General features: G+C 47.5%; 212 protein-coding genes, 3 tRNA genes and 1 pseudogene (1 of these 216 cut by a window edge). 185 read left to right on the top strand and 31 right to left on the bottom strand.

What is annotated here, in order from left to right; all coding sequences use genetic code 11:
* The 4 genes from ACO5GU_RS01080 to ACO5GU_RS01065 form a co-directional block, all read left to right on the top strand.
* Nucleotides 1-1961 carry the 3' portion of an FtsX-like permease family protein gene (locus ACO5GU_RS01080; RefSeq protein ID WP_484812523.1) on the top strand. It extends 145 nt beyond the left edge of the window, so the window shows 1961 of its 2106 coding nt (coding positions 146-2106); its start codon lies off the left edge, out of view; it ends in the stop codon at nucleotides 1959-1961.
* A 135-nt stretch (nucleotides 1962-2096) separates the two neighbouring features.
* Nucleotides 2097-2660 carry a PTS sugar transporter subunit IIA gene (locus ACO5GU_RS01075; protein ID WP_035435711.1) on the top strand — a complete coding sequence of 188 codons (564 nt, stop codon included), beginning with the start codon at nucleotides 2097-2099 and terminating at the stop codon, nucleotides 2658-2660.
* Between the two features lie 42 nt (nucleotides 2661-2702).
* Complete coding sequence (locus tag ACO5GU_RS01070) at nucleotides 2703-3764, top strand: nucleoid-associated protein (RefSeq protein ID WP_484929676.1); 1062 nt, start codon at nucleotides 2703-2705, stop codon at nucleotides 3762-3764.
* A gap of 156 nt (nucleotides 3765-3920) precedes the next feature.
* Nucleotides 3921-5162: a coiled-coil domain-containing protein gene (locus tag ACO5GU_RS01065; protein WP_484868692.1), complete on the top strand. Its 1242-nt coding sequence runs from the start codon at nucleotides 3921-3923 to the stop codon at nucleotides 5160-5162.
* 143 nt (nucleotides 5163-5305) lie between these two features.
* On the opposite strand, the gene ACO5GU_RS01060 is transcribed toward ACO5GU_RS01065, so the two are convergent.
* Nucleotides 5306-5734, bottom strand: a complete 429-nt coding sequence (locus ACO5GU_RS01060) for an FKBP-type peptidyl-prolyl cis-trans isomerase (protein WP_035427939.1) — start codon at nucleotides 5732-5734, stop codon at nucleotides 5306-5308.
* Nucleotides 5735-5846: 112 nt separating this feature from the next.
* Between ACO5GU_RS01060 and murI the strand changes: the two genes are divergently transcribed.
* Nucleotides 5847-6656, top strand: a complete 810-nt coding sequence (gene murI / locus ACO5GU_RS01055; protein ID WP_484929674.1) for a glutamate racemase — start codon at nucleotides 5847-5849, stop codon at nucleotides 6654-6656.
* A gap of 19 nt (nucleotides 6657-6675) precedes the next feature.
* On the opposite strand, the gene ACO5GU_RS01050 is transcribed toward murI, so the two are convergent.
* Nucleotides 6676-7035, bottom strand: a complete 360-nt coding sequence (locus ACO5GU_RS01050; protein WP_484846163.1) for a DUF488 domain-containing protein — start codon at nucleotides 7033-7035, stop codon at nucleotides 6676-6678.
* 136 nt (nucleotides 7036-7171) lie between these two features.
* Between ACO5GU_RS01050 and ACO5GU_RS01045 the strand changes: the two genes are divergently transcribed.
* Nucleotides 7172-8218, top strand: a complete 1047-nt coding sequence (locus ACO5GU_RS01045; protein WP_484929672.1) for a branched-chain amino acid aminotransferase — start codon at nucleotides 7172-7174, stop codon at nucleotides 8216-8218.
* Between the two features lie 116 nt (nucleotides 8219-8334).
* Here ACO5GU_RS01045 and ACO5GU_RS01040 read toward each other — a convergent pair whose 3' ends face one another.
* Both ACO5GU_RS01040 and ACO5GU_RS01035 read right to left on the bottom strand, forming a co-directional pair.
* Nucleotides 8335-9186 (bottom strand): class II fructose-bisphosphate aldolase, encoded by an 852-nt coding sequence (locus ACO5GU_RS01040; RefSeq protein ID WP_035434830.1) that lies wholly within the window; start codon nucleotides 9184-9186, stop codon nucleotides 8335-8337.
* Between the two features lie 136 nt (nucleotides 9187-9322).
* On the bottom strand, nucleotides 9323-10258 hold the full coding sequence (locus tag ACO5GU_RS01035) for a 1-phosphofructokinase family hexose kinase (RefSeq protein ID WP_484929669.1): 936 nt from the start codon (nucleotides 10256-10258) through the stop codon (nucleotides 9323-9325).
* 536 nt (nucleotides 10259-10794) lie between these two features.
* Here ACO5GU_RS01035 and ACO5GU_RS01030 point away from each other — a divergent pair.
* From ACO5GU_RS01030 to ACO5GU_RS00920, 23 genes are all read left to right on the top strand, one after another.
* Nucleotides 10795-11235: a PTS sugar transporter subunit IIA domain-containing protein gene (locus tag ACO5GU_RS01030; protein WP_484888053.1), complete on the top strand. Its 441-nt coding sequence runs from the start codon at nucleotides 10795-10797 to the stop codon at nucleotides 11233-11235.
* Between the two features lie 33 nt (nucleotides 11236-11268).
* Entirely contained in the window at nucleotides 11269-11559 is a 291-nt protein-coding gene (yajC, locus tag ACO5GU_RS01025; protein ID WP_035427932.1) for a preprotein translocase subunit YajC, read from the top strand.
* Between the two features lie 95 nt (nucleotides 11560-11654).
* Nucleotides 11655-12137, top strand: a complete 483-nt coding sequence (gene agaV, locus ACO5GU_RS01020) for a PTS N-acetylgalactosamine transporter subunit IIB (protein ID WP_035427931.1) — start codon at nucleotides 11655-11657, stop codon at nucleotides 12135-12137.
* 138 nt (nucleotides 12138-12275) lie between these two features.
* Nucleotides 12276-13082, top strand: coding sequence for a PTS mannose/fructose/sorbose/N-acetylgalactosamine transporter subunit IIC (locus tag ACO5GU_RS01015; RefSeq protein WP_012809150.1), 807 nt, complete (start codon nucleotides 12276-12278; stop codon nucleotides 13080-13082).
* Nucleotides 13072-14151 (top strand): PTS system mannose/fructose/sorbose family transporter subunit IID, encoded by a 1080-nt coding sequence (locus ACO5GU_RS01010; protein ID WP_475003603.1) that lies wholly within the window; start codon nucleotides 13072-13074, stop codon nucleotides 14149-14151. The genes ACO5GU_RS01015 and ACO5GU_RS01010 overlap by 11 nt, the downstream gene beginning before the upstream one ends.
* A gap of 55 nt (nucleotides 14152-14206) precedes the next feature.
* Nucleotides 14207-14935: a GntR family transcriptional regulator gene (locus tag ACO5GU_RS01005; RefSeq protein ID WP_035427929.1), complete on the top strand. Its 729-nt coding sequence runs from the start codon at nucleotides 14207-14209 to the stop codon at nucleotides 14933-14935.
* 22 nt (nucleotides 14936-14957) lie between these two features.
* Nucleotides 14958-16124 carry an SIS domain-containing protein gene (locus ACO5GU_RS01000; protein WP_484929666.1) on the top strand — a complete coding sequence of 389 codons (1167 nt, stop codon included), beginning with the start codon at nucleotides 14958-14960 and terminating at the stop codon, nucleotides 16122-16124.
* Between the two features lie 57 nt (nucleotides 16125-16181).
* On the top strand, nucleotides 16182-17348 hold the full coding sequence (gene nagA / locus ACO5GU_RS00995; protein WP_484929664.1) for an N-acetylglucosamine-6-phosphate deacetylase: 1167 nt from the start codon (nucleotides 16182-16184) through the stop codon (nucleotides 17346-17348).
* Between the two features lie 37 nt (nucleotides 17349-17385).
* The gene (locus tag ACO5GU_RS00990) at nucleotides 17386-17829 is read left to right on the top strand and encodes a DUF3290 domain-containing protein (protein ID WP_035427927.1); all 444 of its coding nucleotides are present in this window, start codon (nucleotides 17386-17388) and stop codon (nucleotides 17827-17829) included.
* 4 nt (nucleotides 17830-17833) lie between these two features.
* Nucleotides 17834-18478 (top strand): DUF421 domain-containing protein, encoded by a 645-nt coding sequence (locus tag ACO5GU_RS00985; RefSeq protein ID WP_035433160.1) that lies wholly within the window; start codon nucleotides 17834-17836, stop codon nucleotides 18476-18478.
* Nucleotides 18479-18805: 327 nt separating this feature from the next.
* The gene (locus ACO5GU_RS00980) at nucleotides 18806-19801 is read left to right on the top strand and encodes a metal ABC transporter substrate-binding protein (protein WP_484929662.1); all 996 of its coding nucleotides are present in this window, start codon (nucleotides 18806-18808) and stop codon (nucleotides 19799-19801) included.
* A gap of 34 nt (nucleotides 19802-19835) precedes the next feature.
* Nucleotides 19836-20693, top strand: coding sequence for a metal ABC transporter ATP-binding protein (locus ACO5GU_RS00975; protein ID WP_484879898.1), 858 nt, complete (start codon nucleotides 19836-19838; stop codon nucleotides 20691-20693).
* Nucleotides 20694-21506, top strand: coding sequence for a metal ABC transporter permease (locus tag ACO5GU_RS00970; RefSeq protein ID WP_484812512.1), 813 nt, complete (start codon nucleotides 20694-20696; stop codon nucleotides 21504-21506).
* 285 nt (nucleotides 21507-21791) lie between these two features.
* On the top strand, nucleotides 21792-22859 hold the full coding sequence (pheS, locus tag ACO5GU_RS00965; RefSeq protein ID WP_484929660.1) for a phenylalanine--tRNA ligase subunit alpha: 1068 nt from the start codon (nucleotides 21792-21794) through the stop codon (nucleotides 22857-22859).
* 30 nt (nucleotides 22860-22889) lie between these two features.
* Nucleotides 22890-25349, top strand: a complete 2460-nt coding sequence (gene pheT / locus ACO5GU_RS00960) for a phenylalanine--tRNA ligase subunit beta (RefSeq protein ID WP_484929658.1) — start codon at nucleotides 22890-22892, stop codon at nucleotides 25347-25349.
* A gap of 13 nt (nucleotides 25350-25362) precedes the next feature.
* Nucleotides 25363-26109, top strand: a complete 747-nt coding sequence (locus ACO5GU_RS00955; RefSeq protein ID WP_484929656.1) for a zinc dependent phospholipase C family protein — start codon at nucleotides 25363-25365, stop codon at nucleotides 26107-26109.
* Nucleotides 26110-26160: 51 nt separating this feature from the next.
* Entirely contained in the window at nucleotides 26161-27387 is a 1227-nt protein-coding gene (locus ACO5GU_RS00950) for an iron-containing alcohol dehydrogenase family protein (protein ID WP_484871618.1), read from the top strand.
* A gap of 340 nt (nucleotides 27388-27727) precedes the next feature.
* Complete coding sequence (gene glgB, locus ACO5GU_RS00945) at nucleotides 27728-29743, top strand: 1,4-alpha-glucan branching protein GlgB (protein WP_484929654.1); 2016 nt, start codon at nucleotides 27728-27730, stop codon at nucleotides 29741-29743.
* Complete coding sequence (locus tag ACO5GU_RS00940) at nucleotides 29730-32159, top strand: glycogen/starch/alpha-glucan phosphorylase (protein ID WP_484894961.1); 2430 nt, start codon at nucleotides 29730-29732, stop codon at nucleotides 32157-32159. The genes glgB and ACO5GU_RS00940 overlap by 14 nt, the downstream gene beginning before the upstream one ends.
* Nucleotides 32160-32234: 75 nt before the next feature.
* On the top strand, nucleotides 32235-33383 hold the full coding sequence (locus ACO5GU_RS00935; RefSeq protein WP_035427911.1) for a glucose-1-phosphate adenylyltransferase: 1149 nt from the start codon (nucleotides 32235-32237) through the stop codon (nucleotides 33381-33383).
* Nucleotides 33383-34486: a glucose-1-phosphate adenylyltransferase subunit GlgD gene (gene glgD, locus ACO5GU_RS00930; RefSeq protein WP_035427909.1), complete on the top strand. Its 1104-nt coding sequence runs from the start codon at nucleotides 33383-33385 to the stop codon at nucleotides 34484-34486. Before ACO5GU_RS00935 ends, glgD begins: the two co-directional genes overlap by 1 nt.
* A 2-nt stretch (nucleotides 34487-34488) precedes the next feature.
* On the top strand, nucleotides 34489-35988 hold the full coding sequence (gene glgA, locus ACO5GU_RS00925) for a glycogen synthase GlgA (protein ID WP_035434797.1): 1500 nt from the start codon (nucleotides 34489-34491) through the stop codon (nucleotides 35986-35988).
* 2 nt (nucleotides 35989-35990) lie between these two features.
* Entirely contained in the window at nucleotides 35991-39428 is a 3438-nt protein-coding gene (locus tag ACO5GU_RS00920) for a 4-alpha-glucanotransferase (RefSeq protein WP_484929651.1), read from the top strand.
* Between the two features lie 545 nt (nucleotides 39429-39973).
* Here the strand turns inward: ACO5GU_RS00920 and ACO5GU_RS00915 are convergent.
* From ACO5GU_RS00915 to ACO5GU_RS00905, 3 genes are read right to left on the bottom strand one after another with little or no spacing between them, the layout of a single operon-like run.
* The gene (locus ACO5GU_RS00915) at nucleotides 39974-41344 is read right to left on the bottom strand and encodes a sensor histidine kinase (protein ID WP_484929649.1); all 1371 of its coding nucleotides are present in this window, start codon (nucleotides 41342-41344) and stop codon (nucleotides 39974-39976) included.
* The gene (locus tag ACO5GU_RS00910) at nucleotides 41325-42029 is read right to left on the bottom strand and encodes a response regulator transcription factor (protein ID WP_484929647.1); all 705 of its coding nucleotides are present in this window, start codon (nucleotides 42027-42029) and stop codon (nucleotides 41325-41327) included. Before ACO5GU_RS00910 ends, ACO5GU_RS00915 begins: the two co-directional genes overlap by 20 nt.
* Nucleotides 42030-42082: 53 nt before the next feature.
* Nucleotides 42083-42625: a DUF4342 domain-containing protein gene (locus ACO5GU_RS00905; RefSeq protein WP_035432422.1), complete on the bottom strand. Its 543-nt coding sequence runs from the start codon at nucleotides 42623-42625 to the stop codon at nucleotides 42083-42085.
* A 322-nt stretch (nucleotides 42626-42947) separates the two neighbouring features.
* Between ACO5GU_RS00905 and ACO5GU_RS00900 the strand changes: the two genes are divergently transcribed.
* Together ACO5GU_RS00900 and ACO5GU_RS00895 are read left to right on the top strand one after the other, a co-directional pair.
* On the top strand, nucleotides 42948-44747 hold the full coding sequence (locus ACO5GU_RS00900) for an ABC transporter ATP-binding protein (protein ID WP_484929645.1): 1800 nt from the start codon (nucleotides 42948-42950) through the stop codon (nucleotides 44745-44747).
* A gap of 13 nt (nucleotides 44748-44760) precedes the next feature.
* Nucleotides 44761-46494 (top strand): ABC transporter ATP-binding protein, encoded by a 1734-nt coding sequence (locus ACO5GU_RS00895; protein WP_484929643.1) that lies wholly within the window; start codon nucleotides 44761-44763, stop codon nucleotides 46492-46494.
* A 90-nt stretch (nucleotides 46495-46584) separates the two neighbouring features.
* On the opposite strand, the gene pyk is transcribed toward ACO5GU_RS00895, so the two are convergent.
* A complete protein-coding gene (gene pyk, locus ACO5GU_RS00890) occupies nucleotides 46585-48027 on the bottom strand; it encodes a pyruvate kinase (RefSeq protein ID WP_035427896.1) in 1443 nt (480 codons plus the stop codon).
* Nucleotides 48028-48106: 79 nt separating this feature from the next.
* Nucleotides 48107-49111, bottom strand: coding sequence for a 2-hydroxyacid dehydrogenase (locus ACO5GU_RS00885; protein ID WP_484929641.1), 1005 nt, complete (start codon nucleotides 49109-49111; stop codon nucleotides 48107-48109).
* A 276-nt stretch (nucleotides 49112-49387) separates the two neighbouring features.
* Here ACO5GU_RS00885 and ACO5GU_RS00880 point away from each other — a divergent pair, with 276 nt between their 5' ends.
* The 17 genes from ACO5GU_RS00880 to ACO5GU_RS00800 all read left to right on the top strand — a co-directional run bounded on the left by ACO5GU_RS00880 (nucleotide 49388) and on the right by ACO5GU_RS00800 (nucleotide 66260).
* Nucleotides 49388-52072, top strand: a complete 2685-nt coding sequence (locus ACO5GU_RS00880) for a cation-translocating P-type ATPase (protein WP_484929639.1) — start codon at nucleotides 49388-49390, stop codon at nucleotides 52070-52072.
* A 14-nt stretch (nucleotides 52073-52086) separates the two neighbouring features.
* On the top strand, nucleotides 52087-53271 hold the full coding sequence (gene rsgA, locus ACO5GU_RS00875; RefSeq protein ID WP_484929637.1) for a ribosome small subunit-dependent GTPase A: 1185 nt from the start codon (nucleotides 52087-52089) through the stop codon (nucleotides 53269-53271).
* A gap of 524 nt (nucleotides 53272-53795) precedes the next feature.
* On the top strand, nucleotides 53796-54506 hold the full coding sequence (locus ACO5GU_RS00870) for an SAF domain-containing protein (protein ID WP_484929635.1): 711 nt from the start codon (nucleotides 53796-53798) through the stop codon (nucleotides 54504-54506).
* Nucleotides 54506-55804, top strand: a complete 1299-nt coding sequence (locus tag ACO5GU_RS00865; RefSeq protein ID WP_484860830.1) for a CpaE/TadZ family protein — start codon at nucleotides 54506-54508, stop codon at nucleotides 55802-55804. The genes ACO5GU_RS00870 and ACO5GU_RS00865 overlap by 1 nt, the downstream gene beginning before the upstream one ends.
* A complete protein-coding gene (locus ACO5GU_RS00860) occupies nucleotides 55804-57156 on the top strand; it encodes a TadA family conjugal transfer-associated ATPase (RefSeq protein ID WP_035434749.1) in 1353 nt (450 codons plus the stop codon). Before ACO5GU_RS00865 ends, ACO5GU_RS00860 begins: the two co-directional genes overlap by 1 nt.
* Nucleotides 57111-58046: a type II secretion system F family protein gene (locus ACO5GU_RS00855; protein WP_484896781.1), complete on the top strand. Its 936-nt coding sequence runs from the start codon at nucleotides 57111-57113 to the stop codon at nucleotides 58044-58046. Before ACO5GU_RS00860 ends, ACO5GU_RS00855 begins: the two co-directional genes overlap by 46 nt.
* On the top strand, nucleotides 58046-58657 hold the full coding sequence (locus tag ACO5GU_RS00850; RefSeq protein WP_051479301.1) for a type II secretion system F family protein: 612 nt from the start codon (nucleotides 58046-58048) through the stop codon (nucleotides 58655-58657). Before ACO5GU_RS00855 ends, ACO5GU_RS00850 begins: the two co-directional genes overlap by 1 nt.
* A gap of 15 nt (nucleotides 58658-58672) precedes the next feature.
* Nucleotides 58673-58861: a Flp family type IVb pilin gene (locus ACO5GU_RS00845; protein ID WP_051485255.1), complete on the top strand. Its 189-nt coding sequence runs from the start codon at nucleotides 58673-58675 to the stop codon at nucleotides 58859-58861.
* Complete coding sequence (locus ACO5GU_RS00840) at nucleotides 58858-59322, top strand: hypothetical protein (protein WP_484905342.1); 465 nt, start codon at nucleotides 58858-58860, stop codon at nucleotides 59320-59322. The genes ACO5GU_RS00845 and ACO5GU_RS00840 overlap by 4 nt, the downstream gene beginning before the upstream one ends.
* A 180-nt stretch (nucleotides 59323-59502) precedes the next feature.
* A complete protein-coding gene (locus ACO5GU_RS00835) occupies nucleotides 59503-59973 on the top strand; it encodes a TadE/TadG family type IV pilus assembly protein (protein ID WP_035432409.1) in 471 nt (156 codons plus the stop codon).
* Nucleotides 59942-61999 carry a hypothetical protein gene (locus tag ACO5GU_RS00830; protein ID WP_484854806.1) on the top strand — a complete coding sequence of 686 codons (2058 nt, stop codon included), beginning with the start codon at nucleotides 59942-59944 and terminating at the stop codon, nucleotides 61997-61999. Before ACO5GU_RS00835 ends, ACO5GU_RS00830 begins: the two co-directional genes overlap by 32 nt.
* On the top strand, nucleotides 61996-62454 hold the full coding sequence (locus ACO5GU_RS00825) for a hypothetical protein (protein ID WP_051479300.1): 459 nt from the start codon (nucleotides 61996-61998) through the stop codon (nucleotides 62452-62454). Before ACO5GU_RS00830 ends, ACO5GU_RS00825 begins: the two co-directional genes overlap by 4 nt.
* 357 nt (nucleotides 62455-62811) lie before the next feature.
* Nucleotides 62812-63102 (top strand): YgiT-type zinc finger protein, encoded by a 291-nt coding sequence (locus ACO5GU_RS00820; RefSeq protein ID WP_286127905.1) that lies wholly within the window; start codon nucleotides 62812-62814, stop codon nucleotides 63100-63102.
* A 54-nt stretch (nucleotides 63103-63156) separates the two neighbouring features.
* Nucleotides 63157-65139: a DUF2207 domain-containing protein gene (locus ACO5GU_RS00815; protein ID WP_484929632.1), complete on the top strand. Its 1983-nt coding sequence runs from the start codon at nucleotides 63157-63159 to the stop codon at nucleotides 65137-65139.
* A 141-nt stretch (nucleotides 65140-65280) separates the two neighbouring features.
* Entirely contained in the window at nucleotides 65281-65508 is a 228-nt protein-coding gene (locus tag ACO5GU_RS00810) for a helix-turn-helix domain-containing protein (RefSeq protein WP_035427876.1), read from the top strand.
* A gap of 217 nt (nucleotides 65509-65725) precedes the next feature.
* Nucleotides 65726-65881, top strand: a complete 156-nt coding sequence (locus ACO5GU_RS00805; protein WP_156924060.1) for a hypothetical protein — start codon at nucleotides 65726-65728, stop codon at nucleotides 65879-65881.
* 49 nt (nucleotides 65882-65930) lie between these two features.
* Nucleotides 65931-66260: a hypothetical protein gene (locus ACO5GU_RS00800; protein ID WP_035434742.1), complete on the top strand. Its 330-nt coding sequence runs from the start codon at nucleotides 65931-65933 to the stop codon at nucleotides 66258-66260.
* A 205-nt stretch (nucleotides 66261-66465) separates the two neighbouring features.
* On the opposite strand, the gene ACO5GU_RS00795 is transcribed toward ACO5GU_RS00800, so the two are convergent.
* Both ACO5GU_RS00795 and ACO5GU_RS00790 read right to left on the bottom strand, forming a co-directional pair.
* A tRNA-Phe gene (locus tag ACO5GU_RS00795) sits at nucleotides 66466-66541 on the bottom strand.
* Between the two features lie 61 nt (nucleotides 66542-66602).
* On the bottom strand, nucleotides 66603-66872 hold the full coding sequence (locus ACO5GU_RS00790) for an RDAC family protein (protein ID WP_484809580.1): 270 nt from the start codon (nucleotides 66870-66872) through the stop codon (nucleotides 66603-66605).
* Nucleotides 66873-67001: 129 nt separating this feature from the next.
* Between ACO5GU_RS00790 and ACO5GU_RS00785 the strand changes: the two genes are divergently transcribed.
* The 5 genes from ACO5GU_RS00785 to ACO5GU_RS00765 all read left to right on the top strand — a co-directional run bounded on the left by ACO5GU_RS00785 (nucleotide 67002) and on the right by ACO5GU_RS00765 (nucleotide 71434).
* Nucleotides 67002-68825, top strand: a complete 1824-nt coding sequence (locus tag ACO5GU_RS00785; RefSeq protein ID WP_484929629.1) for a subtype A tannase — start codon at nucleotides 67002-67004, stop codon at nucleotides 68823-68825.
* A gap of 15 nt (nucleotides 68826-68840) precedes the next feature.
* Nucleotides 68841-69572, top strand: coding sequence for a peptidylprolyl isomerase (locus ACO5GU_RS00780; protein WP_484929627.1), 732 nt, complete (start codon nucleotides 68841-68843; stop codon nucleotides 69570-69572).
* A gap of 121 nt (nucleotides 69573-69693) precedes the next feature.
* Nucleotides 69694-70194 carry a hypothetical protein gene (locus ACO5GU_RS00775; protein ID WP_035434733.1) on the top strand — a complete coding sequence of 167 codons (501 nt, stop codon included), beginning with the start codon at nucleotides 69694-69696 and terminating at the stop codon, nucleotides 70192-70194.
* 37 nt (nucleotides 70195-70231) lie between these two features.
* Nucleotides 70232-70519, top strand: a complete 288-nt coding sequence (locus ACO5GU_RS00770) for an ACT domain-containing protein (protein WP_484804835.1) — start codon at nucleotides 70232-70234, stop codon at nucleotides 70517-70519.
* Between the two features lie 12 nt (nucleotides 70520-70531).
* Nucleotides 70532-71434, top strand: coding sequence for an HAD-IIB family hydrolase (locus ACO5GU_RS00765; protein WP_484929625.1), 903 nt, complete (start codon nucleotides 70532-70534; stop codon nucleotides 71432-71434).
* Between the two features lie 120 nt (nucleotides 71435-71554).
* Here ACO5GU_RS00765 and ACO5GU_RS00760 read toward each other — a convergent pair whose 3' ends face one another.
* Nucleotides 71555-73837, bottom strand: coding sequence for a KUP/HAK/KT family potassium transporter (locus tag ACO5GU_RS00760; RefSeq protein ID WP_484929624.1), 2283 nt, complete (start codon nucleotides 73835-73837; stop codon nucleotides 71555-71557).
* Nucleotides 73838-73953: 116 nt separating this feature from the next.
* Complete coding sequence (rlmKL, locus tag ACO5GU_RS00755; RefSeq protein ID WP_484929622.1) at nucleotides 73954-76236, bottom strand: bifunctional 23S rRNA (guanine(2069)-N(7))-methyltransferase RlmK/23S rRNA (guanine(2445)-N(2))-methyltransferase RlmL; 2283 nt, start codon at nucleotides 76234-76236, stop codon at nucleotides 73954-73956.
* A 334-nt stretch (nucleotides 76237-76570) separates the two neighbouring features.
* Here rlmKL and ACO5GU_RS00750 point away from each other — a divergent pair, with 334 nt between their 5' ends.
* Nucleotides 76571-78292 carry a phospho-sugar mutase gene (locus tag ACO5GU_RS00750; protein WP_484876830.1) on the top strand — a complete coding sequence of 574 codons (1722 nt, stop codon included), beginning with the start codon at nucleotides 76571-76573 and terminating at the stop codon, nucleotides 78290-78292.
* Between the two features lie 218 nt (nucleotides 78293-78510).
* Here the strand turns inward: ACO5GU_RS00750 and ACO5GU_RS00745 are convergent, their stop codons facing one another.
* Nucleotides 78511-79560 carry a hypothetical protein gene (locus ACO5GU_RS00745; RefSeq protein WP_484929621.1) on the bottom strand — a complete coding sequence of 350 codons (1050 nt, stop codon included), beginning with the start codon at nucleotides 79558-79560 and terminating at the stop codon, nucleotides 78511-78513.
* A gap of 222 nt (nucleotides 79561-79782) precedes the next feature.
* Between ACO5GU_RS00745 and ACO5GU_RS00740 the strand changes: the two genes are divergently transcribed.
* Nucleotides 79783-80223 (top strand): arginine repressor, encoded by a 441-nt coding sequence (locus tag ACO5GU_RS00740; protein ID WP_084054933.1) that lies wholly within the window; start codon nucleotides 79783-79785, stop codon nucleotides 80221-80223.
* A 105-nt stretch (nucleotides 80224-80328) separates the two neighbouring features.
* Here ACO5GU_RS00740 and ACO5GU_RS00735 read toward each other — a convergent pair whose 3' ends face one another.
* Nucleotides 80329-82464 carry a transglycosylase domain-containing protein gene (locus ACO5GU_RS00735; RefSeq protein ID WP_484929620.1) on the bottom strand — a complete coding sequence of 712 codons (2136 nt, stop codon included), beginning with the start codon at nucleotides 82462-82464 and terminating at the stop codon, nucleotides 80329-80331.
* 161 nt (nucleotides 82465-82625) lie between these two features.
* Here ACO5GU_RS00735 and tyrS point away from each other — a divergent pair, with 161 nt between their 5' ends.
* The 8 genes and pseudogenes from tyrS (at nucleotide 82626) to ACO5GU_RS00695 (ending at nucleotide 92811) form a co-directional block, all read left to right on the top strand.
* Nucleotides 82626-83837 carry a tyrosine--tRNA ligase gene (gene tyrS, locus ACO5GU_RS00730; protein ID WP_484929618.1) on the top strand — a complete coding sequence of 404 codons (1212 nt, stop codon included), beginning with the start codon at nucleotides 82626-82628 and terminating at the stop codon, nucleotides 83835-83837.
* Nucleotides 83838-83870: 33 nt separating this feature from the next.
* Nucleotides 83871-86051 (top strand): DUF6541 family protein, encoded by a 2181-nt coding sequence (locus ACO5GU_RS00725; protein ID WP_484929616.1) that lies wholly within the window; start codon nucleotides 83871-83873, stop codon nucleotides 86049-86051.
* Between the two features lie 75 nt (nucleotides 86052-86126).
* Nucleotides 86127-87029 carry a glucose-1-phosphate thymidylyltransferase RfbA gene (gene rfbA, locus ACO5GU_RS00720; RefSeq protein WP_484849255.1) on the top strand — a complete coding sequence of 301 codons (903 nt, stop codon included), beginning with the start codon at nucleotides 86127-86129 and terminating at the stop codon, nucleotides 87027-87029.
* Between the two features lie 61 nt (nucleotides 87030-87090).
* Nucleotides 87091-87930: pseudogene (gene rfbD / locus ACO5GU_RS00715) on the top strand (dTDP-4-dehydrorhamnose reductase); the annotation flags it as partial.
* Nucleotide 87931: 1 nt separating this feature from the next.
* A complete protein-coding gene (gene rfbB / locus ACO5GU_RS00710; protein ID WP_484929613.1) occupies nucleotides 87932-88999 on the top strand; it encodes a dTDP-glucose 4,6-dehydratase in 1068 nt (355 codons plus the stop codon).
* A complete protein-coding gene (locus ACO5GU_RS00705; protein WP_484929611.1) occupies nucleotides 88999-89844 on the top strand; it encodes a LicD family protein in 846 nt (281 codons plus the stop codon). The genes rfbB and ACO5GU_RS00705 overlap by 1 nt, the downstream gene beginning before the upstream one ends.
* A 211-nt stretch (nucleotides 89845-90055) precedes the next feature.
* Nucleotides 90056-91846 carry an NTP transferase domain-containing protein gene (locus ACO5GU_RS00700; protein ID WP_484929609.1) on the top strand — a complete coding sequence of 597 codons (1791 nt, stop codon included), beginning with the start codon at nucleotides 90056-90058 and terminating at the stop codon, nucleotides 91844-91846.
* A 17-nt stretch (nucleotides 91847-91863) separates the two neighbouring features.
* A complete protein-coding gene (locus ACO5GU_RS00695) occupies nucleotides 91864-92811 on the top strand; it encodes a DMT family transporter (RefSeq protein ID WP_484929607.1) in 948 nt (315 codons plus the stop codon).
* Between the two features lie 78 nt (nucleotides 92812-92889).
* Here ACO5GU_RS00695 and ACO5GU_RS00690 read toward each other — a convergent pair whose 3' ends face one another.
* On the bottom strand, nucleotides 92890-93681 hold the full coding sequence (locus ACO5GU_RS00690) for a glycosyltransferase (RefSeq protein WP_484929605.1): 792 nt from the start codon (nucleotides 93679-93681) through the stop codon (nucleotides 92890-92892).
* A gap of 75 nt (nucleotides 93682-93756) precedes the next feature.
* Here ACO5GU_RS00690 and ACO5GU_RS00685 point away from each other — a divergent pair, with 75 nt between their 5' ends.
* Together ACO5GU_RS00685 and ACO5GU_RS00680 are read left to right on the top strand one after the other, a co-directional pair.
* Nucleotides 93757-94680 carry a LicD family protein gene (locus ACO5GU_RS00685; protein ID WP_484810923.1) on the top strand — a complete coding sequence of 308 codons (924 nt, stop codon included), beginning with the start codon at nucleotides 93757-93759 and terminating at the stop codon, nucleotides 94678-94680.
* 2 nt (nucleotides 94681-94682) lie between these two features.
* Nucleotides 94683-95933, top strand: coding sequence for a lipopolysaccharide biosynthesis protein (locus ACO5GU_RS00680; RefSeq protein ID WP_484929603.1), 1251 nt, complete (start codon nucleotides 94683-94685; stop codon nucleotides 95931-95933).
* Between the two features lie 60 nt (nucleotides 95934-95993).
* On the opposite strand, the gene ACO5GU_RS00675 is transcribed toward ACO5GU_RS00680, so the two are convergent.
* Together ACO5GU_RS00675 and ACO5GU_RS00670 are read right to left on the bottom strand one after the other, a co-directional pair.
* Nucleotides 95994-96380, bottom strand: coding sequence for a DUF2304 domain-containing protein (locus ACO5GU_RS00675; protein ID WP_313993676.1), 387 nt, complete (start codon nucleotides 96378-96380; stop codon nucleotides 95994-95996).
* Between the two features lie 9 nt (nucleotides 96381-96389).
* Nucleotides 96390-97070, bottom strand: a complete 681-nt coding sequence (locus tag ACO5GU_RS00670; protein WP_035434906.1) for a glycosyltransferase family 2 protein — start codon at nucleotides 97068-97070, stop codon at nucleotides 96390-96392.
* A gap of 116 nt (nucleotides 97071-97186) precedes the next feature.
* Here ACO5GU_RS00670 and rfbC point away from each other — a divergent pair, with 116 nt between their 5' ends.
* From rfbC to ACO5GU_RS00625, 9 genes are all read left to right on the top strand, one after another.
* Entirely contained in the window at nucleotides 97187-97792 is a 606-nt protein-coding gene (rfbC, locus tag ACO5GU_RS00665) for a dTDP-4-dehydrorhamnose 3,5-epimerase (RefSeq protein WP_484929601.1), read from the top strand.
* A gap of 26 nt (nucleotides 97793-97818) precedes the next feature.
* The gene (locus ACO5GU_RS00660; protein ID WP_484929599.1) at nucleotides 97819-100449 is read left to right on the top strand and encodes a U32 family peptidase; all 2631 of its coding nucleotides are present in this window, start codon (nucleotides 97819-97821) and stop codon (nucleotides 100447-100449) included.
* Between the two features lie 91 nt (nucleotides 100450-100540).
* Nucleotides 100541-100777 (top strand): NifU family protein, encoded by a 237-nt coding sequence (locus ACO5GU_RS00655; RefSeq protein WP_035432351.1) that lies wholly within the window; start codon nucleotides 100541-100543, stop codon nucleotides 100775-100777.
* Nucleotides 100778-101008: 231 nt separating this feature from the next.
* The gene (gene dcd, locus ACO5GU_RS00650) at nucleotides 101009-101566 is read left to right on the top strand and encodes a dCTP deaminase (RefSeq protein WP_035427834.1); all 558 of its coding nucleotides are present in this window, start codon (nucleotides 101009-101011) and stop codon (nucleotides 101564-101566) included.
* Nucleotides 101567-101587: 21 nt separating this feature from the next.
* Entirely contained in the window at nucleotides 101588-102403 is an 816-nt protein-coding gene (lgt, locus tag ACO5GU_RS00645; protein WP_484929597.1) for a prolipoprotein diacylglyceryl transferase, read from the top strand.
* Nucleotides 102404-102407: 4 nt separating this feature from the next.
* On the top strand, nucleotides 102408-106214 hold the full coding sequence (locus ACO5GU_RS00640) for an outer membrane protein assembly factor BamB family protein (protein ID WP_484929595.1): 3807 nt from the start codon (nucleotides 102408-102410) through the stop codon (nucleotides 106212-106214).
* Nucleotides 106215-106252: 38 nt separating this feature from the next.
* Nucleotides 106253-106870 carry a DUF4430 domain-containing protein gene (locus ACO5GU_RS00635; RefSeq protein ID WP_484929592.1) on the top strand — a complete coding sequence of 206 codons (618 nt, stop codon included), beginning with the start codon at nucleotides 106253-106255 and terminating at the stop codon, nucleotides 106868-106870.
* A complete protein-coding gene (locus ACO5GU_RS00630) occupies nucleotides 106870-107802 on the top strand; it encodes an energy-coupling factor transporter transmembrane component T (protein ID WP_484929590.1) in 933 nt (310 codons plus the stop codon). Before ACO5GU_RS00635 ends, ACO5GU_RS00630 begins: the two co-directional genes overlap by 1 nt.
* Nucleotides 107799-109283, top strand: a complete 1485-nt coding sequence (locus tag ACO5GU_RS00625) for an ABC transporter ATP-binding protein (protein ID WP_484929588.1) — start codon at nucleotides 107799-107801, stop codon at nucleotides 109281-109283. Before ACO5GU_RS00630 ends, ACO5GU_RS00625 begins: the two co-directional genes overlap by 4 nt.
* Before the next feature lie 4 nt (nucleotides 109284-109287).
* On the opposite strand, the gene ACO5GU_RS00620 is transcribed toward ACO5GU_RS00625, so the two are convergent.
* Nucleotides 109288-109749: a hypothetical protein gene (locus ACO5GU_RS00620; protein ID WP_484854761.1), complete on the bottom strand. Its 462-nt coding sequence runs from the start codon at nucleotides 109747-109749 to the stop codon at nucleotides 109288-109290.
* Nucleotides 109750-109989: 240 nt separating this feature from the next.
* On the opposite strand from ACO5GU_RS00620, the gene ACO5GU_RS00615 reads away from it, so the two are divergent.
* From ACO5GU_RS00615 to ACO5GU_RS00565, 11 genes are all read left to right on the top strand, one after another.
* A complete protein-coding gene (locus ACO5GU_RS00615) occupies nucleotides 109990-110604 on the top strand; it encodes an ECF transporter S component (RefSeq protein WP_484917744.1) in 615 nt (204 codons plus the stop codon).
* A 93-nt stretch (nucleotides 110605-110697) separates the two neighbouring features.
* On the top strand, nucleotides 110698-111447 hold the full coding sequence (locus tag ACO5GU_RS00610) for a ComF family protein (RefSeq protein WP_484925407.1): 750 nt from the start codon (nucleotides 110698-110700) through the stop codon (nucleotides 111445-111447).
* A 315-nt stretch (nucleotides 111448-111762) separates the two neighbouring features.
* Entirely contained in the window at nucleotides 111763-112698 is a 936-nt protein-coding gene (locus ACO5GU_RS00605) for a substrate-binding periplasmic protein (protein WP_035434890.1), read from the top strand.
* Nucleotides 112699-112835: 137 nt separating this feature from the next.
* On the top strand, nucleotides 112836-113426 hold the full coding sequence (gene hpf / locus ACO5GU_RS00600) for a ribosome hibernation-promoting factor, HPF/YfiA family (protein WP_198014322.1): 591 nt from the start codon (nucleotides 112836-112838) through the stop codon (nucleotides 113424-113426).
* Complete coding sequence (locus tag ACO5GU_RS00595; RefSeq protein ID WP_484929586.1) at nucleotides 113416-114444, top strand: DegV family protein; 1029 nt, start codon at nucleotides 113416-113418, stop codon at nucleotides 114442-114444. The genes hpf and ACO5GU_RS00595 overlap by 11 nt, the downstream gene beginning before the upstream one ends.
* A 75-nt stretch (nucleotides 114445-114519) precedes the next feature.
* Entirely contained in the window at nucleotides 114520-115584 is a 1065-nt protein-coding gene (locus ACO5GU_RS00590; protein WP_484814471.1) for an NAD(P)-dependent oxidoreductase, read from the top strand.
* A gap of 26 nt (nucleotides 115585-115610) precedes the next feature.
* Complete coding sequence (locus tag ACO5GU_RS00585; RefSeq protein WP_035432328.1) at nucleotides 115611-116393, top strand: NYN domain-containing protein; 783 nt, start codon at nucleotides 115611-115613, stop codon at nucleotides 116391-116393.
* 28 nt (nucleotides 116394-116421) lie between these two features.
* Complete coding sequence (locus tag ACO5GU_RS00580; RefSeq protein ID WP_051479315.1) at nucleotides 116422-117108, top strand: HEAT repeat domain-containing protein; 687 nt, start codon at nucleotides 116422-116424, stop codon at nucleotides 117106-117108.
* 133 nt (nucleotides 117109-117241) lie between these two features.
* Nucleotides 117242-118090 carry a hypothetical protein gene (locus ACO5GU_RS00575; protein ID WP_484816453.1) on the top strand — a complete coding sequence of 283 codons (849 nt, stop codon included), beginning with the start codon at nucleotides 117242-117244 and terminating at the stop codon, nucleotides 118088-118090.
* Between the two features lie 13 nt (nucleotides 118091-118103).
* Nucleotides 118104-119294: a purine-nucleoside phosphorylase gene (locus ACO5GU_RS00570; RefSeq protein ID WP_484929584.1), complete on the top strand. Its 1191-nt coding sequence runs from the start codon at nucleotides 118104-118106 to the stop codon at nucleotides 119292-119294.
* A 57-nt stretch (nucleotides 119295-119351) separates the two neighbouring features.
* Nucleotides 119352-119427 (top strand) — tRNA-Thr (locus ACO5GU_RS00565).
* Nucleotides 119428-119545: 118 nt separating this feature from the next.
* Here ACO5GU_RS00565 and ACO5GU_RS00560 read toward each other — a convergent pair.
* Complete coding sequence (locus ACO5GU_RS00560; protein WP_484929582.1) at nucleotides 119546-119866, bottom strand: hypothetical protein; 321 nt, start codon at nucleotides 119864-119866, stop codon at nucleotides 119546-119548.
* A gap of 128 nt (nucleotides 119867-119994) precedes the next feature.
* Complete coding sequence (locus tag ACO5GU_RS00555) at nucleotides 119995-120279, bottom strand: helix-turn-helix domain-containing protein (RefSeq protein WP_484929580.1); 285 nt, start codon at nucleotides 120277-120279, stop codon at nucleotides 119995-119997.
* Nucleotides 120280-120532: 253 nt separating this feature from the next.
* On the opposite strand from ACO5GU_RS00555, the gene ACO5GU_RS00550 reads away from it, so the two are divergent.
* The 44 genes from ACO5GU_RS00550 (at nucleotide 120533) to ACO5GU_RS00335 (ending at nucleotide 149635) form a co-directional block, all read left to right on the top strand.
* Nucleotides 120533-120751, top strand: coding sequence for a helix-turn-helix domain-containing protein (locus ACO5GU_RS00550; protein WP_472368394.1), 219 nt, complete (start codon nucleotides 120533-120535; stop codon nucleotides 120749-120751).
* Nucleotides 120752-121071: 320 nt separating this feature from the next.
* The gene (locus ACO5GU_RS00545; protein WP_484929578.1) at nucleotides 121072-121839 is read left to right on the top strand and encodes a phage antirepressor KilAC domain-containing protein; all 768 of its coding nucleotides are present in this window, start codon (nucleotides 121072-121074) and stop codon (nucleotides 121837-121839) included.
* Entirely contained in the window at nucleotides 121808-122011 is a 204-nt protein-coding gene (locus tag ACO5GU_RS00540) for a helix-turn-helix domain-containing protein (RefSeq protein ID WP_484929576.1), read from the top strand. The genes ACO5GU_RS00545 and ACO5GU_RS00540 overlap by 32 nt, the downstream gene beginning before the upstream one ends.
* Nucleotides 121995-122189 carry a hypothetical protein gene (locus tag ACO5GU_RS00535; RefSeq protein WP_484929574.1) on the top strand — a complete coding sequence of 65 codons (195 nt, stop codon included), beginning with the start codon at nucleotides 121995-121997 and terminating at the stop codon, nucleotides 122187-122189. The genes ACO5GU_RS00540 and ACO5GU_RS00535 overlap by 17 nt, the downstream gene beginning before the upstream one ends.
* The gene (locus ACO5GU_RS00530; RefSeq protein WP_484929573.1) at nucleotides 122179-122667 is read left to right on the top strand and encodes a hypothetical protein; all 489 of its coding nucleotides are present in this window, start codon (nucleotides 122179-122181) and stop codon (nucleotides 122665-122667) included. Before ACO5GU_RS00535 ends, ACO5GU_RS00530 begins: the two co-directional genes overlap by 11 nt.
* Nucleotides 122660-122989: a hypothetical protein gene (locus tag ACO5GU_RS00525; protein ID WP_484929571.1), complete on the top strand. Its 330-nt coding sequence runs from the start codon at nucleotides 122660-122662 to the stop codon at nucleotides 122987-122989. The genes ACO5GU_RS00530 and ACO5GU_RS00525 overlap by 8 nt, the downstream gene beginning before the upstream one ends.
* On the top strand, nucleotides 122979-123185 hold the full coding sequence (locus ACO5GU_RS00520) for a hypothetical protein (RefSeq protein WP_484929569.1): 207 nt from the start codon (nucleotides 122979-122981) through the stop codon (nucleotides 123183-123185). Before ACO5GU_RS00525 ends, ACO5GU_RS00520 begins: the two co-directional genes overlap by 11 nt.
* Nucleotides 123185-123616, top strand: coding sequence for a RusA family crossover junction endodeoxyribonuclease (locus tag ACO5GU_RS00515; RefSeq protein ID WP_484929567.1), 432 nt, complete (start codon nucleotides 123185-123187; stop codon nucleotides 123614-123616). Before ACO5GU_RS00520 ends, ACO5GU_RS00515 begins: the two co-directional genes overlap by 1 nt.
* Nucleotides 123604-123858, top strand: a complete 255-nt coding sequence (locus ACO5GU_RS00510; RefSeq protein WP_484929565.1) for a hypothetical protein — start codon at nucleotides 123604-123606, stop codon at nucleotides 123856-123858. The genes ACO5GU_RS00515 and ACO5GU_RS00510 overlap by 13 nt, the downstream gene beginning before the upstream one ends.
* The gene (locus ACO5GU_RS00505; protein WP_484929563.1) at nucleotides 123845-124051 is read left to right on the top strand and encodes a hypothetical protein; all 207 of its coding nucleotides are present in this window, start codon (nucleotides 123845-123847) and stop codon (nucleotides 124049-124051) included. Before ACO5GU_RS00510 ends, ACO5GU_RS00505 begins: the two co-directional genes overlap by 14 nt.
* Nucleotides 124052-124062: 11 nt before the next feature.
* Complete coding sequence (locus ACO5GU_RS00500) at nucleotides 124063-124236, top strand: hypothetical protein (protein ID WP_484929561.1); 174 nt, start codon at nucleotides 124063-124065, stop codon at nucleotides 124234-124236.
* An 8-nt stretch (nucleotides 124237-124244) separates the two neighbouring features.
* Nucleotides 124245-124367, top strand: a complete 123-nt coding sequence (locus ACO5GU_RS00495; protein WP_484929559.1) for a hypothetical protein — start codon at nucleotides 124245-124247, stop codon at nucleotides 124365-124367.
* A gap of 54 nt (nucleotides 124368-124421) precedes the next feature.
* Nucleotides 124422-125609 (top strand): Ig-like domain-containing protein, encoded by a 1188-nt coding sequence (locus ACO5GU_RS00490; RefSeq protein WP_484929557.1) that lies wholly within the window; start codon nucleotides 124422-124424, stop codon nucleotides 125607-125609.
* Nucleotides 125609-125806 carry a hypothetical protein gene (locus ACO5GU_RS00485; RefSeq protein WP_484929556.1) on the top strand — a complete coding sequence of 66 codons (198 nt, stop codon included), beginning with the start codon at nucleotides 125609-125611 and terminating at the stop codon, nucleotides 125804-125806. The genes ACO5GU_RS00490 and ACO5GU_RS00485 overlap by 1 nt, the downstream gene beginning before the upstream one ends.
* On the top strand, nucleotides 125790-126755 hold the full coding sequence (locus ACO5GU_RS00480) for a DUF1351 domain-containing protein (protein WP_484929554.1): 966 nt from the start codon (nucleotides 125790-125792) through the stop codon (nucleotides 126753-126755). The genes ACO5GU_RS00485 and ACO5GU_RS00480 overlap by 17 nt, the downstream gene beginning before the upstream one ends.
* 2 nt (nucleotides 126756-126757) lie before the next feature.
* Nucleotides 126758-127540, top strand: coding sequence for a hypothetical protein (locus ACO5GU_RS00475; RefSeq protein ID WP_484929552.1), 783 nt, complete (start codon nucleotides 126758-126760; stop codon nucleotides 127538-127540).
* Nucleotides 127540-127986, top strand: coding sequence for a single-stranded DNA-binding protein (locus ACO5GU_RS00470; protein ID WP_484929550.1), 447 nt, complete (start codon nucleotides 127540-127542; stop codon nucleotides 127984-127986). The genes ACO5GU_RS00475 and ACO5GU_RS00470 overlap by 1 nt, the downstream gene beginning before the upstream one ends.
* A 61-nt stretch (nucleotides 127987-128047) precedes the next feature.
* Complete coding sequence (locus ACO5GU_RS00465; protein ID WP_484929548.1) at nucleotides 128048-128581, top strand: hypothetical protein; 534 nt, start codon at nucleotides 128048-128050, stop codon at nucleotides 128579-128581.
* Between the two features lie 577 nt (nucleotides 128582-129158).
* Nucleotides 129159-129683: a hypothetical protein gene (locus tag ACO5GU_RS00460; protein WP_484929546.1), complete on the top strand. Its 525-nt coding sequence runs from the start codon at nucleotides 129159-129161 to the stop codon at nucleotides 129681-129683.
* 712 nt (nucleotides 129684-130395) lie between these two features.
* Entirely contained in the window at nucleotides 130396-131400 is a 1005-nt protein-coding gene (locus ACO5GU_RS00455) for a DUF4417 domain-containing protein (protein ID WP_484929544.1), read from the top strand.
* 1 nt (nucleotide 131401) lies between these two features.
* On the top strand, nucleotides 131402-132127 hold the full coding sequence (locus ACO5GU_RS00450) for a hypothetical protein (RefSeq protein WP_484929542.1): 726 nt from the start codon (nucleotides 131402-131404) through the stop codon (nucleotides 132125-132127).
* Nucleotides 132128-132136: 9 nt separating this feature from the next.
* Nucleotides 132137-132334, top strand: a complete 198-nt coding sequence (locus ACO5GU_RS00445; protein ID WP_484929540.1) for a hypothetical protein — start codon at nucleotides 132137-132139, stop codon at nucleotides 132332-132334.
* 84 nt (nucleotides 132335-132418) lie between these two features.
* Nucleotides 132419-132820, top strand: coding sequence for a P27 family phage terminase small subunit (locus ACO5GU_RS00440; protein WP_311396573.1), 402 nt, complete (start codon nucleotides 132419-132421; stop codon nucleotides 132818-132820).
* Entirely contained in the window at nucleotides 132813-134249 is a 1437-nt protein-coding gene (locus ACO5GU_RS00435) for a hypothetical protein (RefSeq protein ID WP_484929538.1), read from the top strand. Before ACO5GU_RS00440 ends, ACO5GU_RS00435 begins: the two co-directional genes overlap by 8 nt.
* The gene (locus tag ACO5GU_RS00430; protein WP_484929536.1) at nucleotides 134246-135703 is read left to right on the top strand and encodes a hypothetical protein; all 1458 of its coding nucleotides are present in this window, start codon (nucleotides 134246-134248) and stop codon (nucleotides 135701-135703) included. The genes ACO5GU_RS00435 and ACO5GU_RS00430 overlap by 4 nt, the downstream gene beginning before the upstream one ends.
* The gene (locus ACO5GU_RS00425) at nucleotides 135703-136521 is read left to right on the top strand and encodes a VG15 protein (protein WP_484929534.1); all 819 of its coding nucleotides are present in this window, start codon (nucleotides 135703-135705) and stop codon (nucleotides 136519-136521) included. The genes ACO5GU_RS00430 and ACO5GU_RS00425 overlap by 1 nt, the downstream gene beginning before the upstream one ends.
* A gap of 80 nt (nucleotides 136522-136601) precedes the next feature.
* Nucleotides 136602-137123: a hypothetical protein gene (locus ACO5GU_RS00420; RefSeq protein WP_484929532.1), complete on the top strand. Its 522-nt coding sequence runs from the start codon at nucleotides 136602-136604 to the stop codon at nucleotides 137121-137123.
* A gap of 12 nt (nucleotides 137124-137135) precedes the next feature.
* On the top strand, nucleotides 137136-138023 hold the full coding sequence (locus ACO5GU_RS00415) for a hypothetical protein (protein ID WP_484929530.1): 888 nt from the start codon (nucleotides 137136-137138) through the stop codon (nucleotides 138021-138023).
* 14 nt (nucleotides 138024-138037) lie between these two features.
* Nucleotides 138038-138433, top strand: a complete 396-nt coding sequence (locus ACO5GU_RS00410; protein ID WP_484929528.1) for a hypothetical protein — start codon at nucleotides 138038-138040, stop codon at nucleotides 138431-138433.
* A gap of 10 nt (nucleotides 138434-138443) precedes the next feature.
* Nucleotides 138444-138821 carry a hypothetical protein gene (locus tag ACO5GU_RS00405; RefSeq protein ID WP_484929526.1) on the top strand — a complete coding sequence of 126 codons (378 nt, stop codon included), beginning with the start codon at nucleotides 138444-138446 and terminating at the stop codon, nucleotides 138819-138821.
* Nucleotides 138814-139101, top strand: coding sequence for a hypothetical protein (locus ACO5GU_RS00400; RefSeq protein WP_484929524.1), 288 nt, complete (start codon nucleotides 138814-138816; stop codon nucleotides 139099-139101). Before ACO5GU_RS00405 ends, ACO5GU_RS00400 begins: the two co-directional genes overlap by 8 nt.
* A 5-nt stretch (nucleotides 139102-139106) precedes the next feature.
* The gene (locus ACO5GU_RS00395) at nucleotides 139107-139472 is read left to right on the top strand and encodes a hypothetical protein (protein ID WP_484929522.1); all 366 of its coding nucleotides are present in this window, start codon (nucleotides 139107-139109) and stop codon (nucleotides 139470-139472) included.
* A gap of 3 nt (nucleotides 139473-139475) precedes the next feature.
* Nucleotides 139476-140057, top strand: coding sequence for a phage tail tube protein (locus ACO5GU_RS00390; RefSeq protein WP_484929520.1), 582 nt, complete (start codon nucleotides 139476-139478; stop codon nucleotides 140055-140057).
* Nucleotides 140058-140131: 74 nt separating this feature from the next.
* Entirely contained in the window at nucleotides 140132-140521 is a 390-nt protein-coding gene (locus tag ACO5GU_RS00385; protein ID WP_484929518.1) for a hypothetical protein, read from the top strand.
* A 370-nt stretch (nucleotides 140522-140891) separates the two neighbouring features.
* Nucleotides 140892-143816: a tape measure protein gene (locus tag ACO5GU_RS00380; RefSeq protein ID WP_484929516.1), complete on the top strand. Its 2925-nt coding sequence runs from the start codon at nucleotides 140892-140894 to the stop codon at nucleotides 143814-143816.
* A complete protein-coding gene (locus ACO5GU_RS00375; protein ID WP_484929514.1) occupies nucleotides 143817-144647 on the top strand; it encodes a hypothetical protein in 831 nt (276 codons plus the stop codon).
* Nucleotides 144638-145612, top strand: a complete 975-nt coding sequence (locus tag ACO5GU_RS00370) for a hypothetical protein (protein ID WP_484929512.1) — start codon at nucleotides 144638-144640, stop codon at nucleotides 145610-145612. Before ACO5GU_RS00375 ends, ACO5GU_RS00370 begins: the two co-directional genes overlap by 10 nt.
* A complete protein-coding gene (locus tag ACO5GU_RS00365; protein WP_484929510.1) occupies nucleotides 145609-145860 on the top strand; it encodes a hypothetical protein in 252 nt (83 codons plus the stop codon). Before ACO5GU_RS00370 ends, ACO5GU_RS00365 begins: the two co-directional genes overlap by 4 nt.
* A gap of 10 nt (nucleotides 145861-145870) precedes the next feature.
* The gene (locus ACO5GU_RS00360; protein WP_484929508.1) at nucleotides 145871-146743 is read left to right on the top strand and encodes a hypothetical protein; all 873 of its coding nucleotides are present in this window, start codon (nucleotides 145871-145873) and stop codon (nucleotides 146741-146743) included.
* A gap of 20 nt (nucleotides 146744-146763) precedes the next feature.
* Nucleotides 146764-147108, top strand: coding sequence for a hypothetical protein (locus ACO5GU_RS00355; protein ID WP_484929506.1), 345 nt, complete (start codon nucleotides 146764-146766; stop codon nucleotides 147106-147108).
* Between the two features lie 22 nt (nucleotides 147109-147130).
* Nucleotides 147131-147346, top strand: a complete 216-nt coding sequence (locus tag ACO5GU_RS00350; protein ID WP_484929504.1) for a holin — start codon at nucleotides 147131-147133, stop codon at nucleotides 147344-147346.
* The gene (locus tag ACO5GU_RS00345; RefSeq protein ID WP_484929502.1) at nucleotides 147346-148386 is read left to right on the top strand and encodes a peptidoglycan recognition protein family protein; all 1041 of its coding nucleotides are present in this window, start codon (nucleotides 147346-147348) and stop codon (nucleotides 148384-148386) included. The genes ACO5GU_RS00350 and ACO5GU_RS00345 overlap by 1 nt, the downstream gene beginning before the upstream one ends.
* A 287-nt stretch (nucleotides 148387-148673) precedes the next feature.
* Nucleotides 148674-148979 (top strand): hypothetical protein, encoded by a 306-nt coding sequence (locus ACO5GU_RS00340; protein WP_484929500.1) that lies wholly within the window; start codon nucleotides 148674-148676, stop codon nucleotides 148977-148979.
* Nucleotides 148980-149200: 221 nt separating this feature from the next.
* Nucleotides 149201-149635 carry a helix-turn-helix domain-containing protein gene (locus ACO5GU_RS00335; protein WP_484929498.1) on the top strand — a complete coding sequence of 145 codons (435 nt, stop codon included), beginning with the start codon at nucleotides 149201-149203 and terminating at the stop codon, nucleotides 149633-149635.
* Between the two features lie 115 nt (nucleotides 149636-149750).
* On the opposite strand, the gene ACO5GU_RS00330 is transcribed toward ACO5GU_RS00335, so the two are convergent.
* The gene (locus tag ACO5GU_RS00330; RefSeq protein ID WP_484929496.1) at nucleotides 149751-150968 is read right to left on the bottom strand and encodes a tyrosine-type recombinase/integrase; all 1218 of its coding nucleotides are present in this window, start codon (nucleotides 150966-150968) and stop codon (nucleotides 149751-149753) included.
* A gap of 379 nt (nucleotides 150969-151347) precedes the next feature.
* On the opposite strand from ACO5GU_RS00330, the gene ACO5GU_RS00325 reads away from it, so the two are divergent.
* On the top strand, nucleotides 151348-151548 hold the full coding sequence (locus tag ACO5GU_RS00325) for a hypothetical protein (RefSeq protein ID WP_484914083.1): 201 nt from the start codon (nucleotides 151348-151350) through the stop codon (nucleotides 151546-151548).
* An 85-nt stretch (nucleotides 151549-151633) separates the two neighbouring features.
* Nucleotides 151634-151951 carry a glutaredoxin family protein gene (locus ACO5GU_RS00320; protein ID WP_035432322.1) on the top strand — a complete coding sequence of 106 codons (318 nt, stop codon included), beginning with the start codon at nucleotides 151634-151636 and terminating at the stop codon, nucleotides 151949-151951.
* Nucleotides 151952-152089: 138 nt separating this feature from the next.
* Here the strand turns inward: ACO5GU_RS00320 and ACO5GU_RS00315 are convergent, their stop codons facing one another.
* Entirely contained in the window at nucleotides 152090-153523 is a 1434-nt protein-coding gene (locus ACO5GU_RS00315; RefSeq protein WP_484929494.1) for a lipopolysaccharide biosynthesis protein, read from the bottom strand.
* Nucleotides 153524-153704: 181 nt separating this feature from the next.
* Here ACO5GU_RS00315 and ACO5GU_RS00310 point away from each other — a divergent pair, with 181 nt between their 5' ends.
* From ACO5GU_RS00310 to feoB, 4 genes are all read left to right on the top strand, one after another.
* Nucleotides 153705-156572: a phosphoenolpyruvate carboxylase gene (locus ACO5GU_RS00310; RefSeq protein ID WP_484929492.1), complete on the top strand. Its 2868-nt coding sequence runs from the start codon at nucleotides 153705-153707 to the stop codon at nucleotides 156570-156572.
* 240 nt (nucleotides 156573-156812) lie between these two features.
* A complete protein-coding gene (locus tag ACO5GU_RS00305; protein WP_051479314.1) occupies nucleotides 156813-157079 on the top strand; it encodes a FeoA family protein in 267 nt (88 codons plus the stop codon).
* A 69-nt stretch (nucleotides 157080-157148) separates the two neighbouring features.
* Entirely contained in the window at nucleotides 157149-157394 is a 246-nt protein-coding gene (locus tag ACO5GU_RS00300; RefSeq protein WP_035432316.1) for a FeoA family protein, read from the top strand.
* The gene (feoB, locus tag ACO5GU_RS00295) at nucleotides 157394-160054 is read left to right on the top strand and encodes a ferrous iron transporter B (RefSeq protein WP_484929489.1); all 2661 of its coding nucleotides are present in this window, start codon (nucleotides 157394-157396) and stop codon (nucleotides 160052-160054) included. The genes ACO5GU_RS00300 and feoB overlap by 1 nt, the downstream gene beginning before the upstream one ends.
* A 346-nt stretch (nucleotides 160055-160400) precedes the next feature.
* On the opposite strand, the gene ACO5GU_RS00290 is transcribed toward feoB, so the two are convergent.
* The 3 genes from ACO5GU_RS00290 to ACO5GU_RS00280 are packed head-to-tail and all read right to left on the bottom strand — an operon-like array spanning nucleotide 160401 to nucleotide 162672.
* Nucleotides 160401-161573: a cation diffusion facilitator family transporter gene (locus ACO5GU_RS00290; protein ID WP_484929488.1), complete on the bottom strand. Its 1173-nt coding sequence runs from the start codon at nucleotides 161571-161573 to the stop codon at nucleotides 160401-160403.
* A 7-nt stretch (nucleotides 161574-161580) separates the two neighbouring features.
* Complete coding sequence (locus ACO5GU_RS00285; protein WP_484929486.1) at nucleotides 161581-162096, bottom strand: MarR family winged helix-turn-helix transcriptional regulator; 516 nt, start codon at nucleotides 162094-162096, stop codon at nucleotides 161581-161583.
* Between the two features lie 21 nt (nucleotides 162097-162117).
* A complete protein-coding gene (locus ACO5GU_RS00280) occupies nucleotides 162118-162672 on the bottom strand; it encodes a glutathione peroxidase (protein WP_484929484.1) in 555 nt (184 codons plus the stop codon).
* Between the two features lie 403 nt (nucleotides 162673-163075).
* On the opposite strand from ACO5GU_RS00280, the gene ACO5GU_RS00275 reads away from it, so the two are divergent.
* The 12 genes from ACO5GU_RS00275 (at nucleotide 163076) to ACO5GU_RS00220 (ending at nucleotide 177217) form a co-directional block, all read left to right on the top strand.
* Nucleotides 163076-163378, top strand: coding sequence for a DUF1490 domain-containing protein (locus ACO5GU_RS00275; RefSeq protein WP_484929482.1), 303 nt, complete (start codon nucleotides 163076-163078; stop codon nucleotides 163376-163378).
* Nucleotides 163379-163381: 3 nt separating this feature from the next.
* Nucleotides 163382-165550, top strand: coding sequence for a heavy metal translocating P-type ATPase (locus tag ACO5GU_RS00270; RefSeq protein WP_484929480.1), 2169 nt, complete (start codon nucleotides 163382-163384; stop codon nucleotides 165548-165550).
* A 323-nt stretch (nucleotides 165551-165873) separates the two neighbouring features.
* Nucleotides 165874-166620 carry a DUF3793 family protein gene (locus ACO5GU_RS00265; protein WP_484929478.1) on the top strand — a complete coding sequence of 249 codons (747 nt, stop codon included), beginning with the start codon at nucleotides 165874-165876 and terminating at the stop codon, nucleotides 166618-166620.
* Between the two features lie 84 nt (nucleotides 166621-166704).
* Nucleotides 166705-167109: a flavodoxin domain-containing protein gene (locus ACO5GU_RS00260; RefSeq protein WP_035432275.1), complete on the top strand. Its 405-nt coding sequence runs from the start codon at nucleotides 166705-166707 to the stop codon at nucleotides 167107-167109.
* 110 nt (nucleotides 167110-167219) lie between these two features.
* On the top strand, nucleotides 167220-167612 hold the full coding sequence (locus ACO5GU_RS00255) for a heavy-metal-associated domain-containing protein (protein ID WP_484847959.1): 393 nt from the start codon (nucleotides 167220-167222) through the stop codon (nucleotides 167610-167612).
* 255 nt (nucleotides 167613-167867) lie between these two features.
* Nucleotides 167868-169112 (top strand): 30S ribosomal protein S1, encoded by a 1245-nt coding sequence (rpsA, locus tag ACO5GU_RS00250; RefSeq protein WP_035432271.1) that lies wholly within the window; start codon nucleotides 167868-167870, stop codon nucleotides 169110-169112.
* A 150-nt stretch (nucleotides 169113-169262) separates the two neighbouring features.
* The gene (locus ACO5GU_RS00245; RefSeq protein WP_484807340.1) at nucleotides 169263-170984 is read left to right on the top strand and encodes an LPXTG cell wall anchor domain-containing protein; all 1722 of its coding nucleotides are present in this window, start codon (nucleotides 169263-169265) and stop codon (nucleotides 170982-170984) included.
* A gap of 312 nt (nucleotides 170985-171296) precedes the next feature.
* Nucleotides 171297-172943 carry an ABC transporter substrate-binding protein gene (locus ACO5GU_RS00240; protein ID WP_484816501.1) on the top strand — a complete coding sequence of 549 codons (1647 nt, stop codon included), beginning with the start codon at nucleotides 171297-171299 and terminating at the stop codon, nucleotides 172941-172943.
* Between the two features lie 84 nt (nucleotides 172944-173027).
* Nucleotides 173028-173963: an ABC transporter permease gene (locus ACO5GU_RS00235; RefSeq protein WP_035432265.1), complete on the top strand. Its 936-nt coding sequence runs from the start codon at nucleotides 173028-173030 to the stop codon at nucleotides 173961-173963.
* On the top strand, nucleotides 173963-174919 hold the full coding sequence (locus ACO5GU_RS00230; protein ID WP_035432262.1) for an ABC transporter permease: 957 nt from the start codon (nucleotides 173963-173965) through the stop codon (nucleotides 174917-174919). The genes ACO5GU_RS00235 and ACO5GU_RS00230 overlap by 1 nt, the downstream gene beginning before the upstream one ends.
* Nucleotides 174920-174935: 16 nt before the next feature.
* Complete coding sequence (locus ACO5GU_RS00225; protein ID WP_484929475.1) at nucleotides 174936-176102, top strand: ABC transporter ATP-binding protein; 1167 nt, start codon at nucleotides 174936-174938, stop codon at nucleotides 176100-176102.
* A gap of 2 nt (nucleotides 176103-176104) precedes the next feature.
* Entirely contained in the window at nucleotides 176105-177217 is a 1113-nt protein-coding gene (locus ACO5GU_RS00220; RefSeq protein ID WP_484927054.1) for an ABC transporter ATP-binding protein, read from the top strand.
* 95 nt (nucleotides 177218-177312) lie between these two features.
* On the opposite strand, the gene ACO5GU_RS00215 is transcribed toward ACO5GU_RS00220, so the two are convergent.
* Nucleotides 177313-178917: an ABC transporter substrate-binding protein gene (locus ACO5GU_RS00215; RefSeq protein WP_484872106.1), complete on the bottom strand. Its 1605-nt coding sequence runs from the start codon at nucleotides 178915-178917 to the stop codon at nucleotides 177313-177315.
* 235 nt (nucleotides 178918-179152) lie between these two features.
* Here ACO5GU_RS00215 and ACO5GU_RS00210 point away from each other — a divergent pair, with 235 nt between their 5' ends.
* From ACO5GU_RS00210 to coaE, 7 genes are all read left to right on the top strand, one after another.
* Nucleotides 179153-179947 (top strand): gamma-glutamyl-gamma-aminobutyrate hydrolase family protein, encoded by a 795-nt coding sequence (locus tag ACO5GU_RS00210; protein ID WP_484929472.1) that lies wholly within the window; start codon nucleotides 179153-179155, stop codon nucleotides 179945-179947.
* 61 nt (nucleotides 179948-180008) lie between these two features.
* Nucleotides 180009-181259 (top strand): peptidase T, encoded by a 1251-nt coding sequence (gene pepT, locus ACO5GU_RS00205; RefSeq protein ID WP_484929470.1) that lies wholly within the window; start codon nucleotides 180009-180011, stop codon nucleotides 181257-181259.
* 9 nt (nucleotides 181260-181268) lie between these two features.
* Entirely contained in the window at nucleotides 181269-182330 is a 1062-nt protein-coding gene (locus ACO5GU_RS00200) for a M20/M25/M40 family metallo-hydrolase (RefSeq protein ID WP_484801870.1), read from the top strand.
* Between the two features lie 133 nt (nucleotides 182331-182463).
* Nucleotides 182464-183480, top strand: a complete 1017-nt coding sequence (locus ACO5GU_RS00195; RefSeq protein WP_484929468.1) for an ABC transporter substrate-binding protein — start codon at nucleotides 182464-182466, stop codon at nucleotides 183478-183480.
* Nucleotides 183470-184279 carry an ABC transporter permease gene (locus tag ACO5GU_RS00190; protein ID WP_484809362.1) on the top strand — a complete coding sequence of 270 codons (810 nt, stop codon included), beginning with the start codon at nucleotides 183470-183472 and terminating at the stop codon, nucleotides 184277-184279. The genes ACO5GU_RS00195 and ACO5GU_RS00190 overlap by 11 nt, the downstream gene beginning before the upstream one ends.
* Entirely contained in the window at nucleotides 184276-184905 is a 630-nt protein-coding gene (locus ACO5GU_RS00185; protein ID WP_484909324.1) for an ATP-binding cassette domain-containing protein, read from the top strand. The genes ACO5GU_RS00190 and ACO5GU_RS00185 overlap by 4 nt, the downstream gene beginning before the upstream one ends.
* Nucleotides 184906-184916: 11 nt before the next feature.
* Complete coding sequence (coaE, locus tag ACO5GU_RS00180) at nucleotides 184917-185528, top strand: dephospho-CoA kinase (protein ID WP_484845113.1); 612 nt, start codon at nucleotides 184917-184919, stop codon at nucleotides 185526-185528.
* 26 nt (nucleotides 185529-185554) lie between these two features.
* On the opposite strand, the gene ACO5GU_RS00175 is transcribed toward coaE, so the two are convergent.
* Complete coding sequence (locus ACO5GU_RS00175) at nucleotides 185555-187639, bottom strand: hypothetical protein (protein ID WP_484929465.1); 2085 nt, start codon at nucleotides 187637-187639, stop codon at nucleotides 185555-185557.
* A gap of 176 nt (nucleotides 187640-187815) precedes the next feature.
* Between ACO5GU_RS00175 and uvrB the strand changes: the two genes are divergently transcribed.
* Nucleotides 187816-190056, top strand: a complete 2241-nt coding sequence (gene uvrB / locus ACO5GU_RS00170) for an excinuclease ABC subunit UvrB (RefSeq protein ID WP_484929463.1) — start codon at nucleotides 187816-187818, stop codon at nucleotides 190054-190056.
* On the opposite strand, the gene ACO5GU_RS00165 is transcribed toward uvrB, so the two are convergent.
* The 3 genes from ACO5GU_RS00165 to ACO5GU_RS00155 are packed head-to-tail and all read right to left on the bottom strand — an operon-like array spanning nucleotide 190053 to nucleotide 193872.
* Entirely contained in the window at nucleotides 190053-191723 is a 1671-nt protein-coding gene (locus tag ACO5GU_RS00165; protein ID WP_484929461.1) for an NAD(P)/FAD-dependent oxidoreductase, read from the bottom strand. The two genes, uvrB and ACO5GU_RS00165, sit on opposite strands and share 4 nt — an antisense overlap.
* 1 nt (nucleotide 191724) lies before the next feature.
* The gene (locus ACO5GU_RS00160; RefSeq protein ID WP_484897109.1) at nucleotides 191725-192978 is read right to left on the bottom strand and encodes an NAD(P)/FAD-dependent oxidoreductase; all 1254 of its coding nucleotides are present in this window, start codon (nucleotides 192976-192978) and stop codon (nucleotides 191725-191727) included.
* A gap of 45 nt (nucleotides 192979-193023) precedes the next feature.
* Nucleotides 193024-193872, bottom strand: a complete 849-nt coding sequence (locus ACO5GU_RS00155) for an Mrp/NBP35 family ATP-binding protein (protein WP_484847940.1) — start codon at nucleotides 193870-193872, stop codon at nucleotides 193024-193026.
* 118 nt (nucleotides 193873-193990) lie between these two features.
* Between ACO5GU_RS00155 and ACO5GU_RS00150 the strand changes: the two genes are divergently transcribed.
* The 30 genes from ACO5GU_RS00150 (at nucleotide 193991) to ACO5GU_RS00005 (ending at nucleotide 230298) form a co-directional block, all read left to right on the top strand.
* A complete protein-coding gene (locus ACO5GU_RS00150; protein ID WP_484929458.1) occupies nucleotides 193991-194452 on the top strand; it encodes a NanQ anomerase/TabA/YiaL family protein in 462 nt (153 codons plus the stop codon).
* A gap of 154 nt (nucleotides 194453-194606) precedes the next feature.
* Entirely contained in the window at nucleotides 194607-197501 is a 2895-nt protein-coding gene (gene uvrA, locus ACO5GU_RS00145; protein ID WP_484881543.1) for an excinuclease ABC subunit UvrA, read from the top strand.
* A 1-nt stretch (nucleotide 197502) separates the two neighbouring features.
* Nucleotides 197503-198012, top strand: coding sequence for a Cys-tRNA(Pro) deacylase (ybaK, locus tag ACO5GU_RS00140; protein ID WP_484813895.1), 510 nt, complete (start codon nucleotides 197503-197505; stop codon nucleotides 198010-198012).
* Nucleotides 198012-199895, top strand: a complete 1884-nt coding sequence (murJ, locus tag ACO5GU_RS00135; protein WP_484889839.1) for a murein biosynthesis integral membrane protein MurJ — start codon at nucleotides 198012-198014, stop codon at nucleotides 199893-199895. The genes ybaK and murJ overlap by 1 nt, the downstream gene beginning before the upstream one ends.
* Nucleotide 199896: 1 nt before the next feature.
* Nucleotides 199897-201954: an excinuclease ABC subunit UvrC gene (uvrC, locus tag ACO5GU_RS00130; protein ID WP_484929455.1), complete on the top strand. Its 2058-nt coding sequence runs from the start codon at nucleotides 199897-199899 to the stop codon at nucleotides 201952-201954.
* A complete protein-coding gene (locus ACO5GU_RS00125; protein ID WP_311409412.1) occupies nucleotides 201947-202180 on the top strand; it encodes a hypothetical protein in 234 nt (77 codons plus the stop codon). Before uvrC ends, ACO5GU_RS00125 begins: the two co-directional genes overlap by 8 nt.
* 206 nt (nucleotides 202181-202386) lie before the next feature.
* On the top strand, nucleotides 202387-203037 hold the full coding sequence (locus ACO5GU_RS00120) for a hypothetical protein (protein ID WP_484929453.1): 651 nt from the start codon (nucleotides 202387-202389) through the stop codon (nucleotides 203035-203037).
* Nucleotides 203038-203237: 200 nt separating this feature from the next.
* Nucleotides 203238-203882 (top strand): hypothetical protein, encoded by a 645-nt coding sequence (locus tag ACO5GU_RS00115; protein ID WP_484854699.1) that lies wholly within the window; start codon nucleotides 203238-203240, stop codon nucleotides 203880-203882.
* Nucleotides 203883-204304: 422 nt separating this feature from the next.
* Nucleotides 204305-205906: an ABC transporter substrate-binding protein gene (locus ACO5GU_RS00110; protein ID WP_484849439.1), complete on the top strand. Its 1602-nt coding sequence runs from the start codon at nucleotides 204305-204307 to the stop codon at nucleotides 205904-205906.
* Nucleotides 205907-206062: 156 nt separating this feature from the next.
* Entirely contained in the window at nucleotides 206063-207019 is a 957-nt protein-coding gene (locus ACO5GU_RS00105) for an ABC transporter permease (protein WP_484929450.1), read from the top strand.
* 4 nt (nucleotides 207020-207023) lie between these two features.
* The gene (locus ACO5GU_RS00100; protein ID WP_484879959.1) at nucleotides 207024-209063 is read left to right on the top strand and encodes a dipeptide/oligopeptide/nickel ABC transporter permease/ATP-binding protein; all 2040 of its coding nucleotides are present in this window, start codon (nucleotides 207024-207026) and stop codon (nucleotides 209061-209063) included.
* The gene (locus tag ACO5GU_RS00095; RefSeq protein ID WP_035432222.1) at nucleotides 209064-209885 is read left to right on the top strand and encodes an ABC transporter ATP-binding protein; all 822 of its coding nucleotides are present in this window, start codon (nucleotides 209064-209066) and stop codon (nucleotides 209883-209885) included.
* 66 nt (nucleotides 209886-209951) lie between these two features.
* Nucleotides 209952-210992 (top strand): acetylxylan esterase, encoded by a 1041-nt coding sequence (locus tag ACO5GU_RS00090; protein WP_484929448.1) that lies wholly within the window; start codon nucleotides 209952-209954, stop codon nucleotides 210990-210992.
* A complete protein-coding gene (locus ACO5GU_RS00085) occupies nucleotides 210989-211975 on the top strand; it encodes an acetylxylan esterase (RefSeq protein WP_484929446.1) in 987 nt (328 codons plus the stop codon). The genes ACO5GU_RS00090 and ACO5GU_RS00085 overlap by 4 nt, the downstream gene beginning before the upstream one ends.
* 117 nt (nucleotides 211976-212092) lie before the next feature.
* On the top strand, nucleotides 212093-213016 hold the full coding sequence (locus ACO5GU_RS00080; RefSeq protein ID WP_484929445.1) for a dihydrodipicolinate synthase family protein: 924 nt from the start codon (nucleotides 212093-212095) through the stop codon (nucleotides 213014-213016).
* 15 nt (nucleotides 213017-213031) lie between these two features.
* The gene (locus ACO5GU_RS00075; RefSeq protein WP_484929444.1) at nucleotides 213032-214021 is read left to right on the top strand and encodes an ROK family protein; all 990 of its coding nucleotides are present in this window, start codon (nucleotides 213032-213034) and stop codon (nucleotides 214019-214021) included.
* 107 nt (nucleotides 214022-214128) lie between these two features.
* Entirely contained in the window at nucleotides 214129-214818 is a 690-nt protein-coding gene (locus tag ACO5GU_RS00070; protein ID WP_484929442.1) for an N-acetylmannosamine-6-phosphate 2-epimerase, read from the top strand.
* Between the two features lie 46 nt (nucleotides 214819-214864).
* Complete coding sequence (gene rapZ, locus ACO5GU_RS00065) at nucleotides 214865-215782, top strand: RNase adapter RapZ (protein ID WP_484929440.1); 918 nt, start codon at nucleotides 214865-214867, stop codon at nucleotides 215780-215782.
* A gap of 13 nt (nucleotides 215783-215795) precedes the next feature.
* Entirely contained in the window at nucleotides 215796-216764 is a 969-nt protein-coding gene (whiA, locus tag ACO5GU_RS00060) for a DNA-binding protein WhiA (RefSeq protein ID WP_314019148.1), read from the top strand.
* Nucleotides 216765-216856: 92 nt separating this feature from the next.
* On the top strand, nucleotides 216857-217882 hold the full coding sequence (gene gap, locus ACO5GU_RS00055) for a type I glyceraldehyde-3-phosphate dehydrogenase (protein ID WP_012809010.1): 1026 nt from the start codon (nucleotides 216857-216859) through the stop codon (nucleotides 217880-217882).
* A gap of 88 nt (nucleotides 217883-217970) precedes the next feature.
* Complete coding sequence (locus tag ACO5GU_RS00050) at nucleotides 217971-219161, top strand: phosphoglycerate kinase (protein WP_035427291.1); 1191 nt, start codon at nucleotides 217971-217973, stop codon at nucleotides 219159-219161.
* The gene (gene tpiA / locus ACO5GU_RS00045) at nucleotides 219154-219921 is read left to right on the top strand and encodes a triose-phosphate isomerase (RefSeq protein WP_484892315.1); all 768 of its coding nucleotides are present in this window, start codon (nucleotides 219154-219156) and stop codon (nucleotides 219919-219921) included. The genes ACO5GU_RS00050 and tpiA overlap by 8 nt, the downstream gene beginning before the upstream one ends.
* 174 nt (nucleotides 219922-220095) lie before the next feature.
* The gene (gene secG / locus ACO5GU_RS00040) at nucleotides 220096-220347 is read left to right on the top strand and encodes a preprotein translocase subunit SecG (RefSeq protein ID WP_484801842.1); all 252 of its coding nucleotides are present in this window, start codon (nucleotides 220096-220098) and stop codon (nucleotides 220345-220347) included.
* A 424-nt stretch (nucleotides 220348-220771) separates the two neighbouring features.
* Nucleotides 220772-221764, top strand: a complete 993-nt coding sequence (locus ACO5GU_RS00035) for an ABC transporter permease (protein ID WP_035427285.1) — start codon at nucleotides 220772-220774, stop codon at nucleotides 221762-221764.
* Between the two features lie 10 nt (nucleotides 221765-221774).
* On the top strand, nucleotides 221775-222842 hold the full coding sequence (locus ACO5GU_RS00030) for an ABC transporter permease (protein WP_484815236.1): 1068 nt from the start codon (nucleotides 221775-221777) through the stop codon (nucleotides 222840-222842).
* A complete protein-coding gene (locus ACO5GU_RS00025) occupies nucleotides 222842-224875 on the top strand; it encodes a dipeptide ABC transporter ATP-binding protein (RefSeq protein ID WP_484824725.1) in 2034 nt (677 codons plus the stop codon). The genes ACO5GU_RS00030 and ACO5GU_RS00025 overlap by 1 nt, the downstream gene beginning before the upstream one ends.
* 172 nt (nucleotides 224876-225047) lie before the next feature.
* Nucleotides 225048-226811 carry an ABC transporter substrate-binding protein gene (locus ACO5GU_RS00020; protein ID WP_484929437.1) on the top strand — a complete coding sequence of 588 codons (1764 nt, stop codon included), beginning with the start codon at nucleotides 225048-225050 and terminating at the stop codon, nucleotides 226809-226811.
* 107 nt (nucleotides 226812-226918) lie between these two features.
* Nucleotides 226919-227008: transfer RNA gene (locus tag ACO5GU_RS00015), tRNA-Leu, on the top strand.
* A gap of 88 nt (nucleotides 227009-227096) precedes the next feature.
* Nucleotides 227097-229481 carry a GAF domain-containing SpoIIE family protein phosphatase gene (locus tag ACO5GU_RS00010; RefSeq protein WP_484921360.1) on the top strand — a complete coding sequence of 795 codons (2385 nt, stop codon included), beginning with the start codon at nucleotides 227097-227099 and terminating at the stop codon, nucleotides 229479-229481.
* A gap of 85 nt (nucleotides 229482-229566) precedes the next feature.
* On the top strand, nucleotides 229567-230298 hold the full coding sequence (locus ACO5GU_RS00005; protein ID WP_484929435.1) for an anti-sigma factor antagonist: 732 nt from the start codon (nucleotides 229567-229569) through the stop codon (nucleotides 230296-230298).
* Nucleotides 230299-230686 lie beyond the last annotated feature (388 nt).

Below are 230686 nucleotides of genomic sequence, written 5' to 3'. Positions count from 1 at the left end.
ATCAGAGACGCATTGTTCAGCTCTTAAGTAATACCATCTCTGGAGTAAGCGTTTTTCTTGCCGTTATTATGGGATTTCTTGTTGTCTACGCTAATCAATTTCTGATTCGTCGTAGGAAAAAAGAATTTGGTATGTATCAGATACTGGGCATGACCAAGAGAAATGTCTCTAAGATTATGAGTATTGAGACACTGTTTGTTGGTTTTCTCGCCCTGGTAGTTGGCCTTGTTGCAGGTATTTTTATCTCTCAATTTATGATGTTTGCAACGGCCCACATGTTCAACACAACTCTTGATTCATTCAAATTTGTCTTCTCGCAAGCTGCGTTGATTCAAACGGTTATTTACTTTGTGGTCATGTTTGTGGTTGCACTGATTTTTAACGTCACCACGGTGTCCCGCTATAAGCTTATTGACCTTCTTAACGCAGACAAAGTAACTCAGACCGTCAAGGTAAGGAATCTTACTGTCTCAGTGCTGCTCTTCTTGACCTCTCTTGGAATCATTGCTTATTCCTATATCCTGCTTCAGCACAATGGTTTAAAACAGATAGATGACGAGTTTGCCATGGCTACTGCTTTGGTATCTGTGGGCACAGCACTCTTTTTCTTCTCAATCTCTGGTTTTTTGCTCAGATTCATGCAGATGCAGAAGGGCTTCTACTACAAGGGTCTTCACTCATTTATCCTGCGTCAGTTTAATGCCCGCGTTAATACTGCTTGGGTTTCCATCTCTTTAGTCTGCGCCATGCTCTTTGTGGCAGTTTGTGGACTTGGTACGGGTTTCTCGCTTGTTGACTCTTTGAACGTCAGTTTCTCCAAGCTTAAAACGTACGATGTTTCTGTATCAATCAATCCAGGCTCAGAGCGCAGTTATACTCCTGGCCCAGCGGATTCATATGACTATCTCTCTGTAGTGCAGAAGCTTGATCCAGAGTGGGATAAAACTATCAAAAATGCCTTCCAGGTAGATACATACTTTGCTCAAAGTGATCCAACAACGCCTAGTTTTACGTATAGTTCTATTGATGCTGTAACAGGCAAGCGCTTTAGTGATTACTTTACCGGCTATAGTGGCCAGGAAGATCCTGCGCAGAAAAACGTAACTTTGATGCGAGCTTCTCAGTACAACAAACTGCGCGTTGCATCTGGGCTTGAGCCTGTTGACTTTGGTACAAACGGCTATATGGTTTGGACGCTTGATACTAATCTCACAAAATACTGGCAGGATTCTCTTGCTAATAATCCTGAACTCACCATTGAGGGTCACAAACTTCATGCTGTTGGCGGAACACTCGACATTGCGCAAACACAAGGCGGACCTGCTCTTATGCCCGCATTTGGAATTGTGGTTGTTGCTGATCAAAGTTTCCCTTCAAGCACCGTTTTGACCAACTCATATATCTTAGGCAACTATCAAACCCCAGGCGATGCTTCTGAAACGCAGTTCCAGGGTCAAATTAAGCAGTACTTTGGTGATGGTGCCGTAACTGGTAGCGATTCCGATCCTTATTCTTTAATGCTTGTGGTCACCGCTTCCGAGTACATTCAATCGACTGCTGGATTCTCTGGTATTGTGACGTATCTGGCGCTGTACATTGGCCTGGTACTCTTCATTGCGTGCGCCGCTATTCTGGCACTTCAGCAGCTCTCCGAGGCATCGGACAACGCTCGTGCGTATCAAGTTCTTGCAGAACTTGGTGCCGAGAAGGGCCTTGCAAGTCGCGCACTCTTTGTTCAGATTGGTGTGTACTTCCTGTTCCCACTGCTTATGGCAGCTGCGCACGCTACTTGTGCGATGTCCATTATGGTTTCTGTCATTAAGTCGATTGGCAACTTTGATGTAGCTAGCAGCATTGGTGGAGTGGTTGCAGTAGTAGCTGCTTTGTATGGCGGATACTTCCTGGTTACCTTTTTTGCTGCACGTTCGATCATCTTTAGAGGTGCCAAGAGAATGCAGTAAGTTGCGTCGCCGTGTTGTAAATTCGTGAAAGAAGGACGGATGTTCCTCTGTGGAGCATTCGTCCTTCTCGCTTAGGTAAAATAGAAACGTTATGTCAGATGGTATCTGTGCAGAGCACATACTCAAGGAGGCATCATGGGTCTTTGGTCAAAGGTTAAAAATGTGTTTGTTCCTTCTAACGGAACAGAGCAGCCTCAGAAGGCTACATTTGCTACCAGGGAAGACACTATCTATGCACCGGTTTCTGGTGTCCTGGTAAGCGTACAAGAGGTTCACGATGAGGTAATCTCAAGCGGTCTCTTTGGCCAGGGCTATGGCATTTTGCCTGTTGGCCTTGATTGCGTCTATGCTCCTTGCAATGCTCGCGTTACCGCAACTAACGTAACCAATCACTCAATTGGCCTTACCACAGACACTGGTATTGAGATTTTGATTCACATTGGTGTTGGCACTATCGAGATGAACGGCAAGGGCTTTACCCGTTACGTTCACGCTAACGATGAGGTCAAGGCCGGTACTCCACTGATTTCATTTGATGCTGCTGCCATTGAAGAAGCAGGATATGAGAACGTTGTAGTTGTTACCGTTGTTAATGCAGACCAGTATGAGCGCATTGATCTGATTGGCGAGTCTGGAACACTGATTGGTGGTCGTCCACTGGTTAAGATTGGCGATCCTCTGATGTGCGTCAAGCACTAGGGTTTCTCGCCAGCAAAACATCTGCAATAAACGAGGTTTTACATGCTTAGAGTTACTAAGGCAATTCTTCACGTCTTTGATTTTGAGACGGGAACTAAATACTTTTCTCAATCTACTCTGGATTTAGAGGATCGTCAGACAAAGTCGTACGTACAGCGTAGACTGCGTAAAATTACGGCAAATCCAGAGTCCAGGCACGGAGAGTTTGCTCCTACCAGCAATTTTGCTGGAGGTCTTCAGGAGTATGCTCACGGAGACGTTGAGTTTGTAGAGTTTTCTCATCAGATTGCCCAGTGGTTCTGGGAAGAGCTTCGTCGTGCTGATGACGTTGAGCAGTGCGATCTACTTGTGGCGGACTACCTTGATACCGATGCTGGCCAGGCGCTTGCTAGTGCTGCTGCAGACGATGAGGACGCTCAGGCTGAGGCATTTGAGGGCGAGGGAAGACGTCTTTTTGCCATTGTGCTTCTTCCGCGTAAGCAGGCCTTTATTCATGACGTAAACGGTTCTGCAAATGAGATTTTGCGCCAAGATGCAACACTGCCTTCTCCTACGCAAAAAGTTGATTCGTATGCAGTCATTGATCTGGACACTTGCGCTATTGATTTTCATGATCATGATCGCTCTGTAGCGGGAGAGGGAAAGTTCATCATCCCAGAACTCTTCCTTGAGTGCTCATCGGAGGCTTCTAGTCATGAAGTTATTGGCGAGGTAACTGTTATTGTTCAAGACTTGGCAGAAGAATATGGTCTTGAGCCTGCCGTTGAGGTGTCTCGTGCCAAGGCTGCCGTTGCAGAAGCAGCAGAGGTAGAAGAGGTAGTTGATCCTATCAAGGTTGGTAAGCGCATCTTTGAGGAGCGTCCTGAGATTCAGGAAAAGTACGAGGCTCAGGTGGCAAGCAGAGAGCTCCCTGAAGAAGTTCCTGTTAAACGCGGTGTTGCTAACAGAATTGCAAAGAATCATAAGATTCGCACTGATACAGGAATTGAGATTTCATTCCCCTCAAACCTAACGGATCGTCCAGGTTACCTAGAATTTTCTCACGAGTCTGACGGTAGGATTACCATATCAATAAAAAATGTTGCACATATTGAAAACCGCTAAATCCTATCTCTGACCTCACAATTTAGAGCCAAAACTCCCCGAAATTTGTTTCGGAGAGTTTGTAAATTACGTATCTTTTTGAATATCATCGTGTATCTCGGGTAGAATAGTCTCTCAAAGGTCACACCGTACTACTAAACGTTCTAGGAGACCCTTATGAGTTTAAAGAAACAGCAAAGCACCACCATTGAGGAGCAGAGCGCTGCTCTTTTCAATCGTCGTGATGCTCTTAAGATTTTTGCCGGCATGGGCATTGCTGCCGCTGCCGTTACTGCATCCCTAATCAACACCCGTCCTGCTTTTGGTGTTACCCAGGCTCAGATTGATGCTGCTCGTAGCGATTACGATGCTGCTCAGAAGCTACTCGATGAGATTTCTAATGAAGTCTCCAACATGCAAGCAAGCCTCAATGACACTAACTCTCAGATTGGCGCTATTTCTGATCAGATTGCAGATAAGCAGAATCAGATTGATGCTAAGCAGAAAGAGATTTCTGAAAAGGAAGCTCAGATTGCCGAGAAGAGAAAAGAACTTGGCGCTCGTATGTCCAGCAACTACAAGGCTGGCCCAGCTGGTGCTTTGGAGATGATTCTTTCTTCTGCAAGCTTTGAGGAGCTCACTTCTAACATTTACTACCTCGACAAGATTTCTGAGTCCGATCAGAAGATGATTGAGGAAGTTAAGAACCTGAAGGCCGCTCTTGAGTCTGATAAGGCTGCTCTTCAGTCCGAGAAGACCGAGCTAGAGAATAAGAAGGCTGAGCTTGAGAATCTCCGTGCTTCTCAGGAGTCTCAGCTTAATGACATTTCTGCTCGTCAGGCAGACGCAGCAAACGTTGTTGCAAATCTTGATGACAATGTCAAAGAGCTTATTGCCCAGCGTGATTCTGAACTTCTTGCTGCTCAGCAGGAGGCAGAGCGTGTTGCTGCTCAACGTGCTGCTGCATCAAGCGACAGCGGTGGTGGTAGTAGCTACTATGGCGGTGGCGGCGGCGGAGGAACCTCTTCTGCTGGTTCCGGTTCTGCCGCTGCAGTTGTTAATGCTGCAGGCTATACCGGATCTACCGGTGCTGGCTTCTGTGCTGCTTGGGTTTCCAATGTCTTCTCAAACGCAGGCGTTGGCACCTTCTATGGCAACGCTTGTGATATGTACTATTCCTGGTGCTACTCTACTGATCAGAGCGCTATTGAGCCTGGCATGATTATTGCTGTTCCAACCCTTGGTGGTTCTGCTGCAGCTCTGATTTACGGCCACGTTGGCATCTACATTGGTGGCGGCATGGTCAGGCACTGCCTCTCTGGTATTGTAAGAAGCCAGAGCTTGAGTTCTTGGATTTCTCAGCTTGGTGCTTTGAGTACTCCAAGGTGGGGCTGGCTTGGCGGCGTTGTCCTAAGCTAAGGCATTGGCCCCTCATAACTTGTTATGTAAAAGAGCTTGGTTGCATGCAACCAAGCTCTTTTTGATGTCTCTTTGACGCAAAAAGGAAGGGCGCAGATGCCAGAAGCACCTACGCCCTTCTCGCCCTATACAGGGGGAGTGGATTACTCTTCAACCTCGAGAAGCTCAATGTTGAAGTTAAGGTCTTTACCAGCCATTGGATGGTTGGTGTCAAAGACGATAGTGGTGCCGTCGTTAGAGACAACGGTTGCCATAACAGGGTATCCCTCAGGAGTGCCCAGAGTAACCTGCTGACCTGCAACAAGATTCTCAGAGCCAGGAAGCTGAGCTACGGGAACAGGCTGCACTGCCTCCTCATGGCGCTCACCATATGCCTCTGCTGCTGGAATGTGGACGTCAACAATCTGGCCAACGGTCATATCTTTGACAGCCTCATCAAAACCAGGGATCATCTGACCAGCCATGCAGGTAAATGCCAGTGGTTCGTTGCGATCACGGGAGGAGTCAAACTTAGTTCCATCATCAAGAGTGCCTACGTAGTGGACCTTTACCTTTTTACCTTCGTTGCTCATGAAACTCCAATCGTTAAAAACATATCTTTGGCATTCTACCCAAGAGTGACGCAAATCAACCTTTGAATGATAAAGGTATAAAATACTTTACATTCAGTTTGAAAGGTATGTAATGGAAGCTCGCTTAGCTCCTCATAATTTTATTGGTGTATTTGACTCGGGCGTTGGTGGCATGAGTGTGCTTAAACACCTTGTTGCCCAAATGCCTCACGAGGAATTTCATTATTTTGGCGATTCTGCATTTGCTCCTTATGGTACTAAACCAAAAGCGCAGATTGCCCAGCGCTCTAGTGCTATTGCTAAAAAGTTTATTGATGAGGGTGCTAAAGCGCTGGTTATAGCTTGTAATACTGCTACAGCTGCTGCTGCAGACGAGCTGAGGGCAACCTATCCTCATGTACCTATTGTGGGTGTTGAGCCAGCTCTTAAGCCTGCAGTAACTGCATATCCTCATGGAACAGTGGTTGTTCTGGCTACAAAAGCAACGCTCTCTTTGCAGAAGTATCACAATCTTGAGTCGCGCCTACATCCTTCTGCAAAGGTCATCTCTATTCCAGGAGAAGGCCTGGTGGAGCTTATCGAATCTGGTCAGGCTGATTCAGAGCAGATGCATAGCCGCCTGACTGAGCTTTTGGGAGACTATGCTGGTCAGGTAGATGCTGTGGTTCTTGGTTGCACCCATTATCCCTTTATCAAAAAGCAAATTAGCTCCGTTTTAGGAGACGTAGAATTTTTTGATGGTGGTGCAGGTGCTGCTCATCAGCTTAAGCGTTTGCTTGAGCAGAAAAACCTACTTGCTTCTGCAGATGTCGCTGCTGACAAGAACAATAGCGTCGTAGAGCCTGATATTTTATTCTCATCAAGCATAGATACTCCTGAAGAATTGGAGTTCTACCAGGAGTTTTTCTCGCAAGATATGTAAGCGTGGCTGGGTAAGCGTATTACTTAAGCTTAGTCTCAAGCCACTTTTTGAGCACTACTGCGTTGTTGTACGTAGTGTCTTTGTCCGAGAAAAGCAGTGTTACGGTAGATTGATCAAGCTTTTTAAGCTGTTCGACAAAGGCATCTGCGTCAGGATTGCTGTCAAGTTCAGCTGTATAGGTAGACACAAAGCTATCAAAGCGCTCTGGATCGTGGTTGAATGCTTTTCTGCACTCAGTAGTAGGAGCAATGGTTTTAGCCCATTCATCAGCGTGTAGGTTCTCTTTTTTGATACCACGAGGCCACAGTCTATCTACCAGCACGCGATACCCATCGTCAGCTTCTGGCGCATCGTAAGTCCTCTTAAGGTTGATATTCATTTTTGCTCCCTTCAGCTCATGTACGTTATACCGCAAAATATCTATTCGGTTACAAACTATTTAATAGGACTAGGTATTCATATCCGCATGTTTATGATGAAGTTCATTCTTTAAAACCCACGGAGAAAGGAAAGCCATGGCAAACTCAGTGGAGAAGAAAGACATCGATTGGACAGCGCTTGGCTTCGCATATACGCAGTGTGACTACAGCTATGTTGCCCACTACAAAGACGGTGCTTGGGATGAGGGTGGCCTTACCACCGACCACAGCATTACACTGTCTGAGTGCGCAAACATCTTCCATTATTGCCAGGAAGTTTTTGAGGGTTTAAAAGCTTACACCACAGTCTCTGGCGATATTGTCTGCTTCCGTCCAAACCTTAACGCTCAGCGTATGGTTAACTCTGCATCTCGTCTTGTCATGCCACCATTTCCTGAGGATAGATTTGTTGCTGCTGTTAAAGAGGTTGTTTTTGCAAACGCAGCATGGGTTCCACCATTTGGCACAGGCGCTACGCTGTATGTTCGTCCCTTTATGATTGGTACCGGAAATACTGTTGGTGTTAAGCCATCTCCTACCTATGAGTTCCGCATTATGGTCACTCCAGTTGGAGCTTATTACTCCAACGGCGTTGCTCCTGTTGCACTGACCGTTTCTCCTTATGACCGCGCCGCTCCTCACGGAACCGGTAACATCAAGGCTGGCCTTAACTACGCCATGTCTCTGTACCCAACTACCTGGGCACATGAGCAGGGCTTTGCAGACAGTATGTATCTTGACTCTGGCTCTCGTACCTATGTTGAGGAGTCCAGTGGCGCAAACTTCCTCTTTGTTGATAAAGAGGGAACCCTGGTTATTCCACAGTCTTACACTGACTCCATTTTGCCTTCTATTACCCGTCGCTCTTTGGCAACGGTTGCTAAAGACCTGCTGGGCATGAAGGTTGTTGAGCGTCCTGTTCGCTTTGACGAGCTTGACCAGTTTGTTGAGTGCGGCATGTGCGGTACTGCTGCTGTTATTTCTCCTGTTGGCAAAGTTGTTGACGGACAGAAAGAGATTGTTTTTGGCGTTGGTATGGAGGCTGTTGGACCAGTTATGTCTAAGCTCCGCAACACGCTGACCAGCATTCAGTCTGGCGAGATTGAGGCTCCAGAGGCAGACTGGATTTGCAAGATTTGCTAAGGCTTGTGTTTTCAATAGCGCTTTGCTTTTAACACAAAGGCGAGAAGATCAATCGATCTTCTCGCCTTGTTTTTATCTGTAAAAGCAGGATACGTGCGACGGCTATGCCTTGACGCTTATGCCTTGTGGGAAGAGCCCAGGTTATCCATGTGGCTTGCGACAATCTGAGTGATTGCTTCCATACCAGGAACGGAAGGCTTCTTTGGATCAAAGTTGCCAGGGTTTTCTGACATGTACTTCATGAAGGCTGCGGTAAAGACCTGGCGGAGCTCGGTTGCGTAGTTAACCTTGCAAATACCGTTCTGAATTGCCTCTGCTACCTGGTCATCTGGAACGCCAGAAGTACCGTGAAGAACCAGAGGAATATCAAGGCGCTGACGGATTGCCTTGAGGACGCCCTGCTCAATGTGAGGAGTGCCGTGGTAGACGCCGTGAGCGGTACCAACGCCAACTGCGAGAGAAGTGCAGTTAGTGCGAGCGACAAACTCCTCAGCCTGGTCTGGATCAGTGTAGGGGTTCTCGCCCTCAACAGCTGGGCCGTCGTCCTCTTTGCCGCCAACTTTGCCAAGCTCTGCCTCAACAGGAAGGTTGATAGGACCAGCAAACTTGGTTACGGATGCGGTAAGTGCAATATTGTCCTCAAATGGAACGTGAGAGCCGTCAATCATGACGGAGGTGTAACCGGCACGAGCTGCCTGGATGCAGCGGTCAAAGCCGTCACCGTGATCTAGGTGAAGAGCAACAGGAACAGTTGCCTCTTCAGCAGCACAACGAACCATGGCAGCAAAGTAATCAAGGCTTGCGTACTTGATGGTGCCAGGAGTGGTCTGAAGAATAACAGGGGAGCGGCGCTCTTCTGCTGCCCTAACAACAGCCATTACAAACTCAAGGTTCTCAACGTTAAAGGCGCCAACAGCATAATGGCCAGCCTGTGCGTCAAGAAGCATCTGCTTAGTAGTAACGAACATCTATTGCTCCTTTCGCCCTAAAGGGCTCTTTGATTGACTGAAAAAAATTGTAACGTTTCTCTTACTCTGTTACGTAACTTTTCTAGAAATAGTTTTGTCTTTGTAACCTTTGGCGAGAAACCCGTCTTGCTTCATCTTATTCAGCAATCTTCTTGATTGCGACCTGCTTATGAATCTTAGTTGCAATATCCTGATCAAAGCGACCGGTGCCCGCAGATAGGCAACTTGCAGTAGCGCATGACAGCGCAAAGGTAAGACACGCTGAAGTTGGCTTTTTCTGAGCAAGTGCAACAGCAAATGAGCCAACAAGGGTATCTCCTGCACCAACAGGATTGATAGCTTCAATTTTTGGAGGATTTGCTCTAAAAGTTCCTTCATCAGAAACCATGAGCGCACCTTTTGCACCAAGTGATACAATTACAATTTTAATGCCGCGTTTGTGCAGCTCTTGAGCTGCCTCAATGACCTGGTCTTCTGTAGTTACTTCTCTTCCTAGAAGTTGACCAATTTCATCGGTGTTTGGTTTGATCATGGTAGGAAGGGCATCAATACAGGAGGTGAGTAGTGTACCTGATGCGTCTACGATGCAAGGCACGCCCGCAGCCATGGTCTCTTCAATAAGTTCTTTGTAATTTTCGGCAGAAATGCCCTTGGGAACACTGCCATTAAAGGTAACAACTTCGGCTTCTTTGGTAAGCTGGACAAGCTTTGCCTTGAAAGCAAGGAATTCTTCAGGAAGTACAGGCTGTCCAGGCTCTAAGAATTCAGTTGATTGCCCGTTTGGCTCCAGGATATTAATGCATGAGCGGGTTTCTTGCTCAGTGTAAATAAAATCGCTGGTAATACCATCTTTATGAGCCAGCTCAACAAGGTATCTTCCGTTATTACCGCCAACAAATCCTGTGGCACAAACGGGGTAGTTAAGAGTTGTAATGGCTCGTGAGGCGTTAAGACCCTTGCCGCCCGCACTGTTATCTACTACCGAGACTCTGTGTACCGTTCCATCTACAACAGGAGAGTCCAAGTAGTACGCCTTATCAATGGATGCATTGAGTGTTACGGTAACAATCACGCATATCACCTCGTCTAAAAGACAGTGCACACAAAGTGCTCAGAGGAAAGCAGGGGCAAGAAACACTATGGAACAGCGCCACTGCAAATGAAATTGGATTAAATCTATTTAACCAAAGCGCCATCAAGAAACTTTTCTTTAGATGTTATAAAAAAAGATACCAGTACATAATTTCTTAATACCAATTTTATTTTCTCGCCGTATTTTAGCAGGATTTTAGGGTTGTTTACTACATTTATTACGTATAAAGGCACGTTATAAGAACTTCTAATTTTTCAAGAATAGCTCTAAATTTTTAGTGCATCATCACAATTTATCCATATATCTACCTGCGAAAATAACAACGTGTGTACCGTTTACGGTAAAAATAGTACCGTTAAGCCGTCGATTGTTAACGTACACATCTCAAGATGCTCACTAGACTATACTTATGTTAGGTTGTTATCTGGTATCTACCACTTAGAGAGAAGCTTCAACACCCCTCATTTTCCGCGTAGCTCCCCAGATAGTTTCCAACTCTTTGAAAGGAGTTTGACATGGTAGGTTGCGTTTTAACTGGTCATGGAACTTTTGCAAACGGTCTTGCTGATGCTTTAAAGATGATTGCTGGTGAGCAAGAAGCTTTTGTTCCCGTTCCTTTTATTGAAGCCGGTGCTGCAACGTTCCCAGAAACTCTTGCTGCAACAATTTCCGATCTTCTTGACACTACTGACGGTGTGCTGGTTTTCTGCGATCTGCTTGGCGGAACACCTTTTAATCAGTCAATGATTATTGCTCAGAGTTATTCAAACGTAGAAGTTGTTACCGGTACAAACCTTCCTATGCTTCTTGAAACACTTGGTAGTCGCATGGCAGATACCTCTCTTGAAGAGCTGGTTGATACTGCTGTTTTAGCTGGTAGCCAGGGAGTTGTTCATAAGCGTCTTGAGCTTGAGGTTGAGCCAGAAGATGACATCTTCGGAGACGATGGTATTTAAGTAGCGTTTTGTTGTTGAGTTAAGGAGATGCACATGGCAAATCTAGCAGAGAACATTCTTGCTTCATCCATTGTTCTTCTCGCGTTCTTGGTAATTTTGGGCCTTATTTATTCCTTCTTCGTTTGGAGAGCCTCTTCTAAAAAGGCGGGAACAACTTCAGAGTTTCTGAAGAATCTTCATGCAGGTCAGAAAGTTAAGACTAATAGCGGAATGTATGGCGTAGTTAAAAACGTCAAAAAAGAAACAGTAGATGTTGAGTTTGCTCCAAATGTGGTCATCACGTTGGATCGTTGGGCGTTAATCAGCGTTTCCAACAATAAATAAATTTGCAGTAAAACACGCAGCGCAAGTTGCGAGTAGTGCGATGAAAATCGCAGATAGCACGCACAAGTGTGCGTGCAAAGAGAGGAGAACTTGTTATGGGAGAACCAGATATCAAGCTTGCTCGAATCGATAATCGTTTGATTCATGGTCAGGTTGCTACTCAGTGGAACGGTACCCTTGGAACAAATCTTATCCTTGTTGCTAATGACGAGGTCGCAGGCAATAAGATGCGCCAGGGCCTCATGGATATGGCTGCACCAAACGGTGTTGCAACCAGGTACTTTACGCTCCAGAAAACTATCGATGTTATCCACAAGGCTTCAGCAAGCCAGCACATTTTCCTTGTTGCCGAGAATCCAGAGGATGTCCTCACTCTGGTTAAGGGCGGTGTTCCAATTAAAAAAGTGAACATCGGCAATATGCACATGGCTGAGGGAAAGCGACAGGTCGCCACAAGTGTGGCGGTAGACGATAAGGACGTCGCTGCCTTTCGTGAGCTTCAGGAATTGGGGGTGACTCTAGAGATTAGGCGTGTTCCTACGACCCCGGTCGAGGATATCTCAAAGCTATTCGAGTAAGTTTTGCGCGCAACTTCCTGGTAGAGATTACAAAAAGTTGCAATGGCGCAACGTTTCTAGCAGGTTGGCAAAGGTATTCGGATAGTCTGCCGATCATCGTCATCGGTAGTTATGGTGTGTTTGAAAGGAGGAGTTAAGATGGATGTTAGCCCTATTCAGGTGTTATTAATTTTCATCGTTGCGTTTATCGCTGGCATCGATCAGTTTAGTTTCCTCGAGTCTCTTTACCAGCCAATCGTAACTGGTTTTTTGGTTGGTTTGATTCTTGGTGACGTTCAGACTGGTCTCATTGTTGGTGGTACTTATCAGCTTATGACCATCGGCAACATGCCTGTTGGTGGTGCTCAGCCACCTAACGCTGTTATCGGCGGCATTATGTCTGCAGTCTTTGCAATCACTACTAAGCTTGAGCCAATGGCCGCTGTAGCTGCAGCAATTCCATTCTCTCTGCTTGGTCAGTACGCAGTAACCATCATCTTTACCATTATGTCCCCTGTAATGGCAACTGCTGATGCATACGCCGAGAAGGCCGATCCTAAGGGAATTGCTCGTATTAACTACGGCGCAATGGCTGCCCTTGGTCTTTTCTTTGGTGTCATTGTTACCCTGTTCTTCCTGGGTGGTGCTGCATTTGGCACTCAGATCACCACTGCAATTCCAAAGTGGCTCATGAATGCACTGTCCGTCGCTGGTGGCATGATGCGCTTCGTCGGCTTTGCAATCCTGCTGAAGGTTATGGTTTCTCGCGAGCTTTGGGGCTTCTTCCTCATGGGCTTTGCAGCTGCAATCGTATTTATCAGCATTCCTGAGCTCTCTGGTCCAGCACTTCTGCTTCTTGCTCTCATCGGCTTTGGTATCGCATTCTGGGATTACCAGCTCCAGACCAAGATGAAGAATGCTGCTCCTGCTGTTGTTGCTGGAGGTGACTTCGAAGATGGCATTTAATATTCCTGATACCTATCAGAACACCACTCCTGCTGAGCCACTTGATCAGAAGACGCTCAACAAGATGGTATGGCGCTCCCTGTTCCTGCAGGCTTCCTTCAACTACGAGAGAATGCAGGCAGCTGGTTGGCTCTACGGTATCCTCCCTGGTCTTGAGAAGATTCACGGCGACAACAAGGATGACCTTGCTGCTTCCATGAGTCACAACCTTGAGTTCTACAATACCCACCCATTCTTGGTCACTTTTGTTATGGGTATTGTTCTCTCCCTTGAGCAGAACAAGCTGGATATCCCAACCATTCGTGCAGTCCGCGTTTCTGCAATGGGTCCTCTGGGCGGCATTGGTGACGCACTGTTCTGGTTCACCCTTGTTCCAATTACTGCTGGTATTACCTCTAACATGGCAATTTCCGGCAATGTCTTTGCACCATTCTTGTTCCTTATCATCTTCAACATCGCACAGTTTGCTGTACGTTATTGGCTGATGAACCTTTCTTACAAGATGGGTACTGACGCAATTACCCTGCTTACCGAGAACGCAAAAGAGTTCACTCGTGCTGCTTCTATCCTGGGTGTTTTTGTTGTTGGCTGCCTGGTTGTCTGCTACGGTGGAACCAAGCTTGGCGCTGGCGCAAACATTCCTAACGGTGAGACACACAGTGTTGTTCTTTCTCAGGTAACTCTTTCTGACGAGCAGCTTGCTTCTGGTCAGTATGACAAGGCACTCTTTGCTGAGGGTTCTTATTCTGACTACAAGAAGAATCCTGAGTCCGTTAAGTTCATCGGCGGCAAGACTGCTGATGGCAAGGACGGCACTACTGCTATTGCTCCAGTCGGCAACGGTGTTAACCTGGTAACTGTTGGCGAGGAAGTCACTTCTCCTGTCTCCATTGACATCCAGAAGATCCTCGACGGCGTTTGCCCAAAGCTTATCCCACTGGCTCTTACCCTTTGTCTGTACTACCTCATGGCAAAGCGTAACTGGACTCCAATTATGTGCATCTGCCTGCTTCTGGTAATTGCACTTCTTGGTTCTGGCTTTGGCGTTCTCCCATATATTTGGGGTTAAGTAAGTGTGACGGGTGTCCACTTAGTGGGCACCCGTCTTTTATAGGAGAGTTTTGATGACAACGTTTATGGGAAGACAGCCACTCTACGAGCAGCTAGCAAATATGCTGCGCTATCGTATTGAGAACGAGATGGATCCAGATGATCCACTTCCTTCTGAGCGTGAACTCTCCGATTCCTACGGACTTTCTCGCACCACGGTAAGACTTGCCCTGCAAGAGCTTGAACACATGGGGCTCATTTATCGCCAGCGTGGCCGCGGTACCTTTGTTGCAGACGTCTCTGAACGTGCAACAGACCTTATGGGAGGCTATAGCTTTACTGACCAGCAGCGTCAGTTAGGTCGAGTTCCTAAGACAACTATTCTGGAGTTTGACACTATTGAGGCTAATAAGTTCTTAGCCCAACATATGCACGTTATTCTTGGCGAGAAACTTTTCCGCATCAAGCGTTTAAGAAGTGCCGATGACGTACCTATGATGCTGGAAGTAACCTATCTTCCAGTTTCACAGTTTTTCTCGCTCACTGCTCATGATGTTGAGCAAAAATCTCTCTACCAAATTTTTGAAGAAGACTACAACATAAAGATTGGCGTAGCAGAAGAGGAGTTCAAGGCTTCAATTGCTCGCTCGGATGACGCCACTTTATTGCAAATTTCTGAAGGTTCACCTGTTTTGAGTCTCACACGCACAACCTACAACGACAGAAATATCATTGTTGAGTTCACACTAAGCGTGGCTCGTGCGGATCAGTTTAGATACAAAATTGTACATACACGCAGTTAAATAACTGTGAGAAGGGATATCAATGTTTAAGAAGAGCCAAGAAGAGCTAAAGGCATTAGGCGCTCATATTACAACTGCCGAAATTAAGCAGCAGCCTGAGCTTTGGGAATCTACCTTTGGCATTTATCAGGAGAACCTTTCTGCAATTAAAGAGTTTGTCGAGCGTGCTCACAATCTTGGCGAGGGTCGTCGTACTCGCGTGGTCTTTACGGGCGCAGGTACCTCGGCATATGTAGGCGATACCATTACTCCCTATCTTCGTTCTCATGGCGAGAAGGGCTCTTTTGAGTTTGCGTCTGTTGCAACTACTGATATTGTTTCTGATCCTTATGGCAGCCTTGATCCAGATGATCCAACGGTCTTGGTTTCTTTTGCACGCTCTGGTAATAGTCCAGAGAGTCTTGCTGCTGTAAATATTGCTCGCAAGATTGTCAAAAATCTTTTGCTCATCAATATTACCTGCGCTCCTGAAGGAAAACTTGCTGTTGAATCCGCAGGTAAAGACGATACATTGCTGCTTCTTATTCCTGGTGCAAATGACCAGGGCTTTGCTATGACCGGCTCTTATAGCTGTATGACACTTCTTGCAACGCTTGTATTTGATAGTGCTGATGACTCACAGAAGAAGGCTTGGATTTCTGATGCTGCTGAGCTAGGTAGGCAGGTAATTGAGCGCGAGGAAGAGATTGCTGAGTGGCTCAAGAGCGATTTCAACCGCATTACCTATTTGGGTTCTGGTCCTTTTGTGGGCCTTGCTCATGAGGCTCAGCTTAAGATTTTGGAGCTTGCAGCTGGTATTAATGCAACGTCGTGGGATTCCTCAATGGGATATCGCCACGGACCAAAGTCTTTTGTCGACGAGCACACCCTGGTGTTTGATTTTGTTTCCAATAATCCTTATACGCGTCAATATGATCTGGATATTCTTGACGAGATTAAGGGAGACCAGATTGCTGCTCTGACTATTGGTATTGAGCAAGAGGGGGCAACAAACTTTACGGGAAGAACGTTTAGTCTTCCAGTATTTACAGAGCCTCTACCAGCACCTTATTTGGCTCTGCCTTTTGTAATGGTTGCTCAAGTGGTGGCACTCTTGAACTCAGTTCGTGTCAATAACAAACCGGACACACCTTCTCCAACTGGTCAGGTTAATCGAGTGGTTAAGGGTGTTACAATTCACTCACTATAGGAATTACTAAGAAGGACGTGCCTATGGCGCGTCCTTTTGAGAATGATTGAGGTACGTATGAGTACATTTGCAGTTAAAGCAGATAAGTTCTTTTTGCCAGGAGCAACTTCTGGTCCAGGATATTTGCTCGTAGAAGACGGTGTATTTGGCCACTTTACTAAAGAGAAGCCAGAGTGTGAGATTGTTGACCGCACTGGTTCTTGGGTGGCTCCTGGCCTTGTTGATACCCATATCCATGGCTTCCTGGACCACGATATTATGGACTGCGATCCTGATGGCGTCATTGAGATTGCCCAGGGTCTGCTCTCTAACGGCGTAACTTCTTGGCTTCCAACAACACTAACCGCAAGCGTTGAGCAAACTGGTGATGCTTGTGAGTCCGTTGCTGATGCCGCAGAGGGAATTGCGGCAAACGGTATTGATGCTGCTCGCATCCAGGGCATCTTCCTAGAGGGACCTTTCTTTACCGAGAAACACAAGGGTGCCCAGAATCCTGCGTACTTCCTTGATCCAGATGTAGAGGTCTTTGATGAGTGGCAGGAGCGTGCTGACGGCTGGATTGCCAAGATTGCTATTGCTCCAGAGCGCGATGGTGCTCCAGAGTTCTGTGCAGAGATGGCAGACCGCGGTGTTCATGTTGCACTTGGTCACTCCGATGCAACGTATGAGGAGGCTCTTGCCTGCGTAAACGCTGGTGCAGACATTTTTGTTCATACCTATAACGGCATGAGCGGTCTTCACCACCGTGAGCCAGGTATGGTTGGTGCTGCAATGACCACCCACGGTACCTATGCAGAGGCTATTTGCGACGGCCATCACCTTAATCCTATTGCTGTTCGCGCTCTGGTAAATGCAAAGGGATATGACCATACCGTTCTTATTACAGACTGCATGCGTGCAGGTGGTATGCCTAATGGACAGTACAAACTTGGCGATTTCCCTGTTGTTGTTGAAGGCGGAACTGCTCGTCTGATGGATGAGTCTCATAGCCTTGCTGGTTCAATCCTTCGTCTGTTTGAAAGCGTGAAGAACGTCTTTGACTGGGGTATTGTTTCTGCTGAAGAAGCGGTTCGTATGGCTTCAGAAAACCCAGCTCGCTCCTGTGGAATTGATGATGTTTGTGGCTTCATCCGTCCTGGATATGATGCTGACTTTATTGTTGTTACAAAAGATCTTCAGCTTGAAGAGACGTTCCTTGGAGGAAAGAGCGTTTACAAGGCTTAAGCAGCAAATCTTGAGTAATGCAAACTAAAGGAAGCCTATGGAGTTCTATTCCCATAACTATTTAATTCACCATGCAACAGTATTTGACTGGACTCAGCTTGTTCTATTTGGCCTTGTTGCACTTCTAATGATCTTCTCGCTTGTGCATTACATGCGTGATAGAAAGAATTCTAAGTATCGTGAGCTGGCGCTTATTGCGCTGTTCTCATTAATCTTTCTTGGACTTCTACAGCTTGATCGTGTGCTAGAGGTCAATCAGACAAGTAAGCACTATGAGTCAATTGTTTCCTCACAAGAAAGCTTCGCTCGACGTCTTGAGGTTGATTTTGACCACGTGTACGTTGCCTTTGATAGCCAAGGAAATCCCTCGTATCTTGAGGTTGACGGTAAGTATTATCACGTTTTGAAAAATACCGAGAATGACTATGTCATTGAACAGATCAATCTCATTGGTAATGACATTAAGCATGTAGAGGAGTAGATCGATGAACTTTTATTTAGAAGTTGCCATTAAATTGTGCATCGGTCTTTTCTCGCTTGTTCTGGCAATTAACGTCAGCGGAAAAGGAAACCTAGCACCAACTGCAGCAATTGACCAGGTTCAAAACTTTGTACTTGGCGGTATTGTTGGCGGCATGATCTACAACAGTTCAATTACCATTTTGCAGTTCACCCTTGTCCTGCTAATTTGGCTCATTATTGTTATGGTTCTCAAATGGTTGAGAACAAACAATATGCTGGTCAAGCAGTTGATTGATGGACGTCCTGTTATTGTTATTGATAAGGGCAAGCTGCTTGTAGACAACTGTAGGTCTATGGGTCTCACTGCCTACGATGTGTCGCTGAAGCTTCGCCAGGCAGGAGTGAATTATATCTCAGACGTTAAGCGTGCCATTCTTGAGCAAAATGGACAGTTGATTATTGTTAAAAAAGGAGAAGAGAACGTTAGATTCCCGCTTATTACTGACGGACAAGTTCAGACGAACATTCTTGAGACGCTGGACCTGGAAGAGAATTGGCTTGAAAGAGAACTTGAGCATCAAGGTTATAAGTCTGCTTCAGAGGTTTATTTGGGTGAGTATAATAGTGGAGATTTGATTATTACTCCGTACGCGGAGAAAGATCAGTAGGTTAGTAAGAGATAAAACAGTTAACCTGTTTATTTCAATTCCGTTTACGGAAAAGATAAAAAATTTTTCGTTGACTTTAATTGGAATATGTATACTAAGGCTAACTTTTAGAAAGCGGACTGTCGGAAGACAGCCCGCTTTCGTGCTAAAGGGGAAGTATGAATGCATGCTCAGATGATGAGAAGTGAGTAGAAAGGCAAAGAAGTGAGGAGAAACATGGGTTTCTCGCCATGTTTTTATACTTGGTAGTGAGGACAATCGCACGTTTTTGTTTGAAGAATTTGGCACTACACTGTATTGGTTTTTTATAGTTTTGGGAGATGTAACATGAATTTGAATCCAACCGTTTCTCGTCGTAGCGCACTTGTAGCATCCGCTTTTGGCGTGAGTGCTATTCTTGCTGGCTGCAAGCCTGAGGCTCAAAAGCAAGAAGGAGCTTCTGATAATAAAGACCAGAAGAAGCTCAGCATTGTTGCAAGTTTTTATCCTATGTACGATTTTGCAAAGCGCATCGCTGGCGATCATGCTGAGGTAACATGCCTCGTTCCAGCAGGTACTGAGCCACATGATTGGGAGCCATCCAGCAAAGATATGAAGACTATCCAGGAAGCAGACTTCTTGATTTACAACGGTGCAGGTATGGAGCACTGGGTCAAGGACGTACTTGATGGACTTGGTTCTGGCACAAAACTTACAGCAGTTGAGACCAGCAAAGACGTCAAACTTCTTGAGCTTGAAGAGGACGATGATCACGATCATGAGGAGAAGAAAGACGACCATGACCACGATCACGACCATGGCGGAACTGACCCTCACGTTTGGCTGAGCCCTCTGAATGCAAAGATTCAGATGAAGAATATTTGTGATGCCCTTTCCGAGAAGGACTCTGAGCACAAGACAGAGTATGCTGCCAATCTCGATAAGGCAAATGCAGACTTTGATACGCTTGATAGTGAGTTCCACAAGGGTCTGGATTCACTACCTAATAAGACCATTGTTGTTTCTCACCAGGCATTTGGTTATTTGTGCGAGGCTTATGGTCTCACTCAGATGCCTATTGAGGGTGTTGAGGCAGATGCAGAGCCAAATGCTCAGGAAATGAAAGAGATTACTGAGTTCGTAAAAGAGCATAATGTAAAGGTTATTTTTACGGAGGAACTGGTAAGTCCTAAGGTTGCTCAGGCAATTGCTGAGGCAACAGGCGCTCGTGTTGAAGAGCTTAATCCACTTGAGGGACTTACTGATGACGAGCTTAAGGCAGGCGAGGATTACCTCTCTGTTATGCGCGAGAACCTCAAGGCTCTTGAGGGCGCTCTCGCGTAGTGTGTTGCCAGCTTAGGCTGGATGTTTGGAGGACGTGTTGCAGGAAAGTCAGATAGCCGTTTCGCTTCAAGACGTGAGTTTTTCTTACAAGAAGACGCGCGTCTTAAGCGATGTAAATTTAGACGTTCATCAAGGTGAGATTTGCGCGCTTATTGGTGATAACGGAGCTGGTAAATCTACGCTCTCTCGAATTGTGGTGGGTGAGCTTGAACCTACAAGTGGTAAGTCACTTCTTTTTGGAACGCCCTCGACTCGGTTTAAAGACTGGGAGCGTGTAGGCTATGTCCCACAGCTCCCTTCAGAATCGGTTAATCGCTTTCCTGCAAGCGTCGTCGAGCTAGTAGATGCAAGTCAGTATGCTCGTGCCAAAAAGGTAAAGATGAGCGCAAAAGAGCGTCGCGAGCGTACGCTTGAGGCACTTGACCTTGTAGGTATGACTGATTTTTCCACGCGTATTATTAGGGAACTCTCTGGAGGACAGCTCCAGAGAGTTCGCCTTGCCTGCGCGCTGGTAGGAAACCCTTCATTGCTTATCTTGGACGAGCCTACTACTGGTCTTGATAAAGAGAGTCGCAATCATTTCTATAACTTAGTGCGAGAAGCACATGCAGCTCGAGATCTTGCGGTACTCATTGTTACGCATGATCTTGCAGCTCTTGATGCGCTGGCTTGTCGAGTTGTTGAAGTTGCTGACCACAAAGCTACAGAAATTGTAGGTAGGGGTCACGGTCATAATCACTGTGCAGTTCATGGCGCTCACTGTGACCTTGACTCTCATCATGTCCACGACCATAATCGCGGAAAATTAGATGATTTTGTTTTAACGGAGTCCCTTGGTCCTGCGTCAGATGTTGTTCAAGATGCCCAAGACTCGCATGAGAGGAGGGCATAAATGTTTGAATACGTATTTATGCAGCGAGGAATTCTTGTGGGAATTCTTCTGGGAGCAATTATCCCGCTTGTAGGCGTTACGGTTGTATTGAAGCGCCTTTCTATGATTGGCGATGCTCTCTCACATACCTCTCTTGCAGGTGTTGCAGGCGGCATGATTGCAGGTATTAATCCTGTTGCCGGAGCAATTGCCGCTTGTTTGGGTGGTGCGCTTTGTGTTGAGGGAGTGCGCCGTCACTTTAAAGATCAGTCAGAGCTTGCCGTTGCCATTGTGATGGCAGCTGGTATTGGTCTAGCAGGTGTGTTGTCTGGTTTTGTTCCAAACTCATCAAGCTTCAACAGCTTTATGTTTGGCTCTATTCTGACGGTAAGCGAGCAAGAAGTTCAGATGATTGTGGTCATTAGCGTACTTGCAGTCGCATTCTGCTTCTTCCTTAGAAAAGAACTTTTCTTGATGTCTTTTGATGAGCGTCATGCCCGTTGTGTTGGTGTACCCGTAAGTCTTATTAATTTTGGCTTTGTTATCGCAGTAGCTTTGGTGGTTGCCGTAGCAGCAAGAACGGTTGGCTCACTTATTGTTTCATCCATGATGGTAGTTCCTGTTGCCTGTGCTTTGCAGATTTCCCGCAGCTGGAAGCAATGTTGTTTGTATGCAAGCACGGTGGGTATGCTGACCTCACTTGGTGGACTTGTTGTCTCCTATGAGCTTGGCCTTAAACCTGGAGGAACCATCGTTCTCCTCGCGGTTGTTACGCTTTTGTTTATCTTTCTTGCAAAAAGAGTTGTACTGCTGCTCAAAACCCGTGCAGTGTGATACTCTGAACAAAGTGCGTTGACGGAGAGGTCTGCCGGAGCACGTTGTGAACAGAGAGGGTGTTCGTGGTTGAGAAACACCTGCACAGCGCTGGTAGAGTTCACTCCCGAGCTACAACTTGAACGGCAGTTTCTGCTCAGTAGGGAAGTCGTCCGCCTAACGAAACTAGGCTTTCAAGTGGATTGCACAGAGAGAAAACTGTGCAATCAACCGAGGTGGTACCGCGGAAATTTTCCGTCCTTGGGCATATGCTCAGGGACGGTTTTCTATTGAAAGGGTAATTACATGGGAATGTCTGAGGAACTCTCGGCAATTCGCGAGCAAGTACTTGAAGGAATTGCTAAGGCAACAAACCTTGAAGCACTTGAGAAGGTGCGCGTTGCATCAATGGGAAAGAAGGGCTCTCTTACCGCAATTATGCGTATGATGGGTCAGGTTCCCGCAGATCAGCGCCCTCAAATGGGTCAGCTTGCAAATACCGTTCGTGCTAACGTTGAGACCGCTATTCGCGAGCGTCAGCTTGCCTTAAAGCGAGAAGCCCTTGAAGCCCAGCTTAATGCTGAGGCAACTGATATTACCCTTCCAGGTCGTCGTCTGAGCCCTGGTACTCAGCACCTCATTGAGCAGGTACGTGAGGAGATGGAAGACATCTTTATCAGCATGGGCTACACCATTGAGACAGGCCCTTATGTTGAGACTACCTACTACAACTTCACAGCGCTGAACGCTCCTGAGGATCATCCAAGCCGCTCTGGTAAGGATACGTTCTACGTAGTAGACAATGCGCCAGAAGGTAAAGAATCGCACGTACTGGGCGAGTCCGACGTGCTTCTTCGTACACAGACTTCTGGCGTTCAGGTACACACCATGGAGACAAAAGAGCCTCCCATCTACATGATTTGCCCTGGTACGGTATTCCGTCCTGACACAGCAGATGCTAATCACTTGCCACAGTTTACGCAGATGGAAGGTCTTGTTGTTGACGAGGAAATCACCTTTGGTGACCTCAAGGGCACCCTTGACCACTTTACTCGTGAGATCTTTGGTAAGGACCGCGCTACCCGCTATCGTCCTCACTTCTTCCCATTCACCGAGCCAAGCTGCGAGGTAGATGTTTCTTGTGGTGTTTGCCACGGTGAGGGCTGCCGCTTCTGTAAGAATACCGGCTGGCTTGAGATTCTTGGCTGTGGCATGGTTGATCCTAATGTCTTCAACTACTGCGGTATTGATTCCGAGAAGTACACAGGCTTTGCCTTTGGCATTGGTGTTGAGCGTGTTGCAGCGCTTCGTTATGACCTTCCTGACCTGCGCATGCTCATCTCTGGTGACCAGAGAGTTCTGCGTCAGTTCTAATCATCGGCGTCTTACTAGAAAGGCAATCACATGCGTGTATCTTATGAATGGCTGAAGACGCTCGTTGATCTTCCTCAGGACCCAAAAGACCTTGAGCGCGAGTTTGTGCGCACTGGTACTGAGGTTGAAGCGGTAGAGCGTGTTGGCGCTAACCTTGACTATGTTGTTACTGCTCAGGTTGTAAGCAAAGAGCCTCATCCTGATTCTGATCACATGTACGTCACCCTAGTTGACGTGGGCAACAACAATGTGGATAAGGACGGAAATCCTGTTCCTCTACAGATTGTTTGCGGAGCTCAGAACTTTAATCAGGGAGACCACATTGTTACCGCAATGATTGGTGCAGTACTTCCTGGAGACTTTAAGATTAAAAAGTCCAAGCTGCGTGGCGTTGAGTCTTGCGGCATGAACTGCTCTTCTCGCGAGCTGGGTCTTGGCGATGACCAGAGCGGCATTATGATTCTTCCTGAGGATGCTCCAATTGGTATGCCACTTACGGATTACCTGGGCATGTCTGACGTTGTTCTTGATTGTGAGATTACCCCTAACCGTCCTGACTGCCTCTCTATGACAGGTATGGCTGTTGAGGTTTCTGCAATGTATGACATCGACACCCACATTGAGCTTCCAAGTGTTGCCTCTGAGTCTGGTGCAGATGCATCTGAGCAGGTTGATGTTACTATTGCTGACCCCGAGCTCTGCTCAAGGTACACCGCTCGCGTGGTTCGTAACGTCAAGATTGGTCCAAGCCCTGAGTGGCTTGCTCGTCGCGTTACAGCTTGTGGTGGCCGCTCAATCAACAACGTTGTTGATGTTACCAACTACGTTATGTACCTGACTGGCCAGCCTCTACACGCTTTTGACCTTGGAAAACTTACCAAGGAAGATGGCAAGTATCACATTGTGGTTCGCGCCGCAGAAGACGGTGAGCACATTGTGACGCTTGATGGAGAAGACCTTGAGCTCACGTCTGATATGACCGTCATTACTGATAACGGTAAAACTCCTATTGCGCTTGCTGGTGTTATGGGTGGCCTGGATTCTGAAATTACCGAGAATACCGTTGATGTTCTTTTGGAGTCTGCGGTCTTTGATAATGGACACATTAGCCGTACCAGCAGAAACCTTGACCTTATGAGTGAGGCTTCTATTCGCTACGAGCGTCTTGTGGATCCAAACGGCTGCGCATCTGTTGCAGATATTGCAGCAGCTCTCTTTGAGGAGTGCTGTGGTGCTGAGGTTTGCCCTGGTATTGTTGATGTATATCCAAAGGTAAAAGAGGCAGTAACTATTACGCTTCGTCCAGGGCGCGTCTGCGCCCTTGCAGGTGCTCAAATTCCAGAAGAGTTTATGGTTTCTCGCCTTACGCGTCTTGGTTGCAAGGTTACTTCAGCAGACAACGGAGAGCTGAGTGTTGTTGCTCCTACAAACCGCCCAGACCTTACGCGCGAGGTTGACCTTATTGAGGAGATTGTTCGCCTGTGGGGTGAAGGTGATATTGAGGCTACGCTTCCTGCTGCTAGAAACCATGCAGGCGGTTTGACTTCAGATCAGCGTCAGATTAGAAAGATTGGCCGTACGCTGCGCTCCCTTGGCCTCAACGAGACAAAGTCATATTTGTTTGCAAGTCCAGATGACCTCTCTAAGCTTGGTATGAGCGAAGAGGGAAGAGGCGTCCCGGTAAAGGTTATTAGCCCACTTGTTGCTGACCAGTCTGAGATGCGTCGCTCCATTGTTCCAGGTCTTCTGCGCTCTATTGCATACAACCTTGCTCATGGTGTCTCTAATATTGCCATGTATGAGCTGGGTCGTGTGCTCTTTGGACATAAGGATAAGAGCCAGCCAGATGAGCCAAGCTATGTCTGTGGCGTGTTAGTTGGACGTCCAGCAGATGATGCATGGAACGCCAAGTATCCAGCTTACGATTTCTTTGACGCCAAGGGTATTGTTGAGGGTCTGCTTGAGGCACTTCGCATCCCTAAGGTTCGTTTCCGTGTAGCTGAGCCAGAGCAATACGGTTGGCTGCAGCCTGGTCGCGCTGCTGAGATTCTTGCAGGTAGCGAGACAATCGGTTGGGTTGGAAACATTCATCCTTTGTCGCTCCAGAACTTTGACATTGAGGTTCCAGTCATTGCCTTTGAGATTTCTGTGGCTTCGCTTTTGCGTCTTTCTCAGAAAGACCTTCCTATTGTTGAGCCTCCAACCTACCCTGGTATCTCCATTGACCTGGCAATTGTTGTTGACGAGAGCGTCACTGCTGAGCAGCTGATTCAGCGTTTGAAGTCTGCTGGTGGCAAGCTCCTCTGCGACATCAGACTCTTTGACGTGTACCGCGATGCCCTGCGTGTTGGTGAAGGCAAGAAGTCCATGGCCTTCTCGCTCACGTATCGTGCAGACGACAGAACGCTTACTTCAGAAGAGGTCGAGAAGACCCACACAAAGCTTGTGGAGAAGGTTCTTCGTTCTACCGGCGGAGAAATTCGCGGATAAGCAGGTAATTGTAGTGCCAAGTTGGAACGTACATATTGCTCATGCTGACCGGCTCCTTGAGAAAGGAGCCGGTTGCTTGGGTGTAGATATTCACTACCCTGATGCATTTCTGCTTGGAAACGTTGCTCCTGATGTGCACATTGGCTTTATGGTTCCAGACTATTCTCACAAGGTGAGATACGGTCGAAGCCATCAGTCATACCCAGGAAGTTTGCCTATTCCAAGCTACAAGCGCTATCAGCGTAATTTTATGGGTGGTCTTAATCCAGCTGAATATCTGCTACAGACTGACTTTATCCAGCCAAATGTGAGTTATTGCTCAGCTGAGCAGCGCAGCTTAGTAGATCAGCGCCAGCTCAGAGAACTTATCGTGGGCATTTGGTGCCACCTTGTTTGCGACCATGTGTATAACGCTCATACACGGGCATTTTTGCGTGCTCATCATATTCCGACAGGAGAAGATGCACGTATTCGTAAGCAAGCAGATTTTGATGTTTACGGGCGCTCGCTTGATATGAATCGCCTGCCAGAAGCATCTGATGAGCTCTTTGCAGTTGCCGCGGCTCATCCACAGTATGGGTTTACGCATTCAGATGTTGAGCAAACACTTCAGGTTATACAGCGCATTGCAGAGGAGAATCGCCAGAATAGTGTGAGCTGCCCGCAGTATCAAATGCTTGATACAGAGTTTTTCTCGTCAGCCTATAAAGAGGCAGAGGAAACGCTCGTTCAAGAATTTATGCTGCAAAAACATAACTAGTTCAGTTAAAGTTATATTCTCGCTTTTCTGAGATAGGTTTTGGAGGACGCTATGGAAAAGATGGAATCTCGCGGAACATTTACGGAGTATCTGCCTTCATACACCATTGGTGTTGATGCTTATAAGTCGGTGCTGCACATTGTTAAGCGCTTTGGCAAAAATGCTGTAGTTATTGGTGGACCAACTGCAATGGAGAAGGCACGTCCAAAGCTTGAGGCCGCACTTGCCGGTTCTGAGGTTTCTATCTCCTCCTGGATTTCTTACGGCACTAACTCTACGCACGCAAATGCCAAGAGGATTGCAGCAATGCCTGAGGTTATTGCTGCTGATATGCTCTTCCTTGTTGGTGGCGGTCGCGCAATTGATGAGGGTAAAGAGATTGCAACCATCCTGGACAAGCCATACTTTACCTTCCCAACACTTGCTTCTAACTGCGCTCCTGTAACAAGAATTGCTGTTTTCTATAAAGAAGATGGCTCTGCAGATACGTACTTCATTCCTGCTGAGCTGCCTGTTCATACCTTTATTGATACGCAGATTATTGCAGAGAGCCCTGATGAGTACTTCTGGGCAGGAATTGGCGATGCCTTCTCTAAGGGTCCTGAGGTTGAACTTTCTTCCAGAGAAGTTGAGCTGCTCCACAGCCCTCTTATGGGACGAGCCCTTGCCGCAGGTGCCTGCATTGAGCCTCTGTTTGATAACGCAGAGCAGGCGCTGGCAGATAAGCGCGCTGGTGTTGTCTCTGAGGCGTTTGAGAACGTTGTTCTGAACATCATTATTACCGCTGGCGTGGTGTCTAACATGACAACCAATATTGGTGCAGAGCGCGGCGCGTATTACTTTAATTCCTCTACCGCTCATGCCTTCTACAATGCCTTTACTGCTCTGGGCGAGCGCGGCGAGAAACACCTTCATGGTGAGGTTGTTTCCTTTGGTACCTGCGTTTTGTATGCCTTTGACGGCAACCTTAAGGCACTTGAGGAGCAGGTGGCGCTTAATAGAAAGCTTGGTCTCCCAACCACCTTGGCCGATCTGGACATTACTCCAGAATCAGTTGACGCTGACCTGGACATCATTGTTGAGCGAGCTCAGAAGACCAACGAGTGGGGTCGCGCTCCTTATGGCTTTACAACTGATCGTTTCCGCCAGGCAATTCTTGATACCGATGCATACGGTAGGGCAGTTGCTTCTGGCGAGAAGGACCAAGAGACAGCAGCTCTTGATGTAATTGCTGCACACGCTCCTTCAGCTGAGACGGCTGTACCACGCAAGATGTAGTTGCAAGTAACCTGAAGAATCACTGTAGGAAGAGGACTTGTAGGAGCCAGCTTTCTTAAGTCGCTTCACGGTTATATAAAAAGTTTATGTATCAAATGGCAGTTTATTTGGATAAGCTGCCATTTCTTTTAGTTGCAATTTTTATTCACTATAATTAACAAAATTTAGCACAAACAAAAAATAACGTGTACGGTCGTTTTTTATCGGTGAAAGACATATTGAGTGTTTGTTACCGTGTTTTACCTTGCAATGGTTTATCTTAGTAACTATCAACTACGAGTCTTTATGGATAACAAATCTATAAAATGTGTAGATTTCATTGGTAAGCGCGGAGGTGAGCATGGCAGAGTTAAATGCATCGTTAGCTGTAAGTGACCAGGATGCATACTTGTTTGCACAAGGAAAATGGTTCCAGAGCCACAAGAAATTAGGTGCACACCCTGCGGTTCAAGAAGATGGAGTTGAAGGCTATCATTTTGCTGTTTGGGCACCCAATGCGGCCTCTGTCTCTGTTGTTGGAGATTTTAATAATTGGGATGATACCGTCAACGTTCTTTCTCGTTCAAAATACGGCGGAATCTGGGAAGGCTTTATTCCAGGAATCACCTCGGAAGTATTGTATAAATTCCTGATTGTATCCGCTTCTGGACAGAAGATTTTTAAGGCTGACCCCTATGGTACCTACGCGGAGGTCAGGCCACATACGGCATCTATTACGTTTGACCCAGACGTGTATGTTTGGGAAGACGATGCATGGATGAAAAGGCGTGCATCGCTTAAGTTCCTGCATAGTCCTCTTAACATCTTTGAAGTTCATCTTGGAAGCTGGAAGCAGCATACTGACCTGACTGCCCAAGAGGAAGATTCTGCTGATGCAGAAGCTGCAGAGCAGGCTGAAGAACCTAAAGATTACTTTGATACCAACGTAGATGCTTTCTACACCTATGATGAATTGTCAGAAGAGCTGGTAGCTTACGTTAAAGAGATGGGCTACACCCACATCGAACTTCTCCCCGTTATGGAGCACCCTTTTGATGGATCTTGGGGTTATCAGGTAACGGGTTATTTTGCTCCCACCTCAAGGTATGGCAATCCTGCCCAGTTCAAACACTTTATTGATTGCTGCCATCAGGCTGGCATCGGTGTCATTTTAGACTGGGTCCCAGGAGGCTTCTGCAAAGACGCTCATGGTCTTGCAGAGTTTGATGGCACTAGGCTCTTTGAAGAAAAAGAGCATCCTAACTGGGGAACTCTTAAGTTTAATCTTACTCGTGGTGAGGTTAGAAGCTTCCTTGTTTCCAACCTACTCATGTGGCTGAATGAGTATCACGCTGACGGCATTCGTGTCGATGGCGTCAGTAGCATGTTGTATATGAATTTTGGTATCGACGATCCTTCTCAGAAGCGTTTTAACCATAAGGGAACTGAAGAAGATTTGGATGCAAGTGCTTTTCTGCGTCTTTGTAATGAGACTGCTCAGAAAGAGCATCCTGACGTTCTTATGATTGCAGAAGAGTCCACAGCATGGCCGCTGGTTACCTATCCTCCAGAGGTTGGAGGACTTGGCTTTAACCTTAAATGGGATATGGGCTGGATGAATGATACTCTGCACTATTGTCAGACTGATTTCCCTTATAGACCAGGCAACCACCGTCTTCTGACCTTCTCTAGCATGTACCAGTTCAACGAGAACTTTGTGCTGCCACTGAGCCATGATGAGGTTGTTCATGGTAAGTGTAGCCTTATTCAGCGTATGCCAGGGGATTGGTGGAGACAGTTTGCTGGCATGAGGGCTCTGGCGCTTCATCAGATGACTCATCCGGGCGCTAAACTCAACTTTATGAGCAACGAGATTGCGCAGTTTATTGAGTGGCGCTACTACGAGGGTATTGAGTATTACTTGACTGAGGAGTATCCAACTCACGCTCATCAGCAGGCATTTATTAAGGCTCTTAATCATTTCTATAAGAACCATCCAGGACTTTGGCAGTATGCCTACGACAACCGTGGATTTGATTGGATTGACGCAGACAATAATGAGCAATCAATCATCTCGTTTGTTCGTCACGGAAGAAAGCCTTCCGAGGACCTGGTTATTCTCATCAATTTTGACGTTGCAACCCATCAGAAATTCCGTTTAGGCATGCCTTCTGCAGGTGTGTGGAAAGAAGTATTTAATTCCGACGCAAAAGAATTTGGCGGTTCGGGTATTGTGAATACTAAGAAACTTTCCACTAAGCCAGTGGCATGGAATGGAAGAGATTATTCGGTAGAACTGTCTGTTCCTCCGCTTGGTGGCATTGTTTTAGCGTTTGAGAAAGAACTTCCAAAGAGGGGGAAGCATGGCCGTAAATAACGGACAAAACATTTTTAACGATAAACAAGACTTTGAAGAGCAGTATCGCGATAAGTTCATCAAGATTCTTGGCAAATACTATGGAGAATGCACTGATCAGGAGCGCTATAACGTTCTTGCCCACCTCATTGCAGAAAAGGCGCGAGAAATTCAGTCAACCTCCTATATTCATGCTGACAAGCAGGTCTATTACTTCTCTCTTGAGTTCCTTCTAGGACCACTACTTGAGAATTATCTACTCAATCTTGGTATCACCGACGTTGTTGCAGAGGGCCTTAAAGAAATGGGTACTTCGCTTCAGGAGCTTGCTGCTCAGGAGGTAGACCCTGGCCTTGGCAATGGTGGTCTGGGTAGACTTGCCGCTTGTTTCCTTGATTCCATGGCGCACGAGGGCATGGCTGGCTTTGGTAACGGTATGAGATACCGTTATGGTCTCTTCCGCCAGGAGATTAAGGATGGACGCCAGGTAGAGCGTACCGATAACTGGCTGGCAAATGGATATCCATGGGAAGTCAGAAAAGACGATTCTAGCGTACTGGTGCGCTTTGGTGGCACAGTTGTAAGGCATGAGGACGAGAATGGCAATTTCTGGTTCTCGCAAGAGGGTGGCCAGGTAGTAAGGGCTGTTCCATACGATGTGCCTATTGTTGGCTATGGCGCAAAAACCGTAAATAAGCTGCGTCTTTGGTCTGCAGAGCCAGCAGAGGAAGACTTTGATCTTGATGCTTTTAACGCCGGCGATTATGCCCGTGCTAATAAGTTCCGCTCTGATGTTGAGGCAATTTCAACCATTCTGTATCCAAATGACTCTGGTGAGCACGGACGCATTCTTCGCTTAAAGCAGGAGTATTTGTTTGTTTCCGCTGGTCTTCAGACCATTCTTCGTGCTTATAAGGATAAGTACGGTGAGGATTGGGAACACTTTGCAGATCACGTCTGTATCCACACTAACGATACGCACCCAGCAATGTGCGGACCAGAGCTTATGCGCCTTCTTGTCGATGACCATGGCGTTGACTTTAACGAGGCATTTGATATCGCGAGAAACGCAATTTCTTATACCAACCACACCGTTATGCCTGAGGCTCTTGAGAAGTGGCCTATTAACACCTTCCGTGAGCTGCTTCCTCGCTTGTATATGTTTATCGACGAGGTTGATCGTTGCTATAAGGAGCAGCTGCTTGTTGACTCTAACGGCAACACCGAACTTCTCGCCTCAACAGCTGTGTTGTGGGATAACACCGTTCGTATGGCTAACCTCTCTATTTTGTTTAGCCACTCGGTTAACGGTGTATCTGATCTGCACACTAACATTTTGAAGCAGAGTGTTTTGAAGGACTTCTACAAGCTTCGTCCAGAAATCTTTAATAACAAGACTAACGGCATCTGCCACCGTCGCTTCTTGGCACAGGCAAATACCGCTTACGCAAAGCTTATTACTGAGGCTATTGGTACCGGCTGGCTTGATGATGCCAATGAGCTTCAGAAGCTTTCTGCTTTTGAGAACAATGCTGAGTTCTTGGACAAGATGGACGCTGCAAAGAAAGAAGAAAAAGAGCGTCTTGCTGCATACGTCAAGAAGACAACTGGTGTTGAGATGGATACCAATACCATCTTTGATACGCAGGTAAAACGCTTCCATGCATATAAGCGTCAGCTGCTTAATGTCTTTAAGATTTTGTATCTCTACAACCGTATGCTTGATGATCCAAGCTATAAGCCAGCTCCAACAACCTTTATTTTCTCGGGCAAAGCTGCTCAGAGCTATACCTTTGCAAAGGAAGTCATTCGACTTATTCACTCCGTTGCAGACGTGGTTAACAACGACGAGCGCATTGAGGGTCGTCTGAAGATTGTCTTTATTCCAAACTTTGCTGTTTCAAATGCACAGCTTATCTATGCTGCATCTGATATTTCAGAGCAGATTTCGGTTGCTGGTGCAGAGGCTTCTGGTACCTCAAACATGAAGCTTATGATGAATGCGGCTCTGACCCTTGGAACATATGACGGTTCGAATATTGAGATCTCTGAGCTTGCAGGACCAGAGAACATCAAGATTTTTGGTCTTCGTGCAGACGAGGTCCAAGAGGTATATGCTTCCGGCACCTACTTTGCACAAAACCTGCTTAACCAGAACCCAACACTGGCTCGCATTGTAAATATGCTGACCGATGGCTCGTTGAGCCGACTCTCTGGCAACTTTGAGTCAATTCACGACTATCTGCTGATTAACAATGATCCTGACCTGGTGCTTATTGACTTTGACGCCTACGTGAAGGCATGGGAAGAACTTACTCAGTCCTATGCAGATCGTCGTAGCTGGAATGCTCGCGCACTTCACAATACTGCAAACTCTGGTTTCTTCTCGGCTGATAGAACTATCAGGGAGTACATGGAAGATATTTGGCACGTGTAAGGATCTGCATTTAGGTTCAATCGTCGTAAGACGTTGAGAATAAAGACCTCTGTTGGGGAGAGAGGAGATTTGGATATGAGCAAAAGGGAATGTCTTGCAATGCTACTTGCAGGAGGACAGGGAAGCCGCTTAGGTGCTCTGACCTCAAAAGTAGCTAAACCTGCTGTCTCGTTTGGTGGCAAGTTCCGCATTATTGACTTTGCATTATCCAACTGCGCAAATTCAGGAATTTCTACGGTAGGTGTTTTGACACAGTATCGTCCGTATTTGCTTCACTCTTACGTGGGATCAGGTAGTGCTTGGGACCTTGATGAGCGCGGTGGTGGAATTTCAATTCTGCCTCCCTTCGCAACACAGTCTGGTGGTGCATGGTATGCGGGAACCGCAGATGCCGTCACCCAGAATATTGGTTACATTGAGCAGAATAACCCTGATTACGTACTAATTCTCTCTGGCGATCAGCTTTACCGTATGGACTACGGCGAGATGCTCGCCTGCCATAAGAAGAACAACGCAGACCTTACGATTGCCGTCATGCCTGTTCCTTGGGAAGAGACCTCTCGCTTCGGCATCATGTCCATTGATGATGAGGATAGGATCACCAAGTTTTCCGAGAAACCCAAAGAGCCAGAGTCCAACCTGGCGTCCATGGGAATCTATATCTTTAGCACAGACCTGCTTCTTGAGACTTTGCGTGAGGACGCAAAGAACCCTGAATCTTCTCATGACTTTGGCGGCGATATTATTCCGACGTTGCTTGATGATGGTAAACGTCTTTTTGCTTATCGCTTTGAGGGCTTCTGGCGTGATGTAGGTACTATTGCAAGCTATCATGAGACCAGCATGGATCTGCTTGGCTCTGAGCCTAAGTTTGACATCTTCTCGGACAAGTTCCCTATCTTGTCTAATGCTTCCACCCGTCCACCAGCGTACATTGGCGCTTTTGGAGAGGTAGACGACTGTCTGGTAAGCAACGGATGCCAGATCTTTGGTTATTCTCGCCATTCAATTTTGTCTACCGATGCCGTTATTGGTGAGGGAGCGCGCGTTATTGACTCCGTACTTCTTCCTGGCGCAGAAGTTAAACCTGGTGCGGTGGTTATTCGTGCAATTCTTGGCGAGAACGCTGTGGTCGAGAAGAACGTCCATATTGGCAGCTCTGATTTGAACAAGGAGATTGCTGTTGTTGGAAATGATGTAGTAGTCGAAAGAGGTGAGCAATAATGAATAGAGTAATTGGTCTTATTACCTGCAATTATGCGTCTACTAACATGGAAATCGCCAATGATGTACGCCCAATTGCATCCATGCCTTTCTTGGGAAGATATCGCCTGGTGGATTTTCCTCTTTCAAATATGGTTAATTCGGACATTAGTACCGTTGGTGTCATCATGCCATTTAACTATCGCTCACTCATTGATCACCTTGGCTCTGGTAAAGACTGGAACTTGGACCGCAAGAGCGGTGGCATGTTTATCTTGCCAGGATCCGCTTTTGGTACCTCTCACACAGGCGCTCGTTTCCTGCTCAGAGATCTGATTTCCAACAGACCTTATCTTGAGAGAACTGACGCAGAGTATGTTCTGTTGTCCACTTCAAACTTTGTTTACAACGCTGATCTTACCGAGCTGCTTGATCAGCATCTAGAGTCTGACGCGGACATTACCATGATGACCTACACCACTCGTTATAACGATAGAGATGTTGTTGGTGTTGAGCTTGAAGGTGACCGCGTAGTCAAGACACATAATGGTGTCCAGCGCGGAGATGAAGCTTCCCTTGACTGCTTTATTATCAAGCGTGACCTGCTTATTGATATGCTTGATTGGTATAGAGCTACTGATTATCTTGACCTCTTTGAGGCGCTTCATGCTGACTACAACCGTGTTAAGGTCCGTACCTTCCACTTTGAGGGCCATGTAGCATCTATCTTCTCAAAGAACTCTTATTATCAGGCTAACATGGAGCTTTTGAACCCCATGCCAGCAAATGAGCTCTTTACCCCAGAGCGTTCCATTAAGACAAAGGCTCACGATACCGCTCCTGCAAAATTTGAGATTGGCTCTAAAGTTAGCAACTCAACCATTTCTGCAGGTTGTCGTATCCGTGGATCTGTTACCGGTTCCATCCTTGGTCGTAACGTCATCATTGAGCGTGGCGCAGTAGTACGCGATTCTATTGTGATGGAAGGTTGCATTGTTAAGGAAGGTTCTGTAGTCGAGCACGCTATTGTAGACCGTTCTAATATTATTCCTGCAGGTACTGAGCTTCGTGGTACCAGCGAAGAAATTCTTCTTCAGCGTAAAAACAATAAGAGGGTGGCGTAATAATGTCCCAAGTCTCCAAGCGTCGCAAACTTCGCGTTGTCTATGCAAGTTCAGAGGTGGCGCCTTTTTCCAAGTCGGGCGGCCTTGGAGATGTCTCGGGTTCATTGCCACAAGCACTTAAAAAAGTAGGAGCTAGAGTGGCGGTTATTTCGCCACTCTACAGCTCCATTAAGCCCGAGTGGAAACAAAAGATGAAGAAGGTCTACGAGCTTCAGGTGCCTCTTTCGTGGCGCTTTGAGTATTGTGGGCTGTGGCATCTGGTTCATGAAGGCGTTGATTTTTACTTTGTAGATAACGAGTCTTACTTTGCTCGTGATGGCCTCTATGGCTACTTTGATGATGGAGAGCGCTATGCGTTCTTCTCCAAGGCTCTGTGTGAGCTGATTGCACACGTCCCAGAGCTCTCCTGCGACGTTCTGCACTGCAATGACTGGCAAACGGCACTGGCACCCGTATTTCTGCGTGAGCAGTATCAGGGCGTCCCTGAGGTCCAAAACGTTAAGACGGTCTTCTCCATTCATAACGTCAAGTTCCAGGGCCAGTTTACTGACAAGATGCTCAGCGACGTACTTGGTCTTGCTGATATTCCTGCTGCAGCTGATCAACTGAGGTGTGACGCAAGCTCCATCAACTTTATGAAGGGTGCGCTTTGCTACTCCGATTATCTGCTCACTGTTAGCCCAACGTATGCCCAAGAGCTTCAGACAGAGCACTTCGGAGAGGGAATGGATGATATCTTCCGTCGCCGTCAAAGTGTACTGCGCGGCATCCTGAATGGTATTGATATTGGTGCGTGGTCACCTGCAAGTGATTCTTATATTCCACAGAACTTCTCGGCACGTCATATGGAAGGCAAGGCTGAGTGTAAGCGTCAGCTGCAAGAGGAGCTGGGCCTTGAGGTAAATCCAGATGTACCTCTTGCGGTAATGGTTACGCGCCTGACTAACCAGAAAGGCTTGGGCCTGATTCGCTATGCGATGGACCGTCTTATTTGTGCAGGTATTGAGGTTGCTGTTCTAGGAACTGGTGACGCTGAACAAGAAGATGCTATGCGCTTCTTTGATGAGCACTATGGCAACCGTATGGCTGCACGTATTGAATTTGATATTGCGCTTTCTCACCGTATGTACGCAGGTGCGGATATGTTCTTGATGCCATCAGAGTTTGAGCCTTGCGGCCTTTCTCAGATGATTTCTATGCGTTATGGCACGCTTCCTGTTGTTCGCGAGACGGGCGGTCTGGCAGATTCTGTAAAACCGTACAACCAGTTTACGGGAGAAGGAACCGGCTTTAGTTTTGCCAATCAAAACGCAGATGAAATGGCAGATATTATTCTGTACGCCGCCGATGTTTATAGAAACGATAAACAAGCGTGGGCAAATCTTGTAAAACAGGCGATGGCAGAGGACTTTAGTTGGCATAATGCTGCAAATGAATATCTTGACGTGTATCATTTACTACACCCTGAGATTATTAGGTATGTACGTCGTCGAGATTGGTAAGAATGCAGGCTTTTCACAACACCTCAAACATTGTTTGTAGAGATCCAAAAGGCGCGGTAGAACTAGGTACTTCAGCAACAATCAGAATATTTGCTTGGGACGATGATGTTCAATCAGTAACGCTTCGTCTCTGGCAAGAGTATGGCCCTGAATCGTCTTCAGAGGCCCAAGTTCTGTCTGGCGAGAAACGCGTGGTGATGCAAAAGAGTGATTTTGCTGGCGCGCTTCCGACTGGCGTACCTGACTATGCGCAGTGCTTTGAGGCAATTGTTAAACCAGCTGCTACGGGCCTTATTTGGTATCGTTTTGAGCTTCAGGCTTCTGACGGAGCAGTTTGGTCATATGGTGTTCAAGAAAATAGATGCACCGGTGTTGGTAGCTTTGCCTATGGCGAGCCACCATCATTTCAGATTACTTGCTATAAGTCTCGTGGCAGCTTTGCAGGTGTAGAAGACCCTAGCTGGTACAAGGGTGGAGTTGTCTACCAGATTTTCCCTGACAGGTTTGCACGAGATGCAAACTGGCACGAACGTACCAAGCAGGCGCTTGCTGTTCCAAGAAATGGGGTTTCTCGCCAGCTGGTTGAAGACTGGGAGAAGACCCCTGAGTATCAGCACGACGCCAACGGCCGCGTGACTGAGTGGGATTTCTACGGCGGTTCTTTGGCTGGTATTGAAGAGAAGCTTTCCTACTTGGAAAACCTTGGAATAACTGCGCTTTATTTGAATCCAATCAATGCTGCTGCCAGTAATCATCGCTACGATATTGCGGATTATTTGGAAGTCGATCCCGTGTTAGGCACTGTAGAGGATTTTGAACTCCTCTGTGTTAAAGCTGCCGAGCATGGTATTTCCATTATTTTGGATGGCGTTTTTAATCATTGCGGCGCTGATTCAAAATACTTTAATAAGTTTTTTAACTACTCTGAACCAGGAGCAGTTCAGCAGGTTGGCTCGGACTATGACGAGTGGTTTACGTTCCATGAGGATGGGACATATGAGAGCTGGTGGGGTGTAGACGCACTTCCAACTATTGTCTCCGATAACCCCGATTATCAGGAGTTTATTTGTGGCAAGGATGGCGTTATTAGAACGTGGTTGCGCCGTGGTGCTCGCGGTTGGCGCTTAGACGTTGCAGATGAAATCTCCGATTCGTTTATACAGAAGATTCGTGCGGCTGCACTTGCAGAGCGCAGTGATGCAGTCATTATCGGAGAGGTCTGGGAGGACGCAAGCAATAAGCGTGCGTACGGAAAACTCAGGCATTATCTGGAAGGTTCTGAGCTCGATGGACCTATGAATTATCCTCTGCGCAAGTCTATTCTTTCATTTTTGATGAATGAGTCTGGTGCTGAGGCAACTGTTTCAGCTCTTGAAGAGCTTTGGGAAAACTATCCTCACGAGGCGTTTTATTCTTGCCTCAACGTATTTGGAACACATGATAAAGAGCGTTTGATTAACGTAGTTGCTGGAGCTCCTGCTCCTGATGCTCTTTCTGCTCAAGAGCAGGTAACATACAGACTTTCTGCTGATCAGCGAGGTCTTTCTAAGGCTCGTATGTGGCAGACGGCTGTGCTGCAGATGACACTTCCTGGTGTTCCATCAATCTACTACGGCGATGAGATGGGCGTTGAGGGATTTGTTGACCCAACAAATCGCGCAACTATGCCATGGCCAGGAAGCAGTCCTCGCGCAGACCTGGATTACTTGCATATGTATCGCAATGCTATTGCGCTCAGAAAAACGCTTCCTCTGCTGGTAGACGGCTCGTTTGAACCGTTTGTTCCAGAGTGTGGTTCAGATGATGTTTTAGCTTTCTGGCGTAGGCTTGTTCAAAAAGATGGCCAGCAAGTGCAGCAGAGCAAAGACGCTTCTGGCATTTGTGTGTTGGTGAATAAGAGCCGCTCAGATGCTAAGACCGTATATGTTTCTGTTCCTCAAAACATGCAGGTTATTGACGTTATTAGTGGACAAGCAGTACCTGTCAAAGATGGCAAGGCAGAGGTCTTTTTGTGGCAGCTTGGGTGTACTGTCTTAAACGTGCAGACAGCTCATAGACTACAAAAGCCTCTTGAGCCTGGTATGGGAGTGCTTGCTCACATTACTTCTCTGCCTTCTAATGAGGACTCCGCAATTACGCCAGGCCAGAAGCTTGGTGTTATTGGTCGCGAGACTTCCGAGTTCATTGATTTTCTCGCTAAATCTGGCCAGAAGTATTGGCAGATTTTGCCTGTCAGCCCAACCGACGAATACGGCTCTCCTTACGCGGGAATTTCTGCTTTTGCAGGAAATATCAATCTACTTGATCCAGCGGCAATGGAGAAAGTCATTTCTGAATGCGATGGGCCTCAGAGTAAGCGGGCTGTTGAGTACCAGGCATTTCTGGCGAGAAACTCGTATTGGCTTGATTCGTATGCGGCGTTCCGTGCGATCAAAGACCTTCTTGGTGAGGGAGTATGGCAGGAGTGGCCAAAGCAGTATCGCAGCTGGTCACCAGAGCTACTTGAGCGTCCCGAGCTTGCTCAGGCAATCGAACTTCATCAAAAGAGTCAATTTGCTTTTGATGTTATTTGGAGTCAGACGTTAGCGGAGGCTCGCGCTCAAAGGATTCAGATTATTGGCGACATGCCTATGTTTGTTTCAGAGGATTCCGCTGATGTTTGGGCACATCCAGAGCTTTTTGCCCTTGATGCTACTGGACATACAGAGCTTCAGGCCGGCGCTCCTGCTGACGCGTTTTCTCAAGATGGCCAGTTGTGGGGTAATCCAACGTATAATTGGCAGGCTCATAAAGACGAGGGATACCGTTGGTGGATTGAACGTTTCCGCAGGTCTTTCTATCTGTATGACTATACCAGGTTGGACCATTTTATTGGCTTTACGTCTTACTATGCTATTGAGCAAGGAAAGACTTCTGCCGAGGGCTCATTCAAGTTTGGTCCCGGCCTGGAGCTGTTTGATGTTGCTTATAAGCAGCTTGGACCACTACCTTTTATTGCAGAAGATTTAGGAGCAGTTACTCCTGCAGTCCGAGCATTGCTTTCTCAGACAGGTTTCCCTGGTATGAGTGTTATCCAGTTTGCTGATGGAGACTGTAGATATTCCTTTACTCCAGCTCAGGAGTCTATTGTGTACAGCGGTACCCATGATACGCAAACGCTTATGGGTTTTGTAGAAGCTCGTTTTACAGGTGGCCAGGCAACTGATGAATCACATCAGATTTTCGACCACCTTATGGAGCAAGTAGTTAGCACTTCTAATGCAGTGGTTATTTTGTCGCTACAGGATGTCTTAGGTCTTTCTGACGATGCTCGTATGAACATTCCTGGTAAAGCTGAAGGCAATTGGTCTTGGCAGGTTAAAAAGGACATGCTCACGATAGAGATTGTTCAGAAACTACAGAAGTTTGTTGAGCTGCACCAGAGTAAGCTCGACGCTTAGCGCACGTTTTTTTGTTAGAACAAAAGGTCCTTCTCGATGAACTGCCTCCCATTTCTTGGACACGAGAAATAGGAGGCAGTTCAAAACACACCTAAGTCAGATAATCTGTTAAAAAGACGTATACATGACGCTGAAAATACCTCAATCATGCAGATTATCATCATTAGATGTGTAATATGCCCGCAATTGAGCAGAATATCTGACTTAGGTGTGTTCCGTAGATACTAAATTTATCGATAGTTAAATTTCTTATATTTATCTATTCATTTTCTAGCATATTAGATGAAGTTTATGCATAGAGATGCATATCAGGTAGTGCGACCGCCTAGCTGTCCGCTATCTTGATTAAGAACATGTCGATTCTTCGGCAGAACCTACCAAAGCTGCGCTATTTTGTGCGCCAGGCCTAAAAGCCGACGCTAACACGCTGCAGAATCATAATTACCCGTATATGAACTACCTCCCATTTCTTATGTCCAAGAAATGGGAGGTAGTTCACGACTGGCGAGAAGGACCTTTTACTTGTAGACGCTCTTTTGAGTTCACTATGACATCTCTCGAGGTAAAACGATGGTAAAGCGTGTGCCTACACCTTCGCGTGAAAGTACCTCAATAGAGCCGTCATGGTTATCGACAATCCATTTAGCAATGGATAAGCCAAGTCCAGAACCCTCGTTACTTTCAATACGAGCGTTGTCGGCTCTCCAGAATCTCTCAAAAATATGAGCGGCTGCTGTCTCGGACATGCCCATACCTTCATCTTCGATTGAAACTTGAACAGTTTTCTCGTCATACGCGACATTAAAAGAAATGGTGGTCTGAGCAGCAGAATATCGAGCAGCATTTTGCACGATGATACGGATAGACTGCTTAATCATGGCGGTATCAGCAAGCACCTGATAGCAATCGTCTGTTTGTGTACTCTGATCAAATTTCAGCACATACTGATGATCTGGATCAATCATCTCCGACTCTTCACAGACCTCAGAAGTTATCCGTGCAAGATTGAGCTTAGTCTTTGTGAGGGTATTTCTTCCAGCGTCTCCGCGTGCTAAGAAGAGGAGCTGCTCAACAAGGTCATGCATGTGTTCGCTCTCGGATTTGAGTGCAGCGATAGACTCATCTAGTACAGCCTCGTCCGTCTTACCCCAGCGATCCAGCATGTCAGTATAACCTCGGATAACAGCTATAGGCGTTCGAAGCTCGTGGCTGGCATCGTTGACAAAGCGCATCTGTTGCAATTTTGCTTCTTGCATACGTTGAAGCAATTTATTCAAGGCAATCTCAATACTTGCCAGGTCTTGGTCACCCGTTTGAATCTTTGGAGCGTTGATATTGGCTTCTTCAATTGCCTGTTCAAGACTCCTAATTTTCTCGCTTTTGACCAGGACGTCATTTGTTGAAGCTTCGGTAGAGAGAACATCACTATTTACTAGTTGGTCGGCTTTAAGTGCAAGTGTATTGAGGGGCTGAAGAGCTCTTCTGACACGACGCATATCACCGAAGAATGACAACAAATCAATGATTTCCCAGACAAGAATTGCAATATACATGGGCCAGAAGCGTGCTAACTCTTCGCCTAAATCAAATATTTTTGCGCCAAAAGTAGGGCCATGAACAATGTATTTTATGCTTGAGAGTCCGTGTAAGAAACTGAATCCAGTAAGAGAAATAGAGTGAGACTCAGTAGGGAAAAAACCTAGGTAAAAAGTACCTTGCGGAACATGCTGGTTATACATATAAATAAAAATCAGAGCAATAGTTACCAGTAAAAAGAGATTAAAGCCGACGCAATTCATCAGCTTACGCCACCAAAATCCCCAGGTAATTACTCCAGCTGTCGACGAATCAGAGGGAGTAAAGAAAGGCTTTTTATGCTCTTGTATGGTGGACTGGTTATGCTTCTCTGATGACATATCCGACTCCACGAACAGTAGTAATTAGCTTGATGTTGTAACGATCATCAATTTTTGCACGTAGATGAGCAATATGAACATCTACGTTGTTTGTTTCTCCAGCAAACTCATATCCTAGGGCTTCAGATGCAATACGCTCACGGCTCATAACAACACCAGCGTGTTCCATAAGCATACGGAGGACTTCAAATTCCTTAGTAGTAAGTTCGATTGAATCGTTCTTGACACAGACTTCTCTACGATCAACATCAAGCGAGACACCTTTAAGCGTAAAAGTGTTAGCAGCCACTGCTTGTGGAATTACTTGAGAGTTTGTGTTATCTGCCTCATGATGCTTAAGGGCCACGCGAATGCGGGCGAGAAGTTCCTCTATCGCAAAAGGTTTGGTGAGGTAGTCATCTGCACCCGCATCGAGACCAGCTACTTTATCCATAACCGAATCACGAGCAGTGAGCATGATAGTTGGCGTGTTTTTCTCGCGACGAATCCTTCTAAGAACTTCTAGACCATTAAGCTGGGGGAGAAGTACATCAAGCAAGATAAGGTCGTAGTCATTTGACAGTGCTTTTTCAGCTCCGGTTCTTCCGTCAAGAGCTTTGTCTACTTCATAGCCCTCATGTTTAAGCTCGAGTTCTATAAAGCGTGCAATTTTTTCTTCATCTTCAACGATAAGAACCTTAATCATTTTCTCGCCTAAATATCGAAGTTTTCTATTTTAGGTTTGGAACCAATTGCATTTTATTTTTTGTCGATAACATCTTTTTTGATGGAACCCGCTGCATCTGCAGCCTTATCCATTGCCTCATTTACATCAACAACAATAGGATAAGCTCCCTGGATGTGATAGCGCATTTCAAAGAACAGACCAATGATGAGCAGCCAGAATGTAGCACCCCAGAGGAATAGACCAACAATTGGAATAATTACTGGCATGGCCATGAACTGCTCACCACGACGAGTAACAATGAATTTCGTTTCCACACTTTTATGGAACAGCTCTTTGCACTTCTCCCAGAGAGAAGACATATTCTCTGAGAAATCAGACTTTTTGCTTGATTCTTGGTAGGCAATTTGAGCTGCTTCCATTTCTGGAGAAACGTCTGACTGTGCAGCTGACTCAGTAGTATAGTTTGCAGTCTGCTTAGTGGACTTGCCCTGCTTCTCGAGCCAAATAATTGCATCAAGAACATTATCATCACAAGCGTCAAGTGCTGCCTTTGCGTCCTCGTAGCTTACGCCGCACTTCTCGCGAATTACCTCAACCTTTTCTAGCTTTTCCATGATCAGTTTCCTTTCGAGATGTTAAAGACGCCTCTCGTCTTCGTGATACATGGTCTCTTATAAAGATTAACCAATTATTGAGGTTAGATTAAGCTTTCATAAGTATTTTAATGGGATTGTTTACACGTCTCAATTACAGGCAGCGCGCTTACCACTTACCGAATACTTATAAAACTAGCTTGTTTTATCTATTCAGCAGCTTGAAACTAGTAAATAGTTATATTGAGCTAACTTATGGCAGTTGAAACCTTGCTTTCTCTGTCAAAGCCAGCCTGAATAACAGACACTACATTGTGAGTTTGTGGCAGGAGGCGGTGTGGGTATGGCAAATCGTCAGAACCAAAGTGTTCAAGCTACTGAGTCCAACCAAAATACAAAACAAGATCCTCAGCAATCTGAAGTAAATCCTGTTGCAGTGTTGCTCGAGTGGTCAGACAGAGCAAGTATGTACGCGCTCTCTGTCATCCTTGCCATTATTGGCGTTTTGGGAGGAATGGTTCCCTACGTTGCCGCAGGTAACATGGTGGTTGGTATCTTTAATGGAATTCAAGAATGGCCGTTTTACCTGCATTGGGGACTTATAGCAGGTCTCAGCTATTTAGTAAAAATAGTTTTTCACCATCTTTCAACTATCGTTTCTCATAAGGCAACATTTGCGACAATCGCAAATATGCGTACCCGAGTGGCAAAGAAGCTGACCACTATCCCCATGGGATATGTGCTTGATACGCCATCCGGCTCTCTCAAACGCCTCTTGGTCGAGAAGATCGATAGTATTGAAACCACACTTGCCCATGCAGTTCCTGAACTTACTTCAAACCTTACGGCTGCTTTTGCGGTTTTTGTTTACCTCATTGTTTTGGATTGGCGTCTTGCTCTTGCTGCATTGCTGACCATAATTGTGGGACTTGCTTGTTTATCAGGCATGATGAAGGACTATGAGTATTGGTATCAGAATACTATCGTAACTGGTAAAGAGATGAATAATGCCTCAGTTGAGTACGTGTCTGGAATTGAGGTAATTAAGGCTTTTGGACAGTCTGCTAGCTCTTACGAGAAGTTCTCAAAGGCTGTTTACGCTTCTGCCCATGCTTTTATTGATTGGATGAGCCACTGCCAAATCTGGCAGGATGCCATGCTATCAATTGCTCCTGCAACGTTAGTAACGGTATTGCCTCTGGGATGCTTGTTTGTACTTCAGGGGAGTCTTTCTCCTTCTACGTTTGTCATGTGCGCAGTGCTTTCTCTAGGTATTTTTCAGCCGCTCTTTGAAGCAATGAGCTTTATGGATTCTCTTGCACAGGTGGGTTCTGTTGTTAAAGAAATTTCTGAGGTCTTAAATTACCCTGATCAGGTGAGAGCTGATGTTCCTTGCACGCTTGAAGGTACTGAAATTAAGCTGAGCGATGTCCGTTTCTCCTACGGAAGCAATGAAGTGATTCACGGGATTACCTTAGACATTGCGCCTGGACAGGTTACAGCACTTGTTGGCCCAAGTGGATCAGGTAAATCTACTGTTGCTCGGCTTATCGCAGGTTTCTGGGATCCAAATGAAGGATCTGTGTCTATTGGAGGACAAGATATTCGCTCCTGCACTCCATCTCAACTTGCAAACCTCGTAGCTTATGTTGACCAAGATAGTTACCTTTTTGATGAAACCATTATGGAAAACATCAGGATGGGCAAAAAAGATGCCACCGATGATGAGGTAATTGCTTGTGCAAAAGCTTCTGGATGCCACAACTTCATCCAATCACTTCCTCACGGCTATCAAACGGTTGTAGGAGGTTCAGGTGGGCATCTTTCTGGCGGAGAGCGCCAGCGTGTAGCAATTGCTCGAGCAATGCTCAAAAATGCACCTATTATCATGCTCGATGAAGCAACAGCCTACGCAGATCCAGAATCAGAAGCAGAGGTTGAATCTGCAGTTGCAAAGCTGGTGGCTGGTAAAACGTTGGTGGTTATCGCGCACCGCCTTTCTACTGTACAAAATGCCGACAAAATTGTTGTCGTTAATGATGGATCCATTGAAGCTGAGGGTACTCACGAGCAGCTTATGGAGACATGTCCGCTTTACGCAACCATGTATCGCGCTCATATCGGCGCACTTGATGAGGCTTAAGGAGGGGGTAGCAATGTTATCTGTCTTAAAAATGTACTTTCAGTTTGGAAGTTCTTATCGCCAGAAACTCTATAAGGGCCTTTTCTTTACCATTCTTGGCTGCCTCTTTGAAGGCGTACAAATAACGGCGCTTTGGATTGTTTTTACTGCTCTTACTACGGATACACTCTCAACTCAGACGATATTTTCTGCGCTGGGAGTTATGCTTCTGAGCATTATAGGAGCGTTCATTTGCGCTCATTTTAAGAGTGAGAATTTCTGTGATGCTAATTTTAGTATGGCTGGTACCAAGCGCGCGGAAATTGGAGATACACTGCGCCGCTTACCAATGGGCTATTTTAACGAGAATAGCCTGGGTGAAGTAACAGCTGTTATGACCAATCAGCTGGATGTAATGCAAAATCTTGGCGGCCTGCTTTATATGATGGTCGTAGGAGGATTAGCTTTAACTGCAATTATTGTTGCGTTCTTGTTTGTGTTTTGTTGGCAACTAGGCCTTATAACTGCAGCTACATTTGTTCTTTTCTGCATTACTATGGAGCTGCTCCAGGCCTACGTGCGCAATGTATCAGATAAGTATGTAGCTGCTAATACCACCTTAATCAGCTCTGTTCTTGAATATGTCCGCGGCATTAGTGTAGTAAGGGCGTTTTCTCTTATTGATGATGCTGAAGGAAAATATGCCAAGGCAGTTGACGATTGTCGCGTTCAAGCGCTTAACCTTGAGCTTAAGGCGCTTCATTTCTCAGTTTTGCAAATGGTCATCTCCAAGGCTACCAGCATTATCATGTGCCTGGTATCAGTTGGTCTATGGCTCTCTGGAACACTTGATACAGCTGCTTGTTTAACCGTAGTAGTTATGTCATTTATGTTGTTTAGTCGTCTAGAATCTGCTGGTCGTTTCTCAACTATTCTGCGTAATCTTGAAATTGCAATGGAACAAACAAACGCTATTCTCGCCACTCCCGCAATGGACGAGGGAGAAGGCCTTGAGAAAGCGACATCTTGCGACATTGAACTTTCTCATGTTTCCTTTGGCTACGATGACAGGCAAATCCTTGAGGAAGTAAGCCTTTCTATTCCTGCAGGCACCTCTTGTGCCATCGTGGGGCCAAGTGGATCTGGCAAAACAACGCTTGTCCGCCTTATTGAGCGTTTTTGGGATGTAAATGCAGGTCAAGTGACACTTGGTGGACGCGATGTGCGCGACTATAAAGTTGACGCCCTGCTCCAAAATTTCTCCACCGTATTTCAGGGAGTATTCCTTTTTGATGACACCATTGAAAACAACATCAAATTTGGCAATCCAAGTGCAACTCATGAGCAAGTAGTTGACGCAGCTAAGCGCGCCTGCTGTGAAGAGTTTATCCAGGCGTTGCCTGACGGATATGAAACACGCTTAGGAGAAGGCGGCTCAATGCTTTCTGGTGGCGAGCGCCAACGTCTTTCTATTGCGCGCGCTATCTTAAAAGATGCGCCAATCGTGGTGCTTGATGAGGCTACAGCTAATGTTGATCCAGAAAACGAGCTTGAACTCCAGCGCGCAATCGCCGAGCTCACAAAGTCTAAGACTGTCATCATGATTGCCCATCGCTTAAAAACAGTGCGCAATGCTAATCAGATACTTGTCCTGGATAAGGGTCGTATTGTTCAGCGGGGAACCCATGAATCTCTCATGAAAGAGGGCGGCATCTACGCTGATTTTGTTAACATGCGCGAGAAAACCGTTGGCTGGAAAATTGCTTAACAACTGGTAAGACGCTGAGAATATCGCACGTAAAAAATATGCACCCAAGCATGTGCTTGGGTGCATATAACGTTAAAGCTGAAATGCGGTTTACTGAACCTGGCAAATCATAGCAACATTAGTTGAAGTGGTGTAGTCGCCAAGACGTGGGCTGGTATGAGGATCACCAGCAGTCAGAACAACAATATCGCCAGTCTCTACAACGCCAACTTCTTTTGCAACGTTCAGAGCGTTGTACATGGTGTTAGAAAGCGTGCCCTGCTCAGAGGTCTTGAATGCATAGACACCCCAATAGAAGCAGGTACGACGAACTGCCTCATCAGATGGAGACATTGCATACAGAGGACGCTTTGGACGGAAGTTAGAAACAAGGCGAGCAGTGCGGCCAGAGTGTGTTGGGCAGATGATGCACTTAGCGTCAACACGGATTGCCATATCAACTGCAGCAAAGCCTGTAGCGCCGTTGACGTTCTTAAGACCCTCACGCTGGTGATAGACATCCTTGACTGGCAGGTACTTCTCGGTTTCCTTGCAGATGGAAGCCATAGTCTTTACTGCCTCAACAGGGTACTTACCAGCTGCGGACTCACCAGAAAGCATGACGCAGTCAGTGCCGTCGTAGATTGCGTTAGCAACGTCCGTAACCTCTGCACGGGTTGGGCGAGGGTTGCGAATCATGGAGTCAAGCATCTGAGTTGCGGTGATGACAGGCTTGTAAGCGTCGTTGCACTTCTTGATAACAGTCTTCTGGATGTGAGGAACCTCAGCTGCAGGAACCTCAACGCCAAGGTCACCACGGGCAACCATGATGCCGTTAGAAGCTGCAAGAATCTCGTCAAAGTTCTTGACGCCAAGAGCAGACTCAATCTTAGGGAAGATCTGTACGTTAGGAGTACCCATCTCACGGCAGATGTTACGAATCTCCTCAACTGCAGCGCCATCACGGATGAAGGAAGCAGCAATTGCGTCAATACCAAGCTCGCAACCAAACATGATGTCTGCGCGGTCCTGCTCAGTGACGGAAGGAAGGCCAATGTTGACGTTAGGAACGTTTACGCCCTTCTTCTCGCCAAGCTCACCGCCGTTGATAATCTTGCAGTGCATGTCAGTGCCCTCAACATGATCAACCTCAAGACCAATGAGACCGTCATCAATAAGGATGATGGAGCCCTTCTTGACCTCTTTTGGAAGGTTCTTGTAGTCAAGTGAGAAGCGCTGAGCGTTACCGATGACGTCATCATCAGTGGTGACAATAACGGAATCACCAGTAGTAAGGGTGACCTTCTTGCCATCCTCGAGAAGACCGGTGCGAACCTCAGGACCCTTGGTATCAAGCATGATAGCAATAGGAATACCAAGCTCATCAGAGATAGAACGAACGCGACCAATCATAGTGCGGTGATACTCATGGCTACCGTGCGAGAAGTTAAAACGTGCAACGTTCATACCAGCAAGAATGAGCTCACGAAGGACCTCATCACTTTCTGTAGCAGGACCCATAGTACAAACAATCTTGGTCTTTTTGCGAGCCATATCTCTCCTTTTCATAGGAATTAAAATCATATTCAGATATCAATAGTAACCGTTTTTGAAGCGATTGTTTCTCTGGTGCTTAGCAAACCACACTTTTATCAACATAGTCAGTGCCCTCAGCAAAAGCAGTTGCATTATCAAGCGTAACCTGAGCAATTTGCGAGAGAGCCTCATGAGTAAAGAATGCCTGGTGACTTGTCATAACTACGTTAGGGAAAGAGCAAAGGGTAGAAGTAACTGAGTCAAAGACCTCAGCACCACGGTCCTTATAGACGTTTGGATTTTCCTCTTCATAAACGTCAAGGCCACAAGCACCAATCTTGCCAGAAAGAATGCCGCGAATAAGAGCCTTGGTGTCAATAAGTCCGCCGCGACCAGTATTAACGAGAATAACGCCATCTTTCATCTTTCCGATGGTCTTATCGTTAATCATGTGATAGCTCTCATCATTCAAGAAAGCGTGGAGTGAAATAAAGTCCGAACGCTCCCAGAGCTCATCGTAGCTGACATATTCATCAACAACGTGCTCGTCATTGACAAGGTTCATATTTGGATAGAGGTCTGCGCCAAGGACGTGCATGCCAAAGCCTTTGCAGATACGGCAAAGTGCTGCGCCAATACGACCAGTTCCAACAATGCCGGCAGTTTTACCGTGAAGGGTATCGCCAACAAGGCCAACAAGTGAGAAGTTATTCTCGCGAATTCTGATGTAGCCACGGTGAATACGACGGTTAGCGGCAAGCGCAAGACCCATTGCGTGCTCTGCGATTGCCTCAGGGGAGTAAGCAGGTACGCGTGTAACGGTAATGCCAAGGTCTTTAGCAGCGTTAACGTCAACAGCATCAAAGCCAGCGCAGCGCATAAGCAGAAGCTTAACGTCAAAACCGGCAAGAATCTCAAGGGTCAGAATTGAGGCGTCTGCGTTAACAAAAGCACAGACAGCGTCATAACCCTTGGCAAAGCCTGCGGTCATAGGCGTAAGGTTTGGCTCGATGTAGTCGATTGAGATGTCTGGATACTTTGGAAGCTCAAGGTTGAAAGAATCCTTGTCGTAACTTTGAGCACCATAAAACAGGATTTTCATAGCTACCTCCTTGCCAAAACTAACGTTTGGCTTATGTTGTTATGTTCTGCGCTTATTGTACCCCTTGGATAACAATTATTCGCCGCATAACAGGAGTTTTAAGAAATATTTATGAGGTTTGAAAAAAGGGAGAATACGGTAAAATGATAGGGCATTGTAAGGTCCTATGATAAAACGTTGTAAGGTCCTGACACGGCAACCTTGGTGAGCCCTTGCCCCTCTCCTGGGGAATTATGATCGGGCATCAATCTGTCAGGTAGAAACCCAGGAGGAACTTTGAAAGAGTATCTTTCAAGTGCGGCTGATGTAATCAGTGCGCAAAAAACTGATGCTGAAGTTGGTCTGTCTGATGCAGAAGCAGCTTCGCGTCTTGAGGCTTATGGTCTCAATAAGCTTAAAGAGGCTCCAAAAGAATCAATTATTAAAAGGTTCTTTGCGCAGATGGCAGATCCTATGGTCATCATGCTTCTTGTTGCTGCTGCTATTTCTGCTGCTGAAGGTATTTATACCGGAGAAGGCGGAGTTGCAGACGTCGTAATTATTCTGTTTGTTGTTGTTATTAATTCTGTTCTTGGTGTTGTCCAGGAGGGCAAAGCCGAGGAAGCCCTTGCTGCTCTTCAAGAGATGAGCGCAGCTCAGAGCAAGGTTATCAGAGACGGTCGTCTTGAGACAGTTGCCTCAACCGAGCTTGTTGTAGGCGATATTATTCTGCTTGAGGCAGGTGACTCCATCCCAGCTGACTGTCGCATTCTTGAAAGCGCTTCCATGAAGGTAGAGGAGTCTGCGCTTACAGGTGAATCAGTTCCTGTCGAGAAACACGCGGAGACCCTCAATCTTGCTGAAGGCACAGATGATATTCCTTTGGGTGACCGAAAGAATATGTGCTACTCCGGATCTATTGTGGTCTATGGCCGCGGTCGTGCAGTTGTTGTTGCAACAGGCATGGACACTGAGATGGGCAAGATTGCAGACGCAATTTCCCAGGCAGAAGAGGGACAGACTCCACTTCAGATTGCCCTTGATAAGCTTTCACATACACTTACCATTCTTGTTGTTGTCATCTCACTGCTTGTTTTTGCAACAGGCTTTATTAAGCACGGTGTCGAGATGCTTGGCAACTTTGACCTTGTCCTAAGCACGTTTATGGTTGCAGTTTCTCTTGCAGTAGCTGCAATTCCAGAGGGTCTTGTTGCCGTTGTTACCATCGTTCTTTCTATGGGTGTTACTAGAATGAGCGAACGCCACGCTATTGTTCGTCGACTCACCGCAGTTGAGACCCTTGGTTGTACTCAGGTAATTTGTTCCGATAAGACCGGTACTCTGACTCAGAACAAGATGACTGTTGTCCGTCATGAGACAGAAAACCTTGACGCACATGTACGTACCATGGCACTGTGCTCTGACGCTACTTGGGATGACGCAGAACAGGTAGCAAAGGGTGAGCCTACTGAGGCTGCTCTTGTTGCAGACGCTGCAAAACTTGGATACACCACAAGTGATCTTGCTTCTTCTCGCCCTCGCATCGGCGAGGCGCCCTTTGACTCTGTTCGTAAGATGATGTCTGTTGTGGTGCGCACCCGGTCTGGCAAGGTTGTACAGCACACTAAGGGTGCGCCTGATGAGGTGCTTGCTCGCTGCACCAAGATTATGACAAGTGATGGCATTATTGACCTCACCGACGAGGCTCGTTCTGAGATTTTGGCTCAGAACAAGTCCATGGCTGACCAGGCTCTTCGCGTTATGGCATCTGCTCGTCGCGATTGGGGAACAGAGGCTCCCCAGAGCTATGACCCAGCCAACCTTGAGCATGACATGGTCTTTGTTGGACTCTCTGGCATGATTGACCCAGTTCGTCCTGAGGTTAAGGGTGCTGTTGCAGAGGCTCATGAAGCTGGTATGCGCACCGTTATGATTACGGGCGACCACATTGATACAGCCGTTGCTATTGCGGTTGAGCTGGGCATTATTACCGATCGCTCTCAAGCAATTACCGGTGCACAGCTTGATAAGATTTCTGACGAAGAGTTTGAGCAGCGTATTGAGACAATTGGCGTTTATGCACGTGTTCAGCCTGAGCACAAGGTCCGCATTGTTGATACCTGGCGCAAGAAGGGCATGGTTACGGCCATGACAGGTGACGGCGTTAATGATGCTCCTTCCATTAAACGCGCTGATATTGGTATTGGTATGGGCATTACTGGTACCGATGTTACTAAGGGCGTTGCAGATATGGTTCTGGCTGACGATAACTTTGCCACCATCATTAGCGCGTGTGAAGAGGGAAGACGCATCTACGACAACATTCGTAAGTGTATCCAGTTCCTCTTGAGCTCCAACCTTGCAGAGGTTATTTCCGTCTTTATTGCATCCCTGGTTGGCTTTACTATTCTTCAGCCTACCCACCTTCTGTGGATTAACCTGATTACCGACTCTCTGCCTGCGCTTGCTATGGCTACCGAGAAGGCTGAACCAGGCATTATGAAGCGCAAGCCTCGCAATCCCAAGGATGGAATCTTTGCGGGTGGCGTTGGCTTTGACTGCCTTGTTCAGGGCTCTATCATTGCTCTTCTCACCCTTGCCAGCTATTTTATTGGCCACTACTTTGAGTATGGAACCTTTGATATCTCACAGGTTATTACTAACCCAGAGGCTGGCGTTGAGGGTATGACCATGGCGTTCTTGACGCTTTCTATGGTTGAGATGTTCCACTCCTTTAATATGCGTTCTCTGCGTGGTTCCATCTTCAAGCTAACCAGCCAAAACATTTGGCTGTGGGGTTCCTTTGTTATGTCTTTGATTCTTACCTTTGTGGTAATTGAGACACCACTTTCTCAGGCATTTGGCTTTGCTGAGATTGGTTTTGAAGAGTACGCTATGGCAATGCTTTTAGCTGCATCTATTATTCCTCTGATGGAGCTGTACAAGGCTGTTATGCGTTCTGTGCAGAAGAACAAAGCATAAGGTAAGGAGCACTCTTGTCCGCTAAGCGTACAAAAAGTTCCAAGAAACTAGGAGCCGGCAGGACTCAAGGGTCACTGCCGGACCTTTCTTCATTGCTGGATGTTCCAGCGTATGAGCAGTTGACTCCATCGTCGGCTCAGATGCAGGCTTACGCAGACGTCGTATCTGAGCTTGAAACCCAAGGGGTTTCTCGCCAGACGATGACTATGGCCTGCGTGGTCCGCTTGGATAGGGGATTTCCTGCGGTTGTTTCGGAGCAGGGAGTGTTTCGCGCCGAGTTTGCCGCGCGCGTGACTAAGGGCCAGAACTCTACGGTGGCCGTGGGAGACTGGGTATGTGCGCGCATTCCGGACTCGCACGATATGGGTATCATCGAGGCAGTTCTGCCGCGAGAGACCGATATCGCACGCTGGAAGGGCGGAGCTCGTGGTCAAAAGCAGACTTTGGCCGCCAACGTTGATTTGGTTCTTGTGGTACAGGCCTTGGACGGCGAGGCTGTCTCGGTAGATCGTATTGTGCGTTCAGCAGTTATTTCTAAAGACTGCGGAGCTACCTGTGCCGTGGTGCTTACTAAGTCAGATGTAGCGGGTCCGGAGCTTTTGGCTCAAGAGATTTCTTCTATTACCGCAGCTCTTAGCTCTACAGTAAAGATTGTTGCAACAGCTTCAAAGCTTGAGGGCGAGAAAACCGATGCACTTGCAGATCTTGCTCAGACTGCTCAAAAGCTTGGGGCTGCGTGGGGAATTGATGCTGTTCGTAGCCTTGTTCCTTACGGCTCCGTGGCCATAGTGCTAGGAGAATCAGGTGCTGGTAAATCAACGCTTCTCAATGCGCTTTTGGGACATGAGGCGCTTGAAACGGGAGAAGTCCGCGAATCCGATAAGGCAGGACGGCATACAACAGTAGCTCGTCGCATGGTAGCGCTTCCTGATGCTGGCATTATTGTGGATGAACCTGGCCTCAGAAGCCTGCCTATTGTGGGCCATGAGAGGGGATTGCAGAAGATATTCCCGCATATCTCTGAAGCTGCTCAGACGTGTAAGTTTAGGGATTGCACCCATACGCACGAGCCAGGGTGTAGTGTTCAGGATGCTCTGCACGAGGGCAAGATTACAGAGCCGCAGCTAAAAGCTTACTTGTCTTTGGCAAAAGAAATGCGAGAAAGCCAGCAATCGCTTGACCCCGATGTTGTGCTTTAAGCTGTAACGGCGTAAATCCTCAAAACACCCTGGCTTGTCTAGGGTGTTTTTTGTCAAACCAGCAGGAAATATGCTATATAGAGACTGACGAGGGTTGGTCCTGCCTAGCTAATTAGGGGGGGTCAGCCCTCGTTTTATAAGTCAGTGAAATCACTCAGTAAATCAATCATTACATTCTCTGAAAAATGTAGCAGTTATGATTTTCTAAAAATTTTTATATATCAAATTAGATAAAAATTTAAATTACCCATTTTTCATTGCGTCGTTGCAGCCTGTGGATACATTACTTTGTGTCAGATTTGCGTCAGCTATCTGACATATTTGTGCAGGTAAATCTTTTGTTTTTGCATTTTCACTCTCATGTCAAGCGCACAATCTATGTATCGCAAATGGAGGGAGGACAAACAGTGACTAAGAAAACAAGAATTTTAATTTCTGTGTTAAGCGCACTTTTGGCCAGTTTTTGTTTCTTTGCATACGTGCAAAGTGTTCGCGCTGAAGCGGAAAAATCGCGAGCGGAGGCAATGCAAAAATATGGCGGTGAGCTTACTTCAATTTTGGTGGCCACCAAACAAATAGAACCTGGAGAAACTCTTTCATCTTCTAATACTCAGTTAAAAAGCTGGATTTCTGATTTGATTCCCGAAGGCGCAATTACTAATCCAGAAAGTGTTATGGGTCGTACGGTTTCATCTGTTATTGGAGTTGGAATGCCTGTTGTCTCTCTTCATCTACGATCAGTTGCCTCTCAGATTTCTATTCCAGAAAATCTTGTTGGTCTCACTATTTCCCATGGCGAGAAGTACGGATTAGCTGAGAGGCTCAGTGCTGGCACAAAGCTTGCAGCGTATGAGGTTACTGATTCTCTTATTACCTGTATTGCTTCGGATATTGCGGTGTTGTCAGATGACACCGAAGGCACTCTTTACACTTCCTCCTCCGTAACGCTTGGATTGACTCCTGAACAGGTTCCTGCCGTGCTTTCTGCATACGCTCGAGGAACACTTCGATTTACTCTTCCTGGGTCAAAGATTAACGCTCAGGACTTAGTAAAGAACAACTCCTTCGTTGAACAAGAAGACTCAAAGGATCTTTCTGACAAGACAGATCAAGCAAGCTCATCTGATGTAAGTGAAGATGTGCATCCAGAGAACCCTACTTCTTCAACAACCAACCAAAACAGCGACAGTGCGTCACAAGTAGACTCGTCTACTAATCCAGGAGGTGAAGCGTGATGTTAGAAAAGTGGATCTCATACGTAGGTCTTGACGCACGCGTTGAAATTGGAGCCATTCTTACGTACTTGGGAATTAGCAATAGGTGTGAATTTGCCGATTCAGCAGCATCTCTTAGATCAATTGTAGCCTCTTCAACTCCTCAAGATTATTCAGTCTTAATTGGTAATACCGGCTCCGATGTTTCGGATATAAATCTAGCGGCTGCAATTGTTAAAGATGGAAATGCTCGCTGTGTAGTGCTTGTAAGATCTGGCGCTTCCGGATCACTTCGTTCTAGAGCAGCTAAAGCAGGAGTTGATTTAGTTATTGACCCTATGGAATTAGGAGATCTGGTAAAGGTTGGAAGGGGATATCAATCATATGGGGCTGACAGGCTTTCTCAGCCTTTACCAGAAGCTTCAGATTATGTTGCCAGTATCCAAGAGTTAAATACCTATCTACAATCCCTTATTCCTCTTGATAAGACTCTAAAAGCTCCAATCCTTACGTTCACTTCAGGAAGAGGGGGAGTGGGAAAGACTACGCTTGTTTCCTCAATGGCGCTACTTGCTTCTTCTTGGGGTTTAAAAGTTGCATTGGTTGATCTTGATCTGTCTTATGGAAACGCGTTTGAGAAACTTGGAATTAGGCAGCCAAAAGACTTCTCTGATCTTGTTGCTGATGTACCTTCAGAAAAAGAGAGCCTTCTAGAAAAAGCAACCTGTGTCCATAAAAATTTGTATCTTTTTGGCCCTTGTGTAAAACCTGAAATGGCAGAGCTTCTATTTCCTTGCGTGAGTCATTTTCTTCAAGCTGTTTCTGGTTTGGTTGATTTGGTACTTGTAGACACTACGACGGCATCAACAGATTGCTATGCTCAGGCAGCACAATGCGCAGATAGGCTGGTTATTGTTTCGGAGAACCCTCTAACGTGCATTAACTCTTTGGCAAAAGTAAGTGGACTTGCAGTGCGTCTTGGAGTGGCAAGAACTCGCATTATTCGACTTGAAAACAAAGCAAATCCAAAGGTTAAACAGGACTTTTCTATTGGAAAGGCAGAGATTGGTCTTGAAGCAGCAAAGATGTTTAGGATTTTTGAAGGCGGACCAGGGTTTCAGGAGCTTATTCAGCAAGGAAAGCTTTCTGTGTTGTTACAAGAGGAAACTTCATTTGCGCAGTCGGTTTCTTTTGTTCTTGCGCATTTCCTTAACGAACTGGGCATTCTTCCACAGCTGCGAGAGGCTCAGATTGCCCTGCAAGTAGCTCCTGAGAAAAAGACATTTAGCTTATTCAATAGGAGGAAGGAGGTGGGTTAATGCTTGTCTTTGAACGCGTTGCTAAGCAAATTGAGGCTCAAGATGAGAATGACTCACTACTCCAAAAAGAAGTATTTCAGAAGGCTAGAAAGAAGTTAAAAGAAAAACTTGTTTCTCGATTAGGACTTTCTACGGTTTCTTCTCTTATAACAGGCAGTGATATCGATCGCGTAAGAGACGAACTAAGAGTTACCTGTGAAGCAATTGTTAATGAAGAGAAGGACGAGCTCTTTAGCTCAGTTGACTATGAGGAAACAATCGAACAGGTAATCAATGAAGTATGTGGTCTTGGTCCAATTCAGCCACTACTGAATGATAAAGATGTTACGGAAATCATGATTAATGGCTGCAACAATTTGTTTTACGAGAAAAACGGCGAGCTATTTGAATCAAAAACAGTCTTTGACTCTGAAGAGCAGATTTTGATTGTTATGGATCGTATCTTATCTCCATTAGGAAGAAGGCTGGATAGGGTAAGTCCTATTGTTGACGCACGACTTGAGAACGGTGACCGTGTTAATGCGGTTGCAAGTCCTGTTGCAGTGAATGGTACCTCAGTAACTATTCGAAGATTCACCGGAAAAATTACTTCTTTGGACCGGCTAGTGGAAATGAAATCATTGCCTCAATGGCTTGCAAGATTTTTATCTTGGGCTGTGAAGTGCAGACAGGGGATCGCGGTTGTTGGAGGAACGGGGTCTGGTAAGACTACGCTTTTAAATGCACTTTCATGCGAAATTTCAAAGTCAGAAAGAATTGTCACTATTGAGGACTCAGCGGAGCTTAAGTTTGATTCACATCCAAATGTGGTCAGGCTAGAGGCTCGACCTGCCTCAATAGAAGGAACAGGAGAAATAACCATTAGATCATTGGTGAGAAACGCGCTCCGAATGAGGCCAGATCGCATTGTAGTAGGAGAGGTAAGAGGTGAAGAGTGCATTGATATGCTGCAGGCTATGAATACAGGTCACGACGGTTCTTTAACTACATTGCATGCCGGAACCGCTCAAGAGGCAATATTGCGCCTAGTGTTGATGGCTCGTTTTGGAATGGACTTACCTGCAGAAATCATAGAAAAGCAGATTGCCACTGCACTTGATCTGATAGTTATGTCTCAAAGATTTCCTGATGGAAAACGATATGTGACCAGCGTTTCAGAAATCTCCTTGTCTTCGTCAGGATCAATTGAAGTGCAAGAGGTGGTGTCGTTTGACGCGCAGAAAAGAAGTTGGCTTTTTGTAAAAGTTCCTTCTTTTATCAATCGTGCAATACAAGAAGGAATACTCAATAAAAAGGAGGTTACTTCATGGATGTCTTTACTTCCTCAATCACAGGAGGTGTTTTTGGAGTAATTATTTATTCTCTTGTATGCAACGGTGAGGAAAAAACTGTTTCTCAAATAAATGCACGAGTAACAGGTTATGTAGTTCAGTTTTTTCAATTTGCACGCAATAGCACTTTTGTCCAGCGCTTGCTCAAATGGGAACCTTTTTCTTATACATCAATGCAGCTACGTAATCGTTTTCTTTACAAATACGGAATCACCTTAGTCAGTGATGCTTTTGTGCTGTTTTTTATTAGTGGCATAGCTGAATCCATCTTGCTTGGCGTTCTATTTGAGTCTGTGATAGGTACGCTTTGCGGTGTTTTCTCGTTATTTCTCGTTCCTTATTTTCTATATGAACATGCTAAGCATCAGTCTGCTTTAGAAATTGCCCATATGATGCCTTCGATTTTTAGAACAATCGCCGTTGCTCTTGGATCAGGTCTCACACTCTCTCAATCTATTGAATATGTCAGTAAACACACAGAAGGTGTCGTATCAGAAAATTTTTATATTGCTGACATGCAAATCAAGTGCGGTTTTCCTATTGAAGAAGCTATTGAGGACTTGGCGGAAAGGTTGGATGCTCCAGGTGTTAATTTGCTGGCTAGCGCCTTAGTAATTTCACATAGAACAGGTTCTCCGCTTAAGAGTCTTTTACAGAAAACTGCCGAGTTAGTTGAATTACAAGAGAAGAATCAAAGGCTCATAGCAACAAAGACTGCTCAAGTTAGATTATCTGCTCGAATTGTATGTCTTCTCCCAGTTGTTTTATTGATTGTCTTGTCGCTTCTATCGCCGGACTTTCAAAAGGGTTTATTTACGCCATCGGGCGTTATATGCACATCAATTGCAATGGTCATGGATTGCGTTGCTCTTTTGATTATTCGAAGCATTATGAAAGGAGTAATGAAGTGATGGATTTACTATGCTCCGTACTATTTGCAACATGCATAGGTATTCTCGCCCTAGTTGTTCCCGTCAATTTGAATCATTTTGATGTCCATAGCTATTATCAGCAAATTATAAGAGGCATAAAAAGTCACAAGAGAATGAGCCTCCGGGCAAAGTCTGAGTTTACAAGAAAATCATGCCTACGTGAGATGCCAGAAATGATTGACATTTTGATTCTTGGGCTGTCATCAGGGCTATCTTTTGATTCAGCGCTTGATCTGTATTGTTTGCGAGAATCTGGAGAATTATCGAGAGAGCTTTCAAATGCTCATATGACTTGGAAGCTTGGTGCTACTACTCGCGAAGAAGCACTCAATCAGATGGCGGCAAAAGTAGGAGTTCCATCGCTTAAAAGCTTTGCGACTGTTGTGAATGAAGCGCTTACTTTTGGAACCCCTCTTGCAGAAATATTAGATAGACAAGCTTCAGTTCTTCGCGATGAGCAGCGATCGCTGTTAGAAACGGAAATCGAAAAGATTCCAATTAAAATGCTCATCCCTCTAGGAACGCTGATTGTTCCAGCAATGTTACTTGCAATTTTAGGTCCCTTGCTTGGACCTGCATTTTCTTCTTAAGAGAAAGGAAAGCCGATGATGTTCTTCTATCAATTTTTTAGGTATTTACAAGGCTTAAAAGAGGATGAATCTGGACAGGGAACTACAGAGTATGCAATTTTAGTTGGCGTACTTGTAGTTATTGCGATTGTCGCAATCATTGCTTTTAAAGGTAAAATTTCTGAGCTTTGGGAAGCAATTACATCGGGAATTAATTCTCTATGAGCAGAAAGAGTACTGCTGCTTATTCTGTGTTCATTATTGTCACTGTATGTTTGCTATTTGCTGCACTTTTCGTATTACCAAGAAAACAGGATCATTCATCAAATACGAGCTCAGACTATGTGCAGACTCATGAAAATAGAGACGACAAAAAAGCCAATGAACAGCCAATCTCATACGCAGCGGCAGAAGATTTGTTTAAACAGAATTCCGTGCAAAGAGATAGTAAAGAAACTATTCAAAACGAAGCCCAGAGTATTTTAGAGGGCTATCAGCAAAGAGCTGATTGTGTGCTTGTTTATTCCGGATATTTAGACATAGCCGGCAATGTATGGGGCTGTTTAGTTAATGGTGGAAATTGGTCAGAACTTGTGACTGTTTCTGATCAAGGAGAGATAAGGAGGGTCTCAACATGTCACATATCCACTCAAGATGCGAAGAATCTATTAGAGCAATCAAACTAGGTGTTAAGAATACACAAGGACAAGCAACGCTTGAATATGCTCTAGTTTTATTTTCGTGCTTAATTGTCATTACGTCTCTTGGTGTGATATATCACTTTGTGCAAAATGGAGCAGTTGTTCAACTGGCTACTCAAGCTGCTTCACATACTATGCATGACTCTCTTTTAGATTTAGCCAAAGATGTTCTCTCGTTTTAAACAGAATGCTGGTCAAGCGTCAGTAGAAGCTGCGCTGTTATTTCCCGTTATTCTGATGATTATTGCATTGCTTGTAGAACCTGTTTGCATTCTCTATACAAAGACAGTTATGGATGGAGCCTGTGCAGAAGGATTAAGAGTAGCAACAACGTCTTCTGACACTGAGTTAATAGAGTCCTATATCAAACGCAGACTTAAGGCTATACCAGAGATACCTCTATTTCATAAGGGTGGAGATGAGGACTGGAATATCTCTATTGATAAAAAAGAAAACGATGTCTTGATTGAAATTACGGGTCATGTGGCAGCGATGCCGCCAATAGGCTGGTGTTTATTCCTTGCAGGTCAGACGGATAACCAAGGGATTGTCTTGCATTCAAGTTTATCTGCTAGTACGTATCCAGATTGGATTGAGGGTTCTTATGCGGATTGGATTGCCTTTTGGAAAGGATAAACATAAGAGAATAAAGCTTGGACTTTCCATGTTTATAGACGATAAAGGCGGTATTACGTCAATCGCTTTTGCAAGTGCGCTTTTAGTATGTCTAGCGCTTGTATTCGCACTGGTATCGGTCGCTTGGGTTTCATCGAGAGCATACAAAACTCAGTCAATAGCAGATGCGGCTTCTATGGCAGGAGAAAATGTCGTAGCTAAATACACAACTATTGCGCAGGTAATTGATGCAAGCATTTTGAGTCTTGGGTTATCAGGATTGTTATGTGTTGGAGCCGGATTGGTTGCTTCATGTGTTCCAGGTTTAGCTTCAGCGGGTTCTAAATTGTGTGATGCAGGTTTTAAGACACTTGAAGCGCGTAAAAAATTTGCTACTTCAGCTTGTGAAGGCTTAGAGGAAACTGAAAAAATGCTTCCAGTTTTTGCAGCAATGGCGGCGAGCTCTTGTATACAAAAGAACTCTACTGATGCGGGTAACTTCGTGGGATCAGCTCTTTTATTTCCCGCTCAGTCACAATCTGATTTTGGACATTTAAATAGCGACGTTTCGTCAGATGAATTAAAAGAACAGAGCGAGCTATTACAGCAGATAGCAAAAGAAATTGAAGAGTTACAGAGTAGGGCAGAGTCATCTAAACGGAGGGCGTGGGAGGCAGACTGTGGTGGAGGTCCGTATTCTATGCGTGAGAGAGCGGAGCATCTTGCTGGTCTTTCTGGGGATACAAATCCATCTATCCCGTCGCCAACTTCTTGGACGTTCGGTATCGCTTTAAAGCGAGCTAGAGCATATTACAGAGCTCGATATGATCAAGAAATTGTCAATGGAAGCACTGCAGAAGAATTACGTGATTCTGCTATACGAAAAGCGTTTTACAACTTTGCGTTTACGGAACTTTCTAAAGGATTTTATAAAGAAACAGCTGATGGTGAGGTTGAAATGAATTTGCCTCGATTACCACATAATTTAGAAGAGACAAAGAAAACAGACCTGTATCTAAAGCCTATTTGGCCTTGCACCTATGAAAATGGCGAGAAAACCATTCATGCTCATAGGTCTTGTCCAGGAGCAACAGGAGAAAACGCGGGATTTGCATCGCTACAAGATTTAGATTCTGGAGCGGTTCATGAGTGTCAACATTGTCATTTTACGAGCAGCGATGTGGGAAGAGTGGCTTCTGCTTCGACAAATATTGATAACGGGTTTGAGTATTACTGGAAAATCGTAGTCGAAGAGTCTGAAGTTTATGAATCATCACGTCAGCAAATAAAAGATTTGCGAAAAAAGTTGTCTGAAGCTGCAGATAAATCAACTGGAATATTTCAAAAAGCACTTGATGCCCTAAAGGTTGCTAGGCCCAGATTATGTCCTCCAGGAGCTTGGGGATGTATTTCATTTGTGAGAAGAGGAGGTTCATCTCCAGAATTTCAAGGAAGTTTAGGAACACTTGAGCAGTCAGTTTTTCTCCCAGAAGGATATGCAATATCCGGAGCAACGCTTGCTCCAGACAGCTCTTCTACAAACAACGTTCTTTCAAGCTTTTTTGATCAGGTTGAAAGGAGGGGAGGGTTTATTGGACAGACCATAGATAAGGTAATGAGCTTGTGGGGATCTCTTTTAATCTCATATGGGGATGGTGTAACTTCTTGGTCTTCTAAGCTGTCGGAATTTCTTGATAACGTTGACGGAATAACAGGTGGAAGTGTCGGCTCCAAATTACAGAGTGCTTTGAAACAAATAGTTATTGACGCTGGATTAGAGCCAAGTGATTTAAGACAAATGAAGCCTGTTCTTGTTAATACAGAAAGTGTTTTGAAACAAGCTGGCTTTGAGAAAGAATCAACGATTCGTGAACTAGTTCAGAAAATACCTAATACATCAGATCCAATTGCTTTAGCTCGTTCACTTGGTGCGTTTTCTCTCCAGTATTTGCCTGACAAAATCACAATTGCAAAGCTGACCATTCCTGTCATTGATATTGAGATTCCTTTAGAAATTGATGTTAAGAAAGTTTTTGGTGGCATATGAGAAAAATGAAATTTCTTTGTTGCCAAAAAGGGCAAATGTTTGTTGAGACTGCATTGGTACTTCCGGTTGTATTAGTGGTTGCTCTAATTGCAATCAATTTATTTAAGTTTGCAGATATGTGCTCAAAGTTTGATCGTGTTGCGGCAGATCAAATCATTGCTCATGGAATTTCTTCCAGTCATTCCACGGATGGAGGAACGCTAGAAAACTTAACTCAGAAAATAAAAACTGCTCTTAAATGTGATGACAATTGCGACATTGTCGTCTCCATGGAGGGAGAAAAGGAGGGGATTGGGAATATGGTCTCTGTTTTTCCTAAATATCAAGCAACTCTAAAGTACAGACCTTGGCCACATACTGTGCGTCTCCCCTTAGTGTCATTAGAGTCTCCTCTGTACCTCACCCATACAACTTCAATTGTTGTTAGTCCCTATAAGTCGGGAGTTGTGATTTGAAAATGAATGTACAGGTTTCGATAGAAGAAGTCCCTAATTCAGAGCAAATTTTTGAATTGTTACAAGGAGGCTTCGAAAAGTTCGTCGGTCTTTTGGGTACCGAGATAACAGCTCCTCCAGTCTTACTTCTAAGGTGCTCTTCAGTTCATACTTTTGGAATGACGTATCCGATTGATATCGCATTTGCAGACGATCACGGAGAAATTTTAAAAATTCGGAGACGAGTACATCCTAAACAAATTCATAGCTGCGCGGGTGCTTATTGCACATTTGAAAGACCATCAGTTGATGATTTCCCATGGTTTGAGGTTGGTCAGAAAGTGCTCATTCAAGAAATAAGTACTGAAGAAAGCAACGTTGAAAGAAGGAGTCGCTATGGCTATAGAAAACTACTCCGTAAAAATTTGCCCCAGATGCGGAGAAAAGCTGTTTCAGGACATGAGAATTTGTTACGGGTGCCTTCTAGACTTCAGCGGTCCAAGCTCACTTGTATGCAATCTCGAAGTATCAAGAAATAAAAGAATTGCCAACCTTCCCTTTATAGAAACTGATGAGTATTTGCTTTCTGAGGAAGTAGGAGAGGAGTGGGATAAAGGCCTGCCACCTGCTTTGTTTGAACTGGATAACTCATATTCACCAGCAGATTAAACAGTACGTGGTATCCTTTAAGAAGAGTTGCGAAAGTAACATAAAGGAGTTTCCATGTATAAAGTCTCGCTTCGCTCTTCTAAAAAGAGCCAGTTTGTAAAGATTGCGCTTTGCATAATGCTTTTGGCTGTTGCGTTTTTAATTACGCCTGCAAGAGCATTTGCGCGCGACCTTTCAATAGATACGGTAAATATTGATGCGACGGTTCAAAAAGACGGAACGTTGCATGTCGTAGAAACTCGTACGTTCTATTTCAATGGTAGTTTTCATGGTGTCTATTGGAATCTTCCAGTTGGAAAGAATAAATACAATGGACAGAACGTTGAAGTAAACATTACTTCAGTTAAGGTTCAGGATAGGCAAGGAACTCGTCAGATTTATAGTAAAGACTCTAGTGGAAATAATTCCAGCTCAGATGAGTATTATGTTCCAACTCAATCAAACAACATGTTGAACTTAAAGATTTATTCAGCGCATGATGATGAGTCAGCACATATCACTATCGAGTATGACATTACTAATGTTGTAACAAACTGGTCGGATACCGCGGAGTTGTACTGGAAGTTTGTATCTGATGGCTGGGATTCTGAGTCTCGAAATGTCACTGCTACTATTCATCTTCCTGTCCCATCAGGACAGTCTATAGTTGCCGGAGATACTGTTCGCGCCTGGGGACATGGTCCACTAGATGCAAATGTTGAAATTACCAACAATGCAGTTGTCTACAAAGTTCCTGGTGTAGGAACTGATGAATTTGCGGAAGCTCGTATTACATTCCCAAGCGATTGGGTTTCTGGGCTAGCTCCTATTCAGCAGAATAAACTGAGCAGCATCTTGTCTGAGGAACAAGCGTGGGCGGATGAAGCAAATCACAAGCGTGATGTTGCAAAAACTCAGGTAGCTCTTATTCTTTATGCGCCATTAGTACTTGCAGCTATCACCGTTGTAGCAGCAATCTTGCTGCGTATTCAATACAAAAAGGTAATGGCTCCTCAGTTTAATGACCTTTACTACAGAGATGTTCCATCTAATGATCACCCGGCAGTTCTTTCTATGCTTTACAACGGTGAGCTGATTAAGGGAGACGCTCTGACAGCAACCCTTATGCACCTTTCGGATTCAAAGTACATTAGCTTGAATAAGACGGTTAGTACAAACTTCCTTGGTATGGAGAAGTCTGATTACTGTCTTACAAAGGTTCAAGACCTTTCAGAAAGCCAGCAGCCTTTCTACCCTGGCAGTTCACTGTCAAATAAGATTGATATCATGGCAATGAGGTTAATCTTTGATAAGGCCGGAGAATCTGGAGCGGTAAACACCACTGTTACTATGAAGCAAATTGGCAAATATGCTTCATCACATCCAGAAGATTTTAATAAGGCATATGAGTCTTGGGAGAGCTCCATCAAGCTTAGCTATGCTGCTAAGTATGGAACAAATAAGATTCCATTCCACGGTAAGGGAATTCTTGGTGCTCTGATTGCTGTTGATGTTCTTGTTGCAGCTGCTGCATTCTTCATGGGTGTTATGGCTGATGTTTCATTTGCCAATCTACTACTACATCTGTTCATTCTTGTCATTGCCGGTCTTGTTGCACTTGTAAACATTGGCTCGTTTGATTTGATGAACAGAGAGGGTGTTGAGACGCTTGCTAAGACTCGTGCGCTAAGAAAGTGGCTTACTGAGTTCACCAATCTACATGAAGCAATCCCTACTGACGTCATTCTTTGGAATAGGCTTCTGGTTATGGCAGTTGCGCTTGGTGTTGCGGATAAGGTTATCGAGCAGCTGAAAGTTGCAATGCCAGAGATGCTCAAAGATCCTCAGTTTATGCCTGTTTATAGCTGGTATTACTATGGAAATGGCATGCGAACCAATGCAATTGAGAGCGTAACCAAGAGTGTTACAGCTGCTCATTCTGTCTCCACGGCAGCGCTCGCTTCTTCTAATTCAAGTTCTGGCGGCGGTTTTGGTGGCGGCTTCTCCGGAGGCGGCGGTGGCGGCTTCGGCGGCGGAGGCGGCGGTGGTGGCTTCTAATGCCATAAGCGCTTCAATAAACATCACAAGAAGCTACGTTTAAAGGTTTTAATTCTCCCCGTGAACTTGTCGGGGAGAATTTCTTTTTTAAGAAAATATGCGATTTTGGCATATTTGAGTTGATAGTTTTACGCTGCATTTATGGAGCAGATATCTAACAGATTAGTGGGCCAGTGTCTTCGCGATTTGCGAAAGAAGCAACGTCTTACTCAAGAGGCGGTTGCTGAGCACCTTGCTGGAGATCAAGCATTCATATCAAAGGTTGAATCAGGCGAGCGTGGCGTTAAACTCGGAGAAGTTTTTTCTTTTGCCGAAGCCTTAGGTATAGAAGCTTCCGAACTTATCGAAGCGTTGCGTACGTATCGATAGCTTTAGTTCATGTTTAACATAAGAGACCTTGTGTAGGATGTGCTTCTTAAAAGAGGCACATCTTTTAAGAACTGCCTCCCATTTCTTGGACATAAGAAATGGGAGGCAGTTCAATCCCTAATGATTGGGAATATAAACCAAGGATGTGACATAGAGGTAGATTTGATAGATGGCAATAACATTCATTTACTAGACAACGATATTAAGGGAGCCAACTATGAAAAAACTAGAGTATTCTAAGCCCACATTTGAGTACATCAATAGGATTGAATCGAGCAATTCTAGAGATGTTCAAGCTGATGTTGTCTATGACGTGAATTATGCGATTGGTCAAAATATTCTGTTGGCTGTAACCGCAATTGCAGGTTTTTAGGTTATCGTAATTCCAGGAGTGAATCCAAACTTTGAAGGGTTGAATATACATGGGTGCTAATATTTACAGAAGCATAGCGATAGGTATTATTAGCCTTTGCTTTTTGTACATTGGCTATGTGCTGATAAAAACTAAAAATCCCTTCCTAGTACATAGGTATAATATTATTTTGATTCCCTTAAAATACAGGAAAGAGTTTACAAAAAGAGCAGGTATTGGTATATGTATTATGGCAGCGGTAACGCTTATCTATTCCGTGTTGATTATGCTGTTTTCTGATTCCTTTTTGTTGCAGATTATCACACTCTCATTCGCGTTTATTGGCGCATTATATATAGTTGGAAGTATGGTTTATTTTATTATGCATGGACAGCAATAGGCTTTTATCAATAGAAGTTGGGTTGCAATGGTAATACTCACGCTTGAATTCTCATTGCTAGTGCAACACTTTTATCGTTTTTATACAGAAGTAACCGTTTATATATCCACTAGCACAAACGCTCACTCGTAAGACACTCGTAAGACACAAGCCTCAGATAACAAAAAAGGTTGACACCAAGATGGTATCAACCTGAGCGTTAAAATGGTGGCGGGGAAGGGAATCGAACCCCTGACACGGGGATTTTCAGTCCCCTGCTCTACCAACTGAGCTACCCAGCCAATGGTGCTTCGAAAAGCTTATTTACTATAACAGACTCAAGCGCTTCGTCAAGCGGGCAATTTATACAATCCAGAAATTTTTTCCGCCAGTGAGGTCAAATTCAACGGTCATGCCCTTTATTGCAAAAAACGCCTCAATTTGCTCCTTTGTTTTCTCAAGCTCTTGACCGTCGATTTTCTCGCGCTCATCGGCTTTCTCGCCAGAGGGGAGTTCTATCCAGAGAGTTTGCTTACCACATGTGTCACGCAGGTGGATTTTGCTCAAAAGGCCCTGCTGAGCAAGCCTTTCATTGAGATGAATGAGGTCAAAGAAATTGACAACTTTTGGCATGCTAACTCGTTTCTCTAAACGCTTGCTCTTAAGCATACACGTTTGCAAATTGGTACAATAGATTGTCTAGCTTGAATTAGGTCAGCGGTCGTTGCTGCCTCCACTGAATAAACTATTCGAGGGGAAATTATGGCCTTTACGAGAAAAGAATTCTTGTCCCTTTCTGCTTTGGGAGCTGCAGGTACCTTGGCTGCATGTACTCCACAGGCAAGGACGTCTGAGGATACGAATCAGCCTGCATCTAACGTGGACCTTGAAGAGTTCAAGTCACTCAAGCTGGACATGACCCAGTGGAGCTATGACGAGGATAACGACTGCTACTATCAGCTGGGCATTCAGTACTGCACTAAGCCTGCAAGCAAGTCGGTAAACACTCTCTCGGTCTTTGTACCTGGAAAGTATTTTTCGGGAACCAAGAAGGGCTCTACGTACGAGTGCGAAGTGAGCGAGAAGGCCGTTGTAGGCAGCTTCACCGCAAGTACCGCGCCAATCGTCATGCCTATTAACACAGCAACGCTCGCCCCTCAGAGCGCTCCTACAAGTTACTCATACGAAGGCCTTGCACCGTACCTTGAGGCTGGTTGTGTGTACGTATACGCAGGTTTCCGCGGCAGAAGTGCGGGTTACGATTCAACTACAGGCTCGGACGAGCTTTACGCAGGCGGCTCTCCTTGGCCAGCAGTAGACTTTAAGGCTGCTATCAGGTATTTGCGCTACAACAACGAGCTACTCCCATGCAATACATCAAAGATTTTTGTGTTTGGCTTTGCAGCTGGTGGCGGCCTCAGCGCGGTGCTGGGAACCTCGGGAGACTCTCCGCTCTATACGCCATATCTTAAGGCTGTTGGCGCTGCTACACATAGTGAGAAGGGCGAGCAACTTTCAGACTCTATTTACGGCAGCGCTTCATGGTGTCCTGCAACTTCATACGACCTTGCAGACGCAGCGTATGAGTGGTCAGCTGGTCAGTATGCAGATGCAACAGACTCTCGTGCTGAGGGTGTATGGACCCAACCTCTCTCGCAAGATCTTGCTGGTGCATATGCTTCATTTGTCAACAACATGGATCTTCTCGACAGCAATGACAGCAAGGTCAGTCTTGATGAGACTAACTCTGGCGTCTATACCGCTGGATCATATGCAGACCTTCTTATCAACGAGCTTAAGACTTCTGCGAATAACTTTGTCAGAGACAACGCATTCCCTTATACCTCTACACCTCAGCGACTGGAAGAGCCTACGTTCCCAGGTGACCCAAATCTCGCAACGGTTCGTGGTACAGATAATGCAGCTCCTGCTACTCAGCAGGTTCAATCTACTATCTACGATACTGCTGAGCACTATTTTGGCTCTCTGAACTCAGAATCTATTTGGGTTGTATATAACCTTCGTCGTCAGAGCGTTGAGCTTGAGAATTTTAGGGGTTTCTCGCGAGCTTTAAGAGGCGCGTCGCTTCCGGTTGGAGCTTTTGATGCTCCCGATAGAAGCACCCGCGCTAATCAGCTTTTTGGTGTTGGCGAGCAAAGTACGCTGCATTTTGATGAGCAGACTGCTGACCTCATTAAAAAGAACCTTGATACTTACATGAAGCTTGCCGATTGGAAGTCTAGCTACGCTAATGATTGGACTTCTGATCTGAATAAGGCTGATACGCTGGAGAATGACATTCCAACTCGTGTTGATATGTTCAATCCACTGTACTTTACCAGCGCATCTTACAAAGGCTATCAGACAGCATCGGTTGCTCCTTATTGGCGTATTAATGAGGGCGCTCAGAATACTGATACTTCAATTTGCACCTCGTTCAATTTGGGCCTGTCTCTAAAGCATTTCTCGGGCGCGAGCAGTGTTGATTACACGCTTGTTTGGGATAAGGGCCACGTTCTTGCCGAGAGAACAGGCAATGCAACTGCCAATTTGGTGTCTTGGATTGTTTCGTGCGCGTCTGCTTAAAGAGGAGGGCATAGCGTGTTTCAAACAAAGAACCGCCGACTGTATGGTGTTGTTGTTATTGTTGTGCTTGCGGTAGGAGCAATATTCTTCTCTCTTATGAGGGGTGCTGATAAGCCTCAGTCACAAGCAAGCTCGCAATCACAGCAGACGCAACAGACGCAACAAACGCAACAAACGCAACAGACGCAGTCTCAGAGCTCACAAAACAAGGGCTACATTGATTCTGTAGCAGCGGATGACCCGTATGCAAAGGGCATTCACCATGTTCGTATTGTGGTGAAGGATTACGGCACTATCGAGGCAACTCTTAACGCAAACGTTGCGCCTATTACGGTTTCCAATTTTGCGCATCTTGCCGAGTCAGGCTTCTATAATGGCCTTACGTTCCATCGCATTATTGACGGCTTCATGATTCAAGGTGGAGATCCTAAGGGCAATGGCTCGGGTGGATCCGAGAATAAAATCAAGGGCGAGTTTACCAAAAACGGTGTCGAGAATAACATCTCGCATACACGTGGAACTATTTCCATGGCACGCGCCCAAGATCCAAACTCTGCAAGCTCACAGTTCTTTATCATGCAGGCAGACAACTCAACTCTGAATGGAAATTACGCTGCATTTGGCACGGTAACAAGTGGAATGGACGTTGTCGATGCAATTTGTAAAGGCGTAACTCCAACCGATTCAAATGGAACCATCCCTGCTTCAGAGCAACCAGTCATTGAGTCCATCACAATGATTGATTAGATTCCTTATATAAAATATTGTTATGTTATTGAATGACCTGCGACAAGTTATAAAGTTGCAGGTCATTGCCTTAAAACACACTTCTCATGGTATACTATTGTTATCCGAGAGGAGTGGTGTTATGCGAGCTGTTGGCGAGTTTTGCGTTCACCCAGGTCAGGGCGTATGTCTTGTTGAAAATGTAGTTTCGGAGCCTACTCCGGCCTACGTTTTGTCTCCTATTGGGCAAAAACACCCTGTTCAGATTGTATTTCCTCTTAATCAAGAGTTCAGGCTTCGTGATCTTATGACGCACGACGAGGCCATGAATCTTGTTGATACCTATCCTCAAATTGAGCTTATTACGTTCCATATTCATAATGCGTCGCTTGAGGAATCTCATTTTAGACACGCTATTAGAGAAGGTTCTTGTAAAGACTCCTTTAGTATTGCTAAAACGTTTAGAGCTCGTATTGATAAGGCGCGTTCGCTCAACAAGAAACCACCTGTTTCTCACGAGAGAATTTTTAAGATGGCCAGTAATCGCGGTCTTTACGAGCTTATTACGGCACTTAACTGTACTGTTGATGAGATTCAAAAGGTGTTTAGTTCGCGCTATGGCGTAGAAATTGGAAAAGCGTAGCTTATAATTAACCCATCCGTTCAAGAGATGGGAAATTATGGCTTCAGAAACATCCGCTAATCGCGCTGTTGTCACTGTTTTGGGCAGCGACGCTCCTGGAATTGTTGCGGCAATTTCTTCCACGTTGGCTGAGTCAAACGCAAATATCCTTGATATTGCTCAGACAATATTGTCTGGTATTTTTACCATGACCATGCTGGTTGAACTTCAGGATGCTGAGTCTTTCTTGAGCCTCAAAGAGCGTCTTGATACCGTCTCAGAAAAGCTTGGTGTACAGGTTAACATGCAGCGTGAAGAGGTCTTCACGTTTATGTATCGTCCTTAAAGGGGTAGTGTTTTGTCAGAGCTTTCAACTGAAGAACTCATTGCTCAAAAGCAGTCTTGGCTCAATCAAGATGTATCAAATCTGAAAGTAGATATTGTCTTTTCCGATATGGATGAGACGTTTTTGCATACTGATAAATCTCTTGATGCCAAAAATATGGCAATGTTGGATCGCCTGGCTGAGCTAGATATTCCCTTTATTCCTTGTTCTGGACGCGCGTTTAACGTGCTGCCAAAAGAGGTTGTGAATCATCCTGCTTCTAAGTATGTGGTTTCTTGTGACGGTGCCGTTATCAGAGATCTTTCAACTCAGACCGTGCTTCACGAATCCACAGTGACAAAAGAGCAGGCACTTGAGTTGTATCAAAAGCTTAAGGACTATCCTGTGACTTTTGACATCTTTGCGGACGGAGGTGTCTATCTGGAGCGCTCAAGGCACAATCTTATCTCTCAGCTGGGTATTCCCGCAGATCATGCGGCATTTATGCAACGCTCGCGTACTCCCTTTGACCAAAGCGTTGAGGAGTTTATTGATAGTGTAACTACCATTGAGCGTCTTGGTTCCTATTGGTCTGTTGCAGAAGGCGAGAAGTACCAGGCACTTGTAGCAGATGCTGTAGCTTCGGTAAAGGGACTCAGCGGCACAGCTTCCATGAGTATGGGAATGGAAATCCTGGCCGACGGCACTTCAAAGGGCGCAGCGCTTCAGTGGCTCTGCAACTATCTTGGCCTCTCTACAGAGAACGCCGCAGCTTTTGGCGATTCGCTCAATGATGTCGCCATGCTTTCTGCGGCGGGATTGGGCACGGCAGTTGCTAACGCTCGTCGTGAAGATTTTGAGGCAGCAACCTATATCACACTCACTAACGATCAGGCGGGTTTCTCGCGATTCTTAACGTGGGCACTGGGGGAGTAAGCACTTGGCGCTGAAGGATTAGTGCTTTAGAGGTTTCTTGCAATATGATGTTAAAGAAAAAGCCGGCAGATACAATCTGTCGGCTTTTGTTGTGAGAAGTAAAACTACTACGCGCTAGGCTTAGTGATTACTGTCATGTTGCTCTTCAAAGACATCTTCATCAACCTCTTCTTCGTCAAGTTTAAGAGGACGGAAGCTGGCGGTATCGCCACCAACGTAGTCTGCAACGGTAGCTGCGTTTTCAACGCGCTCCTTGTGCAGCGCTTCTGCAAAGATATCTTCGTCTTCCTCAATCTCTGCAATACGCTCTTTCATAGGAGCCTCAACAAGTGGCATAGAACCCGTCTGAGCTGCGTCATCAAGCGTGATACGAGTAAGCTTCTGCCCGCGCTTAACCTTGGAGAACAGAGGAACGTACTCAAAGACAATGTTGGAGTTCTCAAGACCATACCAGCGAGCAGGAGATCCGCAGATGCGACGAATAAAGTATTTAAGCTCAAGGCAACGAGCGTCAAAACCGTTGATGTCAGTCTCTGGAGCTAGTACCTTACGCAGCAGACAGAATCTAAAGTCACCAATCTCAGAGTGCTCCTTGTAGATGGAATACTTGTGATTTTGTGGCGCAAGCTGATTGTTCTTAATCAGGTCACCAACAATCTGATACAGATAGGTGTTAATACGCTGGTTTACCCTAAAGCCAAGACGCAGGGTGATCTTGAACAGGAAGTCTGTACCAAAGTCATTGACGATAAACTCACGGGTATTTGGATCGTCTGTCAGCGAGATGTTAATAAAGTAGTAGGCCTTAGCACGCTTTGGACGCTTATCCAAGATGGAATAGAGAATATCTCGGTCTAGCTTGTCAAATGAAGAGTCATTGGTCAAGAAGACCAGGTTATCAGCGAGGGTTGTATAGTCTGCATCGTGGCTCAAGCTACGGAGCTGGTCAATGTATTTATCTACGGGGAGATAAACGCTCTGCGTCCTCTCAACAGCGGTACCGCGACGCCAGACAAACATGACAACAAAGATTGCGGTAGCCATAAGAACGGTAAAGTAGCCGCCGTGGAAGAACTTGGTAAGGCTTGAGAAGAAGAACATAGCCTCTATAGCACCAAAGAAAAGAATGAATGGAATGGCCGCCCATAGGCGCTTTCTGATAACGGCCAGGTAGGTGTAGAGCAAGATTGAGGTCATGAGCATGGTAACGGTAATTGCAAGACCGTACGCTGCTTCCATGTGCTCAGAGCTCTGGAAGAGAAGTACAACGCCAATGCAGCCAACCCACATGATGTTGTTTACAAGTGGAATGTAAATCTGGCCCTTAGTTGTGGAAGGGTAGCTAATCTTAATGTGAGGCATAAGATCAAGTTTAATTGCCTCAGAGACAATGGAATAAGAGCCAGTAATCAGTGCCTGAGAGGCAATAATTGCAGCAAGAGCAGAGAGAATAACGGCAAATGGTCTAAGCTGACCAGGAAGCATTTCAAAGAAAGGATTGAGGTCTTTGATAGCGTTGAAGCTCTCGTTGGTGTGGTTAGTGATGATCCATGCGCCTTGTCCAAGGTAGTTCAGAATCAAGCAGACCTTAACAAAAGGCCAGCTTACGTAAATGTTGCTCTTGCCAACGTGACCCATGTCAGAATAAAGTGCCTCTGCACCAGTGGTACAAAGGAAGACACTGCCTAAAACCATGAGGCCAGCTGCATTGAGCTTGCCATCAAAGAGGAACAGAATGCCGCGGACTGGGTTAAGAGCTCGAACAACGCTAATGTCAGCAAACATGTTCATAACACCCATGGCACCCAAGAACAAGAACCAAAGCGTCATGACAGGGCCAAAGGCCTTACCAATGGTAGAAGTACCTGCCTTCTGTAAGGCAAAGAGGGTGCAAAGGATGATGATGGTAATCATGACAACAATGTGCTGATTATCACCAATAATAGCATGAGCTGCAGGAATAGTACGCAAACCCTCAATAGCGGTGGTTACCGTAACAGCTGGGGTCAAAATACCGTCAGCAAGAAGAGCTGCGCCACCAATCATGGCAGGAATAATCAGCCATTTGGCGCACCTTTTAACCAAACTGTAGAGCGCAAAGATTCCGCCCTCATTGTGGTTGTCTGCCTTCATTGCAACCATGACGTATTTAACGGTTGTAATGAGTGTCAGCGTCCAGATAATGAGGGACAGAGCACCCAAAACAACATCGGTGCTCATGGTAAGAAGACCACCGTTACCAGCAATAATTGCCTTCATGGTGTACATTGGAGAAGTGCCAATGTCACCGTAGACGATGCCAAGGGTAACAAGTACCATGCCGGCACTTAGAGGAATGCCAGTTGATTTCTTGGCTTTATTCTTAGAGAAAAGCGCATGAAATGCAGCTTTACTTGTATTCATCTATTAATCCTCTCAACAGATGATTAGTACAGTTCGTCATCATATGTTAGTCCATATACCTAGTTATAACTAGACGAATGTACAAACGTACTTATTTTGCCTGCAAGCGGAAAAATTTACTCATTTTCCCGCGGTTTTCTCGAGATTTTATATGCATGGTGAATCTTCTGATTTCTTGAGAAGTCCTCCGGAATAGTTTCACTTGTTATGTCTTCAATTTCGACGCCAGCTCGCTGGATTTTCTCGACATCTGGTTTGAACGTACGCAGGTTGCACGAGAAGATGGCAACGCCGCCGCGAGTCAGAAGGCGAGAAATGCCAATGATAAGCTCAGCGTGATCTCTCTGGACATCAAACGAGCTTTGCCTCATGCGCGATGAGTTAGAGAAGGTGGGGACGTCGCAGAAGATGACGTTCCAGCGGTTTTTGGTGTGACGCATCTCGGTAATCCAAGACAGGACGTCTGCCTGGACAAACTCGTGCTCCTCTCCGTCAAAACCGTTGCGCTTCATGTTGCGCTTGGCCCACTCAAGCGAAGGCTTGGAGAGGTCAACGGTTGTGGAGTGAAGTGCACCACCATCTGCTGCGTAGCAGGTAGCGGTACCTGTATAGGCAAAGAGATTGAGGAAGCTCTTAGCAGGTCCGGCGCTTTTCATGAGCTCGCGAATCTCTGCGCGCGTATCGCGGTGGTCTAGGAAGATTCCACAGTCCAGTCTGGATGCAAAGTTGACCTCAAAGAGTAGGCCGCCCTCATCGATGAGCAGCATTTCTTTTCTGGAGTTGTCGGCTGCGCTGCCCTCGTCAGAGTACTGAGAGCCACCCTTTGCACGCGTTCTTGTTCGTAGATTTACGTTTGAGCTAGGTACGCCTAGAATGCGAGGAGCCAAAGCTAGGACGTCTAGGAGGCGGCGTTTTGCGAGGTCTGGATCAATCTCTTTAGATGCAGCGTACTCAGAGATTTGCAGCCAGGTAGTTGGCTTTGTGGCACCCTTGTAGATGTCAATGCTGACGGCGTAATCGGGCAGGTCAGCGTCATAGACGCGGTAGCACGAGACGTCGTTTTTACGAGCCCACTTAGCGCGTTGCTTGGCCACCTTAGCAAGGCGTGCGGCAAATTGATCGGATACAGGAACCAGTACGCTTACCGGCTGATTGTTAACCATGACAGTGGGACCTGCAGGAACCGAGGTTGACTCAGAGTTGCTTGCTGGTGCATCAGACGCACCGGCTTCGACTTCTTCAGCGATTGCGGCAGGGTAGGAGCGCATGGTGGCAATGGAGTTGCCCACGTAGACAGAAAGTGTCTGCGATGGAGTTGCTTTGAGTACCGTATCGGTATTTGTATCGCTGGTAAGAAGTGTGCTTGCCTGCCCCGCAAAAAGTCCAAGCGTGGAGTAAGCAGAGCCCTGAAGTGTAGGCTCTTCTTTGGTCCACGAGAGATCGGCAACAATGCCCGTGAAGTGCTCTGCATGTTTTAGCAGCTCAGAAGCTGCCAAGAACTGCACGTCAGCCTTGAGACCGCCTGCACGAAGCGTATAAAGCACAGCCTCCTTGGCCTTTGGGCGAGGGTCCGCTGCATAGAGTGTGACCTGGCGCTCTTGGCCCTTCTCGGCACGTTCATCGGCCTCGGCAAGCAAATCCTGCCAGGCATCGTCGTCGTGGCCAGCCCATCCCGTCATGCCCCAGCGAGCGCGCAGAATGCCCGGCGCCACGTCCAGCGCCATGCCCGCTGCCTCCTGTGCAAGCGCGCCTGCTCCCGGGAACAGCAGCGCCGGCAGCGGCACATCTGGCGAGAAGAGCGATGCACTCGCAGCAGTTTGCGCCTGCAGGTACAGAAGGGCAGCGGCGTAGTCTAGCCTGAGCGGCGCAAACTCACGTGCCGGCCCTCGACCGCCAGTCAGACTGCGCTTAAAGAGCGCCTCACCAGCAAGGTCAATGCCAACCGTGGCACGGTTGCGTGATACGCGCACGACAATAGTTACGTCAGGCGCAAGCGTGTTGACCATAGGACGGCTTCCGCGCTTTGCTGCAAGTCGGTCTACAATAGCGTCTTTTGTTCTGACAGCAATGAAGTTGGTGTTTCTGAGCTGGTCATTTGTGCCGTGAGCACTGACTGCAATGGTGGCATGTGGACCAATATGGTCTTCCCAAGCAATGTGGGAGAGGTCTTCGTAGAGAGCGTCTGAAGTTGCAGCGCCAACGCGATCAAGCACTAAAATGACGCGAGACGTAAGGCGAGACCATAAACAGACGCGGTAAGCATCGGCAAGTGAGCCGTAAAATGCAACCTGTCCGCCAAGAGGGCGCACCTTTTTGATGCGCAGGCCGTCTAGCTCCTGTGCAAGAAGCTTCTCAAAGCCTTTTGGACATGTTGCAAAGAACTCAAGTTCTTGAGACATCGGGACACCTTTCGCCCGTAGGAATTGAATACATACTAGTGCAACATTTTCCCATGTTTTTCTCGCCAAATGGTTGGGGAAAAGAAAATACATCAAGAACCCGTGGGTCGCTCTCGGACAAGAGCCCGTTGGTGCTCGGCTGCGCGAGCTCCCTTGAGCCCTCTCGGTCGTGCGTGGCTGTGAGCAGCGCGTCTGCAGCCCGCACCACCCTCCACTCACCGAAGAGCGGAAGTTCATACATAATGTCCCAAATCATCTGTTATTTTTCGCTTAAAATACGCGTAGTATCTTTTATTAAGAAATACAGAGAGCTGTTTGAGGTTTGGGAGTCATTATGGATGCAAAAGTTATGGAAGCATTTGAGTCCTGGCGTGCAAACGTCACCGAAGAAGACCTGGTAGAAGAGCTCGGTGAGCTTGCTAAACCAGAAGCAGAAGATAAGCTCTACGACGCATTTTATCGTTCGCTTGCTTTTGGTACTGCTGGTTTGCGCGGCACCATTGGCGTGGGCACTAATCGCATGAACGTCTACGTTGTTGCTCAGGCAACCCAGGGTCTTGCGGATTATCTCAACGCTCACTACCAGAATCCTACGGTGGCTCTTGCAAGGGATTCTCGCCTTAAGGGCGAGGACTTCCAGAAGGTTGCAGCCGGTGTTTTGGCAGCTAATGGAATCCGTGTATATGTCTACCCACGTATTGAGCCTGTTCCAACGCTCTCGTTTGCCGTCCGCTACCTCAAGACTTCCGCAGGTATCGTGCTTACTGCAAGTCACAACCCTGCGCCTTACAACGGCTACAAGGTATATAACGATAACGGCGGCCAGATTACGGATGAGGCAGCGGCTGAGATTTCCGCAAATATCGCGCGTGTTAACCCCTTTGACGTCAAGCCTATGGACTTTGAAGAAGGCCTGGAGAAGGGTCTGATTGTTTGGACTCCAGAAGAGGTCCTGGACAACTTTATTGAGGCTATCAAGCGCGTTTCTATTCCAGGATTTAAGGCTGCCGACGGCTACAAGGTTGTGTATACGCCGCTTAACGGCACGGGTATGGAGTGCGTCACGCGCATCCTCAAGGAGATTGGCGTCAATGACGTTGACGTTGTTCCAGAGCAGGCAGAGCCAGACGGAAACTTCCCCACATGCTCCTATCCAAATCCAGAGTTCCGCGAGGCACTTGAGTTGGGCCTCAAGCTTGCTGACAAGGTAAAGCCAAATCTCCTGGTTGCAACTGACCCAGATGCCGACCGTATGGGTACTGCAATCCCACATAACGGCGATTACGTGCTGCTTTCCGGCAACGAGATGGGCGTCCTGCTTATGGACTGGCTCCTTACCATGGCTGAAGAGCGTGGCGAGAAACCCCAGGATAAGGTAGCTGTTTCCACCATCGTATCTTCTGCTATGCCCGACGTCTTGGCACGTGCGCGCGGCTTTGAGATGCGCCGCGTGCTCACGGGCTTCAAGTACATTGGCGACCAAATTGACCAGCTCAAGGATGCCGGTGAGGAGGATCGCTTCCTCATGGGCTTTGAGGAGTCCTACGGCTATCTTGTTGGTACACATGCTCGCGATAAGGACGCTATTGTCGCTACCATGCTCTGTGTTGAGATGGCTTCTTGGTACGCCGCTCGCAACATGGACCTCTACGAGGCAATGGATGCCCTGTACCAGCGCTATGGCTACTACCTCAATGGCGTTGTCAACGCTGCTTACCCAGGTGCCGAGGGCGCTGCAAAGATGGCTCAGATTATGAGCAGTCTTCGTAAGAATCCACTGGAAATGGTGGGCAATTACAAGGTTGTTGGTGTAACTGACTACGCTGAGTGCGCAGAAATGCCTCGCGTTTCGGGCCTTCAGAAAGAGGCTCCTCAGACGCTGCCAGCTTCTAACGTTATTGAGTACAGGCTTGAGGGAGATAACAAGGTTATCTTCCGTCCATCGGGCACTGAGCCTAAGGTCAAAGCCTACCTCTTTGCCAACGGTGCTACCCGCGAAGAGGCCGAGGCTCGCATTGCGGAGCTTAGCGAGGCTGCTCAGCAGGTGCTTTCATAATCTGCTTTTTCTAAAACGTCTTTCTCCGCACAATCTTTTGGCGAGAAACCCGTCCAGCCCAGCATTCACTTTTTGTGGATGCTGGGTTTTTACGTGTTCTCTATAAGGGCATCCAGCTGCACGAAAAAGTCCCGCACTCTTAAATGCGGGACTCAATTTACAGAATCTTATAGCATCAAGTAAGTGTCAAGCAGACACCAAATGAGTGGCCTTAGCAGCTACTCTGCAGCCTTTACCGTCACGGTGTACAGGGCGTTTGCAGCGCCAGCAATAGTCTCTGCGGCCCATGGACGTGAGCTTACCTCGGGGGACAGAGGGTCGTGAACGTTTACCGTGCCATCATCGTTTTTGCTGGTTACCAGGATCCAGTGAGCGCCATCCGAGCTCAGCTTATTGCCCTTAACCTCAACAAGCAGGAAGGTTTCGGCGTCTAGAAGCGTGGTGATATTGTCGGCAGAAATGCTGTAGCTATCAGCGGTAAGACCAAGGTTTGCTAAGTTCTTCTCGAGAAATGATCTGTTCATTCCAGAGTCGGTGTCCGTTGCTTTAGCGGTTTCAATGGCACCCGCAATATCTGCTGGAGTCCAGTTGTTCTTTCCGGTAAGACCCATGTAAGCCATAGAAAGGGCAGTGGGACCAGAGCCCTTGGTGGCAATTACAGAACCAGCATATGAGACGCCGCCCCACCTGGAGTCCCAAGTATAGAGCTGTGGAGCTGTACCTTTGGTAATTGAATCGTCGTAGGTTTTGGCTTTGCCGTCAGAATCGGGATAGTTTGCAACAAAATCAATAGCTTCAGAGTGGGCAAGTGCCAGCTCAATGAGGCTTTTGTCGCTGTATCTATCAGCGTGTTCTGCAATCCAGGCAAGGTTTTTGTTCTGATCTAGCTTGGCTGCCAGGGCTTTAGTCAGCTCCTCTGAAGTTCCCACAGCAACACGAGAATCAACGGAGTTGGCCTCTACCTCTGGAGTAGATTCTTTAGCGCAACCGCGCACGCAGCTCGACACAATAAAGACCAGTAAAAGTGCTGCAATAACCGCTAGACCAATGACAATATAGGTTCTCGTACGAGAATCAATGCGATGTAGTAGAGATTGTCTCTTAAAGAGAATGGCCTGCGAACCAAGGGTATTTCTCTTGCGACGTCTTGCCTGCCTATCAGAAAAACCGCCATCATGAGAAGGACGGCCATTTTGTGGAGAACGACGACGCATTGCAGGATCTCCGTAGGAGCCTTGTCTTCTATCAGGTGAATCATTCAGGGGCATGGTGGCCTCCAAGCCGTAAAAATAGTTTCACTCATGATGAATCATACGGCGAGAAGTGTATAAATACTTTTAGAAAACGGTGAATGCAATATTCCGACCGACGAGCGGGTTATTTGCACCGTTTAGCGGTTTGGCATGCGCATAAGGGTTGATTAAGTATATTCTTTTATTCACTATCATTTGTTTTCAAAGTTAGCGAGTCGTATAAGGAAAGAAGGCGTCGTGAAGCATAGAAATGCTCGACAGGACGTGATTCGTGAGCTTGTTCGCAGCGAGTCCATCCGCACACAGCGCGATCTTGTTGACATGCTCAAAAATCGTGGCTTTGCCTGTACTCAAGCAACCGTTTCTCGTGATACTGCAGAAATGGATTTGCAAAAGCTTCCTGAGGGCGCCTATGTGCTTTCTGAAGATATGCATTTGCAGAAAATGCTCTCTGAGTTTGTGGTTGGGGCTACGGCAGCAGAGAATCTTATTGTGATTCGATGCCATCCCGGCACTGCATCAGCCGTTGCGTTTGCCCTTGATGACGTTGAGCTTGACCACGTTGTTGGCACCGTTGCCGGCGACGATACCGTTTTGATGATTGTGGATAAGACTGAGCACGCTGCAGACGTGGTGCGCATCATTACGCAGCTTGGCAACGTAGAGAGCGTTCTATAAAACACAAATCTTTTGGCGAGAAACCCGTCAAAAGCACACCTCATTCAAAAAGAAAAAGGAGCCTGCTTAGTGCAGACTCCTTTTTGTTGTAGATAAATCAGAGGTTTATGGAGTTCCTGTTCCAGTTCCAGTTCCAGTGCCCGTTCCTGTTCCGGTGCCCGTACCAGTACCAGTACCAGTACCAGGAGTGGCTGGAGTGGTAGGAGTGGTAGGAGTGGTAGGAGTAGTGGTTGAATCGTCCTCTTCCTCCTCGTCGGTAGTCTCCTCTTCCTCTTCGTCGTCATCTTTCTCATCTTGCTTAGCATTAGCGGAGCCACCAACAAATTTCCAGTAGCTATTAGGCTTGTAAGCAATAGTTTCAGTGGTCTTAGGGAATTCAGCACGTGCAACACCAGAAAGTGCTGCGTTCATGTAGTACGCCCAAACATACTGTGCAGTAACAAAGGTAGAAGACTCTCCACCGCCAATGATAACGGGGTCACGGCTATCTGGATATCCACACCAAGCAACTGTTGCAAGCTGTGGAGTATAGGCGCAGAACCAAAGGTCCTCGGAGTTATCGGAAGTACCTGTCTTACCAGCAACTGGCTGGTTAAAGGTCTTCAGGTTGTAAGCATAGCGACCAGTACCAGAGGTAAGAACGCCGCTCAGAACATCGGTAGCAGCTGCAGCAACAGCTGGGCTAATTGCCTGAACTGGGTTGTCCTTGTGCTCGTAGATAACGTTTCCGTTACGGTCTTCGATGCGTGTAATTGCTACAGCATCACGACGAACACCGCCTGCAGCAAGCGTTGCAAATGCTGTGCACTGCTCAATAGGGGTTACGCCCTGAGAACCAAGAGTGGTAGACAGGTATGGCTGTAGCTGAGTGCGAATACCCATGGCATAGCACGTCTGAAGGATCTTATCGATACCAATAGCTTCAGCAACCTGTGCGTAAACAGTGTTGGAAGAGTAAACCGTACCTTGACGCAGGGTAATTGCACCGTAGCTGTAGTTGCCAGCGTTTTTAACCAACCAGGTTGGCGTAATTTGCATAGGGGAGTTGCCGTTAAGAACAATCTCTGGGTTCATACCCTCAGAAAGGGCTGCTACCAGCGTATACATCTTAAAACTGGAGCCCATCTGACGGTTACTACTGGTTGCAATGTTGTACTGACTCTTTGAGTAATCCTGTCCACCAACCATTGCTTTAATGTAGCCAGTTTGAGGATCAATGGAAACCAAAGCAGCGCCCAGGCGAGGGTTGCCAAGCTCAGCAATACGCCTTCTAGCAGCCTCATCAGCATCTTTCTGGAGGTCAGGATCAAGTGTAGTATAAACACGCAATCCACCCTGGAGAATAGTATCGCTATCAAAGTCTTCCTGAAGCAGGCTACGAATGTAGTCAGTCCAGTAAGGGAACTGGCCAATGTTGTCGGTCAAAGTACCAGGGTTAAGTACTAAGTCCTCAGCAACAGCTTCATCGTACTGCTCCTGTGTAATATCGCCCGCGCGAAGCATACGCTCAAGAACGGTATTACGCCTTTCTCTTGCTGCCTCTGGATTAACAGTTGGGTCATAGGCAGAAGGAGCATTTGGAAGGCCAGCAAGCGTTGCAGCCTCAGCAAGAGTCAAATCACTTGCATGCTTGTTAAAGTAGATAATACTTGCAGCCTCAATACCGTAGGCACCATTACCGTAGTAAATGGTGTTGAGGTACATATTAAGAATCTGGTCCTTAGTAAACTTCTTCTCCATCTGAATAGAGATGTAAGCCTCGCGGACCTTACGTTTCAAAGAGCGCTCAAACTGCTCGTTAGAAAGAACGGTATTACGAACAAGCTGCTGCGTAATTGTGGAAGCACCTTCGCCGCCACCAAACAGCGAGCCAACAGATGCACGAACAATACCCCAGGGGTCAATACCGCTGTGGGAATAGAAGCGCTTATCCTCAGTATCAATGGTGCCCTGAATAACATAAGGAGAAATCTGATCCAAGGTAACAGAGCGACGCTGCTGCAGATAGAAGTCTGCAATGTCGTTGCCCTTAGAGTCATAAACGCGAGTAGGCTCTGCTACCAGATAGGCATCAGCAGAGTTGTAATCCGGCAGATCCTCGAGCCATGAAGAAACAGCTGCACCCAAAGAAAGAGCAAGTGCAAGCGCGAGAAGAGCCATAAAGCCAAAGAATCCAGCAATGCCAAAACCTACGGCATGTGTATTTGCGTGTTTACGTGCACGACGGGTTCTAATACCCATTGAGCCTCCTTGTCATAGCTCTCACTATTATAGTCTGATATTTATGTTTCAGTGAATAAAGAGTTACAACTCTGTTGTATTCTGATAGATAACATTTTGAATTGATACTATTTGAAGCAGTAACTATATGGTTTAACAGGCTTGCGTTGAGAGGATACAGAGTGCTTTCAGTAGAAGAACAGCTCCGTGTTATTACTTCAGGAACTATGCAGATTGTTCCTTTGGATGGTCTAAAAGAAAAACTCAAGAAGGGTACCCCTCTTAATATTAAGCTTGGCGTTGATCCAACAAGTCCTGATTTGCATCTGGGACACGCAGTTCCTTTGCGCAAGATGCGTCAGTTCCAAGACCTTGGCCATAATGTCACCTTGATTATTGGTAGCGGCACCGCGCTGATCGGAGACCCTTCCGGACGCGATTCTACCCGTCCTCCTCTCACTGCAGAGCAGGTGGATGCAAACGCAGAGACCTATGTTAACCAGGCTATGAAGATTCTTGATCCAGAAAGAACCACTGTTGTTCATAACGGTGACTGGATTAAGCCTATGAATCTTGAGACCATGCTTGGCCTTATGAGCAAGTTCACCATTGCTCGTATTCTTGAGCGAGAAGACTTCTCTAATCGCTATCATAATCAGCAGCCAATTGCGCTTCACGAGTTCATTTATCCAGTTCTTCAGGCATACGATTCTGTTGTTATCAAGGCAGATGTAGAGATGGGCGGAAACGACCAGATTTTCAACCTGCTTGCTGGTCGCGATCTTATGCGTGATATGGACATGGAGCCTCAGATTGCGCTTACTATGCCTTTGCTTGTAGGTACTGACGGCACTAAGAAGATGAGTAAGTCTTACGGCAACTACATTGGACTGACTGACGAGCCAAACGATATGTTTGGTAAGGTCATGTCTATTACTGACGAGATTATTCCAATGTACTATCGTCTCTGCTCTACGCTCTCTATTGATGAGCTTGATGCAATCGATAAGAGCTTTGAGGATGGTACTGCTGATCCTTACCAGCTCAAACGTGCTCTTGGTAGAAATATCGTTGACCTTTATCACGGTGAGGGAGAAGGCCTTAAGGCTCAGGCTGCTTTTGATGCTCAGTTCAAGAACAATGAGGTTCCTGACGACGTCAAAGAGTTTTCAATTTCCCTTGAAGCTGATGAAGATGGCCTTATCTACCTGCCAAAGATTTTGGTGGAGGTAGAAATTGCTTCAAGTAATGGTGAGGCTCGCCGTCTTATTGACGGCGGCGGTATTAAGATTAACCAGCAGCCTCTTCCCGCAAAGACCTATAAGGTTGAGCCATCGGTTCTTGAGAAAGCTCTTCTCCAGGCAGGTAAAAAGCGCTGGGCTCAGCTCATCTAGTCGACAATGGCAACCAAATAAGGAAGCTTACACATGTGGAGACAGTTTGCTCTAGCAGTAGCAGTTGTACTGGTTCTTTGTTATGTACCGGGATATCTTTTTTCTCGCGCTATTGGCACTAAACGAATGACATCCCTTGTGGTAGCTCCGCTTATCTCGGTCTGCCTCATTGGTTTTTCTGGAATTGCAATATATCCTTTGGGTCTAAGAGGTGTAACGCCGCTTTTGGGAGGCGTTGGTCTTTTTATCTTGATTGCTGCTGGGCTTTCGTATCTTATTCAGAAAATCAGACCCATCCAGGAAAATCAATCTCATGTAAACCTTGGCGAGAAGGACTCTCTAAACGGAGTCTTTCTCTTAGTGACTGCTGCTATCTCTACTGCAATATTCTTTGTTATTTTCCACAAAGCAATTAGAAACCCCTCTTGGTTCTTGCAGTCCGCTGATAACTACGCGCACCTGGCGTACATTACAAGAAGTGTTCAGTCGGGCATTTATTCTATGCTGCATGCTGCCTTTTATACAGGAGCAAGACCAGAGCTTCAGACCCCCTTCTTTGACGAGGGCTTTTATCCAAATGCTCTTCACTCGGTAGCTGCTGTTGCTACGGCCATAACCGGTCTTAATGAAGCACTGACAGAAAACGTTGTGTGGTTTGTCTCTGTGGCAGTTATATATCCAGTGGGTATTTGCGCACTGCTTCAAACAATAGGAAAGAAAAACCTCGTTGCCAGCGTTCTAACCTCATTTGTAGTTTTTGCACAGCTGGCATTTCCTCTTCGAATGGTTACTGTTCATGCAGTATTTCCAAACGTAATGGGATTCTGCGCTGTTCCTAGTGCTGTTGTACTTTTCATCTTGATGCTCAATGGTGCTGTTCCGGACAAAAATGATTCTGCTGCTGAACAGCTAAAGTCGGCTTCGTTTGTAAATCTAAGGCTCGTGCTTTTGTGTGTGATAGGTATTCTCGCCCTTGCTATGATGCATCCAAGCGCAGATTTCTTTTGGGCTATCTGTGTCCTACCTTATGTGCTTTGCAGTTTTTTGCCACGACTTACCAACTTCCTTCAAGACAAATTCACGCTTTCAAAAACAAAAGGTATTGCGCTTTTAGCGGTTATGGAAGTTGTAACAGCGGGCCTTGCGGTTGGCATTTGGGTTTTCCTGCTTAATACAAGCTTCTTGGCTCCTACGGTCAATTTTGTGTGGGAGATTTATGTCAAACCGCTTGCAGCAGCTCAAACCGTATTGAACTTTGGCTTGCTTATGAACATGCCACAAATTCTCTTTGCGGTTGCGTTCTGGATTGGATTTATCAGCTGCATTTTGAACAAGAATTATCGTTGGCTTATTCTGGCGTTTCTCATGACGGCTGTCATTTATGTGGCAAGTCTTTCTGAGATTCTTCCTATTAAGAGGTTCTTCTCGGGATTTTGGTATACCGATCCAGAGAGGACTGCTGCAATGGTAGCAATAGCTGCAGTTCCTGTTGCAATTATTGGCATGGAAACCGCCATTACGCTTGTATTTGACTTCATTAAATACGTTATTAAGACGGTCAAAGAAAAAGGCAACAAAGGCGAGAAAAACAACTCAGAGAATTCTGCTTGCACCATTTCTGCAAATGGAGATCAATCATCCTGTAAGCCCTGCATGTTTATTAAAAACTCCGGCATTCTCATGTGCATTATTGCTGTGTTGTGGGGTTGTGCACTCCTAAGTCCTTGGGATTTAGCAAGCCTGCCCAGAAGAGAACGTAGTGAGCTTCGCTGGGGAATCATTTGGCTTAATGAGGTCTTTGAGCCTCGTGAGCATACAACTTATAAGGCAAGTGAGGATGAGTTTGTAAAAAAAGCTCTCCAGATTGTTGGTAATGACCTGGTAGTTAATAATCCTTACGATGGCTCATTGGTTCTCAACTCACTTTATGGCATGAACATTTTTTACCGCGCAAAGGTAGAATCGGAAGAATTGCCACAAAGTGTAATTATTCGTACAAAGCTTAACGAGGTAGCTACTAATCCAGAGGTTCAGCAGGCGGTCCGAGAAACTGGAGCAAGATATGTCCTGTTGCTCGACTTGGAAAATCCAGCTTTGTTAGGAAATCAAAGCTATTTCTTCTCAGGCCTACAAATCACCGACAAAGATCCTGGATTTGAGCTTGTTCTTCGAGAAGGTCCTTACAGACTATATAGAATTACGGCCGTTGAGTAGGACTTTGGTAAGCTTACGTATGAGCGTTATTCTAAGTACCATTGCGCGAGAAACTCGATTGATGAGGAGTAGATTGTGAAAGGCATTATTCTTGCAGGAGGTAGCGGTACCAGGCTTTATCCCCTGACAACCGTTACATCTAAACAGCTTCTGCCTGTGTATGACAAGCCAATGATTTACTATCCTCTGTCTACGCTTATGCTGGCGGGGATTAGAGACATTCTTGTTATCTCCACTCCTCGTGACCTTCCAAATTTCGAGAAACTCTTGGGTGACGGTTCTGATTTTGGCATCTCTATCAGCTATGCTGAACAGCCTTCACCTGATGGATTAGCTCAGGCATTTGTTATTGGTAAAGAGTTTATTGGTGATGATGCTGCAGCTCTGATTCTTGGAGACAACATCTTCTTTGGAAACGGTCTTTCAGGACTTGTCAGAAAAGCTGCTCAACAGGCACAAACTTCTGGTCGAGCTACCGTTTTTGGCTACCACGTGGATGATCCAGAGCGCTTTGGCGTTGTTGAGTTTGATAAGAACTACAACGCTATTTCAATTGAAGAAAAGCCAGCTCATCCAAAGTCTAACTACGCAGTAACTGGTCTCTATTTCTATGATCAGCGTGTTACTGAGCTGGTAAAGCAAGTTCAGCCAAGTGCTCGTGGTGAGTACGAGATTACTGATCTTAATCGACTCTATCTTGAGGATGGCACGCTTGACGTTGTCACACTTGGTCGCGGCTTTGCATGGCTGGATACAGGAACTATGGAGTCTCTCTTTGAGGCATCAACCTTTGTCCGTACCGTTGAAACAGCTCAGGGTCTGCCGGTAAGCGTTCCAGAAGAGATTGCTTTTGAGAATGGCTGGATTGATAGCTCAAAACTCATTGAATGTGCAGAACGCTACGGTAAATCTACGTATGGCGAGCACCTCAAGAGCGTTGCAGAAGGACGTATCCTTCCTTCTGGAAAGGGAGAGTAGTATGCACGTTCTTATTACCGGTGCGCATGGCCAGTTAGGCAACGAGCTCAAATGTCTTTTTGAGTCCGGTGTCTCTGAGATTGGCCCAATTCCAGAGGTTTTTGTTGAACCAGATGTTGATTATACTGACGCAGACGAGCTTGACATCACTAGCGCTGAGGCAGTTAATACATGGTTTGACCAGCATGAACGCTATGACGTTGTTATTAACTGTGCTGCCGCAACAAATGTAGATGGTTGCGAGAGCAATTTTGAGATGGCGTTTGCGGTAAATGCGCTTGGCCCTATGAATCTTGCACGAGCTTGCAACTCTACGCAAACAAAGCTTGTTCAGGTATCCACTGATTATGTCTTTAGCGGTAAGGAAAGCTCTCCTCGAACGGAACAAGATGCTCCTTGTCCTGTTTCTGCGTATGGTCGATCCAAATTAGCAGGAGAGGGACTTGCGCTGGCCGCAAATCCTCAGACGTTTGTGATTAGAACCGCATGGCTTTATGGTTATGTTGGCAAGAACTTTGTGGCAACCATGCGCACCCTTGGTGCAAAGTATTCAGAGATTAGTGTTGTTGATGATCAAGTAGGTAATCCTACCAGCGCAAATGATTTGGCACACACAATCTTGTGCATTGCGGCTACTGAGAACTATGGCATCTACCACGCAACCAATGAGGGAACATGCTCATGGGCTGATTTTGCTGAGGCAATTATGGCTGGTAGCAACTTTGACTGTAAAGTTACCAGGGTAACTTCTGCTCAGTGGAAAGAGATGCACCCAGAAAGTGCTTCTCGCCCCGCATATTCATCTTTGGTAAATGGGCATCTTGAGAGTACCATTGGAAATTGTATGAGGCCTTGGCAAGAGGCTCTTGCGACATATCTTTCGAAGGCAGAAAGAGGTTAGTGTGAAGACCTATTTAGTAACTGGTGGAGCTGGATTTATTGGTTCAAACTTTATCCACTATATGCTTAGAAGAAATCAGGACATTCATATTTTGAACGTGGACGCCCTGACCTATGCTGGCAACCTTGAGAATCTTTCGGAATATGATCAAGACCCTCGCTACACCTTTGCTCACGTAGACATTAGGGATAAAGAGGCTCTTACGCAGCTGTTTGAGACCTATCATCCTGATTACGTTATTAACTTCGCAGCAGAGAGCCACGTAGATCGCTCTATTGAAGATCCAGGCGCCTTTGCAGACACTAACGTTATGGGTACTGTTGCGCTCCTGAGCGTTGCAGAGTCTTTCTGGAATGATGGCCAGGGCTCCTACGGAGACCACAGATACCTGCAGGTTTCTACTGATGAGGTCTATGGCTCACTTCCACTTGATGATCCAGAGGCATTTTTCCGCGAGACTACACCTTTGAGTCCACACAGCCCCTACTCTGCATCTAAGGCTTCTGCTGATATGTTTGTAAAGGCCTGGCATGATACGTATGGATTTCCTGCGGTAATCACCCGCTGCTCTAACAACTACGGCCCCTATCAGTTCCCTGAGAAGCTCATTCCTTTGATGATCGAGAATTGCTTGGAGCACAAGGCACTTCCAGTTTATGGTGACGGACTGAATGTTCGTGACTGGCTCTACGTTGATGACCACTGCAAGGCAATTGCTATGGTTCTTGAGGGCGGCAAGCTGGGTGAGGTTTATAACGTTGGCGGTCATAACGAGCGCAATAACCTCTACATTGTTAAGCGCATCATTAGTGAAGTTGCAAGAATTACCGGTGATACTCAGATTACTGAGGATTTGATTTCTTACGTCACTGATCGTAAGGGTCATGACCGCCGTTACGGTATTGCGCCAGATAAGATTAAAGAAGAGCTTGGTTGGTATCCAGAGACTCCATTTGAAGAGGGAATTGTTACCACTATTAACTGGTATCTGGAGAACCGCAAGTGGGTTAAGAATGTAGTTTCTGGTGATTATCAGGACTATTACAAAAAAATGTACGAAGGTCGATAATGCGCACATACGATACAGAGACGCTCAAACATCTTCAGCAAGTTGAGCTGATGATTTTAAAGGACTTCGTTGATACCTGTGAGGCTAATAACATCCGTTATTTTGGCTTTGGAGGCACTGCCATTGGCGCTCTTCGTCATAAGGGATTTATTCCTTGGGATGATGATATCGATGTCTGCCTTCCTGCAGAAGACTTCAACAAGCTTCTGGATATCTATGATAAAAAGTGGTCAGAAAAGTATTCAATTATGAATACCGAGAGGGACATCAACTATCCATTTCCAACCACTCGCATTATGCTCAAGGGTACGCAGTTCTGCGAAGAGGCACTTGCTCCACTTCCGCTTGATCTTGGTATTTTCCTGGATGTCTACTGCTTTGATAACGTTTCAGATGACGAGAAAGAATACCAGAAGCAGGCATTTGACGCGTGGTTCTGGTCACATATGCGCATTTTAGTTGACGTTCCTCGCCCTGTTATTTTGGCCGACGGTATTAAAGGAAAGCTCTTAAAAGCAGCAGTTACTATGGGTAGAGGAGTTTGCAAACTTCTACATCTCTCTACTCAGAAAATGTATGAGCGTGAGCAGGAAGCCCGTAACCGCTTTGCTCATGTTAAGACAAAAAGAATTGCCTATCTTCACGATACTGATAGGTTTGTAAATACCTATCCTGTTGATGAAGTTTTTCCTGTTGAAAAGCTTGATTTTGACGGAATTCAAGTAGCGTTCCCTAATCAAAATGATAAATTCCTTAGGATGCTTTACGGCGATTATATGCAGATGCCTCCAGTTGAGAAACGTAAAAACCATTATCCAGCTCGTTTGGATTTTGGTCCCTACTAGGCTCTTCTCGCTTGTAAGCAATACATAAAAGGTAAAACGGCATCTTTGATGCCGTTTTTTGTTAGATTGGCAGACTTTGACAATCCTCTAAAGTTATTATGTTCAAAATATGTTTACACTTGTATAAATTTGAACAAATGAGTATTATTACTAGAGTAATTTGGTTCAAAAGTTTATTCATGCAGTTAATTGGTCTTCATTTGGAGGAACCGTGGCACTGACAAAGAACGTTTTTTCCGTACTTAAAACCATTGCTCAGTCTAACGAGAAGCTCAATCAAAGGCAGCTTTCAGAACATACAGACCTTTCCCTTGGATCTGTTAACTCAGCAGTCAAAACACTGGAGGATCAGGGTCTTATTGACGATAGTCTCATTACTCCAAAGGGTCTCGAAGCTCTGAAGCCTTATGAGGTCAAGAATGCCATTATTATGGCAGCTGGTCTGTCTTCTCGCTTTGCACCAATCTCTTATGAGAAGCCAAAGGGTGTCTTGAAGGTTCGCGGAGAAGTTCTCATTGAGCGCCAGATCCATCAGCTTATGGAGGCTGGCATTACCGATATCACTGTAGTTGTTGGCTACAAGAAGGAGTACTTCTTCTACCTGGAGGAGAAGTATGGCGTCAAGATTGTGGTTAACCCAGACTATGCAACCAGAAACAACAATTCCACGCTTTGGTATGTAAAAGACCAGCTTGATAATACCTATATCTGCTCCTCTGATGATTACTTTACTCAGAATCCTTTTGAGCACTATGTTTATGAGGCTTATTACTCAGCAACGTATGTTGCAGGAGAAACTGATGAGTGGTGCCTTAAAGAGGGACGTGGTGGACGTATTACTGGCGTAGAAATTGGCGGTTCAAATTCTTGGATTATGCTTGGTCACGTCTATTTTGACAGGCAATTCTCAAAGAAGTTTGTAGATATTCTTGAGGCTGTCTACGACAAGCCAGAAACCGTTGATATGCTCTGGGAAGAGATTTACGTCCGTCATATCAAAGAGCTTTCCATGACCATTAGAAAGTATCCTGACGGTGTTATTTACGAGTTTGATTCCCTTGATGAGCTTCGTCAGTTTGACCCAGCATTTATTGAGAACATCGACTCAGAAATTTTTGACAACATTGTCTCGGTGCTTCATTGCCAGAAGAAGGATATCCACGGTTTCTATCCTCTAAAACAGGGACTTACCAATTTATCTGCTCACTTTATTGTGGGATATGGTGATGATGCTCAGGAGTATGTCTACAGGCATCCAGGTGTTGGTACCGAGAAACTCGTTGATCGTGCAGCTGAAGAAGCTGGTCTTCGACTTGCTCGTGAGCTTGGCCTAGACAACACCTTTATTTACGAGGACCAAAAAGAAGGTTGGAAGATTTCCAAGTTTGTGAAAAACGCTCAGAATCTTGATCCTCATAATCCTGAGCAGCTCAAGCGCGCAATGGAAATGGGTTATAAATTGCATCATAGCGGCGCGTCACTTGATCGTTCTTTTGACTTTGTCAACGAGGGTCTTAATTACGAGAAACTCCTGCTTGAAGAGGGTCCTATTGAGATTCCTGGCTACTATGAGCTTCGCGAGAAGGTCCTGCGCTTGAAGAAGTTTGCAGACGCAGATCAGTATCCAATTGTTATTTCTCACAATGATTTCTTCTATCTGAATTTCTTGATTGATGAGGCCGGTACCTACAGCCTTATTGACTGGGAATATGCAGGCATGTCAGATGAGGCAAATGACTTTGGTACTTTTACGGTTTGCTGCGAGCTTACTGACGATGAGGCTAATGCTGCTATTGATTACTACTTTGGAAAAGAGGCAACGTTTGAGCAACGCAGACACTTCTGGAGCTATGTAGTCTTTGCCGGTTGGTGCTGGTATCTCTGGTCTCTGGTTAAGGAAGCAGAGGGCGAGAACGTAGGCGAGTGGTTCTTCATTTACTATCGCTATGCTGCAAACAATATTGATCGTGTTCTTTCTTGGTACGAAGACGCTCAGAACTAAGAGCAAAAGGAGAAACTATGTATTACGGTCTTTTAAGCGGTATTCTTTGGGCGGTTGATACCGTTATTCTTGGCGTTGCTCTTGGTATGAGTCCTTATGTTGATTCAGCTCAGGCGTCATTTGTCAGCGCATTCATGCACGATTTCTTTGCCGCTGCAGTTCTTTTAGTCATGATGGCTCAGAAAGGCAGACTTAAAGACACCCTTGAGGCAGCAAAAACAAAGAGTGGCCGTGTAGTTATGCTTGGCGCACTTCTGGGTGGACCAATTGGTATGAGTGGCTACCTAGCTGCTATTAACACCATTGGACCTGGTTACACCGCTGCAATTTCAGCTTTTTATCCAGCCGTCGGCTCGCTTTTAGCATGGCTTTTGCTCAAAGAAAAGATGAACTTAAAGCAGATTATTGCCCTTATCGTTGCTCTTGTTGGCGTCATGGTTATTGGTCTCTCAACAGCAGCAGGCGAGGGTAACGGAAATGTTCTTGTGGGTATCTTGGGCGTTGCTGCTTGTGTCTTTGGCTGGGGATCTGAGGCGGTTATTTTGGCTTGGGGTATGCAAGACGATGCTGTTGATAATGAGACTGCTCTTCAGATTAGGGAAACCACCTCAGCATTTGCATACGGTCTTCTCATCTTGCCATTGGCTGGTTCCGTTGATTTTGCTGCACAGGTTGCACTCACTCCTGCAAATGGCATTGTCTTTATTGCGGCACTTGCTGGTACTGCCTCGTATCTCTTCTACTACAAGGCAATTGACGCCATTGGCGCTTCTCGCGGTATGGCACTGAACATTTCTTACTCTGCATGGTCGGTAATTTTTGCAGCTCTTGCAGGTATTATCCTGCCAGCAATTATGCCTGAAGCAATTCCATCTCCACTGGTTGTAATTTGCTGCATTGTCATTATTGTAGGAACGGTTCTTTCTGCAACTCCAGACTGGAGTGAGCTCTTTAGTAAAGAGTAGGTTAGCTTTAATCAAACACACTAAAAATGACCCGTAGCTGTTGAGCTGCGGGTCATTTTGTGTAGAGAACAGATGGAGTTAGCCGTTACTTTTTTGTCCGCTCTTATAAGCCATGTTGATGAGCTTGGCCACAGGAGTTGGCCAGAACTTCTTAAGCATCTCCAGATCTTCCTGTTCACGACGGTTATCGTGAATAAGATGGCTGGTTTCAGAATCTTCGTGGATGCGGTGAAGCATCAGCACACGGGTGTCGTATAAGAAATCACCCTCACGTTTGCTGATTGCCTCCCATGCTTCCCAATCCAGGTTAGAGCCAAATCCAGCCTTGAAAACAGGGACGTCAATATTGGGGAGGACTAGCGTGGTGCTTGGACAGCAAATGGCACAGCCCAGCTCAAGCGCACGACGTTTAGCCCATGATTTACCTGCATTTTCTGGCTTTGAGAGCGAGTACAAGAGACGACGCTTAACCTTAAGCAGACGATTTTCAAGAACTCCTTCGCCGTCGCGCAGCTCTCCGTAATTGGTGAAGTAAATCAGTGGGCGAGAAGAACTATTTACACGTTCAAGCATGTTCTCTGCATAAGAAGGCTTATACAAGTCATCTTGGTGAGCGATGGTTACTAACGGAGTTGTACAAACGCTCACGGCAAAGTTCCAGTCGCCAGCAATGCCTCCGGGACCGGGATTAACGTGCATGGGAATGTTGTACTTCTCGCAAAGAGACTGAATCAGTTCATTTGGTGTTGAAGTAGCCAAAAGAATATTCGTAGACAGAGTCTGCTCCTTGAGCGAGAGAATGCACTCTTCTAGATAGGGGCTCTCGCCATATGCGCAGACAGCAAACGTGTGATCCTGAGGTGTATACATTGCTACATCCAATCGATTAGCTCCGATGTCTAGTATTATAAGAATGTTATCGGACGATGGCGAATGGGAGCCTTTGTGGAGTCTGACGGATATAAGACATACGAGAACCCCGATGAGCTAAGAAAGATTCAGATTCTTTCTACGCTTTTGATGGATGAGCTTGATCGCGTCTGTACAGAGCTTGGTATTTCGTATCAGGCGTACGGCGGAACTGCTATTGGAGCTGTGAGGCACAAAGGCTTTATTCCTTGGGATGATGATGTAGATATCTCGATGTTCCGCGAGGACTATGAGATTTTTTTGGAGAAGGCACCTGCGCTTCTTCGTCCAGATTTTTGCATTCAAAACGGAAGAAAAGACAATTTCTTTCCAGCAGTTAATACAAACCTCTCTTTAAAGGGAACAGTTTGCGTCCCTGACGAGTTTATGACCTGCCCTTTTACGTACGCTATCTCAATTGGAATTTTCCCCTTTGATAAAATTCCGGCTGATCCAAAGAAGCTTGCTAAGATTAAGCGCCAAACATGGTTCTGGGGACGCTTGAACTTCCTGCTGGTTACTCCAACACCTCGCGTGCCTTTAGTTGGCTGGAAAAAGAAAGTTGCTCTTGCAGGATGCTTTGTCATTCATCACGCCTTGAAGCTTTTTAGGGTTTCATCTGCGTATATTCAACGTAAATGGGATCAGGCGGCACGTGCTGCAGAGGGCGAGAAAACCACTCATTACGCAAGTTTTGTTGAACCTGATCCAGAGAACTGGTCAATGGACAAAGAGGATGTATTTCCAATGGTTCGCGTTCCTTTTGAGGACATTACTACTACGCTTCCAAAGGAATATGACAAGCTTTTAACCAGGGGATACGGGGATTACATGCAGCTTCCTCCAGAGAAGGATCGTAAAAACCACCATCCTGGTGCGCTTGATTTTGGTAAGTGGAAAGATGTAGACGTTACCAAAGGAAGCCGTCAGGCATTTGAAGACTTTGGTCAGAAAAGCTAACTATGACTATTGATACTTCTGCGGAACAGCTTAAGAAAAACTACTTCTGGAATACGCTTGGTTCTTTAATGAACGCTGCCTCAACAGTGCTTATGTTGATGGTGGTCACACGTACCATGGGAGCTGCTGCCGGTGGTGTTTTCTCGCTTGCGTATGCTGTGGCTCAGCAGCTTATGGTTATTGGTCACTTTGAAATTAGGACGTATCAGGTTACCGATACAGAAGAAGTGTTCTCGTTTGGTGTGTATCTTGCGGCACGAATCATCACAACTGGTTTGATGGTTGCGGGAATCATCATCTTTACCCTGCAGTCCCAGGGATTGAGCTACGAGGGAGTGCTGTATGCCCTTATTGCATCGCTTCGTTTATTTGACGTTGTAGAAGATGTTTTCCACGGCATGTTCCAACAACATGGTCGCTTAGATATTGCTGGTAGAGCATTCTTTTATCGTGTTCTTGCAACCGTTGTTGGCTTTGCGGTAGGCGTGCTTTTTACAAAGAACTTGCTTGTTGGCGCAGCTCTTTCTTTTGTTGCATCACTGGTAGTTATGATTGCGCTTGTTATTCCTCCTACTAAGAAGATGGCAACGCTTAAGCCTACCTTTGACTTTAAGCAGATTACAAAGCTGTTGGTTACCACCGCACCATTGTTTGCTGGTTCATTCTTGCTAACGTACGTGGTTGGTGCTCCTCGCTATGCACTGGGTGCTTTGAGTGATCAGGCGCTTCTTACGTTCTTTACGGCATTGGCCATGCCTGCTATGGTTATCAATCTTTTAAGTAACTTTGTCTTTAAGCCACTGCTTACTCAGATGGCTGAATATTGGAATAATCAGCAAGACAAGCAGTTTGTGGGTCTGATTCTTAAAGGATTTGCCGTAGTCGCCCTGGCAACAGCGCTTTCTATGGCGCTGGCTTGGCCGCTAGGCGCTCCAGTTCTTGGACTTCTCTATGGTCTTGATTTTGAACCGTATAAGCTGGAGCTTTTGATGCTGCTCTTTGGTGGCTTGCTTAATGCTTTAACGGTTATCTTGTACTATGCGGTAGTAACCATGCGTAAGCAGGTTGCGGTGTTTGTGAGCTATGCTGCAGGTGCAGGTTTCGCTGCGCTTACAGGAGGTTGGTTTGTAGGCAGCTTTGGCATTATGGGAGCATGTGTGCTCTATGATATCTCGCTTGCAATTCTCGCCCTGGTATTTGGCATTTTCTGCTTCTTGGGATTTAAAGACCAAAAGAAAAAGTCCGCTGCGTAAGCGGACTTTTTACGTACATTGCTTGTGCGTGGACGTGCTGTCAGAAAGCTGACGCGTCGTTTACACGCGCGTACGCTGGTTAAGATCAGTTACAAAATCAAGGTTTTTCTCATCACGTGCATCTTTGTCACGCAGAGCAAGCTCAGCTGAAAGCTGCTCAACCTTATAAGTGAGCTTGGAGATTGCGCAGGACTGATGGAAAATCCTAATAAGCATCAGCACAATAACCAGCAGCAGGACAAAGTTTGCGGGACTCATAAAGCCAAAAAGCCCAGCAAAGAAATACGCAAGCTGGGGAATAAGCGCAAACAAAACAAGGATTCCTGCAGAAACAACCCAATATACAGAGTCGGAGATGCGAATCTTTGATTTACGGACGCTATTGATGACAATGCCCATGGCAAAAAGAGCACCAATAAGCAGCAAAATTCTCAGAACTAAAGTCATGGTGTCACCTTATCTAAACCACTGGAAGAGCAAAAGCGAGAGGCACGTGCGAGCCATATACATAATTGAGTTATAGAAGCTCAAATAGGATTCGCCGCCTTGACGCTCACGCATTTCAGTTTCAATCTCGACAACCTTAGCTCCTCGACGCATCAGCAGCGAGATAGTGTCTGGCTCGGGGGAGAAATCAAAGGAGCGCGCATACGTTTCAATAAGACCACGATCGTACATACGCATGCCTGAGGTAGGGTCAGTGATGGTCTGACCAGTGCTTGTTTTGATAAGCCAAGAAATCAGCTTGGAGCCAATCTCTCGAGGAGAGTTTCCGCGAGCCTTGGTCACAAAGCGAGAAGCAATAACAATGTTTGCCCCCTCGTTTACCATTGCCTGCGCCATAGGAGCAATGTACTCGGGCCTGTGCTGGCCATCGGAGTCAAACTGCACCACTGCATCGTAGCCATGCTCTTTTGCATAGCGCATACCGGCCCTAAAGCCAGCAGAAAGACCACCATTAACAGGTAAATTAAGGTAGTTAAATCCACGCTCTTTACAGATGTCCAGTGTGCGGTCAGCGGAGCCGTCGTTGATTATGATGTAATCAACTTGAGGGGCTACCTGGCACAACTCTGTAATAGTTGAAGCAATGCAGGCTTCTTCGTTGTAAGCGGGAACGACTGCAAGAATTCTCACAAGCATCCTTTGAATTGCAAATTACACGTTAACTGCATGAATATCATAGCTCAAAAGCCTTATTAATCTTGACTCGTATATAGTAGATTACCTAAAGAAATCGAAAGGTGAACGCTATGGAGTTTCCAAAAGAGCTTAAAAACCCTATTCAGTCGGGCAATTTTACGTTTTATGACACCTCGATTGAAGGTGTAAAGGTTGTGGACGTAAAGCTGTACGGTGATGCTCGTGGTGGCTTTATGGAGACCTATCGTGAAGAAAACTTTGTTGCTGGCGGCATTGATGCTTCATTTGTGCAGGACAATCAGTCTTACTCCGTTCAAGGCGTGCTTCGCGGTCTTCACTTCCAGATTGAGCATCCACAGGCAAAGCTTGTGCGTGTAATCTCCGGCACTGTCTTTGACGTTGCGGTTGACCTGCGAGAGGGAAGTCCAACTTGGGGTCAGTGGGAAGGCGTTGTCCTGTCCGCTGAGAACCGCAGGCAGTTCTTTGTTCCTCGCGGCTTTGCTCACGGCTTTTTGGTCCTCTCTGAGACTGCGGAGTTCTGCTATAAGTGTGACGACATCTATCACCCAGGTGATGAGGGTGGCATCATGTGGAACGATCCAGAGCTCGGCGTTGAGTGGCCAGCATTTCTTGGCGAGAAGACCTTAGATCCAGCAAGGGTTATTCTTTCCGACAAAGATAAGATTCATCCAGCACTTTCTTCACTTAAGAAGTAACAAGCGCTGAAGGCAAGTTAGGTACTATGAACGAACGTAATCGTCGTGAGCGAGAATCCACAGCTCACGAGCTAAATCGCATGAACGAGCCAGAGTGGACAGAGGAAGCTTCTGATAAAGAGCTCCCAACTCAGCCGCTTCCTCGTGCAACCCAGATGGAACTTCTCGCCCCAGCGGGAGGTCCAGCGCCATTTACCGCAGCTCTTGCTGGTGGTGCTGATGCTATTTACTGCGGCTTGGGCAACAACTTCAATGCTCGTCGTGGTGCAGACAACTTTGACGACGAGTCGTTTGCGCGTGCGTGCAGGCAGGCTCATTTAGCTGGCGCTCGCGTATACGTTACCGTGAACGTTGTTGTTAAGTGGGACGAAATGCAGCGTGTCCTGCGCCTGATTCGCCGCGCGTGGATTCTTGGTGCAGATGCTTTTATCATCCAGGACTGGGGTCTTATGGCTCAGGTGAGAAAGACCTGGCCAGAGATTGAATGCCACGTATCAACACAGGCAAACATCCACGATACGCGCGGTGTTGCTGCTTGTAAAAAGCTTGGCGTGGGCCGCGTTACCCTGTCCAGAGAGCTCACTAAAGAAGAGATCTCTACCATTTCCAAGCTTGGCGTGGAGCTGGAGTGTTTTGGTCACGGCGCCCTGTGCTTCTGCTATTCCGGCATCTGCCACATGTCGTCTATGCGAGGAGACCGCTCTGCTAACCGCGGAGCCTGTGCTCAGCCGTGCCGCTTGCCGTATGAGCTGCTCAACTCTAAGCATGAAGTTGTCTCGATGGGTGGCATTGACAGGCTGCTCTGCCCTAAGGATTACTGCACCATTGATGACGTGCCGGACATGATTGAGGCGGGCGTGGGCTCGCTCAAGATTGAAGGCCGCATGAAGGCTCCCGAGTACGTGTACTCGGTGGTGTCTTCGTATCGTCAGGCTATTGACTCTGCCGAGAAGGGCGTGGACAACCAAGCCGATGTGGCACGTCGTCACCGCTTACTCAAACGCTCATTTAACCGCGGTCTGACCAACGCGTACCTGCATGGCACCGCTGGCAACGAGATGATGAGCTATGAGCGCTCCAATAACCGTGGTGAGATTGTTGGCGAGGTCACCGGCGGACGTCCACTTGAGGATGCTCTTGAGCGCAAGAGCGGACTCAATGGTGGCCGTGTTAAGCTGCGCCGCTACAAGCAGGCAGATGTTGACCTTATCGCACACGCACCTATTGGCAAGAACGACTTGCTTGAAATTAGGCCGCTCGATGAGCCTGACAAGTTCCTGACCGCTCTTTGTCCTGTTGACGTTGAGCCTGGTCAGACAGTTACCGTTCGCACTTCTCGCGTTATGCAGACTGGCTCCACAGTGCGCATTATTCGCTCTGAGGCAGCGCGTGTGGCAGCTGAGCAGATTTCTTCGCTGGAGTATCCTCGCAAACGTGCCGTTGACGTGGCTATTATTGCCCGCATTGGCCAACCTTTTACCGTGGTGCTCACTACTGCAGACGGTGTTGCAAGCGCGTCTGCCGAGGGCTTTGTGGTGGAGGAGGCGCGCACCAAGGCAGTAACTTCTGACGAGCTGATTGAGCACGTAGGCCGCATGGGAACCTCTCCGTTTGAGGCCGTAAGCTTTGACGTCCAGATGGACGATATGTGCGGTATGAGCTTTAGTGCTGTCCACAAGGTCCGCGCCGCAGCATGTGAGCAGCTCGAGACCGCACTTCTCGAAGAGTACCAGAACCGCGAGCAGAAGATTGCTCCGCTTTCTCGTCTTGCTTATCAAAAGGAGCGAGAAGCCCAAGACAAGGAGAAGCTTTTTGCCTTTGATGAGGCGGCTGCAAAGGCAAATGCGTCGCAGGCAGAGGTGTGTGTTCTGGTTGAAACTCCAGAGCAGGCACGTGTTGCGCTCAAGGCGGGAGCAAATCGTCTGTATGCAACTACCGATGCGCTCGCAGAGACTTCGTGGCCAGAGGATCTTCTCGCCAAGGTAACTCCATGGCTTGATGAGGTATGTCGCGAGGTTGACCATAAGCGCCTGGATCCCTACGTTGCTGCAGGTAAGCCGATTGCCGTGGGAAACATCTCCGAGCTGACGCTGGCTGTTGAGCGCGGAGCCATCCCTGAGGTGCGCGAGTGCATTCCAGTCCACAACGACTACGCTTTGCAGGCACTTGCCGACATGGGCGCAGAAGGTGTCTGGCTCAACTCCGAGCTTACCCTCCAAGAGATCTGTCATATGGCGAGAAACGCCTCGATTCCTGTGGGTTATATGGTCAGCGGTCGTATTCGCACCATGACAACTGAGCACTGCATCTTGATGTCTACGGGCAAGTGCATCCACGATTGTGACGCCTGCAAGCTGCGTCTTGAGGAGCACACGCTCAGAGGCATCGACAACGATTACATGCCGGTCAGGACTGATAGGCACGGTCGCTCTAAGATTTGGAGCCCTAAGCTCTTTGACGGCGTGCCAGAGGTGGCCGAGATGCTCTCTGCCGGTGTGAAGCGCTTTATGGTAGACGCAACGCTTCTGAGCACGGAGCAGACACAAGAGGCTACCTCTCGCGTAGCTGCTGCGATTGCGGCAACAGCGTCGGGTGCATCATTGCCTGCACGTCTGAAAGATGCGTCAGTTGGACATCTTTTCTCGCCAATTGGATAGGCGAGAAATAAGTTTGAAATTTTGGGTAGGATACCCTTGTTGTAAGTTGTGAGCGCGGACGCGCTTTGAGTAGATTTGAGTAGGAGCAAACATGGCCATTAATCGTGACCTTTTGAATGCAACCCTTGATGTTATTCGCCAGAGCCTTCAGACAGACGGCGGCGACGTTGAGCTTATCGATGTAAGTGATGACGGCACCGTTACGCTTGAGATGACTGGCTCTTGCGCTGGTTGCCCTATGTCTGCATACGACATGTCTGAGGGTATTGAGCGCATCCTGATTGAGCATGTTCCTGGCGTTAAGCGCGTTCAGCCTGCAATGCTGTAAATTGCCGCTCAGCGCCAAAAAGTGAACATTTGGTGCGTTTCGGTACGTAGTTTCATACGCATAAACGTGTTTTTTATGCAGAGAAGTTGTGGTGAACCATAACTGACCTGCATATTTACAAATTTTATATATCACGCCCCGCACATTATTGTGTAGGGCGTGATATTTTATATAAACGGATAACTAGGTTTTCTGACCATACATTTGTATGACGTAAGAAAGGTGGACGTTGTGGTTCTTTCTGATCGCGACATTAAAGCAGAGATTGCAGCTGGTCGTATCGTTATTGAGCCTTTATGCGAGAAAAACGTGCAGCCTGCATCGGTTGACGTATGTCTTGGCTCAAATTTTAGAATCTTCCGCAATTCTACGCATACCTCAATTGATCCACTTGTAGCTCAAGAGGGTCTTACTGAGTCAATTGATGTTCCTGAGGGAGAGGTTTTTGTCCTTCATCCTGGTCAGTTTGCGCTTGGCACTACGCTTGAGCGCATTGCTATTCCTGACGATATCCTCGGCAAGCTTGAGGGAAAGTCCACCCTGGGACGCCTGGGCCTTATGATTCACTCAACTGCAGGCTATGTTGATCCAGGTTGGGACGGAGAGCTCACACTGGAGCTTTCTAACGTTGCTAACCTTCCAATCATTTTGCATCCTGGCATGAGGATTGGTCAGCTTTCCTTTGAGCGCATGAGTTCTCCTGTTGAGCGTCCTTATGGCTGCGAAGATCTTGGTAGCCATTATCAGGGTCAGCGTGGTGCAACTCCTTCGCATGTTCTTTCAAAGTAGTTTTAGTAAGTAGGACGTATTGTGTGGCTTGATGCTTTTTATCATTCATTAAACCCAGTAGCGCTTTCACTGGGTCCGCTATCTATCAGGTGGTATGGTCTGGCATATCTCGTGGGCTTTGTGCTTGCTGGCGTAGTTATGTACAGAACTGCTCAGCGCTGGAAGCTTAACGTTACCCTTGATGACGTGCTTAATTTGATGGTAGGCATCTCGTTTGGCGTTATTGTTGGCGCCCGTCTGTTCTACGTTATTTTCTACGGCGCTGGTTATTACGTAGCGCATCCACTTGACGCATTTGCTTTAAGCCAAGGCGGTATGAGTTTCCATGGAGGTCTTGTAGGAGCTATTATTGGCGGCTCTATTGTCTGTAAGGCATCGGATCTCTCTATCCCTACCATCTGTGACCTGGGAGTTATTGGTGCGCCGCTTGGTCTTTTCTTTGGACGCTGCGCAAACTTCATCAACGGTGAACTTTGGGGAAAGCCAACAGATCTGCCTTGGGGAGTAATGTTTGAGACAGGAGGAGCGGTCTACCGTCATCCTTCTCAGCTCTACGAAGCACTTCTCGAGGGCCTTGTGATGTTTGCTATTTTGTACGTCCTTTCTAGGAAGTACCCTCCTCGTCCACAAGGAACGTTCATTGGAACGTTTTTGATGCTCTATGGCATTTTTAGGTTTGTCGTGGAATTTGTTCGTGTTCCAGACGAGCAGCTTGGCTACCTTTTTGGCAGCTTTATCACTATGGGACAGCTGCTCAGTCTGCCTTTAGTTGTACTTGGAATTGTGGTGCTTGTTTTGGCAAGAAGGCTAAATTCACCACAAGTTGGAAGGAATTAGAAGCATGTTTAAAAAGGCGCTCAATAGCCTTTTCTCCATACTTTTAGTGTTTGCGCTCTTACCAGCTCCTGCATTCGCAGAAGCAGCGGGGGAGCTGACCACTACTGTTACTGCAACCTCCTCAGCAGAGAATGCCCTTACTGCTCAGGACAACGCTTCTGGTACGGAAGCTGCTTCTGGTACGGTAGAAGCTACAAGTGGTGCAACCACAACCTCTGAAGAGACAGGCCCTGGTGTTGCAGCAACCACAAATGAGACTGACTATCCACACAAAACGCTGGATCAGGCAGTAGAAACTCTGACTAATTCCTTCTATAAGCCAAAACCTCGCTATGGGGTAGATACTAACCTCAACACCATGGTTGCAGAAGAGCTGCGTCGTATTGGTGCTGGAGAGGTTAACGTTAGAGTGGCATCTGTTCAGATGTCTTCGACAGCCTCATATGCTCACGCAGGCATTTCTACTGATTTTGCGACTAATGGTTCTATTGAGTACTTCTGGATGGATGCGGCCGGTTTTACTAACCAGAGAAGCACTCTTATCCTCCGTCAGGCAAAAGTTACCTTTGAACTTTCCAAAGATGGCAAGACCGTCCAATATACCTGCAATGTTTTAATTCCTTGGGATGAGGCAAAATCTCAGGCACAACTTGCTGACGTATCTCAAAACCTTGCGCCATCATATGCGACAGGACAAAATGAATCTTCTGTAACTTCAGACTTTACCCTTCCACATAAGCTTGTTTCCGCAGATGGAAACCAACTTTCATGGTCTAAGGTCACTTGGACTAGCTCAGATACCTCTGTAGTTCGCATTGATGGATATGGTACTGAGCCTTATAAGGCAACGGTTACCCGCGGCATTCGTGATAAGCAGGTAACGCTGACTGCGAATGTTTCTTTGAGCAGCTCCGATGCCCCTCAGACAAACTATCAGAAAACCTTTACCATAACGGTTCCCGGAGATCCTTCGGCTATTACCGATGCACAGAATAATCTGTTGAGGCGCATTAACAGGCGTTTCTCGGCATCAAGCATTAAAGATGTGTATACCAATCACTCAATTAATGCCCAGGCAGTTACAGACGACCTGCAGATGCCTACGCCAAAGAACTTTGGTCTGGATGGAAAGAGCTATCAGTTTACGTACACTTCCTCCAATGCTGCTATTACGTTCAATGGCTATAGAGGAACGGTGTACCAGCCTTTGCCTTCTGCTTCCGCGCAGCAGGTAGACATCACTCTGACCGTTACCGATAAAGAAAATCCTGAGGTATCAGTCTCTAAGACTCTTACGGTTACGGTAAGCCCGCTTAATCAGGCTGATATTGATGCAGAGCTTACTTTGATGAATGAGTCTAAGGCTCATTTCTGGGATGCACTTGCTACTCCTTCTGGTCAGCAGAATAAGCAGGATAGCGTTTCTGAGTCCTTGGCTACACCAAACAAGTTCTATCGTGCTTCTGACGGCTCTTTGACCTGGTCTTATGATGTTAACAATACCGATAAGACCGCAAGTGGTATTGTGCCTTCGGAGTTCCCAACATACGACCCCATGGGCCCTTCTGATCAGGCGCGCACGTACAGTTCTTCTCAGCCAACAATCATTCAGAACGAGAATCTTGTTCTCGCACAGACTCCTGAGTACAACACGTCTGTTACGGTTTCGGCACTTCTTTCAAGTGCACGCTATTCTCGCTATGCAAGCTTGTATCCAGATAATGAGCAGTTCCAGGCCCTTACTAATCAGAAGGTCTCTGCCACCTTTACCGTGGCAGGCGAGAAGGGCGCTCGACCTGTAGAGGAAGACCCAGATCCAAGTCAGCTTGTTTCCGTCACTCTTTCTGTAGTAGGTCTTGATAAAGACGGTAAGCCTCAGCACTGGGCTCCTACGCAGACTATTGAGGTTCGTAAGGGTACCACTGCCGACAAGGTAACGTATGACTACCTGAAGAATAACGGCCTTACCTACGATGCAGCGGGCGGTTATTTGTCTTCTATTACGTCGCCTTCACAGGGACTTACGCTTGCAACAGCGCAGGTAGATGGCGCCTATAAATGGTGGCAGTTCTTTGTAAACGGTCAGCTTTCGGACAAGATGGCAAACAACGTTGCCTTGGACGAAAACACTACTATTACCTGGACATATGGTGGTCAGGATAGCTCCATTCCAACTCCTCGAAATGAGTTGGTCATCAATCCATTTGCTGAGCACCCTAACTACGAGGCATCTTGGAGCGGTTTTGGTAGCGGAAACGGTTCCACTACTACGCAGAGCACCCCCATTAATTCTGCAGCTCTTCGTTGGAGTGTGACCGAAGGAACTCAGAATACACCTGGATTTATTTCTGATCAGGTCATTGTTCATGATACGGTCTATTACGTAAGCGGTTCTACTCTTAAAGCAGTTGACGCTGCAACAGGTAACCTTATTGCCGAGGCACAGATTGGCTCCAAGGTCTCGTACTTTGCACGTCCTCTGTACATTAATGGCATGATTGTTGTTGCTACCGATGATGGATGTCTTACCGCATTCTCGGCAACAACTATGGAGTGCATCTGGAAGACAGAGCCGCTGGATACTACCAATGCGCTGCAATCTGTTTCTAGCCTGACGGTTAATAACGGCACCATCTTGGCTGAGTTTACTAAGATGAGCGGATTTGACGCAGCTGGTGGTTACATGGTTGCTGTTGACGCTACGACGGGCGCACTTCGCTGGAAGCAGAATGCACAGCCTGCAAATATTCCTGGAGCAACCTCTGGTCAGCCTTCAGGTTATTACTGGTCTGGCGCAGCGGCTTCTGGCTCTGACTTTATGATTGGCGACGAGTCCTCCTCTGTCAGGCTTATCAGCGGTACAACCGGCGCCATTGAGGCCGAGCTTAACCTTGGCTCACCAATTCGCGCAGGTATTGTTCCTGTCTCTGTTGATCAAAATGGAAATGGAACCTATCTTGCCGTAACCAGAAATGACGGTACGCTGCACCTGATTAGAAGAAACGGTTCTTCTCTTGTTGAGGAGAAGCAAGTCAAATTTGCAGCAGAGTCCACCTCTACCCCAACTATCAGCGGTTCTAATGTCTTTGTTAACGGCGTTGATGCTGAGGGCTACGGAACTATCTCTGTGATTTCTCTTGACACCTTTACGGTGATTGACCAGGCTCGAGCTGGCAAAGGTAAGTCTCAGAGCACCCCTCTTGTTTCTGTTCAGCAAAACGGTACCTATGCCTATTTCACGGTAAACGGTTTACCTGGTGGCGTATGGGTATACAAGTTGGGCACCAGCCGAGCAGCGCAGATTTACACTCCAGATAAAGATCACCAGAACTACACCACGTCGTCGGTCATTGCAGATTTTGAGGGCAATCTTTACTATACCAACGACTCTGGCACGCTTTTCTCGCTTATTAATCAGAAACCTTCTGGCGAGAATACCCAGCCATCTGGAGATATTTTTAGCAGGACAGATTCCACAGCTACAAACGTACCAGCTCAAGATCCTTCATCTCCAGCTGCGCATGAAACTTCCTCGACCACCGCTGCGAGTGCTGGTGAGGAGGTTACAAAGGCTCCATCTGAGAACAAGACTGCAGATACTAACTCTGACGAGAAGCAGCTTCCACCTACTGAATACTCAAATAAGCAGGCCGCTGCCCCACAGCAGGTGTCCTCTGCGCCTACCATTCCACTTCTGAGTGTCTTTGGTTTCTTTGCTTCTGGTGCAGTTCTTGCAGTGTTTGTAGTGTTGCTTAAGAAAGAAACTGCTGCAATTCACCATGTTTCCAATGGCCGAGGCCAGGTGAGATAGTGGTTAAGCTCACAAGAGAATCCAAACGGATTCTCTATTTGGCAGCATCAATAGTGTCGCTTCTGTTCATGCTTTTCTTTGCATGGACATTGATTCAGTATTTCTTTACGCCTGCTTCAAGCACTTCTGCTCAAGAAGCTCCTACCGCACAAGGTCAGACGGTAGTAGGTGCTTCTGGCACACAAACAGACTCTCAGACGTCACAGACGCAAGGGAGCTCTAGTTCAGACGCTCAATCAAATGCTGATGCGTCTAAAACGCAGGATTCTTCTAATCAGAAAACATCGGAGCCTTCTAACTCTGGTAACTCAACAAACGCTGTAGCTGCTCCTCGTAAAGAGAATAGTGCGCTTTCTGTAAGTGTCACGGTTGACGGCTCTGCAGCCAAAGGACCTTCATTTACCGTCAACCTCCAGGTGCAAGAGGGTACGTCAGTCTATGACGCGTTGCTTGCAAGTGGAGCCGGGGTAAATGCACGTAACACGTCGTTTGGTATGTACGTTGCGGCTATTAATGGGCTTGCAGAGCGTGACCATGGTCCACAGAGCGGTTGGGTATATTCAGTTAACGGTGTTCAGCCTAACTACACGTCAGATGCATATGTTCTGCACGATGGCGATTCGGTTGTTTGGACGTACGTTAACGCGGTGAACTAATGAATCCCGCGCGCAGAAGCTTTTCTCGCCTTCATCCACTTGCTACGGTTGTGCTGTTTGGATGTGAGGTTGTGCTTGCCGCATTTTCTTTTCAGCCTCTCTGTGCGCTGATTGCTTTTCTAGGAGCGCAGCTTTGTACAATCCAGTTGTTTGACGCCAAACATGCTGCCAAACAGCTTGTTTGGTATGCTCCAATTATTATATTGATGGCGATAATCAATCCGTTTTTCTCGGCATCTGGCTCTACCGTTTTGTATTCTTTTGGGCACACGCAACTGTACGCAGAAAGTCTGGTGTACGGGGCTACCTCGGGTCTTGTGCTTGTAAGTACTTTGAGCTGGCTTGAGTGCCTGTTTGCAGTAGTATCACCGCTCGAGATGTTACAGCGATCAAGTGTGCGTTTTCCCGGATTACAGTTGGTCTTGAGTCTTTCTGTGCAGCTTATGCCACAACTACTTTCTGATCTGACAACAGCCCGTCAAATTCAGTCAGCAAATACCGCAGCTAGAAGGTGTGATTCTGCTGTGCAGTCACATCAGCAAAGCCGTGTTCCAAGTCAAAGCCGTCTTTTGAGCGCGAGAAAAACTATTGTGCAATCAGCTGCCACCATTAACGCAGTGTGCATGAGCGCGCTGGAGAAGTCGATGAGTACGTTTCAGTCTATTGTGTCTCGAGGTTGGGGGATGGCAGGACACAGGAGTAGATGGAGCGCTGAAGTGCTTGACGCCTATGATACTGTGGCGTTGCTGGTATTTACTTTCTTAAGCGTTATAGCAGCGGTTTCTTTGTATATGCTGGTACAAGCTTGGGAGTTTTATCCCACTATGCCAGAGTTCCAAGTGAGTTTTTGGTATCTGGGCGTAGTGCTGTTTAGCGTTTTACCAGCAATTTTTGTGCGTATTGATACTGTCTTATGGGAGCAGTCTGTATGAGTGAGCATTCTTCCTATATTCAGAATTCACTTACTACTTCAGTTAGTAAAGAAGTAGTTCTAGCTATTCAAAATCTCTCGTTTGCGTATGCTCTAACTCCAGACCGCAACGTTGTAGAAGATTTTTCCTGTGAGGTTTGTGCTGGTCAGATTAGTCTTTTACTGGGACCAACTGGTTCAGGCAAGTCCACCATTTTGAGCCTCATTAAGCCCGAGATTGCGCCTCAAGGTAGGAGAGAGGGTTCCATTATTGTTTGCGGCCAAGAGGTTTCTACGATGACGCAGGCGCAATCCGTAGACACCATTGCATTTGTGCCACAAGCTACCGCACAAGCACTTGTGTGCGAGACACCTTTGAAAGAGTTGGCTTTTGGCCTGGAAAATCGAGGCGTTTCAGAGAAAGAAATGCGCCGTCGCATTTTTGAGACGGTCAGTTTCTTTGGCATGGAATCGCTCTTGCACAAGCGCTGTAACGAGCTTTCCGGGGGAGAACAGCAGCTAGTAGCCCTTGCTGCAGCGCTTGTCATGCGCCCAAAGCTGCTTTTGCTGGATGAGCCAACCTCGCAGCTGGATCCGTTTGCGCAGAAGAGTTTCACCGCGCTCCTGGAGCGAGTGGCGCGCGAGCTCAACGTTGCCGTGCTTGTTGCCACCCACGACGTCACCGCGTTCGAGTACCTTGCTGACGCGCGCGTCTGCCTTGGTGGCGAGAAACCCGATGCGCTCCAAGCAGACAGCTCTTCTCGCCAGGCGCTCTGTCCTTGCAGCTCCGCGCCAAACCAAGCATCCACCGCGGCCGACAGCACGCCCGTGCTCGAGTTCAGCGCTGTGACGTTTGCGTATCCGCAGAGTAATCAGCTGGTGCTCAGCAAGTGCTCGCTTGAGGTCACGGGGCGAGAAATTCGTGCGCTCGTAGGCGGCAATGGCTCAGGTAAGTCAACGTTGCTAAAGCTTGCAGCAAGTGTTCTCCGTCCAAGGCGTGGACATATTTACAACCAGCTCCAGCAATCCCAAGGATACATTCCACAAGATCCCAATCTGCTCTTTACCTGCCAAAGTGTGGGCGAGGAGCTTGCTCAGTGGCAGCAGAGTGGCGCCTATTCTGATCAGGATGTTCAGGAGCTTCTGGAAGCTTCGGGACTTCTTGCGCGAACAACATATCAGAAGCTTATGTCTTCTCATCCATACGATTTGTCTGGTGGACAGCAGCAACTCTTAGCCCTCGTAAAAGTGCTGCTTACAAAAGCGCGTCTGCTTATTCTTGACGAGCCAACAAAAGGCTTGGATGCCCCAACCAAAGATGCTGTTGTCAATTTGCTCTCTCGTGCACAGTCAGAAGGTGCAACCATAGTAGTAGCAACGCACGACATGCAGTTGATATCGCGCGTTGCTGATAACGTTTCTCTAGTTTTTGATGGCCAGATTTCTCTGACAGAGCCAACCTCAGAGTTCTTTGAGAACTCTTGGGTATGGTCGGCGGAGTAGGTGGCTAGAATCTCAAGAATGGCTCCTCGTCCTGACCAAGCTCCTCAAGGAGCTCATCGTCAAGATCGTTGATGTCGCCAAACTCCTCGTGCTCATGCTCTTCTTCATCTTCCTCATGATCATGAGCATGCTCATTGAAGCCGTAGGCATTTGCTGTCTCATCATCAAACTCAAGCGTTGGAAGAGCGCTGGTGATGCTGCACAGACCAACTCCTGCAGGCATAATTTTTTGCCACTGAGCAATCAGAGGAGTGGTGGGAACTTCTCCCAGCTCAACAATGGAATCCAAGAAAATCTCTTTTGCACCGTCAAGCAGGTCAGATGACTTTGCAACCTCAATAAGGTGCTCCGAGAAAAGCTCAAGCGCATGATCTGTGGAATCTGCCTCAACAATGCAAGGCATAAGACAATAGTTGTCAGTAGAATCAAGCTCGTCATTGTAGCTAAAGTTTCCCAGATAGATCATAAAGACCTCCTTGTTGTAGTTTCAAATCATCTTATGCCAAAATAAGACAGACCTTCTTGATATTTTTATTTTGACGGTAAGCGTGAGGTTCTTGTGGATAATCGGTACACGTTATCAATAGTCTTAGAGGTTGTGGCACTCTTTGCTACACCTATTATTCTTGCTGTTGAAATGATATATTTTCCCGATTTTACCGCGGTATCTTCAATTATTTTAGCGATCATTTCAGTTGCATTATTTATGTTAAGTTTTGAGGCAAAGAAGCCCTCAGTTGCCAATTTGGTACCTACTGCCGTCTTTAGCGCCTTAGGTGCTGCGGGAAGAATTGCCTTTGCACCTTTCGCATATGTAAAGCCTGTTTCCGCAGTTGCTATCTTCGCGGGAGCGTTTCTTGGCAGGCATGCGGGCTTTTTGATAGGTGCCTTATCTGCGCTTCTTTCAAACGTTTTCTTTGGTCAGGGCTCGTGGACACCATGGCAGATGTATGCGTGGGGGCTTGTTGGCTATCTGGGAGGCCTTCTTGCAACTTTTACCTCAGCTTGCCCTGCATCTTCTAAACGCCCATCCGTCCAACAAGGCGAGAAACCCCACAAACTTCCGCCTTTCTTGCTTATGATCTGGGCATTTATATCCGGGCCATTCTTTGGCCTTGTAATGAACGTGTACTTTGTTATTGGATTTGTACATCCCTTAACGCTTGAATCCGCTCTTCTCGCATTTGCGGCTTCAATTCCGCTTGATCTAACGCACGGCGTAGCAACGCTTGTTTTCTTGATTTTGTTATGGCTTCCGTGGCAAACATCCGTTAGCCGAATCCTCACAAAATACAATCTTACTGGTAGGAGCTTTAGATAATCCATCTTTTTCCGTTTACCTAAAATGCCTTCCATTTTGCGACCTTTGATCTAGACTGTATTCACTGTCAGCCCCCAGATTTTGGGGGTAAAAATGCAACCTACATCTATCCTTACCGCAACGGCAAACTCAACACTTGAGCTGCTTGCTCCTACACGCTGCGTTGTGTGCGAGAAACCCGGCCAGCTCCTCTGCGATGAGTGTCGGGCAAAGCTGCCATGGATCTCTCAGCAGTGGGCATGTCCTAATTGCGGAGCTCCATACGGGAAGCTTGTTTGTTCAGAGTGTGCAGATAAAAAGAAACGACCTGTTCAGTGGGAGAGTAGAGCGGTCATTTGTGCCATGGGATTTAAGGGTCCTCCTGCACGGTTGATTTTGACGCTTAAGGATGGACACGAGTTTCGACTGGCACCGGTAATTGCTGCAGCTCTATTGTGTGCGCTTGAAGAAGCCTCAGCATGGAAAGCTCGTGACGGTACCTCTCGCTTTGATAGTTCAAAAATTGATGGCGTTTCCTTTATTCCAGCAACTGCAGAAGCGTACGCGCGCAGAGGCTTTGATCATATGGAACTTGTAGCTCAATCGTTTTGCCAGCTTACAGGCTTGCCTTTGTATGACGTGCTTATACGTCCTCATGCAAAGGACCAAAGAACACTCTCATCCGCTCAAAGGCAAATAAATTTGAAAGGAAGTATTGCTTGTACTGTGCCGGTTAATCAATCAAATATTTTACTTTTAGATGATGTTGTAACTACGGGAGCATCAATTAGAGAAGCCACTAGAGTACTTTGTGCCGCAGGCGTGCATTCTGTAACCGTAGGCGCATTAGCTCGCGTATGGTGAGTTACCTATGGTTGCAAACGGCTATACTTGATAAGTCTTTTCAGGTCTGTGGTTGCGAAGTTCTCCGTGAGCTTTTAGTCCATGACAGACGAGGTCAAAGGGATCCACGTAAGTTTGCGTGTGCGCACGTAAACGATCATGGCTCGTCCTAGAAGTAAGCCATACCGCCTGTTATATCAAAGAGACAAAGGGTCTCGCAGGCGAGAGAACTACTAGTGGAGCTGCTGCGGTAGCAAAGCAAACGTTCCAGTATGCGAGTGTGGGGTCAAATACCAGGTCAGCTGAAAAGACACTTGAATAGAAGAAGGAGTTCTGATGACGCGCGGTAAAAGCTCTCTTAAGGTATTACTTCTTATAGCACTTGCTGTTGTTTTAACAGGATGCTCCATTGGTCCTATCAACATTGATCTGGATAAATGGTTCCACGTCAAGTCAGTGCAAGAGGCAATCCAAGAGAAGCGAGAAGCCCGTCAGCAGAAGATTCCTGATTCCTCACTGCACACAGCTGGCACTTTGACCGTTGGTCTACGTACTCAGTCAGTAACAGCTCCAATGGTTGTGGCCTCAGAAGCTGGAACATTGCAGGGAATTGACGTTGAAATAGCTTCTGCAATTGCAGATCAGCTAGGCGTAGACGTCAAGTTTGTATCAGTTAACGGACCAGTAGATGGCCTACAAGCAGGTTGCGACATTGTCATGGATGTCAGAAGTGGTGAAGACTCAACTAGTACGCTCATTTCTGGTTATGCTGAGTATGCAACAGCTCTTTTCCATAAAGGTTCAGAGACAAACATTACCGCTGATAGTTTGAGTGGAAAATCAGTTGGCGTTCAAACGGGTTCTTTGTCTGAGCGCGCAATGGGTCAGGTACTCACAGGCATGTCTGTTCAGGGTTTTTCTAACCTAAACGATGCTTTTGAAGCACTTGAAAATGGCTCCATTGATTATGTGGCCTGTGATGCATATGCTGGTGCTTATTTAGCAGCAAACAAAGATATTTCTATGGTTGGTGTAGTTGACGTTCCATCCACGATTGGTATTTCTGTAGCAACAAGTAACAAAGCTCTCGCTACACAAATTCAGCAAGCTCTTTCAGCTATTCAATCTAACGGTGTCGAGGGAGTTATTAGAAACAAGTGGATTGGCACCTTACCACACCTTTCAACTACCAATAAGATTTCTGGTCTTGTGGAAGTTTCTACGCAACCTACCAGCGCTGATTCAGCTACATCTTCCTCTGAGCAAAATTAATCGCACATAAAGAGAAATAGTCTCTAACCGTTTACCGCTCAATTCAACTTTTTATGGAATGATTGACCGACAAATGGGTATTGTTGTTATACAGACATCAGTTAGAAGATGTCTCGTGTATCCGATAGGAGGCTCCTATGGTGGACATCAAGATTTCGGGACGCAAGGTAAGCATTTCTGAGGCTTTGCACACACACGTAGATCAGAAAATCGGTGATGCTCTTAAAGTATTTGACATCACTCCTATGTCTTGCGATGTAGTTCTTAGAGTAGACAAAAACCCATCAAATCCAGATAGAAAGACAGCTGAGGTTACGGTATTTGTTCGTAACAATGTTGTTCGTGTCACTGCTAGCTCTGATGATATGTATGTGGCTATTGATGAAGCAGCAGAAAAAGTTTCCAGACAGCTGCGTAAGTACAAGACAAAAGTTGTTGAGCGCCGTCATCATGTAAAGTCTGAGCGCGGAGTTGCTCTTACACAAGAAGATCTTGCCAATCTCATTGAGATTCCAGCTGAAGACCTTGATGACCAGCTTGTTCGCGAGAAGTACATTGATCTTGAGCCTATGACGGAAGAGGAGGCGCTTGTCCAAACTGACCTTCTCGGCCATGATTTTTATGTCTTTGTTAATTCTTCCACTGGTTTGACTAATGTCATCTACCATCGTAAAAATGGTGGTTATGGAATTATCAAACCTAAGATTGAGGAACAAGATGTTCAATAAAAAAGATAAAGCCGAAGAAGAAATCAGCGAGGTTGCCTTTGAAGATCTTGAGCCTACTGAGCTTTCAGCTGCATATCATAAGCCCAGTAACGTTCGAATCATCATGGACTCTTGCGCAGACTTTGCTCCAGGAATTGCTGAACAGCTAGGTGTTGATATCATCCAGTTCCCTTATGTGGGACCAGATGGAGAGCACTATGATGACGGCTGGAAGAGCATTAGTGCACATGAGTTCTTTGAGGGTATGCGCAAGGATAAAAAGCTGCGCTACACCACCTCTGCAATTACTCCTGGTCATTATCTTGAGATCTTTGAGAAAGCTGCAAAGCAGGGCACACCAACGGTGTATCTGTGCTTTACCTCGGCTCTCTCTTCATCCTACTATGCAGCTGAGCAAGCAGCAGATATGGTAAGAGAGAAATACCCAGACTTTGAGATTTACGTAGTCGACAATGGTGCACCTTCGTCTGCAGCTCAGCTTTTGGGTCTTGAAGCAATACATCAGGCCAATAAGGGTCTCTCGGCAAAAGAGATTGCCGAGTGGGCAGCAGATGCGCGTAACTATATTCATGGCTACTTAACACTTGAGACCTTGGATGCTCTTGCTGCGGGCGGTCGTATTCCTGCTGCTGCAGCAAATATTGGCGGCAAGCTTGATGTAAAGCCAGAGCTTACTTATGACTCAACAGGAGCTCTTACCGTCAAGACAGTGTGCAGAGGTCGCAAGAAGGCGCTCAAGTCTCTTATCCAGGACTTTAGAGATAGCTATTCTCATGACACTTCGCTTCCTGTTGGCATTATTTCTGCAGACGCACAGAAGGATGCTAATTGGCTAGAGGCTCAGATTCGTAAAGAGAAGGGCTGCGAGGGACTTACCATTATTCATAGCCAGGTAGGACCAGTCATTGGTGCTCACGTTGGACCAGGCATGGTGGCTATTGTCTTCTGGGGCACTGACCGCCGCGAGAAGCTTTCGCTTTCTGACCGAATTGCTAACAGGGTTCGTAAATCTAATTAACGGGTACAAGGTATGGGGTCGCTCTTTGGAGCGGCCCCAGTTTGTATATTTATTTCAGTCTGAAAGGACTCATACATGGCACTGAGCAAGAATGCAAAGGTTGCTTTTATTGGAACAGGCATTATGGGTGCTCCTATTGCAGAGCACCTTATTTCTGCTGGTTATGACGTTACTGTTTACAACAGAACACCAGAGAAAGCGCAAAAGCTTGTCTCGTTGGGCGCTCACGCTGCAGAGAGTGTGGCAGATGCTGCAAAAGACGCTGACGTTGTCTTTACCATGGTTGGTTATCCAACTGATGTTGAAGACGTTTACTTGGCAACAGATGGCCTTATCCGCGTTGCTAAGAAGGGCGCATACCTTATTGATCTGACCACTTCTTCATCTCAGCTTGCTCGTGATATTCACGATGCTGCTGAAATTGAGGGAAAGCATGCCTTTGACTGTCCGGTTACGGGCGGTCAGAAAGGCGCCCAGGACGGTACTCTTACGCTGATTGTCGGCGCAACTGAGAATGATGTTGAGCCAGTACGCGCTCTTCTTGAGACCTTCTCGGCAAAGATTTTCTGCATGGGTGGTGCTGGTAAGGGTCAGACCGCAAAGCTTTGTAATCAGGTATCTCTTGCATCATGCATGATTGGCTATGCAGACGCAATGGCCTTGGCAGAGCAGGGTGGACTTGACGTTGAGCAGATGCTTGAGGTTGTTGCTAGTGGCATGGGTTCTTCTCGCGCACTTAAAGAGCTTGCTCCTAAGTCGCTTGAGGGAGACTTCCAACCAGGATTTTTGGCTGAGCACTTCCGCAAGGATATTGCGCTTGCTCTTGCTCAGTCTGAGGACCTTGAGATTACGCTTCCTGGTGCAGAAACTGCGTTTACCCTCTATGACATGCTGTGCCAGATTGGCGGCGCTCGTAAGGGTACTCAGGCAATCTCGCTACTCTATGCTGACGAGGCAACCAGCACTGCAGCTGGTCTTGACTGGTCGCTTCTTGAGAGCCAGGAAGATGAGGGTGAGCACGAGTGCTGCTGTGGCCACGACCACGAAGATGGTGATCACGAGTGTGAGTGCCATGGTCACGGACATCATCATGAGCATGAAGGTCACGAGCACGGTCATGACGGCCACTGCTGCCACTAAGTGCTAGCCGCAAAGGAACCCCGATTATGAGTGATATTTCTACTCCTCAGAGCTCTATTGCGGTTTTCATCGATTATGAAAATTTGGCACTAGGAACAGGCAAAAGAAAGAAAAACGGCCACCAGGAACCAGGTCATCTTCCAGAGATGAAGCTCATTATGGAGAGGCTGGTTGATAAGGGACGCATTACTGCTAAGCGCGCATACTGCGATTGGCAGCGCTTTCCAAATGCTATTACACCCCTACATGAGCTTGGCATTGAGCTCATCGAGATTCCAGATAGGGCCTATACCGGCAAGAACTCTGCCGATATTAGACTTGCGGTAGACGCTGTTGAGATGTGTCTTACTAAAGACCACATTGACACCTTTGCTGTGCTTTCTGGTGACTCGGACTTCTCACCACTCGTGGCAAAGCTTAAAGAGGCTGGTAAAACAGTCATTGGCGTTGGTATGAAGGAGTCTACCAGCTCGCTTCTTGCTGAAGTTTGCGACGAGTTTATCTTCTACGAGGATATTTTGAGTTCTGGCAGAATTCCAGACTTTAAAGAGAAGGTACCTGTCGAGAAACACGACTGCTATCAGCTCTTATTTGAGACCATTGAGTCTTTGGAGCGCGAAAGCGAAACATTTATTTATGCGTCTCGTTTAAAGGAGACTATGCGAAGGAAGCGTCCACAGTTTGCTGAGGCAACTTATGGATATCGTTCGTTTACTTCTCTTTTACGTGAAGCATCGAGCCTTGGATTTATTAAAATTCATGAGGATCAAAAAAGCGGCACCGTTGTCGTAGACGGATTTAGAGAATAAAGGGTGTTTTAGAGAGGATTTAGGTTTCATGGCAGAAAAGAAAGAAACTGCTCAGAAGCCAAAAAAGGCTTCAACTAAGGCAACCGCAAAAGCGGGCTCTACAAAGGCGCCAAAAGAAGAAAAGCAACCTGCTAAAAAGGCTACTAAAAAGCCAACTATGGCACAGATGAAAAAAGTGAATGCATTGGTCATTGCTTTATCTGATGCTAGTAGGCGCGCTCGTCAAGACGCATCTCATGAGCTTGCGGAGCTAGCCCATATTGCTCCTCTTGCTTTTGAAGAGCACATTGATTCTCTTATTGATGCACTATATAGGCCAGAGGCACAAACCCGTTGGGAAGTACTTGATGCGCTTGCCAATCTGAGCGCTCACTTTGGTGACCAGGTCTTTAAGGCATTTGATGCTGCTGAGGCTTCTCTGTTTGACGATGACTCAGCAACGGTGCGTCTCGCAGCATTTTTGTTCCTCTGTCAGTACGGAGCAACTTCTGCAAAGCATTCTGATGAAGCATGGCCACTTCTTGATGAGGCGGTTCAGTGTTATCACGGAGATGCTGAGTACCATGATATGCTCCAGGGTCTTCTCGCCTTAGCACACGGAACTATTTCTAAGGATGTGAAGAAGGCATTGTCTCAGCGCATGAAGTTTGATGCAGAAAATGCCACTGGATACATCAAACAGTATTCGGAAGAGATTGTTGCAGCTACCAAATAGTTTGTTTTGCATGTAAACGACTGTGTGCAAACGGGGGAGTTTACTGGTTGTATGTTTTATGCATGCTAATAAGAGTAAACTACAGGTTTGTATTATGTACGCATAGTTGCATTAAGCGATGAAAGGCAAGGATATGCCATCTATTGATGTAAAAAAGAACTCAAAGATCTTTATCGGAGTAGGCGCAGTTGTATTGTTTGCTCTTGGTATTGTCATCGGTCGCTTCCTTCTGGGCGGTGGCGGAGCTACTGGTTCTTTGAACGGTCGCACCACACTTTCTGAGGGTGAGCTCAACACTCCTATTGCTTCTTATACCTACAACGGTCAGACCAAAGAAGTAACTGCTCGTGAGGTTATTGAGAACACTTCTGGTCTTGACGCAGCAAAGCAGTCTGACGGCACCTATGCTGTCCCACCAGCGGATAAGATTATTGGTTACGTTCGTAATGCTCTTGTTGTTGCTGAGGCTCAGAGTAAGGGTATTACCGTTACTGATGACGAGATTACCAATTACATGCAGACCAACTTCAAGACTACAGATGTTAGCCAGATTGCTTCTGCATACAAGCTCTCCGAAGACGTTGCAAAGAAGCTCATCAATGACGCTGTCATTATGAAGAAGTATCGTGATAGCGTTCTGACTACAACCCTTCCAGATGCTCCACAGGCACCAACTGCACCTGAGGACGGCAACTCTGAGACTACAAGCCAGGAGTACGCTCAGTACATCATTGGTCTTGCTGGCGATGAGTGGGACGCTAAGAACAACACTTGGGCTTCCCAGGATGGCGATTACTACAAGCAGCTCTCTGCTTATTCAATCTCTAACGATTCCGCTTCTTATGCAGCTGCTCAGACCGCTTATCAGGTTGCAATGAGCAAGTACTCTGCTGTTGCAAGCAAGGCATCTCAGGAGTGGTCACAGAAGATTAACGAGATTCTTGGTAAGGCATCTATTGCTGTTTACTCTCTTGCTCTCTAGGATCTGAAAAGCAATGAAAGTTGCTATTAGCGCTTGTTTACTTGGCCTCCCCGTCAGATATGACGGAGGGGCCAAGCCTGTTTCTGCAGTACAAAGACTGGCTCAAAAAGTAAGCGTCACAAAGATTTGCCCCGAGACTTCCTCGGGCCTTCCTGTTCCTCGTCCACCCGCGGAACAGCGAGAAGGACGCGTTTGGCTCAAGGATGGCTCGGATGTTACCGAGGACTTTGAACGTGGCTCTAAGATTGCTCTTAATGCCGTTACGTCTTCTGATATAACGCTCGCCGTTTTAAAGGCAAAGAGCCCGTCTTGTGGTGTGCATGAGATTTATGATGGTACGTACTTAGGAAAGCTTGTTTCTGGCGAGGGAACACTTACTCGTCACCTCTTAGAGGAGGGGATTTGCGTGGTTACCGAGAAAACCATTGAGAATGTAAGCCCATCTGTTGAGCATCCTGTTGCTCTTATTTTGGGAACCGGACTTGGTCATCTTGCTGATTTGGTAAAGCCAGTTCGTCGTATTGATTATCGTGACATTCCAGGTTTCCCTGTTGACGCTTCTCCTATGGCAGGTCACAGCTTTGAGGCAACCATTGGTACTATCGATGGCGTGCCTGTAGTTGTTTATCCTGGTCGCGTGCACCTCTATCAGGGCTATTCTGCAGCTGAGGTAACCTCTCTTGTTCAGCATGCACATCACTTAGGCTGCAAAGACATTATTTTTGCAGGTGCAACAGGCGCTGTTTCTGGTAATGCAAAGACTGGTCTTGGTGTTATTACTGACCAGATCAACCTCACCGGAACCAATCCGCTTGCAGAGTGGGCAGGTCTTCGCGATGTTGAGACCCCATTTGTAGATATGAATGATGCCTTCTCGCCTTATCTAAGAACGCTTGCACGTGGCGTAGCGGATGACCTCAAAATTGAGCTTAACGAGGGTGTTTTTGCTGGTCTTTTGGGACCAAACTTTGAGACTCCTGCAGAGGTTGCTATGCTTCGTAGCTTTGGTGTTTCATATGTTGGCGTTTCCACAGCTCTTGAAGTCATTATGGCCCGAGCACTTGATATGAACGTGTTAGCTTTGACGCTTGCAGCAAATCCAGCTGGTGCTCATGGAACTACGCATAAGAGTGTTCAAGAGGCATCCGAGAAGTACGCAGATGATCTTGAGCGCCTTGTTCGTGGTGTTCTCGGGCTTCTTTAATATTCTCGCTTGAATTAAAGAGGTCTTGCCCGTATAGTTGTTAGCGCGCTTTTGCACGCCAGCATAGCTCAGTTGGTAGAGCACCGCTCTCGTAAAGCGGGGGTCATCGGTTCAAACCCGGTTGCTGGCACCACGTTTTCCCTCGTAGCCGCCTTGTGCGGCTATTTTTATCTCGGTTTGGCCACACTTTGGCCACATTTTGGCCACAAACTCTCACGGCTGATTTTGACATCAGTTCACGGAACGGGTGTTTAAGCATTTTCGCGTTTTGCGATTTCGAGCAAGTCGGCAACGAACCAAAGCAGAATTGCACAAAGGCAAACCGCGCCACATACGCCCGCCACAATCACAGCAATTTGTGAACCCGCGGCATAATTGGCAAGCACACTTTGTGTGACCGTGTGTGTAGGCACTCTCTGAGCTAATGACATTTCCTCGGCGATACGTGCCGCAAATGCTGCGTTAAGCGCGTACGCGATTACACCAAGCACAAACGTTGCTATTGAAGTGTTCTTGAATTGCTGCTTTCTTGTTTGCAGCGTCTTTTGTGTTGCTTCCTGGACTTCTGACATAACAGCACCCCTAATTCATTATTTACTTACAAATCAACTGCCAAAATAAAGTCAACGAAAATTAACGCCACCCCCCCCGAGAAAACTAGTAAAACTATTTATGCGCTCGTTGACATTCGCATACCGTTTTACGCTTGGTATTCTTCTATTGCCTGTTGTACCTTATTATGCAGCTCAAAGGCGCGTTTTTCTTGTTCTTTGATTGTAGGTGTGCTTTCCCAGCCGACAAGTTCGTCAAGTGTGCAGTCTAAAACACGACATACTTTTAGTGCGTCGCCTAGGGTAATCTCGGTCGTGCCGCGTTCCCACCGTCCGACAGCTTGATAATTCGAGCCGATTTTTTCGGCTAGTTCGGTGAGCGTTAAACCCTTCTTGGTACGTAACGCTCTTAGTTGTAAATCAAACTTACGCATTTAGTACCTCCTCTAAGCAGCGATTATAAACAATCTTCACAAGATATTCAAATAATTAAAATTGATACTTGAATATCAAATTTTGATATTTTATTATGTTATTGTTCACCTAGTGAACAGAGTACCTTGAAAAGAAAATACTACTAGAAATAGTAGGGGACTAGTCACCAACGACTATATGTTGTATGTGGCGACTAACCACAATAAAAAAGTTAAATAAAATGTTCGTTGCAAAAAGTAAGGAGAAATTAACGTGTGGAAAGGAGAAATCCTATCGCAGAACTTGCGAGCTGAACGCGCAAGGCTCAATATCTCTCGCGCTGAACTTGCAAGCAGAAGCAAGGTAAACATTTCAACAATCGAAAAGCTAGAGAACGGGAGACAGCAGAACATAAACACTACTGTTAGAACTATTTACAACCTCGCGGACGCTCTGAACGTCAAGCCGCAAGAGCTGGTCGGGTGGGAGTAGACATGGCAGTACCACAAAACGCAGGTGCAGCGTGGTAGTACGTTTGGCAACCTCGCAACCGCTATTCGGCTGACGCAGGAAACGCACAACCAGCGTATAAAACAGTAATGCGCCACGGCAACGCACGGCTAACAAAAAGCCGTTTCAATGACAGTTATTACGTGAGAGAGGACAGCGGCAACACGTGGCTGCTAGGCAGCTTCGAGAACGCGAACGCAGCGGCAAAGGCGTTCGGAAAGTGGCACAAATGCCACAGCAACTAATAAAGCCCCATTTAAGCGGCAACTTAAACAGGGCATGCCCGAGAAAGTAGAGAAAATATGGGCGATAAGAGTATACAACTCTTCTATTCCGAAGAGTTCGGCGAGCTAACGACGTTCGCCGACAGTCGCGGCAACCCTTGGTTCGTTGCCCGTGACGTATCCGACGCGCTCGGTTATCGCATGCCGTCGGACATGACGCGTCGATTAGACGCGGACGAAAAGGATACGCAGCTAATGCGTACCCGCGGCGGCATGCAGCGCGTCGCAATTATTAACGAGCCTGGCTTATATTCAGCCGTGATTGGCTCAAAAATCCCACAAGCAAGAAGTTTTAAACGCTGGATAACGCACGAGGTGTTACCAGCAATCCGGGCGAACGGCGGTTATATCGCCGTGAACGGTACGGAGACAAACGAAGAGCTGCTCTCACGCGCCCTAATCGTTGCCAACGACGCTATCAAGCGTAAGGACGCGCTAATCGACAAGCTCGCGCCAAAAGCCCGCTTCGCGGACGCGGTGGCCGCCGCTGACGGCACGTGTCTAGTCGGTGAGCTGGCTAAAATGCTGCGACAAAACGGCGTTGAGGTCGGACAAAATCGGCTCTTCGAGTGGTTGCGCTCCGACGGTTATTTGGGGCGTTTTGGCAGCAACTGGAATGTACCTACACAGCGAGCAATGGAACTCGGACTATTCCGCATCAAAGAGACAGCCGTTCATAAAGCCGACGGAAGCGTGACAATCAGCCGCACGCCCAAAGTAACCGGCAAGGGTCAAACGTACTTCTTCGCGCGCTATGCGTACGGAAACGAAGAACCTACCGACTAAACAGCTTCTTAGCGCGCTAGAAGCCGCTGAACTCATTGGAATGAACAAACGCACTGTTGAACGCATGTGCGCGACAGGCGAGCTTCCGGCGGTGAAGCTGCGTAAAAAATGGCTGATTAACAAAAACCTACTTTATGCCCGATTGGGGTTAGAAAATGAAGAACTTACTTAAAGGCACGTTCGGCGTGCTTGCTGCGGCTTGCGTTGCCGTAATTGCCACAGGCGGAGACGCGACGGTATCTATTATTGCGTACGACGTACTTGTATTCGCGGCTCTCGTACTCATTGGCTACCTGCTTTTTACCGCGGATGTGCCGTTTCTAGTCGAAAGGAGCAACAATGCTAACTAAAGAAGAGCGTTCAGCAATCGCTGAAAGAGTGGCGTCTTTTAATGAAGATTATCTTTGCTATGCGGATATCTACGAATGCTTATTTGGCGAACGCCCGCGATATAGTGCGCTATCAGAAGAATACGACAAAGCTATCAAAAGCCGCATTCTCGACCTATGCGACACGTCTAATATGACTGAGCTGCCGATGGATAAAGACGGTGAGGTTATCCGTGCTGGGGATACGGTATACAGCAAATACGGCAAAGAAACAAAAGTTACGCGCGTAGAATTAGCTGGTAGCGACTGGTTGATTGACACTGATGTTCAATATCCTTTTTTCCCTCAAGAACTCACGCACAAGAAGCCAGTAACAATCGAGTCACTTGTCGAGCGGTCCGAGCGCGTTCTGGCTAAAGGTCAGATGTCGTATTGGGCAGTTGGTGAAATTTGCGACATAGTCGACCAGCTCAAAAAGCTAGGTGATAGCGATGACTAACCGTGAAGAGGTAGCGAAGAAACTGCGTGAAAACAGCACTGTGCATACCACCGACGAGGCATATGTTGTTCTTCTTAATTGTATGGGCATTACATACGATTACGCTAACTTGTTCAACCGTCTAGCCGACCTCATAGACCCTACATGCAAGAATAGGCAAGTTGATATTAACAAAATGGCACCGATTGAGTTCAGAGCAGATAACTTTATCTGCTCAAACTGCGGCGAGACATTCTGTGCAGACAAAGAGGGAGTTAACGTCCCTATTGATTGGAGTTATTGTCCCGACTGTGGCGCAAGGGTGGTGCGCGATGAAGCCTAATAACTTCCGCGTTCCCGTTGTGACTGAACGCAAGCCAACAGCAGATGAACTGTACCTGCAAGCGTTGAGAGAAAAGCATGAGTGCTTGATTGCATACCGTCAAAGAAACGTCACAAGCCAGACTCTTTTTGAATGCACGCGCGACTTTGACGCAGCAATCGCGCATTACAAGAAGCTGGCGTGGAAGGAGGAGTAATGACAATCGAATTTACCCTTCCGTTCGTTCACGGCTTGCAACGCCCTAGAACGGGTAACGGCTTTGTCTACGACACAGCACGTAACAGAGCCGACAAAAAGGCAGTGGCCGACGCTTACCGCGAAGCGTGCTACCACAAGCCATTCAAGGCAGAACGTAACCAACCCGTGCGTATTTACATCAAGGCAGCACGTTCATTGCCAAAGACCACGCCAAAATGCGTTCTGTTTGAGCATGACACGCACAAGCCCGACATCGACAACATCGAGAAGCTCGTACTGGACGGGCTGAACGGCGTAGCGTACGAGGACGACGCACAAGTAATCGAGTTGAAAGCAACAAAGCTACCACGTTCGCGCTGCAAGGATACGACATACGTTACCGTCGATTTCGGCGCGGCAAACTTGAAGGAGGGCACATGGCAGAGCTAAACGGTACGGCAGCGTTTGAAGTTGAATTTTTGCAAGCGATTAGAGAGGACGCATATAACCGAGGATACATCATGGGCGTTTACAGCGTGCTTCTCGCCATTGCGAATGACGGCACGGAAGCGGCGTTGAAATTCGCGGAAGATTTCGTGTTCAAGTGCATTATTGACGACAAAACCCTTTATGACGAGCTGGAAAAGGAATTAGCAGCAGCGAGAGTGAGGAAAAATGATGACAGCAATTAAAGCAATTAAAGTGTTGCTGGTTTTTGTTACGGTATATTTCCTTGTTTTTTTCGCTACGGCTGCACTATTCCTGCTCTTTCAATATCTTTGGGAAAACATCAAAGATAGTTTTGCACTTCCCGCACTGGTTTTCTCTTCTTTTCTAACCACTTCTAGAATAACTTTTGACTTAGTTAAATCTGATTATTTTTAGGAGATAAATAAATGACAATTAACCTTGGTATTCCGCAGATTATTTGGCTTGTTCTCGTAGCTCTCGGACTAGTAACCGAGATTGTCTACCATGGCAAACCGCGCGAGCCATACAATGCTTATGCCTTCGTAGTCAAAACAGTTATTTATTTTCTGCTGCTTTATTATGGCGGCTTCTTCGGCTAGGAGGTTAAATGGAAAATATCGTGTCACTCATCATTGCTATTATTGCTTCTATTCTTTTCGTTCTTGCGGTAGCTGTTACTGCTCCAGTTGCAATTTACGTATCCCGAAAAATTAACGATTTTCTGAATTAAAACAGCATTTATTAAATTCCCCATTTTCTAAAACCAAATAGAAAGGCTTTTACCATGAAGAAGGTTCTTCAATGGCTGGCTGTTGCTGTCTTTGCGATGCTGGTATTTGTCCCAGCACTCGCACAGGCTCAGACAGTACCGACCACAATTACCAGCTTTAGAGTCACCGACAAGAACAAGCAGGACTTAACCTCTGCATTCACCAACCAAGACATCTACCTAACAGCGTCTTGGCAGGCACAAGGTGAAGTCCACGAGGGCGATACATTCTCGCTCGCTATTCCCGATGTCCTCGACTTCCCAGCGACTAACGCAGCAAGCTTCGACATTTACGCGCCGGACGGCGAGGTAATGGCAACGGCGCAAGTCACTCCAGGACGCGCCACAATCACATACACGGCGTGGGTCGAAGGCAAGGACAACGTACAAGGTACGCTTTGGCTTGCTGCACACGTTAAGGGTGACGCAGCAGCAGGCACAACCACGCTAAGGCTCATTGATGAAGCCACGGGACAGGTTGTCGAGACTAGCTTCGAGACAAAGCATTACGGCATTATCCAGCACGAGGTCATCGCAAAATGGGGCGTAAAGACCGACCACGGCACGGTCGAATGGTCAGTCAGACTCAACCACGCAGCGGATAACCTCACGAACGTTGTACTAGAGGATACAGCGCAAGAAGGTATACGCATTATCCCTGGCTCGTTTAGGCTCTACCGCGTTCACATGGACGCATACAGCAACATCGACCCTGCAAGCTGGGTGCGTGTGAACGTTCCCGAGCCAGTAATCAACGGCAGCGGCTTCACTTGGGACTTGAGCGGCGTGGACTTCCAAGGCAACCAGTACTTCATGTATTACGAAACAGAAGGTACAGAGACAACCTCGAACTCCATTCAGCTAAAGAGCCGCGAGACAACGCAAAGCTCACGCTATCAGTATGTAAGCCAGGATAGCGGCGGCAACGGTAACGGAGACAACAGACCAGCCGAGCCACAGCCCGAGCCACAGACTCCACCAACTCCAACACCTACACCCGAGCCAGTGCCAACGCCACAGGATAGTGACCCCGAGCCTAAGCCTGAGCCAGCAAAGCCAGTGAAGAAGGCAAAGAAGAAGGCTGTATTACCTGCAACTGGTGACTGGGATTACTTCATTAGCGCAACAACCGCACTATTCGGCGCATGTGCTGGCGGCTTTCTCGTCTATGTCGGCTTGGAGCTTGGAAAGGATAAGCACTAATGATTTGTCCTCACTGCATGAATGATGGCGGTATGTTTTACGGCATCGGCGTTCGCGAGACGGCGCACGGCTACTTCTTACACTGCGACTATTGCGGGTGCGAGAGCGCGACAAAAGCAACCAAAGAAGAAGCCCGCGAGGAATGGGCAAATTCCAAATTCTATGAGAGGTTAAAAGAAAATGGCAACAAAAAATAACGAGGTTATCGAGGTAAAAGCGGAAGTTATCGAGCCGCCCGCAATTCTCACCGACGGCGATAAATGGCTCGCAGAGACACGCGGCAAGGCTGCAACAATCGCAGCACAATACCAGCCGCACGACATCACCAACGAAGCCGACTATAAAGACGCTAAATCAGCTCGCGCCATGCTCCGCAAAGAGATTGCGGCAATCGACAGCGACCGGAAGTCGATGACTTCGACGCTAGAGAACGCAATCAATCGTTTCAAGGCTCACGCAGCCGAAGCAATCGGCGAGCTTACAACCCTAGAAGCCGCGTACAAGTCGAACATCACCGATTACGAGGAAAGGTGGGAGAGTACGCGCCGCGCCACGCTCCAGGAGGAATACGAGACATACGCACCCGATATCGCGCTACCACTTGACGGACAGCAAACCGCGCTCGTTCCCTTCGAGTTGCTACTAAAGCGTTTCGGCGCGGAGGGTAAGTGGCTCAACCGCTCGACAAACGAGCGTGCAGCCGTCGAGCATTTGCGCAAGTGCATTGACCGCGTCGCAAACGATATCAAGAACATCAACGCAACAGAAATGGACGACCGCGAACGCGTCGAAGTTAAGGGCGATTACTTCTCAACGCTAGAGTTTGAGAACACCATGTCGGCGATGATACAGCGTCGTATTCAGCGTGACAAAACAGAGCAGCTCGAACGCGAGCAGCAAGAGCGCGAGAGACAGTGGCAGGAGCAACAGGAGCGCATAGCAGCCGAAGCAGCCGCACGCCAACAGGAGCAACCACAGCCCGCGCCACAGCCAACACAGACGGTCGCAGAGCCACAGGCAGCACCACAGGCAACCGAGCCAGTAATGAAGTTGATTATCGAGGTTGAAGTAACACCTACACAGCGCGGCAATCTTCTTTCCTGGCTTAAAGCAAACAATATCCACGGTGTACTAAAGAGGAGCTAAACATGGCAAACGCACTTGTACAGTCCAGCAACAAAACAGGAGCGGAGATTGTCCGCTCACAGGTTAACCAAATTCAATACCTTATGCAGGACGTGTTACAGAAAGGCACGCACTACGACACTATCAAAGGTTGCGGAGATAGACCCGTATTACTTCAACCGGGCGCGGAGAAAATCGCGCTTATGTTCCGCTTTGTGCCTAAATATGAGATTACTAAAGAGGACTTAGGCAACAACCACCGCGAATATGACGTGACTTGTAATCTTCTCAATGAGGAAGGCTCAATCGTTGGCGTTGGTATGGGCTTATGCTCGACCATGGAGAAGAAATACCGCTACCGCAAAGATTGGCAAACCAAAGCAACCGTTGAAAACGAGGATATCGCCGACCTTTGGAACACGGTTCTAAAAATGGCCAAAAAGCGTGCGTTCGTTGACGCGGTGCGTTCCACAACCGCGGCAAGTGACATCTTCACGCAGGACATCGAGGAAGCACCTATGCAGCCGCAGCCAACGCACGAGCAGACCGATTTAAGCGAGATTAGAGCACTCTATAAAGAATGGTGCAAGGCGGCAAACGTAAGCCCGCAGGACGGCACACAGCTTCTATTGGATACCGTCAAAGCGTCGAGCATGGAGACGATGACTAACGACCAAGTAGCCGCAGCGGTAGCAGCTATGAAACAGGATATCGAGGACGCAGACGCGGGAGTCGAGACAGTCGAACCCGAGCCAAAGAAAGAGCATACACAGAGCGCGGCAGACTTTGAGGAAGTGACCTTTTAATGAGCATTAACAGAGTTAACATCACAGGCAATCTTACGCGCGACCCGGAGCTTAGAGCAACCGCGGGCGGTACGCAAATTCTTTCCTTCGGTGTCGCGGTCAATGACCGTCGCAAGAACCCACAGACGGGCGCGTGGGAAGATGTACCAAACTTCGTTGACTGTATCGTTTTCGGCCAGCGCGCCGAAGCAGTTTCCCGCTTCATTTCTAAAGGCTCAAAGGTTGCCATTGAAGGCAAGCTGCGTTTCAGCTCATGGGAAACCAAAGACGGCGACCGTCGCAGCAAACTAGAAGTTGTTGTCGATGAAATCGACTTCATGAGCCGCCCAAACGGTCAGCAAGTGACATCACCAGCCGCAGAAGCCGCGAAGGTGGCAGATACGCCCGTTTACGGTGCACCTCGCGCACCCGAACCCGAGTTTTACGACGCGGATATTCCATTCTAAGACAGCATAAACAACGCCTGGCGGTCGTTATGGCTGCCAGGCTTACTATGAGAGGTACAACATGAAGAAGGACAGAAAGAGACGCAAAGAAGCCATTAGAAGGCTCGAAGGGCTTGAATACTGGAACAAATCTGCGAGAAATGTTACTACGGTTGATGTTGTTGCCGCGCTTTGTCCGAAGCTTCTGCGTAACGTGTATACAGGAGAACTCAATCTAGAAACGTGCGCCGAGCTGCTTCAAGAAGTAAAGTCTCTCGTTGACATCAAGGACTATATGTCATGTCCTCGTTCGCGAGAGCGTGAAGCAATTCACATTGGCGATAGAGTTTACAAGGTAGACGGCGACGGCGAGCCGCTTATCGTTGAAGAAATTATCGTGCGTCATGGTGGTACACTGGTTCAGTGCAGCTACGCAAATAATACAGAGAATACTCGCGAGAATCACATTAGAAGAAGATTAACAAGGCTGTCGTTCTTCTCGCGTGAGTTAACCTTTGAAGAGCCAAATATAACGGCCATTCACTTGAATGAAATCAAGCAGAGCTTTTCATGCACCATTACCAAAGACGGTATAGAGTGGCATTATCTAGACTAATCAACAGGCCAGTAGCCATTTCGGTTGCTGGCCTTTTTTCGTTTCTATGCCTATTTGCATGCCAGTTATTACAAAAACGCATGGCGTGTCATGCAATATTGGAATAGCTTACACAGCATTTTCATATTTCGTTTCTACTCTGTTACATAATTGTTTCCAAATTGTAAACTTTGGCGACATACGCGACATTGAGGTACAAACGCGACATTTTTTAATTTCAATCTGCTATACTAAGGAAAACAAGTTTCCCAAAAGACCGCGACAGCAAGAGAAAAGAACCAGCGAAGGGAAACAATCACCCGAGACAACTTCTGGAGTACGACGTTTCACACCTAAGAGCAAAAGCGGGCAGACGCTTCAGCGGGTATCTGCACGCCTTTTGCGCTCCTTGCTTTCCAGTTTACATTCAAATGGCCATAGTACTATCGATTTGCGCGATAAGCGCATTTTTAATAACTATTATTTGTTGAAAACTTGTATAAAACGTGTTGAAAGTATGTTGATAACTAACGCGAGCAGTTGACATTTGAGCAGTTAAACGCTATCATTTAGCTACCGAGAGAGAAAGGGTGGCGCAATGGTATCAACGGCAAATGGTATCAAAGGGACAAGCGATAATTACGATTTAGCTTATTCATCATCTAAAGAACTGTTTACAGCATGTTTAGAAGCTCGTGAGCGTTGGTTTCAGACGCGAGAGAGAGTAAACGCGTACAAGCTCACCGAAGGCGCAAAAACGCAGAAGTTCAACGAAAGCGTATCAAGTACCAAAGACCCGGACACAATGCGAACCGTCGATATCCGTTTAATGCTAGAAGAAGACGAGAAGCGAGCAGCGAACGCATACGACAAGCTAAAAGAAACATGCGAGTATGTCCTCTATGGGAAAAACGGCGATAGTGGTTTATCGTCACTCATTGGCGAGGACGCAGCAAATATTATCAAGTTTCATTACATTCACGGTATGACATACGAGCAAACGGCATCGGTGCTCTGTATGAGTATCGCGTCAATCTTCAAATATGCACGCATAGCATGCGAGACATGCGACACATACGGGCTTCAACACGTCGCGGCAGGTCAAGGAATCGCAAACGCATAGAGCAAAGAATAATCAAAGATAAACGCATAGGTTACTCTCTAAAGTAACCTTTCTCGGGCAGCGGTCGTGTTCCTCTCCACGGCCGCTTTTCTTTTGTTGATTACACCCACCCTATACCCTAGGGGGTAGGGGGTAGCACGGGGGGGCATATGGGCGCAAATGTAAGACGAGCTAACAGCACACGCAGAAACGCGGTACGCGCAAGGGTACGCGCTCAATGCGCGCCCTGCTGGATATGCGGGCTTGATATCGATTACAACCGACCAGCACGCGACCCGCTCGCCTATGAAGCTGACGAGCTAGTACCCGTAAGCCAGGGCGGCTCACCCTATGACGCGGCTAACATACGGGCGGCGCATAGGTGCTGCAATGCGTGGCGTTCAGCGAAGAGCGTGGCCAAGGTTGAGAAGCTCAAAGCCGCCGCAATCGCCCGCGGTGCAGCATGGCAAACGCCTATAGACTTCGTGAACATCATGAGAGCAACGCAGAGCCACGCTATAGACTCAGAAACATTATTGCAGTACCAGCATACCACGACGTGGTAAACAGGAGCTTAGAATGGCTTACAGTGCCTAGTATAGGGGGGTCTTTTGCTGAAACAGGGCTCGCCATACCTTGCACCCAGGGCTAATATCCCCCCGATGTGTTTTTTTCACAACAAGCCGCCTAGCTGCGGCGATGTATATTCACCCTTAATATATGCAGGTGACAAATGGATATCAACGAAATTATCCCGTACGCCCGAAACGCGCGGCATAACAAGAAGGCTATTCCAGCCGTTGCGGACAGTATCCGACAGTTTGGACTTCGTGGCCAAATCGTGTTAGAGAGCCGCGATAACCCCGTGATTGTTACAGGCCACACGCGCGTTGAAGCGTGTAAATCTCTCGGCTGGAAAGAGATACCCGACGAGAACATCGCCTATTGCGACGGCTTAACGGAAGATGAAATCAAGGCATACCGTATCGCGGACAACAAAACGGGCGAGATATCAACATGGAATATTTCCATGCTCAAAAGCGAAGTCAAAAGCATTGGCAAGCTCGACATGTCAAAGTTCGGCTGCGACTTCAAGAGTAAAGACATGGCGTACGGTGCCCATATCTTAAACAATAATCGCGGCTGGAACATGGATATTTGTTGCCGTGATGATTGTACGGGCGCGTATGAGCTTCCACCGCTCGAGCCGTGCGACGTGAAGCCGCACGATTTAATCAGCTTCAACTTCTGCAAGACGGCGACCGATTTTAATTGCGGCGTTCATTTTTGCATTGATGATTACCAGTTCGAGCGCGTTTGGAACGAGCCGCATAAATACGTTGACTTGCTAAAGAAGTTCGAGTGCGTCGTTTGTCCCGATTTTAGCGTTTACATCGATATGCCATATCCGATGAAGCTATGGAACATTTACCGTTCCCGCGCGCTCGGTTTCTTTTGGCAATCGCAGGGGCTAAAAGTCGTGCCAAATGTTACGTGGAGCGACGCGTCGAGCTTCCCTTACTGTTTCGACAGCTTGCCACAAGGCGAAACGATTTTCATTTCTACCGTTGGCGTTACCCGCGACAAAGAAGCACGAGCTGGCGCGGTCGCTGGCTTTAGCAAGGCACTAGAAGCAACGAAGCCAAAGCGCGTTTTGCTCTTAGGCGACGCGCTCGACGTTGACTTCGGAGACATTGAAGTTTGCAACTATAAACCCTCATCGTTTAAGCGAGGTTAGCATGGCAAAACCTAAAAATTGGAAAGAATTACGCGCTGTTGTATGGGCTGGCGGTAAAGACGACCCCGATGTTGGGGATATACCAGGATTGGTGACACAAGAGAGCAGAAATGAAATCAGAGAGCAGTACCAGCAACTAGGATTTGTGAATGTTTGGAATACTGACAAAATAGATGCTGAGATAATGAACGAGAATTTGTCCAGGCTAAAAGAGCTTGAAGCAAAATATGGAGCGATTAAAGCGTCAGAAAATCCCGTGCTAAATGGAGTAGAGACTAACGCGTTTGCTTATGTTGCAAGCATACCAAGCAACAGAAAATCGCAATCTCTTAACTTTTCGTTGGGTGAGGGTCATACAAGCGCAAATGAATTAGCTGGTCGTGTTATCGTTGCGTCAAAAATTGGAAATTTTATGCCTTATGGCAAAAGCAGAAAAGAAGCCGTAGCCTACACGGTGACGCATGAATACGGGCATATGGTTCAAAACATTATGTACAGCAATTACACAGGTGTAAAAACTTTTTCCGCGTATTCAGATAGTGTTGCGAGGGGTATAATAGCTAATGCAAGGCGTAAATATGGAATGAACGGCATTGAACAAGTATCACGATACGGACTTCGGTCGCCACAGGAATTTTTTGCTGAAGCTTTTGCAAATGCTCATTCCTCTACGCCAAACGCTGTTGGCTTAGCTATGCAGGATTTTTTACGCAAACAAGGGTATTAGGTGGTATGAATGTTAAAAGATGAAACACCTTTATTTTTGACTAATCGTAATTGGTACACAACGCCAGAAGATGAGGGGATAGACTGGATTTTCTTTGACGACGGGCGAGGATACCATATCAAAGATGACGCGCCCGAAGAAGTAAAAAAGAGCTATTACGATTGGTATGCAAAAGAAACTGATTTACAGGGACGCGAGAGCGTTTAGGTCGTCTAATAGCTTCTAACACATAGAGCAATCAATTTAAGCAGTCATGTTTTCGTGGCTGCTTTTTTATTAGCGAGGTGATACATGCCACGGAAAAAAGCAAGCGGACTTGAAAAGCCAGCAAACGTGGCAAATGACCCGTTTAAGTCCGCGAAGTGGGACGAAATCACGAGCGCGAGGACGTTTAGCACATCAGACGTTCCCGCGCTTCTTCTTTTGGTGCAGTGGCACGCGGTCGCGCAACAGTGCATTGACGACATCGACGACGTGGGACAGGTCGCATATCAAAACAAACTCGGCGACCTAAAGGCATTACCACAGATATCGACGCTCAAACAAGCGAGCGCGGAAATTAGGCAGCTCAATAAACAACTCGGTATCAATGACGCGGCAGAGCCGGAAAAGAAAAAGACGAAACAAGCGTCGATGTTGCAATTCGTAATGAACGACCGCGCGAAGAAAGCAAAGCGGGTGAACGGTGGCTAAACGTTACGGTCGGCAAACGCCGACATACGAGATAGTCGGCAAGTATGCATACACCGACGGCGAGCAAGCAACCGCCCTGGCTTCCGAGTTTTGGGACGCGCCTTTGGAGTGGCAGCAGCACTTCTTGGACGTAATGCTTGCACGCGATAAGCGCGATAAATACGCGTTCAAAACCGTTGGACTCTCACTTGCTAGACAAAACGGTAAATCGTGGAGCGTTCGCGCTCGTTGTTTTTATGGCTTAATCGCCGACGGCGAAAAAATCTTGTACACGTGCCAACATGGCGACACCGCCGACGGCATGTTCAAAGAGTTGTCCGCGCCGTTTGAGGACGAGGAAAACGAGGACTTAAACGACCTATTAGACACGGTACGCAAAACTAACGGCCAGCAAGCTATTTACTTGAAGAATGGCGGCTATATCCGCTTTACTACGCGTACAAACAACCTTGCACGCGGTAAAAGCTACGACGTTGTAATTTATGACGAAGCGCAGGAGTTGACGCGCGAGCAACAGGACGCGTCACGCTTTGTTACGTCGGCAAGCAAGAAACATAACGCACAAGTTATCTACCTTGGAACGCCGCCAAATGAGAAAGCACCCGCCGAGGTGTTCAAACCCCTACATGACAGGGTACACGACGGCGATACAAAGGGTACGGCGTGGCTGGAATGGGCGGTCGAGGAAGTCGGCGACACGCACGAAGTAGACCGCTGGTACGAAACAAACCCGTCACTCGGCTATCTCATCGATGAAGAAACAATCGCCGCAGAAGCGGACGATGTTGCACCCGATAGCTTCGCACGCGAACGTTTGGGTTGGTGGGCGAAAGCTGGCGTAATCAAAACGGCAATAGACCCCGACGTTTGGCGCGCCGCCCGTATTAAGTCTATCGGCGACAAATACAAGAAGAAAACGACATTTGGTGTTCGTTTCTCCAACGACGGTTCAATCTATGCGCTGGTTGGCTGCAAGCAAAACAAGGACGGTGAGTTTGCCGTGGAGCTGGTCGAGGTCGGCACAACGGAACGCGGCACGCGCTCACTTGCAGAAGAAATCGTGAACCGAAAACAGACGGTCAACGCGTGCATGATTGACGGCTTAAACGGCGCGGAAGCACTTTGCACGAACCTAGCGGAACTCAAAGCCCCGCGAGGATACATTACGCGTCCAAACACCGCCGATGTTATCGCCGCGTCGCAATCGTTCTTGGACGGACTCACCGACGGCACGATTAAACACACATACGCCCGAGCATTCGACAATTCCGCGCTTGGGTGCGTTCGACGTTCAATCGGAAGCCGTGGAGGTTGGGGCTTTGGCTCAACGGACGCAGCCGACAGCACAATTACAGAAGCGGCCGCACTTGCCGTTTGGTGCTGCAAGAACACCCGAAGAAACCCTAGAAGAAAGCAGCGAATACTATGATTTATCAAGATAAATTCTTGTACGGCGGTATCTCAACGCCAAACCTCGATAATGTCCCCGACGCTTACCGTGACACGGTAAAGCGTCTTTTTTTGCGCTGGTCAAGCGTTTACGCTCGAAATTACGAGCTATACCAGTATTACACGATGAAGTCGCAGCTAAAGAGTATCGGACTCGACATCACGCCAGCAATGCCAAACTTGAACACCGTTGTTGGTTGGTGTTCTAAAGCGGTACGCGCTCATTCTATGCGCTCCGTCTTTGACGGCTTTGTTTTCGGCGGCCAGCAAAACGCAACACTTGACGCAGTTGTACGCACTAACCGCATGCGCTCGATTTACCAACAGGCGTGGAGCTCTGCGCTCGTGTATGGCATTTCCGCCGTTACCGTCATGCGTTCCGTTGACGCAAATAACCCCGTTAAAGTCCGCGTATTCAGCGCAAATCAATTTTGTACCGAGTGGGATACAGCCGCCGACGGCGTTACAAATGGCGTATTCCTTACAAGCGTTGACGAGAAGGGCGCGCCCGACCAGTACACGGTGCATATGCCCTACACCGTGCTAACGCTTGACCGCGTGGACGCTAATACTTGGGTATGCGTTGAGGAACATCACCCCATGAGCCGCCCTCTCTTTGACGTGTTCGTGAACGACCCTGACCCCGACCGACCACTCGGACACTCTCTCATTACGCCCGAGTTAATGGGTATCGTTGACAAGGCAATGCGCGACGTTGCAAACATGGAAATCGGCGCGGCTTTGTTCACATATCCGCAGCGTTATATTTTGGGCGCGGCAGAAGGACTATTCGGCGATAGTGTAAGCGGTGATGACGATGAAGAAGGCGAGGAAGGCAGCGAACCAACGCCAAGCACCCCCGCTTCTCGTTTCAAGCTATACACCGGCGCGATTATGGCAATCTCGCGCGATGAAAACGGCGAAATTCCACAGGTCGGGCAATTTGCGGCAGGTAACGCAGAGAACTTTACCCGCGTTTTTGAAAACGACGCTCAACGTTTCAGTGGCGCAACAAACGTGCCACTCGCGCAGCTAGGCGTTCTCTCGAATACATACACGTCTTCCGACGCTCTCGGCGCGGCTAATGACCCGCTTATTCTTGAGGTTGAAACAGCTAACCGACGTAACGCCGAAGTGCTCGAAAACATCGCTCGTATGATTATGGCAGTCGCCAATAACAAGGCACTAGACGAACTCACAGACGAGCAAAACAGCGTTCAAGCGTATATGCAAGACCCGAGCATGCCTACAATCGCGGCACGCGCCGACGCATGGACTAAGATGTCCGCTTCCGATAAATCAATCGTTGGAACGCGTGTTTACTATGAGGGTATCGGACTTTCACAGCCAACCATTGACCGTTTACGTGCTGAACAGCGACAGGCGGGCGCGCTTGATATGCTATCCGCCATTGCCGCGAAAATGGAGGGTTAATGATACCTCGCGAAACGTTCGACAGGTTCGACACGTCATTGCAAACCGCGGCAACGCTTGCAGAAAATGCCGTCGTTGAGCTTATGAGTAACACCGTCGGAATGACCGACACGCAAACACAGGCATATCTCTTGCAGCAATACCCCGCACTCGTTAAAGCGTACGGCAATCTTGCAGCGGCGGCCGCCGTCGAGTATTACAACGATTTACGCGCCACGTATGACCTCGACAGCGACTATACGGCGACCATTCCCGAGATTAACAAGCATTATCAAGCAATCGGGGACGTTAACCGCACGCTAGAAGAAGCCGACGACATAACGCAGGTACAAAGCAATCTTTCTGCATTGAGTGGCCGCCGCGTCATGGAATACGCCGACGATACGTTCACCGATAACGCATTACGCGATCCCGCGCACCCCCGTTGGGCGTTGATACCGCATGCGGGAGCATGTGCGTGGTGTTTGCTAATCGGTTCAAACGGCTTTGTTTATTCCGAGGACGGCGTACTCGCTTCAAGGCATACGCACTGCAAATGCACGCCTACAGTTGATTTTGGAAACAGTCCTGGCGTGCAAGGCTTCAATCAAAAGAAGCTGCAACGCTATTACAGCACGGCGCGTGCGTCTGTCGAAGATGAAGCGCGTACGCAGTGGGCGGCGATGTCACCCGAGGAGCGCAAGAAGTACACGCGAACGCGAACAACGCGAGACGGTAGAAAGGTTGGCGGAAACACGCCGTCATACGACGCTTACCTGCGAAATAAGATAGTGTCGCGTATGGCAAAACAGTTACACATAGCAGAACATAAACACTAGAAGAAGCGGCGAAAGCCGCTTTTTTCATGTCGAAAAGCCGCACGGCTTGCAATGGGCGCAAAGCCTAGAAAGAGGAACAAATGAGCCAGGAAGAGACACAGGCAACCGAGGGCGCAAAGCTCGAAGAAACCGTCGAAACAGTCGAAGTTGAGCAGTCACAGGCAGAAGAGCCAAAAGAACAGGCAGAGCCAACAGAGCCAACTACCGACTGGAAGGCAAACTCGCGCAAGTGGGAAGACCGCGCAAAGTCTAACAAAGAGCAGCTAGACGAAGCATTGAAGAAAATCGAGGAGTTACAGGCTTCACAGGCTACCAACGCAAACGAGCAGCTAGAGCAAGCCAACGCAAAAATCGCGGAATTGCAACTCAAAATCAAGGTTTCCAAGGATACGGGCGTTCCCGTGGAGCTGTTACAGGGTTCAGACGAGGAAGCAATCACCGCAAGCGCAAACGCGCTCACTTCTTACGCTCAATCGTTCGCCAAATCAAATGCCGCATACCCGCTAGATAAGGGCGGCGCGGCACATTCAACCGCAGGCAATGTCGAGGACATTGCCGACCCCGTGGCACGCGTACAGGCGCGCGCCCGAACTCTACTTTAAGGAGCAAAAATTATGGCAGCACCAGCAAACATTGTTAACGCCGCAGCAGTTAACGCTTCTCTTGACGTTGAGGTATTGAAGAACTTCCGCGGCCAGTATGACCGACTCGCAGAAATTCTCGGTATCTTCTCTCCAGAGGTTGTCGCAGCAGGTACAGCAATCTATCAGACCAAGTTTAACGGCACTCTGAACAACACCGCTTCCGGCACTGGTTATGTCGAGGGCGACGAGGTAGCACTCTCTAAGTTTGGCGTTGATAAGGTCGCAATCGACCCAATCCAGCTCGTCCCATACCGCAAGATGACCACCGCACAGGCAATTCTCAAGTCCGGCCACGTCCGCGCCGTCATGGGCACCGACGCAAAGATGATTTCCACCGTCCGCGCAGGTGTCGTTTCCGATTTCTTCGGCCTTCTGGCTAACGGCACTACCACTGCAAATGGCAAGGGACTACAGGCAGCACTCGCAAATGGCGTTGCTAAGCTCGGTGACGTTCTCGAGAACGCTAATGACGCAGCCAGCCGCGTTGTAACCTTTATGAACCGCCAGGACGCAGCAGATTACCTCGGAACTGCAACCATTACCAACCAGGACGTTTTCGGCATGACCTACCTGGAGAACTTCTTGGGCGCAACTAATGTGTTCCTCACCTCTAAGGTACCAGCCGGCACTATTTATACCACCGCAGCCGAGAATATCCACGCTTACGCAATCGACTTCAGCGGTCTTGGTGAAGCTGGTATGCCTTATGCAGTCGATGAGAGCGGCATTATCGGCGTTTCCCACCGTCCAGCATATGACCACGTTTCCGTCGAGACAAACATTCTTCGCGGCGTTCGCTTTGTCCCAGAGATGAAGGATTACATCGTAAAGACCACCATTCAGAAGGTAACCGCATAAGTTAGGACGTAACCATGCCCACAACATACGCAACAGTTGAAGAGTACAGACTCGACACAGGCGACCACGAGAGCGCGGCCGACCGTGTTTCAGCCGTACTTATGCAGCAGTCCGCAAAGTTGAGGGCGCGTCTGCAAATCTCGGAAAAGAAAAGACTAACCGCAGACCAACAGGCGTTAGCGCGTCTGTTGGTCACAGACGCAGCGCGTAAAACGCTCGTCCCGCCAACGCTCGACGGTTTCGGCGACATCACAGGCGCAAAGGCCGCGAGCTTCTCCGCTAACGGCTTTCAAGGCTCTGTAACAATCTCCAACCAAAGCGGCAGCGCATATTTTGACCGCGACACGCTAAACGTTCTCAAACGCTCTCTCGGGCGTTCGGCACGTATAGGCGTTATTTGTCCGTGGTAGGTGGTATCGCATGCTAGGCGAGACAGTAGACGTTTTAACGCGTACTAAAACAGGCCGTGACGGCATGGGCGAACCAGTCTACGAAATGGCGCAAAACACTGTTGAGGGTGTTTTGGTTCGCCCACTTTCTACCCTTGATATAGAAGCCCGTATCCGTGACGCAGGAAGCGCGGACGTACGCCCCGACGGTATCGAAATCAAATACTCGCTTGCTTTCCCCAAGTCGTACACCGGCGATTTAACTCACGCAAAAGTCGTGCTAGTTGACCGCGTACGTAATGGCGACCGCGACGCAATGACGTTCGATGTCGTCGGCTCACCCGATAGAACGCGTCCATGTCCTACACCTTGGAACATGATTGCGGAAGTCGGGGTGCAGCATGGGTGACGTTAGTTTCGAGCCGGTGCGTATCAACAAAGCAGCGGTGCAGGAAATCTTCAAAAGTCCCGCAATGCAGAGCCTTGTTAAAGAACGCATGGCAGAAATTGCCGCAACAGCAAACGGAAAAGTTGAGAGTAACCGTTCACCAAAGAGCCGAAACAGCGGAAACGCATTTGCGGCAACGGTGAAGGTTGGTCGCGGTACGGCTTTTGGCGTTGTTAAGCCCGTTTCTTTTGAAGGCAGGCATGCCGCGTCAAACGGCGCACTCGATGAATTTTTGGACTGATAACAATGCCACGACTAAATATCCAAGGCGACGTTAGACGGCGATTGCAAGAGCACTTCAAAGGCTTTACAGTCGCCGTTTCTGTTCCGGAGAAACGAAAGTTTCCGCTTGTTGTCGTACGTCGTACAGGCGGCGCACAAGAAGAAGGACTAGACCGCGCAACGCTAACCGTTCTTGTTTGGGATACCACCGAGCAGAAGGCATATGACGCGGCCGCGGCGGTTTCAGACGCAATCGCACTTCTTCCGTTCTACGCGGGATACGCAAAAGTCAAGGAAACGTCTTTTTATTCCGATTTTGACACTTCAACTAAAAGCCCACGTTATCACATCAGTTTTAACGTTTGGACGTACTTACCAAAGGAGAATTAACACATGGCAGCAGAACTTAACGCAAAGCTGGCGACCGCGTCAATTCCAGTTGCAGGCCGCGGCATTTGCTATGTTTCATTTAAGGCAAACCCTACATTGCCAACTAACGCAACCGCCGATATGTCTACCCTTACCGACTTCGAGTCCTTGGGCGAGCTTTCCGACAGTGGTTTCTCTGAGAGCCGCGCTATTAGCGCAAACGACCACAAGGGCGCGCACGGTACTGTCATTATGACAACCATCGATAATGACACCACCAAATACAAGGCAGCTTTCCTTGAGGTTTCCCGCGCCGCTGTTGCAAAGCTGCGTTTTGGTGATACTGCTGTTACCGAGACAACCGGTGACGTTACCAAGATTGACTTGCAGCCTTACAAGGGAACACCTCATGCCTTCATCTTTGAGGAGGAGGAGTCCAACGGTTATAAGCGTCGTACCGTCATTAAACGCGGCGTTATCTCCGCATTTGATGAGGTATCCCACAAGAAGGGCGACCTTATGGCATACGGTATGGATATTACCGTAAACGATACCGACGACGGTTCACCAGCCGTTGTTATCTACCGCGCAAAGCTGAGCGCATAGTAACTATCAGATGCACCCCCTCCACGCGAGGGGGTGTTTTTTATTTATTTCAAACTCGTAGAAAGTGAAACTCAATGAACGCTAAATATCTTGACACGATGAGCACGGAAGAACTCGAAGATTACGCGCAAATTCTCGGCTTTACCACTAAGGCAGCAAAGACCAAAGCCGCAAAAGTGCAGTTAATCGAGACAAAGCGTTCAGAGAGTGCAGAGGTCGAGATTTTCGGCATTAAATTCGTTATCCCAAAGAAGAAGTTTCATGACATGAAAATTAGCGAACTTCTTTCTAAGCCAGACCGAACAGATGACGACTTTGTCGAAGCTATCCGCATGCTTCTTGGCGACGAGCAATACGAAACCATTTATGAAGCAGTACGCGACGAGGACGGCACCGTCGATATTGACGGCCTAGTCCTTGTATATAAGCGTCTTTTTCAAAATGAAGCACTAAAAAACTTCTAACGCTTGCGCAACTCGAAGAAGGACATATCCGCGAGCTGCGACACGACTTCCGTGCATATTACCACGTCGCATATGACGAGGTAGAGCCAGCCGAAGCAATCGACCTAATCATGACGCTTCCGCCTGGCTCTCTTTACGTTGCCGCGGTGCGTCCCGAGTGTTCATGGTCGATTGAGCGCGAAGCCCTGGCAGATATCCAAGACACGATTTACACGGCCATGTGGGCGCGTGGAATGTGCAGCACGGACGAGCCGCCGTCGGTAGTACGCCCTCGCGATATTGAGCGTACAAAACGAGAGCGCGAGCGAACCAAACAAGCAATTAAACGACTCCAAGACCCAAATGTTAAATGGGAGGAGGTAACGGAATAATGGCAGGAGAAATCGGACGCTCCGACCTCTTAATCGTCCCAAAGTTTGAAAGTAAACTTTCGGACACGATTAATAAAGAACTAGGCGCTGCGTCAAAGACAGCAAGCAATACAGGCCACACAATCGGCACACAAACCGCGCAAGGTTTTAGCGGCGGTTTTGCTCAAGCTGGCGTTGTTGCGGGTGCTGTTAGTAGCATTGTCAACCGCGCTATGGCTTCTATTCAAGACCACGTCGGCGCGGCAGTATCGCGCTTTGATACGCTAACGCTTTACCCTCGCACAATGCAATCGCTAGGCTTTGCCGCCAAAGAGTCAACGGCAAGCATTAACTATATGTCTGACAGACTCCAGTCATTGCCTACACAGCTAGACACCATGGTTCAGACCGTCAAGGGACTAGCAGTCATCACAAACGACCTAGACCGTGCTACTAAAGTTGGCCTTGGCTTGAACGACATGCTCATTGCTTCGGGTGCAAATCAACAACTCGCTAGTGCTGCAATGGAACAGTTTAGACAGATTTTGTCTAAGGGTAGACCAGATATGCAGGACTGGAAGTCACTCATGCAGGCAATGCCTGGGCAGTTGACGCAGCTTGCACATGCTCTTCTCGGCCCTACACACAACGCCCGTGACTTGTACGCAGCCCTAGGCGGCGGAAAGCAAAAAGAAGGCGGCGCGATTTGGGGTACTGTTTCTATTGACCAGCTAATCGACGCAATTATCCGCTTAGACCTTGAAGGCGGAGCGGGTATTACCAGCTTCAAAGACCAGGCACAAACAGCCGCGGGCGGCATTGAAACGCAAATGGCGAACATGAACAACGCCATTACACGCGGCCTTGCTGGAACGCTGGAAGCAATCGGAAGCGTGAATATCGCGTCTTTCTTTGGTGATGTCCGCGGCGGTATCCTTGCTGGCTTTAAGACGTTCAACGGCTTTGTCAAAGACGCAGTGCCAACAATCAAGGCAGCAATTCCAGTTTTCCAAGCACTCGCGCCCGCCGTCATTGGCGGCTTTGCGGCATTCTCCGTGTTCGGCAAGGTTGAGCCTATCTTAAAGGCAACAAGCACATTTAACATGTTCGCTAAGGTTGCTTCACAGTTTGCATACGGCGGCGTGTTTAACGTCATCAAAAGCGGCTTCACGTCGCTTATAAGCACAATTAACCCCGTGACCGTCGGTATCGTTGCTATCGGTGCCGTTGTCGGTATCGCTGCTTCTCAATTCATGAAGATGAAAGAGCATAGCGACGGCGTGGCTAACGGCTTGAAATCGATTAACGACGTCGCTAACCAGTCGCACGGCTTGAGCACATATTCCTCGATGATTGATAAAATCACCGACACAGCGGGTGGCGCGGCCATGTCCGTTGATGCGCTCATGAAGTCTATTTCTGACAGTAATTCCAAGATTGCAAGCACGCTTTCAGAAGCAACAACCAACGTTGGAACGCTTGAACGCGCTAGAACAATCATCAGCAATTACGCGGGTGCGACAGACCTATCAACACAGGCACAAGGCCAGTTGTCGTGGGCACTCTCCACGCTCAATGAGCAGCTAGGCTTGAACATTTCGTCAACCGACGTAATGAACAACTCTTATACAGACGCTAACGGAAACGTTCAGAAGCTCACTGACTCTATCAACGAGCTTGTATCTGCTAAAGAAAAGGAAATCAAGACCGCCGCGCTTACTGAAACGCTGACAGAGCAGTACAAGCAGCGCGCCGCGGCAGCTCAAAGCCTAGCAGAAGCAGAACGCAAGCTAAACGCGGAGTACAGCGACGCAGCACACGAGGACTTTATTAACAAGCAAGTCGGCACATCGGACGGCGAGGGCGGAACTGTTACACGCGAGCAAGCCGAGCAAGATTGGCAACGCCGCAAGAACGCTTCACAGCTTGGCCAGGACGCACGCGACGCACGCAAGGCGTACGAGGAACTAGACGCAGCCGTTAGACAGACGGAAGGCGACTTGGAGGTTAACAGCAAGGCTGTTGACGCTAACTCCGACGCTTACAACGGACTTGTTAGCCGACTTTCCGACCTCACGCAAGCATACGTTAAACAGCACGGCTCACTTGCTGACTTCTCCAGTGACCTACAATCACTCGGAGCTGATACAACGCAGCTTGGCGACCTTACCGATGAACAGTGGCAGCGTATCGCGCAAGCATACGACGGCACGGCCGCTTCTTTGGTGCAGCCTTTGCGCGACTTGGGCGTGACGTTAGACGATACGGCCATCAAGGCACAGGAAGCCACAAAGCAGATTAACGACGCTCTCAATAGCTTCGGCGCAAATGACGCTATCGAGAGTGTAGGTATCAACGTCAATGACCTGTCCGCAGCCATGGCAAACGCTGGTATTACCGTTCAAGACTTGCAGGCAATCGGCAGCGAGAACTTCAAAGCCTTAGCTATCAACTCGAACGGCAATATCCAGTCAATCATTGCGACAGTTCAATCGCTCAATATGCAGGGTGTCAACGATAAGTCATTCACCATTACAGCACACGATAACGCATCAAGCGTTCTTCGCAGCGTTAAAGCGGAGCTGAACAGCCTTCATGACAAGAACATTCTTGTAAACCTCATGAAGCAGAACGCGGCAGGCGGTATCCGTGCTAACGCAGCGGGTGGCCTTCGCATGCACGCCGACGGCGCAATCGTTAATCGTGCAACCCCGCTTGACATTGTCGGCGAGGACGGCGCGGAAGCAATTATCCCACTCACAAACAAACGTTACGTGAAGCCATTTGCCGACGCAGTAGCGGAAGGCATACTCGGACAGTCCACAAATGACGCACTTATTCGCTGGCTGGCTCAAAACCTCGGTGCAATCATCGCCGCGAGTGCTCCAGTCGTAACCGTATCAGAGCGCGAACAGCGTAGACAGATTAGGGAGATGATGGCGTAAATGTCACAGGCACAATTTATTACCGCAGGCGGCACGACGTTTGATATCTCCGGCAACTTTGGAACGCTCATGTTTGGCGATGATTTGGCCGGCTGGGAATGGCGAAGCAACGCAACGCGTTTTAGCCGTGAAGCCAGGACATACAGCGTTGAACTGGTAGCACAAACTACCACGCAGCGCGAAGAAGTCGAGCGATTGTTAACGCTTGCAGATTACGACACCGAGCGCGGTTTGCCCGACAAGCTCGTAATTGATGGCTGGTATATAAACTGCAACATCGTAGAGGGCGGTGTATCGAACTGGTACGCCGCTTCTCGTACATGGCAGCTTAAATTACAGGCCAAGAACCCTATTTGGTATCGCGAACGTACTATCTCGTTCATGCCGCAAAGTGCAAGCAATGAACAGCTTACAGGACACGACTACCCGCACGACTACCCGCACGATTACGGCACATCGGCGCGAGGTTCACAGTTCGAGAATACGAGCCAAACGCCGTGCGATTTCCGACTAACTGTTTATGGTTACGCGGTAAACCCCTCAATCTATATCGCAGGTAATACGTACGGCGTGGATACTACCGTTCCAGAAGGCGGCTTGCTCGTCATTGACAGCACGAAGAAACGCAGCATGAACCGCGACAGTGTAATCATTAAGGACAAATACGGCAACGCAACGGACGCTTTCAAGTATCGCGTTCGTGGTATTGAAGGTTCGGGGTCGTATATCTTCCAGCGTGTCCCGCAGGGGCTTCACAACGTCACTTGGGAGCAATCATGGGGCTTTGACCTAACGCTAATCGAGCGAAGGGCGGCTCTACCGTGGATATAATCTTACGAAACAAGGACGGGGAAGATGAATTTATCATCGACCCCGTTTCTCTTGATATCGCTGTAGGCATTGGCGATAACGCCGAAAATGACTTTGAGTTGACCGTTCCAGCTAACGCGCCGCGTGCAGAGCGGGGACAATTCGTGTACATCGAAGGTACACCATACGGCGGCATGATTACGCGCATTAAGAGCGACGGCGCGTATAAGTGGCACGGCCAAACGTGGCAGGGGCTACTCAATAACCGCGTTATTCTCGCGCCCTCTGACGGTGACAACGTCTATTTTAACGGCGACATGCACCAAGTATTAAAGAACTGGGTATCGTGGCTTTCTTTAACGTCCGTCTTTGAGGTATCAGACGAAGCGTGCGCAATCGTTGCAAGCAATTACAAAGTACCGCTTTATTCCACGCTCTATGAAGCCCTAATGGGCGCATTAGACGCGCTAGGCGGCAAGCTGCGTATTCAGTGCAACGACCGCCGCGCCGTGCTTTCTATCATTCCGCGTAAAGACTGGACGGAAGATGAAGAGTTCGACACAGCGTTAACCAACGTAAAGGCGGATATCGACTTCTTACCATTCAATCATCTTGTATGCCGCGGTAAAGGCCAAAAGGGCGAACGTCTAGCGGTTGATTTGTACGCCGACCAAAACGGCAATATCTCGCGCATGAAGTCGCAAAGCGGCGTTTTTGAACGCTCTATGTATTACAACTATTCGGCAGCCGACCAAGCGACGCTTGAAGCCGACGGCAAAAAGAGACTCCAACAATACATCGACGAAGCGAAGAAGCTAACCGTTGTTTTGACGGATACGTCCGACCGATACGACGTCGGCGACATTGTCGGCGGCTTCGACGATAAAACAGGTTGGAGCGCAAAGGCACAAGTAACAAAAAAGGTTGTGACGCTGGATAACGCGGGCGTTGTCAAGGTCACATACACCACGGGAGACGCGAAATGAGACTGAACAATTACGTACACGTCGAGTGTGACGTTAAGGGGTGTCAAAGCAAGTTAGACGTACCCGAGAAAGAAGTTGACACTCACGGCTGGGCTGTAGGCGTTGAGTATATCGACGCTAAAGGCCATACAAAGAAATACGACCTCTGTTTTGAACATGCCATGCGTTGGCGTTATCTAAGACAACAGCACGACGCAGAAATCGACAATCTGATTTCCACAGGCAGTATCAAGAACCCCGTAATGTAGGAGGTAGCACATGGCATTTGATTTCGTAACCTCGCGCCAAAACAAAGCTCATGTAACCGCTGAGCAAGCCGGCGCGCTTAACATTGCTATCTTCGGCAATGGCAGATATATCACCAAGTACGCGCAGGGGCTAGAGGTTTCCGTAGCGTCAAGCAACAAGATTAACATTGCGCCGGGCGCATTGATTGTGGACGGCCGTTTTGTCATCAACGAGCGCGCCGAACAAGCAAGCATTGCCAACGGTACGCAGGGTAAATGGCGCAAAGACCTTGTTATTCTTACGCTGAAAGTCGACGCTTCAACAGGCGTTGGAACTACCGCGTTATCCACCATTCAAGGAACGCCAGCGGCAACGCAGGACGCGGCAAAAGACCCCGCATATACGCCAGGCGACCTCTCAAAGGGACAGTATCAAGCGCAAGTGCCGATTGCACGCGTCATTCTGAACGGCTTAACGCCAACCGTTGAGCACGCATTGCCAACCGTTGACGCGCTTACCAGTGAAAACTTTGAAATTATTTCATGTGAGCCGCCTAGTGGGTACAGCGGTTCAAGTAAGAACCTATGGCACGTATGGCGCAACGGCACAAGCGTTACTATCCACGCCCGCGTTTGGCTCGACGCTGGAATTAAAAACGACTCTCTTTTATGTCCGTTTCTTATTCCGGAAGGTTCGCGCCCGCCAAAGGTTGATAGCAGCAAATATAACGTTGAAGGGTACGAAAACATCTATTACAACGACGCGTTTTGTCCCAACAACGCCGACGTTATCAGTGTTCTTTCGGTACGTCCCGACGGCAAGATTTACATGCAGGACATGGGCGGCAAACCATCGCGCGATTGGCGTTACGGCACTCTGACGTACACCGTCGCGCCGAAGTAAGCGTGTAGGGAGGTGACACGATGAACCCTATTACGTTTGAGCAAGTGGTCGCGTTGCTTTCGTTCCTCGCGATGTTGATAAGCATGTTTAACGGTGCTCGCACCCTCGCAAAGAGCAACCAAGAAGGCGCGGAGCGTTTAGTCCGAATTGAAGAAGGCATTAAGAGCTTACGCAAAGACCTTGAAGAAAATCAGAAGGCATTTGCGGCTTACATGGCGCGTACAGATGAAAGTATTTCCAACGTTCGCTCGACAATCAACGACCATACCGCGCGTCTAGCGGTCGTAGAGGACGCAGTAAAAAGCAACTCGGGACGGCTTGGCCGCTTAGAAGCGGCGCACGACCACGAGCACGCAGGACATTAACAACCGTTTGAAAGGAAACATTATGAATGAGTGGGTTAAAGCAGCACTGGTACGAGCAATCAAGACCGCAGCGCAAACCGCAGTAGCACTTATCGGCACAAACGCAATCGGCATCACGGGCGTTGACTGGGTGGCCGTTGCTTCTGCGGCAGCTCTCGCGGCCATTGTATCCCTTCTGACCTCTATTGCTGGTATTCCAGAGGTACGCGAGGGAAAGTCACCTTTGGAGGGCAGATAATGGCTGATTTTTCGGGTGAGATTACCGCCGACGTTTGGGCACCTACATCGGCGTTTGACTCGGGACGCGGCGGGCATAGCGTTCAATACATAGTAGTACACCATGAAGCGGCTGTCGGTTTGACGGCCGCTTCTTTGTCCTCGATGTGGTCGCGTATGCAATCGCAGAGCGCGCATTACTCGGTAGATGGCGACGGCGTAATCGCCCAACACGTCTACGAGAGCGATACGGCTTGGGCATGCGGCAACTGGACGGCGAACCAGTCCAGCATTTCGATTGAGCATGCGAACAACTCCACGAACCCGTGGACGGTGTCAGAAGCAACCCTAGAGAGCGGCGCACACCTCGTGGCCGCTCTTCTTATTAAGTACGGTCTCGGCTATCCGCGTTGGGGTGGCAACGTTCGACCACATTCGCAGATTGTCGCGACCGCTTGTCCTGGTGAGCTTGCACACTCGCAGAACGCGCAATACATGAGCCGCGTTTGCTACTGGTATGAGGTTATGACTGGCACGCGTTCCGTTGAGGAGCGCGGCTGGCACACCAACGGCAAGGGTTCTTGGTGGTATCAGACGGGCGCAACCGCTGACGATTACGCCACAGGCTGGCTCAAAGTCGGCGACAGCTGGTATTACTTCAACGAGTCCGGCTGGATGTTAACCGGTTGGGTATTCGCGTCTTGGAGTGGCTCGGAGAAGTATTGGTGGTACTTCGGCGATGACGGCGCATTGCAGTTCGATAAGTGGATTGAGTACAATAACGGCTGGTATATGTTGCTCTCTGACGGCCGCATGGCCACTGGCTGGCAGGAGCGTGACGGCAAGCGTTATTACCTCGACGAGACAGGCCGCATGGCCGCAGGCTGGCTAAAGCTGGACGACGCGTGGTATTATCTGCGTTCCGACGGTTCGTGTGTAGTCGACGGCTTGTATGAGGTCGGCGCGGATAACATTTGCGCGTTCGATAAAGACGGTCGATTGCTCACAGGTGACATCACAGTCACAACTAACGACGACGGCTATATCTCGGGCGTTAAGTAACACGTCTAGAGCTGCTCGGAAGAGTGCAAGACTAGACTTGTAACCCCTCTCGCTTCGGCGGGAGGGGCTCTTTTTTTATGCCGATTTGCTATAATGGACGTACTAAAAAAAGAGCGGTTACTTGCTCTTTATACGGGCTGTGTATAGTGCATAGCCCTAATTTTATGCCAAAAAATTTTCTAAAAATTTCTAAAATTCTGCTTGACTTAGTCCCTAAACGGGACTATATTATAAATAACAAGAGGGAGACACAAGGTCATACCTCAGCCCAGAGAAGGGGAACAGAAATGAACGCAACTATCCTTTATCAGATGAAGCACAGCAAGTCCTCAACCGCACGCCGCATGGCTAGTGAGCTGCTAGAGAACGCACGCGATTATACTTCCGACCTCGACTCAGCACACGCAGCGGGTTACAGCGATAGCCGCGTGACCGTCGCCGAGAAGCTCGAGAAAGACGCGTCGGCACATATCGTCGAGCAGCATACAAGCAAGAAGCACGGCGAGCTGGTCACAACTGTTGAGTTTAAGGGCGGCCACCGCACGCAGTACGTCGGCAGCCTTGATTACAACTTCGTGTTGTGGAATTGGTAGGGGGGTGTGAGTTATGTATTTAATTAGACTTCGTCCGTGGTTTGCGACAATGCAGAGCTGCTATTCAATGCATAAATTTAGAGACAGACAGCGTGCAGTGTACTTTTTACTATCAAAAGGCTATGACATTGAAGACAGCAAAACTGGCATCTTCTCTAGAGCAGAAAAGAACGGCTCTATTTCTTACGCAAGCATTGAAGAAAAATAGTTAGAGAGGAATAATGCGCAACAAGCAAGAATTCAAAGCCTTACGCGAACAAGTAGGCATGAACCAAACAGACCTCGCGCTCGCACTGGACGTGTCCGAGCGTTCCGTGAAGCGTTGGGAGAGCGTCAAATACCCAGAATATAACGCGCCGCAGGACGCATGGGATATTCTCGATGACGCATTGAAGCTGCAACGCCAAGTTGTCGCAGCCGCGCTCGGACAGATTGAAGAAGCCGCACAAACCGTCGGTGACTATCCCGAAAGTGTCAAGCTGGTTTACTGGACTAGCCAGGACGAATACGACAAACACCATTGCATCGACGACGGCGGCGATTGGCGACAGGCAAACGCAACGGCTCGCGTCGCATCGTACGCACTGAGTGAACGCGGAATTGCTACGGACTGGATATCCGCGGAAGATAACCTAGTACCGAAGATGAATGCTTAAATAAATACCCTCGCCCGTGTGGTTGAGGGTATTTTTATGGGTATTTACTCGACTTCAATTTTTGCGTGCCTTAAAACGCCTTACAACGGCTCGTTTACCAGCGGAAACGCAAACGCTAGAAATTAGCCGCTTTACGCGGGAATTCCTCGACTTTCGCGCCCGTGTCCGTACTTTCGCCTAGTGCGGACGCTAGAGGGTTACGCGCTTTCTCTAATTGCTCGGTCGTGGTGTCGGCATAGCGCATTGTCATGTTGATATCCGCGTGTCCGAGAATGTCCTGCGCCGTCTTTGGGTCGGTTGCACGAACGGCAATCGTCGCGAACGTATGGCGCAAGTCATGGAATACCGGGCGGCGTTTCTGCGTTCCCATGAATCCCCATTCCTTGGCATGCTGTTGCCACCACTTAGACAGCGGGCTTGGGTGTAGGTAGTGGCCTTCGACATCGCCGCACACGTACATTGCAGGCTCAAACGAGATACCGCAAAGCATACAATCTTCTAGCAGCCCCGCGCGGCGTTCTTTGAGGATAGCAGCAAGGCTTACGGGAATTGGTATACGTCGTTCCTTGTTCGTCTTAGGCAGCTTGACATACGTTCCGCCTTCTTCGATACTCACCGCCTGGCGTACGTTGACGTATTCGCTTCCGGGTGTAAGTTCAACGTCGCACCAACGCAAACCGCATATCTCGCCACGGCGCATGCCGGTATAGTATGCGAGGTAACAGGCGACCACGTAAGGCGTTTTTTCGAGGTTTTCGAGCATAAATAACAGCTTCTTACGTGAAGGCTCGTCAAGCGGATTTGGTGGCGGCAGTTGGCGTTTAGGCGGCTTGATTGCCGCGCAATAGTCCCACTCGATATCACGCACCGCGACAGCTTGACGCACGCAATGGTGGAGAACGTTAAACGTTTTCTTGATAGTGTTATTGCTCAACCCGCGCTCGGTGAGCCATTGGATAAAGCTCTCGACTTCGGCAGTTGTTATCTCGCCGATTTTCTTTTCGCCGAAGTATTGGTCGAGGTAGTTTAGGCTTGTTTTATAGCCCGCAGCAGTGCGTCCCTCAATGTGTCCCATAGCTTGCAGGGTCGCATAGTGAGCGCGGCAATACGAATACAACGTCATCGTTGCGCCGTTGCTCGTTCCTTTGTCCGAGATATTGAGCTTTCGTGCCCAACCCTCCAGCCATTCTTCGGCGCGCTTTTTACCGCGGTTATCATCCTCGCTGCATTCGATAGGTGTAGTCTCGTTGCGTTCGTGTCGCTTGCCTTCTGCGTCCGTCCATGTGACACGCGCCCGCCAAAAGCCATTGCGCTTTTGCAGATATAGCTTCATTTTGATAACCTCTCTCGCCGTTGGCCACAAATCTTGGCCACAAATTCGGCCACAAATTGGCCACACCGACTGTTTTCACTTTAACAGTTAAACTTTTGATAATGCCCATATAGGCAGCTTGTCACCCATTTTCCATAATTCGTTTTGTCGCATAAATACCCGAATGTCGCACTTTGGGCACTTCTCGTAAAGCGGGGGTCATCAGTTCGATCCTGGTTGCTGGCACCATGATTTCCCACGTAGCCGCCTTGTGCGGCTATTTTTATGCCACGAGCGGCCGCTTATTGCTTCTGTTAAGCAGCTTTCATTACGTACGAGTAAACTAGCGCTATACGATAGTTTGTACAAAATTGGTAAAGCTATGGCTGATTGGTGAAACATGTTACGTCTTAAAGGTTTTTACTTTTTGAGCAATCGCGATTGGTATACAACGCCAGAAGATGAAGGTATCGACGATGTCTTCTTTGATGACGGCCGCGGATATCACATTAAAGATGATGCGCCAGAAGAAGCAAAAAAGAGTTACGAAGAATTTTATGATGGGTATGATTCGGATCATTTTGGAATTTTCTTTGATTAAAGCTTTTCACTCAAATCCATGTGAAACAACTGCACTGTGGTGGGTATAGACAAAGTAGTAGTAATTACTAACAAAAGGAGTTTCTATGGCTACTCAGAATCTTGAGCTTTTCTATAAGCCAACCTGCCCATACTGCCACAAGGTCATGTCCTTTATGGAGCAGAACAACATCGAGCTTCCTATGCATGACATTGTTGCTGATGATGCAGCTCGTGAGCGCCTCATCGAGGTAGGCGGCAAGCGTCAGGTTCCATGTCTGTTCATTGACGGCAAGGCAATGTATGAGTCTGGCGACATCATCAATTACCTTTCCGAGGTCTTCCATGTTTCTGGCTCAAACGATGATTCAGACGACGGCTCTGCAGCAGCTGCTTGCACCATCGGCGGCGCCTGCTCCTTCTAAGATTTTTGCCGAGAAACCCGTCAAGCAGTAGATTTTCTCGTCTTATGTACAAAAATCCCTCTGATCCAGTATATGGAGCAGAGGGATTTTGCGTTAAAACCGAGGTAGTTTATGACTCTTTAGTCTTGATTGTATTGGTTAGCTCTTTAGGCGTGCTACGGCGTATTCGCTGATAAGCAGTAAGAAGAGGATTAGGATAGAGGAGAAGCTGCCAATAACTGCGCCGTTAAGACCAGTAAAGCTGACCATCATCCAGATAATAGGGATGGATACAACAAATGAAATAAGGTAGGCGCGCGTAACTGCCTTTTGAACTCGCATGATCGTGATGAGCTGGTATAAAAAGTCGATCGCAGCACAAAGTCCACCCGTGGCCACCATAATGCGTGCAAGTCCACGATATTGCTCAAAATCAACGCCATACAAGAAGCCGTTGAGAGGAATGCCAATGAACTCGACAAATGCAGCGGTACCAATGGTGACTACAGCAATGGCTCCAAACATTGCAAGTACAATGACGCCAAAGCGTTTCTTATTAGCGGGATTATGAATTGAGGTTTCTAGCAAACTAGCAAGTTTGAAGAGTTGTGGCCTGTAGATGAGTGTAGAGATCATCAAAATAGTGTGAGCTGGGAAATAAAGTGCGTTGAAGTACAGCTGATTGCTGTAAGAAAGTGTGCCTTCCATGGCAAACTTTGGCAGCGAGTCAATAAGGTTGTAGAGGAAAAGTGCTAAAAAGAGGGGCCAGCACTGTACAAAGATATCTTTGATGTTTGCAAGTTTGATGCGAACGCTTTTATCGGTCTCAAGAATGGCTAGGGGAGCAGAAACAAATAGCAGGGTGATAAGGGCACAAATACCCATGCTCCAGCTTGCCCATACAAGATTTCTGGTAACAAACAACACAACAGTAAAGAGAATAAAACTGGCACTACACCTAAGAGCTTGACTGAGTCCTGCGAGGTAGAGTTTGTCTTTTTGCTGAAGACGACCTTCGTAGACATCAGCCATACCATCAACTGCCCTAAAAAGCAAAGCTCCCGTGCAGATAGAAAACATGGGCTCGGTGTAGCCTTTGAAGAAACACCAAACAAGGCCAGCAATCACCATAACAACAACAGTGGCTGCGCGTTGAATCTGGTAATCAGAAAAACTACGTTGTTCGGCTATGTCGGAAACTTGATACGTGCGAACACCGTATTGGGCAATAAATAACAAAAGCGTTGCCACAACAAATGCCATGGAGAAAAGTCCTGCTTGTTCAATGCCAACAAGCTGGGAGCAAACAACAGTTAAAAGCGGGAAAAGTGCGCCCCAGGCGCCTTGGCCAAGTGCGTTGAAGAGATAATCCTGGGACGTTTGATGCGCTAGATATTGCTCGTCTTGATTAGCAATATCGCCAGAGACCACGGCAGACAGAAGCCTGGTCCACCACGTAACCACAATGCCAGGTTGACTCCCGGTTGTGCGCGAGTCATCAAGCTCATAGCGAGGTGTGCGTAGACGCTCTACCTGCTTATGTACGGAAGAATTGTTGTACGCAGTACGACTTTTCTTGAATGGATTGAGCATGTAAAACCTAAGATCTTCTTTAGCGCGGTTAGAAACTTTGATATATCAATTTTTATTTGTTGTATCGATTGTAGTCCACGATGTACATTAGGTAACAGATTGACAAACAATCGTGCGAAGATTGTTACAAATGGGTATGGTAGATAGTACGTATTCTGAGTCATGTGACGAAAGGATGAGCATGGCAGGCAATCCTCAAGATTCAAATCTAGAGTCCAGCAATGCTTCTTTTGACGAGAAACCCATCGATGGTGCAACAACTCCTGAAGTAGCTCAGTCGCTTCTTGAACGACGCGGGAATGAGATTGCTGCTGCTCGTACCCTTATTCAAGCGCTTAAAGCGCCAGCTCCTCTGCGCGATAACCTTACCTTCTTTTTGCGTTTGGTAAGAAAAGTGCTTGCTGAGTACAATCCAGATCTTCTTACTAGTTTTGACACGTTGTTGGTTGAGGCAATTAAAGCTGGACCAGATGATTTGTCTACAACTCGCGCACCTTTGCTGCTTGAGGCAATCAATGCGGTACTCAAAGTAGATTCAGAGAAGGAATCGCTTAATGCTTTCCTACGCTTTGCTTCTACCATTGACAACTTGAGCATGGAAGACTCCGTGCTTCTCATGCGCGCATTTGTAACTTTCTTCCACTTAGCAAATCTTTGTGAAGAGAATTATCGCGTTACCAGCCTGCGTTCTCGTGAGGCTTCTGTTGATCCATCTTCTGCAGAAGACCCTATCAATGAGATAACCGTTGCATATAGACAGCTTATTGACGAGTGCGGTGAAGAAGAGGCAAAAGCACGTCTTAATCGTCTTGAGTTCCACCCCGTCTTTACCGCGCACCCAACTGAGGCTCGTCGTAAAAACGTTGAACGCCGAATCCGTACCATCTCAGAGCTTCTTGATGAGCGTCAGAGGCTTGGTGGTCCTGCTCGTGTGGAAAACGAGCGTCGCATGCTGCAAGAGATTGACGGCCTATTCCGTACGTCTCCTATCGGTCATAAAAAGCCAACTCCTTTGGAGGAGGCAGATACTGTCCTTAACATTTTTGATACCACCCTTTTTGAGATGGTTCCTTCGGTATATCGCCGCTTTGATAACTGGGTACTGGGAGAAAACGCTGGTTGTGTGTCGCCTGTCTGCCCACCATTTTTCCGTCCAGGTAGCTGGATTGGCTCCGACCGCGACGGTAACCCTAATGTTACCGCTCTGGTTTCTCGCCAAGTTGCCGAGAAGTACCGTGTACACGTACTGCAGGCACTGGCTCGGGCTACCAAGGAAGTCAGTCGAGGCCTGACGCTTGATGGTATTTCTACTCCAGCTTCGCCTGCGCTTGTCAATCTTTGGGCACAGCAGGTAGAAATGAGCCAGGCCCTGACCGCTAGGGCTATTGATAAGGCTGGGTCTGAGTTGCACCGTGCGGCGATGCGCGTCATTTCTGGCCGACTCAGCGCCACCATTGAGCGCAATGCTGACCTGATGTATCAAAACGCTGAAGAGTTTATTGCTGATCTGCGTGTTATTCAGGATTCACTGGCTCAAGCAGGGGCTTTCCGTATTGCCTACGGTCCTGTTCAGAAGCTTATCTGGCAGGCTCAAACTTTTGGCTTCCACTTGGTAGAGATGGAGTTCCGTCAGCACTCTTTGGTGCACAAGCGTGCACTTACAGATATTGAGGCACACCCATCAACTGCCGAGAAACCCGCCAAACTTGATGCTATGACGCAGGAGGTGCTAGACACCTTCCGCTCCATTGGATCAATTCAAAAGAAGAATGGCATTAACGCTGCTCGTCGCTATATTATTTCGTTTACGCAGTCTGCTCAGGATGTTGAGAATGTCTATAAGCTTGCACGTCTAGCGTTTGCAAATGAAGAAGACGTTCCTGTTCTAGACGTCATTCCACTCTTTGAGCAAATTGAAGACCTTGAGAACGCCGTTGCTACACTTGACCAGGTAATTCAGCTTCCTGAGGTGCAGGCGCGTCTTGCTCAGACAGACCGCAAGCTTGAGGTTATGTTGGGCTATTCTGATTCCTCGAAGGATGAGGGACCAACTACGGCAACACTGGTACTTCATAAGACCCAGGCTGCTTTGGCAGAGTGGGCAGAGAAGAACTCCATTGACCTCATCTTGATGCATGGTCGTGGCGGTGCAGTTGGTCGTGGCGGTGGTCCTGCAAACCGTGCTGTTCTTTCTCAGCCCAAAGGCTCAGTCAACGGTCGCTTTAAACTTACTGAGCAGGGAGAAGTTATTTTTGCTCGCTATGGTGACCCAACGCTTGCCCGTCGTCACGTAGAGTCCGTCGCTGGAGCAACACTGCTTCAGATGGCACCTTCTATTGAGCAGAAGAATACTCAGACAGACGTGAAGTTTGCTTCACTCGCTTCTGAGCTTGATAAAGCGTCCAAGCAGCGTTTCTTGGAGCTCATTCACTCCGATGGCTTTGCTGAGTGGTTCTCGGTTGTTACCCCTCTGACAGAGATTGGTCTTCTCCCCATTGGTTCAAGACCTGCTAAACGTGGCCTGGGCGCCAAGTCTCTTGATGACTTGCGTGCTATCCCTTGGATTTTCTCCTGGTCACAGGCTCGTATCAACCTGGCTGCTTGGTACGGACTGGGCAGTGCTTGCGAGGCAGTAGGGGATATCGAACGCCTCCGTGAGGCATATAGAGAGTGGCCGCTGTTCACTACGTTTATCGACAACATTGAGATGTCAATCTCCAAAATTGATGCTCGTATTGCAAGGCTTTATCTGGCCCTGGGTGATCGCTCTGAACTTTCGGAGATGGTTCTCTCCGAGATGTCGTTGACGCGCAAGTGGGTCCTTGCTATCACCGGTAACAAGTGGCCGTTGGAGAACCGTCGTGTGCTTGGTCCTGTTATCCGCCTGCGTCTGCCATTTGTTAATATTCTCTCGGTTACGCAGGTGCATGCCCTGTCTGAGCTTCGTATAAGGGATGACATGCTTACTCCAGAGGAACGTGCAAACATTACGTATTTGATTTTGTGCACCGTGTCTGGTGTTGCCGCAGGTCTGCAGAATACAGGCTGATGTCACATCGCTTACCATAAGTTTGAGCAAACAATCGTTTATGTTTACGTAAAACTAGTATTACCTGAAATAAAGTTGCAATATTTACAAGGCGAGAAACCACTGGTAGACAGAGTTTCTCGCCTTATTTTTATTTTAATTATTAAATGAAAGTTGAATTACCTTAACTTTTAGTTGATACTAATGAAGTAAAAGTTCGAAAGAGCAAACTTAGTTTGCCTACGTTATTTTGGGGGATGCATGGATACAGAAAAGACCTCACAGGGTCCTGCGAATTCTGGTCCAGTTCTTCCTCTTGCCATGCTTGGTGAGGGAGAGACTGCGCTGATCGTAACGGTTAAGGGTGCTTCTGATCTTCGCCAGCACCTCTCAACACTTGGTTTTGTTGAGGGCGCCGAGGTAAAGGTTATTTCACGTGTCAACGGTGACGTTATTGTCAGCGTTAAGGGTGCACGACTTGGACTGAACCGTCAGATGTCGTCGCACATCATGGTTTCTCCGCTTTAAACACTTTGTTGTATTGCGCTGCTGGTAAAACCCGCGGCTTTTAATACGTGTTTCGATGAAAGGAAGGTTATGGCAACTCTGAGAGACGTTAAGGTGGGGGAGAGTTGCACGGTTGCTGCGCTAAAGGGTGTAGGCGCCGTGAAACGTCGCATCATGGACATGGGTCTTACTAAGGGCACTGAGGTTCATGTCAAAAAAGTAGCTCCACTGGGAGATCCAATTGAGCTCACAGTTCGTGGCTACGAGCTTTCTATCCGCAAGGATGAAGCTGCAAGCATTGAAGTAGTAGACGTTCACAAGGTAGAGGAAGCCTAATGGCACAAAAGACTATTATTGGTCTTGCAGGTAACCCAAACTGCGGTAAGACCACCCTATTCAATGAGCTTACGGGCTCAAACGGCTACGTCGGCAACTGGCCAGGCGTTACCGTTGAGAAGAAGCAGGCAAATTGGCGTGCCGATAAGGACGTCACCTTTGTCGACCTTCCTGGTATTTACTCTCTGTCTCCATATTCACCAGAGGAGCAGGTATCTCGTGACTACCTCATTAATGAGCGTCCAGACGCCATTATTGACCTTCTCGATGTTACCAACCTGGAGCGAAATCTCTATCTGACAACTCAGATTCTTGAGGCTGGCCGCCCTGTTGTTCTTGGTCTTAACATGGTTGACCTGCTCAAGGAGTCCGGTGACGTCATTGATACCAAGGAGCTTTCCAAGCAGCTTGGTGTTGAGGTTGTTGAGGTTTCTGCACTTCGTAACAAGAACATTGACACTCTGGTAAAGACTGCAATTAAGGCCGGCCAGGAGGGAACTCCTGCTGAGGGTGTTAAGTGCTTTACCCCAGAGGTTGAAGAGGCTCTTGGTAAGATTGCTACTGCAATCGAGGGCCTTGCTCCTGCAACTCTGTCTCGTTGGTATTCCATTAAGGTCTTTGAGCGCGATGCAAATGCAATTGCTCCCCTTAACCTTTCTGCCGAGAAGACCGCAGAGCTTGAGCAGATTATTGCTGCAGTTGAGCAGTCCCGCGACGATGATGCTGAGTCCATCATTACGTCTGACCGTTATGAGTGGATTGCTGGCGTAATGGCAGCTTGCGTCAAGAAAGCACCTAAAAAACTGAGTACTTCCGAGAAGATTGACCGTGTTGTTACTAACCGTATTCTGGGTCTTCCAATTTTTGTTATTGTAATGTCCCTGGTGTATTTTATCTCTATTTCTACAGTTGGTATCAATGCTACCAACTGGGTCAACGACAATCTGTTTGACAAAGGTTTTCACGTATTGGGCATCGGAGATGCAGAGTATAGTCAGGCAAAAGATGATTTTGACTCTCACCACTATGGCGACCAGATTGACGCATATCTCAATGCAGCAGACGAGGCCGGTATTGATACCACTGAGGTTCGTGCTGCAATCGCGGCTAAACAGTGGGATTCTGACGCTATCACCAGCTTTGAGGCAGAGACTGCCAAGAAGAACGTTGTTGCTCTGAGCGCACCAGTTCATGATGAGGATGGCAACTTCGTTGATACTGACGACAATCCTCTTCAGCTTGACGCAAACGGCAACCCAATTCTTGCTGAAGGTCAAGAACTTCAGACTCTGGGCGGCGTAACTGCTGCGGGCTTCAAGACCGCTGTTGAAGGCGCTGCTACTGAGCCAGAGGCATCTGAGTACGGCATGTATGTCCCTGGTATTCCTACGCTTGCTCGCGGCGCTCTTGAGGGTGCTGGCGCAAGCCCCGTCATCACCAGTCTTGTAGTTGACGGTATTATCGGCGGCGTAGGTGCTGTTCTTGGCTTTATTCCACAGATGTTTGTCTTGTTTGTTATGTTGTGTTTCTTGGAAGACTGCGGATATATGAGCCGCGTTGCTTTTGTTATGGACCGTGTCTTCCGTCGTTTTGGTCTATCAGGTAAGTCTTTTATTCCACTTCTTATCTCCTCTGGTTGTGGTGTTCCTGGCGTTCTTTCTACTCGTACTATTGAAAATGAGAAAGATCGTCGCATGACGATTATGCTTACCACTATGATTCCATGTTCGGCAAAACAGCCTATTATTGCCTTGATTATGGGTGTTCTTATTGGAGGAACTACTGCTTGGTGGATTGCCCCAGCCTTTTATTTCTTGGGTGTAGCTATGATTGTTATTTCTGCAATCATGCTAAAGAAGACTAAGGCTTTTGAGGGAGAGCCAGCACCATTTGTCATGGAACTTCCTGATTATCACATGCCTTCTCTTAAGTCTTGGGCAATGCATGTTTGGGAGCGTATTTCTGCGTATATTATTAAAGCTGGTACCATTATTTTTGCTGCAGCAATTGGAATTTGGGTTTTATCCAATTTTGGCTGGGCTAACTGGGACGGCGCAAATGGAGTATTCGGCTATCTCCCAGGTATTCAGGGTGCTCCTGATAATGTTATGGACTTTTCTTTGCTTGCTGCTATTGGCGGTTCTATTGGATTTATCTTCTCTCCACTTGGATTTGGAAATTGGCAGGCAACTGTAGCTTCTATTTCTGCTTTGATTGCAAAAGAGAATCTTGTTTCCACCTTTGGCGTTCTTTATGGCCTTGGCGATGCAAGTGAGAAGTCTGTCACTATGTGGTCTGGCTTTGCTGGTATGTTTACTGATGCTGGTGGTATCCTCCACGTTGGTGCAATGTGTGCATTTGTGGCATTCAATATGCTTGACGCACCTTGCTTCGCTGCAGTAGGTTCTATTCGTCGACAAATGAACGACTCTAAGTGGTTCTGGTTTGCTATTGGTTATCAGTGCATTTTTGCATGGATTGTAGGCCTGATGATTAATCAGTTCTGGGAGTTCTTCGTTCTTGGCTCCTTTGGTGTGTGGACTGTTGTTGCCTTTATCTTCCTGGCAGCAATTCTCTTCCAGCTTTTGCGTCCAGCTCCAAAGTGGGATAAAAAAGACGAGAAGATTCTTACCAGCCTTAATGAAGTAGCAAAAGCATAAGCTACTACTAGATTAGTATGCTGACCTGATCCCCCGTACCAATTCGGTGCGGGGGATTTTGTTTATGTTTATCTCGGACTTTCTTGATATAAGATAAAAATCCATAGACATGTAAACTTAGTCTAACTTTTTGTAGAGTTTACGAAATTAGATAAAAAAACTGAAAAAATTCTTGTAAGTTTCCCTCGGTTAACTTACTATGTTTTTAAGCAATTTAGTTGCTTGCTTTATTCAGGTTCCCGTAGCTCGAAGAAAGACCCTCTCCCTTTCTTGCGAGCGTAGAACACGAGCCGCTGACTCTGGGTGTCAGCGGCTCGCCCCTTTTTTAGGATGTATTTACTTGCTTTTAGTGCAAGTCTCTGTCTTCTTCATGTTCAGAAAGATCGCTTGTATCGCGGTCCAAAAGAACCGAGACGTTCATATCAGGGTAGGCTGCCTCTACTTCATGAATAATATCGTGGACAATTTGCTTACCGTCATAGCCAAACTCAATGACTGCATCAAAGGCCATAAATTGATTTTCAATGTCAGCAATAAAACCATGAACTTGAAGAACACCTTCATGAGCTAAAGCCATTTCAGTTACTTCAGTGCGCATCTTTACAATGCGATTATCGGTGGTGTTTCTCGCATAAATACCAATAGCAGCAATGATTATTTTGCCTGATGTCTGCTTGTAAATCTCTGTACTCAGACGCCTAGTCATCGTATCAATCTCAATAGCTGAAGTGGTATCAAGAACCTCAGTGTGGAATGAGCCAACAAATTTATCTGGGCCATAGCTGTGGATAATAAGGTCGTAGACGCCTTCTGCGTCTGGATCCTCTTTCACAATGTTGTAAATAAGTGTTGAAAGAGCAGCGTCAGGACGCATACCAATAATTTCTTTGATAGATCCCTGTAACAGCTCAATTGAAGCTTTAATGATAAACACAGAGATAATAACGCCCACATATGCTTCAAGGCTAATTTTTGTAAAGATAAATATAAGCGCAGCTGTTAAAACAGAAGTAGAGAGTGTGGCGTCAAAAAGTGCATCTGAACCCGACGCAATAAGGGTGTCGGAGTTTACGCGATTACCTACAGAGCGGACGTAGCGACCCAAAATAATCTTTACCAGCACAGCTACTGCAATGATGACTAAAGACAGGGGACTGTAGTCTGGAGTAACAGGATTCATGATGTCTTGGATAGATTTAAAAAGTGAAGAAATACCTGCATACATAATGATTGCAGCAATTACTGTTGTAGTGATGTATTCGATGCGTCCGTGTCCAAAGGGGTGCTCGCGATCAGCTTTTTTGTTAGATAGTTTGGTTCCCACAATGGTGATGATTGATGAAATTGCATCGGAGAGATTGTTCACCGCATCAAGAGTAACGGCAATTGAGTTAGATAAAATGCCCACAGCTGCTTTGAATGCCGCAAGGGCAACATTGGCTGCAATGCCAATGGCGCTCGTGCGTACAATGGCGGTTTCACGTTCAGAAGAGGTAATGGTTACCTGTGATTGGGTCATAGTAAATCTAGCTTTCTGTAACGTTAGAAAGAACCTTTAAAAGCAATCGTTTAAGCTCAGCGCCTTCTTCGGGCGAGAGATTAACGCATGAGCCGATCTGATGTGGGACCACTTGAATTTCTCGCCTAAGGTCTTTGCCTTTTTGGGTGAGGGAAACAATCAGCTGACGTCCGTCTTTGTTTGTTTTTTGGCGCAGTACAAGGCTCTTCTCCTCAAGCTTTTTAAGAAGCGGAGTTAAGGTACCTGAATCAAGAAATAAAAGCTCACCTAAGGTTTTGACATCCAAGGATTCATGTTCCCAAAGCGCCATCATGGCAATGTATTGCGTATACGTCAGATTAAAGGGCTTAAGTAGCGGAGTATACCTTCGCACCACTTCTTTTGAGGCACTGTAGAGTGGGAAGCAGAGCTGGTTTTTGAGGAGAAGCTCGGGGATATCGGGGGAGTTGTCGAGTGTAGAAGAGCCGCTAGCAAAAGTGCTAGCGGCTGCAACGGACTGTGTTTCTTTCTGAGAAGAACTCATGAGTAGACCGGTCCTCTCGCCTTATGCAAGAAGGTTTTTAACTGCGGACTCAACTTCTGCCATATCGGTGGTTGGCTCGAAGCGAGCAACAACGTTTCCCTGGCGGTCTACAAGGAATTTAGTGAAGTTCCACATGATATAAGCCTTGTCACCAAACTTCTTGTTGTTTGCCTTTGCAAATTTGTCCAGCGCAAGAGCCTTGATGCCCTTTCCAAAACCCTGGAAGGGGAAGGCTGTTGCAAGGCGCTCAAAGAGAGGGTTTGCGGTCTCTCCGTTAACGTCGCCCTTCTTGAACTGTGGAAAATCGGTGCCAAATTTCATAGTGCAGAACTGATGAATCTCTTCATCGGACTCTGGGGCTTGGTCTGCAAACTGATTGCAAGGAAAGTCTAAAATCTCAAAGCCTTGATCTTTGTATGCGGTATAAATGCGCTCAAGATCCTCATACTGTGGGGTAAAGCCGCAACCAGTTGCAGTGTTGACAATCAGAAGAACCTTTCCATCAAAAGAGGAGAGGGAAGTTAGGGAGCCGTCACGCTCTTCTACGGAGAGGTCATAGATATTGGTGTTTGCCATGATGTTCCTTTCAACTAGCCACGGATTGTCCGAAGCATTGGATGACTTATTTTCTTTGGGTAGTGTACCCCAGTAGCTGTAACCTAACACAAATAAATTGTACACAATTTAAATTTCATAATAACGACATAGAGAGAATGTTATTTTTTTCATTTAATTGATAGCCCATATGAGCAAATATCAATAATTTAAGTAACGCCTTAGAGCGGCATCTTCACAAAATTTATATGTACACCATGGCTAACCATAGGAAACGTTTTCGCAGGTAAGAAATTACTTGTGTACAATTGTTTCATTAGGATAACTAATTAGTAATGATTTTCACTTGTTTTTTTCGTAAAAAAATTTTATCTTCAATAGGTCATTAACCGATTAATTTGCAAAAAGCAGATGGGGGATTTACATGAAACTGAACAATTGGTGTCTCGCAGCCGGTGGCGCTGCACTTGCTGGCGTTGTTGCTGGTCTTGCTTCTAACGGCACTCTTCACAAGGCAGCTGTTAAGGCAACTGCATGTGGTCTTCGCGTAACTGATCGCGTTTCCGCAGAGACTCAGAACGTTGTTGACGAGGCTAACGACGTTGTCGCAGAGGCTCGCCGTGAGTCCAAGATTGACGCTGCTGTTCGCGCTCGCCTTGCTGAGCTCGAGGAGGGTATCCGCGTTGAGGTTACCAAGCAGGTCGACGCAGAGGGCGCACAGGCATAATTCATGCGCTTCACAATTACTAATGAAATCTCAGGTCGCATTCGTGCAAAATGCGACCTGGGTCATATTGATGAGGCTGAAGCTCGTGGTATCTCCTATGAGCTGATGCGTGTTGACGGCGTTCGTCACGCAGAAGTTCACATGGCAAACGGCTCTCTCTTGCTAAGGTTTGATCCTCTCAAGAGAGACCAGGTACTTGCAGCTGTTGGCGCTTTTGATGTCTTGAACTTGCCACGAGAAGAAGAGGCAGGTCTTGAGGACTTCTGTAGCTCAATCGAGATGGCTCTAGAGAATAACCGCTTCCAGATGGAGGTTGTGACTACATTCGCACGCCGCTGGATTATGCGTTCTCTGCCACTTCCTGCAGTTGCTAACTATGCCTACGTTATTCTTCGTGCCATTCCATTTGTTGTGGAAGGCGTTAAGCGTCTGTTCAAGAAAGAGCTGACGGTTGAGGTTTTGGACGCAACTGCAATTACCACTTCCATTTTAAGAAATGAGTGGGCAGATGCTTCTACTGTCATGTTCCTGCTTGAGCTGTCTGCAGCTATGGAGAACCACGTTGCCAGCCGTGCTCGTCTTGCACTCCGTGACGGCCTGATTACCCGCTCCGAGAACGTCTGGGCTCGCGTTGACGGCAAGGACGTTATGATTGCTCTCTCTGAGGTTGAGAAGGGCATGATTTTGCACCAGCGCGCTGGTGGCGTTCTTCCTGTTGACGGCAAAGTTGTTGAAGGCATTGGCCAGATGAACGAGGCTGCCATGACAGGTGAGTCTCGCCTTGTTACCAAAGAGCCTGGCTCAACCGTTTACGCAGGCACCGCTCTTGAAGACGGTGACCTTATGGTAAGCGTCACTGCTCCTCCAGGAATGTCTCGTATCGACAACATTGTTGATATGGTTGAGCAGTCTGCTGAGCTTAAGGCTGGCGCACAGTCTAAGGCAGAGCGCCTTTCTGATGCATTGGTTCCTTACAGCTTCCTCGCCTTCTTTGGTATTTGGGGCATTACCCGAAACATCACTAAGGCTATGACCGTTCTTATGGTTGACTATTCCTGCGCCATTAAGCTTTCCACTCCTGTTGCAGTGGGTAGCGCAATGGATGAGGCAGCTAAGTTTGGCATGACGGTTAAGGGCGGAAAATACCTCGAGAAGATCGCTGCGGCTGATCTTATCGTCTTTGATAAGACCGGTACGCTGACAAAGGCAGTTCCACATGTTGAGTGCATTGTCAGCTTCTGTGGTCGCACCGAGGACCAGCTTCTGCGTCTTGCTGCATGTATTGAGGAGCACTTCCCACACAGCATGGCTCGAGCAATTGTGAACGAGGCAAAGGTGCGTGGCCTCAAGCACAATGACGAGTTCCACGCAGAGGTTAAGTATGTTGTTGCTCACGGTATTCGTACCAAGGTTAACGACAAAGAGGTCTGCATTGGCTCAGCTCACTTCATTTTTGATGACGAGAAGACCCCAATGCCCGAGGGAATTCAAGACGACCTTGCACAGATTGCTCCAACCTCGTCCATTATCTTTATGTCCGAGGATTCAAAACTTATTGCAGCAATTTGTATTACCGATCCTGTAAGGGAAGATGCAGCAGCAACTATTACGCAGCTCCGTGCTCTTGGTGTTAAGCGTATGGTTATGTTGACTGGCGACTCAGAAAACGTTGCAGCAAGTGTTGCTAACAAGCTTGGTCTTGATGACTATGTAGCACAGATTCTCCCAGAGGATAAGTGTGAGTATGTTAAGAAGTTCCAGCAGGAGGGCTACACCGTTGCAATGGTTGGCGACGGTATCAACGATTCACCTGCACTAGCTGTATCTGATGTTTCACTGGCGCTTTCTGATGCAACTGATATTGCTCGTGCTGTTGCGGATATTTCAATTAAGAATGACTCGCTTGAATCTTTGGTAATCATGCGTCTTTTGGGCCAGCAGGTAATGAAGAGGATTCATGCTGACTATCGCACGATTGTTGCGCTGAACAGCTCTTTCATTGCTGCGGGTGTAGCAGGTCTTATTACTGTAAGTACTGCTGCATATATGCACAATCTTCTGACACTTATGGTAACGCTTGCAAACACAAGGTCACTGCTTACCACTGCAGCTCATAACCCTAATGTTCCTTCTGAGGTAAAGATGCTCTTGACTGAAGGACAGATTGCTTAGAACGCACTTGTGCGTCAACAAAGTATTTTTAGATCGCGTTAGAGCTCTCGTTTCTTATTCGTAAGAGGCGGGAGCTTTTTTCTGTCTTGAATTGTCAAAAAGTGAAAATATTTTGAGTTTTCTCTTGCATTTAGTTAGCTAAGGCTTACACTTTAAATAGTTAGAAGAGGTTAACTTGTTAAGGTTTTTATATAACAGGAGCTAGTTCTAACAAAATTGCTTTATCAGCCCGGAACCTTTCCCCTCTCCAAGGGTCCGGAATCCAGGCGCCGTCGGCTCCCTTTTAGTCGGCGGCGCATTTTTAAGAAGGGAGCAAGTGTGGTATGGATTGTCTTACTTCTTTTGAGAATTCATTGCTCCTAGACGTTACTTCTCCCTGTGGATATCCTGCTGATAAAAAGCTTGTTTCTACCGGAAGCAGAAGAGCGTATACGCCTGAGCTTTGTCATGATTTTGCGACAACGTTTGTTCGCTGTGCCGCTGGTGTTATTGCTCACGTCAAGCCAGCTGCACTCTTTTCATTTGCGTCCCACAAGTCTTGCAGTTCTTGTACAAGCCTTATTTGCACCGATCCAACACTGAGGGCATTTCTCTGCAACGCTACGCACGAGCTCTCGTTGTTTGGGGTAACGCTCCTTGCCACCTCTGCTATTTCGGGTGGAAAGGTATCGTTCGTTGCGTATAGACCTGAGCTTGTTGAGGATATTCTCGCCAAACCAGAGCACTGTGAGTTCTTGGCTACGTTTGGCCATTCCACTGAGTCGGTACAAGCGTTGATGAAGAGCATGCGCTCAAAAATTTTTGCCTTCCATGCAAGAAAAGCTGCGTTCCCGCATGAGATTGGTCTTGTGCTGGGCTATCCGCTTGCAGATGTTCAAGGCTTTATGAACGGCCAGCCTGAGCTATTTACTGGCGCTTGGAAAGTCTATGACAACACAGAAGAGACACGCTTGCGCCTGGAGCAGCTTAAAGATGCAGAAGACCACTGCAAGCTTCGTTTTTATCAAGGGGAATCTTTGGCGCAGATTCTCTCATCGTATGGCAATGCCGAGAAATACCAGGTTGCATAAGGGGTGCACTTGGATTTCTTGTTGAGGTATTGAAAGTAATGTGTAGTTTTCCAGGGGGAACCTGGACACAGAAGGAGGAAATGTATGAGTAAAGTAGCAGTTGTGTATTGGTCCATGACGGGCAATACTGAGGCAATGGCTAAAGAGCTTGCAAGTGCAGCAGATACTGAGGCTATTGAGTCTTCTGAGTTCTCTGCTGATATGTGCGATCAGTACGATGCATTTGCTTTTGGTTGCCCTGCAATGGGTGATGAGGAGCTTGATCCTGATTTTGAGGAGCTCTTCAATGACTGCGCAGGCAAGCTTGGCCAGAAGCCAACCGCTCTCTTTGGTTCTTATGACTGGGGAACCGGTGACTGGATGGAGACTTGGAAGCAGAATGCTGAAGCAGAGGGAGTCAACGTTGTTGAGACTTTTATCTGCAACCTTGAGCCAGATGACGATGCTCTTGAGGCTCTTCGCGGCCTTGGTACAAAGCTTTCTGCTTAAGCTGCATTACGATTTTTGCTGTTGCTGTTAAATTTAGCGAGAAAAAACATCATTTTTTGAATAATCTAGAAAATGTTGGGTAGTAAAACAGCAACAGAAGGGAAGTTTGTATGTCACCAATCAATATTATTGTTATTCTTGCTGTTGTAGCACTTTGTGGTTTTGCGGTTTATCGTGTTTACGGAATTGCTGCAGGTAAAAAAGGCTGCTGCTCTGATGAAGGAACAGGTGTTACTACTTGTAACACAGAGCAAGTTGCGGCTGCAGAGGGTCCAGAAGACAAAGATGAGTCTCATTACCCCTATGTTCAGACATTTGAGATTGGTGGTATGACTTGCCAGAACTGCGTCAACCATGTGACTCGAGCACTCGATAGTATTGAGGGAACATGGGCGCAGGTTACTCTAGCAGGTGGCCAGGCACGTATCCTCAGCAAAAATCCCATTGATGTCGATGCGTACCGAGCTGCCGTAGAGAAAGAAGGCTACCGTCTTCGTGCTTAAGCACAACAAGATCTTCTCGCAAGAAACAAACTTTGAAGAAATTTTGTAAAACTTGCGTAATAGCTGTGCAAAGTAGCGCTCTTTGGCTTGTTTAATCAGCCGAAGAGCGCTATCCTATTGCCCGTATGGCGTCAAGCTATGCACTGTATCTGTTGGCCCCCGAGAGCATGTAAGTTTCCGAGTAGAGAAGCCCACGTATTGGCACTCTGGCAGCAACCATGTTGACCGGGGCCCCGTTTTGGAAGGGGTCCACCTTTGAGTGAGATTCAGAACTCGTCCATCTTCTCTTTGGATGAAATTTCCGATGAGGAAATGAACAGCCTGATCGACGGCACTGTTACCGATTTTGATGAGGGAGATCTTGTCAACGGCACCGTCGTCAAAATTGAGCGCGATGAGGTCCTCGTAGACATTGGCTACAAGTCTGAGGGCGTTATTCCTGCTCGTGAGCTTTCTATTCGTAAAGACGTCAACCCTGCAGAGATCATCTCCCTGGGTGAGGACGTCGAGGCTCTTGTCCTTCAGAAAGAGGACAAAGAGGGCCGTCTGGTTCTCTCCAAGAAGCGTGCTGAGTACGAGCGTGCTTGGAAGGCAGTTGAGGATAAGTTCAACGCCGGTGAGACCGTTGAGGGCGAGGTTATTGAGGTTGTTAAGGGCGGCCTGATCCTTGACATTGGCCTCCGTGGCTTCCTGCCTGCATCCCTTGTTGACCTTCGTCGCGTCAAGGACCTTGGTGCATTCATGGGCACTCGTATTGAGGCTCGTGTTATCGAGATGGATCGCAACCGCAACAACGTTGTTCTTTCTCGCCGCATTGTTCTTGAGGAGGCTCGTAAGGCAGAGCGTCAGGACATCCTGGGCAAGCTCCAGGTTGGCATGAAGCTCAAGGGTACCGTTTCCTCCATCGTTGAGTTTGGTGCATTTGTTGACCTTGGCGGCATTGACGGCCTGGTTCACATCTCCGAGCTTTCTTGGAACCACGTTAACCACCCATCTGAGGTTGTTAAGGTTGGCCAGGAGGTTGAGGTTCAGGTTCTCGACGTTGACCTTAACCGTGAGCGCATCTCCCTTGGTCTTAAGCAGACTTCCGAGGATCCATGGCGTGTACTTGTTTCCAAGTACCCAGTTGACGCTATCATCGAGGGCACTGTCACCAAGCTTGTTACCTTCGGTGCATTTGTTGACCTTGGCAACGGCGTTGAGGGCCTCGTCCACATCTCCGAGATGGCTAAGCAGCACGTCACCGCTCCATCCCAGGTCTGCAAGGTTGGCGACGTTGTACAGGTAAAGGTCATGGAGATTGATCTTGACCGTCGTCGCATCTCCCTGTCTATGAAGGCAGCTGCAGAGACCCTTGGCATTGACATTGAGGTCACTCCACTTCCAGAGGAGGAGCGTGCAGCAGCAGAGGCAGCAGCAGCTGAGGCTGAGGCTGACCTTGAGGCTCACCTGGTTGAGTCTGAGGCTAATGCACAGGCAACCGAAGAGGCTGCAGAGTAACACGCTTTGCGCATCTAAGTAATTGTCAAGAGACGTCATCGAAAGATGGCGTCTCTTTTTTTATGTGAGTAACAAATATCTCCATTCCTTCAGCAGTACGTTAATGCGAAAATACACTGCTAAGTTTTTATTCTGAGGAGGAATACGCCTATGACATCAAAGATGCAGGGCCGCAGTTTTCTTGCTGTTATGTTTGCATTTTTGGCAGCTTTAATCTTTATGCCAAATATTGCATACGCTGCAAGTAACAATTCGTTCTATAACGGCACTACTACTAACGTGTCTCCATCTGTGAGTGCAGATGGTCTTATTGAGCGTTCTATTTACTTTACAGATGCTTCTGGTCAGACATCTAACTACGCTTATAAGGATAATGACACCACTCAGATGAACCGCTCCATTGTAGATATTGATAAGTATCAGAATCTGCAGGCAGTGGTAAAGATTACCAACATCTCTTCATCTCCAGTTTCTGTAAACGAGATTATGCAGCTGCCACTTACATACTATGTCAGCTCTAGCCCAAATCCAGATTTACGTGCAACTGGATTTACCTTCTCGTCAACTAATGCAGCAACTGCAATTAACCTGAACATTAACGGACTGAACGGCGGTTCTGGTTCTCAGCCTGCAGCTAATGCATATGCCGCATACCAGGCAGCTGGTCAGGACAATGCTGAGATGCGTTCCGTTTCTATTTCTGGTACTCTGGCCGCTGGTGAGACCATTACACTTACTGTTCCTCTGACTCTCACTAATGGTTCATCTCTTAATCTGTATGGCACTAACTATGTAGGCCTTACCCAGTATCTGCTCGACCACAGAACCTCTTACGGAAACCCTCGTGTTTCAGTCAGGTTTGCAAGGCAGGTCCTGGAAGAGGGAACAAACAATTCCATTCTGAGCAGCAACAAGAAATATCTTGGCGTCATTATTAGGCCTGACGGCAGCTATTACGCTATTCCACAGGACGAGTGGAATTACATGCCAAACATTTCTGCAAGTGATATTCACGTTGACAATATCCTGTATGAAGATCGCCACAGCGCAACAGAAAATGATGCACTGTATACCGGTGGTGCTTACTACATTGATTTGACCAACATTAAGAATGCCATGAGGGACTATGGCTATTCGGTTCACACCGGAAATTCCAATAGGGGACTGTACCTCAATCTTCCTGGCTGGCAGCTGGCTGTTGATAATGATCTTGCTGACGATGTGTATCAGGAGTATTCGTACACTTCTCTCTCAGGCAGTAACCTTGTCATCAATGCTTCTGAGAATTCAACTGACGAGCTTGATCTTAACAATGGCGTTATTACTCCTCTTTATACAGAGCTTAGGCAGGTAGTTACGGCGCACAACAGCACTATTACCGCTAACCAGGATTCTTGGTCCATCCTCGATAACCTTGATGCTATGGTTGATCACAGTGCTGGTCAGGTTACCCCTGCTGCTGGTTCTGCCGATGCTCGCGTTAAGGTTGTTGATCAGAGTGGTGCAGTTGTGCTTGATACAGCAACCATGGATGCAGCAACTGTTGCTCAGAAGGCAGAAGAGATTTCTAAGACTCCTGGTGCATACTCCGTTACGTATTACTATTATTTCAAAGGTAATGCTGCAGCTGCAGGTAATGACTATGAGGCGGCAAAGACAGTTACCCTAACTGTTAAGTCTGATACTCCAGCTCCAACACCAACGCCAGCTCCAGAAGAGCCTTCCAATCCTGCTTCTCCAGTAAAAGAGAAGAAGGCAAAGAAGAAGAAAGCGCAGCTTCCAAATACGGGTGAAGAGCTTATGGTAATGCCTCTTATGGTTATGGGTGTATCTGCTTTGACAGCCGCCGGACTTATGAAGCGTAAGCACTAAGACAGAGCGTTCTTCTCGTTACATGAATTTGTATTGGCAGGTATCTCTTTGGTACCTGCCAATATTTTTATGGACATAGTGGACAACTGTCCAAAAATGCTTAGTCAATATTTATCTTTGTATATAGGTAAATCCTATATGATTTGACAAAAAGTGCAGGTAAATAGATTTTGCTGTTATCGTCGCAATTTAATGTTTCATGTCTATTTCATCCTAGGTATATATAGGTAAATGCTGATAATTGTTATGTATAGTTATCTAACCCCAGCAGGGTTGTCTTATAAATCGTTTTAATAAGAAAGAAGGGTTAACATGCTGGAGAACTCACTAAGCCGTCGTAATTTTTTGAAGGCATCAGGTATGGTAGCGGCTGGTGGTGGCGCATCTATGATGTTGGCTGGCTGCAATCCTTCCTCCACTGATACTCCTCAGGCTTCTGATAAGAAGAAGATTCTTCGCTACGGCTCCGCAAATTCTAAGCAGGGCCTTGATATGCAGCGTGCAAACAACTCACAGTCCGCATGTGTTGCAGACTCTGTTTGCGAGTCTTTGCTTCGTTGGACTGAGGATAACGAGCTTGTTACCTGCCTGCTTAAAGAGATTCCAACTTTTGAGTCTGATGGTGTCACCCTTAAGTGCGAGCTCAAAGAGGGTGTTAAGTTCCACGATGGTACTACTCTGACCGCAAAGGACGTTAAGTACACCTTTGAGCGTATGTTTAAGCCAGAGACCAAGGCTCTCTCCACCAGCTTCTTTGACAAGATCAAGGGCGCTCCAGAGATGCTTGCTGGTAAGGCTACTGAGCTTGAGGGTCTGACTGTTCAGGACGACACTCACTTTACCTTTACGCTTTCTGAGCCTTACATTGTCTTTGTAAGCGTTCTTGGTATTTCTTATGCTTGCATCTTCCCAGAGAAGGCTTGTGAGGCTGCTGGTGCTGATTGGGGTACCGGTACTAACCTCATTGGTACTGGTAAGTACAAGATTAAGAGCAACGATGACACTACTGAGGTAGTTCTTGAGCGCTTTGATGACTACCATGATGGCAAGCCTGCCCTGGATGAGATTCGTATTCACTACTACGATGACTCCAACACTCAGCTGCTTGCATTCAAGAACAACGATATTGACTTCTGCGATCTTCCATCTTCTCTATATCAGCAGTATTCAGGCGATGCTGACGTCAAGGATCTTATCACTGCATATCAGACCCTTGGTGTTAACTTCATCAACCTTAACCTCAAAGAGGGCTTTGAGCTTACCGATCCTAAGGTTCGTCAGGCACTCTCCTTGGCAATTAACCGCCAGGAGCTTGTTGACAACATTGCTTCCGGTAACGGTACTGTTGCAAGCGGTTGGCTTGCACCAGCAACCCCTGGTTACGACAAGAGCGCACCTGCTTTTGCGTACGATCCAGAGAAGGCTAAGTCTCTTCTCTCTGAGGCTGGTGTTTCTGGTCTTAAGCTTTCTGCAAAGGTTAGAAAGTCTTACGAGAAACTCCTTGTTGCTGTCCAGGAGTACTGGAGCAAGATTGGCGTTACCCTTGATGTCCAGGTAGAGGACAACGCAGTTTGGAACACTGACTGGGCTGCTGGTAACCTTCAGATTACTACCCTTGGTTGGTATCCACTGTTTGCTGATGGCGATCAGCACCTCTACACCTACTTCTACAGCACCAACGCTGCAAAGAAGTCTTCCTTCTACAACAACCCAGAGTTTGACAAGCTTCTTGTTGAGGGTCGCTCTGAGTCTAACAAGGACAAGAGAACAGAGGATTACAAGGACGCAGATAACCTGCTCACACGTACAGACTTTGCAACACTTCCTCTGTACTGGCCAAAGAACTCCTTTGTCGCTAAGAAGTACGTCAAGAACGCTAAGGTTGGAAACTTGATCTATCACTTCTTTGATATTGATATTGATACATCAAATTCCGATTACACCGTTCCAGAGGACTAAGTAGCAAACTTGCTATAAACTTTAAAGCGGCATCTAAGATTCTTGGATGCCGCTTCATTTTCTTGAGGGGAGAGGAGCTCAGGAGTGAGATCGTTTCTAATCAAACGAATCCTTCAAGCAGTGAGCGTTGTAGTTTGCATTTCTGCTTTAACGTTTTTTGTCTTGAACATTGTCCCAGGTGACCCAGTACGAGTCATGATGGGCGATATGGCTGATGAAGCTACGGTTCAGCAGGTCCGTCATACCATGGGTCTTGATAAGCCAATCCCAGAGCAGTATGCAAACTGGTTTGTAAAAATGCTTGGTGGAGATTTTGGAACTTCTTACACTCAGAAGCGACCTGTCATTGCACTTCTGACCAAGGCCTTAGTTGTTACGCTGCGCTTGGCGGTGTTTGCATATCTCTTTGCCGTAGTGCTTGGCCTTTTGATGGGTATTCTCGCCGCGGTAAACCATGGCAAATGGCTTGATAGAACACTTATGTCAGCTGCAATCTTTGGTATTTCTGCTCCATCATTTTGGGTGGCATTAGTACTGCAGATTATTTTTGCTTTGACGCTCAAGTGGTTCCCACTCTCTGGCGTTAAAACTCCTTCCGCCTATGTTCTTCCTGTTATTGCGCTGGGCTCTCGCTACGCAGCAAGTATTGCCCGCGTTACCAGGACCAGTATGCTGGATGTATTAAACCAGGACTACATCAGAACTGCTGAAGCTAAGGGCTTAAAGCGCTCCGCTATTGTTTTGAAGCACGCGCTCAGAAATGCTCTTATCCCAATCATTACCATTGCTGGATCTCAGCTGGGAGACATTCTTACTGGTTCCATCATCATTGAGCAGATCTTCAACATGAACGGTATGGGTAAGCTGCTTATCGACGCAATTAATGCTCGTGACCTGCCGCTGATCCAGGGTAGTGTCATGTATGTGGCAATTATCTGCGTTGTGATTTATTTGCTTGTTGATATCTTGTACGCGGTAGTTGATCCACGCATTCGTCTTGGAGAGGAGGCATCAGAGTAATGGCTTTGTTTACAAGTGATAAAAATAGCGAGAAGGTCCAAAAGACCGAAGCTGTGCTTGAAGATGCCACCAAGGCTCAAGAAGCAGAACAGGCTGCCACGGGAAAAGTTCGTGCGCAGAGCTATTGGCAGGTTAGCTGGAACATCTTTAAGAAAAATAAACTGGGCATGATTTGCTTGGGCATTGTTTTGGCTTTGGTGATTATTGCAATTCTTGCTCCTGTTCTTGCTCCATATGGCTACAAAGATCAAAACCTTTCAATTCAGAATCAGAATCCAACATTTGCGCACCTACTTGGTACTGATGAGTACGGTCGAGACATTCTTTCTCGTATTATTTACGGCTGCCAGATTTCTCTTTCTGTTGGTATTATTTCGCAGGCAATTGCCCTGTTTATCGGCTTTGTAGCAGGAGTTGCAGCAGGATATTACGGTCGCTGGGTGGATGCAGTTGTATCTTTTATCATCCAGGTTTTCTCCAGCTTCCCATTCTTGCTCTTTGCAATTTTGATTATGTTTGTTATGGGTCCAGGTCTCATTAACCTCTATATTGCATTGGGTCTTTTGATGTGGACTACCACCGCAAGGCTGATTCGTGGCGATGTCATGCGCCTGAAGAATTCTGAATACATTCAGTCTTGTATTCTGTCTGGCGGTAATAGCTTCCGCATCATCATGAAACATCTCTTGCCTAACTGTATGTCAACGCTGATTGTTGTTTCTACCTTGGGCATTCCAAGCGCAATTCTTTCGGAGGCAACACTTTCGTTCTTGGGATTGGGCGTTCAGCCACCTGAGGCAAGTTGGGGCCAAATGATTGCAGCATCTCAGCCATACCTTGCATCACAGCCTCTCTACAGTATTGCCCCAGGTATTGTCATCATCATTACAGTTATGTCCTTTAACTTGCTCGGCGACGCCCTTCGCGACGCCCTTGATCCAAAGATGCGTTCTTAGAAAGGAGGTTACGTTTATGGCAGAAAAAACAGATGCTCTTGCACAAGAGAGTGATCAGACAAAAGAAACCAAAGATGCGTCATGTGAGCACGTCATTGAGGGTCCAAATGGACAGTCTGTGCAATTTTGCAGCCTTGAGGAGCGCAAACTTGCACAAGAGACCGCTCAAAAGGAGCGAGAAGAGCAGTGCAAGAAAAACGTTCTTCTCGACGTCAATCATCTTGATGTCACGCTCTTTACCGAAGATGGCGCACTTCCTGCAGTAAGTGACCTCTCGTTTATCATGCGAAAAGGCGAGACTCTTGCGGTAGTAGGCGAGTCTGGCTGCGGTAAGTCCATGACGGCTCTGTCAGTTATGGGACTGCTTCCTACACCGCCTGCACAAATTACTGGCGGAGAAATTATTTTTGAGGGAACTGATTTAACGCAGCTTCCTCGTGGTGGCATGCGTGACTTCCGCGGTAATCGCATCGGAATGATCTTCCAGGAGCCCATGACCTCCTTGAATCCTGTCATGAAGTCTGGTCTTCAGATTCGTGAGGGCATCCTTGTTCATAATCCCAACATGAGCAAACAGGAGGCAGATCAGAAGGCCCTTGATATGATCAAGCTGGTGGGTATTCCTGCACCAGAGAAGGTCTTCTCGTCATATCCACATGAGCTTTCTGGTGGTATGCGCCAGCGTGTCATGATTGCTATGGCACTTGCCTGCCAGCCATCACTGCTTATCTGCGACGAGCCAACAACCGCTCTTGACGTAACGGTTCAGGCACAGATTCTGCAGATTATCGATCGCATGAAGCAAGATTTGGGCACCGCTGTCATGTTGATTACACACGACATGGGCGTTGTTTCCGAGATGGCTGACTGGGTTCTTGTCATGTACGCTGGTCATCGCGTTGAGTATGCGCAGTCTGCAGAACTCTTTACTAATCCTCTGCACCCCTATGCTCAGGGCTTGATTGCGTCCATTCCATCGTTTGACGAGCGCACCAAGGAACTCTATGCAATTCCTGGTAGCGTTCCTATGCTTTCGCATATGCCTTCTGGTTGCCCATTCCATCCACGTTGTCCGTTTGCTAAGGACATTTGTAAGAATCGTCGTCCTAGCTTGACTGCTGTTGGTGAAGACAATTGCCATACTGTCAGCTGTTGGAAATACACTGATGAGTGGGGTGAGTAGTCATGGCAGAAGAGAAGAACACAGACGTCAAGGACCTTTCTGGCGAGAAAACCATCTTGTCCGTAAAGAACTTGGTTAAGCGATTCCCCATTAAAAACGGTGTTTTTGGTCGTTCAAACGCTTCAGTTCATGCTGTTGAGGATGTTTCGTTTGACCTTAGGCGCAAAGAGACTCTGGCTATTGTTGGCGAGTCTGGCTGCGGAAAGTCTACAACCGGCAAGTGCGTGCTGCGCCTCACCGAGCCAACCTCTGGTACGGTTGAGCTTGATGGGGAAGACTTCACCTCACTTAAGGGAGAAGACCTCAAGCGTGCGCGTCAGAAGATGAAGCTTATTTTCCAGGATCCTTACAGCTCACTGAACCCTCGTATGACCGTTATGGATATCATTGGCGAGCCTATTGATATCGCGGGTACGTACAAGACAAAGGCAGAGCGTGACGCTCGTATTGAAGAGGTTATGGAGGAAGTTGGCCTTAACCTTGAGTTCAAGTACCGCTATCCTCATGAGTTCTCGGGCGGTCAGCGCCAGCGTATTGGTATTGCGCGCGCTATTGTTCTTGAGCCAGAGATTGTTGTCTGCGACGAGCCTGTTTCTGCACTGGACGTTTCTGTTCAGGCCAAGGTAATCAACCTGCTTGAAGAGCTGCAGAAAGATCATGGTCTGGCCTATATCTTTATCAGCCATGACCTTTCCGTTGTTCGCCACATTGCAGATACTGTTATGGTCATGTACCTGGGTCACCAGATGGAGTTTGCTACTAAAGATGCCCTCTTTGAGCGTCCTCTGCACCCTTATACTCAGGCACTTCTTGACGTTATTCCTCGTATTCGTCACGAGCGCATCCAGGAGAAGCGTATTCTTCAAGGCGATGTTCCAAGTCCTGCAAACCCACCTTCGGGTTGTGTATTCCACACGCGCTGCCCTAAGGCTATGAAAGTTTGCTCCGAGCGTATTCCTGAGCGTATCGAGGCTGAGCCAGGTCACTTCTGCGCCTGCCACTTATATGACGCGTCGCTCTCTGATTCTGACCGCACACCTCAGGTTGCACATGCTATTGAGGCGGCTCAGAAGGCCGTAGAAGAAGCGCGCCTTGAGGAGAAGATTTCCGAGTAGTGCATTTTGTTGTCGTGTCTTAAAACGGCTTACAAACACAAAAGGGCGAGAAGACCAATCGATCTTCTCGCCCTTGTTTTGTATGAAGGAAACGCTTACTTCTTCTTAACCTTATCGAAGTGAGGGTTAACCAAAACGGTGAGGCCGGTAAACTCTGGCTTCAAGACGTAAGGCATCTGAGGCCAGTCGATAGGCAGGCAAGCATAGTCTGTGTGAGTCATAAGACTGTCTGCCTGGCGAGTAAGCTCCAGGACCTTGTCGTTGTCGTTAACGGTTGAACGAGCCTGATCAACCAGGCTGTCAAACTCGGTGCTGTTGTAGAAGGAAGACTTCTTTGCAGCGCGGTCAGAGCGGAAGTAAGAGCCCATGTGCTCAACACCCTGGAAGGAGAGGGTAGACCATGTGACGAGGGTAACCTCAAGTTCTCCGTTGGTACGTGCGTCGCTCCAAACGCCAGAGTCAATAACACTTACGTTACAGGTAACGCCAATCTTGGACCAAGCATCCTGAAGGGCAACCATGAGGTTCTGGTCCTGGCTTCTGACTTGTGCATTAAGAGTGAGGTTAGAAACACCTGCCTGTGCAAGAAGCTGCTTTGCCTTGTCTACGTTGTACTCAAACTCTGGAGCGGACTCATTGTAGCCAGTCTCAGAAGATGGGATAAACGACTTAGCAGGTTTGGCAACACCAGAAAGAATGGTGCTGCAAATGGTATCTCTGTCAATTGCCATAGAGAGCGCCTGACGAACGCGAACATCTTTGAGATTCTCGCTCTTAAGGTTCAAGTTTACAAACTGCGTGGATGCAGGCGTGTAGTTGACAATCTCTTTGGAGATAGACTCATCATTTTGGTACTGCTGGATAAGAGACTGAGAAATAAAGACCAGGTCAACATCGTTGTTCTTGTAGTTAAGAATACGGGTGTTAGCATCATCAATGTAGACAAATCTGAGCTCATCCAGGCCAGGCTTACCCTCATGGTAGTCAGCAAATCCCTCAAGAACAACTTCTGTTGTGCTGTCATTAGAGACAAGCTTGAAAGCACCAGTACCAATAAAGTTGGTCTCAGTGCCCCATGCCTCACCAGCCTCTTTACAGGCCTTCTCTGGGTAGATAACTGCATAGAACTGAGCCATGATTGCGTTGAAGGTTGAATAAGGCTGTGTCAGTTTGATGTCAAAGTGACGGTCGTCCTTAATAACAATGCCAGAAAGCTCTTCAGTTTTACCAGCAATAATGTCTTTAGCGCCCTCAATGTAAGCATAGGAATCAATTGAGGTTGCCTTGGTAGCAGGCAAGAACATGCGCGTGAAGGTGTACTTAACGTCAGACGCCTTAAGGGTTTCTCCATTGTGGAATTTGATGCCATCCTTAAGCTCATATGAGTAGGTAAGACCATCATCAGAGACAGTTGGAAGGCCAGTTACCAGGTTTGGCTCAATTTCTTTTGTGTCTGGATTAAGTACCAGCAAAGACTCTGCAACTGCCTCAGATACACCAACAGAACCAGAAGTCTTCTGAGTATCAAAGGTTACCTTTGGGTTGTTTACACCAAAGCGCAACACCTTTTTCTCTGCGTCTCCGCCACCTGAACCGCCACAAGCAGAAAGTAGTGAAGCAGAACCGGCGGCAACGGCAGCCGCCAAAGATCCACGTAAAAATGATTTACGGGAAAGGTTATTAAATACGTGCTCTTTCATAGGGCGCCTTCCGTTTGCATCTTCGAAATACGAAGCTTTAAATGTAAAGAACTGGCTTCTTAATACCCAAATTAATTGTACGCAATACAGAAAAATGTTTCATTAATGAAAAAACATTGTGGAGGAGGGCTTGCTAGAGTGGCACGAAAAGCGCAAAAGCGATAAAGTCAAAGACTCAATAAGGGTCAACCTTTACTGTTATGTTGTTTGAAGAACTGAGTGTTAAGAGGATTTTGTGGTTATTCCAGATATTGTCAAAGATGCATTTAGTGATGTTCCCAAGCTTCCTGCTTCTGAGCACCCTCTTATCTGTGTGACTCCTCGCTGGATGCCTGAAGAAAATTTTTCTGATTCTGCTTCTGTAGCACAAATTCAGCTTGACGCCATTCTTGCAGCTGGCGGCATTCCAATCATGATGCCTCTCACAGAAGACCCAGAGGTTATTGCTCAGTTTGTTGAGATGTGTGACGGCTTCTGCCTTACGGGAGGTCACGATGTTGATCCTCGTAATTGGGGAGAAGAACCACGCGACCTTAATCGTTTGTGTCCTATACGAGATGCGCTTGAGTTTGAGCTGGTAAAGCAGGTACTTGCTGCAGATAAACCTCTACTTGCTATTTGCCGTGGCCTTCAGCTTTTAAATGTTGTGCTGGGCGGTACGCTTGTACAAGATCTGCATACCATGGAGCCAGCAGAAAATCATGCATTCTGGACTCACTCAGCAAATCTGTATCATCCAGCTCATGCTGTTCATGTTCAGAAAGACTCTTTGCTGTATAACGCCTTGGGCAAGGTAGAGGACATTCAGGCAAATTCATACCACGATGAGGCGCTCCGAAAGGTGTCTTCAGAACTCAAGGTAGTTGCCTATGCCTCAGATGGCATTATTGAAGGCGCTGAGGTCAAGGGGAAGACTTTTGCCTTAGGTGTGCAGTGGCATCCGGAATATGGATGGAATTACAGCAAGGCTGATTGCGAACTTTGGAAATCCTTTGTTACAGCTTCGCAAGCCTCGCGGTCTTCTCGTTAATAAATTGATACTCTAAACTGCGTTGACTATATGGTTAGCGCAGTTTTTTAAGGGAGTTTTTATGAGTGACGTGCTAGATAGATTTATTGCGTATTGCAAGGTTTCTTCTCAGTCTAATCCGTTGACCGCAGATAAGGTTCCTTCAACTGATTCTCAGTACCAGATGGCTGAAGTTGTTGCAGCTGATCTTCGTGAGCTTGGTGCAGAAAATGTAACCGTTGACGAGCACGCTTATGTGGTTGCTCACTGGCCAGCAAGCAAGGGTCTGGAGGACCTTCCAACTCTTGGTTTCTGCTGCCACATTGATACGGCTTGGCAGTCTTGGGGCAATCCCGTTCACCCTCAGGTAGTCATATATGAGGGCGGCAAGCTGGTAGTTGGTTCTGATCGTGAGGGTAGAGAGGTCTACATTAGCCCAGAGACTAATCCTCAGCTAGAGCACATGGTTGGCTGGCAGCTTGTTACCACTGACGGCACATCGCTGCTTGGTGGCGATGACAAGGCAGGCATTGCCATGCTGGTCAGCTTGCTTGCTCGCTACAAGGAGCATCCAGAGCTTAAGCACCCACGTATTGCGCTTGCGTTTGTTCCTGATGAGGAGATTGGCCACGGCGCTGCTCTTCTGGACCTTGATGCCTTTGGCGCAGCTTATGGCTACACCATTGACGGTGGCCCCTTTGGTGAGTTCTGCTACGAGACGTTCAATGCTGCTGAGGTGTTTGTGCGCGCTCACGGACTTTCCGTTCACACAGGTACCGCAAAAGGCCAGATGATCAATGCATCTGAGGCAATCATGCGCTTCCACGAGCTGCTTCCACCTGCGGAGCGCCCTGAGTTTACTGAGGGCTATGATGGCTTCTTCTATCTGGAGCGCGTCAATGGTGATTGCGAGTCTGCTCGCGCTGATTACATTATTCGTGACCATGACCAGGCAAAGGTTGAGCGCCGCAAGCAGTTGATGGTTGATGCTGCAGCATATGTAAACAAGCAGATTGGCTCTGAGGTACTCTCCGTTGAGATTCACGATCAGTATCACAACTTGGCTGATATTGTCCTCAAGCCCGAGTATGCACACTTAATTGAGAACGCTCGTACTGCATACGAGAAGGTCGGCGTAGAGATGACCTGCATTCCAATGCGCGGCGGCACCGACGGATCCCAACTTTCCTTTAGAGGATTCCCATGCGCTAATCTTTCTGCCTGCTACTACAATGCTCACGGTGTCAGAGAGTTTGTTCCTGTCCCAGAACTTGAGAGCATGGTTGACATGCTGGAGCACCTGGTAGAACTCTACACCCATCCACAAAACTAGGAGATTTTCATGACTCATTTTGAGACTGATACACAGTATCTGATTGACACTACAAAGAAACTTGTTGAGTGCGATAGTCCTGTTGGCTACTATGAGCGCATTCACGAGCTGCTTCGTGAGCTTGTCGCTGAGGCAGGCTATGAGCTTCAAATTGACAATAAGGCTACTGCATACGTCCTGGTAGAAGGCAAGGATACCAGCAAGACTGTTGGCGTTAATGCCCACCTTGATACCATTGGTCTAATTGTCCGAGGCTTCAACTCAGACGGTACGCTGCGCGTTCGTCAGCTGGGTGGCATCAACTACCACAGCATTGAGGGCGAGACCTGCCACGTTGTCTGTAGAGACGGCTCCGTTGTTGACGGCCAGGTAATCTGCAACCACCACTCCGTTCACGTCTTTGAAGACGCTAGAACCATGGAGCGCACCGAGGACAACATGTCCATCTCGCTTATCGCTGACGTTTCTTCTGCAGAGGAAGCTCGTGCGCTGGGCGTCTCTGAGGGCGCGGTTGTTGCTATTGACCCACACTTTGAGATGTATGACAACGGCTATATGGTTTCTCGCTTTATCGACGATAAGGCTTGTGTTGCAGCGCAGCTTCATACGCTCCGTTGGCTTGCACAGTCTGGCGAGAAACCCCTCTATAACACCTTGTTTGCATTCCCCATGTACGAGGAGATTGGTCACGGCGGCGCATTCTTGCCTGTTGAGGTAGATGAGTACGTATCGCTGGACATTACCCTCATTGGTCCAGACTACAATTCAAATGAACACCACGTAGGCATCATTGTTTCTGATATTCGTTCGCCTTACGATTGGGAAGTTTCCAACAAGCTTATTGCCTGCGCGCAGGAGGTTGTTGAGCCAGAAAAGTGGAATCAGCAGGTTGCCTTCCACTTCTCAACTGACGCAAACGCTGCGTACTTCTCTGGTAATGATCTGAAGAGTGGCGCATTTGGTCCAGCATGCCTCAACACTCACGGTCGCGAGCGTTGCCACATTGATGCAATCATCGGCACCGAGAATCTGTGCCGCGCGTACGTCCTTGGATATGGCGAGAAGAACTAGTTCTTCTCGCCATGGGTACAGCTTGCTCTTATGGATGTATCAAAGAGTTTGCAAGATATGCTGTATATCGTATGAATTTTGCTATAGACGTGATAAGGTAGCCGTAGTTAACTTTTCGAGTCAGGAGTGATTCATGGATAGACGTTCGTTCCTTAAGCTTGCAGGTCTTATTCCAGCTACAGCACTGTTTGGCTGCAAGGGAACAGACCAAGAGAAGTCTCAGGATGCCACAAAAGAAGAGGCTAAGAAATCTGATCCTGTTGCGGTAAAAGTTGCAACGCTCAAAGGACCTACTGCTATGGGCTTGGTTAAGTTCATGAGCGAGGTTGAGGCGCAAAACATTACCGATAACAACTACTCGTTTGAGATTTTGGATGCCCCTGATCAGGTAGTTGCTAAGGTTGCTCAGGGCGATGTAGACGTTGCTTCTATTCCTGCAAACCTTGCAGCTACGCTGTTCAATAAGACTAAGGGCGCCTATAAGGTAGCTTGCCTCAACGTGCTGAATGTTCTCTACATTGTTGAGACAGGTAGCACTATTTCTAAGCTTGCTGACCTCAAGGGAAAGACGCTCTACGCTTCCGGTAAGGGTGCTGTCCCAGAGTACACGCTGTCTTACCTACTCAGTAAAAACGGCATGACATTTGGCGAGGATGTCCAGGTAGAGTGGAAGAGCGAGCATACCGAGTGCGTTGCTGCTCTTGCGCAAGATCCAGAGGGAATTGCGCTGCTTCCACAGCCTTTTGTAACAGTGGCGCAAACTAAGAACAACCAGATTCGCGTTGCCATTGACCTTGGTGCTGAGTGGGAGGCAGTCAATCCTCAGAGCAAGCTGATTGCTGGCGTGACCATTATTTCTTCAAAGCTGATTTCTGATTCTCCAGATGCTGTGACCGCTTTGCTTTCTCACTACAAAGACTCTGTTGCATTTGCGGTTGACCATCCAGACGATGCGGCCACACTTGTGGGCAAATACGGTATTGTTCCAGAGCCTATCGCTAAGGTTGCGCTGCCTAAGTGTAATATTACGTATATTGATGCCGCAGATATGAAGAGTGCGCTTTCAAGTTACTTAGGCATTCTGGCTGAAGCAAATCCTCAGTCAGTAGGCGGACAGGTTCCTGGAGACGATTTCTACTTTGGCGCATAATCCGCACATAAACGATAGTATTTCTGACCGAGGCAATGCCACAACAGGTGCTGCCTCGGCAGTTCGTTTAGGAGCTCTGGCGTTTTGGCTTGCCGTATGGCAGGTTGCTGCAGTTGTCATCAACCAAGATATTGTTTTAACTTCACCTGTTCAGACCATCCAGACGCTTTTCTCGCTAGCTCAATTACGCGAATTTTGGGTTTCTATTGGTCTTTCTCTTTTACGTATTTTTGCTGGTGGAGCGCTTGCTTTTACCGTCGGCTCCTTGCTGGCGTTTTTGAGTTTTAAGTACAAGCTGATTAAGATTCTTTTTGAGCCGCTGATTTCTACGATTAAATCAATTCCCGTGGCCTCGTTTGTCATCTTGCTGCTTATCTGGGTTCGCACGCCCTACCTCTCAATTTCAATTTCATTTTTGATGGCGCTTCCCATCATCTACATTGCGGTACTTGAGGGTCTTCTTAGCACTGATCAGCAGCTTATTGAGATGGCCGATGTGTACCAGATTCACGGATGGCAACGCATTAAGGCAATTTATTTGTCGCAACTTATGCCTTCGCTTAAGACAGCAACCTCACTTGCTATGGGCTTTTGCTGGAAATCGGGAATTGCTGCCGAGGTCATTGGCCTTCCCACATTCTCTATTGGCGAGCACCTCTACAACGCTAAGGTGTACCTGGATACACCAGCCCTTTTTGCATGGACGCTTGTGGTTATTGTGATGAGCGCACTTGGTGAGAAAATCGTGATGCGGTTAGTTTCATGGGTAGCCGCAAGGTTAGAAAAGAGCTGCTCATGAGTATGAATACAACAAATTACGCGCACACATCTGGGCATTTGCTTGAGGTAAAAAACATCACTAAATCGTTTGGCAATACAGTTGTCCTTAATGACTTTTCCTACAAGTTTGGCAGGGGAGTATACGTACTCTCTGATCCCTCTGGAGCAGGTAAAACAACACTTCTTCGTATCCTTTGCGGCCTTGAAGCAGCTGACTCAGGCACAGTAAGTAAATCTCCTCAGGCTAAAACAGTCATGATGTTTCAAGAGGATAGGCTGCTAGAAAACTTGAGCGTCAGGGCAAATATCATGCTTGCCATAAAAGCGCACTCACAGAAGCAAAAACAAAATGCACGTGAGCGTATTCAAGAGGCGCTTTGTGCAGTTGGGCTTGAAGGAACAGAAAACAAGCCTGTCTCAGAGCTTTCTGGTGGACAAAAGAGACGTGTTGCACTTTTGCGCACACTCTTTGCTGATGCAGATATCTTACTCTTTGATGAACCGCTCAAGGGATTAGATGAAGCACTTAAGCAGCAGGTTATTGCCTTTGTTAAACCGTTCGTTGAATCAAAAGTTGTAATTTGGGTAACTCACACTCCTGAAGAAGTAAAACTGCTAGGCTCTTATACGGCACTGCAGTTATAGGAGTGAGCTACATGTACAAGGTAATTCTCGCCGGCGGAATGGCGTCTGGCAAATCAACTGTTTCTAAAATGTTTGAAGCGGCAGGTGGTCTGCGCTTTGACCTTGATGAGGTTTCTCGAAAGCTTTTACGCCCTGGATGCGAATGTACGTATCGCGTGGCAGAGGCTTTTGGAAACGATTTGCTAGATCCTGTTACTCACGAGATTAATAGGCGAGAGCTTGGCCGTAGAGCTTTTGCTACCAGTGAATCAGCTGAGCTCTTAGAAGATCTAGAAATGCCTTTTATCAGGGAATATATGCGTCAATTCCTGACAAAAGAGGCTCCTTGTGCAGATGCTCAGTTCTGCTTTGTAGAGGTTCCGTTACTCGATCGCGTTGAAGACTTGCTTGAGCTAGTCGATGAGGTTGTCGTTGTTGTAGCACCATTAGAGCTCAGAGCAGAGCGCGCTGAACAGCGAGGATCTTCTCGCCAGGAGTTTGAGCAGCGTATAGCTCATCAGCCTTCCGATACGTATTTGCGTAATCAGGCGGATACGGTATTTGTGAACTCTGAGGGACTAGACGACCTTAAAGCACAGGTAGAGCTTTGGCTAAACGCTCGGTTCAACCAAAGCTCTGAGTAATAGGGCATAGCTTTTGAGCGCGGCCTTTAGAAGGGTGTTCTCAATGAACTCTCTACCTTGGCAGCTGCATCATCAAAGGTAATCTCTAGGCAGTTCTTGAGCATGTTTTGACCAACACAATAAATGCCATCGTTTACACAAGCGCTGCCAATAGCAACTGCCTTGTTAAACACAGCTTTCTGGTCAAAGACAGGAACACCATTTTGCTTAAGGAACGAGAAAACCTCTTGAGGAGTATCTAGTTTCTTAACAGAAGAGTCTGCCTTGAGAAGGTCTTCAAGCTCTTCTTTTGCAGGTTGAGCAACACTACCGCCGATGATCATAGCCATTTGATAGCAAGCTGCACAAAGATCAGAGCGTCCCAGCTTCCACTCCATATAGGCTAGGCGATAGTACACTAGCGCAACATCTGATGCGGAGAAAAGGTGCTCGATAAGGTCTTTGAGCAGCTTTGCAGCTTCAAAGACTTTTGACTGGTCTTCTAATGTTCTTACCAATAGCAGCGTTGCATCAACGCCCAAAGGAGAAATTCTGTGGGCCTCTTGTGCATAACGCTCTGCTTTTTCTGGCTGCTCAAGCAGGTTGTAGGCGCGAGCCATTCTTGCTAAAGACATAAAATAGGTGTCTGGAATAAGCACCAGTTTTCTTGGCTCATTGGGGAATGCAAGGTTATAAGCTACGCGCTCTGAGAGGGAATCAAAATATCTGTAGATAGAATCAGAGTCATCCAGATACAGACCCATATCAAGGGTTGGTGAAACCTGAGACTCAAGCTCTGCAAGCACCTTTTCTAGAGCGTCTGCATCTGGCTCTCCATCCATAATGTTATTTATGGATTGAAGCGTTTTTTGCAAAGGCGAACCAAAGAGGAATTTCTCGGCCATAGACCTTCTGTCCGAGAAATCAATAGTGCCCTCAACAAGGCCATGGATGACTCTATCAAAGCCTTCAATGGCGTAAATATCAGAAGTTGAAGCTTTTGCTTCCTCAAATTTACCAACTGCATCTGCGGTAGAGGCATCTTTTGGGATGTTGTTGAGAGTGGTGTTCCAAAGCCTAATGCGATGAGATGCCTCAGAATAGCCAAGGTCACTCACCTTTTGTGCTCCACAAACAGCAGTAACTGCTGGCGAGCAGGGGCGATCAGAAAGGTCTGGCATTTCAAAGAAGCTACGAGGAGACACCCACTCGTCTGTTGGCTTCATAAAAGGCTCAACCTCGCTAAACCAACCTTCAGAGTCAAAAGAAACTCTGAGCGCCGGATCTTGTGGGAAGCTGTTGCCGTCAATTTGAGTGTTTGCTGCAGTAGGCAGCAGGCGAGCAAGAGCATCCTCGTTTAGGTCCATGGATAAGACAATGCGTTCTTCTCCGCGCAAGCTGCCGTTGATACAGACGCGAGAGATTTTGCAGCTTTGAAGTGCCATACGAGCTACGCAAAGAGAAGTGCGCAGCGCGTAAGCGCGCGCCGCTGCAATTTGCTCTGCCTTTTCTGCAGATAAGAAACTAAAGCAGCGAGGACGAGCTACAAAGAACTCGAATACCAAAATATCAAGTTGTGGATTGTAAGAGAAGTTGTATACCATCCTAAAAGGGAAAGGCGTGTTCTCAACATAGTTGGCAAACCAGAGACGCTTCATCCAGTCTGAGCTACCATCAGCGTTACCGCTAAAAGGAGCAACTTGCTCAGAAAGAGAAGCTGACTTGGGCATGAGACTTGCTACCTGCGAGAGGGTGGTGCGAACAAGCTGAAGATCTGTCTCAGAAGCATGTGTATTCTTTAGGGCTTCAACATCTTGTGAAATGTTGAGGATTGCTTCAGTTGCAATAAATGCGTCGTACTCTTCTGGAGCACACTCCATTGTGTTGGCGTTGAACCACCAGCGACCCGTTCTGTCTAGCTTATGAACATCGCCCTTGGGCAGATTGGTATTCTCGAGATTCTTAGAGCGCATCAGCATCTCTTGAAGACCAGCCTCTGCAATCTGATTGTTTGCAACAAGGTCTTTAAGAGCGGCAATGACATTATTTGAGCGCAGCAAAATATTCTCTAGGGTAGAACCCTGAGGTTGCTTTGAAGCTTTATTTAGCGAGAAAAGATCTGAGACGCCCAAGGTATCTCCTTTATCTGATGTAACTTGTTTATTTAAATGCTAGTTTAACGCATATAGGTAATGTATTTATTACCCGTCACACTTTGAAACTATACTGCAATTTATAAATAGTATAGAACAAGTGTTTCAGTTTTGAGAAGTGGGGTATACTACTTTCACAAGAAAAGGAGAATCTCATGGATGCATCTCATGCTGAAGATCAACATAAAGAATATATAGGTGCTGAACTGCGCCGATTTGGTCGTGAAGCAGGAGAAGAGAAGCTTCAGGTAGTATCTCCTTTTGAACCTGCAGGTGACCAGCCACAGGCAATAGAAAAGCTTGCCCAAGGAATTGAAGACGGGCTCAGGTACCAGACGCTTTTAGGTGTTACGGGTTCGGGTAAGACCTTCTCTATGGCTAAAACTATCGAGAAGCTCAACCGCCCCACGCTTATTATGGAGCCAAATAAAACACTGGCTGCTCAGGTTGCTTCAGAGATGAAAGAGCTCTTTCCTAACAACGCTGTTGTGTATTTTGTCTCGTACTATGACTACTACCAGCCAGAAGCATATGTTCCGCAATCAGATACGTACATAGAAAAAGATGCTTCCATTAATGAAGAGGTGGAGAAGCTCCGTCACCAGGCAACTTCGTCGCTTTTGTCTAGGCGTGATGTCATTGTTGTGGCATCTGTATCGTGTATTTACGGTATTGGCAGTCCTCAAGACTATGCAGGTCTTGCTCCTAATATAGACAAATCTGTTCCTCTTGAGCGTGATGATTTTATTAAAGATCTTATTGATGTTCAGTACGATAGAAATGATTATGATCTGCAGCGCGGTATGTTTAGGGTGCGTGGAGACGTTGTTGATGTGTTCCCGCCATATGCAGAAAACCCGCTGCGTATTGAGTTCTTTGGCGATGAAGTAGAAAGCATTTCAGAGGTTAGTAATGTAACGGGAGAAGTGCTTAGAGAGTTTGATGCTATTCCAATTTGGCCAGCATCTCACTATGTTACTGAGCGTCCAAAGATTACCCACGCACTTACAACCATTTCTGAAGAGTTGGAAGCTCGTGTTAAAGAGCTTAAAGAAAACGATAAATTACTAGAAGCTCAGCGTCTTGCTCAGAGAACAAACTATGACTTAGAGATGCTTGAGACCATGGGTTATTGCAATGGCATTGAGAACTATTCGCGCCATTTGGATGGTCGTGCTCCAGGTGAGCCTCCTTATACGCTCATTGATTATTTCCCTAAAGATATGATTTGCATTATCGATGAGTCACACGTTACGGTTCCTCAGATTAGAGGTATGTATGAGGGTGATAGATCTCGTAAGGTTACGCTGGTAGACCACGGATTTAGACTTCCTTCTGCACTTGATAACAGGCCTCTCAGATTTGATGAGTTTGAAGGACGCATCCCGCAGTTCATTTACGTTTCCGCAACTCCTGGAGACTATGAAGAGACGGTTGCTCAGCAACAGGTTGAGCAGATTATTCGCCCAACAGGCCTCCTAGATCCAAAGATTGACGTTAGACCGGTAAGGGGTCAGATTGATGACCTTATCTCAGAGGTCAAAGAGCGTGTGGCAAAAAAAGAGCGCGTTCTTGTTACCACGCTTACTAAAAGAATGGCAGAAGATCTTACAGATCACCTGTTAGATGAGGGCATTAAAGTCAACTACATGCACTCAGATACAGCTACGCTTGACCGTGTAGAAATCATTAGAGATTTGCGTCAGGGAAAAATTGACGTGCTTGTTGGAATTAACCTTTTGCGAGAAGGACTTGATATTCCAGAGGTTTCTCTCGTAGCTATTCTTGACGCAGATAAAGAGGGCTTTTTAAGAAACAGAAGGTCTCTTATTCAGACTATGGGTAGAGCAGCAAGAAACGCTTCTGGCCAGGTCATTATGTACGCCGATAAAATCACAGATTCCATGCGTATTGCCATTGATGAGACAAGAAGGCGGCGAGAACTTCAAGAAGCGTTTAACAAAGAGCACGGTATTGTACCTAAAACTGTTAAGAAATCTATTACAGATATTGCAGGTTTTATTGCCGAGGCATCAGAGAACATTGATAAACGCAAGCGCAAAAATGGAGAGTTCTACACCGCCTCAGATGATGAAGACTCTTTAGAAGAGCAGCAAGAATCAATTCTTGAAATGCCTGCAGAGTTGCTTGCTGAAGAGCTACAAAATCTTCCTCGTACAGAGGTTGAAGCAATGCTTTCTGGTATGGAAGCAGAGATGGCAGAGGCATCTGCATCTATGGATTATGAGCATGCAGCAGAACTCAGAGATCAGATTGTTGCCATTAGAAGCCAGCTTGAAGGCACTACCTCAGATGATGTTATCAAGAGGCTTAAAACTGGTGCGAGAAAGGGCAGCGCCCACGCAACTCGTAGGCGTTACAGAGGCAAACATTAAGCCCTGTTGTAGTGCTCAACTATAAGCTCGGCCATCCTAATGCCATCAGCTGCGGCGCTCATAATGCCACCTGCGTAGCCAGCGCCTTCTCCTACAGGCCATACACCTGGAGTGTTAACGCTTTGCCCTGTTTCATCGCGGGTAATCCTTACAGGAGAGCTTGATCTTGTTTCAACGCCTGTAAGAACAGCATCGGGGTGAGCAAAGCCATGAAGCTTTTTATCCATGATCGGAAGGGCTTCTCGCAAGGTTTGTAAGACGTAGGATGGAAGACAGTCTTCAAGTGAGGTCCAGGTAACACCACGTGGGTAGGTTGGTTTTACCGAACGCGGTCCAGTAGAAGCTTTCTTGTGAAGGAAGTCACCAACCAGCTGAGCAGGAGCAACATAAGAGCCGCCGCCCGCTTTAAAGGTCGCTTGTTCGCAGCTGCGTTGTAGTTCGATTCCAGCAAGTACGTCATCTCCTGGAAGATCGTCTGGATAGACGTTAGCCAAGAGACCAGAGTTAGCGTTTTGCCCTGCGCGATCAGACAGACTCATGCCATTTGTGACTACGCCGCCCTTCTCGCTAGCTGCAGAAACAACATAGCCACCAGGACACATACAGAACGAGAAGGCACTTCTACCAGAGGGAAGGTGAACAGAAAGCTTGTAGGGTGCCGCTCCTAGTACAGAATTGGTCGCTTCAGGACCATAGAGTGATTTGTTGATTTGAGACTGAAGGTGCTCAATTCGCACGCCCATGGCAAAGGTTTTTCTCTCCATGGAGATTCCCTTGTCTTTGAGCATGACATATGTGTCTCTACTTGAGTGTCCAGTTGCAAGAATCACCGTGCGAGTCTGTATGGTTTCAGTTTGAACTGAACCGTCTGGAGTGGTTCTTTCAACCTGAATTGCAGAAAGAGAGCCATCTGAGGTTCGCTCTAGGGAGGTGAGCTTTGTCCTAAACGCAACAGTTCCGCCAGCGTCTTCGATCATTTTGACAATGTTGGTCACAACGGTGGGAAGAACATCACTTCCTACGTGGGGTTTTGCGTCCCACAAAATATTTTTCTGTGCGCCCGCCTTAACAAAAGTTTCAAGAATAAAGCGATGAGAAGCACTCTTTGTTCCCGTGTTTAGTTTTCCATCAGAAAACGTGCCGGCACCACCAAGGCCAAACTGGATGTTGCTCTCAAGATCTAGCTGACCAGTTTGGTTGTGATGCTCCACTGCAGCAGTTCTTCTCGTTGCGTCATCTCCACGTTCGATGAGCAGGGGATTAAGGCCAGCTTTGGCAAGCGTCAGTGCACAAAACAGGCCTGCACATCCAGCTCCTACAACAACGGGACGGTTCTCTGAAGGAGCAGGTTGCGTTGCTTTGGGGAGCACAAAAGTATTTGGCTCTGCAAGCTTGATATGCTTTGCTGCAGGCCTACCTTGAATCTTGCTCAGAAGTTTTTGTTCCGCTGTAGACCCACCTTTAAGGTTTACGTGATAGGTGAGGATAAGAACAATATCGTTGCTTTTACGTGCATCAATTGAGCGTTTATGCAGCTCATATGAGGTAATCTCATCTGCAGAAACTCGGAGGGTACGTAGAAGCGCGTCAAAACCCACCTTTGATTCTTTAGCAGGATGCTTACGAAGAGGCGCAACATGAACTTTAATGTTTGATACTTCCAGCATGTTAGTTGTCCTCTTTCAAAGATTCGCAATTCTGATCAGCACTTTTTGCGGCAGCCAGACCGGCAACCATACCGCTCTTCCACGCCCACGAGAGGTTAAAGCCGCCGCATTGAGCGTCAATATCAAGAGCTTCTCCTGCGATAAACAGACCAGGAACACCGTGTGCTTCAAGAGTATTTGTGTCCACTTGATCGATGGAAATTCCACCAATACAGACCTGTGGAACAACTTTGGAAGATGCCCCGGTAACGGTAAAAGTCATTTTGTGAGCTTTGGCAATCGTGATTTCAACTGGATTATTGGTACCCAGGTAAGCAGCAATCTGTGGGTCGAGAAGACCGTCAGTGGTGTGAGCTTCTACAGCTGCTGTAACTTCCTCTTCCGTAAGCTGAGGGAGAAGGTCAATCTCAAGCACGTCACCAGGTAGAGCAGTGCGAGACAAGTTGAAAATCATGATGCCCGAGAGTCCAAATGACCTAAAAAGTAGCTCGCCAGATTCCTGTTTGAGCACAGCGCCGTTTCTTACAAGAGATGCATGTGCTCGTACGCGCTTTCCATCAAGGCTTGTTGGAGGCTGAGGAGTGCAAGTGAGTGCACAGAGTCCTGGTCGCAGTGAGGTGGTCTGCAGCTGAAGGCTTTCAGCAAGTTTGGTGGTTGTGAGCCCACCAGTAGCTAGAACTACCGATGAAGCATGGATCTCATAGGTTTTCTCGCCAGCAAAGCACTCTTTGAAGGCAACGATGAAGTTGTTGCGCTGTGGCTTGACTAACGTTACTTCTCGCCCCAGGGCAAATTGAACACCGGCTTTTTGGGCTCGCTTGAGCAGCAATGATTGGATGGAGCTTGCTTGCCTGGTAAGAGGGTACATTCTGCCTTCGTCTTCTGTTGCCCAAGCAAGGCCGCTGGACCTAAAGAAAGCCAGGATGTCTGCAAGAAACGTGTCCTTGTTTTTGCAGACATCCTGAACAAACTCTGGATGAGAAAAATTCTCAAAGCTCAAATCTGCATTGGTGAAGTTGCAGCGACCGCCGCCTGTTGCCAGGATAGTCCTGCCGCTCTCCAGTGCTTTTTCAAAGACAACAACGTGCTTGTTGGCGCCAAGAGCTTCGGCAGCAGTGATGGCAGCGCAGAGTCCTGCTGCGCCACCACCAAGAATTGCAACATCAATGTAGTCTGGCACCAGAAATGCCTGAGCCTGCTTGATGCGCTGAGCTTGTGCTGCTTGGCGTTCTTTAACGCGCGTTGTTTGAGCCATAGTAAGAATTACCTTTTGTATTGTGTAAGTTCTAGAAGCTAGAACTTACAGGTCAAGAACGCTTTGTGTAGCGTCAGGGACAAGACCTTTAGGAAGCTCGGTGCTAAAGGTTCCCTTATCGGCAATCTGCGCAAAGGTTGCATCCATAGGAAGCTGTCCTAAAGGCTTGAGGTTAAATGCCGCTGCGGTCTCGGCAAGCTTTGATGGACCGTAAGGCTCAATGCGCTCATCACAGTGAGGGCAGGTGATATATGCCATGTTCTCAATCAAACCAAGTACAGGTACATGCATCATTTCCGCCATGCGCACTGCCTTGCCCACAACCATCTGAACAAGATCTTGTGGAGAAGAAACAATCACAACACCCTCAACAGGGAGGGACTGGAATACTGTCAGGGCAACATCGCCTGTTCCTGGAGGCATATCAATCAGCAGATAATCAAGGTCGCCCCAGTTGCACTGGCTGTAGAACTGCTGGATAGCACCAGCAACAACAGGACCTCTCCAGAGAACAGGATCGGTCTCGTTCTGAAGCACCAGGTTGGCGCTCATGATCTTGATACCGTTTGCATCCTCGATTGGAATAAGCTGCTCTTCAACGCCATAAGAGCGCTCATCAGAGATGCCAAACATGCGAGGAATTGAAGGACCGGTAATATCACCGTCAAGAATACCAACGCGCTTACCTGCGCGAGCAAGGTTAGTTGCAAGAATGCCGGTGACAAAAGACTTGCCAACGCCGCCCTTACCGGAAACAACGCCAATAACGTGTTTCACGCTTGAGTGCTGATTAAGTTCAAAACCCGCTGGTGGCTGAGGCTCTTTCTTTTTGCCGTGAAGTGCAGCGTCAATCTCTTTGCGAAGCGCCTCACGATCAATATCTACGTCTGCCATATCTCTCCTTATGTAGCAGTTGTATGCAGTAACTACTTAATTCTACCCATAGAAGTTTATGGCAAACGAGATAGCTATAATCTTTTCGGCGCACTTTAGCTGAACGTAGGAGGTTCACATGATTTTCTCGTCAATTAAACATTTATCTGAGAATGACTTTGGTCAGAAATATATGGCTTGTGCTGCGGAGTTTTTGGCAACACACAATCTGGACGAGCTGCCTTTAGGCAAGACAGAAATTGATGGAGATAACGTTTTTGTGAACGTCATGGAGTTTGAGCCGGCTCTGCCTGGCGAGAAGGACTATGAGGCTCATAAGATTTACGCCGATATTCACGTAGTTATTTCTGGCACCGAAAGCATTGCTGTTGCCCCTCTTAAGCAGTGTGTTCTTAAGGGTGAGTTCAATGCTGACGCTGATTTTGGCGCCTATACCAATCCTGGGGAAGAGACGTGGGTCACTCTGCGCGCAGGTGATTTTCTGGTGACACCTCCATCAGATGCCCACAAACCAGGCTGCACGCTGGAGAAATCTGGCTCTAAGCTTAAAAAGGCCGTGATGAAGGTTCGTGTTAAATAGGGAAGCACGCTTGCCGTGCTTTGGCAGCACTATCTTGGGTATACTAGAACATCAGTACGCACAAATTGCATCTGTGTACTGATGTTGTTTTCTATTGTTTGGCAGTAGGCGTGTCAAAAGAAATGCGTACGTCAAACTGGTTATGTGAGGAACTATGGCTTCAAGCAAAATTGCTATCCGTGGCGCTCGAGAGCACAACCTGCAAGATATTGACATTGATATCCCTCGTGATCAGCTGGTAGTTATTACAGGACTTTCTGGTTCGGGCAAGTCAAGCCTTGCCTTTGACACCATTTACGCAGAGGGACAGCGCCGCTACGTTGAGTCCTTGTCCAGCTATGCCCGTCAGTTCTTGGGACAGATGGATAAGCCAGACCTTGACTCTATTGACGGTCTTTCTCCGGCTGTATCTATTGACCAGAAGACAACTTCTAGAAATCCTCGCTCTACCGTAGGTACTGTTACAGAAATCTATGATTATCTGCGTCTTTTGTACGCTCGTATGGGTACTCCTCACTGCCCTGAGTGTGGACGTGTTATTGAGCGCCAGACAACAGATCAGGTTGCCGATAAAATTCTTGAGGCTGGCCAGGGACGCAGAGCCTATGTTCTAGCTCCTGTTGTTTTGGGCCGCAAGGGCGAATACGTCAAGCTCTTTGAGGACCTGCGCAAAGAAGGATTTTCTCGCGTTCGTGTTGACGGCGTAGTCCGTGAACTTGATGAAGAAATTACGCTGGGTAAAACGCTCAAGCACGATATTGAGGTTGTCGTTGACCGTATTGTCATCCGTCCTGATTCTTTGGGCCGCATTGTTGAGGGCGTTGAGCAGGCAACTAAGCTTGCCCAGGGCAAGGTAGGCATATTGCTCCTGGCCGATAAATCCAATCCAGAGTCTATGCCAGAAGAGCTCCTGCAGTATTCGCTGGCGCTTGCTTGTCCTATTCACGGTCACTCTATGGATGACCTGCAGCCTCGCGATTTTTCCTTCAACGCTCCTTACGGCGCCTGTCCTGACTGCGATGGCCTAGGAACTCGTAAAATTATTGATGCTGCGGCACTGATTGCTGATCCAAAACTGTCCGTATCAGAGGGCGTTTTTGGAAGCCTCTTTGGACACTCCAATTACTATCCTCAGATTCTGTCTGCAGTCTGCAAGCATTTTGACGTATCTGATACCACACCTTGGAACAAGCTGCCCAAGAAGGTGCAAGACGCCCTTCTCGGCGGTCTTGGTTCTACTAAGATTCGCGTTGATTACAAGACGCGTGACGGTCGCAATACGCATTGGTTTACCACCTTCTCCGGCGTCAGAAAGATTCTTTTTGACAAGTACCAAGAGACCACCTCAGAAAATATGAAGACGCATCTTGAGAAGTACATTCGCGAGATGCCTTGTACAACCTGCCACGGAGCTCGCTTAAAGCCAGAAATTCTTTCTGTCACCGTTGGCGAGAAGAACATCTGGGAGGTTTGTGAACTCTCTTGCAAGGAGTCACTGGAGTTCTTTAAGCAGTTGACTATCACTGACCGTCAGAAGGTTATTGCAGGTCCTATTGTCAAAGAAATTGTGGCAAGGCTGCAATTCTTGGTAAACGTTGGCTTGGACTACCTCACGCTTTCTCGTGCAGCAGCATCACTTTCTGGTGGAGAAGCCCAGCGTATTCGCTTGGCAACTCAGATTGGTGCTGGCCTTATGGGCGTCCTTTACATTCTGGACGAGCCTTCTATTGGCCTTCACCAAAGAGACAACAACCGTCTTATTGAGACGCTTAAGCAGCTTAGAGACCGCGGTAATACCGTACTTGTTGTCGAGCACGATGAAGATACCATTCGTGCAGCTGACTACGTCATTGACATGGGTCCCGGAGCTGGTGAGCTTGGAGGTCATGTTGTTGCTGCTGGCACTCCAGAAGAGATTGTTGAAAACCCTGATTCCATCACAGGTGCGTATCTCACGGGAAAGAAGCAGATTAGGCTGCCAGAGGCTCGTCGTAAGCCTGGCCGTGGAAAGATTAAGATTACAGGAGCTAGCGCTAACAACCTTAAGAACGTTTCTGCCGCTATCGAGCTGGGCACGTTGACGGTAGTCACAGGCGTTTCTGGTTCTGGTAAGTCTTCTCTGGTTACCGATACCCTTGCACCCGCGCTTACCAACGCAGTTCAGCATTCAAAGCGTGTGGTGGGAGAGTATAAAAAGCTCGAGGGTGTTGATCTTATCGACAAGGTCATTGATATTGACCAGAGTCCTATTGGTAGAACGCCTCGTTCTAACCCAGCAACCTATATTGGCCTTTGGGATGACCTGCGTGCACTGTACGCTTCAGTCCCAGAGTCCCGTGCTCGTGGCTACTCAGCTGGTCGTTTCTCGTTTAACGTCCAAGGAGGCCGCTGCGAGGCATGTAAGGGCGACGGTCAGATTAAGATTGAGATGAACTTCCTGCCTGACGTCTATGTTCCTTGTGAGGTCTGCCACGGTAAGCGTTATAACCGCGAGACGCTAGAGATCCTCTACCACGGCAAGTCCGTCTCTGACGTGCTTGACATGACGGTTCATGAGGCGCTTGCGTTCTTTGCAAACATTCCTCGCATTAAGAACAAGCTGCAGACCCTCCACGATGTTGGTCTTGGCTACATTCACCTTGGTCAGCCTGCAACCACGCTTTCTGGTGGCGAGGCACAGCGCGTCAAGCTTGCAAAAGAGCTTCACCGTCAGCAGACTGGTAAAACTCTTTATATTCTGGACGAGCCAACAACTGGTCTTCATTTTGAGGATGTCAGACAGCTTATTGTTGTTCTGGAGCGTCTTGTTGATGCGGGCAACACCGTTCTTGTCATTGAGCACAACCTAGATGTCATCAAGATGGCTGACCGTATTATTGACATGGGCCCAGAAGGTGGCGATGGCGGTGGAACCGTAGTTGTTTCTGGTACACCAGAAAAGGTTGCGGCAACGCCAGAAAGCCACACAGGCAAGTTCCTTAAAGAGATTCTTGACCGCGATAACGCACGTCTAGCTGCAGAGAAAAAAGCTCAGAAGAAGCGTGCATAACATGGCGAGAAAAGCGGCAAAGGTTCAAAAGACAAATGCAATGAGGGAGCTTGATGCTGCCAATATTGCTTACGAGTTCCAATCTTACGAGGTAGACGAAGACGTTCCTTCTGGAGAGTTGGGTACTCATATTGCAGAGATGCTTGGAGAAGATCCAGACGCTGCATTCAAAACGCTTGTCTGTGTATCTTCAAGCGGAGAGCATGTGGTCTGTTGTATTCCTGTAGACCAAGAGCTTGATCTTAAAAAGGCTGCAGCGGCATCCGGTCAAAAGAACCTTTCCATGCTGCCCGTTAAAGAGCTTGAGGGCTTAACGGGTTATGTTCGTGGCGGCTGCACTCCCGTTGGTATGAAGAGACAGTTTCCCACTATAATTGACGAGACTGCTCAGCTTTTTGAGCTCATTCATATCTCTGGTGGAAAACGCGGACTCAGTTTAACGCTTTCTCCAGAAGATCTAGCTTCATTTGTATCGGCTACGTTTGCAGATATTGTTCGCGAGGTGCACTAGTGGCATATCAGCCCAAACATATGCGACTTTCAGCAGAATCTTCTGACGGAACCCTGTCTGAAGAAACTCTTAGCAAGGCTCTTGACCAGACCTTTGAAGAACCTCCTGTAGTTGACAACATCGTTGTCCCAGAGACGTTTCATCAACCAATTGAGGATGAGGCGTTTGAGCAGATTGTGAGCCAGAAGCTCGAGGAAGTTGCTGCTGAGGAGAATGGCTTAGCAGTAAAAGATGCTTTTGCTACAGAGGACAGCTCCGTTTCAGACAGCTCTTATAGTGAAGAAGTGTCTGCCGATGAAGATGACGCCTCTAAGCAGAAGGATTTGAGCCGTTCTACTTCTATGATGAGCGTGCTTGTTCTGATTAGTCGTATTACGGGCTTTTTAAGAACCTGGGCCCAGGCATTTGCTATGGGCGCAACCGTTCTTGCAAGCTGCTATTCCATTGCAAATACCCTTCCTGACCAGCTCTACGAGCTTGTTGGTGCGGGAATGCTCACTACAGCTTTCTTGCCGGTATATCTCTCTATTAAGAAGAAGGTTGGACAGGATGAGGCAAATGCCTATACCTCCAACCTACTTTCCATTGTTGTTGTTGCAACAGGTCTTGTTGCTGTTCTCGGCTTCTTCTTTGCCGCAGAAGTGGTGTATACACAGTCCTTCTCGGCAGGGGCTGATTTTGATCCAACGTTGGCAGTGTACTTCTTTAGGTTCTTTGTCATTGAGGTTATGCTGTACTGCTTCTCTACTATTTTCTCTGGTGTTTTGAATGCAGAGCGAGACTACCTCTGGCCAGCCGCGGCTCCTATTTTTAATAACTTTGTGACTACAGCATCGTTCTTTGCGTATGCTTTCTTGGTTAACACTAACCCTGAGCTGGGTCTTCTTATTCTTGCACTGGGAAATCCTTTGGGCGTTCTGATTCAGGTTTTGATTCAGGTACCGTCACTTAAGCGCAAGGGAATTAAGCTCTCGTGGAGAATTAACCTCAAAGACCCCGCACTTAAAGAGACGCTCAAGATAGGCGCGCCTGCTCTGATTGTTGTGGTTGCCACGTTTGTAACTATGTCGGTTCAGACAAGCTCGCAGCTCAGCGTTTCTGCATCGGGCGCCTCCATTGCGGCGTACGCTCGCCTTTGGTACACGCTGCCATATTCCATTTTGACGGTACCTATTACTACAGCCCTCTTTACCGAGCTGTCTGATAGCTGGGCTAAAGAGAATATGGATCAGTTCAAAAAGGACTTCAAGCACGGTATCAACCAGATTCTTTTCTTTACGGTGCCGTTCATGATGTATCTGATGATCTTCTCGATGCCTCTTGTTTCTATTATTGGAGCAAGCAAGTTTACGGAAGATCAGCTGCTGTTAACCCAGCAATTCTTGATTGGTCAGTCGCTTGCTTTGCCTTTGTATGGCATTGGCATGTACCTGCAAAAAGTCTGTTCTGCTATGCGTCGTATGACACTCTATGCTATTTCGGCAACACTCGGCTCTGTCGTACAGGTTTTGGTGCTACTGGTGGGTACTTCTCACTTTGGCATGATGTTTGTAGCAACTACCTCTGCCATCTTCTATGTGGTTATCGATACCATTATGTTGATCAGCCTGCGTAAGCACCTTGGTCAGATTGGACTTAAGTCCATGGTGTTTGCGTTTGTTCGCTCAATTCTTTTTGGCCTGGCAGGATCAGCGGCAGCGCTTCTTATTATGGTGGGTCTGCGCGCAGTCATTGGCGTACCAGATGGACGAGCGCTTTACGGCGTGCTGTATTGCATCTTTGCAGGTATTCCAGCTGTTTTGGTTACCTATGGCTTGGCAATCCTCCTCAAATCACCAGAGTCTGCCATGCTTCGTTCACTGGTTTCTCGCGTAAGGTCATAGCATGGCCAGAAGCGGCGCAAAAAGCGGTAAAGATAGCTCTCAGAACAACCTTGATCCCAGCTATGTACCTTCAGGGGCGCCAGGACTTGCGCCGTCGTTTTCTTCTAAACCCTCAGATGACCTGGTATCCATTAGGGAACAGGTTGATCAGGTGCCAACTGATCCAGGCTGCTACCTCTGGAAAGATGGGTCTGGCAAGGTTATCTATGTAGGAAAAGCCAAGAACCTACGCGCTCGTATGAGGCAGTATGTCACGCTTCAAGACGACCGCGCAAAAATTCCACTGATGATGCAGGTCGTGCGCAGTTTTGACTACATTGTGGTAGAAAACGAGCACGAAGCACTGGTGTTGGAGCGCAATCTCATCGCTCAGTATCGTCCGTACTTCAACGTGGACTTTAAAGACGATAAGAGCTATCCCTACATTGCCATTACCGAGTCTGATACCTTCCCAGCAATTAAATACACGCGCGAGAAACACAAGAAGGGTACGCGCTATTTTGGTCCCTACACCGATTCTTACGCTGCTCGCCAGACTATCGAGACGCTCAGAAAAGTAGTGTCTATCTGCTCCGCTACGTGCGTAGAGTGGAAGCGCGCTAAGCGCCTGCTGGAAAAAGACCCTGATGGCGCGGCTGTTGCTAACTTGCTACTGGCAAAGAAGGGACGTCCTTGCTTTGATTACCACGTAGGCAAGGGACCTGGCGTGTGCGTGGGCGCCATTGATACCGTTTCCTACGCAAAAAACGTCAGGCAGGTAGAAAACTTCCTCCGCGGAAATCGTTCCGAGATTGTCTCTGAGCTCAAAGATCAGATGCAAGAGGCTGCTGCTGACCTGGATTTTGAGAAGGCAGCTAGGCTCAAGTCCCGTCTGACTTCGCTCTCTGATCTTGATGACCGCCAACAAGTCACATTTCCTACCTCGGTCAATATTGACCTCATTGGCATTTACCGAGAAGAAACTATCTCCGCTGCCTGCGTTTTTGTTGTGCGAGAAGGTCGTACCATACGTTCAGTTGAGTTTATCCTGGACAAAGGCTTGGATGTTTCCGAGGAAGAGCTGGTCTCGGGCTTCCTAAAGCGCTACTACGACGAAACCGCTGACATTCCCGCAGAGGTTAACCTGCCCATCGATCTTCTCGACGCAGAGGTTTTGTCCGAGTGGCTTACGCAAAAACGAGGCCACAACTGCGTGCTTCATCACCCACAACGTGGCGAGAAGTTCCGTCTTCTCCAGATGGCTTCTGCTAACGCTCGTCACGCACTGATGCGCCACATGATTCGCACGGGTTATGCCGACGACCGCACTAACCAGGCACTTCTTCAGCTGGAAAGCGCACTTGCGCTTGATGCACCACCGCTGCGCATTGAGTGCTTTGATATTTCTACGCTTCACGGTAACTTTACCGTTGCCTCGATGGTGGTCTTTACTAACGGAAAGGCTGATAAAAGCCAGTATCGTCGCTTTAAGATCCGCGCTGAGCTTGATGAAGCTAACGACTTTGTTTCAATGACAGAGGTCCTGGGCAGAAGATACAGTCCGGAGCGTATGGCAGATGAACGCTTTGGCTCACGACCTGATTTGCTGGTAGTTGATGGCGGTAAGCCTCAGCTGACTGCTGCAATCAATCAGCTTAATGAGCTGGGGTTGGATATTCCTGTCTGCGGCCTTGCTAAGTCTGATGAGGAAGTCTTTGTACCTTGGGACGACACGCCAATTGTGTTGCCTACGGGGTCAGCTTCTTTGTATCTCATCAAGCAAGTCCGTGATGAGTCTCACCGTTTTGCGATTACCTTCCATCGCGAGCTTAGAGATAAGGCAATGACCGTCTCTATTCTGGACGAAATCCCTGGTGTAGGACCTAAACGCAAAAAAGACATCATGCGTCATTTTGGCTCTTTTAAGCGCTTAAAGGCTGCAAGTGTTGAGGATATCTCTCAGGTAAAAGGTGTTTCTGTGAACTTGGCAGAAACTATTTATGAAGAACTCAAAGCTTGGGAAGAATCTTCCACGACTGTACATGAGAAGTTAGATGCAAGGGGAGGAACTCATGAGTAAAACAGCAGACGAGAAGATCTTGGCACTCGTGAATCCAGAATACATTAAGCGTATTCCGTTCTTTGTTCGTGGACACGCAACAGGTAAGTCTTGTGAGTATATTGCTCGGGAGTATCCAGAGCTTTACGCTGCATTTGAGGATGAACCTAGTGCTCAACAAGTTGAAGAGATGTCAAAGATTATCAACGAGCTCTTTGAGCAAAGGATGAAGAAACACAATCTCTAAAACCAAATCAAGCAATAGAGTTATTTGTAATAAGAATGGCAGCTATGAAGTGTTGTTATGCCATTCTTATTTTTTTCATTCATCGCTGAAATGCAACCATTAACCGACAGATGAACTGCTAAAGCATACTCGAACAGAATATTATTAGAGCTATCTAGTCGTTATTCTTATGTCAATTGCGACAAGCAGCTCCAATGAGGTGACAGATGATGCAGCGTAGAAAAAGGTTTATAAAAGATCTGTCATTATTGGTAGTTCTTGTTATTTGTGGCTTACTGATTAACAACTGGTTTTTTAAGCTGAATACTATGAGACTGCCAGAGTTAAAAAAGCAGGCAGCTCAGTATGTTGTGCAACAATATGAGAATAAGAAAAATGGTCTTAAGTCTGATTTTGGATCCGCAGGAAATATTGACTTAGAGACTGCTACTATTTCTGGCCCATTTTTAGGAGTCAGTCAAGCTAACCTACTTATGTTGAATGTAGATTTATATTGGGTAATAAGCTCTCAAGAAACGGTTGTTGGTACTGTTGAGCAAGATTTGGGGCTATTCGCCATTGGGTCTTATTTTGGAACTCCAAAAATGTGGATTCAAACAAGTAACGCTGGGCTGTTACAAGAAATGCATAATAGAAATTATAGATGTCTAGTTAGAAGTTTTTGTGGCTTAGGGTTAAGTGGATGGCCGCCACCGTACCTAGCTGATGGTTATTTAGGAAGTTATAGCCCAGATGACGGATATTTCGAAATTATAAAAGAAGATTATCACGTATCGGAAATTATTAGCTTCCGATTAGGGGAAGAACACTTGGACTTTATGGCAAATCCTGAGCGTGTTGTAGATTTAGTTAAGTAATTTCGAGGTGTTTTCTCTTCTTTAGAACTGAGAAAAATGTTCCTTTCGGTGGACCTAAGGGTTCAATGGTAGTTGGACAAAGGCAAGAATAGACGGTGTCGTGTATGAATTTGATTAAAAAAGCATTGCAAGAAAAGTCTTAAATCCAAATATCATTCCCGTATCAGTGCCAACTACAGACTTTGGTGAGGTGACAGCAGATGCAGCGTAGAAAAAGATTTATAAAAGGTCTGTCATTATTGGTAGTTCTTGTTATTTGTGGTTTGCTGATAAATAACTGGTTTTTTAAGTTGAATACTATGAGGCTGCCAGAATTAAAAAAGCAGGCAGCTCAGTATGTGGTGCAACAATATAATGCTTGTAAAAACGGTTCAAAGTCAGATTTTACTTCTGTTGATAACATTAACTTGGAAGATACAGAGATTGCTGGCCCGTTTTTGGGCGTTAGCAAAGATGGCCCAGTAGTAATGAACATAACGCTTTATTGGACAATAAGTTCCCATGGAGTTCTTATTGGAACTGTTGAGCAAGATTTGGGAGTCTTTGCTATAAGTGCATACACAGGATCTTCATCAGAATTGTGGATTCAAACAAGAAATGCTGGATTGCTGCAAGAAATGAATAAGCAAAAGCTACCGTGCTTGGTTTGGGAAGTTGCAGGAACAAATGGATGGCCTCCAAGCTATCAATCAGATGGTTATTATGGCCGCTATAGTCCAGCTGACGGAGATTTCGAAATTATAAAAGAAGATAGTCATGTATCGGAAATTATTAGCTTCCGATTAGGGGAAGAACACTTGGACTTTATGGCAAATCCTGAACGAATCCTGGATTTAACCAAGTAATTTTGCGGCGTTTTCGATGTTCTAAGACAAGAGTCAGTTCATTTTGGACTGACTCTTGTTTAATCTTCACAACATATCCGTAATTTCTAAAGGCAGACGGTAGTAAATCATCGGTAAACGGTAGTTGACTTTACCTACTACATATGTAGTTAGTTAAATAATTTATATATTATACAAGGTAAAATAATAGTAAAGCCCGCTAACTGCGGGCCTTCTTAGCTGCTATTAAGATTTATATGCAGTAAATAATACAATAAAACACGTTTTCATATTTTGAGCAGCCAATGGGCGAGAAATTAATACCGTTGGGCGAACTGTCTTCAGACCGAATATCTTTTCTTTCTATAGTTATGTAGATGTAAGCCACACAAGTGGCATTGGTGCCACGTTGTGGCAAGGAGAGTTTTTAGAAAGAGGCAGAAATGAGCGAGTTTATTAACCGTCCACTTTCGCGTCGCGGCTTCCTTGGCGGAGCAACTGTAGCAGCTGGTCTTGGTCTCACCGCTTGTGGTGGCGGACAGCAGAAGGCAGCTGAAGCTCCATCTGGAAAGGAAGGCGGCGGCACAATTACTGCTGGTACCGCTTATTCAACCCAGAACTATGATCCATCTACTACTTCATCAGCACTTGCTCTTGGTGTTAACTGGCAGGTAGTTGAGGGCCTCTACGGTCTTAACTTCCATGACTACTCTACATTCAATGAGCTTGCTACTGCTGATCCTAAGAAGGTTGACGATTACACCTTTGAGATTACCCTCCGTGACGGCGCAAAGTTCTCTGATGGTAACGAGGTAAAGGCAGATGACGTTGTTGAATCCTTCAACCGTTCCGCTGCTAAGGGTAGCGTTTACGTTCCAATGCTTTCTCCAATTGCTTCCGTAGAGAAGAAGGATGACAAGACTGTCACCGTTAAGACCACTATTGCTAACTTCTCCCTCCTCAAGGAGCGCCTGTCCATTGTTCGCGTTGTTCCAGCAAGCAGCTCCCAGGACGAGATGAAGAAGCAGCCAGTTGGTTCTGGTCCATGGCAGTTTGAGTCCATCTCTGACAATACTCTTGACCTTGTTCCTAACAAAAACTATAACGGCGCAACTCCTGCTAAGGACGATAAGCTCCACTATGACGTCCTTAAGGATCCAACCGCTCGTCTGACCGCACAGCAGGATGGAACCACCCTTGCTATGGAAATGGTTCCTGCAGACGCTGTAGACCAGCTCAAGGGCGCAGGCTGCACCGTTGACGCTGTCCAGGGCTTTGGTGTCCGCTTTGCAATGTTCAACCTTGGCAAGGCTCCTTGGGACAACGTTAAGGTTCGCCAGGCATGCCTCTATGCACTTGATACAGATAAGATGCTTGCAAACGCATTCTCTGGTCAGGCAGAGGTTGCTACCAGCTACCTTCCTTCTTCCTTTGCTAACTACCACAAGGCATCCACTGTCTATGCTCATGATGTTGACAAGGCTAAGAAGCTCATCTCTGAGTCCGGTATTACTCCAGGTGATGTTGTTCTCCGCACCACCGATAACGAGCAGGTTAAGTCCATGGCAACTCAGGTCAAGAACGACCTTGATGCACTTGGCTTTAATGTAAGCATCGTTTCCGATACTTCTCCTGCAACCTATGCTGCAATCGACGCAGTTGACGGTTCTTGGGACATCCTGCTTGCACCTGGCGATCCTTCCTGCTTCGGCGCAGACGTCGACCTGCTGCTTAACTGGTGGTATGGCGATAACGTCTGGATGACCAAGCGTTGCCCTTGGAAGGAGTCTGCTGAGTGGACCAAGCTTCACGACCTTATGACCAAGGCTCTTGGCCAGTCTGGTGCTGATCAGCAGTCCACTTGGAACGAGTGCTTCGACATCATCGCTGAGAACGTACCTCTGTACCCAGTTCTCTTTGCTAAGACCTTCACCGCTTCTTGGAGCGAGAAGCCAAACAGCAACGGCGTTGCTCTCAAGGGCTTCAAGGGCATCGGAACTACCGGCCTGTCCTTCATTGATGTCAACACAGTTACTGCTAGCTAATTTGTTGTCGTCACGCGCTTAGCATCTCATACATTGGGGCCCGAGCGTTTTACTTATAACGCTCGGGCTCTTGTTCGCAAAATTCAGTCCTGAGAAGCTCAAAGTCTCATCAAAATTTTATTTGTACGGTTTGTTTTAAAGAGAGAGGGGGAGATAGTGAACAACCTATTACGTCTTATCGGACGCCGTCTTATTGCGCTGCCGATTATGGCTCTAGGCGTCACCTTTCTCGTATTCTTCCTAATGTCTTTCTCGCATGTTGATCCTGCATACAATGCCTTGGGAGAGTCTGCTTCTGCAGAAGCTATCCAGCAGTATCACATTGAGAATGGCCTTGATGATCCATGGCCTGTGAGATATGTACGTTATATCAGTGATGTTGCTCATGGAAATCTGGGTACCTATGGCACTTCTCACTATTCAGTCGCTGCAAGAATTTCAAAGGCTCTACCAGTAACTATGCAGTTGACCTTTATGGGTCTCTTTATTGGCGCAATTGTTTCGTTTACGTTGGGTGTTATTGCGGCTCTCTATAGAGATCAATGGCCCGATCAAATCATTCGTGTATTCTCAATCGCCGGTCTTGCAACGCCATCATTCTGGTTGGCAGTTCTTTTGATTCTGGTCTTTGCGTCTACACTCAAGCTTTTGCCTGCCTCTGGAGCACTGCCAGATCCTACGGTAAATCTTGGCGGCTACCTTGCTCGTATGATTATGCCGGCATTTGCACTTGCGGTTCCAATGTCTGGTCAGATGACCCGTATTGTTCGTACCGCAATGGTCGAGGAGCTGGATAAGGACTACGTCCGTACTGCTCGCGGTGCTGGTATTCCAGAGAGAATCGTTATCGCAAGAAACGTACTGCGCAACGCTCTTATTACCCCTGTGACCACACTTGGCCTCAAGATTGGTTACCTCATGGGCGGCGCCGTTGTTATTGAGGTTATTTTTAACCTTCCTGGCATGGGTACCGCTATTCTCGAGGGCATCCAGGGTAACGAGGCAATGCTTGTTCAGGGCGTTGTTGTTGTCGTTGCACTGTCCTTCATCATCATCAACATTGTTGTTGATATGCTGTACATCTTGATTAACCCACGCATTAGGACGGTGTAGTGCGATGGTACAAATTAGAAAAAAACAAGTCGAGAAGCTCGAAGAAGCTGCAGCAAAGGGTTCAACCTTTGGTGGCTTTAAGAAGATGAAGACGGCTTCCAAGATTGCTCTTGTCATTCTCGTCTTTGTTGTTCTTGCTTCTGTCTTTGCAAACTTTATTGCTCCACATAACCCACTTGAGATTTTCAACGCTCGTCAGGCTCCAGGCAATGGATTCATTTTTGGTACTGACGATAAGGGCCGCGATATTCTTTCTCGTATGCTTTATGGTGGTCAGTATTCACTGGTCATTGGCTTTGGTGCTACGGGTATGGCACTGCTGTGTGGCTCAATTATTGGTGCAATTGCAGCTGTTTCTAGAAAGGCTGTCTCTGAGGTCATCATGCGTGTGCTCGACATCATCATGTCGTTCCCAGGCATTGCTCTTGCAGCAGTCTTTGTTTCTATTCTGGGTAACAGCGTTCCTTCAATTATCTTTGCTATTGGCTTTATGTACACGCCACAGATTGCTCGTATTGTTCGCGCAAACATCGTAAGCGAGTACGGCGAAGATTACGTAAGGGCAACCATTGTTTCTGGTGCTCGTGCACCATGGATTCTGTGGAAGCATGTTCTTCGTAACTGCATTGCTCCAATCATGGTCTTTACCGTTACGCTTGTTGCAGACGCAATCATCTTTGAGGCATCTCTGACCTTCATTGGTGCAGGTATTGCAGAGCCAACTCCAACATGGGGTAACATCTTGGCTGATGCTCGTGCTGGCGTTCTTGCTGGCCGTTGGTGGCAGGCATTCTTCCCAGGCCTGGCTATTATGATGACCTGCCTGGCACTGAATATCCTCTCCGAGGGTCTTACTGACGCTATGGCAGCAGCACCTGGCGCTCCTGTTGATACAGAGAACTCTGACTCTAGGCGTGCAGATGACATCCTTGCATCTGATCCAGTTCGCGCCTATGCAGAGCAGGCAGAGTCCCTGGAGCGCAGACTTAATGCACTTAAAAAGGTTGAGCTGTCCAGAACTGATAGGCGTAAGCCAGACTTTGATGTTGCACCATTGCTGAGCGTTAAGGATCTTTGCATCAGCTTTGAGTCTCACGGAGATGTTAAGGTTGTTGACCACGTAAGCTTTGATGTTCGTCCTGGTCAGTGCATGGCACTGGTTGGCGAGTCTGGCTGCGGCAAGTCTATTACCACCAAGGTTATCATGGGTCTGACTGATCCAAAGGAAACCATTACTGGTGAGGTTCTCTACAAAGACCAAGATCTCCTGAAGCTTTCCAAAGAAGAGCACCGCAAGCTGCTTGGTCACGAGCTTGCTATGGTTTACCAGGACGCTCTGTCTTCGCTGAACCCTTCCATGCTTATCTCTTCTCAGATGAAGCAACTTACCAGCAGGGGAGGCACTCGTTCCGCAGAGGAGCTTCTAGAGCTTGTAGGCTTGGATCCAAAGCGTACGCTTGAGTCTTATCCACACGAGCTTTCTGGTGGTCAGCGCCAACGTGTTCTGATTGCTATGGCACTTACCCGCGATCCTTCACTGGTTATCTGTGACGAGCCAACAACCGCTCTGGACGTTACTGTTCAGAAGCAGGTCATCAAGCTCTTAAATGACCTCCAGCGTCGCCTTGGCTTCGCAATGATCTTTGTAAGCCACGACCTTGCACTTGTTGCAGAGGTTGCTTCTGAGATTACCGTTATGTACGCCGGCCAGGTTATTGAGCAGGCAGCTACTACTGAGCTTCTGACCAATCCTGTTCACGAGTACACCCGCGGTCTTCTCGGCTCTGTTCTTTCCATTGAGGAAGGTGCACAGGACGGTACCAGACTTCACCAGGTACCAGGTTCTGTTCCTTCTCCAGAGGACTTCCCAACAGGCGATAGGTTTGCTCCTCGTTCAAGCCACCCAGACTTGGGTCTTGAGGTACATCCTGTTATTAAGGAGATTCCTGGTAAGCACCATCGTTTCTCCGAGCTGCCTGATGAGTATCTGAAGGAGCATGGTCTTGTGCCTTACCTTGAGCGTTCTCAAAAGGAGGTGAGGTAAATGGCTACAACTACTGAAGAGCAGCCAATTATCTTCCTCGATGATATTTCGGTTACGTTTAAGACGCGTACAGGCTCAATCTTTAAGCCTAATAAGGTCCACGCAGTACAGAACGTTTCTCTCAAGCTTATGCCTGGTGAGACCATTGGTATTGTTGGTGAGTCTGGCTGCGGAAAGTCCACTACCGCAAATGTCATGTGTGGTCTTCAGTCACCAACGTCCGGTCATGTGTACTTCAAGGGAATGGATGTTACCAAGCGTACTCCAGAGCTCAGGAAGCAGATTGGTCGCGTAGTATCTGTTGTTTTCCAGGACCCAGCAACTGCTCTTAACCCTCGTATGATTGTTAAAGACCAGCTTATGGATCCACTGCTGGTACATAAGGTAGGAACAGAGCAGGAGCGAGAAGCTCGTATTAATGAGCTGGTTAGCTTGGTTGGACTTCCACATTCAGCACTTCGTGCCCTTCCTGGTCAGCTTTCTGGTGGTCAGCGTCAGCGTGTTGCTATTGCACGTGCGCTTTCTCTGAACCCATCGGCAATCATTGCTGACGAGCCTACTTCCGCACTAGACGTTTCTGTTCGTGCACAGATCTTGAACCTGCTTACAGACCTCAAGTCTGAGCTGGGTCTCTCGATGATCTTTATTTCGCATGATATCCAGACCGTCCGCTATGTTTCTGATCGCATCATTGTTATGAATCACGGCCAGATTATGGAAGATGGTCCTGCTAAGCAGGTCTTTGAGCATCCAACAGATCCTTACACTAAGACGCTTTTGGGTGCTGCGCCATCTTTGCTTCATCCTAAACTGGGTGAGTAGCGCTTACGTTTTTGTTTGACCAGAGCGCAGCTTAGGCTGCGCTCTTTTAGCTTGTTAGGTGGATCAATGCACCAAGAAACGCTTGAGCTTGCAGAATTGAAGGCAGCTCATGCTCTGACGCCTTATCCTTCAGATTTTGAGGCGTTTTGGAAGGCACGTATGGAGGAGGCGGATAACGCTCCTCTCAGCTGGCAGATTGTTCCTTCAACAGAAGTCACGTCATCTGCTTTAGCTCACTTTTTTGATTTGACGTTTGTGGGAATTGATGGCGCGGAAGTCTACGCAAAGTACCTGCGACCACAGACTGCCTTAGATGTACAAACCCCGCTTGTTTTACAGTTTCATGGCTATCCAGGATCTTCTCGCAGTTGGTTTGAGCAGAGCTCATTTTTGGGCTTGGGCTGCTCGCTGATTGCGCTTGATAATCCTGGGCAGGGTGGCCGTAGTTTGGACGGAAGCTCGTATAAGAGCACTACTGTCTCGGGCCACTTGGTGCTTGGACTAGATGGACCTGTAGAGGACCTTTACTTTGTTCATCTGTATCAGAACATTCGCTTGCTCTGCAGAATTGTTCGCCAGCTTGAAGGAATTGATACAGATCGCGTTTTTGTAAACGGTGCCTCGCAGGGAGGCGGTATTGGTCTTGCTACCTGCGCACTCAATCAAGACCTGATTAATAGGGCAGCAATTCTTTATCCCTTCCTCACTGATTTTAGGTGTGTGTGGGAGCTTAATGCTGATGAGGTTGCCTACGAGGGGATCCGCTATTATTCCCGCTGGTTTGATGCTGATGGTTCTCGCGTTGATGAGGTCTTTGCAAAGCTTGCTTACATTGATTCAGCTAATTTTGCGAGCCTGGTTACCTGTCCTGTGCTTTTTGGCACCGGACTTGATGATCCGGTAGTTCCTCCCGAGGCTCAGTTTGCGGCTTACAATGCCTTGACCTGCCCAAAGAGACATCTTCTTTATCCCGGATATGCGCATGAAGAGATTGACGATTTTGACGATAAGATCATTGATTTCTTCTGCTCAGACAAGGGAGAGCAAGCTCTTGAAAAGTTGGACTCGTCATTTCCTGCTCAAGCAGAAGGCGAGGTGAAAGCATGAGGGGCTTAACACAAAGGCTTGAAGATGCCCGTTCTTATCGCGGTGCGTGGCTTAGACCATCATACTTTGAATCATTTTGGGAGACGTCGGTAGCGTTTGCACAAAATGCGCACGTAGAGAGTGTGGTTGAGCTTCCGTCTGCTACCCAGGGGGCAACGTTTAAGCGCATCACATTCACCTCAACTGACCAGACGCAGCTGCGCGCTCGCGTCATTCTTCCAGCAGGTGTGTCGGTGGCAGAACCGCTAGCTGCGGCAGAGCTGTCCGCATCGGCAGAGCTGTCCGTCTCGGCAAAGCTGCCCGCGGTGGTGCTCTTCTCCGATCTTGGTCGGGGAGCGCGTAGCTGGCTGCACCTTTTGCGCTTCTCAGCACTTGGTCTGCCCGTCGTGGCCCTGGAAGCTCGCCCGTGCGAAGCGTCACTCAAAGACGCTTGGAGGGGAGTGTTGACGGCAGAGGAGCTTGCCCGCGCGCTCAGCAACCCAGATGACGCCGCATCCTCCACGCTCAAGCAGCTCATCGATGACGCACTGGTAACTACCGCGGTTGCATCGCGCTTCCTCGGGCGTACAACCGTCACCTGGGGAGAAGGTCTAGGCGGCTCGCAGGCTTTGTTTGCAGCAGCTCTTCTGCCCAAGGCAGCGATCGCTACTATGACGCTGAACCCGCTCTTTGCCGACAACGCAACAACCCTGCGAGCACATGTCGGGTGCGGAGACACTCCGCAGTCAGATGCAGCTATCGACGCGGTTGGTCTTCTCGACAGCGCGTGCGCGGCAGAGCTGGTGCATGTACCTGCGCTTATCGGCACGGCTCTGCTGGACCAGAGCGCTCCAACTGAGGGAACGTTTGCGCTGTACAATCGCCTGACGGGGCAGAAAGAGATGCGTGTGTATCCCAAGTTTGGCCACGAGCGCATCAATCAGTTTGAGAACGAGCAAATCAACTATCTCTGCGAGGTTATATCAGGACTTTGTCATAACTAAGCGGACTATAATTACGTAGGTTCTTTGAAGTTGCTTTTGATCAATGCTTTGGTCGGCTACTTCAGTACATTGTTGTATGAAACCAGTTGGATTTTCCAACGTGTGAAAGGATAAAGCATGTCCAGTAACGTACCATTTAGCGGTGTTGTTCCACCAGTTGTAACCCCAGATACCCCAGACCATCAGCTTGATGTTGTGTCGTTTGAGCGCTCCATTAATCGTCTCATTGAGGCTGGCATAGACGGCCTGTTCTTCCTCGGTTCTTCCGGCGAGGTTGTTTTTGCAACTGATGAGCGTCGTGATCAGATTGTTCGCGAGGCTGTTCGCATTGTTGACCACCGAGTTCCGGTCCTTGTGGGCATCATTGATACCGAGACCGAGCGTGTTCTGGAGCACGGTCGCCGTGCCCTCGCATTGGGTGCAGACGCTCTTGTAGCAACTGCTCCTTTCTATGCACTTGGTGGCCCAGCTGATATTGAGGAACACTTCCGCATCCTTCACCAGGAGCTGGACGCACCTCTGTTTGCGTATGACATTCCTGTCTGCGTTCACACTAAGCTTCCTTGGAAGATGCTTGCTCGTTTGGGCGCAGAGGGCGTTCTTGCAGGCGTTAAAGACTCTTCTGGCGATGACGTTTCCTTCAGGTATCTTGTTCAGGAGAACGAGAAGAACGGTCACCCTCTAACTCTTTTGACTGGCCACGAGATTGTTGTTGACGGCGCTCTTCTTTCTGGTGCAGACGGTTCTGTTCCTGGTCTTGCTAATGTTGAGCCAGAAGGTTACGTCCGTATGTGGAAGGCAGCTCAGGAAGGCAACTGGGCAGAGGTCAAGCGTGAGCAGGATCGACTCAACGAGATTTCCCACATCTTTGATGTCACCACAGGCGTTCAGGGCTATGGTGCTGGCGTTGGTGCATTCAAGTGCGCTCTTAACCTCATGGGCATCTTTGATTCTGACCAGATGCCTCGCCCTGTTAAGCCACTTGATGGCCAGAACCGTGAGGCAATCAAGCAGGTTCTTATTGCAAACGGCCTTCTCTAAACAAGAGGGGACACCATGGACTCTAAGTTTGTTTATCCAACACATGTTTGCGCCGTTGATATTGGCGGCACAAAAATTGCCTGTGGCATAGTTACCCTTAACGGCACCGACGCTCCAAACGTTCAGTCCGTAAAGAAGGTTCCTACCAATGCGAAAGAGGGTGGCAAGCAGGTTCTTGCCACCGTTCTGCAGGCAATCAGAGAGGCCCTTTCTCGCGCAGAGGAGCTAGGTCTTACTATCTCTGGCGTGGGTATTTCTTCTGCTGGAGTTGTTGACCCTCGCACCGGAGACATCACCTACGCAAACGAACTTATGCCAGGCTGGGGCGGAACCGCTCTTGGCTCAGCAGTTACCAGTGAGTTTGGCCTTTCCTGCAGCGTCCTCAATGACGTTCACGCTCATGCTCTGGGCGAGGCTCGTCACGGCGCTGGCCACGGCAAAGACAGCGTTCTAACCGTAGCGGTTGGCACGGGCATTGGTGGCGCCTTTGTGAACCACGGCATTTTGATGCTGGGCGCTCACGACGAGGCTGGTCACATTGGTCACGTTGCAACTCCAGCAGCTGCCGGCGTTGACTGCCCGTGTGGTGGAACTTCTCACCTTGAGCCTGTTTCTGCAGGTCCTGGCATTATTCGTGAGTATGTCCGTCTTGGCGGCTCCGATACGCTTGAAGATGGATCTGCTCTTGATGGCGCAGAGATTGACCGAAGGGCTCTTGCTGGCGAGAAGATCGCTCAAGCTGCAGAGGAGCGCTCGGGCCGTGCGCTTGGTGAAGTTTTGGGCAGCATGTGCAACATGCTTGACCCTTCCGTCATCATCCTGTCTGGTTCTGTTGCAGAGTGCGGTAAGTACTGGCACGAGGCACTTGAAGCTGCATTTAAGCTGCAGGCCATGCCTCCTGTTCAGGCAACGCCTATTGTGAAGGGCACACTTGGTGGAGAAGCCCCTCTTATTGGAGCTGCAGAAAACCTTGTTCTACCTGGCTATTTAGAGACGCGTCTTTAGGCAGGAAGCGCTAAGTCACTAACTAGCTTGCTGACTTGGCTTGCTGATCCAGCACGCCGCAAAGACACGCACCTTTAACGTACGTACATTCTGGTAAGGAGAATACCGTGGCACACTCAGAGCTTGTTGAGTCACTTAAAGGAAAACTCATCGTTAGCGTCCAGGCGTATCCTGGTGAGCCTATGAGGCATCCAGAGACTATGGCTCAGATTGCACGCGCTTGTGAGCTTGGCGGTGCTGCTGCTATTAGGTGCCAGGGCTTGTCTGATATCTCTGCCATTAAGGGTAGGGTTGAAATTCCTGTCATTGGCCTCTGGAAAGAGGGTCATGAGGGTGTCTACATTACTCCTACGCTTCGTCATGCGCGTGCTTGTATTCACGCTGGCGCAGATGTTGTTGCCCTGGATGCAACAGACCGCCCAAGGCCTGATGGTAGAACCTTTGAAGAGACTGTTGCAACTCTGCGTGCAGAGTCTGACGTGCTAATCATGGCTGACTGCATGACTATGGATGACATCCGTCGCGCTGTTGCCACTGGTTGTGATCTTGTTTCAACCACACTTTCTCACAACAAGGCCGCTATTGATACAACGCTTGACGATGGCCCTGACATTGCCCTTCTCCAGCAGGCAACTACTGAATTCCCAGGTATTGCCATTATTTGCGAGGGTCACGTCCACACACCACAAGACGCAAAAGATGCTCTGGATGCAGGCGCTTGGGCGGTTGTTTCAGGTACAGCCATTACACATCCAACTTCGATTACCTCTTGGTTTGCTGCAGCACTTGAGGATTAACGCTTGGAGCGGTAAGGTTTTCTCGTCACGTATTTAAGGAGCGCCTGTGAAGAAAAACGATCCTACATCTTCAGTTATTCCCGACATTGTCATTATTACGGGTATGTCTGGATCGGGTCGTACGCAGGCGCTTCACGTGTTTGAGGATATGGGTTATTTCTGCATTGATAACCTGCCACCAGCTCTTATTTTGCAGCTTTCTAATCTTGTGGGCATTAACACGGGTGTTGGCCGCCACTTGGCCGTTACCTGCGATTTGCGCTCGCAAGGTCTTTTTGATGACATCTCTGAAGCTCTGAAGTCTCTTGCAGATCACGAGCTCACGTACAAGATTGTCTATCTGGATTCCTCAGACGAAGTACTTGTGCGTCGCTATAGCGAGAATCGCCGTCGTCATCCTTTAGCGCAGGAGGGAGAAAATCTCTCATCTGCAATTTCTAAGGAGCGCGCACAGCTACAGGACATAAAAGCGCTGGCAGATGTGGTCCTAGATACCTCGTCTATGCGTACTAATACGCTCAAGAGTCGTCTTCGTCGCGCATTTTCAGAGCTTGCTGAACAGCAGCTTATGGATGTCAGTGTGTTTTCCTTTGGTTTCAAAAATGGTTTGCCCGTTGAGGCTGACCTTATGATTGACGTGCGCTTCCTGCCCAATCCTTACTATGATCCAGAGCTCAGACCACTTACCGGTCTTGATGAGCCAGTAGCTCAGTTTGTCCTTGAGCATGGCACTACTAAGAAATTCCTTAAGTCTTGGTTTGAGCTGCTTGATGTAGTAATGCCTGGTTATGTACAGGAAGGCAAGAGCTTGCTCTCTATTGCGGTAGGTTGTACAGGCGGCCAGCATAGAAGTGTTGCAATCGCCCGTGCTACCGCAGAGCATCTTACCAGCCAGGGTTATCGCGTAACGCTTTTCCATCGCGATCTTGATGCGGCTCAGAAGAAGTCTCAGCAGGCTGAGTAGAAGTTAATCTGTCATGTCCTATACTGCCTTGGTAAAAAATGAGCTGGTCAGCGTACCAGAAATTCAGACGGACTGTGAATTAGCCCAGCTTTCTGCGCTTATTCGTGTTTCCGGAACATTATCGATGCACGGTCCTGGCAAATTTGCCGTTCGCATTGTTACTGAGACTGGCACGGTTGCCCGAACAGTTATTAGTTCTTCTCGCCGTCTGTTTGATTTGGGTACTTCCGTTGAGTACCGTCGCTCTATCATGCATAAAAAACGCAACTATTTGCTTGAGATTTCTAACCAGGATTCGCTTGCAGAAGCGCTTTCCGCTCTTGGCATTTATATACCGGGAGAAGGCCTGGTAAGTGGCATTCCAAAGAGTGTTATTCGCACCAAGCAAGCGCAGCGAGCTTTTTTGCGTGGAGCGTTTATGGCGGGCGGATTTTTGGCTGATCCCTTAAAAGATTTTCACCTAGAGATTGCTGTCTCGGGAGAAAGATTTGCCACTGAGCTGGTAAAACTTATGGGATCCATTGGTGTTAAGGCGCGTCTTAATCATCGTAACCGCCATACCAACGCGCTCATGCGAACTAGAGAAATTTATGCTGTCTACCTTAAGAGCTCTGACGACATCATCAAGTTTTTGCGAGAGATTGGTGCGCCCACCATGGCGCGCGCTATTGCGTTTACTCGCGTGCAAAAGCATTATCGCAACAACGTCAACCGAGTTGTCAACGCAGAGATGGCTAATCAAACGCGGTCATCAAATGCAGCGGCAGACCAGTTAGCGCTTATAGAAAAGGCCGAGAAACTCATTGGACTCAGAGCTCTGCCGCCAGCGGTCAGAGATTTTTGTCTTGCACGAAAAGATAACCCTGAGCTGTCGTTATCAGCGCTAGGGGAGTCGTTTGTACCACCCGTATCCAAGTCCGCTATGTATCACCGATTGCTTCGTTTGGAAAAAATCGTTCAGGATTTAGAAAAAGATGCATAAGTTATCGGCGAGTGCGGTAAAATACTCGGTGTACGGTTTAAATGTTAATGAATCCGGAGAATGGCTCTGGGTCACCGAAAGGAGCATTACGTATGGCAGTAAAGGTTGCTATTAACGGTTTTGGCCGCATTGGTCGCCTTGCATTTAGGCAGATGTTTGGTCACGAGGGTTCCGAGATTGTTGCAATCAACGACCTTACTTCTCCAGAGATGCTTGCATATCTTCTGAAGTATGACTCTACTCAGGGCAACTATTCCCGCGATCACAAGGTAGAGGCAACTGACCACTCCATCATCGTTGACGGTCACGAGATTGTTATTTACAAGGAGGCAGACGCTAACAACCTGCCTTGGGGCGATCTTAACGTTGACGTTGTTCTTGAGTGCACCGGTTTCTACACTTCTAAGGACAAGGCACAGGCTCACATCAACGCTGGTGCTAAGAAGGTTGTCATTTCTGCTCCTGCAGGCAATGACCTCCCAACCATCGTCTTCAACGTTAACCATGAGACCCTCACTGCAGATGACAACATCATCTCCGCAGCTTCCTGCACCACCAACTGCCTTGCTCCTATGGCAAAGGGCCTCAACGACTTCGCAACTATCAAGTCCGGTATCATGACCACCATTCACGCATACACTGGTGACCAGATGATCCTCGACGGCCCACAGCGCAAGGGTAACTTCCGTCGTTCCCGTGCTGGTGCAGAGAACATCGTTCCTAACTCCACTGGTGCTGCTAAGGCTATCGGCCTTGTTCTTCCTGAGCTCAACGGCAAGCTCATTGGTGCTGCTCAGCGCGTTCCTACGCCAACTGGCTCCCTCACCAACCTCTATGCTGTTGTTGACAAGAAGGTCACCGTTGACGAGGTCAACGCTGCAATGAAGGCATATGCAGAGACCATCCCAGAGACCTTTGGTTACAACGAGGATGACATCGTTTCCCGCGACATCGTCGGCGAGACCCACGGCTCCATCTTCGACGCAACTCAGACCATGTGCTCTGACCTTGGCGATGGCACCACTCTTGTTCAGGTTACCTCTTGGTACGACAACGAGAACTCCTACACTTCTCAGATGGTCCGCACCATCAAGTACTTCGAGAAGTTCGTTGCTTAAGTTCTAGTTACATAGACGCCTTAGGCGCGGTCGCAGCATCTGCCGCGATCGCGCCTTCTTTTGTTGGAAACGTATTTAAAGGAGTGACATGGCTTTTACAAAGAAGACTGTCCGCGATGCAGATGTTGACGGTAAGCGCGTTCTTATGCGCGTTGACTTCAACGTGCCTCTAAAGGACGGCGTTGTTACTGACGACACCCGCGTTCGCGCTGCACTTCCAACCATCCAGTATCTTCTCGACCACAACGCAAAGGTCATCCTGATGAGCCACCTTGGTCGTCCAGATGGCACCGGCTTCCAGCCAGAGCTTTCCCTGCGCCCAGCTGCAGAGAAGCTTGCTGAGCTTCTTGGCCACGAGGTTAAGTTTGTTGAGGACACCTATGGCGAGAAGGCCCGTGAGGCTGTAGATGCACTCAAGGACGGCGAGGTTCTTGTTCTTGAGAACGTCCGTTTTGACAAGCGTGAGAAGAAGAACGATCCAGAGATTGCAAAGACTCTTGCATCTTATGGTGACATTTTTGTTCTTGATGCATTTGGTACCGCTCACCGTGCACAGGGCTCCGTTGTTGGACCAGCAGCTTACCTTCCTGCATACGCTGGCTTCCTGCTTGAGAAAGAGGTTGACACTCTTACCTCTATCTTCTCTAACCCAGAGCGCCCACTTGTAGCTATTGTTGGTGGCTCCAAGGTTTCTTCTAAGATTGGTGTTCTTGATCACCTTATCGACTCCGCTGATACCCTTATTATCGGTGGCGGTATGGCTTACACCTTCTTCCTGGCAAAGGGTTATACCGTTGGCACTTCTCTTCAGGAGCCAGACTGGATTGAGCGCGCAGGTGAGATGCTCAAGAAGGCAGAGGAGAAGGGTGTTAAGATTCTGCTTCCTGTTGACAACGTTGTTACCGATCACTTTGGTGAGGACGCTGTTGGTGAGGTAGTTCCTTCTGACCAGATTCCTGCAGACCGTATGGGTATGGACATTGGTCCTAAGACTGTTGAGCTTTACTCCGAGGCAATCAAGGGCGCAAAGACCGTCTTCTGGAATGGTCCTATGGGCGTCTTTGAGTTTGACCAGTTTGCAAAGGGCACCGAGGCTGTTGCTCGTGCTGTTGCAGATGCTGATTGCACCTCTATCATCGGCGGCGGCGATTCCGTCGCAGCAGTTAACAAGTTCCACCTTGCTGACAAGATGAGCTGGATTTCCACTGGTGGCGGCGCTTCCATGGAGCTTGTTGAGGGTAAGGCTCTTCCAGGAGTGGAGGCGCTTCTCGATGCGTAATCGTATGATCGCAGGTAACTGGAAGATGAATGAGACTTTCGCTGAGGGTATTGAGCTTGCTCAGGGAATTGTCGATCAGCTTGCTTCTGGTACTGGAAACGTTGACGTTGTTATTGCTCCACCTCTTGTAGACCTTAAGGGCGTCTCCGAGGTCCTTACCCAGGCCAACTCTTCTGTTGCTCTCTCTGCACAGAATGTGTACTGGGAGGAGTCTGGCGCCTTTACTGGCGAGACCTCTCCAGCAATGCTGACCTCTGTTGGTGCAACCCACTGCATCATTGGTCACTCTGAGCGTCGTGGCTACTTTGGTGAGACCGATGAGGACATTAACCGCAAGGCAAAGGCTTTGATGGCTCATGGCATCGTTCCTATTTCTTGCTGCGGTGAATCCCTTGAGGTTCGCAATGCTGGTACTCACGTTCAGTTTGTTGTTGACCAGATTAAGGCAGATACCAAGGGTCTAGAGATTACTGATCCTTCCAAGTACGTTATTGCTTACGAGCCAATCTGGGCAATTGGTACTGGTATGACTGCAACTGCTGATGACGCTCAGGAAGTTTGCGGTGCAATTCGCAAGACCTTGGTGGAGATCTTTGGTGCAGAAATTGCAGACGGTATTCGTATTCTTTACGGTGGCTCTGCAAAGCCAGAGAACGTTGGTGGCTTCCTCGAGAAAGAGGACGTTGACGGCGCACTTGTTGGCGGCGCATCGCTCAAGGCTGATTCCTTCGTTGCAATGGTAAAGAGCGCAATGAACTAAACTCTGACAAAGTTCCTTACCGCCGGTGAGGCGCTTGGCTCATTTGTTAAGTTCTTGTTTGTTTTGCAACTTGGCACACGTCATTCCCAAAGGGGAGTGGCGTGTGCTATTCTTTTCTGTTGTACGTGAAAATAACTAGGGCTGGATCTTCTCGCCAGCAAGAGGGGGAACCTCGTGGGCGTTCTGAATACAATTCTTTTAGTGCTGTTTGTACTTTCTGGCATTTTGACGGTGCTGCTTGTTTTGGCACACTCCGGAAAGGGCACCGGCGTTTCTGACATGATTGCTGCATCTATGTATAACGCAAGCGCTGGTTCAGGCATTATGGAGAAGAACCTTGATCGCCTTACCATTATCACTACAACCATCTTTTTGGTTTGCGCTATTGTGATGGCTCTCACATTCCCTGTTGGCGCTATTGGCTAAGCAGTCGCTTACATATTTGAATTACCTGCCGAGAAACCCGAGTTTCTCGGCATTTTTTATTCGTAGCCTGCGGAGCATGTGAAAATTTGCTGTTGAGAATAACGGCAAAATGGTTGGACGCGACAGATAGTAGTTATCTGTTACTTCTTAACAGAATTTTCAATAACGTTTCTCATATGTAAACAAATTTGATTGTGACCTGCACGCTGGACTCAAACAGTCATTATATGTGGATACGTTTTACTGGGATTGGTATGCATAATCTTGCTTATCTAAGAGATATTTTTTGGGTTAAGCAGCTTATCCATGGTAAAATTGCACTTTGCTGTGTATTCACGGCATGTTTGTTGTAGGAATGCTAGGTTGCCATACCGAGAAAACCTCGCTTATCGGGTGGATAAGCGCAAGGCGGTGAGGAGAGTCAATGGCACGGTTTGTTTGGTACGTTACAAAGAGGATTTTGAGCTACATTGTGATGATTTTTGTTGCAACTTCGCTCACATTCTTCCTCGCATCATCATTTATGAACCCACGCTCCAACTTTGAGCAGCGTACTCCACGTCCTCCACAGGAGTCTATTGAGGAAAACCTGTATAGGACTAATCTGAATGATAAGACTCCAGTTATTGAACGTTATCAGGTTTGGGTTACCAATCTATTTACCAAGTTTGATCTTGGTATGACTCCAACAGGCGATAACGTTAACCGTGAGATGAGCTCTAAGTTTATGGCTTCTATTGAGCTTATGACTCCAGCAACTATTTTGTCAGTTGTTATTGGTGTTAGCCTGGGCGTTTATACCGCCCAACGTCAGTATCAGTGGCAGGACCGCTTCTTAAGTGGTGTTGCTTCGGTTTTGCTGGTTATTCCAACCGTTGTTATGGCAATCTTGATTGTTTTTGCAGCAATCGAGATTAACGCACGTGCCGGTTCCCGTATTTTCTACGTTACCGATCTTTCCAGTGGAGATACCGGAAACTTCTTCACTTGGCTCATTGACTTCCTCCAGCACATTATTCTTCCAACCATTGTTCTTACTATCGTAAGCTCCGTTGGTTACCACCTCTCTCAGCGTACGTACCTGCTTGACGAGATGCACGCAGACTATGTCCGTACTGCTCGCGCAAAGGGACTTACTCGTAAGAAGGCAATTCGTAAGCACGCTCTTCGCGTTTCTTTGATTCCAACCGCTGTTTCAGTTGCTTTCTCTCTTGCAGGTATCTTCACAGGTGCTGTTATGACCGAGAAGGTCTTTGCAATTCACGGTCTTGGTGAGTACTTCATTAACTGTATTAACAACAACAATATTCACGGTGCAGTTGCAGTTGCAGCATTCTCTGGCGCAATGACTCTTGTTGGCGCTCTTCTGGCTGACCTCTTTGCTGCTGCTCTTGATCCACGAATTAAGATGAGCTAAGGAGGCGGACATGTCTAAAGAAGAGCTTCAGAACAAAGACGAGAAAAACGTCTCCATTGATGCAGGTCTTACTAACGCTGAGCGTGAGCTTCAGGCAGATGCTAAGTCTGACAATAAAGAAGTTAAAAGAATTAGCTATGCTGGCCTGATTGCAAGGCGTTTCTTCCGCCAGCGTTCTGCAGTAATCGGTTTGATTATTCTTGGAATTATGGTTCTCATTGCAGTTTTTGGACCATATGCCACTCCGTTTAATTACACAGATGCTGACTTTACTGCAATTAACATGGCTCCTAATGCAAAGCATTGGTTTGGTACTGATGGTGCTGGCATTGACCTGTATGCCTGCGTTGTCCACGGCCTTGGTCGTTCGTTGACCATTGGTATTAGCTACGCAATCTTGACTACTATCATCTCTGCAATTATTGGTACTGCCATTGCCTATGTCCGTGGCATTCCAGAGAAGATCGGTATGTGGCTTCTTGATATGCTCATGGTCATTCCTAGCTTCTTGCTGGTTGCTATGATTGTTCGTGCAGCAGGTGGTGAGTCTGGTTGGCTCATGCTTATTTTTGGTCTGACTGCTTTTGGTTGGATTGGCCGCGCGCGTACTATCCGTACTATGGCTCTGTCTTTGCGTGAGAGAGATTACGTCAAGGCTGCTAAGTACATGGGTGTTCCACCATTTACCATCATTGTTCGTCACCTTATTCCAAACCTTGGTTCAATTCTTATTATTGACTTGGTCTTGGCTGTTATTGGCGGCGTTAACTCTGAGACTGCATTCAGCTTCTTGGGCCTTGGTATTAAGGCACCAGACACTTCTCTTGGTTACCTTCTGAGTGCTGGTTCTTCTGCAATGCTTACTACTCCATGGATGATTCTGATTCCATCGGCATTTCTGATTGTTGTTTGTGTTGGCCTGCAGCTCATCGGCGATGGCCTTCGCGATGCCTTTGACCCTTATTCACGCGCTGCTGGTAGCGTCAAAGATCAGGAAGAGGATTCTTCCAAGGATGACGCTCAGCTTGATGATCTTGAGGGTAGCATCGTTTCTGAAGAAACTACGGAGCGTGCATAATGTCTGACACTACTACTACTTCAACAAAGCAGGGAAGTGTAGAGATGGACGATGTCCTTCGCTACGAGCTGCTTGAGTCAAACGGTCCAAAGGGTGCTCCAACAGGAGATCCAGTTCTTTCTGTTCGTAACCTTAAGGTTTCCTTTAATACTGAGGCTGGTCGTGTAGACGCAGTTCGCGGTGTTAACTTTGACCTTTGGGGCGGCCGTACTCTTGGTATCGTAGGTGAGTCTGGTTCTGGTAAGTCAGTAACCGCTCTGTCTCTTATTGGTCTTCTTGATGACAACGCTCATGTTACCGGCTCTATTAAGCTTGGTAATGAGGAGCTCATTGGTAAGACCGACGAAGAGATGTCAGAGCTTCGTGGTACTAAGATTTCTATGATTTTCCAGGATCCACTGTCTGCTTTGACCCCAATGTTCTCTATTGGAGATCAGCTTGCAGAGGCTCTGCTTACCCACAATCCTCATATGAGCAGATCAGACGTTCGTAAGCGTTGTATTGAGCTTCTCTCCATTGTTGGTATTACTGATCCAGAGAATCGTCTGGATTCTTTCCCACATGAGTTCTCTGGTGGTATGCGCCAGCGTGTTGTTATCGCAATTGCAATTGCAAACAATCCTGACATCATCATTGCAGACGAGCCAACCACCGCTCTTGACGTAACTATTCAGGCTCAGATTCTTGACGTCTTGAAGGTTGCACAGAAAGAGACGGGTGCAGCAGTTGTTCTGATTACTCACGACCTTGGTGTTGTTGCAGGTACCGCTGATGACATTATGGTTATGTATGCAGGTCGTGGCGTAGAGCGCGCAAGTGTTGATACGCTTTTTGCTGAGCCTCGCCATCCTTATACCATGGGCCTTCTGGGTGCTGTTCCAAAACCTCACCTTCAGGCAGAGCATAGGCTTGTTCCTATTAAGGGCAATCCACCATCACTTGCTGCTATTCCAACTGGTTGTCCATTTAACCCACGTTGTCCTATGGCTACCGAGGAATGCTCCAAGAAAGAGCCAGTGCTGCTTCCTGCAAATGCTGCTGAGGGCCACCTGGCATCTTGTCACCACCTTCAGGAGATTTGCGAGAAGAACCTTACTTACGCTGAGGTGTATCCAGACTTTGAGCCAATCCTTCCAAAGTGGGTTGATGTCCCTCGTAATGAGCGTCCTGTTGTACTCAAGGTTGAGAATCTTACCAAGACATTCCCTGTTCAGGGTAAGGGCTTTATTAGACGCAGCAAGGGCACTATGACTGCAGTTGACCGTGCAAGCTTTGAGATCCATGAGGGAGAAACCCTTGCGCTTGTTGGTGAGTCTGGTTCTGGTAAATCAACAACTCTGATGCAGATTATGGATTTGCTGAAGCCTGAGGATGGTCGTATTACGGTCCTTGGCAAAGATGTTGCTGAGCTTAAGAATGCTGCACAGCGTAGAGAGCTGCGTAAAGATCTTCAGGTTATCTTCCAAGATCCAATGAGTTCTCTGGACCCACGTATGCCTGTCTATGACGTTTTGGCTGAGCCACTTCAGGCACAGGGTTGGAACAAAGAGGATATTAATACTCGTATTGGCGAGCTCATGCGTCTGGTTGGTATCAACCCAGACTATGTTGACCGCTTCCCATCCCAGTTCTCTGGTGGTCAGCGTCAGCGTATTGCTATTGCTCGTGCTCTTGCAACAAGTCCAAAGATTCTTCTCTTGGACGAGCCAATTGCATCTCTGGACGTTTCCATTCAGGCAGGTATTATTAACCTCCTTGAGGATCTTCAGGTTCAGTTGAAGATTTCTTATCTCTTTGTTGCTCACGATCTTGCTGTTATTCGTCATATTTCTGACACGGTTGCTGTTATGCACCTGGGCAAGATTGTTGAGTACGGTGAGACTGAAGACGTCTTTACTAACCCACAAGATCCTTACACTCAGGCGCTTCTCTCGGCTATTCCAATTCCTGATCCAAAGATTGAGCGTACCCGTGAGCGCATGATCTACCAGGATGGTAAGCTGGTTCCTGCTACTCACATCTCTAACGAGTAACAAAGATTCAATAAATTTTTTGAAAACCCGCACTTAAAACTAGGTGCGGGTTTTTCTTTGTTACAAATAGTGAACGAGGTTGTTACGGGAATGTTTCTGCTATGGAGTATTTTCAGGCAATTTCGTATAGTTAAGTGAATATCTGTAGGCCTTTAACGAAATGGGTGATCATATGGCTGACAGTTTTTCCCGTCGTTCGTTCTTTGCTTTGACTGGAATCACCGCCGCAGGCCTTGGCCTTGCTGGCTGCGCTCCATCAAATCCTCAGAGCAGCTCTACCACCACTGGTACTGAGCCACAGGACGGCTCCCCTGCAAACACTCCTCTGGATCAGCTTCCAATCCCAGAGAAGGGCAAGACGTACAACAATCCTAAGTCTCGTGATGAGGTTAAGGATGGCGGTACTCTGACTCAGCCAATCAACGAGATTGGTCCACAGTGGAATTATTACCAACTTGCTGGTAATACCTCTTACATGAACATCCTTCACGGTCTTATCAACCCTCGTGACCTGTTCCTTAACAATGCTGATGGCGATAAGTTTGAGCCAAACAAGGATTACATCAAGGAATTCAAGGTAGAGGAGAAGGACGGCAAGCAGGTTGCTACCCTGACCTTCACTGATCAGGCCACCTTCAACGATGGTACCGCTATTGATTGGACCGCAATTCAGACCGCATTCATCACTATGTGTGGTCAGAATAAAAAGTTTGCGGTTTCTTCAACTGATGGTTATGACAAGTATGAGTCTGTTGAGCAGGGTGATACTGCTAAGACCGCTGTTATTACCATGAAGGAGGCAGTCTATCCAATCGAGAGCATCTTGAGCTATGCTCTGCACCCAAAGCTTCAGGATCCAGACTTCTTCAACAATGGTTACAACAATGAGCCACACAACGAGCTTGGTTCTGGTCCTTATATTGTTGATTCTTTCGATGACTCTGCTGTAACCTTCAAGCCAAATCCAAAGTGGTGGGGTGACGCTCCTAAGCTTGATACCCTTGTCTACAAGCAGATGGATACCCAGGCTTCCATTAACGCATTCAAGAACGAAGAGACTGATACTACTGGTACTTCCGTCGCAGGTTCTGCTGAGCTCCTCTCTAACTTCACCGGTCTTGGTGATAAGGCTCAGATTCGTCGTGGTCTTGGTATGTCTATTGCTGTTATCGAGCTTAACTCTACTCGCGGTGCTCTTCAGGATGTTGCAGTTCGTAAGGCATTCTGCCAGGTTGTTGATCCTGCAACTATCGTTTCCATTGTCTTCCAGGGTGTTAACTGGAAAGAGGATGCACCAGGTTCTATGCTTTGGCCTTACTGGGCAGCTGGTTATGACAATAACCTCCCAGACGATATCAAGAATCTCAAGTCTGCTGACGAGCGCAAGGCTGCTGCAAAGAAGACCCTTGAGGACGCAGGCTATAAGCTCAATGGTGATTACTACGAGAAGGATGGCCAGCAGGTAACCTTTAGCTACACTCTGTTCGGTGACGGTACCACTGTTAAGAACCGCGCTGCTGCAATCCAGAAGATGTGCAAGGACGCTGGTATTAACCTTACCCTTGATTCTCACCCATCTTCTGAGTTCTCTGATGTTCTTACCTCTGGCTCTTGGGATGTCTGCCTCTTTGGTTGGGTTGGCTCCTCAACTTCTTACAACAACGGCAATCAGCTCTACGGCTCTGAGTCTGGTTCCAACTTTGGTCAGCAGGGCTCCGCAGAGACCGATGAGATGTTTGCAAAGGTTGTCTCTACTCAGAACTTTGATGAGCGCATGAAGCTCATGAATGAGGCTGAGAAGAAGATGATGCAGACTTACGCATATCTTCCTGTCTACACTGGTCCAGACTGCTACGTTGTTAAGAAGGGTCTTGCCAACTTTGGTCCATCACTCTTCCAGAGCACACCAGCAACCATTGTTGGTTGGCAGAAGTAAGTAAGGGATAAGGCTATCTTCTCGCAAAGTTCTTTTGAGAAAAAGTTTTAAATTTTCTCAGTAAAGTTGCTTGAAGATGTGTTAGTATATCCCTCGCTGCAAAGCAAGTCGGAGTGGCGGAATTGGCAGACGCGCTAGCTTGAGGTGCTAGTGACCTACTAACGGTTGTGCGGGTTCAAGTCCCGCCTCCGACACCACGGAATTTCGGCGGATCTCTTCGGAGGTCCGCCTTTTTCGTATACTTAGGCAATGTGATTTGTTTTTTCTCGCTGGTAAGGAGTGACTGTGGCAGATAACAAGCTGAGCGTAAGGCGTGTTGAGGGAGTTGTCGACGGGACCGTTGCTGCAACTCTGTCTCAGTTGCTGCGCCTGACCAGTGATGCAGTTATCGTTTTTAATATGGAGGGCACAGTTCTTCTCGCCAATGAGGAGGCAGAAAGCTTATTTGCTAAGGAAGACGGCACTATTGCCGGCCTGGATGTTCGCTTTTTGTTTACCCCGGCAAACCAAGAAAACTTGCAGAAGCCGTTCTTTGTAGAGTCGTTGCCGTTTGCGATTGATGGCTCCACTTCCATGGTGGCTGCTCCTGCTCATGACGGAACGTCGCAGGTTTTGAGTGTGCGTGCAGATTATGTTGGTGCTCCTACACAAGCTATTGTTTTGACTGCCTCTAAGCTTCGTGACATGGCTAGCCCTATGCACGATGATGAACGAATGGTGTTGGACCTTCGCCGAGCCAACAGGAGGCTCTCAGGAGCACTTCAGATTGTTTTGGACACGCTTGACTCGGAAGATATGGGTCAGCTTATCGAGCGTGTGTTAGAAGAGCTCTCAGAGACTGTCGAGGCTGATGGTGCGCTTATCTATCTTGCTGAGCAAGACGGGTATCACCTTCATGGTGCAACGGAGTCTTTGAGAAGTGCGTCATTGGATAGAATTCCTCGCTACTTTGCATTTAACAGCTCTCTGGAGCGTTTGACGTTTTATTCCGAGCACGCACTTCGCTTGCATACCATGCCTTTGAACTCTAGCGCGCTCAAGCAGGGAAGAGTTAAAAAGCGCAACCTTGTTAACGAAGAAACTCGTGAGGTCATAACCGTTGACGCAAGTCATTTGCCTCCGTTTACCAGCTTTCTTGTGGTTCCTGTGTGGTTTGGTGGCCACATTGTTGCTCTGATTGAAGTGGGCTGGGAGCGTAAGCGTGCGCTTTTGGTTGAAGATGCAAGACTTCTGGACTCCATTGCAAATTACCTCTCGGTGCAGCTTGTAGGCGCGTTGTCGGCCATGAGAACGCAGCGTAGAGACACGCTTCGCGAGGCATTAGCTCGCGTGCGCCAAGGATTGCTTCATAGCGCTGCAGATGGCGAGAAGATCTCTGGCGAGCGATTACAGCAGGTTATGAGGTCGGTGGGCACCGATCTGAATGCACAGGTTTTCTCGGTAGATTGCTGTGAGGTCACAGGCAACATTACGCTCCATGCGCTTGGCGCTGAGCAAGCGTTTGGCGACGCTCAGGACGGTGCGCAAGACAGCGCGCAGGCCGCAGCGGAGGCCGGTGGCACACAGGCTACGGCGGAGGCCGGCGGCGCGCAGGATGGCGGCAACCAGATTGCGCTTCCATCGACGGTTGAGGGACTCAAGACAGGAGAGGGCGAGGCGTCAGTCAAAGAGGTTGAGCTTGAATCTGAGCTGAGTCGCGCGCTTGCTGCACAAAGTTTGCCCTGCAAGGGAGCTGTGCTTTTCTTGGGCAAGTTTGCTGGCGAGCAGCATACCTGGCTTTTCTTGCGAGAAGAAAACGCTGAGCCCTTAAGTGACATTGAGCTTGATTTCTTGGACCGCGTGATGCTCCTGGTTCATTCTCTGGCCGTTGGTGCCGAAGAGAGCCAGCAAAATAAGCATATCTCCCAGGCGCTGCAGTCGGGCATGAAAAATGACCTACAGAAGGTAAAAGGAATTTCTGCCGAGGGAATTTATTCATCTGCAACCGCCGACGCGTTTGTTGGTGGCGATTTTTACAGCATGATTAAGCTGCCAGGTCGTCGCGCGTGCATTATTATGGGTGACGTTTCTGGCAAGGGTATTGAGGCAGCATCTATCTCGTCCGCAGTTAAAACGGCACTTTCTGCCTATGCGTGGGAGGGAAGGACTCCCGCTCGTATGGTGGCAACGCTGAATGAATTCCTGTTGGGCTTCTCGAGAGTAGAAACATTTGCAACGCTCTTTGTTGGTATTGTTGACCTTACAACTTCATCGCTGACCTACTGCTCCGCTGGTCATCCACCTGCGATTTTGGTGTCTGCTCAATCGGGCGACGCTGAGCTTTTGGACGTACAGTCGGGCGTTGTGGGCGCGTTTCACGACATGGAGTACAAAAACGGTACGATTCGCTTACATGAGGGCGATATCCTGCTGCTTTACACCGATGGAACCACAGAGGCTCGCAGTCCCGAAGGCGCGTTCTTTGGCGAGACCGGCCTGCGAGACATGATTATGAACGAGGTTCCTCGTGGCTTTGACGGCCTGCTCAATAGGTTCTTGAGCACGCTTGACCGCTATACTGGCCGAAGGCTTGACGACGACGTTGCCATGGTTGCCTTGCGCTTTGACGAGCTTGGCGGCGTCGATTCTGGTGCGCTTGGCAGCGCCGACTCTGGCGAGAAGAGCAACTAGACGGTCTTCTCGTCAACGAGACGATTTTCTCGCTAAAAAATGCATATATCTGAAATTCTTGTTGCTCCGCGGGAACAAGAAACGTATGTATACGCAGCCAAACATAGCAGTTGTTTCAGTCAATACTGACCTTGACGTGAGGGGAGTCCCGCGCGTGAAGGCTCAGATTGAGCAGCTCATTGAGAGTGGTTGCAGAAGAATTGTGCTGAACATGTCGGAGGTTTCGTACATCGATTCTTGTGGCATGGGCTTTATCGTGTGCGCCGTTCGACGTATGAAGACGCTCGGCGGCCTTATGAGCTTGACCAACGTGCAACCGACGGCGTTTAAGGCCTTGGTGCGCATGGGTCTTATCGATTTCATGCCTATAAGTACCTGCGCCGCTAAGTCGCGCGTGACTCCGCTTGCACCGGGCACACATCCATCGTTTCAGACAACGTTTAGAGTTGATCCCAATAAAATGTGCGACGCTCGCTCAAGGGCTATTGCGCTGCTGAAGACGCTGCCGTTTACCTCGGATCAAAAGTTCGACATTGAACTTGCAGTTGGCGAAGCTATTGGCAACGCCGTTGATCACGCGTGCGAGAAGGGCGTGCTGACCACGGTTTCTGCGTATCCAGACAGGGTGGTCATTGACGTCTCGGATTGCGGCGGCGGTTTTAGCATCTCCGATGAGGAAGAGCCTCCCGAGACCGGCCAGTTTGCCGAGCGTGGACGCGGCGTTAAGCTGATGCGCCTGCTTATGGATGCCGTATCTATCCAGGAAAAACCTTCCGGCAACGGCACCATTGTTCGCCTGGTCAAGATGATGCGCTAGGTCGTGCGGGGTGCGTACGCAGGTTGCGTACGCAGGTCACAAGTGATTTCAACCCGGTATCCATTTCGTGTGGATGCCGGGTTTCTTGTGCGAAAGCGCTGCTAGTGGACGGGTTTCTCGCCAGGCGGGTGGTGTGAACTGAGTGCAATCAGCGCGCGCCCGCCGCACGCCAGGTGTACGCCTAGGCGTGCCTGATTTCTGCAAAGAATCTGTAACTTTTGCCTAAAAATATAAAAGAATCGGTGGATTTGCCTGATTTTGTAAAAGAATCGGTGTCGCAAATACAGATTCTTTGCACTTTTCAGGCGGACTTTTCTAGACGTAACTCTGGTTTCGGTCGTGTCCCGAAAAGTGGTGTAAGCAAGCATTTCAGGTGTTTAAAAGAAGT

This window comes from Lancefieldella sp. (assembly GCF_057237245.1).
The sequence above is the reverse complement of the archived record's forward strand: the minus strand, read 5'-3'. Positions and strand labels throughout refer to the sequence as shown.

Excerpts from the sequence above, each read along its gene's own strand:
- ACO5GU_RS00255 (WP_484847959.1), top strand. The coding sequence starts at position 167,220 with ATGTCACCAATCAATATTATTGTTATTCTTGCTGTTGTAGCACTTTGT.
- ACO5GU_RS00350 (WP_484929504.1), top strand. The coding sequence starts at position 147,131 with ATGAATGAGTGGGTTAAAGCAGCACTGGTACGAGCAATCAAGACCGCA.
- ACO5GU_RS00345 (WP_484929502.1), top strand. The coding sequence starts at position 147,346 with ATGGCTGATTTTTCGGGTGAGATTACCGCCGACGTTTGGGCACCTACA.
- ACO5GU_RS00465 (WP_484929548.1), top strand. The coding sequence starts at position 128,048 with ATGAAGAAGGACAGAAAGAGACGCAAAGAAGCCATTAGAAGGCTCGAA.
- ACO5GU_RS00090 (WP_484929448.1), top strand. The coding sequence starts at position 209,952 with ATGCACCAAGAAACGCTTGAGCTTGCAGAATTGAAGGCAGCTCATGCT.
- uvrB (WP_484929463.1), top strand. The coding sequence starts at position 187,816 with ATGGATGCATCTCATGCTGAAGATCAACATAAAGAATATATAGGTGCT.
- ACO5GU_RS00510 (WP_484929565.1), top strand. The coding sequence starts at position 123,604 with ATGGCAGAGCTAAACGGTACGGCAGCGTTTGAAGTTGAATTTTTGCAA.
- ACO5GU_RS00475 (WP_484929552.1), top strand. The coding sequence starts at position 126,758 with ATGGCAAACGCACTTGTACAGTCCAGCAACAAAACAGGAGCGGAGATT.
- ACO5GU_RS00840 (WP_484905342.1), top strand. The coding sequence starts at position 58,858 with ATGAGCAGAAAGAGTACTGCTGCTTATTCTGTGTTCATTATTGTCACT.
- ACO5GU_RS00535 (WP_484929574.1), top strand. The coding sequence starts at position 121,995 with ATGAAGAACTTACTTAAAGGCACGTTCGGCGTGCTTGCTGCGGCTTGC.
- ACO5GU_RS00085 (WP_484929446.1), top strand. The coding sequence starts at position 210,989 with ATGAGGGGCTTAACACAAAGGCTTGAAGATGCCCGTTCTTATCGCGGT.
- ACO5GU_RS00200 (WP_484801870.1), top strand. The coding sequence starts at position 181,269 with ATGACTCATTTTGAGACTGATACACAGTATCTGATTGACACTACAAAG.
- ACO5GU_RS01060 (WP_035427939.1), bottom strand. The coding sequence starts at position 5,734 with ATGAGCAACGAAGGTAAAAAGGTAAAGGTCCACTACGTAGGCACTCTT.
- pepT (WP_484929470.1), top strand. The coding sequence starts at position 180,009 with ATGAGTGACGTGCTAGATAGATTTATTGCGTATTGCAAGGTTTCTTCT.
- ACO5GU_RS00800 (WP_035434742.1), top strand. The coding sequence starts at position 65,931 with ATGGGTGCTAATATTTACAGAAGCATAGCGATAGGTATTATTAGCCTT.
- ACO5GU_RS00120 (WP_484929453.1), top strand. The coding sequence starts at position 202,387 with ATGATGCAGCGTAGAAAAAGGTTTATAAAAGATCTGTCATTATTGGTA.
- ACO5GU_RS00375 (WP_484929514.1), top strand. The coding sequence starts at position 143,817 with ATGTCACAGGCACAATTTATTACCGCAGGCGGCACGACGTTTGATATC.
- ACO5GU_RS00905 (WP_035432422.1), bottom strand. The coding sequence starts at position 42,625 with ATGGAAAAGCTAGAAAAGGTTGAGGTAATTCGCGAGAAGTGCGGCGTA.
- ACO5GU_RS00225 (WP_484929475.1), top strand. The coding sequence starts at position 174,936 with ATGGCAGAAAAAACAGATGCTCTTGCACAAGAGAGTGATCAGACAAAA.
- ACO5GU_RS00970 (WP_484812512.1), top strand. The coding sequence starts at position 20,694 with ATGTTTGAATACGTATTTATGCAGCGAGGAATTCTTGTGGGAATTCTT.
- ACO5GU_RS00845 (WP_051485255.1), top strand. The coding sequence starts at position 58,673 with ATGATGTTCTTCTATCAATTTTTTAGGTATTTACAAGGCTTAAAAGAG.
- ACO5GU_RS00815 (WP_484929632.1), top strand. The coding sequence starts at position 63,157 with ATGTATAAAGTCTCGCTTCGCTCTTCTAAAAAGAGCCAGTTTGTAAAG.
- ACO5GU_RS00835 (WP_035432409.1), top strand. The coding sequence starts at position 59,503 with ATGTTCTCTCGTTTTAAACAGAATGCTGGTCAAGCGTCAGTAGAAGCT.
- ACO5GU_RS00615 (WP_484917744.1), top strand. The coding sequence starts at position 109,990 with ATGTTAAGTTTTGAGGCAAAGAAGCCCTCAGTTGCCAATTTGGTACCT.
- murI (WP_484929674.1), top strand. The coding sequence starts at position 5,847 with ATGGAAGCTCGCTTAGCTCCTCATAATTTTATTGGTGTATTTGACTCG.
- ACO5GU_RS00415 (WP_484929530.1), top strand. The coding sequence starts at position 137,136 with ATGGCAGCACCAGCAAACATTGTTAACGCCGCAGCAGTTAACGCTTCT.
- ACO5GU_RS00440 (WP_311396573.1), top strand. The coding sequence starts at position 132,419 with ATGCCACGGAAAAAAGCAAGCGGACTTGAAAAGCCAGCAAACGTGGCA.
- ACO5GU_RS01000 (WP_484929666.1), top strand. The coding sequence starts at position 14,958 with ATGTTTAAGAAGAGCCAAGAAGAGCTAAAGGCATTAGGCGCTCATATT.
- ACO5GU_RS00155 (WP_484847940.1), bottom strand. The coding sequence starts at position 193,872 with ATGGCAGACGTAGATATTGATCGTGAGGCGCTTCGCAAAGAGATTGAC.
- ACO5GU_RS00525 (WP_484929571.1), top strand. The coding sequence starts at position 122,660 with ATGACTAACCGTGAAGAGGTAGCGAAGAAACTGCGTGAAAACAGCACT.
- ACO5GU_RS00485 (WP_484929556.1), top strand. The coding sequence starts at position 125,609 with ATGATTTGTCCTCACTGCATGAATGATGGCGGTATGTTTTACGGCATC.
- ACO5GU_RS00230 (WP_035432262.1), top strand. The coding sequence starts at position 173,963 with ATGGCTTTGTTTACAAGTGATAAAAATAGCGAGAAGGTCCAAAAGACC.
- ACO5GU_RS00405 (WP_484929526.1), top strand. The coding sequence starts at position 138,444 with ATGCTAGGCGAGACAGTAGACGTTTTAACGCGTACTAAAACAGGCCGT.
- ACO5GU_RS00515 (WP_484929567.1), top strand. The coding sequence starts at position 123,185 with ATGACAATCGAATTTACCCTTCCGTTCGTTCACGGCTTGCAACGCCCT.
- ACO5GU_RS00690 (WP_484929605.1), bottom strand. The coding sequence starts at position 93,681 with ATGTATACACCTCAGGATCACACGTTTGCTGTCTGCGCATATGGCGAG.
- ACO5GU_RS00035 (WP_035427285.1), top strand. The coding sequence starts at position 220,772 with ATGGCACGGTTTGTTTGGTACGTTACAAAGAGGATTTTGAGCTACATT.
- ACO5GU_RS01015 (WP_012809150.1), top strand. The coding sequence starts at position 12,276 with ATGGATGTTAGCCCTATTCAGGTGTTATTAATTTTCATCGTTGCGTTT.
- ACO5GU_RS00080 (WP_484929445.1), top strand. The coding sequence starts at position 212,093 with ATGTCCAGTAACGTACCATTTAGCGGTGTTGTTCCACCAGTTGTAACC.
- ACO5GU_RS00385 (WP_484929518.1), top strand. The coding sequence starts at position 140,132 with ATGAACGCTAAATATCTTGACACGATGAGCACGGAAGAACTCGAAGAT.
- coaE (WP_484845113.1), top strand. The coding sequence starts at position 184,917 with ATGTACAAGGTAATTCTCGCCGGCGGAATGGCGTCTGGCAAATCAACT.
- ACO5GU_RS00640 (WP_484929595.1), top strand. The coding sequence starts at position 102,408 with ATGTTTAAAAAGGCGCTCAATAGCCTTTTCTCCATACTTTTAGTGTTT.
- ACO5GU_RS00850 (WP_051479301.1), top strand. The coding sequence starts at position 58,046 with ATGGATTTACTATGCTCCGTACTATTTGCAACATGCATAGGTATTCTC.
- ACO5GU_RS00100 (WP_484879959.1), top strand. The coding sequence starts at position 207,024 with ATGGTACAAATTAGAAAAAAACAAGTCGAGAAGCTCGAAGAAGCTGCA.
- ACO5GU_RS00590 (WP_484814471.1), top strand. The coding sequence starts at position 114,520 with ATGGCACTGAGCAAGAATGCAAAGGTTGCTTTTATTGGAACAGGCATT.
- rlmKL (WP_484929622.1), bottom strand. The coding sequence starts at position 76,236 with ATGTCTCAAGAACTTGAGTTCTTTGCAACATGTCCAAAAGGCTTTGAG.
- ACO5GU_RS00280 (WP_484929484.1), bottom strand. The coding sequence starts at position 162,672 with ATGGCAAACACCAATATCTATGACCTCTCCGTAGAAGAGCGTGACGGC.
- ACO5GU_RS00290 (WP_484929488.1), bottom strand. The coding sequence starts at position 161,573 with ATGACCCAATCACAGGTAACCATTACCTCTTCTGAACGTGAAACCGCC.
- ACO5GU_RS00810 (WP_035427876.1), top strand. The coding sequence starts at position 65,281 with ATGGAGCAGATATCTAACAGATTAGTGGGCCAGTGTCTTCGCGATTTG.
- ACO5GU_RS00330 (WP_484929496.1), bottom strand. The coding sequence starts at position 150,968 with ATGAAGCTATATCTGCAAAAGCGCAATGGCTTTTGGCGGGCGCGTGTC.
- ACO5GU_RS00520 (WP_484929569.1), top strand. The coding sequence starts at position 122,979 with ATGAAGCCTAATAACTTCCGCGTTCCCGTTGTGACTGAACGCAAGCCA.
- ACO5GU_RS00195 (WP_484929468.1), top strand. The coding sequence starts at position 182,464 with ATGGATAGACGTTCGTTCCTTAAGCTTGCAGGTCTTATTCCAGCTACA.
- ACO5GU_RS00125 (WP_311409412.1), top strand. The coding sequence starts at position 201,947 with ATGAGTAAAACAGCAGACGAGAAGATCTTGGCACTCGTGAATCCAGAA.
- ACO5GU_RS00150 (WP_484929458.1), top strand. The coding sequence starts at position 193,991 with ATGATTTTCTCGTCAATTAAACATTTATCTGAGAATGACTTTGGTCAG.
- ACO5GU_RS00300 (WP_035432316.1), top strand. The coding sequence starts at position 157,149 with ATGGCAACTCTGAGAGACGTTAAGGTGGGGGAGAGTTGCACGGTTGCT.
- ACO5GU_RS00470 (WP_484929550.1), top strand. The coding sequence starts at position 127,540 with ATGAGCATTAACAGAGTTAACATCACAGGCAATCTTACGCGCGACCCG.
- uvrC (WP_484929455.1), top strand. The coding sequence starts at position 199,897 with ATGGCCAGAAGCGGCGCAAAAAGCGGTAAAGATAGCTCTCAGAACAAC.
- nagA (WP_484929664.1), top strand. The coding sequence starts at position 16,182 with ATGAGTACATTTGCAGTTAAAGCAGATAAGTTCTTTTTGCCAGGAGCA.
- ACO5GU_RS00545 (WP_484929578.1), top strand. The coding sequence starts at position 121,072 with ATGGGCGATAAGAGTATACAACTCTTCTATTCCGAAGAGTTCGGCGAG.
- ACO5GU_RS00165 (WP_484929461.1), bottom strand. The coding sequence starts at position 191,723 with ATGCTGGAAGTATCAAACATTAAAGTTCATGTTGCGCCTCTTCGTAAG.
- ACO5GU_RS00270 (WP_484929480.1), top strand. The coding sequence starts at position 163,382 with ATGCGCTTCACAATTACTAATGAAATCTCAGGTCGCATTCGTGCAAAA.
- ACO5GU_RS00870 (WP_484929635.1), top strand. The coding sequence starts at position 53,796 with ATGCAAAAATATGGCGGTGAGCTTACTTCAATTTTGGTGGCCACCAAA.
- ACO5GU_RS00455 (WP_484929544.1), top strand. The coding sequence starts at position 130,396 with ATGGATATCAACGAAATTATCCCGTACGCCCGAAACGCGCGGCATAAC.
- ACO5GU_RS00555 (WP_484929580.1), bottom strand. The coding sequence starts at position 120,279 with ATGCGTAAGTTTGATTTACAACTAAGAGCGTTACGTACCAAGAAGGGT.
- ACO5GU_RS00360 (WP_484929508.1), top strand. The coding sequence starts at position 145,871 with ATGGCATTTGATTTCGTAACCTCGCGCCAAAACAAAGCTCATGTAACC.
- tpiA (WP_484892315.1), top strand. The coding sequence starts at position 219,154 with ATGCGTAATCGTATGATCGCAGGTAACTGGAAGATGAATGAGACTTTC.
- ACO5GU_RS00030 (WP_484815236.1), top strand. The coding sequence starts at position 221,775 with ATGTCTAAAGAAGAGCTTCAGAACAAAGACGAGAAAAACGTCTCCATT.
- ACO5GU_RS00265 (WP_484929478.1), top strand. The coding sequence starts at position 165,874 with ATGGATTGTCTTACTTCTTTTGAGAATTCATTGCTCCTAGACGTTACT.
- ACO5GU_RS00220 (WP_484927054.1), top strand. The coding sequence starts at position 176,105 with ATGGCAGAAGAGAAGAACACAGACGTCAAGGACCTTTCTGGCGAGAAA.
- ACO5GU_RS00595 (WP_484929586.1), top strand. The coding sequence starts at position 113,416 with ATGTTCAATAAAAAAGATAAAGCCGAAGAAGAAATCAGCGAGGTTGCC.
- ACO5GU_RS00950 (WP_484871618.1), top strand. The coding sequence starts at position 26,161 with ATGGAAAAGATGGAATCTCGCGGAACATTTACGGAGTATCTGCCTTCA.
- ACO5GU_RS00865 (WP_484860830.1), top strand. The coding sequence starts at position 54,506 with ATGTTAGAAAAGTGGATCTCATACGTAGGTCTTGACGCACGCGTTGAA.
- ACO5GU_RS00310 (WP_484929492.1), top strand. The coding sequence starts at position 153,705 with ATGGCAGGCAATCCTCAAGATTCAAATCTAGAGTCCAGCAATGCTTCT.
- ACO5GU_RS00630 (WP_484929590.1), top strand. The coding sequence starts at position 106,870 with ATGAATCCCGCGCGCAGAAGCTTTTCTCGCCTTCATCCACTTGCTACG.
- ACO5GU_RS00940 (WP_484894961.1), top strand. The coding sequence starts at position 29,730 with ATGGCCGTAAATAACGGACAAAACATTTTTAACGATAAACAAGACTTT.
- ACO5GU_RS00990 (WP_035427927.1), top strand. The coding sequence starts at position 17,386 with ATGGAGTTCTATTCCCATAACTATTTAATTCACCATGCAACAGTATTT.
- ACO5GU_RS00390 (WP_484929520.1), top strand. The coding sequence starts at position 139,476 with ATGGCAGCAGAACTTAACGCAAAGCTGGCGACCGCGTCAATTCCAGTT.
- ACO5GU_RS00610 (WP_484925407.1), top strand. The coding sequence starts at position 110,698 with ATGCAACCTACATCTATCCTTACCGCAACGGCAAACTCAACACTTGAG.
- glgB (WP_484929654.1), top strand. The coding sequence starts at position 27,728 with ATGGCAGAGTTAAATGCATCGTTAGCTGTAAGTGACCAGGATGCATAC.
- ACO5GU_RS00855 (WP_484896781.1), top strand. The coding sequence starts at position 57,111 with ATGGATGTCTTTACTTCCTCAATCACAGGAGGTGTTTTTGGAGTAATT.
- ACO5GU_RS00215 (WP_484872106.1), bottom strand. The coding sequence starts at position 178,917 with ATGAAAGAGCACGTATTTAATAACCTTTCCCGTAAATCATTTTTACGT.
- ACO5GU_RS00050 (WP_035427291.1), top strand. The coding sequence starts at position 217,971 with ATGGCTTTTACAAAGAAGACTGTCCGCGATGCAGATGTTGACGGTAAG.
- ACO5GU_RS00275 (WP_484929482.1), top strand. The coding sequence starts at position 163,076 with ATGAAACTGAACAATTGGTGTCTCGCAGCCGGTGGCGCTGCACTTGCT.
- ACO5GU_RS00340 (WP_484929500.1), top strand. The coding sequence starts at position 148,674 with ATGAACGCAACTATCCTTTATCAGATGAAGCACAGCAAGTCCTCAACC.
- ACO5GU_RS00860 (WP_035434749.1), top strand. The coding sequence starts at position 55,804 with ATGCTTGTCTTTGAACGCGTTGCTAAGCAAATTGAGGCTCAAGATGAG.
- ACO5GU_RS00920 (WP_484929651.1), top strand. The coding sequence starts at position 35,991 with ATGCAGGCTTTTCACAACACCTCAAACATTGTTTGTAGAGATCCAAAA.
- ACO5GU_RS00580 (WP_051479315.1), top strand. The coding sequence starts at position 116,422 with ATGGCAGAAAAGAAAGAAACTGCTCAGAAGCCAAAAAAGGCTTCAACT.
- ACO5GU_RS01040 (WP_035434830.1), bottom strand. The coding sequence starts at position 9,186 with ATGTTCGTTACTACTAAGCAGATGCTTCTTGACGCACAGGCTGGCCAT.
- ACO5GU_RS00830 (WP_484854806.1), top strand. The coding sequence starts at position 59,942 with ATGCGGATTGGATTGCCTTTTGGAAAGGATAAACATAAGAGAATAAAG.
- ACO5GU_RS00825 (WP_051479300.1), top strand. The coding sequence starts at position 61,996 with ATGAGAAAAATGAAATTTCTTTGTTGCCAAAAAGGGCAAATGTTTGTT.
- ACO5GU_RS00285 (WP_484929486.1), bottom strand. The coding sequence starts at position 162,096 with ATGAGTTCTTCTCAGAAAGAAACACAGTCCGTTGCAGCCGCTAGCACT.
- yajC (WP_035427932.1), top strand. The coding sequence starts at position 11,269 with ATGGCAAATCTAGCAGAGAACATTCTTGCTTCATCCATTGTTCTTCTC.
- ACO5GU_RS00790 (WP_484809580.1), bottom strand. The coding sequence starts at position 66,872 with ATGCCAAAAGTTGTCAATTTCTTTGACCTCATTCATCTCAATGAAAGG.
- ACO5GU_RS00540 (WP_484929576.1), top strand. The coding sequence starts at position 121,808 with ATGCGTACGGAAACGAAGAACCTACCGACTAAACAGCTTCTTAGCGCG.
- ACO5GU_RS00735 (WP_484929620.1), bottom strand. The coding sequence starts at position 82,464 with ATGGGTATTAGAACCCGTCGTGCACGTAAACACGCAAATACACATGCC.
- ACO5GU_RS00315 (WP_484929494.1), bottom strand. The coding sequence starts at position 153,523 with ATGCTCAATCCATTCAAGAAAAGTCGTACTGCGTACAACAATTCTTCC.
- ybaK (WP_484813895.1), top strand. The coding sequence starts at position 197,503 with ATGGCGAGAAAAGCGGCAAAGGTTCAAAAGACAAATGCAATGAGGGAG.
- ACO5GU_RS00335 (WP_484929498.1), top strand. The coding sequence starts at position 149,201 with ATGCGCAACAAGCAAGAATTCAAAGCCTTACGCGAACAAGTAGGCATG.
- ACO5GU_RS00725 (WP_484929616.1), top strand. The coding sequence starts at position 83,871 with ATGTGGAGACAGTTTGCTCTAGCAGTAGCAGTTGTACTGGTTCTTTGT.
- ACO5GU_RS00750 (WP_484876830.1), top strand. The coding sequence starts at position 76,571 with ATGGATGCAAAAGTTATGGAAGCATTTGAGTCCTGGCGTGCAAACGTC.
- ACO5GU_RS00530 (WP_484929573.1), top strand. The coding sequence starts at position 122,179 with ATGCTAACTAAAGAAGAGCGTTCAGCAATCGCTGAAAGAGTGGCGTCT.
- ACO5GU_RS00450 (WP_484929542.1), top strand. The coding sequence starts at position 131,402 with ATGGCAAAACCTAAAAATTGGAAAGAATTACGCGCTGTTGTATGGGCT.
- ACO5GU_RS00560 (WP_484929582.1), bottom strand. The coding sequence starts at position 119,866 with ATGTCAGAAGTCCAGGAAGCAACACAAAAGACGCTGCAAACAAGAAAG.
- ACO5GU_RS00910 (WP_484929647.1), bottom strand. The coding sequence starts at position 42,029 with ATGATTAAGGTTCTTATCGTTGAAGATGAAGAAAAAATTGCACGCTTT.
- ACO5GU_RS00985 (WP_035433160.1), top strand. The coding sequence starts at position 17,834 with ATGAACTTTTATTTAGAAGTTGCCATTAAATTGTGCATCGGTCTTTTC.
- ACO5GU_RS00785 (WP_484929629.1), top strand. The coding sequence starts at position 67,002 with ATGGCCTTTACGAGAAAAGAATTCTTGTCCCTTTCTGCTTTGGGAGCT.
- whiA (WP_314019148.1), top strand. The coding sequence starts at position 215,796 with ATGTCCTATACTGCCTTGGTAAAAAATGAGCTGGTCAGCGTACCAGAA.
- ACO5GU_RS00490 (WP_484929557.1), top strand. The coding sequence starts at position 124,422 with ATGAAGAAGGTTCTTCAATGGCTGGCTGTTGCTGTCTTTGCGATGCTG.
- ACO5GU_RS00380 (WP_484929516.1), top strand. The coding sequence starts at position 140,892 with ATGGCAGGAGAAATCGGACGCTCCGACCTCTTAATCGTCCCAAAGTTT.
- ACO5GU_RS00695 (WP_484929607.1), top strand. The coding sequence starts at position 91,864 with ATGTATTACGGTCTTTTAAGCGGTATTCTTTGGGCGGTTGATACCGTT.
- ACO5GU_RS00075 (WP_484929444.1), top strand. The coding sequence starts at position 213,032 with ATGGACTCTAAGTTTGTTTATCCAACACATGTTTGCGCCGTTGATATT.
- ACO5GU_RS00705 (WP_484929611.1), top strand. The coding sequence starts at position 88,999 with ATGCGCACATACGATACAGAGACGCTCAAACATCTTCAGCAAGTTGAG.
- ACO5GU_RS00480 (WP_484929554.1), top strand. The coding sequence starts at position 125,790 with ATGGCAACAAAAAATAACGAGGTTATCGAGGTAAAAGCGGAAGTTATC.
- ACO5GU_RS00025 (WP_484824725.1), top strand. The coding sequence starts at position 222,842 with ATGTCTGACACTACTACTACTTCAACAAAGCAGGGAAGTGTAGAGATG.
- pheT (WP_484929658.1), top strand. The coding sequence starts at position 22,890 with ATGCGTGTATCTTATGAATGGCTGAAGACGCTCGTTGATCTTCCTCAG.
- ACO5GU_RS00625 (WP_484929588.1), top strand. The coding sequence starts at position 107,799 with ATGAGTGAGCATTCTTCCTATATTCAGAATTCACTTACTACTTCAGTT.
- feoB (WP_484929489.1), top strand. The coding sequence starts at position 157,394 with ATGGCACAAAAGACTATTATTGGTCTTGCAGGTAACCCAAACTGCGGT.
- glgA (WP_035434797.1), top strand. The coding sequence starts at position 34,489 with ATGTCCCAAGTCTCCAAGCGTCGCAAACTTCGCGTTGTCTATGCAAGT.
- ACO5GU_RS00620 (WP_484854761.1), bottom strand. The coding sequence starts at position 109,749 with ATGATCTATCTGGGAAACTTTAGCTACAATGACGAGCTTGATTCTACT.
- ACO5GU_RS00760 (WP_484929624.1), bottom strand. The coding sequence starts at position 73,837 with ATGAATACAAGTAAAGCTGCATTTCATGCGCTTTTCTCTAAGAATAAA.
- ACO5GU_RS00500 (WP_484929561.1), top strand. The coding sequence starts at position 124,063 with ATGACAATTAACCTTGGTATTCCGCAGATTATTTGGCTTGTTCTCGTA.
- ACO5GU_RS00320 (WP_035432322.1), top strand. The coding sequence starts at position 151,634 with ATGGCTACTCAGAATCTTGAGCTTTTCTATAAGCCAACCTGCCCATAC.
- ACO5GU_RS01010 (WP_475003603.1), top strand. The coding sequence starts at position 13,072 with ATGGCATTTAATATTCCTGATACCTATCAGAACACCACTCCTGCTGAG.
- ACO5GU_RS00160 (WP_484897109.1), bottom strand. The coding sequence starts at position 192,978 with ATGGCTCAAACAACGCGCGTTAAAGAACGCCAAGCAGCACAAGCTCAG.
- ACO5GU_RS00980 (WP_484929662.1), top strand. The coding sequence starts at position 18,806 with ATGAATTTGAATCCAACCGTTTCTCGTCGTAGCGCACTTGTAGCATCC.
- ACO5GU_RS00895 (WP_484929643.1), top strand. The coding sequence starts at position 44,761 with ATGTTATCTGTCTTAAAAATGTACTTTCAGTTTGGAAGTTCTTATCGC.
- ACO5GU_RS00495 (WP_484929559.1), top strand. The coding sequence starts at position 124,245 with ATGGAAAATATCGTGTCACTCATCATTGCTATTATTGCTTCTATTCTT.
- ACO5GU_RS00605 (WP_035434890.1), top strand. The coding sequence starts at position 111,763 with ATGACGCGCGGTAAAAGCTCTCTTAAGGTATTACTTCTTATAGCACTT.
- ACO5GU_RS00115 (WP_484854699.1), top strand. The coding sequence starts at position 203,238 with ATGCAGCGTAGAAAAAGATTTATAAAAGGTCTGTCATTATTGGTAGTT.
- ACO5GU_RS00240 (WP_484816501.1), top strand. The coding sequence starts at position 171,297 with ATGCTGGAGAACTCACTAAGCCGTCGTAATTTTTTGAAGGCATCAGGT.
- ACO5GU_RS01050 (WP_484846163.1), bottom strand. The coding sequence starts at position 7,035 with ATGAATATCAACCTTAAGAGGACTTACGATGCGCCAGAAGCTGACGAT.
- ACO5GU_RS00365 (WP_484929510.1), top strand. The coding sequence starts at position 145,609 with ATGAGACTGAACAATTACGTACACGTCGAGTGTGACGTTAAGGGGTGT.
- ACO5GU_RS01065 (WP_484868692.1), top strand. The coding sequence starts at position 3,921 with ATGAGTTTAAAGAAACAGCAAAGCACCACCATTGAGGAGCAGAGCGCT.
- ACO5GU_RS00575 (WP_484816453.1), top strand. The coding sequence starts at position 117,242 with ATGCCATCTATTGATGTAAAAAAGAACTCAAAGATCTTTATCGGAGTA.
- ACO5GU_RS01030 (WP_484888053.1), top strand. The coding sequence starts at position 10,795 with ATGGTAGGTTGCGTTTTAACTGGTCATGGAACTTTTGCAAACGGTCTT.
- ACO5GU_RS01070 (WP_484929676.1), top strand. The coding sequence starts at position 2,703 with ATGCTTAGAGTTACTAAGGCAATTCTTCACGTCTTTGATTTTGAGACG.
- ACO5GU_RS00660 (WP_484929599.1), top strand. The coding sequence starts at position 97,819 with ATGAACGAACGTAATCGTCGTGAGCGAGAATCCACAGCTCACGAGCTA.
- ACO5GU_RS00430 (WP_484929536.1), top strand. The coding sequence starts at position 134,246 with ATGATTTATCAAGATAAATTCTTGTACGGCGGTATCTCAACGCCAAAC.
- ACO5GU_RS00915 (WP_484929649.1), bottom strand. The coding sequence starts at position 41,344 with ATGTCATCAGAGAAGCATAACCAGTCCACCATACAAGAGCATAAAAAG.
- ACO5GU_RS00770 (WP_484804835.1), top strand. The coding sequence starts at position 70,232 with ATGGCTTCAGAAACATCCGCTAATCGCGCTGTTGTCACTGTTTTGGGC.
- ACO5GU_RS00355 (WP_484929506.1), top strand. The coding sequence starts at position 146,764 with ATGAACCCTATTACGTTTGAGCAAGTGGTCGCGTTGCTTTCGTTCCTC.
- ACO5GU_RS00900 (WP_484929645.1), top strand. The coding sequence starts at position 42,948 with ATGGCAAATCGTCAGAACCAAAGTGTTCAAGCTACTGAGTCCAACCAA.
- ACO5GU_RS00020 (WP_484929437.1), top strand. The coding sequence starts at position 225,048 with ATGGCTGACAGTTTTTCCCGTCGTTCGTTCTTTGCTTTGACTGGAATC.
- ACO5GU_RS00445 (WP_484929540.1), top strand. The coding sequence starts at position 132,137 with ATGTTAAAAGATGAAACACCTTTATTTTTGACTAATCGTAATTGGTAC.
- ACO5GU_RS00410 (WP_484929528.1), top strand. The coding sequence starts at position 138,038 with ATGCCCACAACATACGCAACAGTTGAAGAGTACAGACTCGACACAGGC.
- ACO5GU_RS00425 (WP_484929534.1), top strand. The coding sequence starts at position 135,703 with ATGATACCTCGCGAAACGTTCGACAGGTTCGACACGTCATTGCAAACC.
- ACO5GU_RS00305 (WP_051479314.1), top strand. The coding sequence starts at position 156,813 with ATGGATACAGAAAAGACCTCACAGGGTCCTGCGAATTCTGGTCCAGTT.
- ACO5GU_RS00005 (WP_484929435.1), top strand. The coding sequence starts at position 229,567 with ATGTATACGCAGCCAAACATAGCAGTTGTTTCAGTCAATACTGACCTT.
- agaV (WP_035427931.1), top strand. The coding sequence starts at position 11,655 with ATGGGAGAACCAGATATCAAGCTTGCTCGAATCGATAATCGTTTGATT.
- gap (WP_012809010.1), top strand. The coding sequence starts at position 216,857 with ATGGCAGTAAAGGTTGCTATTAACGGTTTTGGCCGCATTGGTCGCCTT.
- uvrA (WP_484881543.1), top strand. The coding sequence starts at position 194,607 with ATGGCTTCAAGCAAAATTGCTATCCGTGGCGCTCGAGAGCACAACCTG.
- hpf (WP_198014322.1), top strand. The coding sequence starts at position 112,836 with ATGGTGGACATCAAGATTTCGGGACGCAAGGTAAGCATTTCTGAGGCT.
- ACO5GU_RS00805 (WP_156924060.1), top strand. The coding sequence starts at position 65,726 with ATGAAAAAACTAGAGTATTCTAAGCCCACATTTGAGTACATCAATAGG.
- ACO5GU_RS00260 (WP_035432275.1), top strand. The coding sequence starts at position 166,705 with ATGAGTAAAGTAGCAGTTGTGTATTGGTCCATGACGGGCAATACTGAG.
- ACO5GU_RS00395 (WP_484929522.1), top strand. The coding sequence starts at position 139,107 with ATGCCACGACTAAATATCCAAGGCGACGTTAGACGGCGATTGCAAGAG.
- ACO5GU_RS00675 (WP_313993676.1), bottom strand. The coding sequence starts at position 96,380 with ATGACTTTAGTTCTGAGAATTTTGCTGCTTATTGGTGCTCTTTTTGCC.
- ACO5GU_RS00095 (WP_035432222.1), top strand. The coding sequence starts at position 209,064 with ATGGCTACAACTACTGAAGAGCAGCCAATTATCTTCCTCGATGATATT.
- ACO5GU_RS00110 (WP_484849439.1), top strand. The coding sequence starts at position 204,305 with ATGAGCGAGTTTATTAACCGTCCACTTTCGCGTCGCGGCTTCCTTGGC.
- ACO5GU_RS00680 (WP_484929603.1), top strand. The coding sequence starts at position 94,683 with ATGACTATTGATACTTCTGCGGAACAGCTTAAGAAAAACTACTTCTGG.
- ACO5GU_RS00935 (WP_035427911.1), top strand. The coding sequence starts at position 32,235 with ATGAGCAAAAGGGAATGTCTTGCAATGCTACTTGCAGGAGGACAGGGA.
- ACO5GU_RS00585 (WP_035432328.1), top strand. The coding sequence starts at position 115,611 with ATGAGTGATATTTCTACTCCTCAGAGCTCTATTGCGGTTTTCATCGAT.
- ACO5GU_RS01075 (WP_035435711.1), top strand. The coding sequence starts at position 2,097 with ATGGGTCTTTGGTCAAAGGTTAAAAATGTGTTTGTTCCTTCTAACGGA.
- rfbC (WP_484929601.1), top strand. The coding sequence starts at position 97,187 with ATGGAGTTTCCAAAAGAGCTTAAAAACCCTATTCAGTCGGGCAATTTT.
- ACO5GU_RS00245 (WP_484807340.1), top strand. The coding sequence starts at position 169,263 with ATGACATCAAAGATGCAGGGCCGCAGTTTTCTTGCTGTTATGTTTGCA.
- pheS (WP_484929660.1), top strand. The coding sequence starts at position 21,792 with ATGGGAATGTCTGAGGAACTCTCGGCAATTCGCGAGCAAGTACTTGAA.
- ACO5GU_RS00505 (WP_484929563.1), top strand. The coding sequence starts at position 123,845 with ATGACAGCAATTAAAGCAATTAAAGTGTTGCTGGTTTTTGTTACGGTA.
- ACO5GU_RS00400 (WP_484929524.1), top strand. The coding sequence starts at position 138,814 with ATGGGTGACGTTAGTTTCGAGCCGGTGCGTATCAACAAAGCAGCGGTG.
- ACO5GU_RS00655 (WP_035432351.1), top strand. The coding sequence starts at position 100,541 with ATGGCCATTAATCGTGACCTTTTGAATGCAACCCTTGATGTTATTCGC.
- pyk (WP_035427896.1), bottom strand. The coding sequence starts at position 48,027 with ATGGCTCGCAAAAAGACCAAGATTGTTTGTACTATGGGTCCTGCTACA.
- ACO5GU_RS00460 (WP_484929546.1), top strand. The coding sequence starts at position 129,159 with ATGGTATCAACGGCAAATGGTATCAAAGGGACAAGCGATAATTACGAT.
- ACO5GU_RS00325 (WP_484914083.1), top strand. The coding sequence starts at position 151,348 with ATGTTACGTCTTAAAGGTTTTTACTTTTTGAGCAATCGCGATTGGTAT.
- ACO5GU_RS00185 (WP_484909324.1), top strand. The coding sequence starts at position 184,276 with ATGAGTATGAATACAACAAATTACGCGCACACATCTGGGCATTTGCTT.
- ACO5GU_RS00775 (WP_035434733.1), top strand. The coding sequence starts at position 69,694 with ATGCGAGCTGTTGGCGAGTTTTGCGTTCACCCAGGTCAGGGCGTATGT.
- ACO5GU_RS00885 (WP_484929641.1), bottom strand. The coding sequence starts at position 49,111 with ATGAAAATCCTGTTTTATGGTGCTCAAAGTTACGACAAGGATTCTTTC.
- ACO5GU_RS01005 (WP_035427929.1), top strand. The coding sequence starts at position 14,207 with ATGACAACGTTTATGGGAAGACAGCCACTCTACGAGCAGCTAGCAAAT.
- ACO5GU_RS00420 (WP_484929532.1), top strand. The coding sequence starts at position 136,602 with ATGAGCCAGGAAGAGACACAGGCAACCGAGGGCGCAAAGCTCGAAGAA.
- ACO5GU_RS01045 (WP_484929672.1), top strand. The coding sequence starts at position 7,172 with ATGGCAAACTCAGTGGAGAAGAAAGACATCGATTGGACAGCGCTTGGC.
- glgD (WP_035427909.1), top strand. The coding sequence starts at position 33,383 with ATGAATAGAGTAATTGGTCTTATTACCTGCAATTATGCGTCTACTAAC.
- ACO5GU_RS00745 (WP_484929621.1), bottom strand. The coding sequence starts at position 79,560 with ATGCCCCTGAATGATTCACCTGATAGAAGACAAGGCTCCTACGGAGAT.
- ACO5GU_RS00570 (WP_484929584.1), top strand. The coding sequence starts at position 118,104 with ATGAAAGTTGCTATTAGCGCTTGTTTACTTGGCCTCCCCGTCAGATAT.